223 protein-coding genes, 1 tRNA gene and 1 pseudogene (2 of these 225 cut by a window edge) are annotated in these 221,489 nt (G+C 67.9%); 126 read left to right on the top strand and 99 right to left on the bottom strand.

What is annotated here, in order from left to right; all coding sequences use genetic code 11:
* Positions 1 to 1,173: the 3' portion of a thiol reductant ABC exporter subunit CydD gene (gene cydD, locus ACZZZN_RS00235; protein ID WP_463503256.1), read on the top strand. Its footprint begins 495 nt before the window's first position; the window shows 1,173 of its 1,668 coding nt (coding positions 496-1,668); its start codon lies off the left edge, out of view; its stop codon occupies positions 1,171 to 1,173.
* Entirely contained in the window at positions 1,170 to 2,876 is a 1,707-nt protein-coding gene (cydC, locus tag ACZZZN_RS00240; protein WP_463503257.1) for a thiol reductant ABC exporter subunit CydC, read from the top strand. The genes cydD and cydC overlap by 4 nt, the downstream gene beginning before the upstream one ends.
* 225 nt (positions 2,877 to 3,101) lie before the next feature.
* Here cydC and ACZZZN_RS00245 read toward each other — a convergent pair whose 3' ends face one another.
* Complete coding sequence (locus ACZZZN_RS00245) at positions 3,102 to 3,878, bottom strand: hypothetical protein (RefSeq protein ID WP_463503258.1); 777 nt, start codon at positions 3,876 to 3,878, stop codon at positions 3,102 to 3,104.
* Positions 3,879 to 4,129: 251 nt separating this feature from the next.
* On the opposite strand from ACZZZN_RS00245, the gene ACZZZN_RS00250 reads away from it, so the two are divergent.
* Positions 4,130 to 4,220: transfer RNA gene (locus ACZZZN_RS00250), tRNA-Ser, on the top strand.
* An 83-nt stretch (positions 4,221 to 4,303) separates the two neighbouring features.
* Here the strand turns inward: ACZZZN_RS00250 and ACZZZN_RS00255 are convergent.
* Together ACZZZN_RS00255 and ACZZZN_RS00260 are read right to left on the bottom strand one after the other, a co-directional pair.
* Positions 4,304 to 5,203 carry a tyrosine-type recombinase/integrase gene (locus tag ACZZZN_RS00255; RefSeq protein ID WP_463503259.1) on the bottom strand — a complete coding sequence of 300 codons (900 nt, stop codon included), beginning with the start codon at positions 5,201 to 5,203 and terminating at the stop codon, positions 4,304 to 4,306.
* Between the two features lie 232 nt (positions 5,204 to 5,435).
* Complete coding sequence (locus tag ACZZZN_RS00260) at positions 5,436 to 6,023, bottom strand: helix-turn-helix domain-containing protein (RefSeq protein ID WP_463503260.1); 588 nt, start codon at positions 6,021 to 6,023, stop codon at positions 5,436 to 5,438.
* 258 nt (positions 6,024 to 6,281) lie between these two features.
* On the opposite strand from ACZZZN_RS00260, the gene ACZZZN_RS00265 reads away from it, so the two are divergent.
* From ACZZZN_RS00265 to ACZZZN_RS00305, 9 genes are all read left to right on the top strand, one after another.
* Entirely contained in the window at positions 6,282 to 6,494 is a 213-nt protein-coding gene (locus ACZZZN_RS00265) for a helix-turn-helix transcriptional regulator (protein ID WP_463503261.1), read from the top strand.
* Positions 6,491 to 6,775, top strand: a complete 285-nt coding sequence (locus ACZZZN_RS00270; protein WP_463503262.1) for a DUF3039 domain-containing protein — start codon at positions 6,491 to 6,493, stop codon at positions 6,773 to 6,775. Before ACZZZN_RS00265 ends, ACZZZN_RS00270 begins: the two co-directional genes overlap by 4 nt.
* Before the next feature lie 476 nt (positions 6,776 to 7,251).
* Entirely contained in the window at positions 7,252 to 7,380 is a 129-nt protein-coding gene (locus ACZZZN_RS00275) for a hypothetical protein (protein ID WP_463503263.1), read from the top strand.
* A gap of 25 nt (positions 7,381 to 7,405) precedes the next feature.
* Positions 7,406 to 7,903 carry a hypothetical protein gene (locus ACZZZN_RS00280; RefSeq protein ID WP_463503264.1) on the top strand — a complete coding sequence of 166 codons (498 nt, stop codon included), beginning with the start codon at positions 7,406 to 7,408 and terminating at the stop codon, positions 7,901 to 7,903.
* Positions 7,900 to 8,358, top strand: coding sequence for a hypothetical protein (locus tag ACZZZN_RS00285; RefSeq protein WP_463503265.1), 459 nt, complete (start codon positions 7,900 to 7,902; stop codon positions 8,356 to 8,358). Before ACZZZN_RS00280 ends, ACZZZN_RS00285 begins: the two co-directional genes overlap by 4 nt.
* A gap of 323 nt (positions 8,359 to 8,681) precedes the next feature.
* Positions 8,682 to 8,879 (top strand): hypothetical protein, encoded by a 198-nt coding sequence (locus tag ACZZZN_RS00290; protein ID WP_463503266.1) that lies wholly within the window; start codon positions 8,682 to 8,684, stop codon positions 8,877 to 8,879.
* A 137-nt stretch (positions 8,880 to 9,016) separates the two neighbouring features.
* A complete protein-coding gene (locus ACZZZN_RS00295; protein WP_463503267.1) occupies positions 9,017 to 9,655 on the top strand; it encodes a hypothetical protein in 639 nt (212 codons plus the stop codon).
* Between the two features lie 108 nt (positions 9,656 to 9,763).
* A complete protein-coding gene (locus tag ACZZZN_RS00300; protein ID WP_463503268.1) occupies positions 9,764 to 9,991 on the top strand; it encodes a hypothetical protein in 228 nt (75 codons plus the stop codon).
* Positions 9,988 to 10,653 (top strand): hypothetical protein, encoded by a 666-nt coding sequence (locus tag ACZZZN_RS00305; RefSeq protein ID WP_463503269.1) that lies wholly within the window; start codon positions 9,988 to 9,990, stop codon positions 10,651 to 10,653. The genes ACZZZN_RS00300 and ACZZZN_RS00305 overlap by 4 nt, the downstream gene beginning before the upstream one ends.
* 576 nt (positions 10,654 to 11,229) lie before the next feature.
* On the opposite strand, the gene ACZZZN_RS00310 is transcribed toward ACZZZN_RS00305, so the two are convergent.
* Positions 11,230 to 11,508: a hypothetical protein gene (locus tag ACZZZN_RS00310; protein ID WP_463503270.1), complete on the bottom strand. Its 279-nt coding sequence runs from the start codon at positions 11,506 to 11,508 to the stop codon at positions 11,230 to 11,232.
* Positions 11,509 to 11,539: 31 nt separating this feature from the next.
* A complete protein-coding gene (locus ACZZZN_RS00315) occupies positions 11,540 to 12,166 on the bottom strand; it encodes a hypothetical protein (RefSeq protein ID WP_463503271.1) in 627 nt (208 codons plus the stop codon).
* Between the two features lie 25 nt (positions 12,167 to 12,191).
* Between ACZZZN_RS00315 and ACZZZN_RS00320 the strand changes: the two genes are divergently transcribed.
* The 3 genes from ACZZZN_RS00320 to ACZZZN_RS00330 all read left to right on the top strand — a co-directional run bounded on the left by ACZZZN_RS00320 (position 12,192) and on the right by ACZZZN_RS00330 (position 14,188).
* Positions 12,192 to 12,326: a hypothetical protein gene (locus ACZZZN_RS00320; protein WP_463503272.1), complete on the top strand. Its 135-nt coding sequence runs from the start codon at positions 12,192 to 12,194 to the stop codon at positions 12,324 to 12,326.
* 395 nt (positions 12,327 to 12,721) lie between these two features.
* On the top strand, positions 12,722 to 13,585 hold the full coding sequence (locus ACZZZN_RS00325; protein WP_463503273.1) for a hypothetical protein: 864 nt from the start codon (positions 12,722 to 12,724) through the stop codon (positions 13,583 to 13,585).
* Between the two features lie 231 nt (positions 13,586 to 13,816).
* Entirely contained in the window at positions 13,817 to 14,188 is a 372-nt protein-coding gene (locus tag ACZZZN_RS00330) for a hypothetical protein (RefSeq protein ID WP_463503274.1), read from the top strand.
* Positions 14,189 to 14,605: 417 nt separating this feature from the next.
* On the opposite strand, the gene ACZZZN_RS00335 is transcribed toward ACZZZN_RS00330, so the two are convergent.
* A complete protein-coding gene (locus ACZZZN_RS00335) occupies positions 14,606 to 15,376 on the bottom strand; it encodes a DUF429 domain-containing protein (RefSeq protein WP_463503275.1) in 771 nt (256 codons plus the stop codon).
* Between the two features lie 306 nt (positions 15,377 to 15,682).
* On the opposite strand from ACZZZN_RS00335, the gene ACZZZN_RS00340 reads away from it, so the two are divergent.
* The 5 genes from ACZZZN_RS00340 (at position 15,683) to ACZZZN_RS00360 (ending at position 22,319) form a co-directional block, all read left to right on the top strand.
* Positions 15,683 to 17,020, top strand: a complete 1,338-nt coding sequence (locus ACZZZN_RS00340) for an MFS transporter (RefSeq protein WP_463503276.1) — start codon at positions 15,683 to 15,685, stop codon at positions 17,018 to 17,020.
* 96 nt (positions 17,021 to 17,116) lie between these two features.
* Positions 17,117 to 17,956, top strand: a complete 840-nt coding sequence (locus ACZZZN_RS00345; protein WP_463503277.1) for a class II fructose-bisphosphate aldolase — start codon at positions 17,117 to 17,119, stop codon at positions 17,954 to 17,956.
* A 12-nt stretch (positions 17,957 to 17,968) separates the two neighbouring features.
* Positions 17,969 to 19,414, top strand: coding sequence for an FGGY-family carbohydrate kinase (locus ACZZZN_RS00350; RefSeq protein WP_463503278.1), 1,446 nt, complete (start codon positions 17,969 to 17,971; stop codon positions 19,412 to 19,414).
* Positions 19,415 to 19,448: 34 nt separating this feature from the next.
* Complete coding sequence (locus ACZZZN_RS00355; RefSeq protein WP_463503279.1) at positions 19,449 to 20,888, top strand: FGGY family carbohydrate kinase; 1,440 nt, start codon at positions 19,449 to 19,451, stop codon at positions 20,886 to 20,888.
* Positions 20,889 to 20,990: 102 nt separating this feature from the next.
* Positions 20,991 to 22,319: an FGGY-family carbohydrate kinase gene (locus tag ACZZZN_RS00360; protein ID WP_463503280.1), complete on the top strand. Its 1,329-nt coding sequence runs from the start codon at positions 20,991 to 20,993 to the stop codon at positions 22,317 to 22,319.
* Here ACZZZN_RS00360 and ACZZZN_RS00365 read toward each other — a convergent pair.
* Positions 22,312 to 23,064 (bottom strand): GntR family transcriptional regulator, encoded by a 753-nt coding sequence (locus ACZZZN_RS00365; protein WP_463503281.1) that lies wholly within the window; start codon positions 23,062 to 23,064, stop codon positions 22,312 to 22,314. The two genes, ACZZZN_RS00360 and ACZZZN_RS00365, sit on opposite strands and share 8 nt — an antisense overlap.
* A 177-nt stretch (positions 23,065 to 23,241) precedes the next feature.
* On the opposite strand from ACZZZN_RS00365, the gene ACZZZN_RS00370 reads away from it, so the two are divergent.
* The 5 genes from ACZZZN_RS00370 to glpX all read left to right on the top strand — a co-directional run bounded on the left by ACZZZN_RS00370 (position 23,242) and on the right by glpX (position 28,485).
* Positions 23,242 to 24,612 (top strand): ABC transporter substrate-binding protein, encoded by a 1,371-nt coding sequence (locus tag ACZZZN_RS00370; RefSeq protein ID WP_463503282.1) that lies wholly within the window; start codon positions 23,242 to 23,244, stop codon positions 24,610 to 24,612.
* Positions 24,613 to 24,675: 63 nt separating this feature from the next.
* Entirely contained in the window at positions 24,676 to 25,599 is a 924-nt protein-coding gene (locus ACZZZN_RS00375) for a carbohydrate ABC transporter permease (RefSeq protein WP_463503283.1), read from the top strand.
* Positions 25,596 to 26,483, top strand: a complete 888-nt coding sequence (locus tag ACZZZN_RS00380) for a carbohydrate ABC transporter permease (RefSeq protein WP_463503284.1) — start codon at positions 25,596 to 25,598, stop codon at positions 26,481 to 26,483. The genes ACZZZN_RS00375 and ACZZZN_RS00380 overlap by 4 nt, the downstream gene beginning before the upstream one ends.
* On the top strand, positions 26,480 to 27,481 hold the full coding sequence (locus ACZZZN_RS00385; protein ID WP_463503285.1) for an alcohol dehydrogenase catalytic domain-containing protein: 1,002 nt from the start codon (positions 26,480 to 26,482) through the stop codon (positions 27,479 to 27,481). Before ACZZZN_RS00380 ends, ACZZZN_RS00385 begins: the two co-directional genes overlap by 4 nt.
* Entirely contained in the window at positions 27,478 to 28,485 is a 1,008-nt protein-coding gene (glpX, locus tag ACZZZN_RS00390; protein ID WP_463503286.1) for a class II fructose-bisphosphatase, read from the top strand. Before ACZZZN_RS00385 ends, glpX begins: the two co-directional genes overlap by 4 nt.
* A gap of 52 nt (positions 28,486 to 28,537) precedes the next feature.
* Here the strand turns inward: glpX and ACZZZN_RS00395 are convergent, their stop codons facing one another.
* Positions 28,538 to 28,855 carry an NIPSNAP family protein gene (locus ACZZZN_RS00395; RefSeq protein ID WP_463503287.1) on the bottom strand — a complete coding sequence of 106 codons (318 nt, stop codon included), beginning with the start codon at positions 28,853 to 28,855 and terminating at the stop codon, positions 28,538 to 28,540.
* An 87-nt stretch (positions 28,856 to 28,942) separates the two neighbouring features.
* On the opposite strand from ACZZZN_RS00395, the gene ACZZZN_RS00400 reads away from it, so the two are divergent.
* Entirely contained in the window at positions 28,943 to 29,827 is an 885-nt protein-coding gene (locus ACZZZN_RS00400; protein WP_463503288.1) for an aldo/keto reductase, read from the top strand.
* 28 nt (positions 29,828 to 29,855) lie between these two features.
* Here the strand turns inward: ACZZZN_RS00400 and ACZZZN_RS00405 are convergent, their stop codons facing one another.
* Positions 29,856 to 30,518, bottom strand: coding sequence for a hypothetical protein (locus ACZZZN_RS00405; RefSeq protein ID WP_463503289.1), 663 nt, complete (start codon positions 30,516 to 30,518; stop codon positions 29,856 to 29,858).
* Positions 30,519 to 30,681: 163 nt separating this feature from the next.
* On the opposite strand from ACZZZN_RS00405, the gene ACZZZN_RS00410 reads away from it, so the two are divergent.
* Positions 30,682 to 30,816, top strand: a complete 135-nt coding sequence (locus ACZZZN_RS00410) for a hypothetical protein (protein WP_463503290.1) — start codon at positions 30,682 to 30,684, stop codon at positions 30,814 to 30,816.
* Positions 30,817 to 30,926: 110 nt separating this feature from the next.
* Here the strand turns inward: ACZZZN_RS00410 and ACZZZN_RS00415 are convergent, their stop codons facing one another.
* Both ACZZZN_RS00415 and ACZZZN_RS00420 read right to left on the bottom strand, forming a co-directional pair.
* Positions 30,927 to 31,292 (bottom strand): DUF202 domain-containing protein, encoded by a 366-nt coding sequence (locus ACZZZN_RS00415; RefSeq protein ID WP_463503291.1) that lies wholly within the window; start codon positions 31,290 to 31,292, stop codon positions 30,927 to 30,929.
* Positions 31,289 to 31,645 carry a YidH family protein gene (locus tag ACZZZN_RS00420; protein WP_463503292.1) on the bottom strand — a complete coding sequence of 119 codons (357 nt, stop codon included), beginning with the start codon at positions 31,643 to 31,645 and terminating at the stop codon, positions 31,289 to 31,291. Before ACZZZN_RS00420 ends, ACZZZN_RS00415 begins: the two co-directional genes overlap by 4 nt.
* A 128-nt stretch (positions 31,646 to 31,773) precedes the next feature.
* Here ACZZZN_RS00420 and ACZZZN_RS00425 point away from each other — a divergent pair, with 128 nt between their 5' ends.
* From ACZZZN_RS00425 to ACZZZN_RS00515, 19 genes are all read left to right on the top strand, one after another.
* Entirely contained in the window at positions 31,774 to 33,186 is a 1,413-nt protein-coding gene (locus ACZZZN_RS00425; protein ID WP_463503293.1) for an MFS transporter, read from the top strand.
* A gap of 4 nt (positions 33,187 to 33,190) precedes the next feature.
* On the top strand, positions 33,191 to 34,252 hold the full coding sequence (locus ACZZZN_RS00430; RefSeq protein ID WP_463503294.1) for a LacI family DNA-binding transcriptional regulator: 1,062 nt from the start codon (positions 33,191 to 33,193) through the stop codon (positions 34,250 to 34,252).
* A 25-nt stretch (positions 34,253 to 34,277) separates the two neighbouring features.
* Positions 34,278 to 35,786 (top strand): sulfatase family protein, encoded by a 1,509-nt coding sequence (locus tag ACZZZN_RS00435; protein WP_463503295.1) that lies wholly within the window; start codon positions 34,278 to 34,280, stop codon positions 35,784 to 35,786.
* Positions 35,787 to 35,959: 173 nt separating this feature from the next.
* Positions 35,960 to 36,790: a protocatechuate 3,4-dioxygenase subunit beta gene (gene pcaH, locus ACZZZN_RS00440; RefSeq protein WP_463503296.1), complete on the top strand. Its 831-nt coding sequence runs from the start codon at positions 35,960 to 35,962 to the stop codon at positions 36,788 to 36,790.
* Between the two features lie 2 nt (positions 36,791 to 36,792).
* A complete protein-coding gene (gene pcaG / locus ACZZZN_RS00445) occupies positions 36,793 to 37,365 on the top strand; it encodes a protocatechuate 3,4-dioxygenase subunit alpha (protein ID WP_463503297.1) in 573 nt (190 codons plus the stop codon).
* A 35-nt stretch (positions 37,366 to 37,400) separates the two neighbouring features.
* Positions 37,401 to 38,696 carry a lyase family protein gene (locus tag ACZZZN_RS00450; protein ID WP_463503298.1) on the top strand — a complete coding sequence of 432 codons (1,296 nt, stop codon included), beginning with the start codon at positions 37,401 to 37,403 and terminating at the stop codon, positions 38,694 to 38,696.
* Positions 38,693 to 39,466 (top strand): alpha/beta fold hydrolase, encoded by a 774-nt coding sequence (locus tag ACZZZN_RS00455; protein WP_463503299.1) that lies wholly within the window; start codon positions 38,693 to 38,695, stop codon positions 39,464 to 39,466. Before ACZZZN_RS00450 ends, ACZZZN_RS00455 begins: the two co-directional genes overlap by 4 nt.
* Positions 39,466 to 39,858, top strand: coding sequence for a 4-carboxymuconolactone decarboxylase (gene pcaC / locus ACZZZN_RS00460; protein ID WP_463503300.1), 393 nt, complete (start codon positions 39,466 to 39,468; stop codon positions 39,856 to 39,858). Before ACZZZN_RS00455 ends, pcaC begins: the two co-directional genes overlap by 1 nt.
* Positions 39,855 to 40,616, top strand: coding sequence for a 3-oxoacid CoA-transferase subunit A (locus tag ACZZZN_RS00465; RefSeq protein WP_463503301.1), 762 nt, complete (start codon positions 39,855 to 39,857; stop codon positions 40,614 to 40,616). The genes pcaC and ACZZZN_RS00465 overlap by 4 nt, the downstream gene beginning before the upstream one ends.
* The gene (locus ACZZZN_RS00470) at positions 40,613 to 41,248 is read left to right on the top strand and encodes a 3-oxoacid CoA-transferase subunit B (RefSeq protein WP_463503302.1); all 636 of its coding nucleotides are present in this window, start codon (positions 40,613 to 40,615) and stop codon (positions 41,246 to 41,248) included. Before ACZZZN_RS00465 ends, ACZZZN_RS00470 begins: the two co-directional genes overlap by 4 nt.
* Positions 41,245 to 42,414, top strand: coding sequence for a thiolase family protein (locus ACZZZN_RS00475; protein ID WP_463503303.1), 1,170 nt, complete (start codon positions 41,245 to 41,247; stop codon positions 42,412 to 42,414). The genes ACZZZN_RS00470 and ACZZZN_RS00475 overlap by 4 nt, the downstream gene beginning before the upstream one ends.
* Before the next feature lie 110 nt (positions 42,415 to 42,524).
* Positions 42,525 to 43,565, top strand: a complete 1,041-nt coding sequence (locus tag ACZZZN_RS00480) for a LacI family DNA-binding transcriptional regulator (RefSeq protein WP_463503304.1) — start codon at positions 42,525 to 42,527, stop codon at positions 43,563 to 43,565.
* Positions 43,562 to 44,524 carry an ABC transporter permease gene (locus ACZZZN_RS00485; protein WP_463503305.1) on the top strand — a complete coding sequence of 321 codons (963 nt, stop codon included), beginning with the start codon at positions 43,562 to 43,564 and terminating at the stop codon, positions 44,522 to 44,524. The genes ACZZZN_RS00480 and ACZZZN_RS00485 overlap by 4 nt, the downstream gene beginning before the upstream one ends.
* A gap of 7 nt (positions 44,525 to 44,531) precedes the next feature.
* Positions 44,532 to 45,512, top strand: coding sequence for a carbohydrate ABC transporter permease (locus ACZZZN_RS00490; protein ID WP_463503306.1), 981 nt, complete (start codon positions 44,532 to 44,534; stop codon positions 45,510 to 45,512).
* A 37-nt stretch (positions 45,513 to 45,549) separates the two neighbouring features.
* Positions 45,550 to 47,163, top strand: a complete 1,614-nt coding sequence (locus ACZZZN_RS00495; RefSeq protein WP_463503307.1) for an ABC transporter substrate-binding protein — start codon at positions 45,550 to 45,552, stop codon at positions 47,161 to 47,163.
* 124 nt (positions 47,164 to 47,287) lie between these two features.
* Complete coding sequence (locus ACZZZN_RS00500; RefSeq protein WP_463503308.1) at positions 47,288 to 48,664, top strand: glycoside hydrolase family 32 protein; 1,377 nt, start codon at positions 47,288 to 47,290, stop codon at positions 48,662 to 48,664.
* The gene (locus tag ACZZZN_RS00505; protein WP_463503309.1) at positions 48,642 to 49,589 is read left to right on the top strand and encodes a carbohydrate kinase family protein; all 948 of its coding nucleotides are present in this window, start codon (positions 48,642 to 48,644) and stop codon (positions 49,587 to 49,589) included. The genes ACZZZN_RS00500 and ACZZZN_RS00505 overlap by 23 nt, the downstream gene beginning before the upstream one ends.
* Before the next feature lie 124 nt (positions 49,590 to 49,713).
* Entirely contained in the window at positions 49,714 to 50,454 is a 741-nt protein-coding gene (locus ACZZZN_RS00510; RefSeq protein ID WP_463503310.1) for an IclR family transcriptional regulator, read from the top strand.
* Positions 50,454 to 51,263, top strand: coding sequence for an IclR family transcriptional regulator (locus tag ACZZZN_RS00515; RefSeq protein WP_463503311.1), 810 nt, complete (start codon positions 50,454 to 50,456; stop codon positions 51,261 to 51,263). Before ACZZZN_RS00510 ends, ACZZZN_RS00515 begins: the two co-directional genes overlap by 1 nt.
* A 71-nt stretch (positions 51,264 to 51,334) precedes the next feature.
* Here the strand turns inward: ACZZZN_RS00515 and ACZZZN_RS00520 are convergent, their stop codons facing one another.
* The 5 genes from ACZZZN_RS00520 to ACZZZN_RS00540 all read right to left on the bottom strand — a co-directional run bounded on the left by ACZZZN_RS00520 (position 51,335) and on the right by ACZZZN_RS00540 (position 55,725).
* Positions 51,335 to 51,922 carry a VanZ family protein gene (locus ACZZZN_RS00520; protein ID WP_463503312.1) on the bottom strand — a complete coding sequence of 196 codons (588 nt, stop codon included), beginning with the start codon at positions 51,920 to 51,922 and terminating at the stop codon, positions 51,335 to 51,337.
* A gap of 71 nt (positions 51,923 to 51,993) precedes the next feature.
* A complete protein-coding gene (locus ACZZZN_RS00525) occupies positions 51,994 to 52,656 on the bottom strand; it encodes a TetR/AcrR family transcriptional regulator (protein ID WP_463503313.1) in 663 nt (220 codons plus the stop codon).
* Positions 52,653 to 53,585: a shikimate dehydrogenase gene (locus tag ACZZZN_RS00530; RefSeq protein ID WP_463503314.1), complete on the bottom strand. Its 933-nt coding sequence runs from the start codon at positions 53,583 to 53,585 to the stop codon at positions 52,653 to 52,655. The genes ACZZZN_RS00525 and ACZZZN_RS00530 overlap by 4 nt, the downstream gene beginning before the upstream one ends.
* The gene (locus tag ACZZZN_RS00535; protein ID WP_463503315.1) at positions 53,582 to 53,884 is read right to left on the bottom strand and encodes a Dabb family protein; all 303 of its coding nucleotides are present in this window, start codon (positions 53,882 to 53,884) and stop codon (positions 53,582 to 53,584) included. Before ACZZZN_RS00535 ends, ACZZZN_RS00530 begins: the two co-directional genes overlap by 4 nt.
* On the bottom strand, positions 53,881 to 55,725 hold the full coding sequence (locus tag ACZZZN_RS00540; protein WP_463503316.1) for a bifunctional sugar phosphate isomerase/epimerase/4-hydroxyphenylpyruvate dioxygenase family protein: 1,845 nt from the start codon (positions 55,723 to 55,725) through the stop codon (positions 53,881 to 53,883). Before ACZZZN_RS00540 ends, ACZZZN_RS00535 begins: the two co-directional genes overlap by 4 nt.
* A 134-nt stretch (positions 55,726 to 55,859) precedes the next feature.
* Between ACZZZN_RS00540 and ACZZZN_RS00545 the strand changes: the two genes are divergently transcribed.
* On the top strand, positions 55,860 to 56,618 hold the full coding sequence (locus tag ACZZZN_RS00545; RefSeq protein WP_463503317.1) for an IclR family transcriptional regulator: 759 nt from the start codon (positions 55,860 to 55,862) through the stop codon (positions 56,616 to 56,618).
* Positions 56,619 to 56,623: 5 nt separating this feature from the next.
* Complete coding sequence (locus ACZZZN_RS00550; protein WP_463503318.1) at positions 56,624 to 57,388, top strand: IclR family transcriptional regulator; 765 nt, start codon at positions 56,624 to 56,626, stop codon at positions 57,386 to 57,388.
* Between the two features lie 67 nt (positions 57,389 to 57,455).
* Here the strand turns inward: ACZZZN_RS00550 and dctP are convergent, their stop codons facing one another.
* Positions 57,456 to 58,520, bottom strand: coding sequence for a TRAP transporter substrate-binding protein DctP (dctP, locus tag ACZZZN_RS00555; protein ID WP_463503319.1), 1,065 nt, complete (start codon positions 58,518 to 58,520; stop codon positions 57,456 to 57,458).
* Between the two features lie 314 nt (positions 58,521 to 58,834).
* Between dctP and ACZZZN_RS00560 the strand changes: the two genes are divergently transcribed.
* Together ACZZZN_RS00560 and ACZZZN_RS00565 are read left to right on the top strand one after the other, a co-directional pair.
* A complete protein-coding gene (locus tag ACZZZN_RS00560) occupies positions 58,835 to 59,905 on the top strand; it encodes a Gfo/Idh/MocA family protein (RefSeq protein ID WP_463503320.1) in 1,071 nt (356 codons plus the stop codon).
* A complete protein-coding gene (locus tag ACZZZN_RS00565) occupies positions 59,902 to 61,263 on the top strand; it encodes an FAD-dependent oxidoreductase (protein WP_463503321.1) in 1,362 nt (453 codons plus the stop codon). The genes ACZZZN_RS00560 and ACZZZN_RS00565 overlap by 4 nt, the downstream gene beginning before the upstream one ends.
* A 6-nt stretch (positions 61,264 to 61,269) precedes the next feature.
* Here ACZZZN_RS00565 and ACZZZN_RS00570 read toward each other — a convergent pair whose 3' ends face one another.
* From ACZZZN_RS00570 to ACZZZN_RS00580, 3 genes are read right to left on the bottom strand one after another with little or no spacing between them, the layout of a single operon-like run.
* Positions 61,270 to 61,713, bottom strand: a complete 444-nt coding sequence (locus ACZZZN_RS00570; protein ID WP_463503322.1) for a type II 3-dehydroquinate dehydratase — start codon at positions 61,711 to 61,713, stop codon at positions 61,270 to 61,272.
* Positions 61,714 to 61,751: 38 nt separating this feature from the next.
* A complete protein-coding gene (locus tag ACZZZN_RS00575; protein ID WP_463503323.1) occupies positions 61,752 to 63,032 on the bottom strand; it encodes a TRAP transporter large permease in 1,281 nt (426 codons plus the stop codon).
* Positions 63,033 to 63,036: 4 nt separating this feature from the next.
* Positions 63,037 to 63,669: a TRAP transporter small permease gene (locus ACZZZN_RS00580; protein ID WP_463503324.1), complete on the bottom strand. Its 633-nt coding sequence runs from the start codon at positions 63,667 to 63,669 to the stop codon at positions 63,037 to 63,039.
* Positions 63,670 to 63,950: 281 nt separating this feature from the next.
* Between ACZZZN_RS00580 and ACZZZN_RS00585 the strand changes: the two genes are divergently transcribed.
* Positions 63,951 to 65,990, top strand: a complete 2,040-nt coding sequence (locus ACZZZN_RS00585; RefSeq protein ID WP_463503325.1) for a ThuA domain-containing protein — start codon at positions 63,951 to 63,953, stop codon at positions 65,988 to 65,990.
* Positions 65,991 to 66,093: 103 nt separating this feature from the next.
* On the opposite strand, the gene ACZZZN_RS00590 is transcribed toward ACZZZN_RS00585, so the two are convergent.
* From ACZZZN_RS00590 to ACZZZN_RS00600, 3 genes are all read right to left on the bottom strand, one after another.
* On the bottom strand, positions 66,094 to 67,152 hold the full coding sequence (locus tag ACZZZN_RS00590) for a COG1470 family protein (RefSeq protein ID WP_463503326.1): 1,059 nt from the start codon (positions 67,150 to 67,152) through the stop codon (positions 66,094 to 66,096).
* A gap of 97 nt (positions 67,153 to 67,249) precedes the next feature.
* Positions 67,250 to 67,870 carry a hypothetical protein gene (locus ACZZZN_RS00595; RefSeq protein WP_463503327.1) on the bottom strand — a complete coding sequence of 207 codons (621 nt, stop codon included), beginning with the start codon at positions 67,868 to 67,870 and terminating at the stop codon, positions 67,250 to 67,252.
* A 46-nt stretch (positions 67,871 to 67,916) separates the two neighbouring features.
* Positions 67,917 to 70,895, bottom strand: a complete 2,979-nt coding sequence (locus tag ACZZZN_RS00600) for an outer membrane protein assembly factor BamB family protein (protein ID WP_463503328.1) — start codon at positions 70,893 to 70,895, stop codon at positions 67,917 to 67,919.
* A 303-nt stretch (positions 70,896 to 71,198) separates the two neighbouring features.
* Between ACZZZN_RS00600 and ACZZZN_RS00605 the strand changes: the two genes are divergently transcribed.
* From ACZZZN_RS00605 to ACZZZN_RS00625, 5 genes are all read left to right on the top strand, one after another.
* Positions 71,199 to 72,638, top strand: coding sequence for an aldehyde dehydrogenase family protein (locus ACZZZN_RS00605; protein ID WP_463503329.1), 1,440 nt, complete (start codon positions 71,199 to 71,201; stop codon positions 72,636 to 72,638).
* Positions 72,635 to 73,495 (top strand): citryl-CoA lyase, encoded by an 861-nt coding sequence (locus tag ACZZZN_RS00610; protein ID WP_463503330.1) that lies wholly within the window; start codon positions 72,635 to 72,637, stop codon positions 73,493 to 73,495. The genes ACZZZN_RS00605 and ACZZZN_RS00610 overlap by 4 nt, the downstream gene beginning before the upstream one ends.
* A complete protein-coding gene (locus tag ACZZZN_RS00615; RefSeq protein WP_463503331.1) occupies positions 73,492 to 75,255 on the top strand; it encodes a thiamine pyrophosphate-binding protein in 1,764 nt (587 codons plus the stop codon). Before ACZZZN_RS00610 ends, ACZZZN_RS00615 begins: the two co-directional genes overlap by 4 nt.
* A gap of 39 nt (positions 75,256 to 75,294) precedes the next feature.
* Complete coding sequence (locus ACZZZN_RS00620) at positions 75,295 to 78,036, top strand: TIM barrel protein (protein WP_463503332.1); 2,742 nt, start codon at positions 75,295 to 75,297, stop codon at positions 78,034 to 78,036.
* Between the two features lie 61 nt (positions 78,037 to 78,097).
* On the top strand, positions 78,098 to 78,661 hold the full coding sequence (locus ACZZZN_RS00625; protein WP_463503333.1) for a hypothetical protein: 564 nt from the start codon (positions 78,098 to 78,100) through the stop codon (positions 78,659 to 78,661).
* Between the two features lie 30 nt (positions 78,662 to 78,691).
* Here the strand turns inward: ACZZZN_RS00625 and ACZZZN_RS00630 are convergent, their stop codons facing one another.
* The 3 genes from ACZZZN_RS00630 to ACZZZN_RS00640 all read right to left on the bottom strand — a co-directional run bounded on the left by ACZZZN_RS00630 (position 78,692) and on the right by ACZZZN_RS00640 (position 81,705).
* Positions 78,692 to 79,903 carry an MFS transporter gene (locus tag ACZZZN_RS00630; protein ID WP_463503334.1) on the bottom strand — a complete coding sequence of 404 codons (1,212 nt, stop codon included), beginning with the start codon at positions 79,901 to 79,903 and terminating at the stop codon, positions 78,692 to 78,694.
* A gap of 33 nt (positions 79,904 to 79,936) precedes the next feature.
* Positions 79,937 to 80,683 carry a helix-turn-helix domain-containing protein gene (locus ACZZZN_RS00635; protein ID WP_463503335.1) on the bottom strand — a complete coding sequence of 249 codons (747 nt, stop codon included), beginning with the start codon at positions 80,681 to 80,683 and terminating at the stop codon, positions 79,937 to 79,939.
* Positions 80,684 to 80,763: 80 nt separating this feature from the next.
* The gene (locus ACZZZN_RS00640) at positions 80,764 to 81,705 is read right to left on the bottom strand and encodes a LysR family transcriptional regulator (RefSeq protein WP_463503336.1); all 942 of its coding nucleotides are present in this window, start codon (positions 81,703 to 81,705) and stop codon (positions 80,764 to 80,766) included.
* A gap of 124 nt (positions 81,706 to 81,829) precedes the next feature.
* On the opposite strand from ACZZZN_RS00640, the gene ACZZZN_RS00645 reads away from it, so the two are divergent.
* Positions 81,830 to 82,834 (top strand): putative oxygenase MesX, encoded by a 1,005-nt coding sequence (locus ACZZZN_RS00645; protein ID WP_463503337.1) that lies wholly within the window; start codon positions 81,830 to 81,832, stop codon positions 82,832 to 82,834.
* Positions 82,831 to 83,892, top strand: coding sequence for a methionine synthase (locus tag ACZZZN_RS00650; protein ID WP_463503338.1), 1,062 nt, complete (start codon positions 82,831 to 82,833; stop codon positions 83,890 to 83,892). The genes ACZZZN_RS00645 and ACZZZN_RS00650 overlap by 4 nt, the downstream gene beginning before the upstream one ends.
* A 20-nt stretch (positions 83,893 to 83,912) precedes the next feature.
* Here ACZZZN_RS00650 and ACZZZN_RS00655 read toward each other — a convergent pair whose 3' ends face one another.
* Genes ACZZZN_RS00655 through ACZZZN_RS00665 form a run of 3 tightly spaced genes read right to left on the bottom strand, consistent with a single transcriptional unit; the run spans position 83,913 to position 85,808 of the window.
* On the bottom strand, positions 83,913 to 84,551 hold the full coding sequence (locus tag ACZZZN_RS00655; protein WP_463503339.1) for an ABC-2 transporter permease: 639 nt from the start codon (positions 84,549 to 84,551) through the stop codon (positions 83,913 to 83,915).
* Complete coding sequence (locus tag ACZZZN_RS00660) at positions 84,548 to 85,432, bottom strand: ABC transporter ATP-binding protein (protein WP_463503340.1); 885 nt, start codon at positions 85,430 to 85,432, stop codon at positions 84,548 to 84,550. Before ACZZZN_RS00660 ends, ACZZZN_RS00655 begins: the two co-directional genes overlap by 4 nt.
* Positions 85,425 to 85,808, bottom strand: coding sequence for a GntR family transcriptional regulator (locus ACZZZN_RS00665; protein WP_463503341.1), 384 nt, complete (start codon positions 85,806 to 85,808; stop codon positions 85,425 to 85,427). The genes ACZZZN_RS00660 and ACZZZN_RS00665 overlap by 8 nt, the downstream gene beginning before the upstream one ends.
* Positions 85,809 to 85,936: 128 nt before the next feature.
* Between ACZZZN_RS00665 and ACZZZN_RS00670 the strand changes: the two genes are divergently transcribed.
* The 6 genes from ACZZZN_RS00670 (at position 85,937) to ACZZZN_RS00695 (ending at position 91,789) form a co-directional block, all read left to right on the top strand.
* Positions 85,937 to 86,194 (top strand): hypothetical protein, encoded by a 258-nt coding sequence (locus ACZZZN_RS00670; RefSeq protein ID WP_463503342.1) that lies wholly within the window; start codon positions 85,937 to 85,939, stop codon positions 86,192 to 86,194.
* The gene (locus ACZZZN_RS00675) at positions 86,191 to 86,643 is read left to right on the top strand and encodes a BLUF domain-containing protein (RefSeq protein ID WP_463503343.1); all 453 of its coding nucleotides are present in this window, start codon (positions 86,191 to 86,193) and stop codon (positions 86,641 to 86,643) included. The genes ACZZZN_RS00670 and ACZZZN_RS00675 overlap by 4 nt, the downstream gene beginning before the upstream one ends.
* Positions 86,644 to 86,675: 32 nt before the next feature.
* On the top strand, positions 86,676 to 88,313 hold the full coding sequence (locus ACZZZN_RS00680; RefSeq protein ID WP_463503344.1) for a sodium-dependent transporter: 1,638 nt from the start codon (positions 86,676 to 86,678) through the stop codon (positions 88,311 to 88,313).
* A complete protein-coding gene (locus ACZZZN_RS00685; RefSeq protein ID WP_463503345.1) occupies positions 88,310 to 88,444 on the top strand; it encodes a methionine/alanine import family NSS transporter small subunit in 135 nt (44 codons plus the stop codon). The genes ACZZZN_RS00680 and ACZZZN_RS00685 overlap by 4 nt, the downstream gene beginning before the upstream one ends.
* Positions 88,445 to 88,453: 9 nt before the next feature.
* A complete protein-coding gene (locus tag ACZZZN_RS00690) occupies positions 88,454 to 89,209 on the top strand; it encodes a class I SAM-dependent methyltransferase (protein WP_463503346.1) in 756 nt (251 codons plus the stop codon).
* An 84-nt stretch (positions 89,210 to 89,293) separates the two neighbouring features.
* The gene (locus ACZZZN_RS00695) at positions 89,294 to 91,789 is read left to right on the top strand and encodes an HAD-IC family P-type ATPase (protein ID WP_463503347.1); all 2,496 of its coding nucleotides are present in this window, start codon (positions 89,294 to 89,296) and stop codon (positions 91,787 to 91,789) included.
* Here the strand turns inward: ACZZZN_RS00695 and ACZZZN_RS00700 are convergent.
* Positions 91,718 to 92,122 (bottom strand): hypothetical protein, encoded by a 405-nt coding sequence (locus tag ACZZZN_RS00700; protein WP_463503348.1) that lies wholly within the window; start codon positions 92,120 to 92,122, stop codon positions 91,718 to 91,720. The two genes, ACZZZN_RS00695 and ACZZZN_RS00700, sit on opposite strands and share 72 nt — an antisense overlap.
* A gap of 51 nt (positions 92,123 to 92,173) precedes the next feature.
* Positions 92,174 to 92,836, bottom strand: coding sequence for an arsenate reductase/protein-tyrosine-phosphatase family protein (locus ACZZZN_RS00705; protein WP_463503349.1), 663 nt, complete (start codon positions 92,834 to 92,836; stop codon positions 92,174 to 92,176).
* A gap of 117 nt (positions 92,837 to 92,953) precedes the next feature.
* Here ACZZZN_RS00705 and ACZZZN_RS00710 point away from each other — a divergent pair, with 117 nt between their 5' ends.
* The 3 genes from ACZZZN_RS00710 to ACZZZN_RS00720 are packed head-to-tail and all read left to right on the top strand — an operon-like array spanning position 92,954 to position 94,716.
* On the top strand, positions 92,954 to 93,214 hold the full coding sequence (locus ACZZZN_RS00710) for a DUF6458 family protein (protein WP_463503350.1): 261 nt from the start codon (positions 92,954 to 92,956) through the stop codon (positions 93,212 to 93,214).
* A gap of 3 nt (positions 93,215 to 93,217) precedes the next feature.
* Positions 93,218 to 93,904, top strand: coding sequence for a phosphatase PAP2 family protein (locus ACZZZN_RS00715; RefSeq protein WP_463503351.1), 687 nt, complete (start codon positions 93,218 to 93,220; stop codon positions 93,902 to 93,904).
* The gene (locus ACZZZN_RS00720; protein ID WP_463506520.1) at positions 93,904 to 94,716 is read left to right on the top strand and encodes a DUF1206 domain-containing protein; all 813 of its coding nucleotides are present in this window, start codon (positions 93,904 to 93,906) and stop codon (positions 94,714 to 94,716) included. The genes ACZZZN_RS00715 and ACZZZN_RS00720 overlap by 1 nt, the downstream gene beginning before the upstream one ends.
* A gap of 88 nt (positions 94,717 to 94,804) precedes the next feature.
* Here the strand turns inward: ACZZZN_RS00720 and ACZZZN_RS00725 are convergent, their stop codons facing one another.
* The 7 genes from ACZZZN_RS00725 to hxlB all read right to left on the bottom strand — a co-directional run bounded on the left by ACZZZN_RS00725 (position 94,805) and on the right by hxlB (position 101,095).
* Positions 94,805 to 95,188, bottom strand: coding sequence for an ABC transporter permease (locus ACZZZN_RS00725; RefSeq protein WP_463503352.1), 384 nt, complete (start codon positions 95,186 to 95,188; stop codon positions 94,805 to 94,807).
* 31 nt (positions 95,189 to 95,219) lie between these two features.
* Entirely contained in the window at positions 95,220 to 96,707 is a 1,488-nt protein-coding gene (locus ACZZZN_RS00730) for an ABC transporter ATP-binding protein (protein ID WP_463503353.1), read from the bottom strand.
* On the bottom strand, positions 96,704 to 97,987 hold the full coding sequence (locus ACZZZN_RS00735; RefSeq protein ID WP_463503354.1) for a peptidoglycan-binding protein: 1,284 nt from the start codon (positions 97,985 to 97,987) through the stop codon (positions 96,704 to 96,706). Before ACZZZN_RS00735 ends, ACZZZN_RS00730 begins: the two co-directional genes overlap by 4 nt.
* Positions 97,984 to 98,886, bottom strand: coding sequence for a hypothetical protein (locus ACZZZN_RS00740; protein ID WP_463503355.1), 903 nt, complete (start codon positions 98,884 to 98,886; stop codon positions 97,984 to 97,986). Before ACZZZN_RS00740 ends, ACZZZN_RS00735 begins: the two co-directional genes overlap by 4 nt.
* Positions 98,877 to 99,326, bottom strand: a complete 450-nt coding sequence (locus ACZZZN_RS00745; RefSeq protein ID WP_463503356.1) for a peptidase inhibitor family I36 protein — start codon at positions 99,324 to 99,326, stop codon at positions 98,877 to 98,879. Before ACZZZN_RS00745 ends, ACZZZN_RS00740 begins: the two co-directional genes overlap by 10 nt.
* 488 nt (positions 99,327 to 99,814) lie before the next feature.
* Entirely contained in the window at positions 99,815 to 100,438 is a 624-nt protein-coding gene (gene hxlA, locus ACZZZN_RS00750) for a 3-hexulose-6-phosphate synthase (protein WP_463503357.1), read from the bottom strand.
* Between the two features lie 75 nt (positions 100,439 to 100,513).
* The gene (gene hxlB, locus ACZZZN_RS00755; protein ID WP_463503358.1) at positions 100,514 to 101,095 is read right to left on the bottom strand and encodes a 6-phospho-3-hexuloisomerase; all 582 of its coding nucleotides are present in this window, start codon (positions 101,093 to 101,095) and stop codon (positions 100,514 to 100,516) included.
* Between the two features lie 94 nt (positions 101,096 to 101,189).
* Between hxlB and ACZZZN_RS00760 the strand changes: the two genes are divergently transcribed.
* Entirely contained in the window at positions 101,190 to 102,017 is an 828-nt protein-coding gene (locus tag ACZZZN_RS00760) for a LuxR C-terminal-related transcriptional regulator (RefSeq protein ID WP_463503359.1), read from the top strand.
* A 74-nt stretch (positions 102,018 to 102,091) separates the two neighbouring features.
* Here ACZZZN_RS00760 and ACZZZN_RS00765 read toward each other — a convergent pair whose 3' ends face one another.
* Complete coding sequence (locus tag ACZZZN_RS00765; RefSeq protein WP_463503360.1) at positions 102,092 to 103,243, bottom strand: calcium:cation antiporter; 1,152 nt, start codon at positions 103,241 to 103,243, stop codon at positions 102,092 to 102,094.
* 129 nt (positions 103,244 to 103,372) lie between these two features.
* Positions 103,373 to 104,773 carry a threonine/serine exporter family protein gene (locus ACZZZN_RS00770; RefSeq protein ID WP_463503361.1) on the bottom strand — a complete coding sequence of 467 codons (1,401 nt, stop codon included), beginning with the start codon at positions 104,771 to 104,773 and terminating at the stop codon, positions 103,373 to 103,375.
* A 73-nt stretch (positions 104,774 to 104,846) separates the two neighbouring features.
* Here ACZZZN_RS00770 and ACZZZN_RS00775 point away from each other — a divergent pair, with 73 nt between their 5' ends.
* A complete protein-coding gene (locus tag ACZZZN_RS00775; RefSeq protein ID WP_463503362.1) occupies positions 104,847 to 105,443 on the top strand; it encodes a TetR/AcrR family transcriptional regulator in 597 nt (198 codons plus the stop codon).
* Here ACZZZN_RS00775 and ACZZZN_RS00780 read toward each other — a convergent pair.
* The 5 genes from ACZZZN_RS00780 to ACZZZN_RS00800 form a co-directional block, all read right to left on the bottom strand.
* A complete protein-coding gene (locus ACZZZN_RS00780; protein WP_463503363.1) occupies positions 105,419 to 106,405 on the bottom strand; it encodes a substrate-binding domain-containing protein in 987 nt (328 codons plus the stop codon). The genes ACZZZN_RS00775 and ACZZZN_RS00780 overlap by 25 nt on opposite strands.
* Before the next feature lie 46 nt (positions 106,406 to 106,451).
* Positions 106,452 to 107,570 (bottom strand): ABC transporter permease, encoded by a 1,119-nt coding sequence (locus ACZZZN_RS00785; protein ID WP_463503364.1) that lies wholly within the window; start codon positions 107,568 to 107,570, stop codon positions 106,452 to 106,454.
* On the bottom strand, positions 107,567 to 109,132 hold the full coding sequence (locus ACZZZN_RS00790; protein ID WP_463503365.1) for a sugar ABC transporter ATP-binding protein: 1,566 nt from the start codon (positions 109,130 to 109,132) through the stop codon (positions 107,567 to 107,569). Before ACZZZN_RS00790 ends, ACZZZN_RS00785 begins: the two co-directional genes overlap by 4 nt.
* On the bottom strand, positions 109,132 to 109,773 hold the full coding sequence (locus tag ACZZZN_RS00795) for a DUF2291 family protein (protein ID WP_463503366.1): 642 nt from the start codon (positions 109,771 to 109,773) through the stop codon (positions 109,132 to 109,134). Before ACZZZN_RS00795 ends, ACZZZN_RS00790 begins: the two co-directional genes overlap by 1 nt.
* Before the next feature lie 191 nt (positions 109,774 to 109,964).
* Entirely contained in the window at positions 109,965 to 111,518 is a 1,554-nt protein-coding gene (locus ACZZZN_RS00800) for an MFS transporter (protein WP_463503367.1), read from the bottom strand.
* A 172-nt stretch (positions 111,519 to 111,690) separates the two neighbouring features.
* Here ACZZZN_RS00800 and ACZZZN_RS00805 point away from each other — a divergent pair, with 172 nt between their 5' ends.
* Complete coding sequence (locus ACZZZN_RS00805) at positions 111,691 to 112,146, top strand: MarR family transcriptional regulator (RefSeq protein ID WP_463503368.1); 456 nt, start codon at positions 111,691 to 111,693, stop codon at positions 112,144 to 112,146.
* A gap of 4 nt (positions 112,147 to 112,150) precedes the next feature.
* On the opposite strand, the gene dinB is transcribed toward ACZZZN_RS00805, so the two are convergent.
* Positions 112,151 to 113,347: a DNA polymerase IV gene (gene dinB, locus ACZZZN_RS00810; RefSeq protein ID WP_463503369.1), complete on the bottom strand. Its 1,197-nt coding sequence runs from the start codon at positions 113,345 to 113,347 to the stop codon at positions 112,151 to 112,153.
* A gap of 245 nt (positions 113,348 to 113,592) precedes the next feature.
* On the opposite strand from dinB, the gene ACZZZN_RS00815 reads away from it, so the two are divergent.
* From ACZZZN_RS00815 to ACZZZN_RS00840, 6 genes are all read left to right on the top strand, one after another.
* The gene (locus ACZZZN_RS00815; protein WP_463506521.1) at positions 113,593 to 115,245 is read left to right on the top strand and encodes a DHA2 family efflux MFS transporter permease subunit; all 1,653 of its coding nucleotides are present in this window, start codon (positions 113,593 to 113,595) and stop codon (positions 115,243 to 115,245) included.
* 1 nt (position 115,246) lies between these two features.
* Positions 115,247 to 115,702 carry a MarR family winged helix-turn-helix transcriptional regulator gene (locus ACZZZN_RS00820; RefSeq protein ID WP_463503370.1) on the top strand — a complete coding sequence of 152 codons (456 nt, stop codon included), beginning with the start codon at positions 115,247 to 115,249 and terminating at the stop codon, positions 115,700 to 115,702.
* Positions 115,703 to 115,838: 136 nt separating this feature from the next.
* Positions 115,839 to 116,339, top strand: a complete 501-nt coding sequence (locus ACZZZN_RS00825; protein WP_463503371.1) for a MarR family winged helix-turn-helix transcriptional regulator — start codon at positions 115,839 to 115,841, stop codon at positions 116,337 to 116,339.
* Between the two features lie 40 nt (positions 116,340 to 116,379).
* Positions 116,380 to 117,471 (top strand): alkene reductase, encoded by a 1,092-nt coding sequence (locus ACZZZN_RS00830; protein ID WP_463503372.1) that lies wholly within the window; start codon positions 116,380 to 116,382, stop codon positions 117,469 to 117,471.
* 152 nt (positions 117,472 to 117,623) lie between these two features.
* Complete coding sequence (locus tag ACZZZN_RS00835; RefSeq protein WP_463503373.1) at positions 117,624 to 117,884, top strand: hypothetical protein; 261 nt, start codon at positions 117,624 to 117,626, stop codon at positions 117,882 to 117,884.
* 16 nt (positions 117,885 to 117,900) lie between these two features.
* Positions 117,901 to 119,085: an alcohol dehydrogenase catalytic domain-containing protein gene (locus ACZZZN_RS00840; RefSeq protein WP_463503374.1), complete on the top strand. Its 1,185-nt coding sequence runs from the start codon at positions 117,901 to 117,903 to the stop codon at positions 119,083 to 119,085.
* Here ACZZZN_RS00840 and ACZZZN_RS00845 read toward each other — a convergent pair.
* A complete protein-coding gene (locus ACZZZN_RS00845) occupies positions 119,054 to 119,881 on the bottom strand; it encodes a lysostaphin resistance A-like protein (protein ID WP_463503375.1) in 828 nt (275 codons plus the stop codon). The two genes, ACZZZN_RS00840 and ACZZZN_RS00845, sit on opposite strands and share 32 nt — an antisense overlap.
* A gap of 98 nt (positions 119,882 to 119,979) precedes the next feature.
* Positions 119,980 to 120,417 (bottom strand): SRPBCC family protein, encoded by a 438-nt coding sequence (locus ACZZZN_RS00850; protein ID WP_463503376.1) that lies wholly within the window; start codon positions 120,415 to 120,417, stop codon positions 119,980 to 119,982.
* A gap of 128 nt (positions 120,418 to 120,545) precedes the next feature.
* Between ACZZZN_RS00850 and ACZZZN_RS00855 the strand changes: the two genes are divergently transcribed.
* Positions 120,546 to 121,892, top strand: coding sequence for a hypothetical protein (locus tag ACZZZN_RS00855; RefSeq protein ID WP_463503377.1), 1,347 nt, complete (start codon positions 120,546 to 120,548; stop codon positions 121,890 to 121,892).
* A 380-nt stretch (positions 121,893 to 122,272) separates the two neighbouring features.
* On the opposite strand, the gene ACZZZN_RS00860 is transcribed toward ACZZZN_RS00855, so the two are convergent.
* A complete protein-coding gene (locus ACZZZN_RS00860; RefSeq protein ID WP_463503378.1) occupies positions 122,273 to 122,824 on the bottom strand; it encodes a hypothetical protein in 552 nt (183 codons plus the stop codon).
* Positions 122,821 to 123,486 (bottom strand): hypothetical protein, encoded by a 666-nt coding sequence (locus tag ACZZZN_RS00865; protein WP_463503379.1) that lies wholly within the window; start codon positions 123,484 to 123,486, stop codon positions 122,821 to 122,823. Before ACZZZN_RS00865 ends, ACZZZN_RS00860 begins: the two co-directional genes overlap by 4 nt.
* Before the next feature lie 137 nt (positions 123,487 to 123,623).
* Here ACZZZN_RS00865 and ACZZZN_RS00870 point away from each other — a divergent pair, with 137 nt between their 5' ends.
* Positions 123,624 to 125,084, top strand: a complete 1,461-nt coding sequence (locus ACZZZN_RS00870; RefSeq protein WP_463503380.1) for an HNH endonuclease signature motif containing protein — start codon at positions 123,624 to 123,626, stop codon at positions 125,082 to 125,084.
* A gap of 32 nt (positions 125,085 to 125,116) precedes the next feature.
* Here the strand turns inward: ACZZZN_RS00870 and ACZZZN_RS00875 are convergent, their stop codons facing one another.
* The 5 genes from ACZZZN_RS00875 to ACZZZN_RS00895 form a co-directional block, all read right to left on the bottom strand.
* Positions 125,117 to 125,884, bottom strand: coding sequence for an endo alpha-1,4 polygalactosaminidase (locus ACZZZN_RS00875; protein WP_463506522.1), 768 nt, complete (start codon positions 125,882 to 125,884; stop codon positions 125,117 to 125,119).
* A 44-nt stretch (positions 125,885 to 125,928) separates the two neighbouring features.
* A complete protein-coding gene (locus tag ACZZZN_RS00880; RefSeq protein WP_463503381.1) occupies positions 125,929 to 126,657 on the bottom strand; it encodes a DUF899 domain-containing protein in 729 nt (242 codons plus the stop codon).
* A 61-nt stretch (positions 126,658 to 126,718) separates the two neighbouring features.
* Positions 126,719 to 128,113, bottom strand: a complete 1,395-nt coding sequence (locus ACZZZN_RS00885; RefSeq protein ID WP_463503382.1) for an MFS transporter — start codon at positions 128,111 to 128,113, stop codon at positions 126,719 to 126,721.
* Between the two features lie 86 nt (positions 128,114 to 128,199).
* Positions 128,200 to 129,279: a carboxylate-amine ligase gene (locus ACZZZN_RS00890; RefSeq protein WP_463503383.1), complete on the bottom strand. Its 1,080-nt coding sequence runs from the start codon at positions 129,277 to 129,279 to the stop codon at positions 128,200 to 128,202.
* Between the two features lie 8 nt (positions 129,280 to 129,287).
* On the bottom strand, positions 129,288 to 129,554 hold the full coding sequence (locus tag ACZZZN_RS00895) for a DUF7218 family protein (protein ID WP_463503384.1): 267 nt from the start codon (positions 129,552 to 129,554) through the stop codon (positions 129,288 to 129,290).
* A 117-nt stretch (positions 129,555 to 129,671) separates the two neighbouring features.
* On the opposite strand from ACZZZN_RS00895, the gene ACZZZN_RS00900 reads away from it, so the two are divergent.
* Positions 129,672 to 129,836 carry a hypothetical protein gene (locus ACZZZN_RS00900; protein ID WP_201471139.1) on the top strand — a complete coding sequence of 55 codons (165 nt, stop codon included), beginning with the start codon at positions 129,672 to 129,674 and terminating at the stop codon, positions 129,834 to 129,836.
* 53 nt (positions 129,837 to 129,889) lie between these two features.
* On the opposite strand, the gene ACZZZN_RS00905 is transcribed toward ACZZZN_RS00900, so the two are convergent.
* Complete coding sequence (locus tag ACZZZN_RS00905; RefSeq protein WP_463503385.1) at positions 129,890 to 130,096, bottom strand: CsbD family protein; 207 nt, start codon at positions 130,094 to 130,096, stop codon at positions 129,890 to 129,892.
* 229 nt (positions 130,097 to 130,325) lie between these two features.
* Between ACZZZN_RS00905 and ACZZZN_RS00910 the strand changes: the two genes are divergently transcribed.
* Complete coding sequence (locus tag ACZZZN_RS00910; protein WP_463503386.1) at positions 130,326 to 130,700, top strand: hypothetical protein; 375 nt, start codon at positions 130,326 to 130,328, stop codon at positions 130,698 to 130,700.
* 68 nt (positions 130,701 to 130,768) lie between these two features.
* On the opposite strand, the gene ACZZZN_RS00915 is transcribed toward ACZZZN_RS00910, so the two are convergent.
* On the bottom strand, positions 130,769 to 131,116 hold the full coding sequence (locus tag ACZZZN_RS00915; protein WP_463503387.1) for a hypothetical protein: 348 nt from the start codon (positions 131,114 to 131,116) through the stop codon (positions 130,769 to 130,771).
* A 330-nt stretch (positions 131,117 to 131,446) separates the two neighbouring features.
* Here ACZZZN_RS00915 and ACZZZN_RS00920 point away from each other — a divergent pair, with 330 nt between their 5' ends.
* Complete coding sequence (locus ACZZZN_RS00920; RefSeq protein ID WP_463503388.1) at positions 131,447 to 131,932, top strand: FBP domain-containing protein; 486 nt, start codon at positions 131,447 to 131,449, stop codon at positions 131,930 to 131,932.
* A gap of 40 nt (positions 131,933 to 131,972) precedes the next feature.
* Positions 131,973 to 132,599: a Type 1 glutamine amidotransferase-like domain-containing protein gene (locus ACZZZN_RS00925; protein WP_463503389.1), complete on the top strand. Its 627-nt coding sequence runs from the start codon at positions 131,973 to 131,975 to the stop codon at positions 132,597 to 132,599.
* A 5-nt stretch (positions 132,600 to 132,604) separates the two neighbouring features.
* On the opposite strand, the gene ACZZZN_RS00930 is transcribed toward ACZZZN_RS00925, so the two are convergent.
* From ACZZZN_RS00930 to ACZZZN_RS00945, 4 genes are all read right to left on the bottom strand, one after another.
* A complete protein-coding gene (locus ACZZZN_RS00930; RefSeq protein WP_463503390.1) occupies positions 132,605 to 134,845 on the bottom strand; it encodes a beta-xylosidase/alpha-l-arabinosidase in 2,241 nt (746 codons plus the stop codon).
* Positions 134,846 to 134,956: 111 nt separating this feature from the next.
* The gene (locus ACZZZN_RS00935; RefSeq protein WP_463503391.1) at positions 134,957 to 135,847 is read right to left on the bottom strand and encodes a carbohydrate ABC transporter permease; all 891 of its coding nucleotides are present in this window, start codon (positions 135,845 to 135,847) and stop codon (positions 134,957 to 134,959) included.
* A complete protein-coding gene (locus tag ACZZZN_RS00940) occupies positions 135,844 to 136,830 on the bottom strand; it encodes a carbohydrate ABC transporter permease (RefSeq protein ID WP_463503392.1) in 987 nt (328 codons plus the stop codon). The genes ACZZZN_RS00935 and ACZZZN_RS00940 overlap by 4 nt, the downstream gene beginning before the upstream one ends.
* Complete coding sequence (locus ACZZZN_RS00945; RefSeq protein ID WP_463503393.1) at positions 136,811 to 138,103, bottom strand: ABC transporter substrate-binding protein; 1,293 nt, start codon at positions 138,101 to 138,103, stop codon at positions 136,811 to 136,813. Before ACZZZN_RS00945 ends, ACZZZN_RS00940 begins: the two co-directional genes overlap by 20 nt.
* A 161-nt stretch (positions 138,104 to 138,264) precedes the next feature.
* On the opposite strand from ACZZZN_RS00945, the gene ACZZZN_RS00950 reads away from it, so the two are divergent.
* Entirely contained in the window at positions 138,265 to 139,266 is a 1,002-nt protein-coding gene (locus ACZZZN_RS00950; RefSeq protein WP_463503394.1) for a LacI family DNA-binding transcriptional regulator, read from the top strand.
* Here ACZZZN_RS00950 and ACZZZN_RS00955 read toward each other — a convergent pair.
* From ACZZZN_RS00955 to ACZZZN_RS00980, 6 genes are all read right to left on the bottom strand, one after another.
* Positions 139,241 to 140,116 carry a PaaX family transcriptional regulator gene (locus ACZZZN_RS00955; protein ID WP_463503395.1) on the bottom strand — a complete coding sequence of 292 codons (876 nt, stop codon included), beginning with the start codon at positions 140,114 to 140,116 and terminating at the stop codon, positions 139,241 to 139,243. The genes ACZZZN_RS00950 and ACZZZN_RS00955 overlap by 26 nt on opposite strands.
* Positions 140,106 to 141,365, bottom strand: coding sequence for a kynureninase (locus tag ACZZZN_RS00960; RefSeq protein WP_463503396.1), 1,260 nt, complete (start codon positions 141,363 to 141,365; stop codon positions 140,106 to 140,108). Before ACZZZN_RS00960 ends, ACZZZN_RS00955 begins: the two co-directional genes overlap by 11 nt.
* A 1-nt stretch (position 141,366) precedes the next feature.
* On the bottom strand, positions 141,367 to 142,398 hold the full coding sequence (locus ACZZZN_RS00965; RefSeq protein ID WP_463503397.1) for an amidohydrolase family protein: 1,032 nt from the start codon (positions 142,396 to 142,398) through the stop codon (positions 141,367 to 141,369).
* Positions 142,398 to 143,252, bottom strand: coding sequence for a tryptophan 2,3-dioxygenase (locus ACZZZN_RS00970; RefSeq protein WP_463503398.1), 855 nt, complete (start codon positions 143,250 to 143,252; stop codon positions 142,398 to 142,400). The genes ACZZZN_RS00965 and ACZZZN_RS00970 overlap by 1 nt, the downstream gene beginning before the upstream one ends.
* Positions 143,253 to 143,464: 212 nt before the next feature.
* Positions 143,465 to 145,180, bottom strand: coding sequence for an amidase (locus ACZZZN_RS00975; RefSeq protein ID WP_463503399.1), 1,716 nt, complete (start codon positions 145,178 to 145,180; stop codon positions 143,465 to 143,467).
* Positions 145,177 to 146,217, bottom strand: a complete 1,041-nt coding sequence (locus ACZZZN_RS00980; protein WP_463503400.1) for an agmatine deiminase family protein — start codon at positions 146,215 to 146,217, stop codon at positions 145,177 to 145,179. The genes ACZZZN_RS00975 and ACZZZN_RS00980 overlap by 4 nt, the downstream gene beginning before the upstream one ends.
* A 92-nt stretch (positions 146,218 to 146,309) precedes the next feature.
* On the opposite strand from ACZZZN_RS00980, the gene ACZZZN_RS00985 reads away from it, so the two are divergent.
* Together ACZZZN_RS00985 and ACZZZN_RS00990 are read left to right on the top strand one after the other, a co-directional pair.
* Complete coding sequence (locus tag ACZZZN_RS00985) at positions 146,310 to 147,065, top strand: TetR/AcrR family transcriptional regulator (RefSeq protein ID WP_463503401.1); 756 nt, start codon at positions 146,310 to 146,312, stop codon at positions 147,063 to 147,065.
* A 9-nt stretch (positions 147,066 to 147,074) separates the two neighbouring features.
* Positions 147,075 to 148,448, top strand: a complete 1,374-nt coding sequence (locus ACZZZN_RS00990; protein ID WP_463503402.1) for a pyridoxal phosphate-dependent decarboxylase family protein — start codon at positions 147,075 to 147,077, stop codon at positions 148,446 to 148,448.
* Between the two features lie 12 nt (positions 148,449 to 148,460).
* Here the strand turns inward: ACZZZN_RS00990 and ACZZZN_RS00995 are convergent, their stop codons facing one another.
* Positions 148,461 to 149,513 carry an alpha/beta hydrolase gene (locus tag ACZZZN_RS00995; RefSeq protein WP_463503403.1) on the bottom strand — a complete coding sequence of 351 codons (1,053 nt, stop codon included), beginning with the start codon at positions 149,511 to 149,513 and terminating at the stop codon, positions 148,461 to 148,463.
* Positions 149,514 to 149,682: 169 nt separating this feature from the next.
* On the opposite strand from ACZZZN_RS00995, the gene ACZZZN_RS01000 reads away from it, so the two are divergent.
* Both ACZZZN_RS01000 and ACZZZN_RS01005 read left to right on the top strand, forming a co-directional pair.
* Positions 149,683 to 151,407: an ABC transporter transmembrane domain-containing protein gene (locus ACZZZN_RS01000; RefSeq protein WP_463503404.1), complete on the top strand. Its 1,725-nt coding sequence runs from the start codon at positions 149,683 to 149,685 to the stop codon at positions 151,405 to 151,407.
* Complete coding sequence (locus ACZZZN_RS01005) at positions 151,404 to 153,149, top strand: ABC transporter ATP-binding protein (RefSeq protein WP_463503405.1); 1,746 nt, start codon at positions 151,404 to 151,406, stop codon at positions 153,147 to 153,149. Before ACZZZN_RS01000 ends, ACZZZN_RS01005 begins: the two co-directional genes overlap by 4 nt.
* A 117-nt stretch (positions 153,150 to 153,266) precedes the next feature.
* On the opposite strand, the gene ACZZZN_RS01010 is transcribed toward ACZZZN_RS01005, so the two are convergent.
* The 3 genes from ACZZZN_RS01010 to ACZZZN_RS01020 all read right to left on the bottom strand — a co-directional run bounded on the left by ACZZZN_RS01010 (position 153,267) and on the right by ACZZZN_RS01020 (position 156,777).
* Positions 153,267 to 153,800, bottom strand: coding sequence for a cysteine hydrolase family protein (locus tag ACZZZN_RS01010; protein ID WP_463506523.1), 534 nt, complete (start codon positions 153,798 to 153,800; stop codon positions 153,267 to 153,269).
* 131 nt (positions 153,801 to 153,931) lie between these two features.
* Positions 153,932 to 155,377: a purine-cytosine permease family protein gene (locus tag ACZZZN_RS01015; protein ID WP_463503406.1), complete on the bottom strand. Its 1,446-nt coding sequence runs from the start codon at positions 155,375 to 155,377 to the stop codon at positions 153,932 to 153,934.
* 56 nt (positions 155,378 to 155,433) lie between these two features.
* Positions 155,434 to 156,777, bottom strand: coding sequence for a M18 family aminopeptidase (locus tag ACZZZN_RS01020; RefSeq protein ID WP_463503407.1), 1,344 nt, complete (start codon positions 156,775 to 156,777; stop codon positions 155,434 to 155,436).
* A gap of 286 nt (positions 156,778 to 157,063) precedes the next feature.
* On the opposite strand from ACZZZN_RS01020, the gene ACZZZN_RS01025 reads away from it, so the two are divergent.
* From ACZZZN_RS01025 to ACZZZN_RS01045, 5 genes are all read left to right on the top strand, one after another.
* The gene (locus tag ACZZZN_RS01025) at positions 157,064 to 157,933 is read left to right on the top strand and encodes an EamA family transporter (RefSeq protein WP_463503408.1); all 870 of its coding nucleotides are present in this window, start codon (positions 157,064 to 157,066) and stop codon (positions 157,931 to 157,933) included.
* A 73-nt stretch (positions 157,934 to 158,006) separates the two neighbouring features.
* Positions 158,007 to 158,468 (top strand): GNAT family N-acetyltransferase, encoded by a 462-nt coding sequence (locus ACZZZN_RS01030; protein ID WP_463503409.1) that lies wholly within the window; start codon positions 158,007 to 158,009, stop codon positions 158,466 to 158,468.
* Between the two features lie 385 nt (positions 158,469 to 158,853).
* Positions 158,854 to 160,746, top strand: a complete 1,893-nt coding sequence (locus tag ACZZZN_RS01035) for an HNH endonuclease signature motif containing protein (protein WP_463503410.1) — start codon at positions 158,854 to 158,856, stop codon at positions 160,744 to 160,746.
* Between the two features lie 60 nt (positions 160,747 to 160,806).
* Positions 160,807 to 161,055: a hypothetical protein gene (locus tag ACZZZN_RS01040; RefSeq protein WP_463503411.1), complete on the top strand. Its 249-nt coding sequence runs from the start codon at positions 160,807 to 160,809 to the stop codon at positions 161,053 to 161,055.
* Entirely contained in the window at positions 161,052 to 162,056 is a 1,005-nt protein-coding gene (locus ACZZZN_RS01045; protein WP_463503412.1) for a Clp protease N-terminal domain-containing protein, read from the top strand. Before ACZZZN_RS01040 ends, ACZZZN_RS01045 begins: the two co-directional genes overlap by 4 nt.
* A 6-nt stretch (positions 162,057 to 162,062) precedes the next feature.
* Here the strand turns inward: ACZZZN_RS01045 and ACZZZN_RS01050 are convergent, their stop codons facing one another.
* Entirely contained in the window at positions 162,063 to 162,716 is a 654-nt protein-coding gene (locus ACZZZN_RS01050; RefSeq protein WP_463503413.1) for a response regulator, read from the bottom strand.
* Positions 162,717 to 162,942: 226 nt separating this feature from the next.
* Between ACZZZN_RS01050 and ACZZZN_RS01055 the strand changes: the two genes are divergently transcribed.
* Together ACZZZN_RS01055 and ACZZZN_RS01060 are read left to right on the top strand one after the other, a co-directional pair.
* Entirely contained in the window at positions 162,943 to 163,641 is a 699-nt protein-coding gene (locus tag ACZZZN_RS01055) for a putative NADH:ubiquinone reductase complex subunit (RefSeq protein WP_463506618.1), read from the top strand.
* The gene (locus ACZZZN_RS01060; RefSeq protein WP_463506524.1) at positions 163,551 to 164,090 is read left to right on the top strand and encodes a sensor histidine kinase; all 540 of its coding nucleotides are present in this window, start codon (positions 163,551 to 163,553) and stop codon (positions 164,088 to 164,090) included. The genes ACZZZN_RS01055 and ACZZZN_RS01060 overlap by 91 nt, the downstream gene beginning before the upstream one ends.
* Positions 164,091 to 164,323: 233 nt before the next feature.
* Here ACZZZN_RS01060 and ACZZZN_RS01065 read toward each other — a convergent pair whose 3' ends face one another.
* On the bottom strand, positions 164,324 to 165,067 hold the full coding sequence (locus ACZZZN_RS01065) for a GntR family transcriptional regulator (protein ID WP_463503414.1): 744 nt from the start codon (positions 165,065 to 165,067) through the stop codon (positions 164,324 to 164,326).
* Positions 165,068 to 165,237: 170 nt separating this feature from the next.
* Here ACZZZN_RS01065 and ACZZZN_RS01070 point away from each other — a divergent pair, with 170 nt between their 5' ends.
* The 6 genes from ACZZZN_RS01070 (at position 165,238) to ACZZZN_RS01095 (ending at position 171,877) form a co-directional block, all read left to right on the top strand.
* Complete coding sequence (locus ACZZZN_RS01070; RefSeq protein WP_463503415.1) at positions 165,238 to 166,167, top strand: phosphate/phosphite/phosphonate ABC transporter substrate-binding protein; 930 nt, start codon at positions 165,238 to 165,240, stop codon at positions 166,165 to 166,167.
* Positions 166,168 to 166,306: 139 nt separating this feature from the next.
* A complete protein-coding gene (gene phnC / locus ACZZZN_RS01075) occupies positions 166,307 to 167,149 on the top strand; it encodes a phosphonate ABC transporter ATP-binding protein (protein WP_463503416.1) in 843 nt (280 codons plus the stop codon).
* Positions 167,146 to 168,900, top strand: a complete 1,755-nt coding sequence (phnE, locus tag ACZZZN_RS01080) for a phosphonate ABC transporter, permease protein PhnE (protein ID WP_463503417.1) — start codon at positions 167,146 to 167,148, stop codon at positions 168,898 to 168,900. The genes phnC and phnE overlap by 4 nt, the downstream gene beginning before the upstream one ends.
* On the top strand, positions 168,897 to 170,060 hold the full coding sequence (locus ACZZZN_RS01085) for a TIGR03364 family FAD-dependent oxidoreductase (RefSeq protein WP_463503418.1): 1,164 nt from the start codon (positions 168,897 to 168,899) through the stop codon (positions 170,058 to 170,060). The genes phnE and ACZZZN_RS01085 overlap by 4 nt, the downstream gene beginning before the upstream one ends.
* Positions 170,057 to 170,776, top strand: a complete 720-nt coding sequence (locus ACZZZN_RS01090) for an HAD family hydrolase (RefSeq protein WP_463503419.1) — start codon at positions 170,057 to 170,059, stop codon at positions 170,774 to 170,776. The genes ACZZZN_RS01085 and ACZZZN_RS01090 overlap by 4 nt, the downstream gene beginning before the upstream one ends.
* A gap of 12 nt (positions 170,777 to 170,788) precedes the next feature.
* On the top strand, positions 170,789 to 171,877 hold the full coding sequence (locus tag ACZZZN_RS01095; RefSeq protein ID WP_463503420.1) for an alcohol dehydrogenase catalytic domain-containing protein: 1,089 nt from the start codon (positions 170,789 to 170,791) through the stop codon (positions 171,875 to 171,877).
* Positions 171,878 to 171,932: 55 nt separating this feature from the next.
* Here ACZZZN_RS01095 and ACZZZN_RS01100 read toward each other — a convergent pair whose 3' ends face one another.
* On the bottom strand, positions 171,933 to 172,472 hold the full coding sequence (locus ACZZZN_RS01100; RefSeq protein ID WP_463503421.1) for a CinA family protein: 540 nt from the start codon (positions 172,470 to 172,472) through the stop codon (positions 171,933 to 171,935).
* On the bottom strand, positions 172,469 to 173,005 hold the full coding sequence (locus tag ACZZZN_RS01105) for an FHA domain-containing protein (protein WP_463503422.1): 537 nt from the start codon (positions 173,003 to 173,005) through the stop codon (positions 172,469 to 172,471). Before ACZZZN_RS01105 ends, ACZZZN_RS01100 begins: the two co-directional genes overlap by 4 nt.
* 127 nt (positions 173,006 to 173,132) lie before the next feature.
* Here ACZZZN_RS01105 and ACZZZN_RS01110 point away from each other — a divergent pair, with 127 nt between their 5' ends.
* The 3 genes from ACZZZN_RS01110 (at position 173,133) to ACZZZN_RS01120 (ending at position 175,536) form a co-directional block, all read left to right on the top strand.
* Complete coding sequence (locus ACZZZN_RS01110; protein WP_463503423.1) at positions 173,133 to 173,492, top strand: DUF7882 family protein; 360 nt, start codon at positions 173,133 to 173,135, stop codon at positions 173,490 to 173,492.
* Between the two features lie 97 nt (positions 173,493 to 173,589).
* Complete coding sequence (locus ACZZZN_RS01115; RefSeq protein ID WP_463503424.1) at positions 173,590 to 174,474, top strand: SDR family oxidoreductase; 885 nt, start codon at positions 173,590 to 173,592, stop codon at positions 174,472 to 174,474.
* A gap of 207 nt (positions 174,475 to 174,681) precedes the next feature.
* Positions 174,682 to 175,536, top strand: coding sequence for an EamA family transporter (locus tag ACZZZN_RS01120; RefSeq protein WP_463503425.1), 855 nt, complete (start codon positions 174,682 to 174,684; stop codon positions 175,534 to 175,536).
* Here the strand turns inward: ACZZZN_RS01120 and ACZZZN_RS01125 are convergent.
* Together ACZZZN_RS01125 and ACZZZN_RS01130 are read right to left on the bottom strand one after the other, a co-directional pair.
* A complete protein-coding gene (locus ACZZZN_RS01125) occupies positions 175,508 to 176,323 on the bottom strand; it encodes a YidC/Oxa1 family membrane protein insertase (RefSeq protein WP_463503426.1) in 816 nt (271 codons plus the stop codon). The two genes, ACZZZN_RS01120 and ACZZZN_RS01125, sit on opposite strands and share 29 nt — an antisense overlap.
* 60 nt (positions 176,324 to 176,383) lie before the next feature.
* Positions 176,384 to 176,656 carry a DUF6412 domain-containing protein gene (locus tag ACZZZN_RS01130; RefSeq protein WP_463503427.1) on the bottom strand — a complete coding sequence of 91 codons (273 nt, stop codon included), beginning with the start codon at positions 176,654 to 176,656 and terminating at the stop codon, positions 176,384 to 176,386.
* Between the two features lie 54 nt (positions 176,657 to 176,710).
* Here ACZZZN_RS01130 and ACZZZN_RS01135 point away from each other — a divergent pair, with 54 nt between their 5' ends.
* The gene (locus tag ACZZZN_RS01135; RefSeq protein ID WP_463503428.1) at positions 176,711 to 177,757 is read left to right on the top strand and encodes an NAD(P)H-dependent flavin oxidoreductase; all 1,047 of its coding nucleotides are present in this window, start codon (positions 176,711 to 176,713) and stop codon (positions 177,755 to 177,757) included.
* Between the two features lie 19 nt (positions 177,758 to 177,776).
* Here ACZZZN_RS01135 and purU read toward each other — a convergent pair whose 3' ends face one another.
* Positions 177,777 to 178,628 carry a formyltetrahydrofolate deformylase gene (gene purU / locus ACZZZN_RS01140; RefSeq protein ID WP_463503429.1) on the bottom strand — a complete coding sequence of 284 codons (852 nt, stop codon included), beginning with the start codon at positions 178,626 to 178,628 and terminating at the stop codon, positions 177,777 to 177,779.
* A gap of 86 nt (positions 178,629 to 178,714) precedes the next feature.
* On the opposite strand from purU, the gene ACZZZN_RS01145 reads away from it, so the two are divergent.
* On the top strand, positions 178,715 to 179,929 hold the full coding sequence (locus ACZZZN_RS01145) for a cation:proton antiporter (RefSeq protein ID WP_463503430.1): 1,215 nt from the start codon (positions 178,715 to 178,717) through the stop codon (positions 179,927 to 179,929).
* Complete coding sequence (locus tag ACZZZN_RS01150) at positions 179,926 to 180,393, top strand: glutaminase (RefSeq protein WP_463503431.1); 468 nt, start codon at positions 179,926 to 179,928, stop codon at positions 180,391 to 180,393. Before ACZZZN_RS01145 ends, ACZZZN_RS01150 begins: the two co-directional genes overlap by 4 nt.
* Here ACZZZN_RS01150 and ACZZZN_RS01155 read toward each other — a convergent pair.
* From ACZZZN_RS01155 to ACZZZN_RS01180, 6 genes are all read right to left on the bottom strand, one after another.
* Positions 180,384 to 181,115, bottom strand: coding sequence for a type 1 glutamine amidotransferase family protein (locus tag ACZZZN_RS01155; protein WP_463503432.1), 732 nt, complete (start codon positions 181,113 to 181,115; stop codon positions 180,384 to 180,386). The two genes, ACZZZN_RS01150 and ACZZZN_RS01155, sit on opposite strands and share 10 nt — an antisense overlap.
* Positions 181,116 to 181,134: 19 nt before the next feature.
* Positions 181,135 to 181,866, bottom strand: a complete 732-nt coding sequence (locus tag ACZZZN_RS01160; protein ID WP_463503433.1) for a LysR substrate-binding domain-containing protein — start codon at positions 181,864 to 181,866, stop codon at positions 181,135 to 181,137.
* 85 nt (positions 181,867 to 181,951) lie between these two features.
* Positions 181,952 to 182,359 (bottom strand): DapH/DapD/GlmU-related protein, encoded by a 408-nt coding sequence (locus ACZZZN_RS01165; RefSeq protein ID WP_463503434.1) that lies wholly within the window; start codon positions 182,357 to 182,359, stop codon positions 181,952 to 181,954.
* Positions 182,360 to 182,451: 92 nt separating this feature from the next.
* Positions 182,452 to 183,225 (bottom strand): DNA-formamidopyrimidine glycosylase family protein, encoded by a 774-nt coding sequence (locus tag ACZZZN_RS01170; RefSeq protein WP_463503435.1) that lies wholly within the window; start codon positions 183,223 to 183,225, stop codon positions 182,452 to 182,454.
* Positions 183,225 to 184,022 (bottom strand): EI24 domain-containing protein, encoded by a 798-nt coding sequence (locus ACZZZN_RS01175; RefSeq protein WP_463503436.1) that lies wholly within the window; start codon positions 184,020 to 184,022, stop codon positions 183,225 to 183,227. The genes ACZZZN_RS01170 and ACZZZN_RS01175 overlap by 1 nt, the downstream gene beginning before the upstream one ends.
* A 34-nt stretch (positions 184,023 to 184,056) precedes the next feature.
* Positions 184,057 to 188,649 (bottom strand): ATP-dependent helicase, encoded by a 4,593-nt coding sequence (locus ACZZZN_RS01180; RefSeq protein ID WP_463503437.1) that lies wholly within the window; start codon positions 188,647 to 188,649, stop codon positions 184,057 to 184,059.
* 69 nt (positions 188,650 to 188,718) lie between these two features.
* Here ACZZZN_RS01180 and ACZZZN_RS01185 point away from each other — a divergent pair, with 69 nt between their 5' ends.
* Positions 188,719 to 189,129 (top strand): DUF6157 family protein, encoded by a 411-nt coding sequence (locus tag ACZZZN_RS01185; protein WP_463503438.1) that lies wholly within the window; start codon positions 188,719 to 188,721, stop codon positions 189,127 to 189,129.
* Positions 189,130 to 189,131: 2 nt separating this feature from the next.
* Here the strand turns inward: ACZZZN_RS01185 and ACZZZN_RS01190 are convergent, their stop codons facing one another.
* Together ACZZZN_RS01190 and ACZZZN_RS01195 are read right to left on the bottom strand one after the other, a co-directional pair.
* The gene (locus ACZZZN_RS01190) at positions 189,132 to 190,751 is read right to left on the bottom strand and encodes an ABC-F family ATP-binding cassette domain-containing protein (protein WP_463503439.1); all 1,620 of its coding nucleotides are present in this window, start codon (positions 190,749 to 190,751) and stop codon (positions 189,132 to 189,134) included.
* Positions 190,752 to 191,022: 271 nt separating this feature from the next.
* Positions 191,023 to 191,688, bottom strand: a complete 666-nt coding sequence (locus tag ACZZZN_RS01195) for an alpha/beta hydrolase (protein ID WP_463506525.1) — start codon at positions 191,686 to 191,688, stop codon at positions 191,023 to 191,025.
* Positions 191,689 to 191,793: 105 nt separating this feature from the next.
* On the opposite strand from ACZZZN_RS01195, the gene ACZZZN_RS01200 reads away from it, so the two are divergent.
* Positions 191,794 to 192,396 carry a DUF4916 domain-containing protein gene (locus tag ACZZZN_RS01200; RefSeq protein ID WP_463503440.1) on the top strand — a complete coding sequence of 201 codons (603 nt, stop codon included), beginning with the start codon at positions 191,794 to 191,796 and terminating at the stop codon, positions 192,394 to 192,396.
* Between the two features lie 10 nt (positions 192,397 to 192,406).
* Here ACZZZN_RS01200 and ACZZZN_RS01205 read toward each other — a convergent pair whose 3' ends face one another.
* Complete coding sequence (locus ACZZZN_RS01205) at positions 192,407 to 193,474, bottom strand: threonine aldolase family protein (protein ID WP_463503441.1); 1,068 nt, start codon at positions 193,472 to 193,474, stop codon at positions 192,407 to 192,409.
* Between the two features lie 151 nt (positions 193,475 to 193,625).
* On the opposite strand from ACZZZN_RS01205, the gene ACZZZN_RS01210 reads away from it, so the two are divergent.
* A complete protein-coding gene (locus ACZZZN_RS01210) occupies positions 193,626 to 195,110 on the top strand; it encodes an MFS transporter (protein ID WP_463503442.1) in 1,485 nt (494 codons plus the stop codon).
* 20 nt (positions 195,111 to 195,130) lie between these two features.
* Here the strand turns inward: ACZZZN_RS01210 and ACZZZN_RS01215 are convergent, their stop codons facing one another.
* Both ACZZZN_RS01215 and ACZZZN_RS01220 read right to left on the bottom strand, forming a co-directional pair.
* Entirely contained in the window at positions 195,131 to 195,772 is a 642-nt protein-coding gene (locus ACZZZN_RS01215; RefSeq protein WP_463503443.1) for an SDR family NAD(P)-dependent oxidoreductase, read from the bottom strand.
* A 159-nt stretch (positions 195,773 to 195,931) separates the two neighbouring features.
* Complete coding sequence (locus ACZZZN_RS01220; RefSeq protein WP_463503444.1) at positions 195,932 to 197,362, bottom strand: DUF6421 family protein; 1,431 nt, start codon at positions 197,360 to 197,362, stop codon at positions 195,932 to 195,934.
* Positions 197,363 to 197,433: 71 nt separating this feature from the next.
* Here ACZZZN_RS01220 and ACZZZN_RS01225 point away from each other — a divergent pair, with 71 nt between their 5' ends.
* Positions 197,434 to 197,892 (top strand): Lrp/AsnC family transcriptional regulator, encoded by a 459-nt coding sequence (locus tag ACZZZN_RS01225; RefSeq protein WP_463503445.1) that lies wholly within the window; start codon positions 197,434 to 197,436, stop codon positions 197,890 to 197,892.
* Positions 197,893 to 197,929: 37 nt separating this feature from the next.
* On the opposite strand, the gene ACZZZN_RS01230 is transcribed toward ACZZZN_RS01225, so the two are convergent.
* Complete coding sequence (locus tag ACZZZN_RS01230) at positions 197,930 to 198,964, bottom strand: ArsR/SmtB family transcription factor (protein ID WP_463503446.1); 1,035 nt, start codon at positions 198,962 to 198,964, stop codon at positions 197,930 to 197,932.
* Positions 198,965 to 199,010: 46 nt separating this feature from the next.
* On the opposite strand from ACZZZN_RS01230, the gene ACZZZN_RS01235 reads away from it, so the two are divergent.
* From ACZZZN_RS01235 to ACZZZN_RS01250, 4 genes are read left to right on the top strand one after another with little or no spacing between them, the layout of a single operon-like run.
* Positions 199,011 to 199,373, top strand: a complete 363-nt coding sequence (locus tag ACZZZN_RS01235) for a cupin domain-containing protein (protein ID WP_463503447.1) — start codon at positions 199,011 to 199,013, stop codon at positions 199,371 to 199,373.
* A 35-nt stretch (positions 199,374 to 199,408) separates the two neighbouring features.
* The gene (locus ACZZZN_RS01240) at positions 199,409 to 199,699 is read left to right on the top strand and encodes a DUF4287 domain-containing protein (RefSeq protein ID WP_463503448.1); all 291 of its coding nucleotides are present in this window, start codon (positions 199,409 to 199,411) and stop codon (positions 199,697 to 199,699) included.
* 29 nt (positions 199,700 to 199,728) lie between these two features.
* Positions 199,729 to 200,373, top strand: coding sequence for a dihydrofolate reductase family protein (locus tag ACZZZN_RS01245; RefSeq protein ID WP_463503449.1), 645 nt, complete (start codon positions 199,729 to 199,731; stop codon positions 200,371 to 200,373).
* 49 nt (positions 200,374 to 200,422) lie between these two features.
* Positions 200,423 to 201,400: a 1,4-dihydroxy-2-naphthoate polyprenyltransferase gene (locus tag ACZZZN_RS01250; protein ID WP_463503450.1), complete on the top strand. Its 978-nt coding sequence runs from the start codon at positions 200,423 to 200,425 to the stop codon at positions 201,398 to 201,400.
* 25 nt (positions 201,401 to 201,425) lie between these two features.
* Here the strand turns inward: ACZZZN_RS01250 and ACZZZN_RS01255 are convergent, their stop codons facing one another.
* Positions 201,426 to 201,731 (bottom strand): DUF4229 domain-containing protein, encoded by a 306-nt coding sequence (locus tag ACZZZN_RS01255; protein ID WP_463503451.1) that lies wholly within the window; start codon positions 201,729 to 201,731, stop codon positions 201,426 to 201,428.
* A gap of 49 nt (positions 201,732 to 201,780) precedes the next feature.
* The gene (locus ACZZZN_RS01260) at positions 201,781 to 202,674 is read right to left on the bottom strand and encodes a hypothetical protein (RefSeq protein ID WP_463503452.1); all 894 of its coding nucleotides are present in this window, start codon (positions 202,672 to 202,674) and stop codon (positions 201,781 to 201,783) included.
* A gap of 129 nt (positions 202,675 to 202,803) precedes the next feature.
* Here ACZZZN_RS01260 and ACZZZN_RS01265 point away from each other — a divergent pair, with 129 nt between their 5' ends.
* From ACZZZN_RS01265 to ACZZZN_RS01285, 5 genes are all read left to right on the top strand, one after another.
* Complete coding sequence (locus ACZZZN_RS01265) at positions 202,804 to 203,799, top strand: glycosyltransferase family 2 protein (RefSeq protein ID WP_463503453.1); 996 nt, start codon at positions 202,804 to 202,806, stop codon at positions 203,797 to 203,799.
* The gene (locus ACZZZN_RS01270) at positions 203,796 to 205,172 is read left to right on the top strand and encodes a polysialyltransferase family glycosyltransferase (RefSeq protein ID WP_463503454.1); all 1,377 of its coding nucleotides are present in this window, start codon (positions 203,796 to 203,798) and stop codon (positions 205,170 to 205,172) included. Before ACZZZN_RS01265 ends, ACZZZN_RS01270 begins: the two co-directional genes overlap by 4 nt.
* 4 nt (positions 205,173 to 205,176) lie before the next feature.
* Positions 205,177 to 206,370 (top strand): cytidylyltransferase domain-containing protein, encoded by a 1,194-nt coding sequence (locus ACZZZN_RS01275; protein ID WP_463503455.1) that lies wholly within the window; start codon positions 205,177 to 205,179, stop codon positions 206,368 to 206,370.
* An 85-nt stretch (positions 206,371 to 206,455) separates the two neighbouring features.
* Entirely contained in the window at positions 206,456 to 207,328 is an 873-nt protein-coding gene (locus ACZZZN_RS01280) for an N-acetylneuraminate synthase family protein (RefSeq protein WP_463503456.1), read from the top strand.
* Between the two features lie 25 nt (positions 207,329 to 207,353).
* On the top strand, positions 207,354 to 208,760 hold the full coding sequence (locus ACZZZN_RS01285; protein WP_463503457.1) for a DUF6716 putative glycosyltransferase: 1,407 nt from the start codon (positions 207,354 to 207,356) through the stop codon (positions 208,758 to 208,760).
* A gap of 10 nt (positions 208,761 to 208,770) precedes the next feature.
* On the opposite strand, the gene ACZZZN_RS01290 is transcribed toward ACZZZN_RS01285, so the two are convergent.
* Complete coding sequence (locus ACZZZN_RS01290; protein WP_463503458.1) at positions 208,771 to 209,373, bottom strand: TetR/AcrR family transcriptional regulator; 603 nt, start codon at positions 209,371 to 209,373, stop codon at positions 208,771 to 208,773.
* Positions 209,374 to 209,482: 109 nt separating this feature from the next.
* Here ACZZZN_RS01290 and ACZZZN_RS01295 point away from each other — a divergent pair, with 109 nt between their 5' ends.
* Both ACZZZN_RS01295 and ACZZZN_RS01300 read left to right on the top strand, forming a co-directional pair.
* Complete coding sequence (locus ACZZZN_RS01295; protein ID WP_463503459.1) at positions 209,483 to 210,196, top strand: SDR family oxidoreductase; 714 nt, start codon at positions 209,483 to 209,485, stop codon at positions 210,194 to 210,196.
* 30 nt (positions 210,197 to 210,226) lie between these two features.
* On the top strand, positions 210,227 to 211,225 hold the full coding sequence (locus tag ACZZZN_RS01300; protein ID WP_463503460.1) for an NADP-dependent oxidoreductase: 999 nt from the start codon (positions 210,227 to 210,229) through the stop codon (positions 211,223 to 211,225).
* A 68-nt stretch (positions 211,226 to 211,293) separates the two neighbouring features.
* Here the strand turns inward: ACZZZN_RS01300 and ACZZZN_RS01305 are convergent, their stop codons facing one another.
* Together ACZZZN_RS01305 and ACZZZN_RS01310 are read right to left on the bottom strand one after the other, a co-directional pair.
* The gene (locus ACZZZN_RS01305) at positions 211,294 to 212,085 is read right to left on the bottom strand and encodes an ABC transporter permease (RefSeq protein ID WP_463503461.1); all 792 of its coding nucleotides are present in this window, start codon (positions 212,083 to 212,085) and stop codon (positions 211,294 to 211,296) included.
* Positions 212,082 to 213,134, bottom strand: a complete 1,053-nt coding sequence (locus ACZZZN_RS01310; RefSeq protein ID WP_463503462.1) for an ATP-binding cassette domain-containing protein — start codon at positions 213,132 to 213,134, stop codon at positions 212,082 to 212,084. The genes ACZZZN_RS01305 and ACZZZN_RS01310 overlap by 4 nt, the downstream gene beginning before the upstream one ends.
* A gap of 61 nt (positions 213,135 to 213,195) precedes the next feature.
* Between ACZZZN_RS01310 and ACZZZN_RS01315 the strand changes: the two genes are divergently transcribed.
* A complete protein-coding gene (locus ACZZZN_RS01315) occupies positions 213,196 to 214,182 on the top strand; it encodes a helix-turn-helix transcriptional regulator (RefSeq protein WP_463503463.1) in 987 nt (328 codons plus the stop codon).
* Here the strand turns inward: ACZZZN_RS01315 and ACZZZN_RS01320 are convergent.
* Positions 214,171 to 215,106: a hypothetical protein gene (locus ACZZZN_RS01320; protein WP_463503464.1), complete on the bottom strand. Its 936-nt coding sequence runs from the start codon at positions 215,104 to 215,106 to the stop codon at positions 214,171 to 214,173. The genes ACZZZN_RS01315 and ACZZZN_RS01320 overlap by 12 nt on opposite strands.
* A 135-nt stretch (positions 215,107 to 215,241) precedes the next feature.
* Between ACZZZN_RS01320 and ACZZZN_RS01325 the strand changes: the two are divergent.
* Positions 215,242 to 215,317 (top strand): annotated as a pseudogene (locus tag ACZZZN_RS01325).
* Positions 215,318 to 215,342: 25 nt separating this feature from the next.
* Here ACZZZN_RS01325 and ACZZZN_RS01330 read toward each other — a convergent pair.
* Both ACZZZN_RS01330 and ACZZZN_RS01335 read right to left on the bottom strand, forming a co-directional pair.
* Positions 215,343 to 216,536: a low temperature requirement protein A gene (locus ACZZZN_RS01330; RefSeq protein ID WP_463503465.1), complete on the bottom strand. Its 1,194-nt coding sequence runs from the start codon at positions 216,534 to 216,536 to the stop codon at positions 215,343 to 215,345.
* 97 nt (positions 216,537 to 216,633) lie between these two features.
* On the bottom strand, positions 216,634 to 217,248 hold the full coding sequence (locus tag ACZZZN_RS01335; RefSeq protein WP_463503466.1) for a TetR/AcrR family transcriptional regulator: 615 nt from the start codon (positions 217,246 to 217,248) through the stop codon (positions 216,634 to 216,636).
* 70 nt (positions 217,249 to 217,318) lie between these two features.
* Here ACZZZN_RS01335 and ACZZZN_RS01340 point away from each other — a divergent pair, with 70 nt between their 5' ends.
* From ACZZZN_RS01340 to ACZZZN_RS01350, 3 genes are all read left to right on the top strand, one after another.
* The gene (locus ACZZZN_RS01340) at positions 217,319 to 218,605 is read left to right on the top strand and encodes an MFS transporter (protein ID WP_463503467.1); all 1,287 of its coding nucleotides are present in this window, start codon (positions 217,319 to 217,321) and stop codon (positions 218,603 to 218,605) included.
* Between the two features lie 25 nt (positions 218,606 to 218,630).
* On the top strand, positions 218,631 to 219,071 hold the full coding sequence (arfB, locus tag ACZZZN_RS01345; RefSeq protein ID WP_463503468.1) for an alternative ribosome rescue aminoacyl-tRNA hydrolase ArfB: 441 nt from the start codon (positions 218,631 to 218,633) through the stop codon (positions 219,069 to 219,071).
* 61 nt (positions 219,072 to 219,132) lie between these two features.
* Positions 219,133 to 219,636 (top strand): hypothetical protein, encoded by a 504-nt coding sequence (locus tag ACZZZN_RS01350; RefSeq protein WP_463503469.1) that lies wholly within the window; start codon positions 219,133 to 219,135, stop codon positions 219,634 to 219,636.
* A 23-nt stretch (positions 219,637 to 219,659) separates the two neighbouring features.
* Here the strand turns inward: ACZZZN_RS01350 and ACZZZN_RS01355 are convergent, their stop codons facing one another.
* On the bottom strand, positions 219,660 to 221,489 hold the 3' portion of the coding sequence (locus tag ACZZZN_RS01355; protein WP_463503470.1) for a bifunctional lysylphosphatidylglycerol flippase/synthetase MprF. It continues 246 nt past the right edge of the window; only the last 1,830 of its 2,076 coding nucleotides appear in the window; its start codon lies off the right edge, out of view; its stop codon occupies positions 219,660 to 219,662.

Consider the following 221,489-nt stretch of genomic DNA (forward strand, 5'->3'; position numbering starts at 1 on the left):
TTGATCCCCCTGTTCCTGATCCTGATCGGCATCGCCACCCGCACGGTGCAGCGAAAACAGTGGCAGACGCTGCAGCGCCTCGCGGCACGTTTCGCCGACACCGTGCAGGGGCTCTCGACGCTGCGGCTGTTCGGACGTGAGCGCCGCGCCGCCACGCAGATCGAGCACACGGCCGACGAGTACCGCCGCGAGACCATGAAGGTGCTGCGTTTCTCGTTCCTGTCGGGGTTCTCGATGGAACTGCTCGCCTCGATCGCCGTGGCGCTGATCGCGGTCGCGATCGGGTTCCGGCTGCTGTCGGGCGACATGTCGCTCGAGGTCGGACTGTTCGTGCTGCTGCTCGCACCCGAGGCGTTTCTGCCGATCCGTCAGGTGGGCGTACAGTTCCACGCCGCGTCTGAGGGGGTCGCGGCGACGGAAGACGTGTTCGAGGTGCTGGATGCGGCAGAGGCTCGGCGGGCCACGGTTCCCAATTCTGCATGGGATGCCGACAACCGGTCTTCTGACGGGCTGAGAGCCGGTCGCGACGACATCCATGCTGAATTGCGAACGGCGAACGCGCGCGACCTGGTCGTCACCGACCTGCGGGTGCGCGATCTGCCGCCGGTCTCTTTCACGGCCACCGCCGGAACCATCACGCTGATCGAGGGTCCGAGCGGCGCGGGCAAGTCGAGTCTGCTCGCGGCTCTGCGCGGCGCGGTCGAGTTCGAAGGCTCTGCCGCGGTCGGCGGTGTCGATGTGCACGACCTCGCGCCGTCGGACTGGCTGGCCTGGGCCGGACAGCGCCCTCAGCTGAGCCGTGGCACGATCGCCGCCAACGTGACGCTCGGCGATGAGACACCGGATGCCGACGGCATCCGCCACGCGCTCGACGAGGCCCGCGCGAACGACCTCGACCCGGCGCTCGAGCTCGGTGTGCAGGGGAGTGGGCTCTCGGGTGGCCAGGCGCAGCGCGTCGCGGTCGCGCGGGCGCTGTACCGGCAGGCGCAGCGCCCCGACGCGGTGCTGGCACTGGACGAGCCGTCGAGCGCCCTCGACCCCGAGACCGAAGAGCGGCTCTGGGCGTCGTTGCGCGGGCGGGCGGATGCCGGAGCCACGATCCTCCTGGTGTCGCACCGCCGCTCGGCCAGGGCGATCGCCGACCACGTCGTCGAGCTGGGGGTGAGCGTATGACCCTTCGACAGGCTCAGGGACCCAGCCGGGGCGCAGAGACCCGGGCGGCGCGTGTGCGCGGCATCCTGCGTCTCGCGCAGCCGCCGCTGCGTCGCTTCCTGCCCGGTGCGATCTGGGGATTCCTCTCGGCCGGCGCCGCGGTGAGCCTGCTCGCGGTGAGCGGGTGGCTGATCGTGAGCGCCTCGATCGTCGATTCGCTCGTGCCGCTGTCGATCGCCGTCGTGGGGGTGCGGTTCTTCGCGGTGTCCCGAGCAGTGACGCGGTATCTCGAGCGGCTGAGCGGACACGATGCGGCGCTGCGTCAGCTCGCCTCGACGCGCGCCGACATGGTGAGGCGGCTGACTCCGCTGTCTCCCGCAGGGCTCGGACGCACCGACCATGGCCGGGTGCAGTCGGCACTCGTCGATGACGTCGAGAACCTGCAGAACCTGCCCCTGCGGGTGGTGCAGCCCCTAGCGGTGGCGGGGCTCGTCGCACTCGGAGTGGTGGGATTCCTGCTGTTCGTGTCGGTGCCGGCCGCGCTCACCCTTGCCGCGTGCCTGGTGATCGCGGCGGCTGCAGCCATCGGTCTCGGCTGGGCCTTCGGGTCTCGCGCCGAAGCGGCCGTCTCGCGGCGTCGCGGGGATCTCTCGGCCGCGCTGACCGACTACTTCGGCGCGCTCGACGTGCTGCTCGCGTACAATGCCGAACCGCAGGCGCGCGAGCGCGTGCGGCAGGCGGATGCCGATCTTCGCCATGCGGTCAGCAGAGCCTCGCTGGCCCAGGCGATCGCCGCCGGAGTTGTGTCGGCTGTGGCCGGCGCGGCGTCGGTGTGGGCGCTGGCGGTCACTGCTCCCGGGCTCACCACCGGCGCGATCGACGGTCCCTGGCTCGCGGTCGCCGTGCTCGTGCCGATGGTCGTGTTCGAGGTGTTCGGAGCGGTGCCGATCGCCGCGGCATCCTGGCGCAGCGTGCGGTCGAGCGCCGAGCGCATCGTCGACGTGCTGCCCTCCGAAGTTCCGGCCGAGCTGCGGTCGGACGACGGAGAGGACGCCGAGATCTCCGGTTCGCCCGTGCTGAGACTGCGTGGCGTGCGCGCCTGGTGGCCCGGCGGTACTCCTGCGTTGCGGGGGATCGACCTCGACCTGCATCCGGGTGAGCGAGTGCTCGTGTCGGGGCCGAGCGGTGCGGGCAAGAGCTCGCTGGCAGCTGCTCTCGTCGGATTCCTGCGGGTCGAAGGCGAGTACTCCGTCGGCGGCAGGGACGCTGAGGCGCTGTCGGGCCCGGCGCTTCGCCGCACGATCGGGCTGTGCGAGCAGAGTCCGCAGCTGTTCGATGAGGACATCCGCCAGAACCTGCTCTTCGCCAGGGACACCGCGACCGATGACGAGCTGCTCGCGGTGTTCGACCGGGTCGGGCTCGGCGCCTGGGTGCGGGAGCGCGGCGGACTCGATGCCCGGGTCGGCGATCGTGGCGGGCTCGTCTCGGGCGGCCAGGCTCAGCGGATCGCCCTGGCGAGGGCGCTGCTGCGCGGCTTCCCCGTGCTCGTGCTCGACGAGCCGACGGCCGGCGTCGATCCCGACGCATCTGACGCTCTGCTGCGCGACCTGCTGCAGGCGGCGGGGGAGCAGTCGGTGCTGCTGATCTCGCACGTCGCCCCGCCGGTCGGGACCGTCGACAGGGTCGTCCGGTTGGAAGACGGGCGCACGGCCCTCGATCGTTGAGTGCGTTTCGTCTCGGTCGGCTTCGCCGTCCTCGCTCAACGAGCGGGGTGCGTTCGGTCGTTGAGCGAGGAGCGAAGCACCGAGACGAAACGCGTTCAACGGGCGGGGTGCGTTCGGTCGTTGAGCGAGGAGCGAAGCACCGAGACGAAACGCGTTCAACGGGCGGGTTGCGTTCCGGTCGTTGAGCGAGGAGCGCAGCGACGAGACGAAACGCGGTAGGTCGCGTCAGACGCTGAGGTCGGCCCGGGGCTCCATGACGATGCCCTGCGCCTCGAAGACGCGGCGGCGCTCTTCGATGCGGCGGTGCAGCTCGACCTGTGCGTCGTCGACGAGCTGCGCGTCGAGGTCGACGGTCGCAGGCTTCGGGTCGCCGTTGTTCTTCTCGATGTAGGCGTCGAGCTCGGGGCCCGAGGTCCACGACGTGATGAGGGCGTAGCGCGGGGTCGTGCCCCGGTGCCACACCGCATGCCAGAAGCGCTGGGTGTCGACGATGATGCGCGATCCCTCGCGGAGCGGGAGACGGACCTCGGTCGCGGGGTCGAACCGATCGGAGCGCAGGAGCAGCAGCGAATCGGTGTCGTCGGAGAGGTTGTAATAGCCGCGCACGACCCAGCCGGTGCCGTCGTCGTTGAGGCGGTTGTTGTCGTCCTGGTGCAGGTTGTAGACGGCATCCGCGTACTCGTTGGGCTGCAGCTCGATCACGCGGCAGCGACCGACCCCGGCTCCTGGTTCGAGCGCACGGCGCTGCAGGGTGGGCGCGATCGCGACCTGCGATTCGACCCACACTCCCTCTTTGTCGCTGCGGGGAGGAGTGTGGTTCCAGAAGCCGTTGCACTCGATCTCGCCCGCGTAGCTCGCGAGCGGGGCGAAGCGCGTGACGCCGGACGAGCGCCAGCCGATGTAGGTGAGGTCGAGCCACTCGGCGGGGTCGGATGCCTGGTCGTGATCGTCGAGCACCACGTATCCGGTCTCTGCCAGCGCCTCCGATGTGATGAAGCCCATGTGCGTCCCCTCCGTGCTCTGCCTTTAGGACAGCCTAACTTGGACCCTCGACGTTCGCCGGAGGGTGCGCCCGGGGAAAAGGTCTGGGCGCGAGACCCGCCTCTGTCGGCGAGACCCGCACGCAGGACGCGGGTCTCGCCGACCGAACGGGGTCTCGCGAGGACGCGCCATGAGTGCTGCGCGGATGGTGGGCGGATGCTGGGCGGCGTCTCGATTCGCGCCGTGGCGCGGGTTGTCGTAAGCTAGTCCGCGGTGACGTGTCCGAGCGGCCGAAGGTGCAACTCTCGAAAAGTTGTGTAGGGTAACCCCCTACCGTGGGTTCAAATCCCACCGTCACCGCCAGATCAAAACCCCCGCAATGCCTTGTAAAACTGGGATCGCGGGGGTTTTTCTTTGCCCTGAAGTCGCCTCGTGATAACAGCGTGCTAACACTCCGTCGAGATGCGCGCCCTGTCGAGCGCATCGGCCACGTCGTCTAGGTCGTCGTCGAATAGCTCGCCGTACACGTCGAGCGTCATCGCCGCGGAGGCATGGCCGAGCATCCGCTGCACGGCCTTGACGTTCGCGCCGGCCGAGATGGCGAGCGACGCGGCCGTGTGCCGGAGATCGTGTGGGGTGATGCGCGGGAAGACGACGGGAGGGTGCTCGCCGCGTGCTTCGGCCTCTTCCGCGGCGATCTCGTCGGCGTCAATGAGTCGTCGCACCGCGGCCGCGAACCATCCGTCTCGGGAGTTGGGAAGCCGCATGTGCAGCTTCCCGTCGCCGAACAGCAGGTCGCCCTCGCGCTTACCTGTGATTCGGGCGTGGATCGCAGGCGCGAGAAACTGCGGGTAAGGAACGGAACGGATCTCGTGCGTCTTCGGTGTGCCGACCTCAATCGCCGTTCCCACCATCACGGCGTTCTCCTCGACCTGCACGCGGCGCTTGGGTACGTTGACGTGCTTCAGTCGCAGTCCTGTCGCCTCGCCCCATCGCAGGCCGGTGTAGGCGAGAAAGTACACAAGGTCCGGATGCGCCGATGCCTCGGCGAGTCTCGTGACTTGCTGGTGGGTGAGGAAGACTTTTCGCGACGACTTCTTGCGCGGAAGTGCTACCCGCCGCGCGACGTTGCGAGTTACGCGCCGATCCCGCACCGCAACGTCCAGGATGGCGGCGAGGTTCCCATAGGCCCGCAGAACGCCCGTGGGGCTCATTGAACCGGACAGCGTCGACACCCACGATTGCACTTCCGAATGGCGGATGCCGCCGATCTCCCGGTCGCCCCACTTCGGCTCGACGTGCACCCGCCACGACGATTCGATAGAGCGGAAGCTCGACGGCTTCATAACGGCCTTCTGTGACGCGAGCCAATCAGTACCGAGGCGTCCCACAGTTGCTCGAGCGTCTGCGGGGTCGACGTACTCCCCTCGATCCTTCGACACCTCTACTGAGCGAAGATACTGCTCGGCGTCGACCTTCCGAACAAAGCCACGTTTCATCCGCTGCTTGTTGCTCGGGTCGCGATACATCACGTAGTACTGCGGCTTTCGAGACGTCTTCACGGCGTACGAGTGGACGCTACCCATCAGATCCGACCATCTGGGCGACTGCCTCAAGCCCGCCGGCGGCTTCGAGAATTGCCAGTCGGTCGGCGCCGTCGATCCGCAACAGGTCCGCACCTATTCCGAGCTGAGTGTCTACGTCGCGAAGAGTCAGATCTGAGGAGAGGCGCTTCATGCCATGCACAGCGATCAAGCGCGCTGGCGTCGCGAGGTTGACCTCTCGAGCGACCCGCGCCCTCTCCTCGTCTGAGATGTCTAGATAGTTCTCCGTCACAGCCGCTGCGAACTCGCTCAAAGCTCGATAATAAGCACCGCTTGCTTTGAGTAGCTCGGTCCGAGCGTCTCGCAGCAGCGCCCTGGCTCCCTCCAGCGGGCCATTGATGCCTAGCAACTCATCGAGCGAGAGGCCAAGTGCTTTTGCTAGCGCCATCGCCTCGCCGACGGTGACTCGCCGCTCGCCACGCTCAACCTTGCCGATCGCCGTGACGTGAAGCCGAATGCCGTCGAGCTCGATGCGTTCGACGATCGCGTCTTGGCTCAGCCCGGCCGCTCGCCGAGCTGCGAGAAATCTCGATCCGAAACTGTCATCGATGGGTGTGATCATGACCCGATAGTAACCCATTTCAGCTTTATACTTGCGCCTGTCTTCGAAACATGCTCTAATCGGTACGCGCAAGTACCGAAAATCGGTCGCATCATTCGAAAAGCTAGGCCGTCATCGCCCACCATGCTTCCGATGAACTCAACAGCGGAATCCAGGCTGCAGATGCAGCTTGAGGGGGGTCGCGATGATCCCGCGTGGGGAGCTCGGCCGAGTCCACGCGAAACGTTCGATCTCAACGCTTTAGGGAAGGAAACCGAGATGGCTGAAGCATCCAAGCCGAAGTACCTAAGTCCCGCGCAGGCTTGCGAACTGATCCCGGGCATGACCAAGACCAACCTCGCCCAATTGCGGTTCAGAGGGCAGGGACCGAAGTTTCGAAAGCCCACGCCACGGATCGTCATCTACCCAGAATCCGAAGTTCTCGCGTGGTTGGAACGCAGCGAACGCTCGAGCACGGCTGAGGTGCGATGAACATCGCTGGCGATGACCTCAACCACTATGCGAAGAAATCCGAACTCGAACGCGCGCTGATCTTGGGTGGAGAAATCATCGCCCTCTGCGGTGTTCGCTATGAACCCGAGCTGCGCGTGGGCAGCTCGGGATGCGCAGATGATCCTGAGGTCCCGATCTGCCCTGCATGTGAGCTGATCTACGAGGCGCTCAGGGGAGAAGCATCGGAGCGAGTCTCGGATGCGCTCGACGACGAGCTCCGAGAGCTGCTGAACGCTCGCGATCGAGCGGAAGTCTTATGACCGCGCGTGCTGAGCAGGAGACATCCGTGGCCTACATGCGGGACGACGACCGAGTCTCGATCCACACGTCGAACACCATTGAGCTGCGCACGTTACGCCGCCTGTCAGCTCACAAGGATTTCGTGCGTGAGATCCGGTCGGGGGACGGGTGGGCCGAGTTCGAGGTTTCCCGCGCGAACTTCAGTGTTTTATCTGCGATTCGCGAGAAAAGGAAGCTGTCAGATACCGAGCGTGCCGCTCGTGCTGCACGACTCGAAAGAGTGAGGAGTAGAGGGACTAGTCGTGAGAGTGATCTACGGAAGCGGGAACCGGATTGAGGTCGGACTGTTGAACAGATTCGATGACCAGCCACACACTGTGAGACTCAGCGTGCCGGACGGTACCGAGCTGACACCCGATATCGCGCGCAGCACTGCTGTAGCGCTGATTGAGCACGCAGCACATGCCGAGCGCCGCAATAACCACAAGGCCGCGTCGTGACCATGACGCCGGAAGAGCGCCTGATAGCGGCGGCGATCATCATCCGCGACGCGATCGAGGAGATCGACCGCAAGCGCGCGGCGGACGCCCTCGAGGCCGACAGTGGAGAGGGGTGTCGTGACTGATGCGAGGCTCCCAGGGCGGTGGCTCATGAACATGAAGATCGCAGCGCTCAGTGACCGTGCGTGGCGTGTGTTCACGTCAGCATTGATGTGGGCTACCGAGCAGGGCACGGACGGGCAGATTCCACCGATTGCGATGCGGTTCCTATATCCGGCTGACATCCCGACGGCCGTCATTGACGAACTCGTTGCGGCCGATCTCGTTGACCGGCTCAAAGACGGCGGATTCGTCGTGAGGGACTGGGCCGGATCTCAGAGTACGAAGGCTGAGGTTGACCACTACCGAGAGCAGGCGCGGATCCGTAAGCAGCGGGAACGCGAGCGTAAGCGACAGAAGCCGACCCGCTCCGAGTCACAGAGTGAGTCACGGCGTGACGGGGAGGGTGACATCACGCGTGAGTCCCCTAGGCGCGGCATAGGCTCGGCGACGCAGGCAAAGCCAGGCTCTATAGAGCAACCGAATTTAGTAACAGGTGCGGTGATGTCCTGGGACGTCGCGCCGATCCCGAACAGTGGTGCAGCATGAGTGTCGCGCTGGATCTCGGCCCCTTGGATGTGGACGAGGCAGCGCTGTGGTGGAGCTTCTATCCGCGGCACAAGGACAAGGCCCGTGCGCTCGCGGGGTACGCCCGTGCGAGGAAGCTTGCTACCGCTGAGGAGATCCTCGCGGCCACGAAGGCCTACGCGGCATCGGTGAAGGGCAAACCTGCCTCTCAGATCGCGTTCGCTGTCAGTTGGCTGCGCTCTGAACCGTGGCGACCCGATGCCGCACAGGTTGTTCCACCGCCCGTCCCGACACGAAGTCGGAGGCGGGCGGATCCATCTCGGCCGCAGCGTCGGCGCACGACAACACGTGTGCGCCCGTTGCCCGTCGAGGAACAGAAACGACGATGGTGCCACGAACGGGGCATATCCGTCGCCGAGTACGAAGCCAATCGGCACGATGCCGACTGGCTCGACCAGATGAAGAAACGACGTTAGGAGTCCCGCTTGACAACATCACCGATCCGCGGTTTCGCACGGAGTGACCGTGTCAGTCCCGCATCGCCGCAGGTTTCAGCCCCGAAGGCCAGCCTGCGGGATCAGATCTGCGCACGGCTCGGAATCCCCGTGGCCGCGGCAACCAAGGAACGAGTCTTCTCAGCACTCGATGACCGCCTTGCCGCGCCGAAGCAGTTCGGGGGAACAATCTCGGCGCTGGCGGCGAGAGCCGGATGGGGACCGGGCGCTGAGTCCCCCGCGCCTCAGACCCACCCGCTTGCGGCGAGAGCCGGATGGGGACAGAGAGCAGAGAAAGCGTAAGCATGGCGAACCCAATCAATTCGTACATTCACGGGCAGGCCGCGTATCGCGTGATCGCAGCGTGTGTCGTGGTGGACCTGGTCGGCGGTGGGCAGAAGTACGTCTACAAAGACGGATATCTGCCCGCACACACGCGACCGATGCAGATTCAACAGATGCTCGAGCAGAGCTCCATCGAGAAAGTTGAGGTTCCCTCATGACCTGGTCCAGCATCCGCACATTCGCTGAACGGTGTAGATCGTTCGGCATGGACGTTCCTGCTCCCGTGGTTCGCGGGCTGCACCTCGCCCAGATCGCAGAAGCGCACGAGAGCGAACCGTCGGGCCGGCTGCTCGACATGACCGACGAAGAGCTGCGCGAGCGCGTTACAGACATCTCCATCAGACTCCACGACCGAAACGGAATCGGCTCCAACCGAGGGATGGCTCCCGGCGTCCGGAAGGTGCAAGAGGCGCTGCTTCGCGAGGTCGTCATCGACACAGTCCCCCATCTCGAGGACCTCATCACCGAGATGCGGCCACGTTTCGACGAGGCGATCACTCCGCTCGTGGACGCCGTGCAGCAGCACGGAATCTCCTACTCGACAACATCCGACTTCGTCATCGATCAGGACGACGCGACGATCACCGCGTACCGGGCGGCGAAGAAGTCGTGGTTTGCAGTCCAGCCGATCGCCTCATTCCGAATCCTGATCTCCACTGCGTTCGGCCTCGAGCCGGTCGCAGGGATGAGCAAGGACTTCTCAGTCCTGTTCGCCGCAGAGGATAACTGGGGACACGGCGGGCGGTACTACCTCGAAGGGAAGACGCTGTCACACCTCGACTGGTTCGCGCTCGCCGCTGGTGGGGTCCGCCTCAATGGCATCGCTGACGTCCACTCCAAGATTCGAAGCCGTCCCGTAGTGCAGGTGGTGGACGCGCCGGTCGAACCCGAGCTGATGTTGGACCGGCCGCTGCCCTCATATCCGAGCCGGTGAAGGCCACTCATCTGATTCGAGTCGATCCGGTGTAGCTCGCTCACCGGATGCTTCGCATGGGGTCGGCTCTCAGGCGAGCCGACCCCATTGCACGCAAAGAAAGGAACGATGATCGGCAATCAGCCAATCCGCGTAACGGGACGAATCGGCTCGCGTCAGGGGCTGCGAGTGACCGCAGTCCCCGAGCGCTCGATCGTCAGCGTCAAAGACATCGCTGTGCACATCGGACTAAGCCGCGAAGAAGCCGCGGCCCTCGCACGGGCGCTCGACCAAGCAGTGCGCATGCTCGACGAATACCCTGTCCAAACCTCAAGACCAGGAGAACCAGACGAATGATCAGCAACCCCAACGACAGTGCTCTTGAGAAGCGAATATCCGCGCTCGAGGAGCTGCTGCGTGCGAACCCATTCGAGAGCGCTTCGGTAAAGGATGGTCGGCTCCGGTTCATCGGAGGACTTCTTCTAATTGACAGTGGCGGCACTCTCCAGGTGGTCGGCACACTCGACGGCGACGGGAACTTCAACTGGGTCGGCCCCTGGAGATTCGACTCAGACGAGGGCGGTTCGATTGCGGGAAACGTCGATCTCGAGGGTGACTTCGACCTCACGGGAAAGATCACCGCCGACGGCATCCGCATCGAAGGCGGGAGGATCTTCGTCGGTGCTGGCGCCTCTCAGATCGTCATCGACGGGGCGACGGGAAGAATCACGGCCGGAGGCATGGCGATCAACCCCGCCAACGGCGGATCAGTGGAGTTCCCGGGCGGCGCGTCAGTGAAGGCCGGATCTGGCGGAGGCGTCTCGGTCATCTCGGGCAACTATCAGGCGGTAGTCAGCAACAACGGTGTCTCCGTTGGGAAGCCCGGCCTGAACTTCTCCGTGACCGACGCCGTCGGCTTCCAATTCGTCGGCCTACCGACCGTTACGAGCGCGGCGTCGGGCCTGCCCGCCGGAAGCATGTACCTGACCCCGAACAATCAACCCCGTCGTGTCGTCTAGAAGCAGAGTTCGGAAGGCCATGCATCCTGACGCCTTGCGTCGATGGTCAATTGAAGGAATGGTGGGGGTGCTGGAGAGCTCGACGTCTGTCGATCGCAAAGCGGCCGTGCTCTCTTCGGCGTGGCAGCAAAACGGTCCTCCTCTGATCCACCATCCCCGACGGGAATGGGGCGCCGCGTTTCGAAGCTTCGGGTTCATCAATGGCTTCACGTTGGATCCGTCGGCGAGGCCGGCCGGGCCACTCCGGATGTGGCGCGCAGCCACGCCTGAGTACGCGCGAGGTCTCTCATGGACGACGTCGCGCGCGGTGGCTGAAGTGTATCTGCGCACGCATACACGCGGGTTAGGCCAGGTTTATGAGTGTTTGGTCGATCCGGAATGGATGCTCGCTCGTATGCCGCAGGCGCCAGCCCAGGAGTACATTGTGGACGTCCCGACTGGAGTTCTCAAAGCCACCATCTAGCGGCCGATTCGCGTCCCTACCTCAATCGCGGAACAGCCCGGCCATCGTGCCGGGCTGTTTGCGTTACCCCGCGATGCCGGCCTGGTGGTGATCAGGCGTGGATAGCCCGGGGCTTAGATGCCCCAGAATTTCTGGTTGTCGATGTGGTACTGGTTCGCACCTGCGAGGTCAGTGTTGATGTCCTCGATCTCCTGCTGGACTCGCTCCATCTCTTCCTCAAGCTTCGCCTGCTGATCCGCGTCTCCGGCATCGAATGCCCGGTCGATTTCCTGCTCCAGCTGCTCTGAGCGCTCCTCGGCGACGCCGAGTGCCTTGTCCAGCTTCCAGATCGCGTCTGCGCTCGCGCGCAGACTTGCCTCGGCTTGTTCCGGAGAGTCTTTGTACTTCGGCATGACGTCAGCGTAGCGCTTGCCACTTCAGGCCTCAGGAATGAATCCTCGTGCCGCTGCCGTCGAAGATCGCGGGAGTGGCGTTCTTCAGGAACGCGGAGATCGTCTTCGCATTCGTGCCCTTGATCGACCGATAAGTCTCGCCGCCCGGGCCGACCATTCCGGTGGCCCTGTGCTTGCGCCAGAGGCGCTTCCACCATGTCGAGTTTCGGCTGCGCTCGGCGTAGTACTCCTTACCCAGTGTTCCGACTGGATCGAGCGGAACCCACATCGCATGCACGAATCGCATGTCCGACGAGTCCGTATAGACGAGAAGCAGCCACACCTTCGCATAATCGGTGGGTTCGATCTTGAAGTCGTGATGGCTCCCGGGAAGCACGGTGCCCGGAACGAGCGGATTGTCGGTGGCGATCACGGTCGCGCCGACGAGGGCAGATGCCTGGATCTGGCCGGAGCTTCCCCCGCTGTTGGTGAGTCTCAGGTACGTCGCGGTGTGCTCGCGGCGTCCATTCGCGCTCTCATGCACCGTCGTGGTTACGCCGAAGCTCCAGGAAACGATACGCATGGTCCGCTTACGCTCGGCGCGATCGAGTAGCACGAACCAGAGCGTCGCGGCAGAGATTGCGACGCCCAGGATGCCGACAGCGAGTCCCCAGTCCATGCTTCACACCCTAGGGGGCAGACACGTGAACAAGTACGCAGCGCTTGGCCTTCTGCTCGAAGCAGCGGAGGGCAAGACGGTCGCGGTCGTCTCGCGCAGCCATAACCTCGCGGGCATGGCACTGCACGACTTCGAGGTGCCGCTCGCTGATGGATGGTGAGTGCGCGGAACGAACGGTGACCAACGCATCGACTCACCCTCAGGTGGCAGCATCCGCTTCCGATCAGTAGGTCAGTCCCATAGGGGGATGACCTTCGATGTCGTGTACGTCGATAGTGACGCTGCCGACCTGCTCTATGACCATCGCGTGAGCGAAGAGCTCCGCATGACTCTCTCCTCCCACCCAGACGCGAGCATCGTCCGCGCCTGACCCTCGTCCCCGAGGCCCCCCGTCGAGAAATCCGGGGATGGCCTCGGGGGCGGAACACCGACCGGGGGAGTGTTCCTCTCTCCCCGGCCCGCTCAGGAGGGGGTCGCGCGCGCGAGGGACACCAACTTCGGCCATTGCGCACTGTTCGTGGACGCTTTGATGCGGCTGTCTGGCACGATGGCCTCATGCCGCAGAGCGATCATTCAGGTACCAAGGAGCTGGGAGCGTTCCTCCACGCTTGTGGTCCACTGCTGTCCAAGTTCAAGAGACGGCAGATCTTCACGATCGCAACGTTTATCGGAGCTGTAGTTGCCGTTTTCGGGCCGCTCATTTGGGGAGACCCCGCGTGGCACGGGATTCGCATCGCCGCGGGAATTGCTGCTGCGGTCGCCATTCTCGGAGACAAACTTGCCGACCGCTACGACCAGACTGTCGCCAGTTTGAAGTTTCGTGAGAGTGAGAGGTCAGCCGAGAAGGCGATCGACGACCTGAATGTCGTGCTGAGCGAGGCGATCGAGGTGATGTTCCTGACTGGCAGGGCGAGAGATGAACAGGCCAAGGCATTGAGGCGCACTGTAGCGAGGCAGGCGGCAAGTGCGGTCGGTGATGGTAGCCGAGCGACTTACTACACGATGAGGCGCGAGGCCGGGGGGCGTCGAATTCTAGACAGCGCTGTGCATGGGACGGAGCACGGGCGGTACGACCGTCCGGACCGTCCCTTCATCGAGCGGGAGGATCCGGAGAACACGATCTGGTCGCTACTCGATCGTGCGGATGAGGAGCCGGAGGTCTCTAACGCGCCAGAGGAGGTCTACGGCGTAGATTGGGCCAAGAAGAAGTACGACACTTTCTATACTGTCCCGGTCAAGGCCAAGAGTGTCCAGCTCGGACTCTTGAGCGTGAACAACGCATCCGCGGGTGCGATCGGCGGCCCGCAGCGGTCGGCTGTGCTAGCGATGGCGCGCACCATGGCGCTTGTTGTCGCGGTGATCAAAGGTCCAGCATCCCTGAACTCGCAACAGTCGCGACACAGGAATGTCGGAGGTTAGCGCTACGTTGTGGTTACGAGGAGCAAGGGGGTCATGATGAGCAGGCATTCAATGGATGACGCGGCCCGCAGCAGGGTCGACGCCCAAGTTCAGCGCAACGCTGAGCGGCTGACACAGCGATACTCTCGATCTGAGCCGGCGCGGCGGAGCCTCGAGGTTCGCGAGCGTTACGTCCAGGAGCGAGCACTCCGTCGTTCCGCATAGCGATCATTGGAATCGGTGAGGATCAGCATGGATCCGATGTTCCCTAGCCAAGGCAATCCTCCGGCCGAGATGTTGCAGGATCTGAGGGGATCAGCGAAGCGCGCCATCAACTACTTCTGGATTATTGTTGGCGAACTCGGGCTTGACGGGTCCTCTGGCAGGTATTACGCGGAGGTTGTAGGCACCCACAGTGGTGCTGAAGAAGAGTCGTCTATGTCGCCTCTCTCGTACGACGTCATCGGCGCTTCGAGTGATGACATCTTCGAGGAACAGGATGTCCCGCCGTTTCGGGAAGCCGCGGAGTTCCTCGCGACACGACACGGACTAACTCTGGATCCGGCGTCGTGGATTGTGGTCGGAGATCCCCCGCGAGAACGGGTCGCAGTTTGGCGGCCTTAATGTCCGGTGCTAACGAGGTGCTAACAACTCGCCAGACTCACCGCTCGTCGAGTAAACCAGGATCCGCGCAGTAACGCTGATCTGAGATGGCTGCGCATGCTTGCTAGGCCGGAATGTGGGTTCAAATCCCACCGTCACCGCCATGGAAACCCCCGAGAAATCGGGGGTTTTTCCGTATCCGGGGTGGGGCGTGGTGCATTTTGGTGCGCATTTCGACTACCTGTGCGCTGGGGTTCCGAGCCACCTTCCAGCGGAGGTTTGCGATCTGGTTCAAATCCCACCGTCACCGCCACCACGAAGGCCCCGATTTCCTTAGAAACACTGGGACGCGGGGCCTTGCCTTGCTCGGGTGAGCTGCAGCGGTAACGCCCGTGCGCACAACCCCAGCGGCAACAGAGAACTCCGCGACCTCGATGCTCAGAGATCTCTGCGCTGCGGGACAAGCAGATCCCTCACCTGCCCCGTCGGCAACGCTGCCCAGCCTTCTCGCTCTGCCTGTTCTCTCAGCGCAGGGGGCACGCTCTCGACGGCGCCGATCTGTGCGGCGCGGGCACTCAGGCTGGCAATGAGCGAGTCGAGCGCGTCGGCCGACTGCACGAGCGCGTCGGCGTACTGACCAATCATCAGCCACGGGGCTTGTTCGATGAGATCCGCGAGCACGCGTGCGCGGATGTCTGCACTGGTGCGATACCCGGGAGCGTGCAGCCCCCAGAGTCGGAGCGATCCTCCAGGGTAGACCTCGACGATCTGCCGCTCCCCGGTGCGGTCCACGTCGTGACCCGCCTCGGCAAGCCGACCGAGCAGGCCCGCGCACCGCAGGGCGGTGAGGCCGAGGCGATCAGTGGCGACGCTGAGAGGCCAACGACCGATCCGTTCGCGGATCCGCTGATCCGTGGCTCGGAATGCGAGTGAACGGCGCCAGTCCATCCCTCCGTCGACCGGGGCGTCGGATACGGCGAGGGAAGAGTGCGCCTGTATGAAAGCCACGAAGCTGTCGGGCCAGCCGAGCGGACAATCGATGCCGATCTTCGACGATCCGGCGGCCGAGTCCACGATGTCCTCATCCGTCACTCCGACGGCCAGATGGCTGAGCACGGCGCCTTTCGGCCCCCAGCGGAGAACGGAGAGCGCGGTGTGGGGGCTCCCGGCCGCAAGGTCCACACCGATCGTGGTAGAGGGCTCCGTCACGTGTCGAAGCCTAACGGCTGTTTCGGAAGGCTCCTCGCCCGACGTCGATGGTTGGCGAGCGGACACGAGACATTTCGATGGCACCCCGTGACACTCGTGTCGGGGGCTCGGGGGATCCGAAGTGCACATCGCGACCTGTGGGTGGGAGGCTGCAACGGATTCGACGCACCCCGGAACATTCTCTGGTACTGTCTGTACGTACCAGGCGGCAATTGGATTGCGATGTGTCCGATGGTTCGCGAAGGAAGCCCTCCGTCGAACACTCAGCGATCGAACGCCGGAGAGCTCATGTAAGTGAAGGACATCATGTCAGCGACGACTGCAATCCGCTCCGGCGGACGCGAAGCGCAGGGCTTCATTGAGAAGATCGGTCTGCCCCGCCCGCTCATCTGGGGATTCGTGGGGCTTCTGCTCTTCATGATCGGCGACGGGGTCGAGTCCGGCTACATCGCCCCGTACCTCGCGGCACACGGCGCCGGGTCGGAGACGAATGCGGCCGTGATCATCTCGGTCTATGGCCTGATGGTGACCCTCGGCTCGTGGCTCTCGGGGGCGCTGTCCGATGTGTGGGGCCCGCGCCGGGTGATGATCATCGGCCTCGTCCTCTGGGTCGTGCTCCAGATCCTGTTCCTCGGCGTCGCGCTGCCGACCGAGAACTTCGCGCTCATGCTGATCGTCTACGGCCTCCGCGGCATCGCTTACCCGTTCTTCGCCTACGGCTTCCTCGTCTGGGTGCTCGGCGCCAGCCCGGCGCATCGCCTCGGCTCGGCGGTCGGATGGTTCTACTTCGCGTTCACGGGTGGTCTGCCCACTCTCGGATCCCTGGTCGCGAGCGGTACTCAGCCGCTCATCGGCGAGTACCTCACGTTCTGGGTATCCCTCGGTCTCGTCGTCCTCGGCGGTATCGTCTCGCTCGTCGGGCTCCGCAAGGCGAAGGGCGGGGGGCGCCTCGCAGCCCCGGAGATCACGACCGGTCGCAGTCTGGTGAACAGTGTCGCGATCGCGTTCACCAATCCCCGAGTCGGTCTCGGCTGCCTGGTGCGCATCGTGAACACCGCTCCGCAATTCGGCCTGTTCGTCTTCTTCCCGACGATCTTCGCCGTCGAGCTCGGGTTCGGGACTGCGGGCTGGCTTCAGCTGGTCTTCATCCTCGGCGCCGCCAACATCTTCGCCAACCTGTTCTTCGGCGTGCTCAGCGATCGTCTCGGCTGGCACCGCACTCTTCGCTGGTTCGGCTGCATTGGCTCTGCTGTCAGCGTGCTGATGTTCTACTTCCTCCCGCAGTACGTCAGCGACGAGTACTGGGTCTCCGCGCTGTGCGCCGCGCTGTTCGGCATCAGCCTCGCTGGCTTCACGCCGATCTCGGTTCTGATGTCGCTCATGGCACCGGGGCAGAAGGGCAACTCGATCGCAGTTCTGAACCTCGGTGCGGGCGCGGCCACCTTCGTAGGGCCGCTCATCGTCGCCCTGTTCCTGGCTCCGCTCGGAGCAGGCGGCGTGACCATCATCTTCGCTGCGATGTACGTTCTGGCCGGCATCTCCGTCCGCTGGCTCAAGGTCCCGGACGAAGCGCAGCGCGTCGTCGCCGAGGGCGGCACGCTCGACGAGATCGCCGAGCGCAACGAGCGGATCACGAAGGACTGACGCCGCGCTGTCCATCGCCCTACACCCGTACCTTTCTTGGTACGTACGGACAGTGCAATACATACCAGCTCGTACGCGGGCACGAAAGGACAAGCAATGGCTCTGGTTAGCGGCCTCGAGGTCATCGAACAGTGCACGTCCCGCGGACTCGTCGCGGGCGCCTTCAACACCACGAACATCGAGACCACGATGGGCATCGTCGACGCCATCGAGCGGGTCGGCGTGCCGACGTTCATCCAGGTCGCACCGACCAACGTGGCCCTCTCCGGCTACGAGTACATCTACGACATGGTGGCTCGTCGGCTCGAGCACACCTCGGTCCCCGTGGCTCTGCACCTGGATCACGGAAAGAACCTGCAGGCCGTCGAGGATGCACTCGCTGCCGACTTCACGTCAGTGATGATCGACACCTCCGAGGAGCCGTACGAGGAGAATGTCCGATTGTCTGCGAGGGCTCGGGAGATCGCCCCCTCGGACATCGCTGTGGAAGCGGAACTCGGCGCGATCGGCGGAAAGGAGGATGAGATCGGACCCGATGAGGCCTCCGGTACCGACCCGGACCAGGTCGCGGACTTCGTCGCCCGGACACGCTGTGACATGTTGGCCGTCTCGGTCGGCAACGTGCACGGGTACGCGCCGGATGCGCGCATCGACTTCGACCTGCTGCGTCGGGTCCAGGAGCAGAGCACGGCGCCGCTGGTCATCCATGGCGGTTCGGGTCTCCCTGCGGAGCAGTTCGGACGGCTGCACGAGTTCGGAGTCGTGAAGGTCAACATCGCCAGCGACCTGCGCAATGCGATGATCCGCACGTTCGGCGAGGCCTACGCGGCGAACCCCCACGAGCATTCGCTCATCAAGGTCTCCCGCAACTCCGTCACGGCGATCGCCGACGTCGTCGAGCGACGCATCCGTCAGTTCAACCCCTCCGTCAGCTGAGCGAGACCTGCCGTGCTTCCGACCATCACCGTCGACATCGGGACGACCAGTGTCAAGCTGTGCCTGTTCGATGATGAAGCGCGCCTCATCGCCTCGGCGCGCCAGCCCACGCCGGTGCGGTCAGACGGGGCCGGCGAGATCTACGACATCGATGAGCTCACCGGTCTGATCACCGGGTTCATCAGCCGACTGGAAGCATGGCAGCGAGGTCTCGTCAAGCGCATCGCCATCACCGGAGTGGGCGAGTCCGGAGGACTGGTCCGCCCCGACCTGGGACTCGCCTCCCCGATGATCCTCTGGCACGACCATCGGGGGGCTGGACGCCTCGATGCTCTGACCCCCGAGCAGCGCTCGCGTGTCTACGAGATCACCGGGCTCCCAGTGAACGCGAACTACGGACTGTCGAAGGTCGCGTGGGCGCTGGAGAACGCTGGCAGTGAGGCGGCCGGTGCCGTCTGGCTGAACATCGCGGAGTACGTCGCGGCGTTCATGACCGGCGAACGCTTCTCCGAGCATTCGCTCGCGAGTCGGACGATGGCGCTGGATATGACCACGGGGGACTGGTCCGATGAGGTCTGCGACCTCATCGGCATCTCCGCATCCGTCTTCCCGTCTCTCCGCTCCGCGAGCGACGGTGCGTCCGTCACGGCCGCCTTCGCCTCGTCGACGGGGCTCTCGTCCGACGTGGCCGTGCACGTGGCGGGTCATGACCACATGGTCGGTGGGGTGGGCGCCGAACTCCGCGCCGGTGAGCTCCTCAACTCGACCGGAACCACCGAGGGACTGCTCTTCATCAGGGATGCCCCGTTCCTGACGACGGACGCAGAGGGTGCCAAGCTCGCCAACGGGATAGCGTGCGGAGGAGAGGGTTACACGCTGTTCGCCTCCATCCCGACCGGCGGCTCGGCGTTCGCCACGCTGCAGGCCATGCTGGGGCTGGATGGGGAACAGCTGACGTCGCACCTCGACTCTCTGCACGAGAGCTATCTCGCCGGATCTGTCGACCTCGAGCGCATCCCCCTGGTGCTCCCGCAGTTCCGCGGCGCGCCGCCTCCCACCAAGGACTCGTCGGCACGCGGGCTCATCTCGGGCCTTCGGACGGGCACCGAGCTCCGTGAGATCGTCTTCGGGACGTTCCTCGGCATGGCTCTGCAGTACCGCGACGTGCTCGAGCTCTTCCCCTCCACTGCGAGCCAGGTGAAGGTCATCGGACCCGCGAGCAAGAACCCGCTGTGGCTGCAGATCAAGGCGGACCTGCTCGCCACCCCGCTGAGCGTCTCGGCTTTCCCTGAGGTCGTCTCCCGAGGCGCACAGGCACTGGCGTCTCAGCGATCCGGCGATTGGCCCGGCACCGCGCCGTTCGACGTGCGCCCGGACGCGCATCGATCCGAAGCGCTGCAGTCGTGGGTTCGCGGCATCAGTCGGCAGTGGGACTACGCGAAAGGCTTCCCCACATGATCCGCGACACGACTCCGCGACGGGAGGCCCGCTGATGATCCTCGTCGCAGGCATCGACTCGTCCACCCAGAGCTGCAAGGTCAGCGTGCGCGACCTCGCCACCGGACTCCAGGTGCGAGAGGGAAAGGCGTCGCATCCCACCGACACCATCGTCGATCCCGAGGTCTGGTGGAATGCCCTGCTGCTCGCTGTCCGCCGTGCGGGCGGACTCGACGATGTCGCTGCCATCTCGGTGAGCGGTCAGCAGCACACGCCGATCTTCCTGGACGCCGACGGAGCGGCGGTCAGGTCGTCCCCCCTGTGGAACGACCTCGGTTCCCATTCGCACATGGTGGACCTCAACGACGAACTCGGGCGCGACGAATGGATCCGGCGCACCGGTCTTCCTCTCACGCTCTCCGACACGGTGACGAAGCTCCGGTGGCTGCGGGACACCGACCCCGTCGCAGCATCGAGGACCGCTGCAGTGGCGGTGGTGCACGACTGGCTGACATGGCGCCTGATGGGTCACGGCCCCGGTGCCGGACACATCGACGAGCTCATCACCGACCGCTCCGAGGCCAGTGGCACCGGATACTGGTCGGGCGAGACCGACCAGTACTGCGAAGACCTGTTCGTGCATGCGCTCGGCAAGCGCGCCGTGCTTCCGCGGGTTCTCGGTCCTCTCGACCGAGCGGGCGTCACGGCGCGGGGGATACCCGGAGTGGCCGGAGGGATTCCGATCGGAGTGGGAAGCGGCGACAACGCCGCCGCGGCCATCGCCCTGGGCATCGACCACGGCGATGTCGTCCTCTCGCTCGGCACATCGGGTGTCGTCTACACCCGCACGGAGTTCCCGGTGCACGACTACGCCGGGTACGTGTGCAGCTATGCGGACGCGACCGGCGAGCATCTTCCGCTCGTCGCCACGCTCAATGCCGCGCGAAACTTCGACGTCGGAGCGGGCCTGCTCGGATGCACCTACGAAGAGCTCTCCGATCTCGCGCTGCGCGCGAATCCCGGAGCGGACGGCCTGACGCTGCTGCCCTTCTTCGAGGGCGAGCGCACTCCCGATCTGCCGCATGCGCGCGCGTCGATCCACATGGCGTCGCTGAGCAATTTCACGCGACCGAACTTCGCCCGAGCAGTGATCGAGGGCACCCTCGCGACGCAGGTCGCGATGCTCGATGCGCTCGCCGCGTGCGACATCCACGCGCAGCGGTTGCTTCTCATCGGCGGTGCCGCGCAGAGCGCTGCCGTTCAGGCGGTCCTCGCCCAGATGGTCGACGCGCCGGTCGTCGTGCCCGAGCTCGACGAGTACGTCACCAAGGGCTCGGCGATGCAGGCCGCCGCCGCGCTCGAAGGCGCCTTCCCCGAGTGGCACGTCGCCATCACGGAACTCCCGCGCGCGGTCCATGCGCCCGAGATCCAGAACCAGCACGAGACCGCGATGCGCTCGATGGGATACGAGGCATCGGTCGTCGAGCCGGTGTGAGCGAGGTGAGCTGCCGAGGGGACTCGCGCGATCGGACGGGTGACTATCGTAAAGAGGGTGGGCCGAGCCGGTCGGATCCATCGAGCTGAGGAGGCGCCGCCCGTGAAGGGGAACCCGCGCCTGCCCGTCGCGTGTGGTGTCGACATCGGAAGCACGAACATCAAGGTGATCGCGCTCGATCCGAGTGGCGTGATCGTCGCACGCACCAGCCGCCCCACCCCTCGGGACGCCGAACAGCTCTCGATCGACGCCTCGACTCTCTTCGCCTCCATCGAGGAGATGCTCGTCGAGGTCTGCGGTGACCGGTTCGCCGTCGCAGCGGTCAGCGCTGCGGGCGTGGGAGAAGACGGCGTCCTTGTCGACGCCGGGCTCCGTCCCCTGACCCAGGCATTGGCGTGGTTCGACCCGCGGCGCCAGCGCATCTTCCGGGCGCTGCAGCCTTCGCTGGCAGTCGACGACGAGACCTTCGATGCCGAGAGCGATGCGGTGAGGACGCTCGTCGGCTGGGCCTGGGCTCGGATGCAGTCCCTCGACGGGGAAGCCCGCAGCTGGATCGCCATCGCCGACATCGCCGGGGTGGTGTGGGCGGGGCGGCCTTTCATGAGCGACACCCTCGCCTCGCGCACCGGCGCATGGCGGTCGAGGGACAGAAGCTGGGCTGATGACCGAGTCGCCCTCACGCTGGGAGCGATCGAGCTCCTCCCCGAGGTCGTGGCGACGGGAGACATCGTCGGGGTTCTCCGTTCGCCGGTCCTCGAGGCGGCCGGCGTTCTGGTGCCGGGCGCGATCGTCGTCGCGGGTGGGCATGACCATCCCATCGGCGGATGGGCGGCCGACCAGCTCTCGCCGGGCGCGGTTCTGGATTCGATGGGGACCGCCGAGGTCATCGTCGCGCAGTCGCGGGACGGACACATCGACCGCCGGAACCATGTCGAGGTCGCGCCCGGAATACGCACCGGCGGGGTGACGCTGCTGCGCGTCGAGGAACTGACGCGCAACATCAACTGGGCGGCACAGGACCCCGATGTCGCGGCGGAGATCAGGCGGCTGATGGACGGGGCATCCGCACCCGGCGCCGCGATCGCGTCGGACTACTTCCTTCCGGGGACACGCGGAGGCGTCACCCCGGCCTACGCGCTCGGCGCCCCGAGCGATCCGCACGCCCGAGCGTCCGCGGTTCTCGGCGCGCTCGCGAGAGTGGGACGCGATGCCGTGGACGCGGTTCGGGGTGGCCTGAGTGCCGACCGCGAAGTGCGCCTCGCCGGGGGATGGGTTCGCTCTCCGGGCTGGCTCGACATCAAGGCGAGCATGAACGGGTACCCGACGATCCCGATCCACGAGCCCGAGGTCACGGCGGTCGGAACAGCTCTGCTGGCGGCGACTGCCTTCGGCTGGTCGCCTGATCCGCACCTGTCGCTGGGCGTCAGTTAGCGACGACTTTCACCTCGAGCGGAACGACGTCGGTCAGGACCCAGGTCTCGTAGTAGTCGAAGAGCACGTCGTTCTGATCCCACGACCGGGACCGGATGCGGAGCAGCGCCTGACTCTCGGCCACTCCCAGGTTCGACGCGACCTCCTCCGGCGCCGACAGCGCGTGGATGACGCGCTGAGCCGTCGCGATGATGTGCCCTGCGCCACGCAGCGTGGTGTTCAGCGACTCTGCGCCGTCGAGCACGTCCTTCGCCCCGGCGACGACATCGCCCACGGCGCGGGGGAACCAGTTCGTGCTGAAGAGTGCGACCTGGCCGTCGAGGTATCGCACGCGCTCGAGCGCGAACACGTCGCTGTCGGCGTCCAGACGCAGGGCGTCGGCGACGTGCTGCGGCGCGCTGACGTATCCGGCGTGCACCACCTCGGTGCGAACCCCGGTGCGCCCGTGGCGGAGCTGCGATTCGAGGAAGCCCTCGGTGTCCTGCAGCGTCCAGCCGCTCGACTCCTCGGGGGTCGAGGCGAACACCCCGCGGCGAGCGACCCGACGGGCGAACCCGTCAGCTTCCAGCTTCGAGAGCGTCTGCCGAACGGTGGCGCGCGACAGACCGAAATCGCGACACAGCTCCAGTTCGCTCGGCAGCCGCTCATCGACGGGGAACTCGCCCCGCACGATCCGTTCTTTCAGGATCGAGTAGAGCTGCTCGTAGTAGGGGACCGGTGAGGTCCGCTCAATCGCTTGCGACACTGCCACACTCCTTCGTGCGCCATCGTACAACCTGCACGTTTCAGGCCTGTTGACCATATTGTACGTACAGACTAGACAATGCGGACAGGCTGCGCTACCGTGAAGCCACGTCAATGCAATGGCGCATCGCACTCGGTCACCGAGAGCGGTCACGGCACAAAACAAGGAGGTTTGCGCGTGGCGCACATCAATTGGAAGCGAGGCATCGCCGGTCTTGGGGTCGCAGCAGTGACGGCCGGCATGCTCGCGGGCTGTTCGACCAGTGGCGACAGCAGCGGCGAAGGCGGCGAGGTCACGATCAACGTGGCGCTGGCAGCCAACCCGCAGATGAAGACCGCCGAGAGCCTGATCTCCGACTTCGAAGAGAAGAACCCCGGCATCACGGTGAAGTTCACCACCCTGCCCGAGAACGAGCTCCGCCCGGCCGTCACCAAAGACGTCGCGACCAACGCCGGTCAGTTCGACGTCGCGATGATCGGCAGCTACGAGGTGCCGATCTGGGCCGACCGCGGATGGATCGTCCCGCTCGACGACTATGCCGCCGAAGACACCGCGTGGAACGAGGACGACCTCCTCGAGCCCATCAAGAACATCGTGTCGAAGGACGACGTGCTGTACGCCTCGCCCTTCTACGGTTCGTCGTCATTCCTCTTCTATCGCAAGGACCTCGCCGAGAAGGCCGGCGTCACCATCAGCGAGACGCCGACCTGGGAGGAAGTCCAGGCAGCGGCAGCCGCCATGGAAGACGAGGCGGCCGGGATCTCCGGTCTCTGCCTGCGCGGACTCCCCGGCTGGGGACAGAACCTCGCAGCCGTCACCACCGTGATCAACACCTTCGGCGGCAGCTGGTTCAACGAGGACTGGGAGCCGCAGCTCACGAGCCCTGAGACCAAGGAAGCGGTGCAGTTCTACGTCGACAGCCTCCGTGACTACGGTCAGCCGGATGCCGCGAAGGACGGCTGGGAAGGCTGCCTGCAGCAGTTCAGCCAGGGCAAGACCGCCATCTGGTACGACGACACCGTGTTCGCCGGCTCCGCGTTGGATTCGGCGACACCTGAGGTCGAGCCGAACATCGCCTTCGCGATGGCTCCGACCGGGCCCGCAGATCTCGCCTCGGGTTGGCTGTGGTCCTGGGGCCTCGGCATCACGGAGTCCAGCAAGAACAAGGATGCCGCGTGGAAGTTCATCTCCTGGGTCACCAGCGAGGACTACATCAAGCTCGCCGGTGAAGAAGCAGGCTGGGACTCGATTCCTCCGGGGTCGCGTGCATCGACCTACGAGATCCCCGAGTACCTCGAGGCCGCTGACCGCTACGCCGAGCTGACGGTGAAGTCCATCGAGGCCGCAGACCCGCTGCAGCCGACCGTGGACCCCGTGCCGTACACGGGAGTCCAGTACGTGCAGATCCCGGAGTTCGTCGACATCGGCGACTTCGTCTCGCAGCAGATCGCCGGTGCCATCAGCGGCACCCAGACGGTCGACGAAGCGCTGGAGAAGAGCCAGGAGTACGCACTCAAGGCTGTGACCGACGCCGGCTACATCGAGTAATCCATCCATCCAGGGCTGCCCCCGGGCGACCGCGGGCAGCCCTGCCTCGAGAAGCGCAGAATCATGGCCACCAAAACCCGATCCGCCATCACCGCTCCGCCGATGATGCCGCGTGCCGAACGCTGGAAGCGTCGCGGCCCGCTGCTCCCGGCCCTCGTCTTCACCCTGATCCTCACGCAGGTCCCTTTCCTCTTCACCCTCGTCTTCAGCACCCAGCGCTGGTTGCTCCTCAGCGGCAAGCCGAGCGAGTTCCGCGGCCTCGAGAACTACGTCGCAGTCATCCAGGACGAGGTGTTCTGGAAGTCGGTCGGCAACACCGTCGTCATGACCGGCGGCACGACCATCGCCTGTCTCGTTCTCGGTCTCCTGATCGCGATCTTCATGAACCACTCCTTCCCCGGACGGGGAGTCGCCCGCACACTCGCCATCACGCCGTTCTTCGTGATGCCGGTCGCGGTGACGCTGTTCTGGAAGTCGGCGATGTTCGACCCGAGCTTCGGGCTTTTCGGCTTCATCGCCCGTGCCCTGGGTCTGCCGCCCGTCTCGTGGCTCTCCGAGCATCCGATGGCAGCGCTCATCATCCTGCTGACCTGGCGCTTCGTGCCGTTCGCCATGCTGATCCTCGTCGCCGGACTCCAGTCCGCGCCTCAGGATCAACTGGAGGCGGCGCAGATGGACGGCGCCGGACTGTGGCGGCGCTTCACGAACGTCACCCTTCCGCACCTGCGACCGTTCATCGAGCTCGCGGCCCTGCTGCTGGCGATGAACCTCATTCAGACCTTCGGCGAGATCGCCATGCTGACTGCCGGTGGGCCCGCGTACGGCACCACGAACATCACGTACTACATCTATCTCAAGGCTTTCAACGGATTCGACTTCGGCATGGCATCCGCACTGGGTGTCGTCGCGCTGATCCTCACGATCGCCTTGATCCTGCCGATGCTGCGACTGCTGTCGGGCATCTTCCGAACGGAGGGTCGGCGATGACCACCACGGCTTCGCTCAACACCCGTGCAGTCGTCACGGGAAAGAAGACTCCGCAGCCGCGTCCACGACGGGCGCGCGGTCGGGCGACGCGAATCACGATGGGCGTCCTCGGATGGGCATCCAGCCTCATCCTCTTCTTCCCCGTCGCGTACATGGTGATGAAGAGCTTCCAGACCGAGACGGTCGCGGCGTCGTCGACTCCGCAGTTCTTCTTCACCCCGACTCTCGAGCACTACGTAGAGACGTTCGAGCAGGGGATCTGGCCCTACGCGCTGAACTCCGTGCTCGTGACGGGAATCTCGACGCTCGTCGTCATCGTGCTGGCGCTGCCCGCCGCGTGGGCGCTGTCGGTCCGCGCGATCCAGAACCCTCAGGACTCGCTGTTCTTCTTCATCTCGACGAAGATGATGCCCATCGCGGCAGGAATCATCCCGATCTACGTGGTCGCGACGAATCTCGGACTGCTCAACACCACGCAGATCCTCATCATCATGCACCTCGGCATGAACCTGCCTTTGGGTATCTGGATGCTGCGCTCGTTCATGCAGGAGATCCCGCTCGAGATCATCGAGGCCGCCCAGGTCGACGGTGCGAAGGGCTGGCGCATCGGGTGGTCCGTGGTGCTGCCGCTGATGCGCCCGGGCATCGCGTCGACCGCGCTGCTGTGCGCCGTGTTCAGTTGGAACGAGTACTTCTTCGCCGCCAACCTGACCAACTCGAACAGCACGCTGCCGCTGTTCCTCCAGAAGTTCCTGAGCTTCGGCGAGCTCTACACCGCGCAGGTGGCCGCCGTTGCAACTATCGTGAGCATCCCCGTCGTCATCGCCGGATGGATCGCTCAGAAGTCCCTTGTCCGTGGCCTACTGTTTGGAGCCGTGAAATGACCAAGACCATGCGCGCAGCTGTCGCTGACGGAAACGGAGGGGTCGAGATCCGCGATCTCGCCATCCCGACCGCGAAGGAAGGCTGGGTGGTGATCGCTCCCGTCGGCACGGGGGTGTGCGGCACCGATCTGCACCTGGTGCAGGGCGACTACCCGCACGGACGTTTCCCGGTCGTCCCCGGGCATGAGTTCGCCGGGTACGTGACAGAGGTCGGCCCCGGGGTGACATCCCTCAAGGAGGGCGACTACGTCGGCGTCAACCCGAACATCTCGTGCGGCGAGTGCACCTGGTGTCTGCGGGGCGCCACGAACCTGTGCGTGAACATCCTCCCCGTCGGCGTCGCGGTCGACGGCTCGGTCGCCGAGTTCGTCGCGGTCCCGGACCGCATCGTGTTCCCTCTCGACAGCCGCATCCGGCATCAGGCAGCGCCGCTGATCGAGCCGTTCGCCTGCGTCCTTCACGCACTGGAGCGGGTGCCGGACTGGCGCGACCAGGAGATGGCGATCTTCGGCGCCGGATCGATCGGTCTGATGGCGATCATCCTCGCCCGTGCGGAGGGCGCCACGGGCGTTCGCGTTGTGGAGCCGAACGCCGCGCGCCGTGCCGCGGCACTCGAGCTCGGCGCCCTGCAGGCTGTGGCTTCGGCGGACGAACTCGACCGCGGCGACTTCGATCTGGCGCTCGACGCGAGCGGGCATCCCGTCGCGATCACTCAGGCGATCGAGGCGCTCGGCAATCGGGGGCGCTTGGTGCAGATGGGTGTCGCCTCACCGACCGCCACCGTCGCGCTCAGCCCCTACGAGGTGTTCGCCAAGGAGCTGAGCATCATCGGGTCGAACTCACTGGCCGAGAAGTACGAGGAGTCGGCGGCGAGGATGGTCGACCTGCAGGATGAGCTGTCGAGCCTCGTCACCGCGACGTTCTCGCTCGAGGAGTACGCGAATGCGCTGAAGGCTGCCACGAGCCCCGACCAGATCAAGATCCAGGTGGTGGCGTGACTTTCGGCGAGCACACCGAGTCTGACCACACGGGTGCGCCGCTCTACAACCACCCCGATCGCAACCTCGCCCTCGAACTCGTCAGAGCCACCGAGGCTGCAGCGATCCGCGCATCGCCGTTCGTCGGCCGCGGAGACAAGAACGGTGCGGACGGAGCGGCCGTCGACGCGATGCGCAAGTTCCTCACGACGGTGAAGTTCGCCGGCACCGTGGTCATCGGCGAGGGCGAGAAGGACGAAGCGCCCATGCTCTACAACGGCGAGCAGGTCGGGACGGGTGACGGTCCCGAATACGACATAGCCGTGGACCCCATCGACGGGACGTCGCTGGCCGCGTCCGGCCGGCGCAACGCGATCTCGATGATCGCCGCCGCCGACCGGGGGAGCATGCTGGACGCATCCCACGTCTTCTACATGGAGAAGCTCGTCGCCGGCCCCGAGGCGCGGGGTCATCTCGATCTCACGGCATCGATCTCCGACAACATCCATGCGCTCGCCCGCGCACTGGGCAAGCCGGTGGACGAGATCCAGGTGGGCATTCTCGACCGGCCCCGCCACGCGCTCCTCATCGAGGAGATCCGAGCCGCGGGAGCCGCGACGCGGCTGCTGCTCGACGGAGACGTCGCCGGAGGTATCCAGGCGGCGTCGTTCGACGGCGCTCTCGACCTGTGCGTCGGCGTCGGCGGCAGCCCCGAGGGCGTCGCGACCGCGTGCGCCATCCGCGCGTTGGACGGATTCATGCAGGCACGTCTCGCCCCGAGTGGCGATGACGAGAGGCGCCGAGGAGAGGCCGCAGGTCTCCGGTTCGACCACGTGTGCGACGCGACAGAACTGGTGACCAGCGAGAACACGGTGTTCGTCGCGACCGGTGTCACCGACGGCAACCTGGTCAGCGGCGTGCGGCGTCGAGGGCGTGGCATCCGCACCGAGAGCATCGTGCTTCGTTCCCACTCGGGTACCGTGCGGCGTGTGGTCGCAGACCACATCGCCGACAAGTGGCTCTAACCGGATCCTGCGATCCGTTTGGGGGGTCGGCCCTCGGCGGGGATCTCGCGCCTCAGTCGGCGTCCGCCGAGAAGACGGGGCTGAGGAAGCGGCGTTCGTAGCGGCGGATGCACTGGGTTCGGCGTGCCAGTTCGAAGGCCTCGACGCACTCGGGGTCGGTCTTCGATGCGGTGCGGTAGATCTCGTACTCGGCGAGTGAGGGGAAGGTGAACAGCGCGAACGCTTCGTCGCTGTCGCCCTCGCTCGGCAGGAAGTAGCCGTGATGGGTGCCACCGTGCTTCGCCACCAGTCGGATCCACGCGCGGCCGTACTCGGTGAAGTCGTCGAGCTTGTCGGGGTCGATCTCATAGCGCAGGTGAACGGTGATCATGACGTTCATCCTGTCAGAGTGGCGGATGCCGGCTCCGCCCCGCCCCTCCCTCCCTCGGCACCGCTCCGTCGGCCGTAGGATCGACCCATGCAGACACGCACACTCGGCAATGACACCGTAGGTCGCATCGAGGTCGGAGCGGTCGGGCTCGGACTGATGACGTTCGACCAGACCGGTCACCAACCGCGTGAGCAGCTGCTCGACACCGTCCGCGCCGCGCTCGACGCCGGCGTCACGCTCTTCGACACGGCCGACGCCTACGGACCGGGCCAGGACCTCGGACCTGATGCGCAGGGCGAGAACGAGAAGCTCATCGCCTCGATCCTCGACGAGTTGGGCGTGCGCGACCGGGTGTTCCTCGCCACGAAGGGCGGAGCCTTCCGCACCGACGGCGGCGGCTGGGATCACGATGGGCGGCCGGAGCACCTGGGCCGTGCCGTCGACGACAGCCTGTCCCGGCTCGGGGTGGAGCAGATCGCGCTGTGGCAGCACCACCGTCCTGACCCCAAGGTCGACTACGCCGACATCCTCGGCACCCTGGCCGAGATCGCAGCCAGCGGCAAGGTCCGGATGATCGGAGTGTCCAACACCGACCCCGGTCAGATCCGAGCGGCGCATGAGGTGCTCGGCGACAGCCTCGTCAGCGTGCAGAACCAGTTCAGCCCGAAGTTCCGCAGCAGTCGACCCGAGATCGATGTCTGCGCCGAGCTGGGCCTGGCGTTCCTGGCCTGGAGTCCTCTCGGCGGCCTGTCGGATGCGAAGGAGCTCGCCGCCCGGCATCCGGCCTTCCAGCAGGTGGCCGAGGCGCGGGGCGTCAGCGCTCAGCAGGTCGCGCTGGCATGGGAGCTGGCGCAGTCGCCGGTGGTCATCCCCATCCCGGGTGCCAAGCGGCCCCAGTCGATCCGCGACTCCGCCGCGGCCGCCGACCTTCAACTGACCACGGACGAACTCACCGCCCTCGACCAGGACTGAGTCCGCATGGCGTCACGAGGTGCCCCGCTCAGCCGCAGGATTCGTACGGCGGCTCGTCGAGGGTCGTCGCCGTCACCGCCCAGATGATGTCGGTGCCTGCCGTGTAGGTCAAGAAGACCGACCCGGTGCCGGCCTCCGACTCGATCGCGAGATACCGTCGATCGCCGACGCTCTCGATCTCGACCGCGTCGGGATACGCGGCCAGCGCCTCATCCATACGGGAACCGACACCGATCCCCTCGGCCGTCACGGGGCCTGTGGTCGGCCTGCCTTCGAGATCTGAGGGCGATGCCGACACCTGCACGAGGTCGACCACCGCCGGGTCCTGTTCCGGGAGCTCGGGGCGCTGGAGGGTCAGCATGTATCCGTCGGCATCCGTGGAGGCGAGCCAGGGACAGGCCTCCACCGGAGTCGCGCCCGCCACCGCCACGGCGTCGTCGAAGGGCGTGCCCAGTTCGACATCTCCGATACCGGACGGGCTGACGTCTGCGGCGGGGGCGGACTCGCTGGCGGATGCGCTGGGTGACGGGCTCGGCGCGGGATCGGCGGATGCCGTCACCGTCTGCGTGACCGTCGGGGTCGGGGCGGGGGCGGCGCACCCGGCGAGAAGCCCGACGGTGACGGCCGCACCGAACAGTGGTGAGAGGATGCGTGCACTGCGAGCCCTGGGCTGTCTGGTGTCGTTGTCCATCCTTCGACGCTAACGGTCGGGCCGAGCATCGTCCGTCGATTCCCCCGGGATTCCCAGATGCCCGATCGCTCTGAAGGGGTCGGGGAGATGTGTGAGATCCCGAGCACCGGGCCCGTCGTCCGGGGGATGTCGGCGACCGTGCGGAGTCCGTAGCGTGGATCGCATGGATATCGCTTCGATGATCATGGGCGCCTCGATCGTCTCCATCGCCTGGATCGCCTTCTGGCCGTGGGCGCAGTTGAAGCGCCTACGCGAGCTCGAGACGAGTGCCGCTGCGGATTCCGGTCAGGGGTCCTGAAGTCCGCGTCCCGAGGTGAAGGCCTCCACCCACTCGGGGCCGGTCCTCGATGCCGTGCGGTAGGTCTCGTACACGGCCGACGACGGGACCGGGAACAGGCGATCATCCTCTCAGCGCGGCGATCCCGTCAGCACCGACACCAGCACGAAGAGGAGCGCGACCGCACCGAACAGGACCGCCAGCATCGTCAGCGACAGCAACAGTCCGCCACCGTGCGGCGCACGCAGTGATGCGCCGGTGAGATACGCGCTCAGCCTGACCTGACGGCGGCGTGCGGCCACCCAGATCGCGCACGCGGCCAGGATGCCGACGATGCCGGGAATCACGCCCCACGCGGCGAACGACGCCGGAAGCCCGGCGGGCAGGATGCGCAACGAGATCAGCGAACCGACGGCGATGGCGAGCGCGGTGCGTCGCCAGGCGAGTTCGGTGCGCTCGGGCTGGAGCCCGGGGTCGAAGAGCGTCGGCTCCGTCACCGCCACACCACGCCGGCGATGACGAGCAGGCCGACGGCCAGGACGACGACGCCCAGGAGGACGGCGGAGACGGCTCCGGGCAGAGGCTGCGACTTGCGCAGCGCTCTCTCCGTGCGCATCCATTCCCACCAGGCGAGCGGTGCGACCGCGGTGCCTGCGACGATCAGCACGAGCGAGGCGGCGAGGCGGAACCCGGGATGCAGGTCGAGGCCGAGGACCTCGAGTGCCACCCCGCCGGCGATCAGCGCGAGGGCCGTGCGCGTCCATGCCAGAAAAGTGCGTTCGTTCGCCAGCGAGAAGCGCGGATCGGGCTCCTCGCCGGTGCCATACACGGAGGTGGGGAAGCGTCGCATGCTGTCATCGTATCCGCGTGGGTCGACGCGAGCCGTGACGGTCGTCTTGAGATTCTTTTTCGACTCGCTTGCCTTCAAACGTTTGAACTGGTTATCGTCCTTTCGCCCGCTCTCAACGAGGAGACCCCATGACATTCACGAGCACGACAGAAGCGATCGCCACCGCGAGGCCGTTCGGCTGGCGCGACAAGGTCGGATACCTGTTCGGCGACTTCGGCAACGACTTCCTGTTCATCTTGGCCTCGAGCTATCTGCTCATCTTCTACACGAACGTCCTCGGGCTGAACCCGGCGCACGTGGGCACGCTGTTCCTGCTGGTGCGCCTGCTCGATGCCTTCACCGACGTGGGATGGGGGCAGTTCCTCGACCGGCACATGCCGGCGGCGGCCGGCCGGTTCCGTCCGTGGATCATCCGAGCGGCGGTGCCGCTGGTCGTCGTGAGCGCGCTGCTGTACGCGCCGTTCGCCGCCGACTGGGACTACACCGTCAAGCTGATCTGGGCCACGGTCACGTACATCCTCTGGGGCTCGGTCTTCTACACGATGGTCAACATCTCGTACGGCTCCCTCGCCTCGGTGATGAGCGAGGTGCCGGCGGAGCGGGCGTCGCTCTCCGTCTTCCGCGGAGTGGGTGCCAACCTCGCCGGCATCTTCGTGGCCCTCGTGCCGCCCCTGTTCATCTACGCCAATGTCGACGGCGTCTCGCAGGTGCTTCCTCCCGCGTTCTTCGCGACCGGCATCGCGTTCTCGGCGGCGGCACTCGTCTTCTACGTCCTGTGCTATTCGCTCGTGCGAGAGCGTGTGCGAGCTGTTCCCGGACGGCCGAAGGCATCGTTCGCCGCGCTGCTGCGCTCGCTCGCCGGCAACCGCGCACTCCTCTCTCTCATGGGCGGAAACCTCGTGCTGATGCTGTCGTCGCTGCTGACCGGGTCGGTCGGTGCGTACCTCTGGCTGAACTACTTCAACAACGGCGCGCTCTCGGGTGTCGCCGCGCTCGCCAACGTGGTGCCCGCGCTCATCGCTGCGCCGTTCGCGGCATCACTCGGTCGGCGATACGGCAAGAAGGAGATGCTGGTCGTTCTGCTCCTGGTGAGCGCGGCGATCTATCTCGTGCTGTTCTTCCTCGGCGTCACCTCGCCGTGGGTGTTCATCGTGCTCAGCGTCGTCGCCGGCTTCGGCGTGGGCATGTTCAACCTGCTCGTCTGGGCGATCATCACCGACGTCGTCGACCACCAGGAGGTGCGCACCGGCCAGCGCGACGACGGCACGGTCTATGCGATCAACACCTGGGCGCGCAAGCTCGGGCTGGCGCTGGCGGGCGGTCTCGGCGGGTATGCGCTCGCGATCATCGGGTATGAGGCGGGCAGTGCCGTGCAGTCGGCGGGCACGGTGCAGGGCATCTACACGATCGCCACGCTCGTGCCCGGCATCCTGTACGCCGTCGTCGCGCTCATCCTGCTCTTCTGGTTCCCGCTCGACCGCCGCACGGTCGAGGCGAACAGCGCCGAGCTCAGCAGCCGCCGCGCGGCTGTGGTGGAGTGAGGCCATGAGCAGACCGACCCTGAAGGACATCGCCAGCAGGGCAGGGGTCTCGATCTCGACGGTGTCGTATGCATTGAACGACAAGAGCACCCTGCCCCTGGCGGAGACCACGAAGAACCGCATCCGCACCATCGCTCACGAGCTGGGGTACGTCCCGAACGCCCTGGCGCGATCACTGCAGGCGAGATCGAATCGCACCATCGGCGTGCTGCTGAACAAACCCCTCACGACACCTCGGTACGCCGAGATCGCCCAGGGGCTCAGCGAGGGGCTGGCTCGACGCGGCTTCCATCTCGCGCTGCTCGACGGCGACTCCGCGGCCCGGTGTATCGACGACGCACGCGGCGGGCTGCTCGACGGGCTCGTGTTCATCGGCCACGACGACCTCGACGTGCCCGACGACCTCGCCGTCGACGTCGCCGGGCACGGCATCCCCTTCGTCGCCCTCGACTGCGGCCCCGCTACGGCACCCCACGCGTGGTCGAGCGTCGACTTCGACTACGCCGCAGGCGTCCGGATGCTCGTGCAGAGTCTCGTGCTCGACGGTGTCTCGCAGATCGTCCATCTGCGGCCGGATGTGACCTCGCGAGCGGATCGCACGAGGGTCGAGACCCTCGACGCGATCGCACGGGAGAGCGGCATCGCGCTGTCGGCGATCTCCACCGGGATCACCGACGAGATGCTCGCTCGCCTCGATCGCGACCCCCGGGGCTCCGCGGGATACACCCGAGACGTCACCGGACGCCTGGACGCCGCCCTCGACCAGGTGGCGCAGGCACCGGACTCGACGGCGATCGTCTGCTCCTGGGGCGCCGACGCCGAGCCGGCGTACTTCTGGACGATGCAGAACGCTCCCCACGCGCGGGTCGCGGCGCTCGCCGGCGGTTCGCTCGACCCGAGGCTCTGGCCGCGCCTCACCTACAGCCGCCTGCCGCTCGCCGCAGCGGGAGAGGCCTGCGCCGGTCTCATCATCGACGCGAGCACCGCGAAGGAGGCGCCGACCCGCGTGCTCCTGACCCCGACCCTCGACTCCGGCGCCGCGACCCCCCTCGCAGCGCTCGACTGAACAACGATCTCCACGAAGGAACAGGATGCCGAAGCCCAACATCATCTTCATCATGTCCGACGACCACGCCGCTCATGCGATCTCCGCCTACGGCAGCCGTGTGAACACCACGCCTCATCTCGATCGCATCGCCGACGAGGGCGTCCGGATGGATGCCGTCTACTGCACGAACTCCATCTGCAGCCCGTCGCGTGCGTCGATCCTCACGGGCACCTACAGCCATGTGAACGGCGTCTCCTCGATCTGGACGGAGATGGACTACCGCGTCCCGACGTTCATCGATGTGCTCCACGATTCCGGGTACAAGACGGCGATGTTCGGCAAGTGGCACCTCGGTGAAGAGGGCATCTCACGCCCGCGGGGCTTCGACGCCTGGAAGGTGTTCCCCGGTCAGGGCGACTACGTGGACCCGCAGATGATCGACGAGAACGGCGTCTCGACCGTCGAGGGGTATGCCACCGACATCGTCACCGATCTCTCTCTCGAGTGGATCGATGGCCTGGAGGCCGACGAGCCCTTCTGCATGATGGTCCATCACAAGGCGCCGCATCGGCCCTGGGTGCCCGACACGAAGCACGCGCACCTGTACGCGGACGGCACGATCCCCGAGCCGGAGACCTTCTTCGATGACAACGCGAGTCGCAGCAGAGCGGTCCGCGGCGTGCACATGACGATCGCCGACGACATGGGTGGCGAAGACCTCAAGATCGACATGCCCGATGAGCTGCGCGGACCCGAGAACCGCGAAGCTCGGATGCGCTGGAAGTACCAGATCTACATGCGCGACTACCTGCAGTGCATCCAGTCGATCGACGACAACGTGGGGCGCCTCCTCGATCACCTCGAGGAGAAGGGCCTCGCCGAGAACACCCTGGTCGTCTACACGTCGGATCAGGGGTTCTTCCTCGGCGATCACGGATGGTTCGACAAGCGGCTGATGTACGACCAGTCCCTCCAGATGCCGATGCTGATGCGGTGGCCGGCATCGATCGAGGCGGGGTCGCGGTCGGAGGCGATCATCACGAACGTCGACTTCGCGGCGACGTTCCTCGACGCCTGCGGCGTCGACGTCGAGCAGGCCATGCCCACCTCGCAGGGACGCAGCTTCCTTCCACTGCTGCGCGGTGAAGAGATCGCGGACTGGCCGGACGCCATGTACTACCGGTACTGGGAGCACGACGACCCGATCCACGCCGCTCCCGCTCACTACGGCATCCGCACCGACTCGTACAAGCTCCTCTACTTCTACGGGGCAGGACTCGGTGTTCCCGGGGCATCGGATGCCGTGCACGAGCCGGAATGGGAGCTCTACGATCTGAAGGCCGACCCCGAGGAGATGCGCAATGTCGCCGGTGATCCGGCGTACGCGCAGATCAAGGCCGACCTCGAGGTGAAGCTCGCCGAGTATCAGCAGCGATACGCCGACGAGCCGTACGTGGGTCCGGACACCCCGCGACCTGAGTGGGGTCCGTACGACCACGAGATGTTCGGACGCCTGCAGGAGTACGTCGCGCGCACCCGCTCGGCGAGCTGAGGGGAGTCGCGCCTGCGGGCGGTGCGTCGGGCAGCCGGTCGAGGGGACGCAGCCAGGCGTCGGTGACGCCAGCGGGAAGCTCCGTGTCTCATTGAGTGAGAATCGCTCTCCTCATGGCGTCGAGGGGGATCAGGATGCTGTGAACGCCGCTCGCCGTGTCGAAGGAGACACCCATGCCCGTCACATCCGGAACGCTCTCCGGAACGATCGCAGCCGCTCCCGAGTCGCTGCTCGCTTCGCCCGATCAGGTCACGCAGGCTGAGATCACGACCGAGATCGTCGACCTGCACGCCTCTCTCGAGCGACGCGAGGCCACAGGCGAGCCGCTGCCCGCGACCATGCACGACTTCCCTCCGTACCGCTCGAGCATCCTGCGGCATCCGACGAAGAACCCCCGGCTCGTCGACCCCGAGACCATCGAGCTGCTCTCGCCGGCGTTCGGTCAGCGCGACGTCGCCGCCATCGAATCGGACCTGACGATCCAACACGCGGGTGAGCCGCTCGGCGAGCGGATGACGGTGCGAGGGCGACTGCTCGACTCGTGGGGGAGGCCGATCGCGAACCAGCTCATCGAACTGTGGCAGGCGAACTCGTCGGGACGCTACATCCACCAGCGCGACCAGCACCCGGCTCCGCTCGACCCGAACTTCACCGGGGCGGGGCGCGCGATCACGAACGGTGCCGGCGAGTACCTCTTCACCACGATCAAGCCGGGGCCGTACCCGTGGAAGAACCATGTGAACGCCTGGCGCCCCGCGCACATCCATTTCTCGGTGTTCGGCTCGTCGTTCACCCAGCGGCTGGTCACGCAGATGTACTTCCCGGGCGACCCGCTGTTCGCCCTCGACCCGATCTACAACACCATCTGGCGGCAGAAGGACCGGGATGCCCTCATCGGCGTCTACGACCACGATCTGACCTCACCCGAATGGTCGACGGGGTATCGCTTCGACATCGTCGTCGACGGGCCCGATGCCACCTGGTTCGAGCAGGAGGAGGACTGACGATGTCGGCACCCACACCCATACCCGCGCGCACCCACCGCCCGACGCCCGGCCAGACCGTCGGTCCCTTCTTCGCGTACGGGGTCCAGTACCCCCGTATGCACGAGGTCGCCTTCCCGCATTCGCCGGGCGCGATCCTGCTCGGCGGCACCGTGCGCGACGGAGCTGGCACGCCGATCCCCGACGCGTTCATCGAGATCTTCGGAGCGGATGCCGACGGCACGATGCCACGTGCCCGTGGAGCGTTCCGCCGCGACGGCCACAGCTTCACCGGGTTCGGCCGCGCCTTCACGAACGATGAGGGGCACTACGAGTTCTGGACCCGCAATCCGGGCGCCGTCGGAGGACGCGCCCCGTTCTTCGCGGCGATCGTCTACGCGCGCGGCCTGCCGGACAAGCTGCACACGCGCATCTACCTGCCCGATGACAGGGAGGCACTTGACGCCGACCCGCTGCTCGCATCGCTCTCGGCGGAGGACCGCGTGACGCTCGTCGCGACGCGCACCGCCCAGGGATGGCTCGAACACGACATCCGCCTGCAGGGTGACGGAGAGACGGTGTTCCTTGTCTACTGAGACGGTCGACGGGCTCGCCCGAGCGGAGGCGTGCCATGACCGCATTCGATGAGGGCCTGCTCTCACCGGTCACCGCCGGACACGATGAGCCCGTGCGCGATGCGGCCGTGCTCGACGCGATGGTCCGTGCGGAGCTGGCGCTCACTACGGCGTACCGCGAGATCGGGATGCTCTCGCAGAGCGACCACGCGGCGATCGTGCGCGCGATCGACTCCGCGCCCCCGATCGACTCCGCCTCTCTCGTCGACGATGCGGTCGCGGGAGGGAATCCGGTGATCCCGCTCGTCGCGCTCCTGAAGAGCGCGGTGCCGGAGGAACTGCGTTCGTGGGTTCACCGCGGCGCCACCAGCCAGGACATCGTCGACACGGCACTCATGATCGTCGCCCTCGTCTCGATCGAGCGCGTGCGCGAGTCTCTCGACGACGTCGATCGAGGGCTGCGCACTCTCGCCGAACAGCACGGTCGCGACCTCGTCGCCGCGCGCACCCTGACCCAGCACGCCGTGCCGACGACTCTCGGCGCTCGGATCGAGACGTGGCGACGCGGAGTGGATCGTGCGGCGGTACGTCTCGCCGCACTCGAGCTCCCGGCGCAGCTCGCGGGAGCCGCCGGAACCCGCGCCTCCTTCGCCGCGATCACCGGATCCCCCGAGCGGACCGCGTCGCTGATCGCGTGGTTCTCCCGGCACGCCGGTCTCGAGACTCCCTCTGATTCATGGCAGGTCTCCCGCTGGCCCATCACCGAGCTCGGCGATGCTCTCGTGCAGACGATCGACGCGCTCGGCAAGATCGCGGCCGACGTCACCACTCTCAGCCGCACCGAGATCGGCGAGCTGCACGAGGGCAGCGGCGGCGCATCGTCGGCCATGCCGCAGAAGCAGAACCCCGTGCAGGCGACGCTGATCCGCTCGGCCGCCCTGCGCGCACCGCAATTCGGGGCGACTCTGCATCTCGCGGCAGCACTGGCGGTCGACGAACGGCCGGACGGGGCGTGGCACGCCGAATGGCCGACTCTGCGCGAACTGCTCCGGCTCACACTCGGCGCCTCCGCGCACGCGGCCGGCCTCGTGGCGGGTCTGCGCGTCGATGCCGAGGCCGCGGCCAGGAACCTCGCGATCACCGGCGGCCTCATCGTCAGCGAGAGGCTTGCTATCGTGCTCGTGCCGCTGATCGGCCGCCCGCGATTCGACGACCTCATCGCGGCCGCGGCGGCTGGTGCCGATCTCGGCGGCCTCGTGCGCGAACTTCCCGAGGCGGTCGACCTCGATGTCGCCGCTCTGCTCGACCCCGGCGCCTACGCCGGTATCGATCGCGTCGAGGGCGACGCATGATCGCGCTCGCCTTCACCGACCCGATCGGTCCGGCTGACGCTTCGCTGCTCGTGCTCGGCCCGTCTCTCGGCACCTCGACGATCCTCTGGGAATCCGTCACTCCCGCGCTCGCGGCGACGCACCGGATCGTCGCCTGGGACCTGCCGGGGCACGGGGCCTCCGCGCCGGCAGACGGCGCGTTCTCGGTCGCCGACCTCGCCGACGCGGTCGCCGCGCGGGCGGCGGAAATCGGTGCCGAGAGCATCCGCTACGCCGGGGTCTCGCTCGGCGGCGCCGTCGGTCTCGAGCTGCTGCTGCGGCATCCGGCTCTCGTCGAGCGGGCGGCGATCGTGTGCTCGGGGGCCGTGATCGGCGAACCCGACGCCTGGCGCGAGAGGGCCGCGAAGGTGCGCGCCGAATCCACCTCGGCGCTGATCATCGGCTCGGCCGCGCGCTGGTTCGCTCCCGGCTCGATCGCACAGCACCCTGATCTCACCGGCCGTCTGCTGCACGTGCTGCAGAACGCCGATGACGAGAGCTATGCGCGCTGCTGCGAAGCGCTCGCCGCGTATGACGTGCGCGATCGGCTCGGCGAGATCCGCCTGCCGGTGCTCGCGGCCTGGGGTGCGCACGACCAGGTGACGCCCGAGAGCTCGGCACGCGTGATCGCCGAAGGTGTGCGCGACGGTCGGGCAGCGGTGATCCCCGACGCCTCGCATCTCGCCCCGGTCGACGCCCCCGATGCGGTGGCCGCGCTGCTGCAGGAGTTCCTGAACGAGAGGAGCCGGTGATGTCCGGTCCCACCGATGACGAACGTCGTGCGCAGGGTTTCGCGGTGCGCCGGGAGGTGCTCTCTGACGAGCACGTCGACCGCGCGATCGCGGCGACCACCGACCTGAACGCCGACTTCCAGGACTTCATCACCCGAGTCGCCTGGGGAGACGTCTGGTCGCGCCCGGGCCTCGATCGCCGGTCGCGGTCGATCGCCGTGCTCTCGTCGCTCATCGCACACGGGCATCACGAGGAGCTCGCGATGCACCTGCGCGCTGCCCTGCGCAACGGACTCACGGTCGACGAGATCCGCGAGGTGATCCTGCAGTCGGCGATCTACTCCGGCGTGCCGGCGGCGAACACCGCCTTCCGCATCGCCGGAGAGGTCTTCGCCGCAGAGGACCGGTCGTGATCGACAAGACGGTGTCGGATGCCGCGTCGGCCGTCGCCGGCATCGCCGACGGTGCGACCGTGATGATCGGGGGCTTCGGGCGCGCCGGGCAGCCGGTCGAGCTGATCGACGCCCTCATCGCCCAGGGGGCCGGCGACCTCACGATCGTCGCCAACAACGCGGGAAACGGCGACACGGGCCTTGCGGCACTGCTCGCGGAGCGGCGGGTGCGCAGGATCATGTGCTCGTTCCCCCGACAGCACGACTCGTGGGTGTTCGACGGTCTCTACCGTGCCGGCGAGATCGAGCTCGAGATCATCCCGCAGGGCAACCTCGCCGAGCGCATCCGTGCGGCGGGCGCGGGCATCGGGGCGTTCTTCTCGCCGACCGGCGTCGGGACCCAGCTCGCCGAGGGCAAGGAGGAGCGGACCATCGACGGTCGGCGCTATGTGCTCGAGTATCCGATCGCGGCGGATGTCGCGCTGATCAGCGCCCTCGCGGCCGACCGCTGGGGCAACCTCGTCTATCGCGAGACCGCCCGCAACTTCGGGCCGGTCATGGCGTCGGCCGCGGCGACCACCGTCGTGCAGGTCGACGAGATCGTGCCGCTCGGGTCGATCGATCCCGAGACCGTCGTGACGCCCGGTCTCTTCGTCGACCGGGTGGTCGCGGTCGGCCGGCGTGCGTGGCTCGGTGAAGACGGCTTCGTCGGCGGCGTCGACATCGAGGGGCGGCCGCTGGATGCCACAGCCAGCGGTCGCGAGGAGGCCGCACCATGACCACCCGGATCACGCGCGACGAGCTCGCGGCACGCATCGCCGCCGACATCCCCGAGGGAGCGGTCGTCAATCTCGGTATCGGGGCGCCGACGCTCGTCGCGAACTTCTTGCCCGCTGATCTCGAGATCATCCTGCATACCGAGAACGGTCTCCTCGGTATGGGGCCCGCACCCGCATCCGACCGCATCGATCCCGACCTCATCAACGCCGGTAAGCAGCCGGTCACAGCGCTGCCCGGGGCCGCGTACTTCCACCACACCGACTCGTTCGCGATGATGCGCGGCGGTCACCTCGACGTCTGTGTGCTCGGAGCCTTCCAGGTCGCGCAGAACGGCGACCTCGCCAACTGGTCGACCGGGGCGCCCGGTGCGATCCCGGCGGTCGGCGGCGCGATGGACCTCGCGATCGGAGCCAAGCAGGTGTTCGTGATGACCGATCTGCTCGCGAAGGACGGCTCGTCGAAGCTCGTCGCCGAGTGCTCGTACCCGCTCACCGGTGTCGGATGCGTGACCCGCGTCTACACCGACCACGCGGTCTTCGATGTGGTCGACGGATGCTTCGTCGCGCGCGAGACCTTCGGCGACAACACTCTCGATTCGCTGCGCATGCTGACCGGATTGGATCTCTCATGACCGCCTCGTTCGTCTACGACGCCGTGCGCACTCCGTTCGGGCGCGCGGGCGGCGCGCTGTCGGGTATCCGACCCGACGACCTCGCGGCCGTGACGCTCCGGGCGATCGTCGAGCGCACCGGGACCGACCCGTCGCGCATCGACGACGTGCTGCTCGGCGACGCCAATCAGGCGGGGGAGGACAACCGCGACGTCGCCCGGTTCGCGGCCCTGCTCGCCGGGTTCCCGACCTCCGTGCCCGGCGCCACGGTGAACCGGCTGTGCGGATCGAGTCTCGAGGCCGTGATCCAGGGCTCTCGCGCGATCGAGACGGGCGACGCCGAGATCGTGCTCGCCGGCGGTGTCGAGTCGATGAGCAGAGCACCGTACGTGGTCGAGAAGTCGGCCAAGCCGTGGCCGGCGGTCGGCAACCAGACGATGTGGAACACGGCGATCGGGTGGCGGATGACCAACCCCGCGCTGCCGAAGGAGTGGACGATCTCGAACGGGGAGTCCGCCGAGAAGCTCGCCTCGATCTTCGGGATCACGCGGGACGAGCAGGATGCGTTCGCGCTGCGCAGCCACCGTCGGGCCGCCCAGGCGTGGTCTGACGGCGTCTTCGACCGCGAGGTCGTCGCGGTGCCGGGTGTGGAGCTCGCGCGCGACGAGGGCATCCGCGATGACACGACTCTGGGAAAGCTCGGTGGTCTGCGCGCGCTCTTCGCCGCAGACGGCACCGTCACGGCGGGCAACTCTTCGCCGATCAACGATGGGTCCTCGGCCGTGCTGCTCGGGGCTGAAGGCGCCGTCGAGGGTGAGCCGCTGGCGCGCATCGCCGGCCGCGGGGTCTTCGGCAACGATCCGGATGTCTTCGGCATCGCCCCGGTGGAGGCGGCGAACCGGGCACTCGCCCGCGCAGGCCGCACCTGGGCCGACGTCGACCTGGTCGAGCTCAACGAGGCGTTCGCGTCGCAGTCGCTCGCGTGCCTCGCCGGGTGGCCCGACCTCGACCCCGAGCGCGTGAACATGCACGGCGGGGCGATCGCCATCGGGCATCCGCTCGGTGCCTCGGGCGGGCGCATCATCGCGCGGGCCGCGCACGAGCTGCGTCGACGCGGTGGCGGCATCGCGGTGGTCGCGCTGTGCATCGGGGTGGGGCAGGGACTCGCGCTCGTGCTCGAGCGGTGAGTCTCGCGACCGTCGACCGTCGTCCGTTCCGGGTCGCTTGACAGCTCCCGGTCGGAGGGCGTACATTCTGATCAGTCATACGATTAACTAGTCCACGAGGAGGTGGCGGCATGGGACGCAGGGCGAGCGGGACAGCCACGATGCGGCAGGTGGCGGAACGCGCGGGAGTCTCCCAGGCCACCGTGTCCCTCGTTCTCAACAACGTCGGCGGAAGCCGCGTCAACGAGGTCACCCGCCAGCGTGTGCTCGACACGGTCGACGAGCTCGGATACCGCACCAACGCCTTCGCGAAGTCACTGCGCAGCGGCGAGTCGGGCATGATCGGATTCATCTCCGACGAGGTCGCCAGCTCGCCGTTCGCCGGCCACCTTCTCAAGGGTGCGCAGATGCTCGCGTGGGAGACCGGCAACGTGATCCTGAGCGTCGACACCTACAACGAGCCTGATCTCGAAGCGGCGGCCATCGACATGATGCTCTCGTATCGCGTCACAGGCGTCGTCTACGCGTCGATGTACCACCGGGTGCTCGATCTTCCCGAAGGGCTGAATGCGGTGCCGACGGTCGTCGTCAACGCGCAGGAGCGCTCGCAGCGCGTGCCGAGCGTCTTCCCCGACGAGGAGCGCGGTGGCTACGACGCCACCCGGCAGCTCATCGAGGCCGGGCACAGGCGCATCGCGATGATCAACATCCAGCCGGAGGGCAGCGACCTCCCCGCCGGCGTCGGACGACTGGCCGGCTATCGTCGTGCGCTCGCCGAAGCCGGCATCGCCGAGCCGCGCGGTCTGGTCAAGTACGGCGGCGGCATCGTCGAGGACGGGCTCGCTCTCACCCTCGAGCTCATGGATGCCAGCGAGCCGCCGACCGCGATCTTCTGCGGAAACGACCGGACGGCGTGGGGGGCCTACCGGGCGCTCGAGTCGCGGGGGCTGAGCGTCCCCGATGACTGTTCGATCGTGGGCTTCGACAACCACGAGATGCTCGCGCCCATTCTCGACCCCGGCCTCTCGACCATCGAGCTCCCCTATGAGCAGATGGCCCGGACCGGGATCGAGCTGCTGCTGTCCGGCGGCGAACCGCCGACGATGTCGAATCCAATAGAGTGCGTCCCGATCCTGCGCGGGTCGGTCGCTGATGCGAAGGTGCATGCATGACCACACACGCTCCCGTCGAGTCCGCTCCGGCGACCACGAAACGCAGAGGAAGAGTGCGCTCGCACCTTCGACGTGCGCTGCGGTCGTGGCAGTTATACGTATTACTAGTTCCTGCGGTGCTGTACGTCCTCATCTTCAAGTACTGGCCGATGTACGGCGCGCAGATCGCGTTCCGCGACTACAACCCGGCGCTCGGATTCTCAGGCAGCCCGTGGGTGGGCCTGGAGCACTTCATCCGGTTCGTCACCTCGTTCCAGTTCGGGCGGTTGATCGAGAACACCCTGACCGTGAACGCGCTGGGGCTGCTCATCGCGTTCCCGGTGCCGATCATCCTGGCGTTGGTCGTCAACCAGCTCCAGAGCCCGCGCTTCAAGAAGTTCACCCAGACGGTGCTCTACGCCCCGTCCTTCATCTCGGTCGTGGTCGTGGTGGGCATGATCTTCCTGCTCTTCTCGCCGCGCTCGGGCATCGTGAACAACGCGATCACCCTGTTCGGGGGTGAGCCGGTGTTCTTCATGGGCTCGCCGGAGTGGTTCCGCCCCCTCTACATCGGGTCGGACATCTGGCAGAACGCCGGCTTCTCGATGATCGTGTACCTCGCGGCGCTCACGGCCATCGATCCCGCCCTGCACGAAGCAGCGCGCGTCGACGGCGCGAACAAGTGGCAGCGCATCAAGCACATCGACATCCCCGGGATCATGCCGGTGATCACCATCCTCTTCATCCTGGCGATCGGAAACCTTTTGAACCTCGGGTTCGAGAAGGTGCTGCTGATGCAGACCGACCTGAACCTGCCGATGTCCGAGGTCATCCAGACGTACGTCTACAAGATCGGCCTCCAACAGGCGCAATTCAGCTATTCGGCCGCCATCGGCCTGTTCAACTCCCTGATCAACCTCGTCCTGCTGCTGACCTTCAACGCGGTCGCGAAGCGGGCCGGACAATCGACCCTTTGGTGATGACGCCATGACTGACACCCTCTCCGCTCCCGCGGCGCCCACGCACTCCTCGCGCCCCGGCCGACCCGCCGGTGACCCCGGTCGGCACATCCGACGCGGGTCGTGGCGCGAACGCGCCGCCGATCCAGCCTTCAACATCATCGCCGTGGGGATGCTGGTGGTGGCGATCATCGCCATCCTGTATCCCCTGTACTTCATCGTGATCGCATCGGTGAGCGAGCCGTCCGAGATCCTCAACGGCAACGTCTGGCTCTGGCCGCAGGGGTTCACGCTCGAGGGGTACACGCGCATCTTCTCGGACTCCACGATCCTCCGCGGGTTCGCGAACTCCGTGCTCTACACGATCGTCGGCACCGCCATCAGCGTGGCGACGATCCTGTGCGCCGCATACGCGCTGTCGCGCAAGGACCTCTACGGGCGCACCTTCTTCATGCTGCTGTTCATCATCACGATGTTCATCGACGGCGGTCTCATCGCGCGCTATCTCGTCGTCCGCGACCTGGGAATGCTCGACACGATCTGGGCGATCGTCCTTCCGGGTGCCGTCGGCGTCTGGAACCTCATCATCGCCCGCGCCTTCTTCGAGAACAACGTGCCTCACGAGCTCCGCGAAGCCGCGCAGCTCGACGGCGCCAACGACTTCCGCTTCTTCTTCCGGATCGTGCTCCCGCTGTCGAAGCCGCTCATCTTCCTGATGATCATGATCCACCTCGTGGCGAACTGGAACGCCTTCTTCGATGCGCTGATCTTCCTCGACGACGAGAGCAAGTACCCGCTGCAGCTCGTGCTGCGCAACGTGCTCATCCAGTCCGAGGTCTCCTCTGCCGGCGGCACAGGAGCGCTCGATTCCTACGCCGCAGCCCAGCGTCTGGGCGAGCTGATCAAGTACGGAATGATCGTCGTCTCCACGATCCCGCTGCTGATCGTCCTGCCCTTCATGCAGAAGCAATTCACCAAGGGCGCCCTCCTCGGCGCCGTCAAGAGCTGACCCCCTCCGTGTTCCGCACCCCAACAGAAAGCACATCATGAGACATCGCCGTTTCTTCATCGCTTCGTCCGCGCTCGTCGTCGGCACGCTGCTGCTCGCCGGATGCTCCGGCGGCGGTGGCACCACCGAGATCGAAGACAGATCAGCCGACTTCGGCTTCAACTACGAGGGGCTCCCCATCGTCGACGAGACCCTCACTCTGACCTTCGGCGGGTCGAAGGCCGCTCTCGCTCCCGACTACTCCGAGATGGAGCTCGTGCAGCAGTGGGAAGCCGACACCAACATCGCGATCGAGTGGGAGAACCTGCCCGATCAGGTCTACGCGGAGAAGAAGAACCTCATGCTCGCCAGTGGCGAGCTGCCGGACGTGCTCTTCAACAGCGGGCTCTCGGATGCCGAGATCGTGCAGAACGGCAGCAACGGCACGTTGCTCCCGCTCGAGGATCTGATCGCCGAGCACGCGCCGACGCTCACCGCGATCCTCGAAGAACGCCCCGACATCCGCGCCGCGATCACGGCGTCGGACGGCCACATCTACACTCTTCCCTCGGTCGAGGAGCTGGGTCTCGTCGCGTATCCGAACTTCCTCTACATCAACACCGCCTGGCTCGACGCGCTGGGCCTGCCGATGCCGACGACGATCGACGAGTACCACGACGCCCTCGCGGCGTTCGCGACCCGGGATCCGAACGGCAACGGCGCAGCAGACGAGATCCCGCTCAGCTTCAGGACCGACTCCTTCGCGGCCAACCCGCACGACCTCATCGCCGCGCTCGGCGGACAGCCGGAGAACAACGACCACCGCATCGTCCGCGACGGCACTGTGGAGTTCACCGCGAACACCGACGAGTACAAGGCAGGGGTCTCGGCGCTCGGCGACTGGTACGCCGAGGGACTGATCGACCCCGAGTCGTTCTCGCAGGACGACGTCGCCTATCTGTCGAAGGGCAAGTCCGGGACGCCGATCATCGGCTCCTTCTTCTGGTGGGAGCTCAAGGAGATGGTCGGCGACGATCGGCTGGGCGACTATGCGCTGGTCGGCATCCTCGAGGGGACCGACGGCGAACGCCTGGCCAGCGTCTCGAACAACCAGGAGATCGGCCGCGGGGCGATGGCGATCACCCGTGAGAACAAGTACCCCGCAGCGACCATCCGCTGGGCTGATCGCCTGTTCGACCCGACGATGTCCGCGCAGTCGAACTGGGGTCCGATCGGCGTCACCCTGGAGGAGGACGCCGACGGCATGCTCGTGCAGATCCCCGCGGCCGCGGGTGAGTCCGAGGGCGAGCGTCGGCAGCGGGTCGCGCCGGGCGGACCCAAGATCACCACGACGGAGGACTTCGAGACGGTCGTGGCTCCCGAGCCGCGCGCGAAGGAGCGGCAGGACCTGGTCAACGAGTTCTACGCCCCGTACCAGGCGAACGAGGGATACCCGCCCGTGCTGCTCTCGAACGACGAGCTCGACCGCGTCTCCTTCGCGACCACCGACATCAACACGCTCGTCAAGGAGAAGTTCGCCTCGTGGATCGTGAAGGGCAACGTCGACGGCGAGTGGGAGTCGTACGTCTCCCAGCTCGAGTCGCTGGGCGTCGACGACGTCATCGCCACCTATCAGCAGGCTTACGACCGCTTCCAGAAGGGCGGTGAGTAAGACCCTCTCTCGGGTGGGGCGACGCGTGCACTGAGCCTCGCCCCACCCCGCACCCGACACGCCTGCCCATCCGATACGCCGACCATCCGACACGGATGCCCGCTCCCGACGCCACAGGAACCCCGTGACCTTTCTTCCCCTCACCCATACCGCCTCGTTGCGCCCCGTCGCCCACTTCACGGCGAAGGAGTCCTGGCTCAACGATCCGAACGGACTGCTCTACCACGACGGCACGTATCACCTCTTCTTCCAGACCAACCCGCACGGCAACGTCTGGGGCAACCTCTCATGGGGGCACGCGACCTCGACCGATCTGGTCTCCTGGGTCGAGCAGGACGTGGCGATCCGGTTCACCGACGACGAGATGGTCTTCTCGGGCAGCGCGGTGGCCGATGTGCGCAACACCGCGGGCTTCGCAGGACCGGGCGAGACCGCACTCGTCGCGATCTACACCAGCGCCACCGCGCGGCGCGAGGACGGCCGGGGCGCTCAGGCGCAGTCCCTGGCCTACAGCCTCGATTCCGGATCGACGTGGACGCGGTACGCCGGCAATCCCGTCCTCGACATCGGCTCCGATGAATTCCGCGACCCGAAGGTCTTCTGGCACGGCGGCGATGAGGGCCACTGGGTCATGGTGGCCGTCGAGGCCGTCGCACAGCGAGTCGTGATCTACACCTCGACCGATCTCATCCGATGGACCTTCGCCTCGCACTTCGGGCCCGCGCACGCCGTCGGGGGCGTGTGGGAATGCCCCGATCTCTTCCCTCTGACGGTCGAGGGCACGGACGACACCCGTTGGGTGCTGATCGTCAGCATGAACCCCGGCGGGATCGCGGGCGGGTCGGGCGCGCAGTACTTCGTCGGCGACTTCGACGGAGTCGCCTTCACTCCTGAACGACTGGTCGATTCGACGGATCTCGTCGACTTCGACTGGCTCGACTACGGTCGCGACTACTACGCCGCGGTGTCGTTCAACGACGCCCCCGACGGGCGCCGACTGATGATCGGATGGGCCAGCAACTGGGACTACGCCACCCAGACCCCGACGGCACCGTGGCGGTCGGCCATGTCGCTCGTCCGAGAGGTGCGTCTCGTCCGCGGAGCAGATGGCGTGCACCGCGTCGCGCAGCGACCTGTGCTGCCCGAAGACAGAGAGGGCCTCTCGGTCTTCGAGCTGACGGTGCCGTCTGCCCCGGGGGATCGGCATGCCCTCACCCTCTCGGGCGGCTCGGGCGAGCGTCTCGTCATCACGGTCGACGGTGACGACCGCAGCATCACCTGCGATCGCACGCGGAGCGGCGCGACGGGGTTCCACGCGAGCTTCCCCTCCGTCGACTCCGCGCCGCTGCCGGCGGATGCTGCCGAGTCCGTCGACGTCATGATCGTGGTCGACGCCATGATCGTCGAGATCTACGCCGGTGGCGGCCTCGTCACCCTGACCGAGCAGGTCTTCCCCCGGGAGCCGTTCGGGAGCATCCATGTCGAATCCCTCGCCGACTGACGTGATCGCTGCGTCGGGAGGTCGGTCGCGGTCGGATCTGCAGGTGCTCGTCGTCGGTGAAGCGCTGATCGACATCATCGACAACGGTGGCGAGAGCATCGAGCACGTCGGGGGCAGCCCGGCGAACGTGTCCCTGGGGCTCGGGCGTCGAGGCATCGGAGTGGGACTGCTGTCGCAGCTCGCGGAGGACGTGCGCGGTCGGATGATCGTGGATCACCTCGAGGCCTCGGGCGTCACGGTGCTCCCTCAGTCGATGACGGCCACATCCACGTCGACCGCGCGCGCACGCGTCGCGGCGGACGGGCAGGCGACGTACGAGTTCGACATCGAGTGGCCGGCGATCACCATGCCGAGCGATGTCGCCCCGCACCTGGTTCACACGGGATCCATCGCGGCTTTCCTCGAACCGGGTGCCTCGTCGATCCGTCGTCTTCTGCGAGAGACGGATGCTGCGCAGATCACGTTCGATCCCAACATCCGGCCGGCGCTCGTCGGCGGGCGTGATGAGGCGCTCGCTGCCTTCGAAGCGACCGCGCGTCTCGCGAACGTCGTGAAGATGAGCGATGAGGACGCGTCGTGGCTGTATCCCGAGGCCGACGCCGACCGTGTCATCGACGGCGTCCTCGGGCTCGGGCCGTCGCTGGTGGCACTCACGCTCGGGGAACGCGGAGCCATCGTCGCCACAGCGGATCACCGGGTGGCGATCCCGGCCGTCTCCGTCGACGCGGTCGACTCGATCGGTGCCGGCGACACGTTCATGGCGTCGCTGATCCGTTCGGTGCTGGAGTTCGGAAGCACGGGGCTGAAACCTCGGATGCTGCACGCCATCGGCCGTGCGGCGGTATCGGCGGCGGCGATCACGGTGAGCCGTGCGGGGGCGGACCTGCCCTGGGAATCGGAGCTCAGCGGCGTGACCTCGCACTGAGCGATCCGGTCCGCCCGGTCGCAGACCCGCCTCGGCGACCGTGCCAGTCCCACTCAGTGGAACGCCAGGACCATTGCTCCCGGGGACTGTTGCCCGGGGCGCGAAGTCGAACGATACTGCAGTCATGCGATCCGCTCTCAATGGTGAGCCGGTGTCCGTGCTCGAGCGGATCCTCGCCATACTCGACACGGTCCGTGAGTCCCACGGCTCGACGACCGTCACCCAGCTCGCTCGCGCCACCGGCATCCCGAAGTCGAGCGTCTCGCGACTCGTGGGCGATCTCGTACGGAAGCGATATCTGATGCGCGCCGACGACGGCGTCGTGATCGGATTGCGACTGTTCGAGTTGGGAGCGCGGGCGAGCACACCGCGCCGGCTGAGCGTCGCCGCACTGCCGGTTCTCGCGGCGCTGTCGAACGCGACCGGTGAGCATCTGAACGTCGCGGTGCAGGAGGGGCAGGACATGCTCTCCGTGATCTCGGTGCGCGGAAGGCTGCGTCCCGTGCCGTCGCGCGCGGGCGTGCGGGTGCCCTCGGTGACGACGGCGCTCGGCAAGGCGGTGCTGGCTTTCACCGAGCACGACGCGACGCTCGCCCGCATGCTCGCCGGGTTCGATCGCAGCGGGCGACAGGAGTTCGAGCGTGAGCTCGGCACCGTGCGCAGCGCGGCGGTGGCGATCGACCGCTGCGTGACGTTCCCCGGCGTCGTCGGAGTGGCCAGCCCTGTGCTCTCGCCCGACCGTCAGCCCATCGCAGCGATCTCCGTCGCCGGCCCGGTGTCGGACATGGACCCCGAGCGCATCGCACCGCTCGTGCGGCACGCCGCGCTCGCGCTCACGGCCCGCCTTGCGCTGCAGGTCGCGTGATGACGCAGGGCGGGGCGGGTGCGGACGCGCTGGGTGTGCTCGATCGGATGACCTGCGTGCTCGAGGCCTTCGACCAGGATGACGCGGGGTTGGGGATCTCCGAACTGGCGATGCGCGCCGACCTGCCGAAGTCGACCGTGTCTCGTCTCGTCGCGACCCTCGTGCGCCAGAGGTACCTCGAGCGCGACGGCACGCTCATCCATCTGGGACTCCGGTTGTTCGAGCTCGGGCAGCTCGCCGAGCAGCCCCGTGAGCTTCGCGCGTCGGCGCTTCCCGTCATGGCAGACCTGCGCGGCAAGACCGGTGAGAGCGTGCACCTCGCCATCCGCGACGGCGGCGAGATGGTCTGCGTCGCCGCGATGCGGGGCGGGCCGCTCTCGCCGTCGACGGTCCGGACCGGACAGCGGCTCTCCCTGCATGCCACCGCCCTGGGAAAAGCAGTGCTGGCGCACGAGACGCCCGCCGTGGTCGACGACGTGCTCGCGCTCGAGCTGCGACCGCGCACCCGGCGCACCATCACGGATCCGGTGGAGGTGAGGCGCCAGCTGGCCGACATCAGACGGGGAGACCTCGCGATCGAGGTGGGCGAGTACGACGAGGGCGTCTCGTGTGCGGCGGTCACCGTCTCGACGCCGTCGCGGGCGCCGATCGCGGCGCTGTCGATCTCGGGAAGCACCGAGGGCTTCGACGCCGACCGTCACGCGTCCGCGATCCGCGGCGCCGCTCTCGCGCTCGGACGCAGGCTCGCATCGGGCGGGGGATCCTCCGGTGTCCGATCTCACGGGAGTCGACAGCACGGCGACGCCTGAGCACACGGAGCGGTGATGGCCTCGAGAGGGCCGTCGCAAGCGCCTGGGCGTCCGAATACGGCCAGCGCGGATCAGGTCGGCCGGCTGCTCGCGGGCTCACGCGCGGGCTCGCGCACCGGCCAGCGGAACCGTCGAACGAATCCATCGACCGTCTTCGAGCGCGTCATGAGGACGAACAGGCCGTAGCCGATCATCCCGCCCAGGATGTTCGTCAGCCAGTCGTTGATGTCCGCGAGGTGCCCGCCGAGCGCGAGCCGTGCAGTGGCCATCTGCGCCAGCTCGATGGCGAGGCTCGCACCGGCCACGATCGACAGCACCTTCCACCAGGTCGGACGCGCGATGAGCAGCGGGACGAGCCCACCGAGGGGGACGAACACCGCGACGTTGATGAGAGCGTCCTCCACCCCGTAGTCGACGAACGGCACGAGGTAGAGCGCCAACGGGCGCGGCCCGTCGTAGAACCCTGTCCCGACGCGGAGGAAGATCGGGAAGACGGTGTTGGCGAGCACTCCGCCGGCGTAGACCGCGAGCACCGCGGCGACACTCGCCCGAGCGAGCGTGACGCGCCCGCGGGAGCGGAGGACCCAGATCAGCACGAGGAACACCACGACCCCGAACGGGATGACGATCGGGAGCAGGGGCACTTCGACGAACTTCATTCACTGCTTCCGATGACTCCGTGGTGCGGTGCAGGAGCACCGCCTCGATCGTACAAGCTGAGCGGTGAGCGCTAGCCTCGACGTCGGTCGGTCATCAGCGCCACGAGCAGGTCGCCCACGAGGCGGCGGTGGGAATCCTGCAACGCGGGCTCGAGCATGTCCCTGTTGAAGATCGCGGCGAACGTGTGCCGATTGGCCACATGGAAGCACGCGTACGCGCTGATCACCATGTGCACGTCGAGCGCATCGATGTCGTTGCGGAAGAGACCTTCGCCGACCCCACGCTCGATCACGCTCTCGAGTACCGTGACGGCGGTGACGTTCTCCCGGAGGATGGCTTCGGAACGCCGGAGGTGCTCGGCACGATGGATGTTCTCGATGCTCACGAGCTTGATGAACGCCTCGTGCGTGGTGTGGTGGTCGTACGTCGTCTCGGCGATGGTGCGCAGGGCTTCGACGGGTGTCAGCTCGTCGACGTTCACCTCGCGCTCGACCTGTCGGATCTGGGCGTAGACCCGCTCGAGCGCCGCGAGGTAGAGCCCGTCCTTCGAACCGAAGTAGTAGTAGATCATGCGCTTCGTCGTGCGCGTCCGCGCCGCGATCTCGTCGACGCGTGCCCCGGCGAAGCCGTTCGCCGCGAACTCCGCCGTGGCGACGTCGAGGATGTCGCTCTGGGTGCGCATCGCCCGTTCGGTGACCAGTCCGTCGCCTGTCACGAGAGCGTCATCGCTCATGGACCGTTCCTTCCCGCTCCGGAGGGATCCTCGGCGTTCACGAGCATACGGAAGTGCCGTCGCATCCTGTCGCGATCGGGATGCATCCCCGTGATGATCTGCAGACTCGCGAACGCCTGGCCGACAGCCATCCGGCCGCCGTCGAGCACCTGGTGACCGCGCTCGGCCGCCCCGCGGATGAGCTGCGTCTCGAGCGGTCGGTAGACGATGTCGGAGACCCACGCCCCCTGTGCGAGCAGGCTGAGGTCGAACGCGATGCCGGGATGATGGAGCATCCCGAGCGGCGTTGCGTGCACGACGCCGCTCGCGGCGGCGATCGCCGAGGCCAGGTCCGCCGGGGCGAGGGACTCGATCTCCCGTCCGGGAAAGAGCTCCCGCATGCGCCCGGCGAGCTCTGCGCTGCGATGGTGGTCGGCGTCGGAGAGATCCACTCGGCGTGCACCCTCCGACAGGAGAGCGTATGCGGTCGCGGCGCCCGCGCCTCCACAGCCGATCTGCACGACGTGATCCAACGATGCTCGGCGCAGACCGGAGCGGAGGGCGTCGCGGTAGCCCATCCAATCGGTGTTGTAGCCGATGCGACGCCCGTCGTCGAAGACCACGAGATTCACGGCGCGCAGGTGGGCGGCATCAGGATGCAGATCGTCGACCAGGTCGAGGACGAGCTGCTTGCACGGGTGCGTGATGTTGACCGCCGCGAAGCCAGCGGCCTGGGTTTCGCGCAGCATCGCCTCGACGTCGGATGCGGGTCGACGGAGTTCGATCAGGTCGAGGATCCGGTACGTGTAGTCGAGACCCAGCGCGCGCCCCTCGACCTCGTGCATGGCCGGCGTGAGCGATGCACCGATGCCCTCTCCGATGAGGCCGACGACGAAGCGCCCGGCGCGTCGTCGGGCGGCGAGCGTCTGCTCCTCGATGCCGTGCGTCACGAGTTCTCCGCAAGTTCGAAGTCGACCGTCGCGAGGGAGGTCTTCACCGCGGTGGAGATGCGGAGCACCTCGGCGTGCGCAGGATGCCGGGTGTATGCGGCAAGGCCTTCGAGGTCGTCGAAGTCCGCGACGATCGCGATCTCGTGCGACGCCGGACCGCGGAGCACGTCCTCGCCGACGGTGAGGCTGCGCAGCTCGGGGATCTTCGCCGGCAGCTCGCGGAGCAGCGTCATCCAGTCCGCGCGCTGCTCGGTGGTGAACGCCGGCACGAAGCGGAAGACGGCCACGTGCCGGATCATCCCGCGGCTCCCCGTGTCGACGCGCGATGCTCGAACTGTGCCGCGAGGCGGACGGGGGCGTTCTGCGCGCCGAAGCCCGCGTAGCCCGCCCGCCGCTCGACCACCTCGAGGAACAGGCTCCCGACGGGCTGCGTGTAGAAGTGCAGGAATTCGCCGTCGCCGCTCTGGTCGTACATGACGTTCAGTTCGCGCATCTCGGCGAGGAGGTCCGGTTCGAGCCGGAACCGTGCGGCGATGTCGTCGTAGTAGTTCGCGGGGATCTCGAGCGGCCTGAACCCGCGGCCGCGGGCGGCCCTCGCGAGTGCGAGGACATCGGTGCTCGCGAACGCGATGTGCTGCGCCAGGATCTCGTCGCCGCGCGCCCCCGAGGGCACGCGGTTGAGGGCGATGCGCAGCACACCGTCGCTGCTCCGCAGCACCTGACTGCGTACGAGACCGGTGGGGGCGGCCACCTCGGCCGACGCTTCGGTGCGCAGGTCGAGCACCGAACGCAGGAACAGCACCGCCGCATCGAAGTGCTGCCACGGCTGCGCGAGGTTGACGTGATCCACACCGTCGACCATCCCCGCGTCATCCTCGTCGGGGATGCCGAACTCGCCGACCCACTCGGGTTCCTCGCCGATCTCGGCACCGAAGAAGACCTCCGATCCGTCCGGTGCGCGGACGCCGACCAATGCCTCCTCGCCTGCGCCCGCGTCGCGCGGCACCTCGGGAGCGAAGAGGTCTTTCGCGCGGCGCAGGGCGGAGGCAGGGTCCTCGACCGTGAGTCCGATCCCCGCCACGGTGGGCTGTGCTCCCGCCGCATCCGGGGCGCCGAGCACGATCCGCGCCGCCCCCTGCGACCACAGCTCCACCGGCTTCGTCCGGTGTCCGCCGTGCGACCGGAATCCGAGCTGGTGCAGGAGGCCCCTGAGATCGGGAATCTCGCCGGAGCGCAGCTCGACGTAGTTGAGGCCGGTGGGCGGGTCGACCGCTCCGAGAGCGGCAGCCGTCATCGACGAGGCTCGGCCGGCGACGTCGGCTCCCACGGATGTCGCGCCGAGGTGCTCCAGCCACCGCAGCGATCTGCGCGCGGCGACCGCGGTCTCGATCGGGTCGGTCTGCCGATACGTGTCGTTGAAGATCTCGAGGGAGATCGGACCGTCGTAGCCCGTGCGCATCAGGTGGCCCATGAAGGATCCGAGGTCGAAGCCGCCCTCGCCGGGGAACACACGATGGTGGCGACTCCACGAGAGCACATCCATCGACAGGAGTGGCGCATCGGCCATCTGCACGAAGAAGATCCTGTCGGCGGGGATCGTCTCGATCGCCTCCGGGCTGTGACCCTTGGACAGGATGTGGAAGCTGTCGAGGCACACTCCGATGCGCTCGTGGTCGGCCATCCTCACGATCCGCGCGGCCACCTCGTAGTCGTCCACGAATCGGCCCCACGCGAGCGCTTCGTACGCGACGCGGACGCCGAAGGTGTCGGCGAGATCACCCAGCCGGCGCAGCTGGGTCGCGGCGAGCTGCTCGTCGCCGCTGCGCGCCGTCGCGACGTTGCTGCACAGCAGCATGGTCTCGATGCCGAGGCGATTCATGAGGGAGAACTTCGCCTCGGCCCGTCGGAGGTTCTGCTGGAGCAGATCGGGACCCACGCCCTCGAAATCACGGAACGGCTGATAGAGGTCGAGAGTGAGCCCGAGATCCTCTGCTCGGGCGCGGATCGACTCGGGGGAGTGGGGTGACCCGATGAGGTCGGGTTCGAAGATCTCCACGCCGTCGAACCCGGCCTCGTGAGCGGCTGCGAGCTTCTGGTCGAGGGTGCCGCTCAGGCAGACGGTGGCGATCGAGGTGCGCATGAGGCCTCTCCTGCGGAGGCCGACACTGGCACCCGCGAGTTCTGTGAACAGCATTGCATCGATACGTACTAACTAGTACGTTCATGACCAAAGGTCGGTCGACGACGATTCAACCTGTTGGGAGTGGATACTCGATGACGAGTCTCACCGAATGGAACACATCCCCCGCCGAGACGGGGGAGCCGGTCTCCGTGCTCGATCGGATCATCGCGATCCTCGAAGCGGTGCGCCTGTCGGGAGGATCGATCACGATCACCGACCTTGCCACAGAGACGGGTATGCCGAAGTCGACCGTGTCGCGGCTCGCGGCAGATCTCACCCGGCAGCGCTACCTCGACCGTTCCGAAGACGGCGTCGCTCTCGGCATGCGACTGTTCGAGCTCGGTGCCCGGGCGAGCCTTCCCCGTCGGCTGCTCGCCGCAGCGGGACCCGTCATCCGCAACCTCCGCGATGTCACGGGCGAGCGCGTCGGGCTCTGGGTGCAGCAGGGAACCGACATGGTGTCGATCGCCGCCGTGGCCGGCCGCCTCCCCATGCTCCCGACGCGGGCGGGCACCCGCTCGCCCGCACTGACCACCGCGAGCGGAAAGGCATATCTCGCCTTCTGCACCGATCGGGCGGTGGTCGAGCGCGTCAGCGCGCCGCTCGTCCGCGGCGAGGCGGATGACTTCCGCGATGAGCTCAGCCATGTGCGCTCATCGGTGATCGCGATGGACCGCGAGGTGGCGTACCCGGGAATCCTCGCGGTGGCCAGCCCTGTGCTCTCCTCAGCCAGGTCGGTCGTCGGTGCGATCTCGATCGCGGGGCCCGCCGAAGCGATGGATGCCGAGCGCGTCGCGCCGCTCGTGCGCGCCGCCGGAGTGGCGTTGAGCCGCCGCTTCGCGGCGGCTTAGTCGCGATGCGCACCGCGGAGTGGACGACCTCGGTCAGTGTTCTCGACCGGGTGACCGCCGTGTTCGAGGCGTTCCACGACGAGGACGAAGGCCTCGGCGTGACGGAGCTTGCACGCCGCGCCAATCTGCCCAAATCCACCGTCTCGCGAATCGCCGCCGATCTCGTCGCCGAGCAGTTCCTCGATCGCGAGGGCAACAAGCTCTTCCTCGGGGTGCGTCTGTTCGAGCTGGGACACACCGTCGAGCAGCCGCGCAGGCTGCGGCACGCCGCGCTCCCCGCCATGACCGAGCTTCGCAGCGTGACAGGACTCACGGTGACCCTCGGGCTCATCGAAGGGGCTGATGTCGTCATCGTCGCGGTGCTCCGGGCCGATGACGCCGCGGAGCGTCCGGCACGGATCGGCACCCGCCTCCCGGCGCACGCGACCGCGCTCGGCAAGGCCATCCTCGGGTTCTCGTCCGCCGAGGCCGCACAGCGCGTCGTCGACGCGGGCCTGACCCGTCGCACGGCGCACACGATCACGGAGCCGGCGAAGCTCCTGAGCGAACTCGTCGAGATCCGTCGAGGCGGAATCGCGATCGAGCGCGAGGAATGTGTCGTCGAGAGGGTCGGGGTCGCCGCACCCGTGCTCACGCACGCCCCCGATCCCGTCGCCGCGATCGCGGTGACGGGCACCGCCGCGACCCTGTCTGCGGAGCGGGTCGGATCCGCGGTCCGGGCTGCAGCCATCACTCTCGGCCACCGCCTGAGTGCGGCACGGCAGACCTGAATCCTGCACAGCGCCGAAAGAGGGGCGGGTGCGCATTCGCCCCCGCCCCTCTCTCCGGGATCGTCGGTCAGTCGGCCATGCCGCGGATCGCGTCGTAGGCCTCGAGGGTCTCGCCGGTGAAGTATCCGGAGAAGAAGTCCTCGGCCTTGCTGATGAAGGCATCCATGTCGATGTCCTCCTTCTCGATCACCGTGAAGGAATCGTCCGCACGGTATTCGTCGAGGATCTCGTTCGTCTCCTCTTCGACGCACTCGGCGTTCTCGGGACGGATCTCGTGGATCGTCTCCTCGAGAAGCTCGGTCTGCGCCTCGTTCATCTTGTCGTACGTCTTGTCGCTCACGATGATCCAGTGGATGCCGACGTTGTGGTCGTTCAGGATGGCGGTGTTGAGCACCTCGTCGTAGCTCGACGATCGGGTCGCGACGATCGGGTTCTCCTGGCCGACCGCGATGCCCTGCTGCAGCGCGCTGTACACCTCTTCGACCGCGACGGAGACCGGCGAGGTGACACCGAGTGCCTCGGCGTTGGCGAGGAACTGCGGCGAGTTCGGGAAGCGGATCGCGACTCCTTCGAGGTCGTCAGGACTCGTGACCTCGACATCCTTGGTCGTCAGAGTCCGGTTGCCGAAGAACCAGCCGTCGACCACGTTCACTCCGGTGGCCTCGTGGAACGCGCCGAACAGATCATCCGACCCTTCGTCGATCCAGCGGAACGCGTGATCGAGGTCGTCGAAGGCATAGGCGGCGTCGACGACGCCGATGGGCTCGAACGTCGAGCTGAGCGCGGAGGCACCCTGCAGGTCGATGTCGATGTCGCCCGCCTGCACGAGCGGGAAGCGGTCGGCGTCGGGGCCGAGCTGGCTGGCCGGGTAGAGCTCGACCTCGAACCCCATGTCGGCGCCCTCGAGCCTGTCCTTGAGCAGCTCGACGCCACAGAAGTAGTTCGGCGTCTGCTCGTTCTGGCTGGTCGCCACGGTGAGCGTGACGGGTGAGTTCGCGGCGTCGTCTGCAGTGTCGTCGCCGCCGTCCCCACTCTCCGCGCCGCCTCCGGCGCAACCGGTGACGACCAGTACTGATGCTGTGAGCACCGACGCGGCCCAAAGACCTCGGCGCGTCGATCGGGATGTGCCCATGTGACTCTCCTCTGTTGTGCGCACGTCTTCGTGCGTGCGGGATATGACATTCGATGGCTGCAGCCCACGGTCCGGTCGACTGCTCACGCACGGGGCGAGAGGATCATCGACCACGCTGTCGGATACGACCTGGTGGCAGTGCCGACTCTTACCGACTTCGTGCGGTTCGCAAAGCGATGTTCCGTCGAATGGAACATGCGCCTGCGGGGTGTTCCGCAGCGGCCGACCGTTCAATGGGACGCGCTCCACGCGCGTGCCCATCGTGGCATAGTCTCGGCCCCGACCGTCGCCGTGCGAAGCTGCAGGAGGCCACCATGACCGCATCCGACACCGCTCCCGTTCGCATCGGGGTGATCGGCGCCGGGTTCATGGGGCGCCAGCACATCGGCTTCATCCGGGACGCTCGCGGCGCGGAGCTGGTCGCGGTGGCGGACCCCGTGGCGGATGCCGGCGAGTTCGACTGCCCGACGTTTCACACCTCGGTGGAGATGCTGGAATCCGCGAAGCCGGATGCGGTGATCATCGCCAATCCGAATCGATTCCACGTCGACACCGCGATCGACTGTCTCGAGGCCGGTGTGGCGGTGCTCGTGGAGAAGCCGGTCGCCGCGGATCACGCCGAGGCGATCCGGCTCACCGAGGCGGTGGCGCGTCTCGACGGACGCCTGCTGGTGGGACACCACCGTCGTCACCATCCGGCGGTCGCCCGCGCGCGGTCGGCGATCCGCGACGGTGCGCTCGGAGACCTGGTCGCGGTGAACGGGATGTGGTCCGCACGCAAGGATGACGCGTACTTCACCGACCTCCCCTGGCACGCACAGCCAGGAGCCGGGGTGATGCTGATCAACGTGGTGCATGATCTCGACCTGTTGCGGCATCTGTGCGGCGAGGTCGCCGAGGTGCAGGCGCTGCGAGCCTCGCAGGCACGCGGCCTGCCCGTCGAAGACACCGTCACGCTGAATCTGCGGTTCGAATCGGGGGCGGTGGGAGGGTTCCTCGCCTCCGATGCCGGGGTCTCTCCGTGGGGGTGGGATCAGGGCACCGAGGAGACACCTGCGTTCCCGTTCGTACCCGACAGCGTCGCGTACCAGTTCGTCGGAACCCGCGGGGCGCTGTCGTTGCCGAACCTGGCGTCGTACACCTACGAGGGATCGGTTCCGCCCGACTGGCACTCCCCGCTCGCGCGCACGTACCTGTCGTACCCGCCGCGGGGATCGTTCCAGGCGCAGCTCGATCACTTCGTCGACGTCGCACGCGGCGATGCCGCCCCGCTCGTCTCGGCCGACGACGCCTCGCGCACCCTCGCGCTCGTCGGGGCTGCTGTGCGCGCTGCCGAGACCGGCGACACGATCGACGTCGCGCGATTCCTGTCCGGCGACGCATGAGCGCGCCGGCAGATCGGCAGACCGATGCGGTCGTCGTGGGCGGCGGACTCGCGGGGCTGGCGGCGGCGCATCATCTCGCTCGGAGCGGCGTGGACGTGACGCTCGTCGAGAAGCGTCGACGGCTCGGAGGCAGCTCGGCGATGAGCGGCGGGTGGTTCGCGCTGTCCGGCACCGCACTGCAGCGTCGCGCCGGCGTCGAGGATTCCGCAGAGCTCTTCGTCGCCGACATGGTCGCTACCGGTGGTGGATTCGCCGACGAGCGCCTGCTGCGCGCACTTGCCGAGAGGCAGAGGCATGCGATCGAGGCGATCGACAGGGCAGACGCGTGGACGGATGAGCTGAAGGTCAGCGCCGGGATGACCGTCGCCCGCGCGCACCTCATCCGCATCGACGCACTGCTCGAGTCGCTCGAACGGGAGGCGATCGCTGCCGGGGCGTGCATCCTGCGGGAGCATCCGGCGTCAGAGCTGCTCTGGGACGGGCGACGCGTCACCGGCATCCGCTCCGAGCGCGGCGCTCTGACCGCCCAACGCGGGGTGGTGCTCTGCAGCGGTGGTTTCTCCCGCTCCCGAGAGCTGCTCGATCTCTTCGTGCCCGCCCAACGCGCCGCGATGGCCTATGGGGGAGCGGGCAACACGGGCGACGGGTTGCGCATGGCATGGATGCTCGGCGCCGGTCTCGCCGACGTCGGCCACGTGGCGGGCACCTACGGACAGCATGCCGCCACGCGAGACGACGAGCACGAGCTCCTGACCGCCAACTATCTCGGCGCGATCCTCGTGAACACGGAGGGCGACCGTTTCGCCGACGAGTCCGAGTCGTACAAGCTGCTCGGATCCGCGGTCCTGGCGCAGCCGCGCGGCACTGCGCACCAGATCTTCGACTCCGTGGTGCGCGACCGCTCGAGACCCGGTGTCCCGCTTTCCGACATCGGACGCATCGATGAGCTCGGGCACCTGGTGAGCGCGCCGACGCTCGCGGCGTTGGCCGCGGCGCTCGGGCTTCCTCCCGGGCGGCTCGAATCCACCGTCGACGACTACAACGCCGCGGTCGCGGGGCTCCACCCCGACCGCTTCGGGCGCACAGGACTGGTCAACGGTGTCGGCTCCCTGGTGGCGGTCACGACGCCGCCGTTCCACGCCTACACCGCCGTCACCGCCATGACCTCCACGTACGGCGGCCTCAGCGTCGCGCCCGACACCTCGGTGAGACGTGTCGACGCGAGTGCGATCGACGGGCTGTACGCCGCCGGTGAGATCGTCGGGGGGCTCCACGGCTCCTCTTATATGACCGGCACGGCGCTCACCAAGGCGTTGGTCTTCGGCGTCGAAGCCGCGCAGACGCTCCTGCGAGACTGATCGGCGTCAGGCGTCAGAGTCGATCCGTGCTGCTGCCCGGATCGCCAGCTCGTAGCCGTAGGTCCCGGCGCCGGCGATGACCACGTTCGCGACGCGAGAGATCAGCGAATGCCGGTGCACCTCGTCGCGGGAGTGGATGTTCGTGATGTGCACCTCGATCACAGGCGTGGTGAGCATGTGCAGCGCGTCGAGCAGCGGAACGGAGCCGAAGCTGAAGCCCGCCGGATTGATCACGACGGTCGCGTGCTCGTGGAAGGCCCGATGCACCCACTCCACGATCTCGTGCTCGGCGTTCGACTGCGCGAAGAAGAGGTCGTAGCCGAGCTCGGCCGCGACCCTCTCGCAGTCCGCGCGGACGTCGTCGAGGGTCGCGGCGCCGTACAGCGTCGGCTCGCGCACGCCGAGCATGTTGAGGTTGGAGCCGTTGAGGACGAACAGCGTGCCGGTCATGATCGTCTCCTGTCACTCATGTCTTCCACCCGCGGCACCTAGAGCAGACCGAGCATCGTCGGCACGACCGTCACGATCGCCGGGAACACCGTGAGCAGCAGCAGCACGACGCCGAGGGGGATCAGGAAGGGGAGGATGCCCCGGAAGAGCTCGCTCATGGGTCGGCGCGTGATCGATCCCACGACGAACAGCACGGCCCCGACCGGAGGTGTGAGCGAGCCCAGCATCAGGTTGAGGATCATGATGACGCCGAGATGCACCGGATCGATTCCGAACTGACTGGCGATCGGCATGAGGATGGGCACCAGGACGAGGATGACCGGTGGTGCTTCGAGGAAGATCCCGAGCAGGATCAGGAGCACGTTGAGGATCAGGAGGAACACGATCGGGTTGTCCGTCAATCCGGTCAGCCACTCGCCCATGTTGCGCGACACCTGCTCTCGGGCGAGCACCTGCCCCATGAGGTTCGAGGCCCCGAGGATCAGCAGGATGCCGCCCGAGATCACGACGGTCTCTTTCGCCGCCCGCCAGAACACCTGCCAGTTCAGCGTGCGGTAGATCAGACCGAGGAGGAGCATGTACACCGCGGCGATGCCCGCGCTCTCCGTCGGGGTGAAGAGACCGCTGAAGATCCCACCGAGGATGATCACGGGTAGCAGCGCAGGGCCGACGACGCGCGCCGAGGCCTTGCCGAGCATCCCGCCGTCGAACGGACGCGTGACCGCGACCTTGGGGTGGAGCTTCACCCAGATGAAGATGTAGAGGGCGAGACCCACCGCCATCAGCATGGCGGGGAGGATCGATCCGGCGAAGAGCGCGCCCGTGGAGATCGACGCGGTCGCGGCGAAGAGCACCGCCGGGATGCTCGGCGGCATCACCGTGCTCATCAGCGAACCGGATGCCGTGAGTCCGGCCGAGAACCCGTACGGGTAGCCCGCCTTGAGCATCTGCGGGATCTGAACCTTGCTCGTCGAGGCGGCGTCGGCGAGGGCCGAGCCGCTGATCCAGGAGAAGCCGATCGCCGTGCCGAGATTGACGTAGGCGAGGTTGCCGGGAAGGCGGGGCAGAAGCGCCTTGGCGAAGTCGTAGAGCCTCGTCGCGATGCCGAGGTGGTTCGCGATCGCGCCGACGAAGATGAAGAGCGGAACGGCCAGCAGCGGGAAACTGTTGATGCCGTTCACGATCGAGGAGATGGCGTAGCCCGCCGAGAGGCCGCTCATGTAGAAGTAGAGCATGCTCGACGCGATCATCGCGAAGGCGACCGGCACTCGCAGCAGCAGGAGCGCGACGAGGAGCGTGATGTAGACCCAGAGTTCCATGGCGTCAGGAATCCATCTCGCCGATGTCGAGCTGATGCTCCGGGCGGTGTGCGTACGGGATCTTGAAGGCGGAGTGGATGGCCGCAGAGACGAAGCCGACCAGGGCGAACACGTAGAGGAGCCCGAGGGGCACGTGCATCGCGGCGCTGAGGCGGTTCCACTCGGTCTCGATCTTCACGAACGCCTCGAAGGCGAGGGCGAGGCACGTCACGACCATGATGACGGCGGAGGTGATCCGCAGCGCGACGAACAGCTTGGAGCCGGCGAGCAGCTGGTCGAAGATCTCGAGCACGATGTGCCCGTTGCGACCGACGAGGTAGCCGGTCGTGATGAAGGTCATCGCGACCATCGACATCAGCGCGAGCTCGCCCGAGCCGATCCAGCTGACCGACGGGAAGTAGCGACCGAGGACCTGGTACATGACACCGACGACGATGAAGGCGAAGAGCACCACCCCGATCGTGATCTCGATCGCGGAGAGGACCCGGATGAACGTCGGATCCTTCGGCACTCCCTTGTTGAGTTCGGGCACCGTGTAGAAGGTGTCCGTGTGCCCGTAGATCGAGTCCCCGACGGGTGTTTCGGGTCGCCGCTCAGGCTCTCCATCCGGCTGCATTCCGAGATCCTTCTCGGTCATGGCGTCACCGCCACGGTGTCAGGGTGCATTGCCAACCTCTCTGTTGATGCAGGAGCACGGCGCGAACTCGCGGACTTGCCCTAGTGACTCTGGCCGTCCGGCGGATGCGTGCAAAGTCGAGTCTCGCCGAATGGGACACCGACTGCACGAACGTGACGCGCCTGCGGGTCTACTGGGTGGAACGGGCGTTGCCCCGCGCGCTCGCCGCGACGTAGCTTCAGGTCGAGCCTGGGCCGGTTGTGCAGCCTGAGGCGAACGCACGACCGATCAAAGGAGATCACATGAAATCCATCATCCGCTCGGGGGTCGCGCTTGCCGCTGCAGCGACTCTCGGGGTGAGTCTGCTGGCCGCCGGCCCGGCGTCGGGCAGCGTCGAAGAGGCGGCCCTGCCTGTGGCCGCGGCCAAGACGAGCGCGGCCATCGCCGATCCGGTCTACGGCGTCTGTCGTGGCATCGATCCGGAGTGCTATGTCGAGGGTGGCAACGGGTGGGTCGAGGGTGAGCAGAAGCGGATCTTGATCTGGAGTCGGACTGCGGGGCCGCGGCATGCGCATCTGGGAACCCCGCTGCCTGCGGGATTGAACCCGCCGTTGGCTGCGAACAATGTCGCGCAGACGGCGCTCAGGGCGTGGGCTGAGGAGCGGGGGATCGGGGTGGATTACACGGAGGATCTGTCGCAGTTCACGAATCTGGACCGGTATCAGACGGTGGTGTTCTTGAGTTCGAACAGGGACACTCTCGATGATCCCGCGCAGGATCGCCTGGTGGAGTATCTGCAGGGTGGTGGCGGGTTCGTCGGCATCCACAACGCGTTCGGTGCGGAGTATGACTGGCCGTATTACGAGGGGCTGCTCGGGGGTGCGAACTTCCTCAACCACGGTCCGAACCGTGAGGGGACCGTGGAGGTCATCAACGACAGGGACGTCTCGACGTCGTTCATGCCGGAGACGTGGACGTTCAAGGACGAGTGGTACAACCTGCGTCCGTATCCGACGAATGTGAATGTGCTGCTCGAGGTCGACAAGGCCACGAGCGAGGTCCGGCCCGACGGGCACGGTGAGGAGCATGCGGTGAGCTGGTGCCAGTACTACGACGGATCGCGGGCCTGGCTCACGACCCTCGGACACGATGCCGCCGCATGGACGGATGCGCCTCTGCCCGGTGATGAGTTCTTCAAACAGCACGTCATGGAAGGCCTCGAGAGCGCCATGGGCATCAAATCCTTCTGCGCGCCGAAGAGCGACGCACCCGAGGTGACGGTGACCCCGCGCACCCTCGGGTCCAAGGTTCACGTGTCGGTATCGGTGCGCAATCAGTCGGACGTGCCCGTGTCGCTGCAGGTCGACGCCCCGTTCGGAAAGAAGTCGTTCTCGAACGTCCGCCCCGGCCAGACGGTCGCCGTGTCGCTCAACACGCGCTCGATGCCGCTCCCGGCAGGATCCCTCACGGTCACCGCGTCCGGAGAACGTGGCGGCGAGACGTTCACCGAGACGACGGCCGCCGAGTACGGAAGCTACTACGGCGTCTGCCGGGGGACCGATCCGGAGTGCTATGTCGAGGGTGGCAACGGGTGGGTCGAGGGTGAGCAGAAGCGGATCTTGATCTGGAGTCGGACTGCGGGGCCGCGGCATGCGCATCTGGGAACCCCGCTGCCCGCGGGGCTGAACCCCGAACTGGGCGCCAGCAACGTCGCGCAGACGGCGCTCAGGGCGTGGGCTGAGGAGCGGGGGATCGGGGTGGACTACACGGAGGATCTGTCGCAGTTCACGAATCTGGACCGGTATCAGACGGTGGTGTTCTTGAGTTCGAACAGGGACACTCTCGATGATCCCGCGCAGGATCGCCTGGTGGAGTATCTGCAGGGTGGTGGCGGGTTCGTCGGCATCCACAACGCGTTCGGTGCGGAGTATGACTGGCCGTATTACGAGGGGCTGCTCGGGGGTGCGAACTTCCTCAACCACGGTCCGAACCGTGAGGGGACCGTGGAGGTCATCAACGACAGGGACGTCTCGACGTCGTTCATGCCGGAGACGTGGACGTTCAAGGACGAGTGGTACAACCTGCGTCCGTATCCGACGAATGTGAATGTGCTGCTCGAGGTCGACAAGGCCACGAGCGAGGTCCGGCCCGACGGGCACGGTGAGGAGCATGCGGTGAGCTGGTGCCAGTACTACGACGGATCGCGGGCCTGGCTCACGACCCTCGGACACGATGCCGCCGCATGGACGGATGCGCCTCTGCCCGGTGATGAGTTCTTCAAACAGCACGTCATGGAAGGCCTCGAAAGCGCCATGGGCATCAAGCCCTTCTGCACCACCTGACATCGATGCGGCTGCTCCGCTGACAGACACAGGGTCCGGGTCGCCGTCTGGCGGCCCGGACCCTGTGCGTGGAGTGTGTCTTCCGCGGGGGAGGGGGAGGGGATCAGGGGTACGGCACCCCGGTCTCGGCAGCCAGCCGTCCCTCCATGCGCGCCTTCTCGATGCGCTCCTCGACGAGACTTTCGCGGCGACGGTGGCCGCGCCACAGCGACCACAGCAGAAGCACCGCGATCGCGAGCACCGCGAGCTGCATCCACGGCACGGCGACGACGCTCGACGACGCCCGTCCCGGCGAGACGTCGCCGGGGGCGAGTTCATCGCTCACGGCGGTCGCTGATGCCTCCAGGTCGACCGAGTAGAGGAACAACGGCCAGACCGAGGGGAGGGAGACGCTCGACGAGCGGGACTCACCCGGTGCCATCTCGCCGATCGCGTCGCCGTCCACAGTGAACGACACGAGACCGAACAGGGCGCTCACCGAGATTCGCGGCACGATGGAGAGGCGGGTGTTCCCCGTGTTCTCGGCGGTGTACGCGACATCGAGGCTTCCCGGCTCGAACGGGTGCCACGATCCGGAGTACGACGCGGATGCCTCGGCGGAGAGGCCTGGAGCGAGCTCGCCGGCGACTCGCGTCATCACCCGGAAGCCCACGCGCGACTCGATGCCCACCTCGTCATCGCCGCCCGAGCGGATACCGGCCGCGACGCCTGCGGGATGATCACCGGGCGTCGCGTCCTCGGGCACGGTGAGCGTGAAGGGGACGATCACGTCGGCCCCGGCGGGGACCTCCACCGTGTCCTGGATCTCGATCCAGGTGCCGGCGTCGACGGACTCCTTGTCGGACGTGAGCATGTTGAAGCGGCCGGTGTCGGTGAAGTATCCGTCGGCCGCGGAGAGATGGAAGGTCACGGGAGCGAGGCTGAGGTTGCGCACCAGAAGATGCTCCTCGACGGTGTCGCCGGGATCGAGCTCGAGCTCGACCCAGGAGCGGCCGTCTTCTCCGATGCCGTCGCTCGGGCGCACCATCCAGGTCACATCGCCCTCGGACTGGTCGGCCTGTTCGGTCTGATCGGCCTGCGCGGGCGCGGGAGCCGCCGCGGAGAACAGGAAAGCGGACAGGGCGATCGTGGAGATCGCGGAGCGGTGGATGGCGGTGATCATGCGGACCTTCCCACAGGGGCGGACGGGGCGGACGGGACGGATGGAAAAGAGGGGATGCGGCGCGATCGGGCGCCGCACCCCCTCTTCGGGGTGGTCGTTACTCGAAGAGCGACAGGGTCAGCACCGAGGTGTACGAGCCGGATGCGGCAGCAGCGGCATCGAGCTTGAGCTGCAGCCCTGCCGTCGCGCTCCACGAGCCCTGCTCGTACGAGCCCGCCTGATCCCAGTTCGCATAGAGCAGCTCGCCGTCGGCGTAGGCCAGGCCCTCGCTGGAGGGATCGTCCACGACCGTCTCGATGTCTCCGCCGGGCTCGACCGCGGGGCCGTAGTCCTCGACGAGTGCCGGCGACCATCCGAGGTGACCTGCGGTGATCGTGTCGGTACCGGAGACGAAGTCCCCGGCTGTCCCGAGCACCGCCCACGGCTCGTCCGGCACCTCGGAGCGGGTGTCGGTGACGGTGACCGTGGGCAGTGCACCGGTGAACTCGCGCACGGCCGGGTCGCCGCTGGCCACCTCGGTCAGCGTGGCCTCGTCCGCCGCGACGGTCAGGGCGAGCACCCCGGACGGATACCGATCGGTGACCTCGACCTTGATGTCGACGTCGGCGCCGTCGCCCTCTGCGTCATCTGCGGTGGCCGCGGCGGTACCCGCCGACGCCAGCAGCGCTGCGCCGAAAGCCACGGCTCCGACCCGGGTGAGCGTCATCTTGTTCATCATTGAATCTCCCTTGTTGTGGATAGGTATCGAAGTCGCAGGCCGACTGTCAGTCGTCCGCGGAGAACGCTCCGAACGGAGCAGTCGTGGTTCGCGTCAGCGTCCTGCCCTCGACCTCGGTGGTCGCGGTGATCGTCGCGTCCCCCGCGGGGATGGACGTCGTCCGCGAGTTGATCGACACGGCCACCGATGCGCCCGGAGCGACATCCGTGAACGTCTTCTCGCCGTACTCCGTCGAGATCACGATGTCCGCGGGCACCGAGGCGCGGTTGACGACCGACACCGACACGTAGACCTTGCCGGCCAGGGCCCGTGGTGTGGCCGTCGCCTCCACCGTGTCCTTCGAGACGGTGACTGTCACCGTGGAGCTGAGCTGCTCCTGCACACCCGACGGAGTGAGCACGTTCGCCCGCACCGTCAGCTGGACCTCGCCCGCCGGCACGTTGTTGTCGATGTCTGCCGCGTCGAACTCGAGCAGGATCCTGCCCTCGCCCGCCGTGGCCTTCGTCGGCGCGACGGGAGTCTGCGACAGAGGAGTCACGAGCAGCGCGTCGCTGTCGTAGCTGTACCCCTCCGGTAGCGCGAACTCTGCGGATACGGTGCCCTTCACGTCCGTGAACAGCCCGGACGGCGAGCCCAGGTCGAGACGATCCGCCGCGAACGTCAGCGCACCCGGCTGGTCCTTCGGCTCGAGGTAGACCTCGATCTTGCCCGTCGGGCGTGGATCGGTGCAGTCGTTGAAGAAGTACTCGCCCGCCCGATCGAAGGTGTGCTGATAGCTCTCGCCCGGCTGCAGCCTGGCGTTGAACTCCCCCTCGAAGAACTGGGTGGCGCAGTGCTCCAGCAGGTTCGGGAAGTTCGGGAACGTCTCAGCGCCCGGGTTCACGAAGTCGACGGTCGTCCCCACCGGCACCCGCAGGTGCGTCGGCTGCATGGCAGCCTGTGCGGTGCTGTCTCTCGCCGCCTCGGTGTCGGCCGTCCGGCTGCTCCGAGCGAGATACACGGTGTTGTCCACCGTGGCGCCCTCGACGGCGGAGCCGCTCACCGGACGACGGATCGTGAGCGGTGCCGTGTTCGGCCCCTCCTGGCTGCCCGAGTCGGTCACGTGGTCGCCGTCGATCTTGAACGACCAGAGCGAGTCGCCCTGTGTCACCGAACCGCCGTAGGGGTTCGTCGATCCCGCGGCGAAGACGGCGACGTACTGCTCGCCGTCGACCTCGTATGTGACCGGCGCCGAGGCGATGCCCGAACCGGTCTGGAACTCCCAGAGCACGTCGCCCTTCGCGGCATCCATCGCGAGCAGTCGCCCGTCGATCTGGCCGGCGAAGAGCAGGTCGGATGCCGTGGTCAGGGGCCCCTGGCCGTGCGACATGTCGGTGCCCAGGTGGTTGGTCCATGCGACCTCACCGGTGGAAGCGTCGTAGGCGAGGATCCCACCGGTCTGGTACTGCCCCATCGCGCGCTGTCCGTTCGCCGAGGCGCCGTTCCAGTGAGCGACCGGGTTGGTGCCGTACGGGAAGTAGACGAGGTTCGTGCTGTGGCTGTAGGACTGGTTCGACCAGTCGCCGCCGCCGTTCTGGCTGGTGGTCGACAGGATCGGCAGATCCCACTGGGGGTCGTACATGCATCCCTCGCGGTGGCCGGACGAGTTCTCCGGGTAGCTGAGGAAGGGCTCGTCGGCCGCGACATAGCTGTCGGGGTTGAAGACCAGATTCCCGTCGTCATCCGGCTGGTAGCCGTTGTAGTTCGGCACCGCGCGCCAGGGGTCTCCGGGGATGTTGTCGGGGTCGAGTTTCTCCCACACGACGCATTCGGGCAGCAGTCGGCTCGCGGGGAAGGGCTGAGTGCTGGGCTGCACCTGCCGCGAGTCGGTGATCATCGGCTTGTCGATCACCGGCAGCACCGGCGTGCCGTCGGTCCGGTCGAGCACGAACTGATGACCCGACTTCGTGCCGTAGAAGATCACCTTGCGCTCCTCGCCCGCGACCTGGATGTCGGCGAGCGTCGGCGGGTGGACGTTGTCCATGTCCCAGATGTCGTGACGGATCGACTGGTAGTGCCACTTGTACTCGCCCGTGGCCGCGTCTGCCGCGACCAGCGTCGTCGAGAAGAGGTTGTCGCCGGGGCGCAGCGAGCCGTTCTGCGACGACGTGCAGCTGCGAGGGTTGCCGAAGGTCATGTAGTACAGGCCCAGCTCGGGGTCGACGGCTCCGTGCATCCACGACGTCGCGCCTCCCTCCTGCGCGCAGTCCGTGCCGTCCTCCAGGATCGGCCCCCAGGTCTCGGAGGCGTCGAAGGTGGCGCCGTCGAGTCCGGTGAACTCCTGTCCGCGGGGCGGGCCCCCGAAGAAGTGCCAGAGGTACGAGCCGTCGGCGGCGTCGAGAGCGATGACCGCACCGCGGTCGCCGTCGGCGGCGTGCGCGTAGACGATGCCGTGGGAGTACACGGTCGCCACCTTGCCGACGCGGCCGAGGTCCTCGCCTGCAGGCCCGACGGCCTGGACCGCCCAGGCCTCGGCGCCCGTCGCCTGATCGAGCGCGACGACACGGTTTCCGCCGGCGAGAGTGAAGATCTTGCCGTCGCCGGCTGAGACGCCACGACGCGTCCCCGACATCCCGTAGACGGTGTTCTCCCACTTCCACACCGGCTCGCCTGACACGCCGTCGACCGCGATGACCCCACCGCTGGGGGTGTCGAGATAGAGCACCCCGTCGACGACGATGGGCGTGGTCTGCTGTCCGACGTCATCCGACGCAGGAGCGACTCCCGACACTGCGGTGCGCCACGCCGGCGCGAGTCGGTCGAGGTTGTCCTTGTCGATCGCGGTCAGCCCCGAGTAGTGCTGGTTGCCGAGGTTGCCACCGACCGTGGGCATGTTCTCGCCGGTCGGCTCCACGCCCGTCAATCCGCTGGGCGGCACGGGTTCAGCCGGTGCCATCACCGCGAAAGCGGGCGGGCTCGCGGCGCCCAGAACGACGAGCGCGCCGATTCCCAACGCCGCAGCTCTCATGGTCAGTCGTTTTCGCATGCGTGACTCCTTGATCGTCGTTGATCCGACGACAGACGGTGTCCGTCCGCCGACGTCACTCTGGGGATTGCCGCCTGGCCGACCGGACCGAGGACCGGTCGCACCTGCAGGATTCGGACGCTAACCCGGCATCCCCATCGAGGCAACGGTGTGACCCACCGAGTGGTACACGTCGCTCTGATCTGCCGCTCACGGGGGTTTTCCAGTGCCCCGTTCCTGCCCAGTGAGACACGCTTTGTCGGCCCCGCAGGCGTGTGCCTAGCATTCGGCTGTCGGCATCAATGCCCATGGACGGAGTTGTAAATGGCTGCTTCAACGACGAAACCGCTCTCGCCAGCACAGGAGGACGAACTCGATGACGTGTTCGCTCGTGCTCGTGCGGCACTGGCGATCATCGAGACCTACGACCAGGCGCGCGTCGATCGCCTCATCCGCGCTGTCGCCTGGGCCGTCGCCAACCGCACCTCGTTCCATCGGCTCGTCGAGATGGGCATCGCGGAATCGGGACTCGGCGACTTCGACAGCCGTATGAACAAGAGGATGAAGATCCGCGGTGTCCTGCGAGATGCCTTGCGCAGTCCTTCGGTCGGCGTGATCGAGGAGGACTCCGCGCGGGGTCTGGTCAAGTACGGCAAGCCCGTGGGCATCATCGGCTGCGTCGTGCCGACCACCAACCCCGATCTGACGCCGGCGGGCAATGCGATCTACGCGATCAAGGCGCGCGACGTCGTCGTCTTCTCGCCGCACCCGCGATCGACGCAGACGACTCTCGAGACCGTGCGTCTGATGCGCGAGGCGCTCGAGGCCGAAGGCGCACCGGCCGACATCCTCCAGTGTCTCACCCTGCCCAGCCTCACCGCCTCGCAGGAGGTGATGCGTCGCTCCGACCTCGTCATCGCCACCGGCGGACAGGGGCTCGTCCGGGCTGCCTACAGCTCGGGCACGCCGGCGTACGGCGTCGGCGCCGGAAACGCGACGGAGTTCGTCGACGAGACCGCCGATCTGCAGGAGACCGCTCGAAACTGCATGCTCTCCAAGACCTCCGACTTCGGATCCGGATGCTCTGCCGACGGCAACGTGCTGGTGCCCGCCGCCCGCTACGCGGACATGCTGGACGCTCTGCGCGCGGAGGGCGGTCATCTTGCGACGACAGATCAGAGGGCGGCGCTGCAGGCGGTGATGTGGGATGCCGAGGGGCACCGCCTGGCAGACACCGTCGCCATCTCACCCCAGGCGCTTGCGAACGCGGCAGGTTTCGACATCCGGGACGACCGTCGCTTCATCGTGGTCGAGGGTGACGGGATCGCCGAAGACAGGCAGTTCTGCAAGGAGAAGCTCACCACACTCATGGCCGTGCACAAGTACGAGGGCAGCTTCGAAGACGGGGTCGAGCTCGCCAAGGCGCTGTACGAGATCGGCGGCAAGGGGCATTCGTGCGGCATCGCCTCGACCGATGATGCGCACATCGACTACTTCGCGCAGCACATGCCGGTCTCTCGCATCATGGTGCGCCAGCCGAACTCGAAGGCCAACGCCGGATCCTTCACCAACGGGATGCCGATGACGTCGTCGATGGGCTGCGGCACGTGGGGAGGCAACATCACCTCCGAGAACGTGGCGTTGCGGCACTACCTGAACACCACATGGGTGTCGAGGACGATCGCCGAGGATCGGCCGTCCGACGAGGAGCTGTTCGGCGAGTTCTTCGTCGCCGAGCTCGAAGCCGCCGGGACCCCCTCGTGAGCGACCTCTCCGCGGAGCAGATCGTCGAAGACGCGCGCAGTTGGTGGACCACCGGCATCATCGACGTGCGACCGGGATCGATCGACCTGCGCGGCTATCCCGTGCAGGAGCTCATCGGCACCGTCAGCTTCGTCGACACCATCTGGCTCATGCTGCTCGGTGATCTCCCCACGCGCGCGCAATCCGGGCTCCTCGAAGCGGCTCTCGTGTCGTCCGTCGATCATGGCCCCCAGGCGCCGTCGATCGCGATCGGGCGGATGGCGGTGACCTGCGGTGCCCCGATGAACGGCGCCATGGCGTCGGCGATCACCGTGCTCGACGACGTGCACGGCGGCCCGGGGCAGCAGTGCATGGAGCTGTACTACGAGATCGACACAGAGCTGGCGGCGGGCGGCGACGTCGCCGAAGCGACTCGTGTCGTGCTGCAGCGCCGACGGGACGCGGGAGAGAAGTACGTGCCCGGCTTCGGTCACAGGTGGCATCCGCTGGATCCACGCGCACCCCGGCTGCTCTCCCTCGTCGAGGCCGAGAGCCGGGAGGGAGCGGTCTCGGGGCGCTTCGTCGCGATCGGCCGCGCTGTGGAAGACGCGATCAGCGAGGGCAAGCCCCGGCGCATCCCCATGAACGTCGACGGTGCCACCGCCGTCATCTACTGCGAGCTCGGGCTGACGCCCGAGCTCGGGCGCGGGGTGTTCATCCTGTCTCGATCGGTGGGCATCCTCGCCCATGCGCATGAACAACTGCAGCAGGGCGGCCGGATCAAGGGCCCCATGCCGAAGTCGATCCCCTACACCTACACGGGTCCGGCGCGCCGGGCCGTCCCGCACGACCGCGACCACGGAGAGAGAGCATCATGAAGGACTTGGTGTCCAACCAGATCGTCCGATACCTGGAGGCGCGCCAGGTGCGGCATGTCTTCGGATTGTGCGGCCACACGAACATCGCATTGCTCGCGGCCATGGAGAAGAGCGATCAGCTCGCGTTCGTGAACGTACGACACGAGCAGATCGCCGCGCACGCAGCAGACGGCTACGCCCGGGTGACCAAGCAGACAGGCGTCGTCCTCACGCACCTCGGGCCGGGGCTCACGAACGCCGCGACCGGCGTGGCGAATGCCGCGCTCGACTCGATTCCCCTGGTCGTCATCGCCGGCGACGTGCCCACCCACTACTTCGGCAAGCATCCGCACCAGGAGATCAACCTGCATGCCGACGCCTCGCAGTACGAGATCTACCGGCCGTTCGTGAAGCGGGCGTGGCGCGTCGACCAGCCGCACCTCGTCGCCGAGGTGCTCGACAAGGCCTTCACGCTCGCCGAGAGCGGGCGGCCCGGACCGGTGCTCGTCGACGTGCCGATGGACGTCTTCTCGGCGGAGGTCGACGTGGCACTCTTCGATCGCGTGATCGGCAACACCCGTGCGCTCGCCCGGCCGAGCCTCGATGAGCAGGTCGCCGAGCAGATCGTGCGCAACCTGCTCGCCGCCGAACGCCCCGTGCTCTACGTGGGTGGAGGCATCATCGCGGCGGACGCGTCTGCCGAGCTCCTCGAGTTCGCCGAGCTGCTGTCGCTGCCCGTCGCCCACAGCCTGATGGGCAAGGGGGCGGTTCCCGACGACAGTCCGCTGGTGCTGGGCATGACCGGATTCTGGGGAACGGCCTTCACCAACCAGACCACCCGCACCGCGGACTGGATCCTCGCGTTGGGAACGCGCTTCGCCGAAGCCGATTCGAGCTCGTGGTACCCCGAGTACACCTTCGACATCCCCGCCACCAGACTCATGCAGATCGACATCGATCCGGCAGAGCTGGGTCGCAACTATCCTCTCCAGGTCGGTGCGCTCGCAGATCTCAAGTCCGCCCTCGGCGTGCTGGCACGCGTGGCGCGGAGGCTCGTTCCGGAGGGCGTGCAGCGGGTCGAGCTGTTCGCCGCCATCGCGGAGAACAGGGACGCCGTGCGCTCGCGCAACGCCGAGGCGCAGGTGTCCGAGGCGTGGCCGATGCGTCCGGAGCGGATCCTGGCCGAGGTACGGCAGGTCCTTCCCGCGGATGCGATCATCACCACCGACGTCGGATGGAACAAGAACGGCGTCGGCCAGCAGTTCGACATCCTCACTCCCGGCACCTTCCTCACCCCAGGCGGCTTCGCGACCATGGGCTTCGGCGCGCCGGCTGCCGTGGGCGCGAAGATCGCCCTGCCCGACCGCGTCGTCGTGTCTCTGGTGGGCGACGGAGGCTTCGGTCAGAATCCGGCCGTGCTCGCCACCGCCCGGGAGGAGAACGTGTCGGTGGTGTGGGTCGTCATGAACAACAACGCGTTCGGCACCATCGCCGGTCTCGAGAAGGCAGCCTTCGACACCACCTACGGCACGGTGTTCGGTGACTCGGACGATCCGATGTACACCGACTTCGCCGCCATCGCCGAGGCGTACGGCGTGACCGGGATCAGGGTGAACGCCGCGGCGGAATTCAAGCCGGCGCTGGAGCGCGCGATCGCCCAGGGCGGTCCGGTCGTCATCGATGTATCGATGGTGAATGTGCCGACGCCGACCTCCGGCCACTGGAACATCCTCGACATCTACAACCCCGGTGAGACCGTCGAACACGTCGCGACCGACTGACGCTCGGCATCCGCTGTCCGACCATCTTCAGGTGATCCCATGACTCAGGCGCTCGGCGTGCAGGACGTCGCGATCTCTCACGTGTGCCTCTCCGGCACGCTCGACGACAAGCTGCGCGCCGCGGCAGCCGCGGGGTTCACGGGCGTGGAGCTGCTCGAGTACGACCTCATCATGTCGTCGTGGTCACCCCACCGTCTGGCTGCAGAGGCGGCAGACCTCGGACTCCGCATCGAGGCCTATCAGCCGCTGCATGTCGAAGCGGTGCCCGAGGAGCAGTTCGGAGCCCAGCTGCGGCGCGCGCAGCGCAAGCTCGATCTGCTCGTCGACCTCGGCACGGAGGTGCTGGTGTGCTGCTCGTCGAGGTCGCCCCAGGGAGTCGATGATGACGGCAGGGCGGCGGAGCAGCTGGGTCGGCTCGCCGATCTCGCCCTCGAGCGGGGCATCCGCCTCGCGTATGAGGCGGTGCCGTGGGGCAGGGTACGGTCGCACGATGACGCCTGGCGCCTCGTGCAGCGGGTGGATCATCCGGCGCTGGGCATGTGTCTCGACAGCTTCCATGTGCTCTCGAACGGCGCCGACGCGTCGGCTGTGGCGGCGATCGACGTCGACCGGGTGTTCCACGTGCAGCTCGCCGATGCTCCGCGATCGAACCTCGATGTGCGCGAGTGGAGTCTGCACCATCGGATGTTCCCCGGTCAGGGCTCGCTCGATGTCGCCGGATTCCTCGAGAGTCTTCTCAGCAGGGGCTACCGAGGACCCATCGCCCTCGAGGTGTTCAATGACGTCTACCAGCAGGAGGATCCGCGTCACACCGCGACCGACGCGATGCGCTCGGCCAGGGCCCTCATGGAGACCGTCTCCGCGAACGCGAACGCCTCGGGGGCGCCGCTCGGAGCCGGGGGCGGGATACCCGCGGCGCCCGAGCTGACCGGGTTCGCCTTCGCGGAGTTGGCGGTCGACGAGGTGTCGGCGCCGCTCGTCTCGCGCGCCCTGACCACGCTCGGCTTCCTGCATTCACGGGAGCATCGCTCGCTGCCCGTGCAGCTCTGGGAACAGGGGGATGCCCGCATCCTGCTGAATCTCGCGCCCGAGCGCTCGATCGCGCCAGGGACCGCCTCGATCAGCGCACTCGCCGTCGACACGGCGGATGCGTCGGCATCCATGCGGCGAGCCGAGAGCCTGCTGGCGCCGAAGCTCGCTCGTCCCCGCGCCTCCGACGAGTCCGACCTCGACTCCGTCGCGAGCCCCGGCGGCACGGCCCTCTTCTTCTGCGACGCCTCAGCGGAGCGACCGTGGGTGAGCGACTTCCGCGAGACAGAGGCGGCCGAGGGCGCACTGGCGTCAGGGCCGCCCCTGCTGCACGGCATCGACCACGTGTCGATCACCGAATCCATCGACGACTTCGATCAGTCCACCCTGTTCTTCCGCACCGTGCTCGGGCTGGTTCCCGGCGAATCCGCCGAGATCACGGCTCCGTTCGGAGTGATCCGGACCTGGTCGGCGCACGACCCGTCGCGGCGCGTGCGCATCGCTCTGAGCACCACGCCTCTGCGGCGCGGAGACTGGGCGCCCGCCGTGTCGAGTCCCCAGCTCATCTCCTTCGCGACCGATGACGTCGTGGCCTGCGCCGAGGCGTTCCGCCGCCGGGGAGCACCTCTGCTCGACATCCCCGCCAACTACTACGACGATCTGGATGCGCGCGAGGACCTCCCGGCCGATCTGCTCGCCGAGCTGCGTCGCAGTTCGATCCTGTACGACCGTGACGAGCGGGGCGAGTTCCTGCACTTCTTCACCGAGATCCTGGGCTCGCGCGTGTTCTTCGAAGTGGTGCAACGCATCGGCGACTACGACGGGCTGGGCGACCCGCTCACCGTGCCGCTGCGGATGGCGGCCCACCGGCGACAGCGGATACGCACCGGCGCCAGCGGCCCGACCGAGATCGGCGCGTCGTCGGGACACGAGTACTCGCTCGCCCATCTGACCGCCCTCAGTCTCTCGCCGCCCGAACTCGTCGACGCCGCGGCCGCCGCCGGCTATCGCTACGTCGGTCTGAGGATGACGAAGGTCACGCCGCAGGAGCCGCACTATCCGCTGGCGTTCGACCCGGCCCTGATGCGGGCGACGAAGACGCATCTCGCCGCCACCGGTGTCGAGGTCCTCGACATCGAGCTGGCCCGCATCACGTCCGGTGACAACCCGCGCGATTACCTGCGTTTCCTCGAAGCGGGAGCCGAGCTGGGCGCGCGCCATGTGATCGCGCAGCTACCTGACGCCGACGTCGCGCGCAAGACCGACCGGTTCGCCGAGCTCTGCCAGCTCGCCGCGCCGTTCGGGCTCACGGTCGACCTCGAGTTCCCCTCCTGGACCGAGACGCCGAACCTCGCGTCAGCCGCGAGCATCCTCCGAGCGGCCGATCAGCCCAACGCGGGCATGCTGATCGACATGCTGCATTTCGCTCGGTCGAGGTCCAGCGTGGCGGAGTTGCGGGACCTCCCGAGGGAGTGGTTCCACTATGCGCACGTGTGCGATGCGCCGGCCGAGATCCCGCACACCACGTCGGAGCTGATCCACACCGCGCGCTTCGAGCGGTTGTTCCCGGGCGAGGGAGGCATCGACATCCCCGAGATCCTCGGCGCGCTGCCGCCCGGCATCCCCTTCGCACTCGAGATCCCGCGGGCGATGCTGGTCGCGCAGGTCGGGGCGAAGGAGCATGCGCGGCGAGCCATCGCCGCGGCACGGCACCACCTCGACGACGCGCGATCACCCACGGCGGTCGGCTAGCCTGGAGGGCCATGTCACCCGCCTCGTCGCTCCTCGTCCAGCAGTCTTCGGGCCCCGCCGCATGATCGCCGAGGTGTGGCATCTGGCCGCGCGCGCCACGTTCGATGAGTTCGCCGCCGCCTTCCGACCAGGCGATGAGGCGATCGACTTCGGCGAGGGGCAGACTCTGCTGCACCGCTCCGCGACCAATGACGACCTGGCGGCACGGGTCGCGATCAGCACCTTTCTTCTCGACCACGGCGCGGACGCCGCAGTCCTCTCCGGGCCGAAGGGCGAGAGCTACACCGTGCTGCATGCGCTGCTCGGCCGAGGTACGCATGACGTACCCGCAGAGGTTCCGTTGCTGCGCCGGCTCATCGAGGCGGGGGCCGACATCAATCACTTCGCAGGACGATTCCGCACGCCGTTGTTCACCATTGCGCGCCAGGCGAAGTTCACGGATGCGACCCTCTCGCCGTTCTACGACGTGTTCTTCGATCAGCCGGATCTCGACCTGCTGGCGACGGCGGGTGACGGACGCTCGGTGTTCGAGAGCATCGCACGGATGCGGGAATCCCGACGCTCCGAGCTGCAGCAGCTCGCTGCCGCCTATCTTGCGGAACGCGGTCTGACGCCACGCGCCTGATGCGGCTCCTGAGCGGGAGACCCGGATCGCTCATTCAGCCGGCCGAGGGGCGAGGTCGCGCATGGGCTTCGCCACGAGGACGATCATCACCATGAGCGCCCAGGTCGCCGCCGCCACCACAGCGGCGATCTGCACGCTGATCGTCTCGGTGAGCACCGAGGCTACGAAGATGCCGACCGAGGGGGCGACCGTGACGGCGGCGTTCTGGACGCTCATCACACGCCCGCGTACCCGATCCGGAATCCGTTCGAGCATCAGGACCCCGGCCAGGCTCGTGAAGAGCCCGCAGGCGATGCCGGTGACCAGGGCTCCGATGAGGATCGTGGGGATGCTCGAGAGGGAAGCCATCATCGCGATGCCGCCGGCCGCGCCGCTGAGTCCTCCGCCGAGCCATGCGCGCCGTCCGCGCCCGGGCTTGGCGACCACCGCATAGACCGCGCTCCCTCCCAGCAGCCCGAGCGCCAGCGCGCTGAGCACCAGGCCGAGCAATGCCGGTGCGCCGAGGTCGGTGAAGTACACAGGCAGGATCAACCCCTGGAACGCACTGGTGACCATGCCCGCGACGAAGGTCATCAGCAGCAGGATCAGCAGGAAGGGGGAGCGGACGAGCGCACCGAAACCCTCTCCGAGATCGGAGAACACGGAGCGACGGGTGTCGGGGGTGACCGGAGGTACGGCGCCGGTATGGTGCGGGATGAGCAGTGTGACGGCGGCGGCTGAGAGGGAGAGACCCGCGGTGACCCAGAGGACCGCGCTTCCGTCGAGGAGGCCCGTCAGTACGCCGGCAGCTGCCGGACCGACGACGATGGCGGCAGCGCCGAGGCTCTCCCGCAGCCCGATGAGCCGCTCCGATGACAGCGGGCTGGCGCTCACGATCGCAGGCAGCAGAGTCTCGCGCGCGGTGATCCCGGGAATGTCTCCGAGTGCGCCGATGGCTCCGAAGAGGATGAACCAGCCGATGCTCAGACCGGTCAGGAGATCGACCAGGGGCAGGGCCGCGATCGAGAGGCCCGAGATCACATCGGTGACGATCGACGAGGTGCGTCGATTGACGCGGTCGATGACCACTCCCATCACGATGCCGCCCGCCAGCGCGGGGAGCGCGGTCGCGGCCGCCACGGTCCCCGCGCCGAGCGCGCTGCCGGTGGTCTGCAGGATGATCAGCGGGAGGGCGACCGCCGCGAGGGAGTTGCCGAGCACGGACAGCACATAGGACGCGAGATAGGTGATCGTGAGTCTCATGAGACGAGCCTCGACGTTATCGCCGCGACAAGGTCAAGTCGGAGGCGTCTCGCGCATCTCGGAGTTCGCGATCGCCCGGGTGACGATCTCTCGCTGCGGCGCGGTGAGGACCCGCTCGAGGTAGTCGTTCACCAGCGCGGTGAGCCGGGGCTCCTCGTCGACAGTGGCCCACTGCTCGAGCATCCTGCCGAGCGAGGCGATCAGGGACTCGCGGTCCTCGGGCGGCGAGTCGGTGTCGATCTCTCCCAGCCGTAGGGTCAGTTCGCCCAGCTCCTCGAGCCCCAAGCGGGACGGGTCCTCGAGCCCGGCTCTCAGCGTCTCACGCAGATGCTCGCTCCCCGCGGAGAGCAGCAGCAGTCCCACGTCTCTCTCGACGCGCCGCACGTGCGGCAGCGACCACAGACCCCGGAGCGCCTCGTGATCGCTGTCGTACAACGCGACCGACTCCGGCGACGACGATGTCTGGGCGGCACGGATCGCGTCGAGCTGCTGCTGGATGCGGTCCATCTGCGCGAGCAGGTCGGACTCGAGCGCGGCGAGCTCGTCGACGAGGTCATCGTGATCGTCATGATCGTCTCGGAGGATGTCGGCGATCCGATGCAGCGGCAGGCCGAGTCCGATCATTCGGCGGATCCGCAGCAACCGGATCAGATCCTCAGAGGAATACACGCGGTAGCCGTTCCGAGAGCGCGCCGGCTCGGGCAGCACTCCCTCGCGGTGGTAGTGCCGGACGGCTCGCGTCGACACCATGGCGAGGGCCGCGACCTCTCCGATCAGCATGCGAATCTCCTCAACTGGCCGGCCCCGTTCGGTCTCCTCATCCTACGGAGACCGAACTGGACCCGTCCCGGGCCAGACCGTCACCCGAGCAGCTCCACCCCGAATCCCGACACGACGGCCCGCAGCTCCGCGAGGTAGCGCTGCGCCTGCTCGGTGAGCGGGATCGCGGAGTGGCCGATCCAGCCGATCTCGATGCGCTCGTCGACGTCGAGCGGAATGGCGACGATCTCGGGGTCGAGGTCGTCGCTGATGATGCCGGTCGAGATCGTGTAGCCGTCGAGCCCGATCATGAGGTTGAAGATGGTCGCGCGGTCCGAGACCCGGATCTCCCGCGTGCTCGACAGGGTGGAGAGGATCTCCTCGGCGAAGTAGAAGGAGTTGTTCGCGCCCTGGTCGAAGGTGAGCCGCGGCACCTCGGCGAGGTCTGTGAGGGTCACGCGGTCGCGGGCGGCGAGTGGGTTCTTACGGGAGATGAAGATGTGCGGATCGGCGATGAAGAGCGGGCGGAAGGCGAGCCCGGAGTCGCGGAGCAGCTTGTCGATGACGTTGCGGTTGAAGTCGTTGCGGTACAGGATGCCCAGCTCACTGCGCAGGGTCCGGACGTCTTCGATGATGTCCCACGTGCGCGTCTCCCGCAGCGAGAACTCGTACTCGGCGGCCTCGCTCGCCTTCACCATCCGTACCATCGCGTCGACCGCGAACGAGTAGTGCTGAGTCGAGACCCCGAGCAGGCGTCGCGACGGCGGACGGCCGAGATAGCGCTGTTCGAGGAGCGCCACCTGCTCGACGACCTGCCTGGCGTAGCCGAGGAACTCCACACCGTCCGTCGTGAGCGTCACGCCGCGAGCGGAGCGGAGGAGCAGGTCGCGCCCCACTCTGCTCTCGAGATCCTTCATCGCCGCCGACATCGTGGGCTGCGCGACGTAGAGCAGGTCGGCCGCCGCACTGATCGACCCCTCTGCGGCGACCTCGATGTAATAGGTGAGCTGCTGCAGGGTGATGCCGCTCGAACGCTTGACCATAGCTTCAGACTATGTCATGGCATAGTCGCGGCACATTACCCGATGGGGACGCTTCGAGCGCACCATGGGGATATCCCCTTTCGCGAGGCCGAGCCCGGCCGATCAGCGCACCGATTGGTCTCTCATGGCACACGACTTCACGTTCCGCATCACGACGACCCGCTTCGATGAGGACTATTCGCCGTCTCACGACTCCCGCATCACCACGAACTTCGCCAACCTGGCGCGCGGTGAGCACCGTCAGCAGAACCTCCGCAACGCGCTGACGATGATCGACCGCCGGTTCAACGACCTGGCCCGCTGGGACAATCCGGGTTGCGACCGCTACACGCTCGAGCTCGAGATCGTCTCGGTCGCGGTGCAGTTCGCCGCGGAGGGTGAGGACCGGGAGTTCCCCCTACTTGAGGTACTCGACATCCAGATCGTCGACCGTCTGACCGGAAGGCGCACCCACGGGATCGTCGGCAACAACTTCTCGTCGTACGTGCGCGACTACGACTTCAGTGTGCGACTGCCGGCGGCCAGCGAGGCCGCGGGGCGCTTCGCCCTTCCCGACGATTTCGGCGATCTGCACGGCAAGCTCTTCCAGCACTTCCTCGACTCCGAGGCGTACCGGGAGCGGTTCTCGCTGTCACCGGTGATCTGCATCAGCGTCTCGACGAGCAAGACGTACCGTCGCACCGACAACCACCACCCGGTCCTCGGGGTCGAGTACGAGCAGAAGGACTCGTCGCTGACCGACACGTACTTCGGCAAGATGGGTCTCTCGGTGCGGTACTTCATGCCGCGCGGCAGCGTCGCGCCGCTGGCCTTCTACTTCCGCGGAGATCTGCTGAACGACTACACGAACCTCCAGCTCATCGGCACGATCAGCACGATGGAGACCTTCCAGAAGATCTACCGACCGGAGATCTACAACGCGAACTCGACCGCGGCGAGCGTCTATCAGCCGACCCTCGAGCAGCAGGACTACTCGGTGACGAAGATCGCCTACGACCGGGACGAGCGCAGTCGGCTTGCCGCCGAGCAGGGCAGGTTCACGGACGAGCACCTGATGCAGCCGCACGGAGACCTGCTCGAGCAGTGGGCCGCCGCATACGGCGCAGCAGACCTGGCGCCTGTCGCATGACCGACGGAGCCCCCCGGATCACGAACGGAATCCTCCCCACCTCGATCGTCGGCAGTCTGCCGAAGCCCTCGTGGCTCGCCGAGCCCGAGACTCTCTGGTCGCCCTGGAAGCTGCAGGGCGACGCCCTGAGCGAGGGCAGGCAGGATGCTCTGCGCGTCGCCGTGCAGGAGCAGCGCCTCGCCGGCATCGACATCGTCAGCGACGGGGAGCAGACGCGTCAGCACTTCGTCACGACATTCATCGAGCACCTGGCGGGCGTCGACTTCGACCAGCGCGAGACCGTGCGCATCCGCGACCGGTACGACGCGAGCGTGCCGACCATCGTTGGCGCCGTGAGCCGCGAGAAGCCCGTGTTCGTCGACGACGCGGCCTTCCTCCGACAGCAGACCGATCAGCCGATCAAGTGGGCGCTGCCCGGCCCGATGACGATGATCGACACGCTCTACGACCGCCACTACAAGAGCCGCGAGAAGCTGGCCTGGGAGTTCGCGAAGATCCTCAACCAGGAGGCGAGGGAGCTCGAAGCGGCAGGCGTCGACATCATCCAGTTCGATGAGCCGGCGTTCAACGTCTTCTTCGACGACGTGCGGGACTGGGGTGTGGAGGTGCTCGAGAGGGCCGCCGAGGGGCTTCGCGCCGAGACCGTGGTGCACATCTGTTACGGATACGGGATCAAGGCGAACACCGACTGGAAGGCGACCCTCGGCGCGGAGTGGCGGCAGTACGAGACCTCGTTCCCGCTGCTGCAGCGCTCGAGCATCGACACCGTCTCGCTTGAGAGCCACCACTCGCACGTGCCGCTGGAGCTCGTTGAACTCATCCGCGGCAAGAAGGTCATGCTCGGAGCGGTCGACGTGGCCAACCACGAGATCGAGACGCCGGAAGAGGTCGCCGACACCCTCCGTCACGCGCTCCGCTACGTCGACGCCGACAAGCTCATCCCGAGCACGAACTGCGGCTTGGCGCCACTGCCTCGCGATGTCGCGCGCGGCAAGCTGCGTGCGCTCAGCGCGGGTGCCGCCCTGCTTCGGGAAGAGCTCGCCGCCGCGACGCCCTGAGGCTGAGTAGGAGAGCCGGGTCAGCGAAGCTCGCGCGTCGCGTAGAGGCGGATCGCTGCGATAGTGCCGACGATGATCCCGACGGCACCGATGGCGATGCATACCCCGACCGCGAGGCCGGGGGTGATGGACGAGAGTGCCTCGCCGTCGATCATCCCGGTGGCCTGGCCCACCCACGCCGTGCCGGCGATCAGCAGCGTCGGCGCGTAGACGACGAGGCGTCCTCGCGAGTATCCGATGCGGAAGAGCACCGGCAGCTGCACGCCGAGCGACAGGCCGATGATCGCGAACGCGAGCGCATAGCCGATCGCGAGCAGTTCGGGCGTGATCGCGGTGCCGCGCACGGCGGCGACGCCGAGCATCGCGGCGGTCGCGACGATCAGGGCGACCACACCGTAGGCGAGGATCGACAGCGCTCGGCCCACGACGACCGCTCGGCGAGACAGCGGCAGCACTCCGTAGAGCGTGTCGAGGTGGTCGCGCTCGTCGCCGAGGAACGGTGCGGACAGGATCAGCGAGGTGACGAAGGCCGCGGCGGCGATCGCCATCCCCGGAACGGGGAGCAGGATGCCGACCACGACGATGAACGCCAGGGGCAGCAGCGTCTGACGGCGGGGGAACCACGACATCAGGTCGAAGCGGGTGAATGCGAGAGTCATGCTGCTGCCTCCTCGTGCTCGGCGGCCAGGTGGATGATGATGTCGTCGATCGTGGCCTCATCGATCACGACGTCCGATCCGAACATCGCGGAATCGTCGATGCGGATCAGTCCCGACCAGTGCTCGCCGTGCCGCTGAGAACCGAGGGTGCCCTGGGGTATCTGGCCGGTGCCTCGCGCCATCGCGAACTCCTCCTTCGTGTCGAGGAGAGGGCCGTGGTGGGCGATCCGGCCGCCGACGAAGACGATCAGCTCGTCGGCGAGATTGTCGAGGTCGGTCGTGATGTGGGTGGAGAACAGCACGGCGTGCCGGGGATCGACCATGAACTGTCGGATCACGTCGCCGATCTCTCGACGAGACGCCGGGTCGAGACCGCTCGACGGCTCGTCGAGCACCAGCAGTTCCGGTCGCTGTGCGAGGGCGCACGCGAGGGAGAGCTTCACGCCCTGACCGCGGGAGAGCTCGTCGACGCGCTGCCCACGAGGCACGTCGAATCTCTCGAGGAGTTCACTGAACAGCCGCTCATCCCAGTCCGGATAGAAGGGTGCGAGCCTGCGCCCGAGCGAGCGGACCCGCCAGTCGCCCGCAGCGGTGGGACGGTCGAGCACCACGCCGGTCTTCGACAGTGCTGTGCTGGACCCGGCGGGCTCTCCCAGCACCTCGATCCGCCCGGCATCCGGGGTCAGCAGCCCGAGAAGTGAGCGGATGACGGTGGTCTTGCCGGCTCCGTTCGGGCCGACGAGCCCCACCACGGCTCCGCGGGGAATCGCGAACGAGACGTCGCGGATGTCGAAGGTCGGGCGGGCGACGCGCAGGTCCGAGATCTGCACCATCGCGTCGGTCGGTGTCGTGTCGGCGGTCAATGCGGTGTCATCAGTCATCCGTCTCACTCCTCCATGCCTCATCGAGGCGTCGGTGTATCTCGTCGAGGTCGATGCGGGCGTGCCGGGCGGCGAGGCTGAGATCGTGCAGCGCTGCGTCGACGCGCTTCTCGAGCTCCTCCGCCGCCACTGCCGGATCGATGTCGCGCACCACGAATCCTCGCCCGTGCTCATTGCGCACGAGGCCCTCGGCCACCAGATCGTTGTACGCGCGGGTGACCGTGATGACGCTCACCCGCACGTCAGCCGCGAGCTGACGCAGCGAGGGCAGGGTACTTCCGGCAGGGACTGCTCCTGACAGGATCGCCGCACGGGTCTGCGTCTTGATCTGCTCGTAGATCGGCACCGACGTGCTCGTCGAGATCACTACCCGCATGCATCCTCCTCTGTATATAAACACCATAACACTGGGTCGGAATCTCGCAACGGGAGGGCCGCAGTACCACCGATCCATCCCGCTGTCGAGCACCTGGCGCCAGCGCACCCAGCGGATAAATTGGCAGCATGGACGCCCCATCTCTTTCCCACCCCCAGGCCCTGTGGGCCAGCGTGGCGGACGGCTTCTACGTCGGCAGCAGGGAGGGAACGTTCCTCGGCTACGTCGACCGCCGGGCCGAGGGCACGTGGCGCGGCTTCGACTCCGCATCCCGCCCGGTCGGCGACTACGACGACCACCACCGGGCGATGGCGGCCGTGACGGACGCCGCGGATACCGGTGGCCTCCCGGTCGACGTTCCCGACGCCGGAGAGGATGCCCGATGACCGAAGACCACCCTCTGCTGTCCCTCGTGTACTGCAGCACCGCCACACGGCCCTTCGGGGAGCGCGAACTCGCGGAACTCCTCGCGACAAGTCGCGCGAACAACGATGCCCACGACATCACCGGCATGCTTCTGCATCGCAACGGCGAGTTCGTTCAGATCCTCGAGGGCGACCGGTACGACGTCGAGAAGCTGATGGAGATGATCGGCCGTGATCCCCGACACACCGACGTCCGCATCCTGATCGAGGAGCCGCTGCACGAACGGCGGTTCGAGGATTGGACGATGGGATATCAGGCCCTCGTCGCCCCGGACCCCGAGCATGCGGCAGGTTTCCGCGACTCCTTCGACGATCTGCGCATGGGTGATCACGACATGATCGGCCGTGCGCTCATGGAACTCACCATGTGGTTCCGAGTGCGTGAATCGGCCGCGACGCTGAACGCCTGAGGTCGACGGTCGAAGTCCGGTATCCTCACCGCATGGCCACCGCAACGACGCAGACCCCCAAACGCGAGGCATTCGGATCGCGGAACGTGTTCATCATGTCCGCGATCGGCTCCGCCGTCGGGCTCGGGAACATCTGGCGATTCCCCTATGTGGCGTACGAGGGCGGTGGCGGCGCGTTCCTCATCCCGTATCTGTGCGCCCTGCTGACCGCCGGCATCCCGCTGCTGTTCTTCGACTACGCGATCGGGCACCGGTTCCGTGGCTCGGCGCCCCTGGCGTTCCGCCGCATGCATCGCCGTGCCGAACCGCTCGGATGGTGGCAGGTGCTGATCTGCGTGGTCATCGCCGTGTACTACGCGGTGATCATCGCGTGGGCGGCGATGTACACGTGGTTCTCGGCGCAGCTCACCTGGGGGCCGGGCAACGAGAACGACTTCTTCTTCGTCGATTTCCTCAAGTCGGCGGACGTCGCCGAGGTCGGTGTCTCGACCGAGTTCGTGCCGCAGGTCGGCCTGCCGCTGGTCGCGGTCTGGTTGATCGTCATCGCGATCATGGCGCTGGGCGTCAAGCGCGGCATCGGCCGCGCCAACATGATCCTGATGCCGCTGCTGACCGTCATGTTCGCCATTCTCGTGGTGCAGTCGCTGTTCCTCCCCGGCGCGATGGACGGACTCAACGCCTTCTTCACTCCCAACTGGGAGGCGCTCGGCGACCCCGCAGTGTGGGCATCCGCCTATGGGCACATCTTCTTCTCGCTGTCGGTGGCCTTCGGCATCATGGTCACGTACTCGTCGTACCTGAAGCGCAAGACCGACCTGACCGGTTCTGGTCTGGTCGTCGCGTTCGCGAACTCGGGGTTCGAGATCCTCGCCGGAATCGGCGTGTTCGCCGCCCTCGGTTTCATGGCACAGGCGCAAGGCACCGAGGTCGCGGGAGTGGCCTCGTCGGGCATCGGGCTGGCCTTCATCGCCTTCCCGACGATCGTGTCGCAGGCGGCCGGTGGATCGATCATCGGTGTGCTGTTCTTCGGGGCGCTCGTGTTCGCCGGTGTCACCTCTCTCATCTCGATCCTCGAGGTGATCGTGGCGGCGCTGCAGGACAAGCTCGGCTGGGCGCGCATTCGCACGACCCTGACGGTGGCGATACCGCTCGCGGTCATCTCGATGGCGCTCTTCTCGACGACCACCGCGCTGTCCGTGCTCGACACGGCGGATGCCTTCGTCAACGCCTTCGGCATCATGACGGTGGCGCTCGTCGCCGTCGTCGTCGTCGCCTGGCTGCTGCACAAGCTGCCGGTGCTCGTCGATCATCTCGACCGGCGCTCGAGCTTCCGGGTCGGTCGCATCTGGATGCTGCTGGTCGGGGCGCTCGCACCGCTGGTTCTCGGTTATCTGCTCGTCACCGAGCTGATCTCCAAGATCTCCGAGCCGTACGGGGGATACCCCGTCTGGTTCGTCGGTGTGTTCGGCTGGGGCATGGTGATCGCGCTCGTGGTGATCGCGCTGCTCCTGTCGGCGCTGCCGTGGGGCGGCCGTTCCCACGCCAAGGACGACCCGGAGTACGACGAGTTCCTCGTCGAGGAACACTACGATCCGGACCCCGAGACGTCGTCGATCCCGACGGTGCGTGCAGACGGCACCGCCACCACTGAGAAGGGAGCGGGCGCATGACTCCGACAGCGATCGTCATGATGATCGTGGCGATGGTCGCGGTGTGGGGCGGCCTCGTCGCGGCGATCGTCAACCTCGCCCGGCATCCGGAATCGGCTGATGCAGAGCCTGATCCGCCCGTGGAGCTCTGACGCACGAGGATGCCCGACTCCTTCGAGGCGCTGATCGCCGACGGCTCCTCGGCTGACGTCTCGGGATGGGACTTCTCGTGGCTCGTGGGTCGCGCCACGGAGGAGCGTCCGCCATGGGGCTATGCGCGGTTGCTCTCCGAACGCCTGCGCACGGCATCCGCCTCTCTCGACATCCAGACCGGTGGCGGTGAGGTGCTTGCCGAAGCCGAGTCGTTCCCTCCCCTCGCGGTGGCGACGGAATCGTGGCCGCCGAACGTCACGCGCGCGACGCGTCTTCTGAAGTCGCGCGGGGTGGTCGTGGTCGCGGACCCGGATGAGCCGCCGCTTCCTTTCGCGGATCAGGCATTCGACCTCGTCACCAGTCGTCACCCTGCGACGATCTGGTGGAACGAGATCGCGCGCGTCCTCGAGCACGGAGGGACCTATCTCGCTCAGCACGTGGGACCCGCCAGTGCGTTCGAGCTGATCGAGTTCTTCCTCGGTCCGCAGCCGGAGGCGCGTCGTGGTCGTCATCACGACGATGAGAGCGCCGCGGCTGAGGCTGCCGGTCTGCAGATCGTCGACCTGCGCACGGCCACCCTGCGGATCGAGATCCACGACGTCGCCGCAGCGGTCTACCTGCTTCGCAAGGTGATCTGGTGGGTCCCGGGCTTCACGGCTGAGGGGCATCTCGATCGCCTCCGCGATCTGCACGAGCTCATCGAGCGCGATGGGCCGTTCGTCGCCCACTCCACCCGACACTTGATCGAGGCCCGGCGCCGATAGTCGCGCTCGGTTTTCGTCCGCTCTCCCACTAGCGTGGTGCGCACGAGTAACGGAACATATCGCGCGGAGCGAGGAGAGCAGCGAATGGGCGAATCCCCACCCGCCGTGGTCGGTGATCGCGCAGACGCCGGTGTGGACACCCGGGTCGGGCTCACGGCGGCGCGCGTCGCCGAGCTGACGGCATCCGGGCAGACGAATGCGTTCGCGGGTGATTCGAGTCGGAGCGCGTGGAACATCGTGCGCGCGAACGTCTTCACGCTCTTCAACGGCATCGTCGGGGCGTGCTTCCTCGTGCTCCTGCTGCTCGGACGCTGGCAGGATGCGCTGTTCGGCCTCGCCGCCTTCGGCAACGCGATCATCGGATGCTGGCAGGAGTTCCGCGCCAAGGCAGCGCTCGATCGACTCGCGCTCCTGAACGCCCCGCGGGCGCGGGTGCGCAGGGAGTCGCAGGACGTCGAGATCGCACCGGGTGAGGTCGTGCTGGGCGACATCCTGGTGCTGCGAGCCGGAGACCAGGTCACCGCGGACGCCATGGTGCTCGAGCACCGGGCGCTGCAGATCGACGAGTCCATGCTCACGGGCGAGTCGGATGCCGTCGACAAGCAGGACGGCGACGAGGCGCTCTCCGGATCGATCGTCGTGGGCGGGGAGGGGCTTGCTCGCGCGGTGCGGGTGGGAGCGGATTCGTACGCGAACCGATTCGCGGCGGAGGCGAAGCGCTTCTCTCTCGTGGCATCGGAGCTGCGCACCTCGATCGACCGCGTGCTGAAGTGGGTCAGCTGGGGCATCGGGCCGATCGGACTGCTCGTGCTCAACGCGCAGATGATGGTCGCGGGAGGATGGGTGACCGCGTGGCAGACCGGCACCTGGCCCCAGGCGGTCGTGAACACGATCTCGGCGCTGACCGCGATGATCCCGCTCGGCCTCGTGCTGATGACGTCGATCGCCTTCGCTGTCGGCGCAGCACGGCTCGCCTCTCGGCAGGTGCTCGTCAACGAGCTCCCCGCCGTCGAGGGGCTCGCGCGAGTGGATGTGATCTGCCTCGACAAGACGGGCACCCTCACCGAGGGCGAGCTCGCCTACCGCGACCTGCTTCTGCTCGACTCGGCCACGGGCGAGTGGCAGAGCGCGCTGGCGTGGTTCGGCGATGCGCCGGATGCGAACGCGACCGCCCGATGCCTGCGCGTGCCGTATCCCGCGTCGGGCCCCAGAGACGCCTCGGTGTACATCTCCTTCTCGTCGGCGCGCAAGTGGAGCGCGCTCTCGTTCGCCGACACCGGTGACGAGACCTGGGTGCTCGGTGCACCTGAGATGGTGCTGGGGGATGCCGCGACGGATGCCGGCACCGAGGTGGGCGAGGCCGTCACACGCCTCGCGGCCGAGGGGCTGCGCACGCTGGTGCTCGCGCTCAGCCCCGAGCCGTACTCGACGGCCGCGCAGACGGCGGAGTCGCTGCCGACCGGACTCGTGCCGGTCGCCGTGATCACCTTCAGTGAGAAGGTGCGCCCGGATGCCGCGCAGACGCTGTCGTACTTCCGTGCTCAGGGCGTGGGCGTACGCGTGATCTCCGGTGACAACCCGCGCACCGTCGCGGCGATCGCGCGGCAGGTCGGCCTGGATGCGGGGGAGGGCTACGACGCGCGGCAGCTGCCTGAAGATGACGCCGCGCTCGGTGCCGTGCTCGAATCGCACACCGTCTTCGGTCGCGTCACGCCCGAGCAGAAGAAGCGCATGGTCGTCGCACTGCAGGCGCAGGGTCACACGGTCGCGATGACCGGCGACGGCGTCAACGACGCCCTGGCCATCAAGACCGCCGACATCGGCATCGCGATGAACTCGGGGTCGCCGGCGACCAAGGCCGTCGCCCGGCTCGTGCTGCTCGATGGGCAGTTCTCACACCTTCCGGATGTCGTCGCGGAGGGCCGGCAGGTGATCGCGAACATCGAGCGCGTCTCGATGCTGTTCCTCACCAAGACGGTCTATGCGACCACCCTCGCGGTGCTGTTCGGGGTCATGGTGCTCGAGTTCCCGTTCCTGCCCCGGCAGCTGTCGATCACCGACGGGCTCACCATCGGCATCCCCGCGTTCTTCCTCGCGCTGATGCCCAACACGAGTCGATACGTGCCGGGGTTCCTCCGCCGATCACTGACGTTCGCGATTCCCGCAGGTCTGCTGATCGCCATCGCGCTGACGGTCTACACGCGCGGTGCGATGAGTCTCGGGATCACCGAGCCGCAGTTACGCACGGGGTCGACGATCATCCTCGCGGTCGTCGGCATCTGGGTGCTCGCGGTGCTGGCGCGCCCCCTCAACCGCTTCAAGGTGCTCGTGGTCGGGGGCATGTTCATCGCCCTGTCGGTGCTGTTCACGGTTCCGCTCGCCGGCGAGTTCTTCCAGCTGGTCGATCCGGGCGAGGAGGCGGCTTACCTGATCGCGGGGATCACGATCGTCACGATCCTTGCGATCGAGGTCGTGCGCATCGTGCACCGACGGATTCTCGCCCGAGGGTCAAGCGGCGAAGAACATGCGGGTGCGCGGCGGAGCCCAGACAGCCACGAGAACGCACAGCTCGACAAGTGACTGGATGAGCACGGCCCAGTCCCAGGCGGTGGTCAGTGCGGTCACGACGTGCAGTGCGAGCTGAACGGCGAGGTAGACGGTCAGGAGCAGGCGGGCGAGACGGCTGCCGCGACCGATCGCCGCGGCCACGGCGATCGTGAGGAGTCCGAACAGGATGATGGCGGCGCCGATGAGTGAGACGGCCAGCACGTCTCTGTCGGGCACCTGATATCTGCTGAGCAGCACTGCGAGACCCAGCAGGGTGTTCGACAGCCCGCTCAGCACGATCAGGATCACGACGATGCTGATGATGACGGGGCGCCGGGTCGCTCGATGCTCAGTGTCGGGGGCCACGCCATCACTGTACAAGTGAAGTCTCCCCGTCCGGCGGGGTTCAGACCCTGTTCACGCGGCGATGAGTCGTGACGACAGCGCACGGATGCGCAGGCGCAGCGCGTCGAACGCGGCGTCGAAGGCGGCGGGCGTGCCGATGCGGGCGGGGTCGCGCACCGACCAGTGCAGGTCGTCGCGCGTGCGCAGCTGCTCGTGCGCGTCGTCGCAGACCGTGATGACGAGGTCGCCGTCGGTGCGGACGTCGTCGACGTGGCGGGGTGGGCGCCTCTGGTCGATCGCGAGTCCGTGGCGGGCGGCGGCTGCCGTGGCCTGGGGATTCACGGACGCTGCGGGCCGGGTGCCGGCGGAGGCGACCTCGATCGCGCTCAGGTCGCGCCAGATCGTCTCGGCCAGTTGCGAGCGGGCGGAGTTCGCCGTGCAGACGAAGAGCACGCGGTTCGGGGGATCGACGCTCGGCGGCGCCAGGGTGTCGAAGATCTCCGGACGCAACCCGATGTAACTGCGCCGACGGTCGAATTCCGATCGGGTGCGGGTGATGATCTGCGCGGATTCCAGGACACCGAGGTGATGGGCGATGAGATTGGACCGCAGGTCGAGGGTCGTTCCGATCTCGGATGATGACAGATCGCCGAGCGTGAGCAGGTCGACGATGCGCAGGCGCGTCTGATCCGCGAGTGCGGCGAAGATCGCGGCGCGGCGTTCGAGTTCGGTCATCGTCTTCATCCATACCACGCGAGGAACGCTGTGTCCATGACTATTGACTCAGTGCTCATTGACCATATTGTTGTCGTCGCGAGGCCGCAGACGCGGCGTCGGGGAGGAGTGGACACTATGGGAATCGGAACCGGAATCGCGCTCGTCGTCATCGGAGCGATCCTCGTCTTCGCGCTCAACATCGACACGGGCGGTTACGTCGACCTCGATCTGATCGGCTACATCCTGATGATCGCCGGTGCTGTGGTCTTCCTGATCAGCCTCGTGCTCGTGATGCGCAGTCGTCGCACCGAGACGGTGGATCGCACCGCTGTCGACCCGGCCACGGGTGAGCGGGTCACGCGCCGCAGCATGCGCAACAGCGATCCTCTCGCCTGATCCATGGCAGGAGGCGTCGCACGTGGCACCACGGCCCTGGTCTGGGGTGCCGCGGCGACTCTCGCCTTCGTCACGCTCCGCGCGATCGTGGCGATGGGAGGGCATGAGCCCCTGCCGGTCGACCATTGGTGGAACGAAGCCATGGGCTCTCTGACCAGTGACGTCTGGCTTGCCGTGGCGTGGGTGCCCGCCGTCGTCGGCGGCACGGTGGGAATGATCGTGATCGGAGCACTGCTGATCGCCTGGTTGCTCTGGCGCGGGCGCAGGTGGGCTGCCGTGACGCTGGCGATCGCGATGGTCGCTGTCGTCGCGATCGGTGCCACGATGGCGGCTGTGATCGGCCGCACACGACCGGAGGACTCGCTCGCCGAGAGTGTGGCCACGTCCTTCCCGTCCGGGCACACGGCGGTCGCGACCACCGTCGTCGTGACTCTGGCCCTCGTCTTCCGGCGCTGGTACGTGTGGGTGCTGGGGGCGGTGTGGGTGCTCACGATGATGTGGAGTCGCACCTATCTGCACGCCCACTGGCTGAGTGATGTGGTCGCGGGGATGCTCGAGGGCATCGCTGTCGCCACGATCGTGTGGGCGTGCGTAGCGCTCTGGCGTGCGCGCCGGGCCGCGCGGGTCACCGCAGAACCATCTCATGAGGATTCCTCCCGGGAATCACCGATCGAAAGAAGCGCGACATGATGAACACCCCTGCGTCGGCGTCGTCGACGGCCCGAGCGGCCCAGGACTCGAAGACATTCCGCATCCTCGCCCGCGTCGGCTATGTGGTGCTCGGCATCCTGCACATCCTCATCGGTGGCATCGCGATCTCGATCGCGACCGGCGGGAGCGGCGAGAACGCCGACCAGGGCGGTGCCATGCAGCAGATCCAGCAGAGCCCTGCCGGGGTCTTCCTGCTGTGGCTGATCGTGGTGGGGCTGCTCGCACTCGCCATCTGGCAGATCGCCGAGGCCGTCGTCGAGCGCGACCCCGACCCGAAGAAGAAGTGGGCGCACCGGGCCAAGTTCCTCGGCACCGCCGCCGCCTATCTCGCGATCGGTGGCACGGCGCTGGTCTACGCGCTGGGCGGTCAGTCGCAGTCGTCGGAGTCGTCTCAGTCGTTCAGTGCTCAGCTGCTGTCGGCACCCGCCGGAGTCGCACTTCTCGTCGTGGTCGGTCTCGGAGTCGCAGCGGTCGGAATCGCGTTCATCGTGCGGGGTGCCACCAAGGCGTTCATGAAGCAGCTCACGCCGCCCAGCGGCACGGCTCGGCGCGGCATCGAGGCGTTCGGCGTCGCGGGCTACATCGCGAAGGGCATCGCCATTGGGGTGGCAGGGGTGCTCTTCGTCGTGGCCGCCCTCACGCATGACCCTGAGACCGCGGGTGGCCTGGATTCCGCTCTGCGCGCTCTCGCCGGACTTCCCTTCGGTGTCGTGATCCTGTGGGTCGTGGGGGCCGGTCTCGTGCTCTACGGTCTGTTCTGCTTCGCTCGCGCGCGCTACGCGCGGATGTGAGGAGCGCCGCGAGGGCGGGATAGCTGATCAGCGAGTGAAGCACGCGTGAGCCGCCCGGCCGCGCGAATGGCCTGACGGATGGCCGAGCTCAAGACGCCCTGAGGTTCTCCGCGGGACGCAGCCTGGCTGCGCGGATCGATGCGAAGGCACCGCCAACGCTCGAGACAACAACGCCGAGCACGACAGCAAGCGGCATCAACATGAGATCGAAGACCGGCGCCCACCGCTGGCTGATCGTAACCGCCAGAATGGCCATCACGCCGATGAAGAGGCCACCGACTCCACCCAGGATGCCGACGTACACGGCTTCAACCGTGATCAGTATCCCGATATCGCGCTCCTTCGCACCCAACGCTTTTCGCAGGCCGATTTCGCCTCTGCGTGCGCTGACAGCCATGAGAGTCGTGTTGATCAGGGCTGCGATGGCAACGAGTATCGCAAGAAGCGTGAAGGCAACGAGCGTCGTCTGCACGCCAGCTTCAATCTGAACCCTCAATTGCCTGTCATCCGAGGGCGCAACGATCGATATTCTCATCCGGGGCGAACGGGTTGATTGCGCGAGCAAGCTGCGACGCAACCTGAGGAGCAGCGCCCGCCATCGTTGTCACAAGCAATGATGCCTCCGGTGCCATGGTGTCTAAGCTCGAAGCGTCCGCGCCAAGCAGTATTTCGCCCCTCAATAGTGGGAGCCGTGCGGATTCAGTGATGAGACCGGCGACCACATATCGTTCACCAGCCACTTGGATGGTGGGAGCCAACGCGATGTCGCCGAGTTCGAGGTCCCTGGCGAGCAGATCGCCGATGTATGCCTCCCCAGGCAGGAGAGGACCGTGGTGCCATCGCGCGTCGTCAATCTCTACCCTCACTGCCTCTTTAAGGTCGCCTACCACGACGTGGGGTTGCACCTGCGAGGTCGCTGCGGTCGTCGACACCGCAGTCGCAGCCAGGTCGACTACGACCGCAGCGGCATCCACCCCTGCCACGGCTCTGGCCGTCGCGGGCGCCTCGGCGAGCGATGTGGAGTACGGCAACTGTGTATCCCACCTGGCGGTCACTTCGCGGTTGAGGTGAGCATCGAATGTGTCAGAAACTTGGGCGTGAGCGGAAGCTGACAGCCCGAGCGTAGTGATGGAAAGCGCAACAGCGATCACCACTGCCACACACTGTGCGAATGTCTGGTTCTTCCGCGACGAGATCGAGGCCCAGGCATCAGTCATCATGTCTGTGCTGCGAATGAAGGCTTTGGCATCGTGTTGCGGCTCGACAGCTTCACCCCTCGGCCCGCTCGCGAAGGTCTGTTTTCGATCCGGAGACTCAGTGTCAGAAACTACCTCGCCGTCCGAAATGCGGATGATCCGGTCCGCGCGAGCCGCGACTTCAGGGGAGTGGGTCACGATGACGACCGCGGCACCGGCGCGATTCACTCGCTCGAGCTCGTCTAGAACAAGTTCAGTGTTGACTGAATCGAGGTTGCCTGTCGGCTCGTCCGCGAGGACAAGCTGAGCGTCACCTGCCATCGCGCGCGCGATCGCGATCCTCTGACGCTGCCCACCTGAGAGGGTGGACGTATTCTGCCAGGCAGCGTCGTCCAAGCCCACCGCCGCGAGAGCTCGAATCGATTCTTCTCGTCGCGGACGGAGTGCGACTCCACGGTACAGAAGATTCAATCCGACGCTGTCGATCGCGGGGCGCTGCTCCAACAGATGAAACGCTTGAAAGATGAACGCGATGTGTCGGGACCTTAACCTCGCCGCTGCACCGCGGTTGATCCGACCCGGTCTTTTTCCGGCGATGAGATATTCACCAGATGAAGGATCATCGAGAAGCCCAAGAAGATTCAGCAAAGTGGTTTTGCCGCCACCGGAAGGGCCGACGACGGCGACGAACTCGCCTTCGTTGATCGTCAGTGAAACATTGCGTAGTGCCTGGACCTCAGGACCGCGCGACGGCGTGTAGATTCGCGAGACACTTCGTAGTTCGATTAGCGTCATGAACCCACCCGAACCTGATCGCCATCCTGAACTGACGATGGAGATACCGGCACAATCGCCGCTTTGCCGTCGAGAGCGCCGAGGACGGTTACCTCGACCTCAGTGAATTCCCCGCCCGATCGCCTGACGATGACTACCTGATTCGTATCGCCTCGGTCGATCACCGCGATTGTGGGTACGAGAAGTGCTTCCTGGTCCACGATGATATGCGAAGAAACGACTCGCACCTTTGCGTTCGCCGCCTGAATCGGGTCTGAGGGGATCACCGTGACTATCGACTTGCTTTGGGGCACATCGTTCTCTGCCCGATCGCCCGCTGATTCTTCTTGCGGGCTTGATTCGATCAGCGCGATGCTCGACACGCTCCCCTTCGATACCTGACCATCTATTTCGATGGACACCTCGGTTCCTTGAGCAAGGTGTGTCAGATCTGCGGGTGCGGCCTCAAGGGTCACTATGGTTGTCGTCGACCCGAGAACGATGTCAGTCTCACCGTCCGCCCCTACCGCAGCGCCCACCGGCAACGCACTCAGAGAAGCAGAGGGAAGAATCTTGACGCCGACGATCTCAGAGTAGGGAACGAAGGCCGCGCTCATCGCACGGGTCGCGGCGGACCCGTCGCCCGGCTGTTGACCCTCTTGTCTGAGTTCGGAGTTCGACGTACTCGAGCTGCTCTCGTCTTCGACGTCCTGTGTGGCTGGAGAGTAACCATTCCTGGAGTACCAGTCCCGAACAGCAGTCTCTGTCTGCATGCCAAACTCGCCGTCGGCGTCGAGCGAGTACCCCAGATGCTTCAGTGTCTCCTGAATGGCAACGACGTCGGGACCCTGGTCGCCGAGCCCTACATCACGGTAGAACGGAAACGCGGACTGAACAACGAAAATGGGCCGTCCGTTGACTTCAGTCAAAACCTGACCGGTGTTCACGGCCGTACTCTGAGTCACCGGGCGTCCCGTGATCACGGAGCGCAAGGCTCCGCTCGGAACCGCCAAGCTCAGGGATTCCTCATTCTCGGCTACCACGCTCCCGGAGAATACTGTCTGCTGAACGAGAATCCCTGTGGAAACCGTCGCCAGAATGGGCTCAGATGTCGGCGGAGCAGTCGCAGCATCACGTTGGGCTGATGATTGAAAGATCGTTGCAAGTGCCCACCCCGCTCCCAGTGCCAGAAGAGCCAGAAGGAGGATGAGGAAAAGCATCATCGTCCTTCTCGCTCTTCTGCGGGGAAGCGGGGCGATCACTTGCTCGATGTCGACGATGGCAGGCTCAGCACCGTTCATTTCGATGGTGCATTCTCCGCGATCAAGGTTTTCAATCTATCGGTATGAGCGACCGCTTCGTTTCGAATTCGGTCGAGCTTGTCACGATGATTCGTCACAAGAGCTTCTTGAGCCGACCATTCAGCTTGGTACCGGGCGTCAGTGTAACCGCTGGAATCGCGGCATTGAGCGTCGGCCTGCGCAACGGTTAGCTCTTCCGACGAAGCCACCTCGGTCAGGCTGGAGCCATAAGTTCCGTACTCCTGCGCCATCTCGAGAGTCGGCATCTCGCCCCACGGATCCTTCGGCAAATCGAACGTGACGAACTCCGAGAGGCAAGACTCCCACTTTTGGGCTGCATCGCGGACGGCATCAACCGATGAAATTTCATCGCGCGCCTGCATCTCGAGACTCGCAATGTAGTTCAAGCCGTCCGCACCTGCCACTGTCTTATCGCTGCGCGCATCTTCCCCGCAGGCATCAAAACGGGCTTGAAACTGATCGTCCGGGTTATAGGCGTTTGTCCATGCAGTGAATTCCGTCCAAGCGAGGACGTCGTCAGGGTTCGGTGGCGGAGCATCTTGGTAGCCATAGCGGCGCGCAATGTCGATGTTGAATATCTTGAGAGCCGCGTCATTGACCGTCTCAGGCTGAGCAAAATCGGCATCTTGCCACGGTACTGGCCACTCGTAGCCCTGACCTTCAAGACACTTTGCGATCAACAGCTGCTCAGCATAATTACTGAGCGACGGGTTGAACATTTTGAACTCGTCCAGGGGCATCACCCACATCGATTGATTCTGCACGAGGATCTGCTTCGGCTCAGACGCCGTACAGCCCGTCATCAGTCCTAGTACGCAGGCAAATGCCGCCACCGAACCGATGCCGTGGTGGCGGCATCTGAGTGGAGTCAGTTGCACGTGGCGGTTCCTACCTTTGTCAAGCCGGAATCGAAGTATCCCGACGACGCCCTGTCGTTGAATCCGACGGAATTCAGATCCGTCTTGCCTGTGCCGCGAAGGATGGTGATACGCGAGCCGGTCTTGTTCACGCCATCGTAAAGATAGGAGGTTTCCGTTCTTCCCTTGTTGAAAATCGAAGTTGTCTTGTTGTTGATACTCCAACGATCTCCGAGATCGTCGATGCACCACGTGAAGTTGATGAATCCGCCGACCGTTCCCCAGTCAGTCGCGTAATTGGCGCCAGACCATACGCACGTACTCCCGGAGCTGCATTCGCTGAGCGAGGCACTCGCGGATGCAGCGCTCGACAGAGTGGCAGCAGCTGCCACGAGAATTGCAGCGGCGCTGACAGCGACCTTCTTGAACCTGGATGTCTTTTCGATGCTTCTCTGCACCATGCGGTCCCCCCGGATCGTGGATGTTAGTAGCCTGCGGTGAGGCTCTCGCGTCAGGCTAGACGAGTGCGCGCCGAAGCCGGACGCATATTCCGGAACACCACACCAGCGTTCCAGGATTCCGAAAAACGCCCGACGGCGTCGGAGTTTTTCGCTGCGGAGCTCGACCGGCTCGCGCCGAGATGATCGCTTACATCGACATGTATCGCGGACCAGTTCGGGGTCGTGCTCGTCTGTCGCGCCCTCGGTGCGACAGAGGGGGCCTCACCTTCCGCGGATACCGGGCCGTACGGATCCGAACTCGCGTGCGACAGGCGACTGAGAGACGCGGAGCTGAGCCCCGTCATCAGTCCTCGGCATGCAGATGACTACGGCGTCCACGGGGTCAGGAAGATCTGGCACGCGATGCAGCTTCCCGCCCGCCCCGCAGAACAGAAACCGCGGACAGGAGCCGAAGCTCCCATCCGCGGTTCGAATGCTCAGCGACGCTGTCAGACGATCGCGGCGCGCAGTGCTGCGGCGGCTTCTCCGACGTTCGGCGCGGAGTAGATCGCGCTGCCGGCGACGGCGATGGTCGCGCCCGCCGACTGCACTGCTGCGATGCTCGACGCGTTCACGCCGCCGGCGACCGAGAACGGCACTCCGGCCGAGGCGCCGTCGGTGAGCAGGCTGTCGAGGGAGTACCCCTCCTGCGCCTGCTCGTCGAGTCCGGCGTGCATCTCGACGAACTCGGCTCCGAGGCCGATGACCTGCTGTGCGCGAGCGGGCTTGTCGGCCACGCCGATCAGGTCGACGACGATGCCCTTGCCGTGCTTCGTGGCCGCCTTCACAGCGCCCGCGATGGTGCTGTCGTCAGCGGCGCCGAGCACGGTGACGAGGTCGGCGCCGGCGCCGAACGCGATGTCGGCCTCGAGCTCTCCGGCATCCATGGTCTTGAGGTCGGCGAAGATCACCTTGTCGGGGTGGGCGTTCTTGAGAGCGGTGATGGCCGAGAGGCCCTCGCTCTTGATGAGCGGCGTGCCGAGCTCGAGGATGTCGACGTGCGGCGCGGCGGCCGCGGCCAACTCCAGGGCCTTCTCGGTGCTGAGGGTGTCGATGGCGAACTGCAGCTTCATGGTGTTTCCGTTCTGTTGAGGGCGTCGATCAGGATCGACAGAGGGAGAAGAGGGAGAAGAATGAGGGCCGCGCACTCACTCGAGGTTCGAGTGGCGCACCCACAGCTCGTCGGCCGACGAGCCCTGCCGCTGCCACAGCGAGTGGAAGAGTCCGTCGCCGATGACGACGACCACCTGCTCGAACAATCCGCCGGCGTACTGGGCGGATGCGCTCGCCGTGCGGTCGAGCTTCTGTGCAGCCGGCACGATGACGCATACGTCGGCGAGGGCAGCGAGCGGGGAGTCCTCGGCCGTGGTGATGACGCCGACGCGGGCTCCCACCGATGCCGCGCTCTGCGCCGCACGGACGATCGACTCGGTGGTGCCCGAGCCGCTCGCGGTGATCAGCACGTCGCCCGACGCGATCGCCGGCGTCGTCACCTCGCCGACCAGGTGCACCTCGAGCCCCAGGTGCATGAGCCGCATGGCGGTCATCTGCAGGGCGATGCCCGAGCGCCCTGCGCCGATCACGAACACGCGCGGCGCGGCACCGATGAGGTCTGCGAGATCGTCGAGACGGCGGGCGGATGCGACGCCGGTGCGCTCTGCGGCTCGGAGCACCTCGTTCGCGATGAGGGAGATCGAAGCGCCGGTGGAGATCGTGGCGGATGTCGTCATGGTTCCACTCTCGTCGCGGTCCGCGCGGCGTGCGCTCCTGCATCCGAATGGAATCGGCTACCCGAAAGAGTAGGTCGGATTAGAGTAGGTGATCATGACCTCGGAGACAGCAAGCCCGGCCCCCTCCTCGCGTCGCCTCGCGGCAGAGCACGCCCGCGACCTCGCGGAGCAGCGGGACAGGTACGCCCTGACGCTCGAGTCGTTGCTCGCGACCCTCCGCTCGCCCCGCCTCGATGACCGGGCGGCCCGGACCATCGCCGTCGACGTGGCCGCCGGAGCGCTGGTCGGACTGCGCACGGTCAACGACGAGCTGGGCTCGGGCCTCGAACCGGTCATCGGTGCGTTCGAGCGACTGCAGAGCGATCTGCGTCCGCTCGTCAGGTTCAGCGAGCTCGACGTGCAGTTCGTCGAGCCGCCGTCGAACGGTCGCGCGCTGCCGGGGGTCATCGCCCACTCGGCGCGCTCGATCGTGCGCAGCACTGTGCTCGCGATCGTCGACCGGGGTGAGACTCGGCGCGTGCGCATCCAGTGGGACTGCGACGGGCTCAACCTCCTCATCGCCATCCGAGACGACGGCAGCGGTGACCTCGCGACGCACGATGATGTCCTGCGCCCGATCGCCGAGCAGGTGTCATCGCTGACGGGTGATCTGTCGGTCGCATCGACACCCGGGTGGGGGTCCGAGGTCAGCATCCGACTGCCCCTCGATCCGCCGGCGGAACCCGACGAACTGCCGGATGCGATCGACGCGAGCCCCCGCGAGCGCGACGTGCTGCGGCTCGTCGCGTCGGGACGCCGCAACCGCGAGATCGCCGAGACCCTGGGCGTGAGCGAGAACACCGTCAAGTTCCACGTCTCGAATCTGCTGCGCAAATCCGGTGCGACCTCGCGCGCCGAACTCGCGGCCGTCGTGCGCGGCTGACGCATCCGCGCACCCACCCGAACGGGTAGGAGACCCTCTCCCGAGGGGGAGGGTGGGCAGGTCGGCCGCAGGACTCAGCTGAACAGGATCAGCACGTACGCCGCGAAGGTCACGAGGTGAGCCGCGCCGTGCATCGCGGTGACCCGCTTGGCACCGAAAGTCGTCACCGACAGCAGCAGAGTGACCCCGAGCATGAGCAGATTCGCGGGCGACTCGGCGAGGATCACGGTCTGCCCGGTCAGCATCCCGATGATGAGCACAGCGGGGATCGTCAGCCCGACCGTCGAGACGAGTGCGCCGTGGCAGAGGTTGTTCACCCGCTGCGCCTCGCCGCCGAGAGCGGCACGCACCGATGTGATCGATTCGGGCAGGAAGACGATCATCGCGATGAGCACGCCGGCGAGGGCGGGCGGCGCCCCCAGTCGGCCGAGTCCGTCGTCGAGCAGCGCGGCCATGTCATGCGAGAGCAGCACGATCGGCACCACGGTGACGACGAGCAGCACGAGCCGGATGACGACCTCACGGCGGTTCTCCCTGAGCACCGCCACGATCCCACCCGATGCATCCGGTGCATCCGGCGAGCCCGCGTCCGAGCGCAGCCGGTCGTCGACCTCGGTGAAGTCCGATGCCTGGGCGCCCATCTGCCGGAAGAGGAAGAACGCGTACAGCGCGAGGGTCAGGACGATGATCGGGATCGCCTGCCCGACGGTGTACGACCCTGACTCGCCGATCAGCGCGGGCAGCGCGAAGGCCAGCGCGCTCAGCACGACGAGCATCGCGAGATACGCCGAGGTGCCGGTGCGGTTGTGGGCCATGGCGCCGCGGCGCAGGCCGCCGAGCAGCAGGCAGAGGCCGATCACCAGGTTGAGGATGATCATCGCGACCGCCATGACAGAGTCGCGGGCGATCGTCGCGTGCTCGCCGGGCCCGAGCATGACCGCCGAGATCAGGATGACCTCGATCAGCACGATCGAGAGCGTCAGCACGAGCGAGCCGTAAGGGTCGCCGAGCTTGTGGGCCAGCGCTTCGGCCTGCTTCACGACTCCGAAGGCGCACGCGACGATCACGGCGATGATCACGGCGAGCGCGATGATGAGCACCGGCGCGGGCGCCGGTGCGGCGATCACGGGGTGGATGAGAAGCAGGACGCCGAAGGCGCCCCACCCGAGCACGATGCGTCCGATGTCGGTGGCGCCGACCAATCGAGTGTGAGCGGTGTGTGACATCTGCAGCTCCTTCGAGGCGGGGCCGTCCCCGATGAGAGAGGCGCCCGGGTCGTCCCGGGAGCGGTGCTGTGTCAGCTTTCTGCCTCGATGGTACGCGAGCGGAGCGGCCGGTGTCTCGGAAAAACCAGGTCAGCGACGCGCACGGGCGCGCGTCTTCGTGACGCCGTTGAGCGTGGCGCGCACCGGGGTTCCGAGATACAGGCCGAGGGACGCGCCCGAGGCCAGAGCGATCCCGATCACCGCGGCGTCGACGAGCGAACCGCCGATGCCGAGAACACCCGTCGCGGTGCCGGCCGCGTGCACCATCTCGAGCAGACCCTGGAAGACCGCGACTCCGGGCACCAGCGGCACGATCGCGGCGGTCGTGACGGCCACCGACGGAACGTGCAGGTTGTGTGCGATCAGCACACCGACGAAGCTCGCGAGCAGCGCCCCGATCGCACTCGCCGCCGCCGGGTGCAGCTGCAGCGCGATCATGCCCGAGTAGCCGGCGATCGTGATCGCGCTGAGCAGTGCGCTGACGAGGATGATGCGGATTCCCGCGCCGTTGAACACGGCGACCGCGATCGCGACGATGACGGCGCCGGTGAACTGGTTCAGCAGCGGGCCGAAGGGTGCCGGGTCGTCGGGCAGATCCATCGTGAACCCGAGCACGCTGCCCAGCTGCAGACCCACCAAGATGCCGATCACGACCCCGAGCGTCTGCATCGTGAGGTCGAGGATGCGCCCGCCGGCGGTCAGCGCGAAGCCGTCGATCGCGTCCTGCGCGGCGCCCACCACCGTGAGCCCGGCCAGCATGAGCACGATTCCCGACGCGACGATGATCGAGGGACGGATGCCGACGAACGGCTCCACCCCTGCCGATCCGAGCGCCGACACCGCGACCGCGACGACGGTGGTGACGAGTCCTCCCGCGATCTGGCTGAAGAACAGCGGGACGCGGATGCGCGCGAGACCCGCCTGGGTGACCGCGGCCCCGAGCGCGGCGATGAAGGTGAGGCCGACGACGATCGGCGACGCGCCGAGCATGATGCTGACGCCGACCGCGAGCAGCGCGCGCGCCACGACGACCACCGGCTGCTGATAGCGGAACGGCACCCGCCGGATCACGCGGAACGCGGTGCGGGCCGACTCGAGGTCGAGGCCATCGGCGATGTCGGCGACGAGGGCCTGCACGCGCTGCAGCTTGTCGTGGTCGGGGGCTGCGACCCGCACGACCCGCACGAGCGTCTCGGGCCACACTTCGCCGCTCAGGTGGAACGAGACCGTGATCGAGTTGTAGGTCACATCGACCTGCACGCCGCGCATGCCGTAGGCGTCGCACACCCGGATGATCGCGAGCGTCACCTCGTGCGCCGAGGCGCCGACCGCGAACATCGCCTCGCCGATGCGCGTCGCGAGGTCGAGCACGCGGGGCACGGTGCGCTCGTCGATCACGGGCATGGCCTCGGTGTGGGCGACGGAGGAGGGGTCGGTGTGCAGGATCCTGCGCATCGAGGCGAGCAGTCGCCGCTGGGGGTTCGGGGACATCCGTCCATTCTGTCATCGGCAGTGGCTGTGCAAATATGAGTACGGGTGTACGCATATTTGCTATCCTCGACCCATGACCGACCAGACGGACGACCCCGCGACCGGATCCCGTAGCGGTCGCCGGAACGACCCGGAGCGACGCGAGCGCATCATCACCGCGTGCCTCGACGTGATCGCCGAGTCGGGTGTGGCCGGGGCGTCGCATCGTCGCATCGCCGCAGCCGCCGGAGTGCCGCTCGGGTCGATGACCTATCACTTCGCGGGGATCGACGAGCTGCTGCACGAGGCCTTCACGAGATTCGCCACGACGGTGAGCTCGCGGTTCGAATCGCGTATGGCCGCGGCATCCGATCCGGCATCAGCCCGAGCTGCGGTCGTCGCGATCATCCTCGAAGACGTGGCGCGCGGCAGGGACGAGCTCGTGCTGTCGCATGAGCTCTATACGCTCGCTGCCCGCGAGCCCTCGTACCGGGCGTTGACGACGGCCTGGATGAGACGCAGCCGCGCGGCCCTCGAACGGCACTTCGATCCGGAGACGGCGAGGCTGCTCGACGCGATGATCGAGGGCGTGTCGATCCACCGCGCCCTCGACGACGAGCCCAGAGGCATAGCCGAGGTCGAGGACGCGGTGGATCGGATCGCCGGTCAGTCCAGCGAGAACAGCGTGTAGCTGTCGGCGTTGTCGGCGTCGATCACGACGCAGTCGATCGACTGCTTCTCGTCGGCTCCGGTCTCGCCCGTGCGGATGAAGCTGTCTGCCTGCTGCACGGCGAGCTGTGAGATCAGCACGGCGGGCTGCAGTCCGGTGGCGAGCAGCGAGCCGGCCTTGATGGCCTCGACCGCGTCGGGGCTGCCGTCGAATCCGGCGATCACGATCTTGTCGCTGAGTCCCGCCGCTTCCACCGCCGCGACCGCGCCTAGGGCCATCGTGTCGTTGCCGGCGATGATGCCCTGGATCTCGGGGTCGCGCTGCAACAGCGTCTCGATCTTCGTGAACGCCTCGTCCTGGCTCCAGTTGGCCGTCTCCTGCGCCACCGAGACGAGGTTCGGGTACTGCGAGATGACGCTCGCGAATGCCTCCGAGCGCACGCCCGCGTTCGTGTCGGACTCCTTGCCCGTCAGCTCGATGTACTTGCCGCCGTCGGGGAGCGCTGCCACCCATTCCTCGGCCACTGCCGCGGCGCCCTGTGCGTTGTTCGCGACGATCTGCGCGGCGGCGACACCGGTCTCGTTGATCTCGCGGTCGATGAGGAAGACGGGGATGCCGGCATCCTTCGCCTTCTGGATCGGGCCGATCGACGCGTCAGCTCCGGCGTTGTCGAGCACGATGGCCTTCGCGCCGTTGCTGATCGCGGCGTCGATGAGCTCGCTCTGCTTGTTCGGGTCGTCGTCGTGGGATGACACCGAGGTGTCGTAGCCCAGCTTCTCGGCCTCGGCCTGCGCGGCGTCGGCCTCGGCCTTGAAGAACGGGTTGTCGTGGGAGGGCGTGATGATGGCGATGGTGCCGCCCGCCTCACCCGATCCCGACCCCGAGTCGCCGCTGGAGCCGGCGTCGCCTCCGCCCGAACTGCACGCGGTGAGTCCGAGGACCAGGGTGAATGCCGCTGCTGCGGCGAGGATACTGCGTCGCATGATTCTCCTTCGATCGTGCTGTGGGTGCTGCGTCATCGCAGCGGGATCACGCCGAGACCGGCGTCGACTGTGGGGGCGTCGCCTGCGGCGGCGCGGACTGCCTGTTCGCCGCAGCGAGCGAGGCGTTCTTCGAGCGGGTGATGCGCTGCTGCGCCTGGTCGAGCATGACGGCCAGGATGATCACGGCGCCCTTGATGGCGATCTGCCAGAACGTCGAGACTCCGACGAGCACGAGCCCGTCGCTGAGGAAGCCGATCACGAACGCGCCGATGAGCACGCCGCGCACGTTGCCGCGCCCACCGGTCAGCGCCGCGCCGCCGATGACGACCGCGGCGATCGCGTTGAGTTCGAAGGTCTCGCCGAGCTGCGGAGCCGCGCTCGTGAGCTCGGAGGAGATGATGAGGCCGGTGGTCGCGGCGCAGAAGCCGCTGATCAGGTAGACGCGCAGCTTGACCTTGCGCACCGGCACGCCCGACAGCTCGGCGGCCCGCTCGTTGCCGCCGGTCGCGTACACCCAGCGGCCGAACGGCGTCTTGCGCAGCACGAACGACGCGATGATGGCGAACACCACCATGATCCAGATGGCCGTGGGGATGCCGAGGATGCGGCCACCGCCGATCAGCAGGAAGCCCTGGTTGCCGAGTTCGGCGCTGCCGCCGAGCCGGGGGTACGTGGTGCCGTTCGAGATGAGCAGCGCCGCGCCTCGGGCGACGTAGAGCATGCCGAGGGTGGCGATGAAGGGAGCCACATGGAACTTGGTCACCAGGATGCCGTTGATGAACCCGACGAAGGTGCCCACTGCCAGCGCGATCACGACGACGAACCAGACCTGCGGGTACACGACGATGTCGAACAGCGTGAGCTGCCACCCCTGCAGCATGGTGCCCGCGACGACGCCGGAGAGGCCGACGGTCGATCCGACGGACAGGTCGATGCCGCCCTTGAGGATGACGAACAGCATCCCGAGCGCGAGGATCGCGTTGTACGCCACGTGCTTCGTCATCGTCACGAGGTTGCCGACGCTGAGGAACGAGTCCGAGAGCAGCGCGAAGATGATGATGAGGACGATGAGTGCGATGAACGCGCGGCCTTCGAGCAGCACGGAGCCGATGTCGAGGTTCTGCAGCCGACCGCGCCGGACGTCGTCGTTCTTGCTGGTGCTCATTGCTCGCTCCCTGAGGGGTCGTCGGTGTGTGCTTCTCCGGAGGCGACCATGAGGTCTTCCCGGCTCGTCGTGCGGGGATCGAATTCGCCGACCGCACGCCCCTTGGACATGACGATGATGCGGTTCGACACTCCGAGGGCCTCGCCGACCTCGCTGGTGGCGAAGAGCACCGCGAGTCCCCGGCGGGCCTCGCGGGCCATGAGTGCGAAGATCTCGGCCTTGGCGCCCACGTCGATCCCGCGAGAGGGCTCATCGAGCAGGATCACGCGGGGCGCCGTCATGAGCGCCTTGCCGATCACGACCTTCTGCTGATTGCCGCCCGACAGCGAGGTGATCGAGGCGGCGGGACCGGCGGCCTTGACCCGCACGTCGGCCATGCCGGCGGCCACGGCCGAGCTCTCGGGGCGGCGGCGGATCCATCCGAATCGCGTGAAGGCGAGCAGGTGGGCGAGGGCGATGTTCTCGCCGACCGACATGGTCTGCACGAGACCGTCGCGCTGTCGGTCTTCGGGAACCAGGGCGAGTCCCGACGCGATGCGCTCGCGCACGCTCTGTCGCGCGATCTCGTCGCCGTGCACGAGCACGGTTCCCCGTTGGATGGGGGAGCGGCCGGCGAGCGCCTCGAGCAGCTCGGTGCGACCGGCGCCCATGAGCCCGTAGAGGCAGACGATCTCGCCCGCTCTGACGTCGAGATCGAATGAGTCGACGGCGAGACGGCTCTGGTTCGAGGGGTCGGCGATGGTCACTCCGCGCAGAGACAGCGCGACGGGCCCGAACTCGTCGAGCAGATCGGGGGCCAGATCGTCGGCGGCGCGGCCGACCATGTGTGAGATGACCCAGTTCAGGTCGATCCCGTCACGATCTCCGGTCGCCACCAGTGCGCCGTCGCGGAAGACGACGGCGTGGTCGGCGATCTCGAGCGCCTCTTCGAGGTGGTGCGAGATGTAGACGATCGCGACGCCGTCGGCGGTCAGCTCGCGGATGAGGGAGAACAGCACCTCCACCTCGTTGCCGCTGAGTGCCGAGGTCGGCTCGTCCATGATGAGCACCCGTGCGTCGCCTGCCAGGGCGCGGGCGATCTCGACGATCTGCTGCTGACCGAGTCGCAGGTCGCCGACGAGCGTGCGCGGGTCGAGGTCCTCGTCGAGTCTGCGCATGAGGTCACGGGTCTTGGCGGCCTCCGCTCGGTCGTCGACGATGAGTCCGGCGCGCGTGTACTCCCGTCCCATGAAGATGTTGTCCTTGATGCTCAGGTTCGGCGCCAGGCTGAGCTCCTGGTGGATGATCGCGATCCCACGTCGTGACGCGTCGACCGTGTCGGCGAGCTCGATCTCCTCGCCGTTCAGAGTCAGGATGCCGGCGGTCGGGGTCTCGACCCCCGACAGGATCTTCATGAGCGTCGACTTGCCGGCGCCGTTCTCTCCGAACAGCACCGTCACCGAGCCCGCACGGATGTCGAAGTCGACGCCTTTCAGTGCATGGGTCGCCCCGTACACCTTCGAGATGCCCCGGGCGCTCATGACCACTCCGTCGGTCGTGACGCTCTCTGTGAGCGTGGTCATCAGCCGACCTCGAGCGAGACGGGAACCACCGAGACGAGTGCGGGGTTGACGCGGGTGAATGCCCCGGTGACGGTGACGGTCTGGCCCTGTGCCGGCAGAGTGGCATCTGCGAGGACGCCGTCGCGCACCCTCTCGTTGAACACGGTCGCGACGTTCTGGAACTCGAGCTGGTTCGTGAAGTCGTTGAACGACACGGTGCCGGTCACGTCGCGCAGCGCCGTGCCGTTGATCGCGGGACCGACCTGGAGCTGCACCACGACGTCTGCGGGCACCCCGTCGACGGTGAGGGGCAGGATCGATCCCTGCTGTGCGCCGGCGACCGCGGTGAAGGTCACGGGGAAGCTGTAGGCGCTGCCGGTGCCCGGTGCGTGTCCGAACTCGCCCTCGTCGGCTCCCGCGGCGAGATCGTCGAGCAGGGTCGCGAGGTCGACGGCCTCGTCTTCGATCTGCGGCACGACCTCGCTCTCGAAGTGCTCGTCCGCGTAGGCGGCGGGGTCGAACGCCCCTTCGCTGGCGGCGGCGGCCGCATCTTCGAGTGAGACGTAGGTCGTCGTCGCGAGACCCGCTCCGACGATGGCGACGAGGGCCACGGTGAGGGGCAGCCAAGCGAGAGCCCTGGGTCGACGCGCCGTCGCGTTCATGTCCTGCTCCTTCGCAGATCACCGGCTCGGAGAGTTCCAAGATATCAACCGGTTGACCAAAAGGTAGCAAAAGAGAGACGCGAACAGAAGACCCTCCGAGGCAGAAGTTCGCGGCTCGCGTCACGATCCATCGCGCTCGCGGGCGCCGGAGCGGTGCTGTGGGGATGCCATGCGGCATCCCCACAGCATGATCAGTGCGACCCGACCGACCCTTCGACGGTCTCGACGACGACCTCCTGCGCGGTGTGACGGCGGGCACTGCGCAGCAGTACGGCCGCGAGAACCGCGACGACCGCTGTGACTCCGGCGCCGACGAGCATCGCCGAGTGGAGACCCGACAGGAATGCGTCCTGAGCGATCGCAGTGGCCTCGCCGCCGAGACCCGCTGGCACGATGCCCTGGGCGAGCTCATCGGTCTGCGCGTGCGTCAGGCCGAGGTCGGCCGCGCCGCGCGCGCTCCCGGCGCCCACCACAGAGGCGAACACGGCGGTGCCCAGGGCGCCGCCGAGCTGCAGCATCGTGGCCTGGAATCCACCGGCGACGCCGGCGAGGTGCACGGGCGCGCTGCCGACGACGGCATCCGCTCCCGCCGTCATGGTGAGGCCCACGCCGAGTGCGAGCGTGACGAACGGGATCGCCATCGCGATGTACGGCGAATCGACGCCGATCGGGGTGAGCGCGACGAGCGACAGGGCCACGAGGGCGAGGCCGATCGTCATCGTCACCCGGGTGCCGATGCGGCTCACGAGCACCGCGCCGATGGGGGAGGCGATGATCGACACAGCTGACAGCGGAAGCAGCATGACACCGGCGACGACCCCCTCGATGCCGCGGAGGTTCATCAGGAAGAGGCTCAGGAAGAACGTCACGCCGAGCAGCGCGAAGAAGTTCGCGCCGACGGCGAGTCCGCCGATCGAGAAGCCCGGTTCGCGGAAGAGCGACATCGGCAGCAGCGGGTGGGCGCTGCGCAGCTCGACCAGCACGAACACGGCGAGCACCACCAGTGCGCCGCCCAGCACGAGCAGGGTGCGCGGGTCGCCCCAGCCCCAGTCCTCGGACTGCACGATCGCGAGCACCACGCCCGCGAGGCCGATCCCCAGCAGGATGACCCCCGGCAGGTCGAAGCGCACGGTCGAGCTGCCCGCGGTCGACTCGCGCACGACGAGCGCCGTGAAGATCACCGTGATCACGGCGATGGGGGCGTTGATGAAGAAGATCGACTCCCAGCCGAGGGTCGCCACGAGAGCGCCGCCCACGATCGGGCCGGCGGCGATCGCCACCGACGAGACGCCACCCCAGATGCCGACCGCCATGCCGAACTTCTCGCGAGGGAACGTCGCCCGCAGGATCGACAGCGTCTGCGGCATGAGCAGCGCCGCGCTGATGCCCTGCAGGGCGCGGAAGACGATCACGCCGGTCGCGCTGCCGACCAGGCCGATCGCGACGGAGGTGAGGGCGAACGCGATGACCGCGATCATGTAGACGCGGCGGCGGCCGAACCGGTCGCCGAGTGTGCCGCCGAGGATGAGGCAGACGGCGAGACCGAGCAGGTAGGCGTGCGTGATCCACTGCAGCTGGGTGAACGTCGTGCCGAGCGAGGCCGCGATCGCGGGGTTCGCGATCGAGACGACGGTGGCGTCGAGGCCGACCATGAAGAGGCCGAAGGAGACGGCGATGAGGGTGGCGATCGGATGCCCGCGCAGAGTCTTGCGCGGAGGTGCCGTGAGTGCGGCGGTGGAGGTCATGAGGAGAGTGCTTTCGTCGGTTCGGTCGGATGCAGGCGCGACGAGCACAGAGCTTCGCGAGGAGCGCCGTCGGTTGCCCGGAGGACCTGGGTGGCAGCGACGGCGGCTACACGAGCGCGGTCGGCCCTCGTGCCGGTGGCGCTCCCTCAGAAGCGTATGAAAGAATACACAAATGGATGCGTCGACGCCAATCCCGGATGCGGAACTCGAGCGGTTCGCCGATGCCGTGATCTCGATCGCCAACCGCATCGAGCCGCGCGGCCTCGACCTTCCCGGCAGACGCCGACTGACCCCGCGCGAGATCCTCGTGCTGCACGAGGTCGCGGTGACTGCCGGGGTCACGGCGACGCAGATCGCTCGGAGCATCGACCTGCAGCGCAGCAACGTCAGTGCCACGCTGCACGCCCTCGAGCGGGAGTCCCTGCTCGTGCGTGCCCCCGCCGCGGACGGACGGGGGGCGGGGTTCACGTTGACCGAGGAGGCGCGTCGGGACGTCGCGGTGGTGCGCGCTCATCGCTCGGAGCGGCTGCGAACGGCATCCGTCGATCTCGTGCGCGAGGTCGTGTCGATCTCCGACGCGCTGTCGCACCTGGCGCGAGCCATCGGGGAGGACCCGCGCGGCGAGTGACCTCTCACTCGTGCTCGGGAAGCACCGGCGTCGACCAGCCGGGGTCGCGTCCGAGCTGCGTGGCGCGCCCCAGCGACTGAGCGCCGAAGCGATCGCGGATCGCGTCGAGCGCCGTGTCGACGCGCTCGCCGTCGCCCCAGTCGATGGGCAGCTCCGGCTGCAGGTGCGCCGCGCGATCGAGCTGGGTGAGCGAGACGCCGATGAGGGTCACGCCTCTCGATTCGATCTCGGGGAGCGCTGCCGTCAGCAGTGCGCGGGCGACCCTGAGCAGCGTGGCTGTGCGCACCGTGGCGACCCCGACGGTGTGTGAGCGGGTGGCTTTCGTGAAGTCGCCGAAGCGCACCCGCAGCACCACCGTGCGGCAGGTGCGCTCGCCGTCGCGCAGACGGCGGGCGAGCCGGTCGACGATCTGCGTGAGGATGAGGTCGAGCTCTTCCGCCGATCGGGGGCTCGAGCCGAGCGCGCGCTGCGAGCCGATCGATCCGCGTCGTCGCGTGGCGTTCACCGGTCGCGGATCCCGCAGCCGGGCGAGCGCGTGCAGATGACCGCCGGTCGCCGACCCCAGCAGGCGCTCGGCGGTCGCGGCCTCGAGCTCGGCGAGCTGGCCGACCGTGTGGATGCCGAGGCGGTGCAGCTTCTCGGCGGTGACCGCGCCCACGCCCCAGAGTCGCTCGACCGCGAGGGGATGCAGGAACTGCTCCTCGCGATCAGGATCGACGACGAGCAGCCCGTCGGGCTTGCTGACGGCGCTCGCGACCTTGGCGAGGAACTTCGTGCGGGCCACCCCCACAGAGATCGCCAACCCGACCTCGGCCCGCACCCGCTCGCGCAGCCGGGCGGCGACAGCCTCGGGAGTGCCCGCGAGGCGGCGCAGGCCCCCGACCTCGAGGAACGCCTCGTCGATCGAGAGTCCCTCCACCAGCGGAGTCGTGTCGCGGAAGATCGCGAACACGTCTCTGCTGGCCGCACTGTAGGCATCCATGCGCGGTGGCACCACCGTGGCGTCGGGGCAGAGCTGCAGTGCCTGGCGTCCGCCCATCGCCGTGCGCACGCCGCGCGCCTTCGCCTCGTAGCTCGCCGCGAGCACGACTCCACCGCCCACGATCACCGGCCTGCCGCGCAGCTCGGGCGCATCGCGCTGCTCGACCGAGGCGTAGAACGCGTCGAGGTCGGCGTGCAGCACGGTGGCTTCGCCCCGCATCCTGCTCTCCTCTCGACGAGCAGAGGTTCGCACGTGCCACCGACATCGCGTCTCCGCGCGCAGGCGAGGAATAGTTGACCGGCATCGACAGTTGTACTAAATCAACCATTGATGTATAGTTGACACCAATCAACTTTCTACACAGGAGTCTCACCACTGTGACAGCTATTCCCTCATCCTCCGCACCTGAGGCGACTCGGTCGCCGCGCGAGGTCTTCACCGCGATCTCCGGCCTCGTCGTCGGCATGTTCGTCGCCGTGCTCTCGGGCACCGTGGTGTCGACCTCGATGCCCGTCATCATCGCGGACCTCGGCGGCACCCAGTCGCAGTACACCTGGGTCATCACCGCCAGCCTGCTCGCGACCGCCGTCTCGACCCCCATCTGGGGCAAGCTCGCAGACCTCGTCGATCGCAAGATCCTCGTGCAGCTCTCGCTCATCATCTTCACCGTCGGCACCGTGATCGCGGGCTTCTCGACCGACACCAACATGCTGATCGCGGTCCGCGTGATCCAGGGCATCGGCGTCGGCGGACTCATGTCGCTCGTCATGATCGCGGTCGCCCTCATCATCTCCCCGCGTGAGCGCGGCAAGTACATGGGTGTCGTCGGCGGCATCATGGCCCTCGGCACCATCGGCGGCCCGCTGCTCGGCGGACTCCTGACCGACGTCTGGGGCTGGCGCTCCAACTTCTTCGTCGGCGTGCCATTCGCGATCCTCGCGATCGTGCTGCTGCAGTTCACCCTGCACCTGCCCAAGCCCCAGCGCGACACGAAGGTGTCGATCGACTACTTCGGCATCGTGCTCCTCGCCGTCGGCGTCTCGACCCTGCTGATCTGGGTCTCCATGGGCGGCAGCCAGTTCGACTGGGACTCGTCGACGAGCATCATGCTCGCCGTCATCGCAGGTGTCGCGATCGCCGCGTTCATCACTGTCGAGTTCTTCGTCAAGGAGCCGATCGTGCCGATGTCGCTGTTCCGCAACCGCACCTTCACGCTGTCGGTCATCGCCTCGATCGCCATCGGCGTCTCGATGTTCGCGACCTCGGTGTTCCTCGCGCAGTACTTCCAGCTCGCCCGTGGCGCCACACCCACCGAGTCTGGCCTCATGACCATCCCGATGATCATCGGTCAGATGGGTGCGTCGATCATCATCGGCCAGCTCGTCAGCCGCTTCGGCAAGTGGAAGGGCTGGATGCTCACGGGCTCCGTCCTCACCACGATCGGCGTCTCGCTGATGGCGACGCTGCGCTACGACACCCCGTTCCCGCTGGTCGCGACCTACATGTTCGTGCTCGGCGCAGGCCTCGGCATGGTCATGCAGAACCTCACCCTCATCGTGCAGAACGACACCGCGCCGCAGCAGCTGGGCGCCGCCTCGTCGAACGTCAACTTCTTCCGCACGATCGCCGGCACCATCGGCGTGACGGTCATGGGCGCATCGCTCTCGACGAGCGTCGCGAACTACATCACCGACTCGCTCGACGGCTTCACGCCGACGACGCCCGAAGAGATCGATGCGCTGAAGCACCTCGCCACGGGCGACGTCCCGAAGGTCACCCAGCTGCCCGACACGATCCGCGCGATCGTCGAGGGCGCGTACGGCCACGGCATCGCGGACGCGTTCATCATCGCCATCCCGCTCGCCGTGATCGCCGTCATCGCGATCGCGTTCATCAAGAACAAGCCGCTGTCGACCAAGAACGCCGCCGAGCAGCTGCGCGAGCAGGCCGAGGACTCGGTGCTCGAGGTCACCGAGGCCGAGGTCGGCGCGAATCTCTCGACCGGTGCCATCCGCACAGCGGGCGTCGCCACCACCACGACCACCGGTTCGGTGAGTGTGCTGGAGCGCGAGCGCGAGCGCGAAGGCGACCGCGAGGGCCGGGAGCCGAGGGGCTGACATGGTCGCCACGGAGGCCGTCACGGCACCGGAGCTCGAGGACGCGATCGGCGACCTCCAGAGTCATCTGAACCTCATCTTCGCGAGGACTCGGACGCTCTGGAAGGAGTCGGCCGCCCGCATCGCCCCGGAGCTGCAGGTCGGCGGCTACAAGCTGCTGACCTTCATCGAACGGGCAGGCACCGCCAACGCCCACGAGCTGGCCGAGCGGTTCGAGATGGACAAGTCCGTCATCAGCCGCCAGGTGCGGATGCTCGAAGACCTGGGTCTCATCGAGTCCCGGCCCGACGAGCGTGACGGACGGCTGCGGGTGCTGACGGCCACTCCGGCGGCTCAGACGGCGCTCACCGAGCTGCGCCAGGAGCACGGCTGGCGGTTGCGGGCGGTGCTCGCCGAGCTCAGCCCCGAAGAGATCCACGCCGCGTCGAAGGTCTTCCGACTGCTGTCCGAGGTGTGACGGATCCGCAGTGCGTGCAGATGCATGCTGAGAACACGGATGCAGGTCGCATCCGCCCGACTCGACCTGCATCCGTGACTCCGGCATGCATTCGACGGACGGCGTTCCGATCTGACTTCGCCGTAAGCTGGCGAGCATGAGTGCCTCCGACAGCGCCGACCTCGACGAGGCCGTCTCCCGGGTGGAGCACGAGCTCGGCCGTCTCTTCGCCCGCATCCGCGTGAGCTGGCGTGAGGCGGCGATCACCGTGCACCCCGACCTGCAACCGCTGGGGTATCAGGTGCTGACCTCGATCGCCACGGGCAAGGCCACCTCGGCCGGTGCGATCATCGAGCGGTTGCAGACCGACAAGTCGGCCGTGAGCCGCCAGGTGCGTCAGCTCGAGCAGCTGGGCCTCGTCGAGAGCGTCCGGGATCCGGAGGATCGTCGAGCCAGGGTGCTCGTCGCCACCGACCTCGCGCAGGAACGGGTGGCTGTCGCGCGCTCGCGCTACGAGGCGCGCCTCGGCGAGAAGCTGCGCCGATGGTCGGCCGAAGATCTCGACCACTTCACGCGACTGCTCTCCGACCTCGGCGGCGAGGCGATCACGGCGCCGGTGGATGCCGCGCAGCCGAGCGGTGACCGCCCGGCATCCTGATCCGGGAATACCCGGCTCGCGGTGAGCCTTACCCCTCACTGTGAGTCTTTTCGAGCCCGCCGCCTTCGGCGCCCTTCCGCTGTCCACCCGCGTCGTCATGGCGCCGCTGACCCGAACGCGAGCCGACGACGACGGTGTGCCCACCGAGACGATGGTCGAGTACTACCGGCAGCGTGCGGGACTCGGCCTCATCATCACCGAGGGCACGTGGCCCGCGGCGGAGGGCAAATCGTATTCCGGTCAGCCGGGCATCGTCACTCCCGAGCAGATCGAGGGTTGGCGTCGCATCGCCGATGCCGTGCACGAAGAAGGCGGCACGATCGTCATGCAGCTGATGCACGGCGGGCGGGTCTCGCACCCGGCGATCTCCGGTCAGCCCCGCGTCGTCGCACCGAGCGCGCTCGCGGCCCCGGGCGAGACGCACACGCCCGAGGGCAAGGCGGCCATGCCGGTCGCGCACGCACTCACCCTCGACGAGATCCCCGAGGTGATCGAGCAGTTCGTGCAGGCCGCGCGCAACGCGATCGCCGCCGGCCTCGACGGGGTCGAGGTGCACGGCGCGAACGGCTACCTCGTGCAGGAGTTCCTGTCGCCGGTCTCGAACATCCGCGACGACCGCTACGGCGCCTCGCCCGAGAACCGCGCCCGGTTCGCGATCGAGGTCACGACGGCCGTCGCCGCGGCCGTGGGCGCCGAGCGCACCGGCATCCGCCTGTCGCCGCAGCACAACATCCAGGGCGTTCTCGAAGAGGACGACGCCGACGCGCTCGCCACGTACCTCGCCGTGGCCGAGGGGCTCGCGCCGCTCGGTCTCGCGTTCATCGACGTGCTCAGCGCCGCGCCGACGAGCGAGCTGGTGCAGCGCATCCGCCGTACCGCCGGTGCGCCCCTGATCATCAACTCCGGTTTCGGGTCGGTCACGACCCGCGACGAGGCCGAGACTCTCGTCGCCGAGGAGTGGGCGGATGCCGTCGCCGTCGGCCGTCCGGCGATCGCGAACCCCGACCTGGTCGAGCGCTGGCGTCAGGATGCGGAACTCAACGAGCCGCGACCCGCGCTGTTCTACGGACGCACGGCCGAGGGGTACACCGACTATCCGTCGCTCGAGGTCGCGCGCGCCGACGTCGGCTGAGGTCGACGCCGATATCGCGCACCCGCCGGGAGCCCGTCTCCCGTCGGGAGCACGATGGGCGCGAACACGCAAGGCCCTTCATGGCTCCGGCAGTGCTCCGTACCGTTCTCTGGAAGAGGCGGTGCAACGTCTCCCGATCAGAGGGGGAGAAGATGAAGAAGCAGACCCGGATCGCGTTCGATGACGACCATTACGTGCTGGCGCCCGAACAGGACCTCGTGGATCTGATGGATCGAATCGAGATCGCGGCGAAGTCGGAGCCGACCTTCGTCGACTTCACCGCCGGGAACGACCTGGTCAGCGTGCTCGTCTGCGCCGGCACTCGCGTGGTGGTCACCGTCCAGCCGGAACGGGCGTCGGAGGACACCCGCTACCAGCCGCTCACTGCCGGCCCGCTCGACTGGGACTACTGACTCGAGGAGGAACACCATGAAGGCACTCACCTGGCAAGGCACCCGCTCCGTGTCCGTCGAAGAGGTTCCGGATCCGGTGATCGAGCATCCGACCGACGCGATCGTGCGCATCACGTCGTCAGCGATCTGCGGTTCCGATCTGCATCTGTACGAACTGCTCGGCCCTTTTCTCGACAGGGGAGACATCCTCGGCCACGAGCCGATGGGCGTGGTCGTCGAGGTCGGCAGCGGCGTCACACAGCTGTCGGTCGGCGATCGAGTGGTCGTGCCCTTCAACATCTCGTGCGGGCACTGCTTCTTCTGCGTGCGAGGGCTCCAGTCGCAGTGCGAGACGACGCAGGTGCGCGAGTACGGCAGCGGTGCGTCTCTCTTCGGGTACACGAAGCTCTACGGGCAGGTGCCGGGAGGGCAGGCGGACTATCTGCGCGTGCCGCTCGCCGATCACAACCACATCAAGGTCGCCTCAGACCTGCCGGACGAGCGCTATCTCTTCCTCAGTGACATCCTCCCGACCGCCTGGCAGGGAGTCGAGTATGCGAATGTCCCCGATGGCGGCACGCTCGCCGTGATGGGACTCGGACCGGTCGGCCAGTTCGTCGCCCGCATCGGGGCGCATCGCGGATACCGCGTGCTCGCGGTCGACCCGGTGCCTGAGCGCCGCGAGATGGCGGCTCGGCACGGCGCACAGGTCTTCGACCTCACCGACGACATCACCGACGAGCTGCGCGATCTCACCGACGGACGGGGAGCGGATGCCGTCGTCGACGCCGTCGGCATGGAGGCTCACGGCAACCCCGGCGTCTCGCTGGTGCAGAAGGCCGTCGGACTGCTACCCGATCCGTTGGCCCGTCAGGTGTTCGACAAGGCGGGCATCGACCGGCTGGCTGCCCTGCACACCTCGATCGACCTGGTTCGCCGCGGTGGCACGGTGTCACTGAGCGGCGTCTACGCGGGCGACGCCGACCTCATGCCCATGAAGACCATGTTCGACAAGCAGGTGAGCCTGCGCATGGGGCAGTGCAATGTGAAGCGTTGGGTGTCGGAGATCATGCCTCTCGTCGAGGCGATCGACGATCCGCTCGGCGTCATGGACCTGACCACGCACGATGCTCCGCTCGCCGACGCCCCCGCGCTCTACGAGACCTTCCAGCGCAAGGAGGACGGCTGCATCAAGGTCGTGCTGCACCCGTCGGCGGCGTGACCCGCCCGCGGATGAAGAAGAGGGCGATGAAGCCGACGACGATCACCGGGATGTTGCCCAGGTTCGCGATCGAACCCAGCGGGCCCTCTGCGGGGTAGGCCACCAGCAGGAAGATGCTCGGGTCGGTGCTCGCGTGAAGCAGGATCGGCGCGATGATCGTGCCGGTGACGCGCATGGCGAGGTACATGCAGATGCCGAACGCGAACGTGTAGACGAGCTGGATCAGGGTCGCGAACACGGACTGCCCGGTCAGCAGGTTGCCCGCGTGCAGCAATGCGAACAGCGCGGATGAGATCAGCGCGACGACCAGCTCACGGTTGCCGGACTTGCGGAGCATGTTCACGACGAACCCGCGAGTGAGCACCTCTTCGGCGAAGCCGATGAAGACCCCGGCGAGCAGCCACGTCGCGACGACCTCGAGCCCCGCCGCCCCGTAATCGATCGACAGCATACGCAGCACGTTGAAGAGCAGCACCACGACGATCGCGATCCACATCCAGCCGCGACCGCGGATCGGCTGTGGGCGGAAGATCTCGGGCAGCCATCCGACCGAGGCGGCGAAAGCGACCAGGAGCAGGCAGCCGACGAAGATCGGCACCGCATAGAACACCAGGATGCCGGTCGCGCTCTGCGGGTCGTCGATCTGCGATGCGATGGGCGTGAGCAGCAGCGAGAGTCCGTTGTAGAGGACGAAGTAGACCACGACGAGGACCAGAGCGCGCCACCAGCCGCCCTTCTCCCAGAAGCCTTTCCAGCCGGACAGTGCTGTGCTGTCGGGTCGCGCCGCGTCGTTCATCACCGTCTCCTCCGCCGTCCGCGGCGATCGCGGCCCGTGACCAATATATGGGAGCGCGATGTCTCGCCTGCGCGCCGTAGGAGCGGATGAGACGCGGGTCAGCGGGCGTGGCCCTCGGCGAGGTACGCGAGGCGATGCAAGGTCTCGGCGTTGCGCAGGCGCAGCAAGGGAGCAGTGAGCACGTCGGGCACCAGCATGGCGGGTCCGGTGACCGGCTCCTCGTCGATCCGCACCATCGCGCCGCCGTCGTACGAGCGCACGCGCAGCGTCACGCGCGCCTCGCCGATCGGCCACCCGCGCGCGCGGATCACCATGCGGTGCGGCGGCGCCCACTCCTCGACGACGGTCGTGTCATCGAGCAGTGCCGGCCACACGCCGACGGAGTGGTGCAGCTCGGATCCCGGCTGCGGCCAGGCTGCATCGACATCGCGCATGCGCGACGCCCCGACGACCCAGGCCGGGTAGAGCCAGCCGTTCTCCAGGACTCGGAACACGTCGTCGGGGGTGCAGTTCATCGTGCGGACGTTCTTCGCCATCGTGCTCTCCTCATCGCTCGTCGATGCATCCTGATCACAGCATGGTGCCCGCGAGCCTGCACCCGCGCGAAGGGGGTTGACGAGCGGACATGGGGCTTCGCGCACGCGACCGATATACCGTAGGACCCATGACCCAGGCCCTCCGCACCTTCGGGCGCATCCTCGCGCGGCACGGTGTTGCGCTCATGGCCTGGTATCTCGGTGGTGAGGCCCTGCACCGGCTGCTGGTCGAGCTCGCGGGTTTCGTCGGCGGCCACACCTCGCTCGGCGGACTGCTTCTGCTGCCGCTCGCCGTGGCCGCGCGACTCTTCGCATACGTCGCGATGTATCTCACGGTGCGCCCCTCTCTGCCGCACAGCCGCCGGGAGGATGCCGGTGGCCCGCGCGAGTTCGCCTCGGCGTCTCTCGCGGCGATCCTGCCGTTCTTCGCGTTCTACACGGCGTGGGGTCTGCTCGATGCCGACCTGATCGACTTCTTCCGCATCGCCGTCGCGGTCGGACTCGAGAGCACCGGCATGCAGGCCGATCAGCTCGGCGACCGTGGTGGGCTGATCGCGGTCGGAGTGCTGCCGGTGGCGGTGCTGGTCATCGCGCTGATCGCCCGACTGCTGTTCACCCGGTTCGCGCCGCGGCTGCCGCGGTGGACCGTGGTGCTCGCGGTCTACACCGAGGTGCTCTGGACCTTCATGCTCTTCGTGCTCGTGGCGCGATGGTGGAACGGCGTGCTCGCGTGGCTCGCGGAGCGCGCTGCGGTCGGGTGGCTGCAATCGTTCGGGGACTGGTTCGCGATCAACCTCGAACCCATCGCGGCGGTGTGGGAGGGCGCGACCTGGCTCTTCGGCATCGTGGTCGCGGCGCTTCTCATCCCTGCCGCCTGGCTCACGGTCGCCGGAGTGATCTTCGGCACCGCGTTCGACTCCACTCCGTCGTTCCCCCGCTGGGCGGGCGGTGCCGGGGGAGCCATGCGAGGCGCGGCGATGAGCGTCGCCCGCACACTCGTGATGAGGCTCGAGGGCCTGTGGGCTGCGGTCACCGTGATCTGGCGAGGCGGACCGGTGCTCTTCGGGGCCTTCGCGCTCGCCTATGCGAGCTGGGCCTTCGCCGAGCAGGTCGCGACCCGTGGTGCGTTGCAGCTCATAGGCGGGCACGACACCTGGTTCTGGGCGGGGGTGTTCCCGCTCGTGAGCGTCGGCATCGCGGCGATCGCCGAGCCGTTGCGGGTGGCGATCGTGGCGACCGCATACGACGGTGTGATCGGGCGGCCGAAAGCCCGGCTCGACACACGTCCGTCAGGGATCGACGACCCGTCAGGGGTCGAGAGCCTGTCAGGGGTCGAGAGCCTGTCAGGGGACGACGGTGAACCGAGCGAGATCGGAGTCGTCGCCCTCGATGTCGAGCACGAAGGGCCCCTCAGCGTCGTCCGGCAGCACGAAGATGAGCAGGATGCGATGCGACGCGGGTTCCGCGGCGCATGAGCTCGCGTCGAGGCCCGTGGGCAGATCGAGTCCCCTCCGCGAGCTCACCCAGGTGCGCGACGACGACTTCTCGATGAGGGTGGCGAAGCCGCACGACGCGGCATCCGGTCCGCCGCTGGCGGTCAGGCGGACGCTCAGCGTGCGCGACCCTTCTGGCGCATCGAACTCCCCCCACTCCACGAAGCCGAGCGAGAGCTCCTGACCCGAGATGGCGACGCGTGGATCGGTGGCGGAATCAGCCTCGATCACGCGGTCCGTCTGACGGATGCTCGGAATCACGTCGAGCCACACGTAGGTGCCGACCACGGCGACCGCCGCGATGGCCAGGGCGATCAGCGCGGTTCGCTGGGTGCGCCACCAGCGTCTCGGGTCGTTCCGGCTCATTCGTCGCTCCAACCCGGTGCGACGAGATCGGCGCTCGAGACCCGGGGGAGATCATCGAGATCGATCGAGATCACCACCAGGTCGTCGAGCTCAGGGGTGGAGTACCCCGAGGAGAGCCGCAGCTCGGCGGTGCCGCTGTCGAGCTCTGTCGGCAGCTCGAAGGACAGCGTGCCCGTGATCTCGGTGCCGACGCGCAGCGCGGTGCCGCGCAGCGACGTCGACGGACGTTCGCTCGCCTGGAACACACGGTCGTCGACGGCGAGGGTCGCGAGCTGGATCGCCGCGTCGACCTCCGTCGTCGCCGCCGAGGCGTCGAGCGTGATGACGAGCCAGTTGCCCTCAGCGCTCCATGCGGATTCGACCACCTCATCGGCGAAGGTCGCGTCCGTCACGGTCGCGACGATCGTCCGCGACGCGACGGTCTCGCCGGCATGCCCGTGCACGGTGATCGGCCCGACCACGTCTTCGTCGCTCGGCGTCACGGCCGTCATCAGCCCGGCACTCAGCACGAGCGCGGCACCGACGAGCCACGGCAGCGCGCGTCTCACGACGTCCCGCTCACGGGGATGACGATGCGCGCGGCGATGTCGGCCGCGCGCCAGGTCACGACACGGGACGAGAGGAGCACGGCGCCCGTGCTGATCGCGGCCTCATGCACATCGAGAGCGACCGCGTCGCCGGTCACCGCGTCTTCTGGCACCGGCCAGGCGATCATGACCTCGTCCGGCACCCCGGGCTGCAGGTAGACCTGACCGGCCGATCCGTCGGCACGCCAGACATCGGCGTTGTCGGTGGGCTCGACGCCGACTAGGCCGAGCAGCGGCTCGTCGTGATTCACGAGATTCGTGTCGATGCGATCGGCCGTCGTGCCGACGCCGATCGGGTGGTCCGTCAGGTTCTCCATCGCGAGGGTCATGACCAGCAGCACCTCGCCGTCTTCCGCGTCGAGGTACTCGGATTCGACCTCGCGCGTGAACTCGGCATCGAGCACGGTGACGCTCAGCTGGCCCGTGCGCACCTCGTCGCCCGCGTCGACGCTGCGCGGTTCTGTCAACGCCTGCGCGAGTCCGCCGGTCGCGATCACCACGATGAGCAGTGCGGCGACCGCCGCGGCTGCCACCCAGATCCAGCGCGGCAGATCGGAGACGGACCGCGCCCAGCGCGAGGCGATCGCGCGCACGCCGCCGGTCCGGTCCCCCCTGATGGTCACGAGGTCAGCCTAGCGAGACGCGTGCGGTCGGTCGCCGTCATCGGCGTCGATCGGCTTCTTGGTCGAGCATCTGGGGATGCCGGTATCTTCGCGGGGTGACCCTGCCATTGTTCGTATCTTTGTTCTAATCTGGGGGTATGGCTCACCGCACCGATCTCGACCTCGATCTCGAGGAGCGGTGTCGCCTGCTCGATGACTGGACCGAGGTCCGGCGGCGGATCGCGGCGCTCGAGGCCGAGGCGAGCGAGCTGCTCATCCAGCGGATCGCTGTCCGCGAGAGCGATGTGACCGAGCACGCCTTCCACCGTGACGCGATCGACCGGTCGATGATCGCCGAATACGCCGCGGCGGGTCGCGTGAGCACGGGGTCGGTCGAGTACGCGTTCACCGACGCGCGCACCCTGTTCCGCACTCTGCCCGGGGTGAGGGCGGCGTTCGCCGCCGGGACGATCAGTGTCGGGCACGTGCGGGAGATCGTGCGGGCGAGCATGATCGTCAGCGAGGCGATCGACGCCGGAGACGTGGCGCCTGAGACGATGGCCCTCTACGAGGCGGCGGTGCTCGTGTTCGCCGAGCGGGAGACCGCTGCGCGCACGAGGGCTCATGCGCGGCAGGTGGCGGCGACGCTCGCGGGTGTGACTCTGGTGGCTCGTCAGCGCAAGGCCGTCGAGGAACGCTGCGTGCAGGTGCGTTCGGTCGGGGACGGGCTGTCTCTGCTCACCGCGGTGCTGCCGGAATGGGTCGCCGAGGGGATCCTCGACCGGCTCACCCAGATGGCACGCGAGATCGTCCGCACCCGCGACGAACGAGAAACCCACCTGTCGCCGCTGGACGACGACGGTGAGCACGTCCGTGATCTGCACGACTTCTCCCCGGACGATGCGCACTACGCGGCGTACTTCGATGCGCACGTCATCGTGGGCGAGTCGGGCACGTTCACGACCGACCCGCTCGCGGGCCTGCGCGATCCGATGACCGACCCGACCAGCCCCGACATCGAACACCTTGCCGGAGACACCCGCACGATCGATCAGATCCGCGCCGACGTCCTCGCAGACCTCCTCCTCGCTGCCACACCCAGCCCCGAGAACGGCACCGGGCTCGAGAACATCACGGCCCGCATCCAGGTCACCGTCGCCGCCACCACTCTGACCGGTGCCGACGACCACCCCGCCGAACTCGACGGACACGGCCCCCTCGCCCCCGAGATCGCTCGATGCCTCGCCGGACACACCACCGGCTGGACCCGCCTCTTCCTCGACCCCACCGGTCTCATCATCGAGACCGACACCTACACGCCCACCGCGGCCATGCGACGCTTCCTCCGCGCCCGCGACCAGCACTGCCGATTCCCCGGATGCCGCATGCCCACCCACCGCTGCGACATCGACCACACCCACGACCACGCCCGCGGCGGCAGAACCCGCACCGACAACGTCAGCCACCTCTGCCGGCGACACCACTCGCTCAAACACCCCGACGTCGATGACCGCCACCGGTGGACAGCGCACCAACAACCCGACGGCACCATCACCTGGACCAGCCCTCTCGGCCGCACCTACACCGACCCACCACGACGACGAGTCATGTTCGTCTGAGGGCTGCGGCGGTCATCGACGAGATGCCGGAGTCACCGGCAGGTCTCGAACACGTGCCCGTCGCTGTCGGGCGTCAGCAGATCGCGATCGCGCAACACCATCGAGGCCGGGGATTCGTCGTCGGCGCACATCTCCTCGAAGGATCGCGGCAGCTCGTCGGTGTATTCGATGTCGACCACGTGATCGCCATAGACCTCGGTGAACGAACCGCACTCCTCATAGGCCGCGCACTCCTCGACCACCGCGAAGTCGAAACCGGCGCGGTCGCGCAGCTGCGTCGCATCCTCGGCGGCGTTCTTCTGCCCCGCCGCGAGTCCCGCGTCATGCGCGATGTCGACGAGCAGAGTGGCGAGAGCGAGGTTGTCGTCGAGGGTGAGAGCTCCGTGCGATCGTGTGTACGAGTCGAGGTTGTCGAACTCCACCGCATCGAAACCGGCATCCGCGCACCCCTCGATCCACGGCCCGACGCGGGCCGCGATAGCGTCGCGCCGCTCGGCGGTCGAGGTGTCGAGCAATGCTTCGTCGGGCCAGTCGGGGTCGAAGACCGTCTCGCCGTCGCGCTGCAGCAGCAACCCCGCATCCCAGTCGTCGAGTTCGCCCGGCTGGGTCTGGAACCCGTTCACGTAGCAGATCGAATAGATCCCGTCGGCCGGTGGATCCGACCGATCGCGGCCGACGATGCCGACGCCGTCGGCGGGGTCGTACGCGCCGCCGAGTTGGTAATCAGGAGTCGCACCGGCGGGCGGAAGATCCAGCGCGGTGCTCGAGGCGGCATCCGTCGCGCATCCGGTGAGGACCATCACACCCGCGATCAGCACGGCGAGCGCACCGGCGGGTGCGCCCCTCAGGAGCCCGCTCCCTGCAGCGTTCCGTACAGCTCGGCGATCTCCTTCGACCCCATGCCCCGGTCATAGGTCCCGTGCTGCGGCCAGCCTTCCGGCGAGTCCTCCCACTGCTCCTGGCGTCCGTACGGGAGCAGGTCGACGAGACCCTGCAGGTGGCTCAGGCGCTCGGTGCCGCGCCCGTTCGTGTGCCAGGTGCGGTACACGGTGTCACCGTCGCGCAGGAAGACGTTGACGCCGAAGCCTTCGTTCGGTCCCGCATCCATGTCCGACCCGAAAGAGCTGTCGGCGCTCGAGTACCAGGCCATGCGGTTGCCGACGCGCTCGCGGTAGGACAGCGCCTCGTCGATCGGCCCGTTCGTCACGATCACGAAGCGGGCGTCGTAATACCGTTCGAGCACGTCGAGCCGGGTGAACTGCGAGGTGAACCCGGTGCATCCGGGGCACTGCCACTCGGTGCCGTCGGCCCACATGTGGTTGTAGACGATCAGCTGCGGGTGCCCGTCGAAGATCTCGGAGAGCGCCACCGGTCCCTCATCGCCCACCAGCGTGTAGTCCGGCAGCTCGACCATCGGCAGGCGTCGTCGTTGGGCGGCGATCGCGTCGAGTTCGCGAGTGGCCGCCTTCTCGCGCACGCGCAGCGCATCGAGCTCGCGCCGCCACGTGTCGGCGTCGACGACCGACGGCAGGGGAGTGGGAACCTGCGTCGTGGGATTCTCTGTCGTGCTCACGAGGTACCTCCGGATGCTCGGGGAGACGGTGCTTTCAGTCTGCGCCCGAGCGTCGACACCGTCAACGCGGTGCGTCCGCGACCTCGTCAGGCGCCTGTTCCGCGGGGTTCCGGCGGATGCCGATCCATGACACGACGCCCCCGACGGCGAACAGGGCAGCCGTCACCCAGGCGGCGTTGTGGAACCCGCCGAGGTCGAGGGTGCCGCCGATGATGGTCGACAGCATCGCGACGACGAGCAGGCCGGCGACCCTCGAGACGGCGTTGTTCACGGCGGAGGCGATGCCCGAGCGCGACTCGTCGATCGCCCCGAGGATCGCGGAGGTGAGGGGTGCGACCGTGAGCGCGAGGCCCAGACCCAGCACGATCATCGCGGGCAGCACCTGCCACCAGTAGTCGAACTCCTCCGCGACGAGCAGGAGCATCAGTGCGCCCACCGCCATCACCAGAGGCCCGACCGTCATGAAGATGCGCGGGCCGAAGCGTCCAGCCCACGAACCGGCGCGGGAGCTGAGCAGGATCAGCAGCACGGTCACGGGCAGGCTCGCGAGACCGGCGGCGGTGGCGCTGAGTCCCGCGCCCTGCTGCAGATACACGCCGATCACGAAGCCGTTGAGCGAGAGCGCCGCATACACGAACAGCGTCGCGAGGTTGCCCCAGGCGAAGTCGCGCACCCGGAAGAGCGACAGCGGCATCAGCGGTGCGGGCGAGCGCTGCTGGCGCACCAGGAACAGGGCGAAGAGAGCGGCGCCGACGACCGCCGGAAGCCAGATGGCGGGGGAGCCCCAGCCCAGGTTCGGCTGCTCGATCAACGCGAACACGACCGCGCCGAGGCCGATCGCGCACAGTGCTCCGCTCAGCCAGTCGACGCGTACCCCGCTCGGGCGTTCCGTGAGCTTCAGTCGGGCGAGGAGTACGAGCGTCACGCCGATCGGCACGACGTTGATGAGAAAGACGAGACGCCACGACAGGTAGTCCACGAAGAGTCCACCGAGCAGCGGGCCGACCAGCTGCGCTCCGGTGGTGAATGCCGTCCAGACGCCGATGGCCCGAGACTGCAGGTCTCCGCGCATGGTCGCGGTGATCAGGGCGAGCGAGCTCGGCACCAGCAGCGCCCCCGCGGCGCCCTGTGCGGCACGCGCGATGATGAGGATCAGCGGATCGGGGGCTGCGGCCACGGCCACGGATGCCACACCGAACGCGATCAGTCCGACACGCATCACGAGCACCCTGCCGTAGGCGTCCGACAGTGAGCCCGCGAGCAGGATCAGGGCGCTCAGCGTGATCAGGTAGGCATCGACCACCCACTGCTGTGTCGTGATGCCGCCGCCGAGCTCACGACTGATCGCGGGCAGCGCGACGGTGACGACCGTGCCGTCGAGGAACGTGACGAAAGAGGCGAGCACCGCCACCGAGATGACGAGCCGCTGCAAGGGGGCGAAGCGAGAGGATGCCACAGCCTGACTGTACTGCGGCGGGGACTCCGCAGGGTCGGGTTGCCGGCTCGGGGCGAGTACCGGTGCAGTGCCGGTGCCCGCCCAGCTCAGCTCGACAGGGGAGCCGTGCCCGCGCGGTAGAGCTCGCGGAGACCGTCGACGCCCCGTTCGGCGTGCGCGCGCAACTGACGCTGTGCGCCGGTTCCCTCGGCGCGGATGCGGGCCACCGCATCCGCCACGAACTCGTCGTCGCCGTGCTGCCGCAGCGTGGGAGCGAGTCGCTCGAGCATGGCCGTCAGCACATCCTGCGCCGTGCTGACCTCACCGCTGCGAGGATCGATGATCCGTGCATCCGGGCCCTGGCGTGCCGCCGTCCACAACGACGAGTCGATCGAGTCGAGCGACACGGTGGGAGAATCGCCGAGCTCGTCGCTGAGCACCAGCGCGCGGATGAGGGCGACGGCGAGCAGGGTGTCGTCGACCGTCAGCTGCACATCGCACACGCGCACCTCGACCGTCGGGAAGTTCTCGGAGAGGCGGATCGTCCACGAGAGCGAGCTGGCTTCGGAGATCGCCCCCATCGCGACGAGCTCGGCCACCCGAGAGCGGTAGTCGGAGAGATCGGCGAAACGCGGCGGGCTCCACGACGACGGCAGCCGGCGGATCAGGATGCTGCGCCAACTGGCGAACCCCGAGGGACGGCCCTTGGTGAACGGCGCGTTGCCGGTGAGAGCGAGCAGCACGGGCAGCCAGGGCCGCACGCGGTTGACGGCGCGGACGCGCTCCTCGTCGTCGGTGACCTCGACGTGCACGTGCAGTCCGTTGACCTCGTGCTCACGCGTGATCTCGGCCAGGTGATCGGAGACCGCGTCGTAGTGCGGAGATCGCGACACGACGAACCTGTGGGGGGCGATGAAAGGGGTGCCGGTCGGGGCGACCATCGCACCGTGCTCGGCGGCCTGCGATCCGAGCATCTCGCGCAGCGCGCGCAGCTGCCGCACGGCATCCGCCCTCGTGTCGAGCGGCGCGGTCGCGGTCTCGAGCTGACAGGTGAGGTATTCCGGTGTCACCTCACCCGCAGGCCGGATGCCGACCATGCGTGCACGGGACTCCGGCGTCATGGCCAGCGGAACGAGCGTCTTCTCGTCGAGGAGGACGAACTCCTCCTCGATCCCGAACCGGGCCACCCGCGGCCCTAGTGATTCCGCAGGGCGGAGATGAGGTCGGCCTTGCGCGTGCGGCTGTACCCGGTGAGGCCGATCTCCTTCGCGCGAGCGCGGAGTTCGTCGACGGTCCAGTCGTCGTAGTCGCCGTGCTCGCCTCCGCGTCGGCCGACGGTGCTCCGGCCGTCGCGGGCGGCCGCGTTCGAGATGCGAGCCGCCTTCTCCTTCGAGGCCCCGTCATCGCGGAGCTCCTCGTAAAGCTCCGGATCCTTGAGAGAGTTGTTCCTGCGTCCTGGCATGTTCGCGTTCCTCACACGTGTGGAAGCCTCGCGTCAAGCCCCTCCGGGCGACGGCTTCATCGGGCTAGGTTGAGACCCCTAGGCGGGCGCTCAGCGCCCCAGTAGAAGGGAAGACCGATGAACATCCTTCTGATCATCATCATCGTGGTTGCGATCATTCTCGCGATCACCGGCGGACTCGTGCAGTCCCTGCAGTTCCTGCTGTGGGTCGGACTCGTGCTGCTGGCGATCGCCGTGATCGCCTGGCTGATCCGATCGATCTCCGGCAACCGCACGCGCTGAACCCGAAGGAGTGGGGCCCGCCTCTCGGCGGGCCCTTCTCCGTGTCTGCAGGATTACTCCTTGAAGCCGTCCCGCACGTTCTCGCCGGCCTTGTGCGCTGCGTCCTTGACGTTCTCGCCGGCCTGCTTGGCCGATGCCTTCGTCTGATCCGCGCGGCCCTCGGCCTCGAGCTTCTCGTTGTCGGTCAGCTTGCCGAAGCCTTCCTTGGCCTTTCCGGCCAGCTTCTCGGCATTGTTCTTGATGTCGTCTCCGGCACTCATGTCCGTGTCCTTTCCTCGACTGATCAACGGACTGCAACGATCACACGCCCCGCGAATACTGGCCACGGGATTGACAACCATCGACGAGCGTGGAAGCGCGAAACCCGCAGTCGACGCCGATGGCTCAGGCGACTAGCGTGGGCCGCAGGCGGGTGGTCCTGCCCGCTCTCAGCTCGGCTGCGGCCGACGACGGAAGCGGTGTGCGATGGACTCGATGATGATGGGCGCCATGTCGAAGAACATGGAGTCGACCGACATGGCGATGATGGACATGGCTGTCATGCAGGCGTGCATGGACGCGTGTTCGGCGTGCGAGCAGGCCTGCACGATCTGTTCGACGCAGATGATGGACTGCGCGCCGGCGTGCATGAACTGCGCCGACATGTGCAACACGATGATGCGGTCGATGCTGCGGATGCAGGGCACGACTCCCGCCACCATGATGGCGATGCTCGACGCGTGCATCGCCATGTGCCAGATGTGCATGGACGAGTGCATGGAGCACGCCGCCCACAGCGAGGTCTGCCGGATGTGCGCTCAGGCCTGCAAGGACTGCATGGATGCCTGCATGGCTGTCAAGGACATGATGATGGCGGCGGCCTGACGAGCTTCCCCTGAGGATCCCTCCGGTCGTTGAGCGAGGACGGCGAAGCCGCCCGAGACGAAACGCGTTCAGACCAGCGCGACGTTGAACTGCGTGCGCCCGACGGCCAGCACGCCGTAGCGCACGTGCAACGCGATCGGCGTTCCCGCGGGGGCCTCGAGGGCGCAGCTCGCGCCGTTCCACAGAGCGTGCACGGTGCCGTCGAGCGTGCGCACGACCAGGTCACCCGTGGTGCCATCGGCGTGCTCGACGATGGCGTCGACCCATTCGGCCGGTGTCGCCGAGGCGATGCGCGCCTGGATCAGGTGGAGCGCGTGACCGGCCTCGAACGACGAGCAGGCGAAGCCGTGCCGGCACATGCACGCCGAACGCTCACGCACCGAGAGGGGCGAAAAGTGGTTCAGCGGCGTGGACACGGTATCTCCTTCATGAGTGGACGTTCGCGGACGTGAGCGGACGTTCCGGCAACAGTAGATCGCGTCCGTCGGAGAAGGAACCCGCACCGACACGCGGTGAAACAAACGGGCGTAGACTCTCGGGATGCTGTTGTCGAGAAGCGCTCTCCGCATGACGGATCGAGCGCGGAATGGAGCCGTGGGCGCGTCCAGCGCCACGGACAGAGGCTGACGATCGGCCGGAGACGGAACATCCCGTCGCCGGTGCTCCGTCGTATCCCCGCATCCGATCGGATGCCCTCTTCTCCGCCTGCCGTCACCTCTGGCGGCCGTCACGAAAGCAGCTTTCCCATGCGTCCCATCGACGAGCGCACCCTGCGCGCCTCCTTCCTCAACGCCTCCCGCAAAGAGGTCTCCGACCTGTCGCTGCCGCCCGGCTTCGCCGACCTCGACTTCTCGACGCTCGACTACCTCGGCTGGGTCGACCCCAAGCTCCCGCGTCGCTCATACGTGGTCACCTGGGTCGATGACGTCGCCACCGGCGTCATCCTGCAGCGCGCCGAGCAGCGAGTCACCGCCAGGGCCCAGTGCTCGTGGTGCGAAGACGTGACGCTTCGGAACGACGTGCAGCTGTACGTCGCCCGCAAGGCGGGTCCGGCCGGACGCAAGGGCGACACGGTCGGCACTCTGGTCTGTGCCGAGTTCGGATGCTCGAAGAACGTCCGCATCCTCCCGCCGCTCGCCTATGAGGGCTACGACCGCGAACTCGCCCGTGAGCTGCGCATAATCAAGCTGCAGGAGCACGTCGCCGCGTTCATCGCAGCGGTCAAGGGGTGAGCGCTGCTCGATGTCGGCGGGCGTCCGTACGATGGGGCGCATGAAGCTCCTTCTCCTGTCCCTCGGTCCCGGCGCGATGCAGCCGTTCCTCGACGGTGTGAGGAACGGCTCATCGCTGCGCGTCGGGTATGTCGGCGATGCCCAGGTCGCGTATGCCGACGCGCCCTGGGTGCTCGCGGAGCGCCGCTCGATCGTGGGGCTCGGTCACGAGCTCGTCGACATCACAGTGCGCGATGTCTCGGCAGCCGACTTCGCGGCGACGCTGTCGGCGATCGATGCGGTCTACGTCGCGGGCGGCAGCACCTTCGCGCTTCTCGAGGCGCTGCGGACCACCGGGAGCGACGTCGTGCTCGCACAGCGGGTCCGCGACGGATTGCCGTACATCGGCCTGAGCGCGGGGTCGATCATCGCTGGGCCGGACATCACTCCGGCGTCTCTGATGGATGACCCGGCAGACGGGCCCGCGCTGACCGATCCGTCGGGGCTGGGGCTGATCGATCGCACGGTGATCCCGCACGCCGACGGACTGCTGGCGCCGTATCCGCCGTCGCTGATCGCCGAGACGATCAAGGCGTACGGAGCGACCCACCGGCTGCTTCCGTTGCGAGACGATCAGGCGTTGCTCGTCGAGGGTGATCGGCAGACGGTGATCGACTCGGCGCCGTAGCGATCTCACACGATCTCGAGCCGCGCCACCGTCTCCTCCTCGTCGCAGGCTCCGCCGACCCACAGGCGGATGCTGCCCGGCTCGACCCACTTGACTCCGTCGAGGCCCGTGAAGGCGAGGCGGTCGAGGGGCACGTCGAATTCGACGACCGCCTCTTCGCCCGCAGCGAGCATGATCCGACGGAAGTCGAGCAGTTGGGCGACGGGCCGGGTCACGCTCGCGACCTCGTCGTTCGCGTAGAGCTGCACCACGTCGGTCGCCTCGACCGTGCCGGTGTTGCGTACCCGCACGGTCGCCCGGAACGTCTCGCCTGCGGCGACCGTCGCGGGTGCGGCGAGATCGTCATGGGCGAACGTCGTATAGCTGAGCCCGAAGCCGAAGGGACGCACCGGAGTCGAGTCGAGGCTCGTCACGTCGGTCCGTCCGCCGAGCACGGGGTGCAGGTACGAGTACGGCTGCGCCCCCGCCGAACGCGGCAGCGACACCGGCAGTCGCCCTGACGGGGCGACTCGACCGCTCAGCAGCGAGACGAGAGCGGGAGCACCCTCCTCGCCGGGGAAGAACGTCTGCAGCACCGCGGCCGGAATGCCGGCGGTCTCCGTGTCGGACGCAGCCGAGGCGCCCACGGCCCCGAGCCCGGTCATCGTGCCGACAGCTCCGGTGCGAGGAGGCAGCGCCCAGTCGAGCACATAGGGTCGTCCGGTCATCGCGATCAGGATCACCGGAGTGCCGGTCGCGACGACCGCCTCGACGAGATCGCGCTGCACACCCGGCAGCTCGAGGTCGTCGACGTCGTTGCCTTCGCCGACCGTGCCGCGTCCGAAGAGCCCGGCGCGATCGCCCACGACGACGATCGCGACGTCGGCGCCGGTCGCCGCGTCGACGGCAGCGGGGAAGCCCGAGCGGTCGACGCCCTCGACATCGCACCCGGTCGCGGTCGTGATCTCCGCATGCGGGAACTCCACGCGCAGAGCGTCGACGACGGTCGGCAGCTCGACCCCCGCAGGGGTTCCGGGGTGATGCGCGAGCACGTGGTTGACGAACGAGTAGCAGCCCATCAGCGCCTCCGAGCTGTCGGCGTTCGGGCCGATCACGGCGATCCGCGATGCCGCAGCCGAGTCGAGCGGCAGTGCACCGTCGTTGCTCAGCAGCACGATCGACTCCTCGGCGAGCCGACGCGCGAGGGCACGGTGCTCGGCCGGGTCGAGGTCGATCGATGTGGGTGGCGCGTCGAAGTCGGCATCCAGCAGACCGAGTTCCTCTTTCTGGGCGAGCACCCGGCCGACGGCGCGGTCGAGGACCTCCGCCGCGAGCCGCCCGTCGCGCACCTGCTCGGCGAGCGTTCGGTAGGCGTCGGGCGATGGCAGCTCCACGTCGATCCCCGCGGTGATCGCGAGGCGAGCGGCGTCGGCGGAGTCGGCCGCCGCACGGTGCATGCTCTGCAGGAAGTCGACCGAGAAGTAGTCCGAGACCACGACCCCGTCGAAACCCCAGCGATCGCGCAGGATGCCGGTGAGATACCGGCGATCAGCAGCGAGGGGCACGCCGTCGATGTCGGTGTACGAGTTCATCACGCTGCGGGCTCCGCCTTCGCGGATCGCCATCTCGAACGGCGGCAGGAGCACGTCTTCGATCTCCCGCTGCCCGATGCTCACAGGGGCGTGGTTGCGGCCCGCCCGCGAAGCGGAGTACCCGACGAAGTGCTTCAAAGTCGCGTGCACGCCCTCGGATTGCAGCCCGCGCACGTAGGCGGTGCCGATCCGGCCGACGACCAGCGGGTCCTCGGCGATGCACTCGTCGACGCGGCCCCATCGCGGATCGCGGATGACGTCGAGCACCGGAGCGAGACCCTGGTGGATGCCGAGCGTGCGCATCGACGATCCGATGGCCCGCCCCATCTCCTCGACCAGGTCGGGATCGAACGCGGCGCCCCACGCGAGCGGAGTCGGGAAGGTCGCCGCTTTCCACGCCGCGAGGCCGGTCAGGCACTCCTCGTGCACGATCGCAGGGATGCCGAGACGGGTCTCGCGCTGCAGCCGGCGCTGCTCACCCCAGAGCCACGCTGCGCGCTCGACCGGATCGACCGGCCGAGTGCCGTACACCCGGGTGAGGTGGCCGATGCCGTGCGCGGATGCCTCTTCGTAGCGCGTCGAACTCTTCTTCTCTCCCGACATCGGAGCGACGACCTCGGCACCCTGATCGACCCAGAAGCCGACGAGTTGCGCCTGCTTCTCCTCGAGGGTCATTCGCTCGAGCAGCGATCGGACGCGGGGGAGAGGTGTGGGGAGGCAGCGGACTGCGACATCGTGTTCTCTTTCTCGTTCTCGTCGGCGCGGGGCGTCACGACGGCGACCGCGTCAGCCCTTGACCGCACCGGTGAGCCCTCCGACGATGCGCCGTTCGAACAGGCTGAAGAAGATCAGCGCGGGGATCATCGACAGCGAGGTGAAGGCGAGGACCTTCGCCGTGTCCACCGAGTACTGCGAGGCGAACGACTGCACCCCGAGCGGCAGGGTGAACGTCGCCTGGTCGTTGAGGATGAACAGCGGCAGCAGGTAGCCGTTCCAACTGCCGATGAACGCCAGGATGCCGGTGGTGATGACTCCGGGCAGCGAGAGCGGCAGAACCATCCGCCAGAAGAACCCGAGGCGGCTGCATCCGTCGATGAACGCGGCCTCCTGGATCTCGTCGGGGATGGCGCGCAGGAACGGCACGAGGATGATGATCGTCGTCGGCAGTGCGAACGCGATCTGCGGCAGGATCACTCCGCCCAGCGAGTTCATGAGTCCGAGGTTGCGCACCACGATGTACAACGGCGTGATCGCGACGGTGAGCGGGAACATCAGCCCCGCGGCGAAGAACGCGTAGAGCACCCCGCGACCGGCGAACCGGTAGCGGGCGAGCACATACGCAGCCATCAGGCCCAGGGTGACGGTGCCGACGGTCGTCGCGAGGGCCACGATCGTCGAGTTGCCCACGAGTCGCCAGAACACCCCGCCGGTGAGCACGTCGAGGTAGTTCGACGCGACCCAGGGCGCGGGGAATCCGGCCGGATCGGTCGTGATCTGCGCATTCGTGCGGAATCCGCCCGTGATGATGTACGCGATCGGAGCGAGCATCAGCCCGACGGCGATCAGCGCGACGAAGTACACCGCGGGGTTGGCCCAGGGCAGCCGGGGCTTGGCGTTTCGCCCCGGGCGTCCGAGACGCGAGGGGCGTTGGGTGACGAGCACCGAGGTGGCGGTCATCGGACGAGCTCCTTCTCGAGTTCGGGTGCGACGGGTGCGGCATCCGTCGACCGTCGCGACGTCTTGCGCGACGTCGGGCCGGTCAGCGCTCCGTCGGTGTCTTTGCGCAGCACGGCCCGCTGATAGATCAGCGCGACCACGAGCGAGATGAGGAAGAGCACGACGGCGACCGCGTTGCCGTAGCCGTAGTTGCCGGCGTTGCGACCCTCCGAGACCATGTAGGTCGCCATGGTCGAGGTGCCCGCCGTCGAAGCGATGTACTGACCCCAGATGATGTACACGAGATCGAACAGCTGCAGAGAGCCGATGATCGACAGGAACGCCCAGATGCGCAGCGTCGGCGCGAGCAGCGGCAGCGTGATGCGCCACTGGATCTGCCAGTACGAGGCTCCGTCGATCGCCGCCGCCTCGTGCAGCTCCTCGGGGATTCCCTGGAGCCCTGCGAGGAAGAGGATGACGGCGAAGCCGATGTACTTCCAGGTGATGATCGCCATCAGCGTCCAGATGGCGATGCCGGGGTCCGATAGCCAGTCGGTCGCGAGGAACCCCAGGCCCATGTTGGTCAGCATCGCGTTGAGGGCGCCGTTGGTCTGGAGCATGAGGCTCCAGCCGGTGCCCACGACGACCTCGGAGATCACATACGGGACGAAGATCAGCACCCGGATCAGGGACTGCCCGCGCATCCTGCGGTTGAGCAGCAGCGCCAGCAGGATCGCGATCGGTCCCTGCAGCACGAGGGAGAAGACCAGGATGAAGCCGTTGTGCGCGAGCGCGTCATGGAACAGCGGGTCCTGGAGGATCGTCAGGTAGTTCTTCAGCCCGACGAAGTCGGTGGGCGGTCCGTAGCCCTGCCAGCTGAAGAAGCCGTAGTACGCCGCCATCAGCACCGGGAAGATGACGAAGGCGAGGAAGACGAGCAGGGCGGGCCCGGCCAGAAGGATCACTTCCAGCCGGGCACGCGTGTCATGCTTTCGCTGCGGCATCCTGCACAGCCCCCACGAGGTCTTCCGCTGAGCTGTTGCCCGCGAGCAGGTCGACCACGGCGACGTTCAGCGCGTTGCCGACGTTCTGGCCGTAGACGGTGTCGAGCCACTGCGTCGCGTACGGCGCCTCGTTGTAGGCGGCCAGGATGTCCTGCAGGTAGGGCTCGGTGACAGCCTCCTGCGCGACGGTGTTCACCGGGGGAGCGTTGAACGCCTTGTAGTACTCGGTCTGCACGGCGGAGGTGCCGAGGTAGTTCAAGAAGTCCACGCACGCGTCGGGTGCGTCGACCGAGCACGAGTAGCCGTCGACGCCGCCCATCATCGAGCCCGGCTCGCCGTCGCCGCCCTCGATCTCGGGGAAGGGGAACCAGCTGAGGTCGGCCAGGGGCTGCTGATCGGGGGTCAGCGAGCCGATGACGCCCGGGTTCCAGGCGCCCATCAGCTCCATGGCAGCCTTGTGGTTGGCGATGAGCCCTGCCGAGCTGCCGGCGCCCTGCTGGGCGGTGGTCGTCAGGAATCCGGCGTTGAAGGGCTCGGTCGCGGCGAACGCCTCGAGGTCTTCTCCCGCGCGGATCCAGCACTCGTCTGTGAAGTCCATCTCGTCGGCCGCGCTGGCCAGAGTGTCGGAGCTGCACTCGCGGAGCGCGAACCAGTAGTACCAGTGCGCGGCGGGCCAGGCATCCTTCGCCCCGAGCGCGATCGGATCGATGCCCGCACTCCTCAGCGCCTCGTTCGCCGTCTCGAGTTCGTCGAGAGTCGCCGGGTTCTCGGTGATGCCGGCCTCGTCGAAGAGGTCCTGACTGTAGAAGAGCCCGCCGGGCAGCACGGCCACGGGCATGGCGTAGATCTTGCCGTCGAGGCTGTTGGCCGAGTATGCGGCATCCGGGATCTCGTCCTTCGCGCCGCCCTCGATCGCGTCGGTGAGGTCCTTGAGCTGGCCGGCCTTGACCATTGCCGCCATCTTTCCGCCGCCGCGCTGCAGGAAGATGTCGGGGGCGTCGCCCGAGTTGAGCGCGGTCTGCAGCTTGCCGTCGAGGTCTTCGTTCTGGACCGACTGGATCTCGATCGTGACGCCGTCGTTCTCGGCTTCGAAGTCGGCGACCGTCTTCTCCCAGAACTCCACTCCGGGGCCGGTCGTCGAGTTGTGCCAGAGCGTCATCGTGGTGCCGCCGTCAGCGCCGCCGGACGTGTCGCCGGTGCAGCCCGAGAGCGCGAGCGCTCCGACGGCGAGCACCGAGACTGCTGCAGCGAGGGGGAGCCTTCTGCTGTTCATGTGATTCTCCTCATCGAGTTGCGCGCCGCGTCGCTGCGGGGCGCCTGCGGAGGCTCGGGCGAGACCGCAGTGGGATGAAGTCTTCTGCCGGGAGGGAACCTCGTCAAACGTTTTCGAAAACAGTTTCCGTGCCCCTGCTCGCGCGACTACGCTGGCGTGTCATGGGGGCTCGCACCACGATCCACGACGTCGCGAGAGCGGCGGGTGTCTCGGTCTCGACCGTCTCGAAAGCGGTCAACGGCCGGTACGGGATAGCGGATGCCACGGTGCAGCGGGTGCTCGATGCCGTCAAGGACCTCGGCTACGAGTCGAGTCTCGTCGCGAGCAGCATGCGCGCACGACGCACCGGGGTGGTCGGGGTGCTCCTGGCGGACTTCGAGCCGTTCAGCGCCGAGATCCTCAAGGGCGTCGGCGCGGCCATGCACGACACAGGTTTCGACCTGCTCGCCTACGCCGGATCGCACCACGGAGCGAGCGACGGGTGGGAGCGGCGATCGCTCAGCAGGCTCTCGGGCACGCTGATCGACGCGGCGATCATGGTGACCCCCACGGTCGTGAGCGCGGGCACCGAGATCCCGGTCGTCGCCGTCGATCCGCACACCGGACGGGCCGATCTGCCGACGGTCGAATCCGACAGCTTCGGCGGAGCGCTCGCCGCCACCCGACACCTGATCGAGCTCGGTCACCGGCGCATCGGATTCCTCGCCGGACGACCGGACCTGAGGTCGGCGGGACTCCGCGACGCGGGCTATCGCCGAGCTCTCACAGATGCGGGCATCCCGATCGACCCCTCACTGATCGGTGTCGGTCGCTACGAGCTCGAGGCGACCAGAGAATCGGCGCGCACCATGCTGAGTGCAGCGTCGCGTCCGACCGCGGTGTTCGCCGCGAACGATCTCTCGGCGATCGCGGTGATCGACGTGGCGCACCAGCTCGGTCTGCGGGTTCCGGCAGACCTGTCGGTCGTCGGGTTCGACGACGTGCCCGAGGCGACCAGGCGCGCACTGCCGCTCACCACGATCCAGCAGCCGATGCGCCGGCTCGGGGCGGTCGCGGCAGAGATGGTCTTCACGCTCCTCTCGGGCGGTGAGATCGACGAGATGAACGTGATCCTGCCGACGAGGCTCGTGGTGCGGGCTACGACGGCCGCGCCGCCTCGGTGACCTCGCGTGTTCCGACGACCTCGCGCACGTGCTGCCATGCGGCATCCGAATGCGTCTCTGCGAGCCGCGCGAACTCGCTGACACTGCGTCCTCCTGGCCACTCGGCGGGGAGCATCGCCGGAGGAAGACCCGGGTCGATATAGGGCAGCACCCGCCAGCTGTCGATCAGGTGCAGGTACGCCGCGAACGATCCATCGGGCAGAGTCGTGAGCGAACGCTGGAAGGCGAGGTGCTCGGCGCGCAGCGCGTCGAGGTCCCACCACTCGGCGGCGGCCTCGGGAAGCGTGTGCGGTGTCGAGGGGGTGCCCGCCTGGAACAGCGTCACCCAGGCGCGGGCGTCGAGCTCGGCGACGATCTGCTCGACCTCGCCCTGCAGGTGTCCGGGGCAGATCCACAGCGCGGGCGACACGACTCCCGCCCCGATCCACTGCAGTCGGCGGCGCAGCTGGTGCCGCACGCTGCGGGCACTCTCGGGGATCGAGAACGAGATCAGGCACCAGGTGTCGGCATCCGTCATCTCGCGCATCTCGAAGATGCGGCGATCTCCGCGCTCGAGCATCGGCTCGGCATCCGGGTTCAACCGATAGCCGATCGCGTGCCTGCGCTCGGCGAGCAGCAGCCCCTTCTGCTTGAGGCGGGTGATGCCGGTGCGCGCCTGCGCCGTCGGGATGCCGAGGTCGCCGGCGAGGGACACGAGGTCGGCCGCCGAGATCCACCCGCCGAGCGGGCGCAGGTAGAGGCCGATCAGAGTGCGCAGCAGGGACGCAGTGCTTCCCGGGCGGGCATCGATGTCGTCGAGCACGGGGGCGTCTCCGACCCGCTCGACCCGCTCGACGGGCTCAGCGGTCATGCGATTCCAGGGCGTCACGCACCGCCAGCACCCCGGTGAGTGTCTCGACGTGCGAGGTGCTGAGCGGTGAGAGCCCCAGGCGGATGCCGTCGGGGAAGCGGAAGTCGGGAATGATGCCGTCGGCCCACAGGCGCTGCGTGACCGCGCGGAAGTCGGGGTGACCGATGGTCACGTGGCCGCCGCGCAGCTCGGCGTCGCGGGGGCTGAGCAGTCGCACGTCGAGCGGAGCGAGCAGCTCGTCGTAGGCACGCAGGGCGAAGTCGGTGAGGGACTTCGCCTTCTCACGGATGCCGTCGATGGTCGACTGCTCGATCAGGTCGAGCATCCCCTGCATCGCGACCATCGAGGTCACCGGGGGAGTGCCGCTGAGCAGCTGGCGGATGTCGCCCGCAGGCACGTACTCCGGGCCCATCGCGAAGATGTCGTCCGCACTCCACCAGCCCTGGATCGGCTGGCGCAGCACGCCCTGATGCTCGCTGCGAAGATACGCGAATGCCGGCGAGCCCGGGCCGCCGTTGAGGTATTTGTACGTGCAACCGACCGCCATGTCGACGCCCCACTCGTCGAGCTGCATCGGGATGATGCCGGCCGAGTGGCAGAGGTCCCACATCATCAGTGCACCGACCTCGTGCACGGCGTCGGTGATCGCGGGCATGTCGGCCAGCGCGCCCGAGCGGTAGTCGACGTGGCTCAGTGAGACGAGCGCGGTCTTCTCGGAGATCGCTGCGACCACGTCGGCCACCTGCACGCCGTGCACCGGATCGGGTTCGATCCAGCGCACCGTCATGCCGGTCTCGGCGGCGACGCCCACGGCCATGAAGCGATCGGTCGGGAAGTTGCCCGCCTCGATGACGAGCTCGGTGCGCGACCCGCTGGCGGTCAGGGCCGCGCGCATGAGCTTGTAGATCAGCACGCTCGTCGAGTCGGCCACGACCGTCTGCCCGGCCGCAGCGCCGAGGGTGAGGCTGCCGATGCGGTCGCCGAGCTCCATCGGCAGCGTCATCCACTGCTCGTCCCACGAGCGGATCAGGCGCGTGCCCCAGTCGTCGCGGACGAACGCGGCGAGCCGGTCGGCAGTCTCACGCAGCGGGCGGCCGAGCGAGTTGCCGTCGAGGTAGGCGCCGACGCCGGGGGCATCGGCGAAGGCATCGAGGTGCGCGCGCAGCGGGTCGGCGGCGTCGAGAGCGCGCGCTGCGGCGAGGAGCTCGGCGTCGGTGCGGGTGGATTCGGTGCGGGTGGTGTCGGTCATGTCATGCCTTCAGATCAGCGCTGGTCAGCGGGCGGGCGAGTGTCGGATCGGCGGCGGTGCCGAGGTCGGTGTCGGGGCCGGGGCCGGGAAGCAGCAGAAGGAGGGAGGCAGGATCGCGAGGATCCTGCGGAGCGAGGGCTCGGAGCAGGTCGATGCCGCTGACGCCGGCGTCGTGGAGTGACGCGATCTCATCGCGGTTCACGCCGACGGGCGTCGGACCGTTGCCCATATCGGTGCCGTATCGCACGGTGCCGCCGGCTGCATGGAAGCGGCGGAGGTTCTCGACGGCCGTGGCTCGGGCATCGGCATCGTGGACCGCGAGAGTGGAGCACCACGTCACGGATGCCGCCTGGGCGATGATCTCGGCGTCGTCGAGCCGCTCGGTGAACGGGGCGTGGGCGAGTGCGGCGGCGCCGAGGCGGGCCGTTCGCTGTGCTTCTCCCGGGCCTTCGGCATGGGCGACGACGGGCAGTCGGTGTGCGGTCGCGGCCTCGACGATCGTCCGGAACAGGTCGTCGTCGAACACCGGTCCGGCGGTGCTGTTGCTCGCGACCTTGATGCAGGATGCTCCGGCATCCGCCATCTCGGACACGGCCGCCCGGGCAGCCGTCGCGTCTGCGATCTCGCGGAACGAGCCTGCGGGTGCCCAGTCGCGGTCGGAGGGATAGCCCCCGACCGGCGTCAGGAACGCTCCGGCGAACTCGACGGCGACGGTGTGGAGGTCGGCTTCCTGCTGTTCGTTGAGCGAGGGAGCGCCAGCGACCGAGACGAAACGCGCCGAAGCGGCGAGCGCGGTGATGGTGGTGGGGTTCGCGCCGAGGTCGACCACGCGGCCGAGCGTCGAGTCCCGCAGCAGTGCGTGGTCGACGAGCTGCAGGTGCACGTGGTGGTCGGTGAAGCCGCCGACGATGACGCCGTCGAGCGGGCGAAGGTCGGTGGTGGGAGGCTCGTCGCGCAGCAGCATCCGTCCGTCGACGAGGTCGATGATGCCGTCGCGCCATCGTTCGCCGTCGAAGAAGGTCGCAGCTTTCATCAGCCGCCGATCTCGGTGCGCACCGTGTACAGCTCGGGGAAGAACGTCAGATCGAGAGCGCGCTGCAGGAAGCCGACGCCGCTCGATCCGCCGGTGCCGACCTTCATGCCGATGGTGCGCGCGACGGTCTTCAGATGGCGGAAGCGCCAGAACTGGAAGTTGTCTTCGAGATCGACCAGGTCTTCGCAGGCTTCGTAGAGGTCCCAGTGCTGCTGGTGGTTCTGATAGATCTCGCGGATCGCGGGCACCAGCTCAGGGGTCTCGCGGTAGGGCATGCGCACATCGCGGTCGAGGATCTCGGCCGGGATAGGGAGGCCGCGTCGCGAGGCATAGCGCAGGAACTCGTCGTAGAGAGTCGGCTTGTGCCATTCGGCGGTGAGCAGCGCGAGGTTGGCGGGGTGGTCGCTGAAGACGCTCAGCATCTTCTCGTTCTTGTTGCCGAGTGCGAACTCGACCGCGCGGTACTGCACGGACTGGAAGCCCGAGGAGTTGCCGAGCGCTCCACGGAACTGCGCGTATTCGGTGGGGGTGAGGGTCGCGAGGATCGCCCACTGCTGGGTCATGACGTCTTGAATGCGCTTGACGCGCGCGACCCGCTTCAGTGCCTCGCGCAGGTCATCGCTGGCGAGCAACTCGCGGGCCGACGACAGCTCGTGCAACAGCTGCTTGAGCCAGAGCTCGGTGGTCTGGTGCTGGATGATGAACAGCAGCTCGTCGTGGTGCTCGGGAACACTGACCGGATGCTGCGCGGTGAGCAACTGGTCGAGCGCCAGGTAAGACCCGTAGGTCATGCGGCCGGACAGATCGGTGACGATGCCGGCCTCGAGCTCGCGCTCGTTGTTCTCGGTGCTCATGGGACGCTTCCTGTCGTGGGGGACAGGAAGAACATATAACAATCGTGGCGAGCGTCACAACAGTGAAATGTTCACGATGCCCGGTCGTTGAGCGAAGACGACGAAGTCGCCTGAGACGAAACGGCGTGAGCCGATCTCGCATCGCAGTGCGTTTCGTCTCGCTCGGCTCCGCCGTGCTCGCTCAACGACCGGTGGGTGGCGTGTGCTCGGCGTCAGAGCCTCGGCGTGCGCGGGGGAGGGGTGCGGCGCTCGCCGGGCTGCCCGATCGCCTCGAAGCTCGCCGCAAGACGCAGCAGTGCGGTGTCGTCGTAGGCGCGACCCGCGAAGGTGAGACCGATCGGCATGCCGATGTCGCTCATGAGGCCCATCGGCACGGTCACGGTCGGGATGCCGAGGTGGCGCACGGTCAGGTTGCCGTTGGCGATCCAGGTGCCGTTGCGCCATCCGAGGTCGGCGGATGCCTCGTTCACGTCCATGTCGGCCGGACCCACGTCGGCCACGGCCGGGAAGGCGACGGCATCGAGCTCGTGCTCGTCCATCCAGTCCTCCAGATCGATCCGACGGGTCTCCTCGAGCCCGCGCAGTCCGTCGGGCAGCTCGGGCATGTCCTCGAACCCGATACCCGGGTTGTCGCGAACCCAACCCGGGTACTCGGCGATGTCATCGTCGAAGCCGGCGTAACGGTCGGGAAGTGCACCCTCGGGATGCGGGAAGATCGTCGCCCCGTTGACCTCGGCGAGCGTGTGCAGGGCCGGGTCGCCGTTCGCCTGCAGGAAGTCCTCCCAGCCCCACGCAGACAGATCGACGATCTCGCGGCGCAGGTACTCGGGCGTGACGAGCCCACGGGTCGCGATGGTGGGTGCGCCAGGTCGGTCGCCCTCGTAGTTCGACACCACCGGGAAGTCGACCTCGACGACCGTCGCGCCGGCGGCCTCGAGATCTCGCCGAGCCGCATCCCAGCGAACGATCACGGAGGCGCGGGTCTCGATGCGCTGCCCGGTGGGGCCTCCGATGCCGGGCTCGTCAGCCGTGCCGGCATCCGGGTCCGCGTTGATATACATGCGGGGGATGCCGATGCGCGTGCCGCGCAGTGCGGTCTGGGCCTCGGCCGCCAGGGCAGCGTATGAAGGCGGGCGCACCTCCGACGACGACGGCAGTGTCACCCACGGCTGCGCGCGCCAGAAGTCGCCGCGCACCTCGGCGTCGTCGGCGACGATCACGTCGAGCACCTCGAGCAGGTCGGCCATCGTGCGGGCATGCGGCACGACGACGTCCATCGTCGGCACGAGCGGCCAGTTGCCCCGGGTCGAGATCACGCCACGCGAGGGTGTGTAGGCGCACAGCGCGTTGTTGGTGGCCGGTCCGCGGCCGCTCGACCAGGTCTCTTCGCCCAGACCGAATGCCGCGAAGCTCGTCGCGGTGGCGGTGCCCGAGCCGTTCGACGAACCGGACGCGAAGGGTGCGGTGAGGAACTCGGCGTTGTACGGACTCTCGGCGCGGCCGTAGACCCCCCGCTGCATGCCGCCGTTGGCCATCGGCGGCATGTTCGTGAGGCCGAGGCAGATCGCGCCACCCGCGCGCAGACGCTCGATGGTGAACGCGTCGCGCTGGGCGATGAGATCGGCGAACGCGGGGCTGCCCGCGGTGGCGGTGAGGCCGCGCACCAGATAGCTGTCCTTCGCGGTGTACGGGATGCCGTCGAGCGGCCCCCACGTCTCGCCGCGTGCCCGGCGGGCATCGGACGCCTCGGCCTCGGCGCGGGCCTCGGGGCTCAGTACCACCACGGCGTTCAGGGCCTTCTCGGTGTCCGGCCCGTCATACGCGGCGATGCGTGCGAGGTAGCCGTCGACCAGCTCGACGGCTGTCACCGAGCCGGTCTCCAGCGCTCGCCGCAGATCGGCGATGGAGGCCTCGACGACGTCGATCATGCGATCGCCCCCACGCTCGGCTGCTGCTGGGTGATGCAATGGATGCCGCCGCCCCGATCGAAGAGCGGGCGTGCGTCGACGGTGATCACCCGGCGACCTGGATAGGCGTCGGACAGGATCCCCCGTGCTGCGGCATCCGCCTGGGCGTCGCCGAAACCGCACGCGACCACGCCGTCGTTCGTGACCAGGTGGTTGACGTAGCTCCAGTCGACGAATCCCTCGTCGTCACGCAGGGTCGCAGGCGCAGGCAGGCCGATGACCTCGAAGCGGCGGCCGGCGGCATCCGTCTGCTGCTCGAGGTGCGCGCGCAGATCGCGCGTCACGGTGTGATCGGGATGGTCGGGGTTGGGCTGCTCGTGCAGCAGGAGGCGGCCGGGGGAGACGAGCGTGGCCACGATGTCGACGTGTCCGTTCGTGCCGAAATCGTCGTAGTCGCGCGTGAGTCCCCGCGGCAGCCACACAGCCTTCGTGGCGCCGATCATGCGGGCCATCTCGGCCTCGACGCGCTGCCTGTCGGCGAAAGGATTGCGCCGGGGATCGAGCTGCACGGTGTCGGTGAGCAGCACCGTGCCCTCGCCGTCGACGTGGATGCCGCCGCCCTCGTTGACGAGGGTCGAGCTCACGAGCTCTGCGCCGACCGCGCCGGCGATGATTCTCGCGTGCTGCGCCGCCTTCTGCCACTGCGCCCACGCCGGCGCTCCCCAGCCGTTGAAGATCCAGTCGACCGCGCCGAGCACTCCGGGGCGCTCGTCGTCGATCACGAACGTCGGTCCGGAATCACGCATCCAGAACTCGTCGACCGGAGCCTCGACGAGGTCGATGGCGCTGCTGAGCATCCGACGCGCGCGGGGGATCTCGGCGGGGTCGACGAGCATCGTGACCGGCTCGAACTCGGCGACCGCGTGGGCGACGGCCGTCCACGTGGCATAGCCCTCTTCGCGCTCGGCGGCGGACTCGCCCAGGGTCGGCCCTTCGGCGGGGAACGCCATCCAGGTGCGGTCGTGGGGTGCCGTCTCGGCGGGCATGTGCCAGGCCATGTCTGTCTCCCTCGTCGCCGATCGCCACCTCGGAATCGAGGAGTCGTGATCGCTATTGAACACGTGTCCAACGAGTGCTACGGTAGCCCGTGATGAACAACACGTCAAGAGCCGCCGAGCCGCGTCGGCTGCCACCCGAAGAGCGAGAGCGCTCGATCGTTCGGGGCGCCGTGACGCTGGCGACCGAGAGCGGGCTCGAGGCACTCACCGTGCGTGCCGTCGCCGCGCGAGTCGGCGTCACGCCGGCGCTCGTCGCTCACTACCGGCCCGTGATGGAGTCGTTCGTCGCCGAGATCTTCACGACGATCGTCGCGGCCGAGCGCGAAGAGGTGATCGCCTCGTACGACGCCTCCGTCGATCTGCGCACGAATCTGCTGCGTCTCATCGAGACACTTCTCGACGATGAGCGCGACGACGTCGCGATGGTGTGGGTGCAGTCGTGGGCGCTGGGTGCGCGCAACGAGGCTCTCGGCGCGCGGGTGCGGGTCGAGATGGACCTCTGGCACAGCGCTCTCGAAGACCTGATCGCCCGAGCGATCGCCGACGACCTGGTGGAAGGCCCGGTGCTGAGAGAAGACCCGGTGCTGAGAGAAGACCCGGTGCTGAAAGAAGACCCGGCGCGGGTCGACCCGGCGCTGAGAGAAGACCCGGCGCGGGTCGACCCGGCATCCGCGGCGTGGATGTTGCTCGCCATGGTCGACGGCATGAGCGCGCACTCCCTCGTCCACTGGGCGCCGCGCGATCGGGCCGATCTCGCTCGCCGCACACTCGCCGCCGTTCTCGATGTGCCGGTCGAGACGCCGACCACCTCGCTCGACGCCGCACAGCCCGCAGGAATCCACAGGTAAGGACAGCTCATGGGAGCAGAACGCATGCACGCGGCATCGCCCGAGTCGACGGCGATCGTCGACGCGGTGCTCGACTACTCGCGGCGAAGGATGCTCGCCGCCGACGTGCCGCTCGACAAGCCGCAGTCGCCCGCAGAGCTCAACCGGCTGGTCGGCACCACGATCACGGATGCCGGGCTCGGCTCGCAGCGCGCCCTGAGCGTCTTCGAGCACATCCTCGCCCCTGCGTGCCTCACGACGAGCCATCCGTCGTACCTGTCGTTCATCCCCACCGCGCCGACGATCGCGTCGATCGCGTTCGACCTCGTGGTCTCGGCATCCGGTCTCTACGGAGGCAGCTGGCTCGAGGGAGCCGGAGCAGTGCACGCCGAGAACGAGGTGCTGTCATTCCTCGCCACCGAGTTCGGGCTGCCCGACACCGCCGGCGGGGTGTTCGTGCAGGGCGGCACGATCGGCAACCTCTCGGCCCTGGTCGCCGCGCGCGAGGCGGCGAAGGCGAGACTGCTCGACGCCGGCAAAGAGCTGCCTCATCGCTGGAAGATCGTATGCAGCGTCGAAGCGCACTCGTCCAACAAGTCGGCGGCGAAGGTCATGGATGCCGACGTGCTGCTGGTGCCCGCCGGCGACGACGGCGTGCTGCGGGCCGAAGCGGTGCGCGAAGCGCTCACCGAGCACGGCGACGAGATCTGCGCGGTGGTCGTCACCGGCGGATCGACGAACTTCGGCATCGTCGACGACATCGCAGGCGTCGCCGCCCTGAAAGACGAGTTCGACTTCTGGCTGCATGTCGACGGTGCCTACGGGCTCACCGCGATGCTCGTTCCCGAGGCCCGCGGGGTGTTCGCCGGGGTCGAGCGTGCCGACTCGGTGATCGTCGACCCGCACAAGTGGCTGTTCGCGCCGTTCGACTGCTGTGCTCTCCTCTACCGCGACCCCGACGCCGGGCGCCGCGCCCACACCCAGCACGCCGAATACCTCGACACGCTGACCGACGCCGGCGACTTCAGTCCGTCGGACTACTCGATCCAGCTGACGCGGCGTCCGCGCGGCCTCCCGCTGTGGTTCTCGCTCGCGACCTACGGCGTGACCGCGTATCGCGAGGCGGTGAGCGCGACCCTCGCCCTCACACAGAAGATCGCCACCGAGATCGCCTCGCGCCCCGAGCTGCGCCTCGTGCGCGACCCGCAGCTGTCGGTCGTCGTCTTCGAACGCGAGGGATGGGAGCGCGAGGACTACGACCGGTGGTCTGACGAGCTGCTCGACTCGCAGCGTGCTTTCGTCGTGCCGAGCTCGCACCGCGGACGGCCGAACACGCGCTTCGCGATCCTCAACCCGCTCACGACCTTCGACGACCTCGTCGGCATCCTCGACACCATGAAGTAGTCCGAGAACCCCTCAGCGTGTGGTGTTCGCGTTCAGGAAGTCGATCGTCTTCTGCAGAGCGGTCCGCGCGTCAGGCATGTCGAGGTGGAACTGGTACTCGTGCGGCAGCGCCGGTTCGTGCGGCGCCGGCCAGAACAACGTGGTCACATCGACGCCGAGCTCGTCGAGGCGCTTCGCCATCGGAATCGACTGCAGCCAGGTGAGCCCATCGCCGTTGCCGCCCGAGATGTAGGTCGGGGGGAAGTCGGCGGTGACCCAGTCGATCGTCGACATGGTGGCGCCGGTCGAATCCTCGGCCCAGGTCTTGGTGCCGGAGTACGCCCACATCGAGGTCTTGAGCCCCCACCCGACGACTCCATCGAGCGCTGCCAGGGCGGCGAGGTCGTAGACGCCGCAGTTGAGCACGGTCGCCACGACCTGCTCGGCATCGAGAGACGGAGTGATGTCCATGATCTCGGCGTAGTCGGGGCTCGTCATCAGCGTCGCCATCTGGCTGGCGAGCTGGCCACCGGCGGAGTCTCCGGCGAGCACGATCTGGGTCGGGTCGACGTTCAGCTCATCGGCGTGCGCATCGATGTAGGCGAGCGCGTCGTTGAGCTGGTGCACCGCGAGCGGATACACGCCCTCGGGGCCGATCGTGTAGTTCACGGCGATGGTCGTGTATCCCTCGGCGGCGAGGATGCGCATGTACGGATCGACGTTCTCCTTCGCGCCCGAGATCCAGGCCCCGCCGTGGATCCAGACCACGGTCGGCAGCGGGCCGGTGGCGGATGCCGGTGTGAAGACGTCCATCGTGGTGTCGGCGCCCGCATCTCCATAGGCGACATCGAGCTGCTCGGTGAGCTTCGTGTCGGGCACGTGCCTGTCCATCTCGGCGGCGGTCTCGTCGCCGCCCTTCGTGAACACCGCGCGGATCAGCATCGCCGATGGCCAGGGCGTGAGCGCACCGATGACCGCGATCACGGCGGCGATGGCGACGATCAGACCGAGCGCGACCTTCGTTCGATGCCACGGACGGCGGTCCCTTTTCGGGCCGGTGGACTCAGCAGGCGCGGTCGCAGTCATGGAAACCCCTCTCCGCGCATCATCTTGGCAGTATTCCGGTCGGATTCGGCGCGGATTCGGCGGAGGGCAGGCACAGGCTGTCCGCTGCGCGACACCGCGATCGCATACGGTGAATCGAGAGGGCCCACGCCGACGCGATCGACCCTCGTCTTTCCCTCTGGAGTATCTGATGTCCCCTTCTGCGCGCCCGGAACGCTCGACGACGCCCGCACGCGGAGCCGGGGCGACCACCGTCGGAGGGGTCTTTCGCGAGGGAGTCTGGGGCAGGGGGCGCCGTGCGCGCTCGGCGCTCTCGATCGCAGGCTTCTGCGCACACCAGCTCGCCGAGGTCATGGTCCCCATCGCGGTCGGCGTGGTGATCGACCGGGCCATCAAGCCCGGTGATCCGGTGGCGCTGGGATGGGCCCTGGCCTTTCTCGTCGTGGTGTTCGCCGTGCTCATCTGCTCCTGGCAGGTCGGCGACCGTGCAGGCACGAAGGTCTACGCGCAGGGCGAGCATGCATTGCGCCAGGGAGTCCTCGGCCTCGCGCTGCGCCGTCGCACCCGACGGCCTGCGGGAGAAGTGCTGACGATCTCGTCGTCGGATGCGGGGGAGACTGCGGGCTTCTTCTGGGTCATCGCCGAGCAGGCGGCAGCGGCGACCGCAGTGCTGGTGGCCTGCATCACCCTGCTCGTGATCGCCTGGCCGCTGGCCCTCGCCGTCGTGATCGGCACGCTCGTGCAGGCGCTCGTCGTGCATGCGGTCAGCGGAGGGCTGCGACGCCGCGGGTACGAGGCGCAGAAGCAGGCGGCCAGACTCGACGCCGTGAGCACCGACTTCGCCACGGGGCTCAGGGTGCTCGGCGCGCTCGGGGGAGCATCCCGCGCTGCCGACCGGTACGTCGCGGAGAGCGCGGTCGCTGCCGAAGCCGCCTACCGTGCCGAGAAGGCGGCGGCGGGACTCACCGCACTGAACATGCTGGTCAGCGGCCTCGTCTTCACCGGTATCGCCGTGCTCGGCGGCCGGCTCGTGCTCGACGGCGTCATCACGATCGGCGGGTTCGTCACCGCCATGGGCCTCGCCCAGACGATCCGCGGGCCGCTGCAGGCGCTCGGCTACCTGCCCGCACAGATCGCCTCGAAGCACGGTTCGGCCACTCGCATCGCGGAATTCACGGCAGAAGCGGAATTCACGGCAGAAGCGGGGTTCACGGCAGAAGCGGAGTTCAGGGCAGAAGCGGAGTCGACGGCAGAGCCAGGATCCACGCTCACCACGGTGGATGACGGCAGCAGGCCGGTGCACGAGACGTCTGCCGCGACGATCCCCGAAGACGTCATCGCCCGGCTCACCGTCGAAGGGACCGCACTCGACATTCCGGCCGGCCGGGTCACCGGCATCCGTGCCGACCCCGAGCGCGCCGTCGATCTCGCCCGACTCTTCGGCGGGCTGCGGGAACCCGAGCCGGGTGAGCTCGTGATCGACGACCGTGACGCGGTTCATCTGGGTCACGAGGGCCTGCGCGCCGAGGTCTTCGCACCGCCGCACGACGCGGCGGTGTTCACCGGAACGGCCGCCGAGAACATCGCGGCCGAGATCGACCACGCCCGACTCGAAGCATCCGCATTCGATGAGGTCGTCGAGCGGCTGCCAGACGGGCTCGACGAGAAGGTGGGCGAGAGGGGCCTGCGGCTGTCGGGCGGGCAGCGTCAACGGCTGCTGCTCGCACGGGCCCTGCACCAGCCGCAGCGCCTGGTGGTGCTGCACGAGCCGACCACCGCGATCGACCCGATCACCGAGGCGCAGGTCGCCGCAGGACTCGCTGCCGAGGGGCGCACGATCGTGCTGCTGACCGATCGCGCATCACTGCTGTCGAGCTGCCATCGCGTGCACGACCTGCGGGGTGCGAGCGCATGAACGACCAGAAGCTCCCGATCGCGACCCGCAGCGACACGGCTCGAGGACTCGCTGCGGCCCTCGGCAGGCGTCGAGGACTCGTGACCGCCGCCCTCGTGACGCTCTGCGCGGGCGTCGGCGCGGCACTTCTCGCCCCCTGGATCATCGGACTGATGGTCGACGACATCATCGGCGGCGGTGCGTCGCTGCTGCCGTTCGGTCTCGCGCTCGCCGGATCCATCGCGGCCGGTGCGGTGCTGACCTGGGTGGGCCGCGTGCTGCTCGCCCGCCTCGGCCAGGGCACGATCCGCGACGTGCGCGAGGGGGCGTTCCGCACGGCCCTCGCGCAGCCGACGGCACGCATCGAAGCGGCGGGCACCGGAGACCTGGTCGCCCGACTGTCGGGTGACGTCCGGGCCGTCGGGCAGGTCGTCGAAGACGCCTTGCCCGCCTTCCTGACCGCACTCTTCGGCATCGTGCTGAGCCTGCTCGGCATGGGCCTGATGGACTGGCGCTTCGCGCTCGCCGCGCTGCTCGTGGCCCCGATCCAGTACTTCTCGCTCCGCTGGTTCCTGCGCCGATCCGCGCCGGTCTACCGCGAGCACCGCGTGGTCGTCGCCGAGCGCGGTCAGCGCACGATCGAAGCCGTTCGCGGCGTCGACACGGTGCGGGCCCTCCGCACAGAGGAGCACCACCTCGAGCGCATCGCAGAGTCGAGCGAAGAGGCCATCGCGCTCGAAGTGCGGGCGACCTGGGTGCGCAACGACTTCAACGTCTTCCTCAACGGCGCGGAACTCGTCGGCCTGGCCGCGGTGCTCACTGTCGGCTACCTGCTCGTCACCGGCGGCGAGGTCGAGCTGGGCGCGGCGACGGCGGCGGCGCTGTACTTCCTCGGACTGTTCGGGCCGATGGGCAGCCTGCTGTACCGGATCGACGATCTGCAGGATGCCGGGGCCAGCCTCGCGCGTCTCTTCGGTGTGATCGGTCTGTCGACACCGAGCCCCCGCGAAGCTCCCGACAGGGCGGGACGCGACGGCATCCGGGGAGGGGTGGAGGTCGATGGACTGACCTTCGGGTACCGCGACGACCGCCGGGACCTCGACGCGGTCTCGCTGTCGATCGCGCCGGGGGAGCGGATCGCGATCGTCGGCGCGAGCGGTGCGGGCAAGACGACGCTCGCGCGTGTGCTGTCCGGCGCCCTGCCGGTGGGCAGGGGCGATGTGCGCCACGACGGGGTCGGGATCGAGCACTGGCATCCGCATGATCTGCGCGATGCGGTCGTGATGCTCAGCCAGGAGCCGCACGTGTTCGCGGGCACCGTGCGAGACGACCTCGCGCTCTTCAGCGAGGCCGATGACGACAGGATGCGCGCGGTGATCGCGCAGCTCGGCGCCGACTGGATCCTCCGTCTGCCAGACGGCCTCGACACCGAGATCGGCGAGGCCGGGCATCCGCTCACGCCGGGGCAGGCGCAGCACCTCGCCCTCGTGCGGGTGGCGCTGTCGGCCGCATCCGTCGTGATCCTCGACGAGGCGACGGCCGAGGCCGGGTCCGCCGATTCGGAGGTGCTCGATCTGGCGTCGCTCGGAGCGATCGGACACCGCACCGGCATCGTGATCGCGCACCGGCTGAGCCAGGCAGCCGCGGCCGACCGCATCCTCGTCATGAAGGACGGTCGGGTCGTGCAGTCGGGATCGCACGACGATCTCGTGCAGGCGTCGGGCCCGTACGCCGAGCTGTGGGCGGCCTGGACCGCCTGGTGAGCTCGAGCCTTCCGGTGACGGACGGTTCGCGGAGCGTGTGACGACAGTCGGACCGATTCGCCCCGTTTCTCCGCAGATCGTCCGTTCGTCCGCAGATCGTCGGCGTGATCCTCGGTCTCAGCGCCCGGCGAGCACCGATGCCGTGTCGCTCACGGTGATCTGCGGCGGATAGAGGCCCATGACCTGCACGGCGGCGGCGTGATTCTCGGCAGTCGATCCCGCGCACGCGTCGGCGGCGATCGTGACGTGTGCCCCGGCATCCGCTGCCGCCAGTGCGGTCGAGATCACGCAGCAGTCGGTCGAGACGCCGGCGAGCACGACGTGCGCGCCATGACCGACGATCTCCTCGATCTCGCTGCCCCACTTGCCGAACGTCGGCAGATCGAGAGTCGGATGCGACGACAGCCCGACCGCGTCGGAGACGAGGTCGAACAGCGCATCCGTCGGCGGCCGATCGGCGAACGGCCAGGCCGCGAAGTACGCGCCCCACGAGGTCGAGCGGTCGGCGGTCGGCATCCACCGAGTGACGAGAATCCTGTCGCCGAACGACGCGGCGAGCTCCCGGATGCGGGGCATGGCGTCTGCGAAGAACGGCGAACCCCATGCCGAGTCGGGCGAGGCGAAGATCGTCTGCGGGTCGATCACGACCAGCCAGGGCTGGGGCCGTGAGCTGGTCGAACCCTGGGTCCCTGAGCCCGTCGAACCCTGGGTCCCTGAGCCTGTCGAACCCTGGGTCCCTGAGCCTGTCGAACCCTGGGTCCCTGAGCCTGTCGAAGGGCCCGTCACGCCCCCTGCTCCTGCCGGCGGATCTTCCCGGCCCGCGCGAACCAGGTGACCATGAATGACAGCACGAGGGCGAAGAAGACGCCGAGGTTCGCATACGCCCAGTCGCCGTCGACACCGCCGACGAGGCCGAGCAGGTAGCCCTGCCAGTTGTTCCACGGTGCCGCGTCCGCGAATCCGTTGAGCACGAAGCCCCACCCGATCACACTCGCGACCACCATGGTGCCGATCGAGATCCAGTCCCAGGCGCCGTACCGACCGCGGCTGTCGAACAGCGCCTCGTCGTCGTAGTCCTTCTTGCGGCGCAGGATGTCGGCGATCAGGATGCCCGCCCACGAGGCGAGCGGCACGCCGAGCGTGATGAGGAAGCTCTGGAACGGGCCGAGGAAGTCGGTGGAGAAGAACACGACGTAGATCGTGCCGATGGTCAGGATCACACCGTCGATCGCCGCGGCGGACGGGCGCGGGATGCGGATGCCGAGGCTCAGCAGCGTGAGGCCCGACGAGTAGATGCCCAGCACCGCGCCCGAGACCAGTGCCAGCACGGCGGTGAGCAGGAACGGCACGAGCACCCAGATGGGCAGGATCGTCGCGAGCGCGCCGATCGGGTCGGCGGCGATCGCAGCGCTGAGCTCATCGTCGGAGCCCGCGAGCAGCAGACCGAAGACCACGAGCAGCACCGGGGCGATCGATCCGCCGATGGTGTTCCAGGCGACGATCGCGCCGTCGGATGCCGTGCGCTTCTGGTAGCGCGACCAGTCTGCGGCGATGTTGATCCAGCCGAGGCCGAACCCGGTCATCACCATCACCAGCGCGCCGATGACCTGTCCGATGCCGCCGTCGGGTCGGGCCATCACGGCGGCGATGTCGATGCTCGGGGCAGCGAGCACGATGTAGAGGATCGTCACGGCGCCGGTCACCCAGGTGAGCACCGACTGCAGCTTCATGATCGTGTGATAGCCGAGCACCGAGGCCGCGACGATGAGGGCAGCGACGATCACGGTCGCGGTGATCTTCAGCGCGATGCTGTCGCCGTCGCCGCCGAGCTGTGTGATGACGGTGGCGGTGGCGAGCACGGCCATGATCGCCAGGAACGTCTCCCAGCCGATCGAGGTCAACCACGAGACGATGCCGGGCACCTTCTGCCCCTGCACGCCGAAGGCGGCACGCGACAGCACCATCGTCGGCGCCGATCCGCGCTTGCCCGCGATGGCGATGAGTCCGCAGAGCAGGAACGACACGACGATGCCGATGACAGAGACGATCGTGGCCTGCCAGAACGAGATCCCGAAGCCGAGCACGAACGAGCCGTACGACATGCCGAACACCGAGACGTTGGCTGCGAACCACGGCCAGAACAGGTCGCTCGGCTTCGCCGTGCGCTCGGATTCGGGGATGATCTCGATGCCCGCGCGCTCGATGAGAGCAGGCTTGATGTCCGTCATGCCATCATCCTGGCACTCCGGGGGCGCTGCGGGGGTCAGTGGGGGTGCTGCGGGGGTCAGCCGGCGAAGAATGCTCCCGCGACGCGGGTGAGGTCGTGCAGGTCCGAGACTCCGGCCAGCTCACGGGCCGAGTGCATCGACAGGATCGGGATGCCGACGTCGACCGTGCGGATGCCGAGGCGCGTCGCCGTGATCGGGCCGATCGTCGATCCGCACGGCACCGTGTTGTTCGACACGAACTCCTGGGTCGTGACGTCGGCGTCGTCGCACCAGCGGCGCCACGCGGCGGAGCCGATCGCATCCGTCGCGTATCGCTGGTTGGCGTTGAGCTTGAGGATGGGCCCTGACCCGAGCACCGGCTGCACGACGGGGTCGTGCTTGTGGGCGTAGTTCGGGTGCACCGAGTGGCCGACGTCGCTCGAGAGGCACCACGACGACGCGAAGGCGCGGCGGCGCTCGGAGTCGTCGGCGCCGAGCGCGTCGTAGATGCGGCCGAGGATGTCTTCGAGCAGGGGGCCTGCCGCGCCGGAGCGCGAGTTCGAGCCGAGCTCCTCGTGATCGAAGGCTGCGAGGATCGCGATGGGGGTACCTTCCTGGGCCCTTGCACCTGCACCTTCCTGGGCCCCTGCACCTGCACCTTCCTGGGTCCCTGAGCCTGTCGAAGGGCCCGCCAGCGCCACGACCCCGGCGTGCACCGAGGCCAGGTCGTCGAGGCGTCCTGAGGCGAAGAACGCGTCGTCCTTGCCGAACACGGCGCCGCGCGCGGTGTCGGCGATCACCACGTCGTAGCCGCGGATGTCGGATGCCGAGACGCCGGCGGACTCGGCGAGCTCGGCCAGGATGTCGGCCTGAGACGGGTCGCCCACACCCCAGACCGGCTGGGTCTGGTACTGCTTGTCGAGGGCAAGGCCGGTGTTCGCCTCGCGGTCGAGGTGCACGGCCAGCTGGGGGAGTCGCAGCAGGGCGCCGGTGTCGGCGAGCACGACGCGGCCGTCGGCGAGCGCCAGGCGGCCGGCGAGGCGCAGCTCGCGGTCGAGCCAGGAGTTCAGCAGCGGACCGCCGTAGACCTCGACGGCGGCCTGCAGCCAGCCCTTCGAGCCGGTGGTCGGCTGCGGCTTGAGCTTGAATCCGGGGGAGTCGGTGTGCGCGCCGAGCACGTGCGAGGGAGTGATGGCGGTGGCGTCGGTCGGGATCGTCCACGCGATCGCGGCGCCGTCGCGGACGACGACGTAGCGTCCACCGGGGGTCAGCGTCCACGCATCCTCTTCGGCGAGACGCTCGAACCCGGCATCCTCGAGGCGCCTGGCCACCTCGGCGGCGGCGTGATAGCTCGAGGGCGAAGCGGCGACGAAGTCGGCGAGATCCTCGGCGTGGGCGAGTGCATCCGGGGTGACGGGCATGAGCGACCTTCCTGAAGGGGGTCCTTCGATCGTAATCGGGTCGTGTGCCCGGACTCGTTGAAGGGAGGTCGGCACAGGCCGTTCACCGGCCGGACACCTGCATCCCCTATCGTCGATCTCGATAGCGCCTAGGGTTCCGGGGATCGCACGCACTCCTGCGAGTGCGAGCGTCCCGTCTGGTCCGAGCGGCGCCACGGTGCTCCTCCGCAGGAGCGCCGTCATCTGACAGGACAAAAGCCCGGAGGACCCTGTTCGTCGCGCCGTGCGACGGGCGGAAGGGTCTGTCATGTCTTCTCTCGCCTTCGTCCTCGTCATGGCCGCGGCCGTGACCCACGCGGCCTGGAACGTCATCGCGCACGGGGTGAGCAGAGCCGGGATGCCGTTCCTCTGGTGGGGTGCGGTCGGCGGCACGGTCGTGTGGATCGGAGTCATCCCATTCACGGGCGGACTCGGTACCGACGATGTGCTCGCGTTCCTTCTCGGCGTCGGGGTCTCGGCGGTCATGCATGTCGTGTACATGGCCGTACTGCAGCGCGGATACCGCGAAGGCAACCTGTCGACCGTGTACGCGACAGCGCGCGGGACAGGGCCGTTCCTGTCGGTGCTCGTCGCGGTGCTCCTGCTCGGGGAACGGCCGTCGCAGGTCGCGCTGCTCGGTGTGGCGGCGATCATCGTCGGCGTGGTGGCGATCGGGCTCGTGGATCGCGGGCGATCGGATGCATCGACGCGTGGCCGCATCGACCCGGGGCTCGTCTTCGGTCTGCTCACCGGTGTCGCGATCGCCGTCTACACGATCTGGGACGCGCACGCCGTGCGCACGTGGAGTCTGTCCCCGGTGGCGTTCATGGTCGGCACGATGCTGCTCGAGATCCCCTTCTACTCGATCGGGGTGCGGCGCAGGTGGCGCGCTGTCTGGACGCTCGGGCGCATGCAGTGGAAGCGCATCGTCGCGTTCAGCATCCTCTCGCCGCTCTCGTACATCCTGGTGCTCACCGCGATCCAGATCGCTCCCGTGGCCCTCGTCGCGCCCCTGCGCGAGGTGAGCGTGGTGCTCGTGAGCCTGTTCGGCGTGTTCGCATTGAAGGAGAGTCGGCCCGGATGGCGGATCGCCGCGTCGGCGGTCGTGGTGGCGGGGATCGTGTTGCTCGCACTGTGAGAGCCGGTGTGCCTGCGACTGCTTCGTGCCTGTTGCTGTTGGTCTGCCAGTGCCTGCAGGTACAGCTGTGAGAATGGATGACGTGGTCGTGTCCTGGTCGTATCGCTCGAGTGCCCTGTCGGATGCATCGTGGGTGGCAGAGATGCGCGCCGTGGTCATGAAGCCCGATCTCGAACGGCTCGGCCGGTTCGACCCGGTGCGGGTGCGGCAGAGGTTTCTGGACGCCTTCGAGCCGCAGCTCACGCGTGTGATCGTGGCCGAGGGAGTCGACGTCGGGACGATCGCTGTGCGGCCGGCAGCGGATGCCGTGTGGATCGAGCACTTCTATCTGTCGCCCGAGTGGCAGGGTCGCGGACTGGGCGGAGCTGTGTTGGGGGCGACGCTCGCCGAGGCGCGTGGTGATGCGAGCCGCGCACCGTATCGATTGAACGTGCTGCAGGGCAGCGCGGCGAGGCGACTGTACGAACGACACGGCTTCGTGGTCGAGAGTGAAGACGAGGTCGACGTGTTCATGAAGAGGGTGCCGGTTCTGTGAGCGTGTCGGTTTCGGGTCACTGAGCCTGTCGAAGGGTGGGGTCCCTGAGCCTGTCGTTCTTGGGTCCGTGAGCATGTCGAAGGGTTGAGTCCCTGAGCCTGTCGAAGGGTTGGGTCACTGAGCTGTCGTTTTTGGGGTCCTTGAGCGTGACTGGTGGGGTCCCTGAGCGTGACCTGTTGGGTCCCTGATTGTGACTTGTTGGGTCCGTGAGCCTGTCGTTTTTGGGTCCCTGAGCTTGTCGAAGGGCCGTGGGGTGGGTCTCGCTGGTGGTGGTTCTTCGGTATCCCGGAACGGTGTTCTGGTGTTCCGGAATATGCTCCTGATCTGGTCATAAACCGGCCTGTTTCGGGGTGTGAATGTCGGTGGTGGCGGGTTGGATGGGGTCATGCCCACCCGCACCCATGCTCTTCTCGACCAGGCCGTCTTTTGCCTGGACGAGGTGCTGTCCGGTGTCGGGTTGGTGGGGTTGTCGGATGCGGAGCGCATCGACGTGCTCGTCGCGGCGGGGGCGGCGTTCCGGCGGGTGGAGGCGGTCGTGGTGGAGGCTCTCGCGACTGCTCCTGTGACGTCGACGGATCTTGCTCACACGGCGGGGTGTCGCACCGAGAACGAGTTGCTGCAACGCACCCTGTTGACTGACGTGTCGGCGGCGGGCCGGCTCGGGAAAGTCGTGGGGCTGGTGCACCGGAACGTGAGCCTGGTGTCCGGTGACCGGCTCCCTGCCCGCTGGCCCGCACTGCGGGAAGCGATGCTGGATGGCGCGCTCACGGTGGAGGGGTTTCTGGCGGCGGTGGGGCCGGTGGACAAGTGTGGGGACCGGATCACTCGGGAGGACCGGGTGCGGGCGGATGAGTTCCTCGCCGATCAGGCGTGCGGGCTGCGGGATGCGGATGCGGGTTCGGATGTCCCGCGCGGTCCGAAGCCGACACCGGCGGATCTGCACATCCTCGCCCAGGCCCTCGTCGCCCTGATGGACCCCGACGGCGCGGAACCGAAAGACAAGAACGCCCAACACCGCCGCGGCATCACCATCGGACGGCTCAAAGACGGGCTCCGCTCGATTCGCGGGTGGTTGTCTCCCGAAGTCGCCGCCCAACTGGAGACGATCTTCGACGCGATCAACAACCCCAAACGTGACGGTAAACCCGACCCCGGCGTCCGTTTCGCCCCCAGCGACGGCAGCGATCCCGACGACAGCGCTCGCGGCAGCGACGCCGACGCCGACGCCGACGACGGCCACGGCGACGGCGACGGCGGCTTCGGTAACGGTGACGGTGACGGCAGTGGCGCCGGCAGAGGCGGCTACGGCGACGGCGGCTTCGGTGACGGTGACGGTGACGGTGACGGCAGCTTCGATGTCGATGGCGATGTCTCGGACTCCCAAGACTGCCGCGCCGGGTTCGACCCGGCAGCCGAGGGTCTTCCCGATACCGCAGACCCCGCGAACTGTGATCCGCGGGGTGTGATCGATCCGCGCACCGCGGACCAGAAACGACACGACGCGTTCGCTGCGGCGATCAGCATCGCCGCCCGGCACGCGTCGATGCCCACCCTCGGGGGTGCGGCACCGACCCTGGTCGTCACCATCGACGCGAAAGACCTCGCCGACGGCACCGGATGGGCACGTCTCCCCGGAGCCCACGACCACCCGTTCGGGCACGTCCCGGCCCGCGTCGCCGCACAGACCGGCTGCACCGGCACCATCCAACGCGTGATCCTCGACGAGGGACGCATCATCGGAATCAGTACCACGAACCGGGTCTTCACCGCTCACCAACGCCGGGCGATCATCGCCCGCGACCGCGAATGTCTCATCCCCGGATGCCATACCCCGGCCACCTGGTGCGAGATCCACCACGTCACCGAACACGCCCACGGCGGACCCACCCACACCGACAACGGCGTCCCCCTCTGCTACTACCACCACCGCAGTCTCGACGGCTCCGGGTGGGACATCCGCATGCACACCGGGACCCCGCAAGTCAGAGGCCCCGCCTGGTGGGACCCCGACCAATGCTGGCGAACACCCGCACTAAGCCTCCCCGCCGACAACGCCAGGCCTGCCACCGGCGCCAGCGATGCCAGCGATGCCAGCGATGCCAGCGATGCCAGCGATGCCAGCGATGCAACCGATGCCAGCGATGCCAGCGATGCCAGCGATGCAACCGATGCCAGCGATGCCAGCGATGCAACCGATGCAACCGACCTTGCCGACCTTGCCGATGCTCCCGGCGGGAGGGCTGAACTCCGAAGCCCAGCCATGGCGGGCGTGGGATGAGCGGCGGCGAATTGGCAACCAGGGTTGCTAGAAGACATTTAGCAAACTAAGTTGCTAAGCATGGAATCCACGGAACTGGCCGCGACCGCTGACGACCTCCTGCACCCACGCGAGGGACTCCGTGCTGTTGCGGCTTTGCGGCTGCACGTCGAAGCGCTGGAGTTCCGCCAGGTCGAGGCGGCGTTGCGCGCCGGCTTCAGTTGGAGTCAGATCGCCGAGCTCCTCGGAGTCACACGGCAAGCCGTGCACAAGAAGTACGGCAAGCGTGTCGATCCGACCATCGAGGTCCCGAGGCGGCGGCACTCATGAGCCGCATCGTCAGCACCGTGAAGTGGTTTCGTGAAGTCAGCGTGCTGGCCGAAGATGAGCAGCGTCGAGCCGCGCATCCTGAGATCGATGTCGAGCACCTTTTCCTCGCACTGCTCAGCATCGGCGGGCCGGTGACCCAAGAACTCGCCCGCAACGGGGTCACCCTCGCCCCCGCCCGAACGGCGTTCCACTCACTCCACGCGAACCGGCTGAGCAGGCTGGGAATGACCCCGTCCACAGCTGCCGACGCTGACCGACGCATACCTTCGGGCAGCACGCGCGGGGGCTTCGTCTACCGAGAGGGAATGCGAGCGATGCTGGAGACCGCGGCTGCAAGCCCGCATCCGGATCGCACGCTCTTCACCGCCCTGCTCGACGAGCCCACCGGCCACGTGCGCGAAGTGCTCCGAGATCTCGGTGTCGACCCCGAATCCCTCGTCTCGTCGGCAGAACTCTCGTCGGCAGAACTCTCGTCGCCAGAATGCTCCGGCGCGGCGCCCCCGCCGAAGGCAGGCTTCGAGCGCGAATACCGCCGCTTCGTGCCCTTCCCGATCGATGAGGTGCGCACACTCCTATCCAACCCGCAACGATGGCTCGACTGGAACGACTTCGAGGCGCAGTCGACAGAGCTGAGGCCCGACGGTGTCGTGCACGCGCAGACCCGCGAGCGTCGCGTCGATGGGCGACCGGCTCGTCTCAAGCCGGCGTTCGCCACCACCGATCACCGCATCCGATCGTGCGATACGCCGGATGCGATCGAGTGGGTGCGCTCGTTCCCTCAGGCTCCGCACATCGCGGGTCAGGTGTTGCGCATCGATCTCGTGTCCCGTGGCGCCGGGACCGACCTCACGCTCTCGCTGCGTCGCGACGACACCGATGTCGCACCGGATGGGCTGATTCGCCGCACGGTCCGGGTGCTGCTCACTCCGCTGCGACGCATGATCGTTCGCGCGCACCTGCGGGGCAAGGCCGACAACATCTCGCGGGCGTTGCGTACCTGACGAGCGTCAGCGGAACTCGACCAGGCCTGCGTGCGCGGCCGTGACCAGGATCTGCACGCGGTCGCGCACATGCCACTTCGACATGATGCGTCCCAGATGCGCCTTCACCGTGCCCTCCGACACGATCAGTGCGCGAGCGATCTCGGCATTCGACATGCCCTGGGCCAGGCGCTGCAGCACCTCTTCCTCGCGGTCGGTGAGCTCCTCGAGCGTCCCATCGCCGCCGACCGGCTCGGTGTCGCGCACGTGCTTGATCAACAGTGACGCGATGCGAGGAGAGAGCGAGCTCGCGCCGCTGTAGACCTCCCGCACCGCAGCGACGATGCTCGCAGCGCTCGAATCCTTCAGCATGTACCCCGACGCGCCGGCACTCAGCATCGGCAGCACGGTGTCGCTGCCGTCGAGCGTCGTGACCGCCAGGATCTTGACGTCCGGCCAGCGTTCGCTGATCACCGCGGTCGCCTCGATGCCGTTCATCTCGGGCATCTGCACGTCCATCATCACGACGTCCGGACGCTCGCGCTCGACCGTGTCGATTCCTTCGAGACCCGACTCCGCCTCGGCGATCACCGTGATCTCCGGGTCTCGCGAAACGAAGTGCGAGAGCGCTGAACGCACCAAAGGGTCGTCATCGACGATCACTACGCGGATTTCGGGCATGGAGGAAGCCTAACCGGGGTCGACCCCAGGTGCGACGGCCTAGACCTTTGGCTAGTGAGGTCTGGACTCAAGACAGATGCGCGGCGATCAGTTCACCGAGAAGATCAATACATCGCTAAACAAAAGTACAACTCGGGAGGTGAATGTACATGTCTTTTTGGGATCAGGTTGGTCGCTTCTTCGGCTTCTATCGTTAATATAGCTGGCGAAAAGGAGATACTGAAGTATGGCTTCAAGTCTTGCGACGGGTGATCGTCTCGACGTCACCCGACTCGGTAAGGGCGAGAAGCTCAGCACGATCGAACGAATCGCCGTTCTGGCGGTCATCGGTACGATCCTCATCTTCGACATCGTCGGACTGTTCCTCCCTCCGGGGTTGGAGCCGCTGACAGCAGTCATCAGCATCGCCTCCAGTGCGGTTCTGGTTCTGTATCTCTGGTCGCCTCTCGTCGCGACATGCGCCCTCGGCGTCGTGTTCGCACTCTCTTTCATTCCCGGCAGTCAAGCCCAGGTGTTGACCACGGCCGCATTCGCGGCCGGTCTGATCATGCGGCTCGGGTGGACCTCACTGGTCCTCTCGTATGTCGGAGCATTCCTCGTCGCTTCCGCGCTGGTGGCAACCGGCGGCTCGACCGAGGTCTTCCGCGTCAGCATCTTCCTCGTGGGTGCTGCAGTGTCCGGAGCCGTGGGTTATGCGCTTCGGCTCGCCTTCGCCAGGGGCGGACCCTCGAAGTGCAACTGGCGGAGAAAGCCGAACAAGAACGGCAAGCAGTCCTCGCCGAGCGACGATGGATCGCCGGCGAGTTGCACGACAGCATCGCTCACCACCTCACCGTGGTCTCGCTGCACGTGCAGATGCTCGATGACGATCGAGCAAGCGCCTCCTCGCAGGAGGCCATTCGCATCGCCGCACGAAAAGCGATGACAGATCTGCGCTTCGTGATCGATCTCGCCGACGACGGCCCCCGCTCGACGGGCATGCCGTCGGGTGACCTCACCGCATCGATCGACGAAGCGAAAGAGGAGTTCGAGTCCGCGGGTCACTCCGTGCTCCTCAGTGGCGACCCCGCAGACGAACGGATCCCGCGCGCGGCCGAGATCATCCTCGCGCGCATCATGCGCGAGTCGGCCACCAACGCTCTGAAGTACGCCGGCGACGGTGAGATCGAGATCGACCTCGACGTCAGCGACGAATCCGCCACGCTCACCGTGACCAGTCCGCTCTCTGCCACTCCTCGGCGCGAGCTCTCATCGAGCCGCACCGGAATCGGGCGGATGGCCGAGCGTGTGCTCGGCGCGAGCGGCACGTTCGACGCCGGCGAGATCGGCGGACGGTGGGTCGTCTCGGCCAGATTGCCGATCGCGCGCGTCTGAACCGCTGTCTCAGGTGCCCGGAATACCGGAAGACTGGACAAAGGTCTAGGTGAGATCTCGACGTTAGACCGTACTCCATCGGTAAATACGCGGTTTACATTGGTATCACCCCAGAAATAGCGCATCCCCAGCGCTGTGATCGCGAGCGCGATCCTTGGAATCTGATCCCCATCGCGCTCGCGATCAGCTTCTCTCCAGTCGGTTCCGTCCGACCGGTCGATGATCGCTTCGGCTCAGCCGCCGACAGCCCGCATGTAGTGCCCATCCGTGGAGATTCCGGATGCCGCCACGGTGAAGCGCACGACCTCGCTGAGGTAGCGGTCCTCCGAGGCCTCGAAGATCAGCCCGTCCGCATCGCGCGAGATACGGCTGAGTCGCAGGATCGGTGTTCCCTGCGGCACCTGCAGCAGCGCGGCATCCTGCTCGTCGGCCGCCACCGCGTCGATCTGGTGCTGCAGTCCGACGATCGGATGCCCCAGCGAACCGAGGTACTCCGTGATCGAGATCTCATCGGGATCCACGGCGAAGAGGGTGCGGCCGACGGCCTCGGTGAAGAAGAGGCGCTCGAGCATCGTGGGTCGGCCGTCGAGCAGTCGCAGCCGCACGACGCTGACGATGATGTCGTCGGGCGAGACTCCGAGCAGCTCTGCGCGATCCCCGGCGCGCCGCAGGCTCAGCTCCTGCGTGCGGGCGCCCGGTGTGACGCCGAGCTCGCGCGCCCATCGGGTGAACGGCACCGAGATGTCGACGGCCTGGCTGGCCTTCTGCGAGACGACACGTGCGGGGCGACCGCGCCCGGTGTCGATCAGACCCTCCGACTTCAGGGTCGCGAGCGCATTGCGGATCGGCCCGCGCGAGGTGCGCCATCGCTCTGCGAGCTCGGACTCCGTCGGCACGTCGTCTCCCGGGCGCAGGACGCCCGTCTGGATCTGCGACCGCAACTCATCGGCGATCTGCGTGTATACAGCTTCTGGCACATAGGAATACTACTTCGGCATTCGTCCGTCTGCGTGCCCGTTCTTCTGGTGTTCATCCCGGGTAATCGCGGGTGAACGAACTCTGAACTCTTCCGAGTTAGGTATATATCTCGACCACTCGCCTGTCAGAGTTGCTGACGGATCACCTCCCTCACCCTCGAAAGGTCCTCATGAAGCTCCGTGCTCTCCCCGTTCTCGCCGGTGCCGCGATCCTCGCGCTCGGCCTCTCCGCGTGCTCCGGCGCAGCCGAGGCCACCGGCGACGCCGGTGCCGCAGAGTCGTCCACCGGCAGCGGCTTCGCGGTCGATGACAACACTCTCGTCTTCGGCGTCGTCCCCGACTCGGTCGACACCGAGACGAACTACCAGCCCCTGATGGACTACATCGCCGAGATCTCGGGCAAGACCGTCGAGTACCACGAGTCCACCGACTACGCCGCCCTGATCGAGGCCGCGGTGGCCGGCAAGGTCGACGTCGCCTCGTTCTCCGGCTTCACCTACGTGACGGCGACGAACAACGGCGCCGAGCTCACTCCGATCTCGTCGATCGTCACCGAAGAGGGCCAGGAACCCGGCTACTACTCGCAGGCGATCGTCCCGGTCGACAGCGACATCGACAGCTACGAGGACTTCGCGGGCAAGAAGGTCTGCTTCGTCGACCCGTCGTCGACCTCGGGCTACCTCTTCCCCTCCTACAACCTCCTCGAGGCGGGCATCGACCCCAAGACCGACATCACCCCCGTGTTCGCGGGCAAGCACGACGTGAGCGTGCAGAAGGTCGGCGAGGGCGTCGAGTGCGAGGTCGGCTTCGCCGAGGACTCCGAGGTCGAGAAGTCGGATGCCGTCAAGGTCATCGACGAGACCATGGTGCCCGGCGCTCCTCTCGTCTACTCGTCGAGCCTCCCCGACGACGTCTCGACGACGCTGATCGACGGCCTCGCCGAGATCACGATCGACGACATCATCGCCGCGGGCATCGACGGCGCGGACACGGATGCCTTCCGCAGCGTGTTCTACGCCACGAAGCCCGTCGACGACGCGTACTACGACCTCATTCGCGACATCTGCGAGGAGACCGAAGCCGAGCAGTGCAAGGCCTGATCCCAGGCATCCGCTTCGCTCCCGTTCGTTGAGCGAGGGAGCGAAGTGAGCGAGACGAGACGCACTGAAGGCTCACTGCGTTTCGTCTCGCTTCGCTCGCTCGACAACGGACTTCAGACGATCACGAGGAGAAACTGACATGAACACGGCATCCGATGCCCTGATCCGACTCGACGGTGTGACCAAGACCTTCGGCTCCACCACCGCACTCAACAACGCCTCCCTGCAGGTCGCGCGCGGCGAGATCGTCGTGCTCCTCGGGCTCTCGGGCTCGGGCAAGTCCACCCTGCTGCGGCACCTCGACGGGCTCGAACTGCCCACCGCGGGTTCTGTGGAGGTGCTGGGGCAGCAGGTTCCGACCCTCAGCGGCAGGGCGCTGCGGTCACTGCGCAGTCGCGTCGGCTTCATCTTCCAGCAGTTCGAGCTCGTGCCCTCGCTCACGGTGCTCGAGAACGTGCTCACCGGGTCGCTGTCATCCGTTCGCGGCCCGAGGCTCGGGTTGTGGGGCTACTCCCGCGCATCGAAGGTCCGCGCCCTCGAGCACCTCGACCGGGTCGGCCTGCTCGACCGTGCCTATCAGCGCAGCGACACCCTGTCGGGCGGCCAGCAGCAGCGCGTGGCGATCGCCCGCGCACTCATGCAGAAGCCCGACATCCTGCTTGCCGACGAGCCCGTCGCCTCGCTCGATCCCGAGTCCAGCGACCAGGTCATGGCGCTGATCCGTGAGATCGCGGCCGACGAGGGACTGACCGTGGTGTGCAGCCTGCACCAGGTCGATCTGGCGATCTCGTGGGCCGACCGCATCGTCGGACTCCGCCACGGCGAGGTCGTTCTCGACACCCCGACCACCGACCTCACCAAGGCCGAGGTCATGGAGATCTACGGCCGCGTCGCGACGACCACCGCCGAGATCCAGGCCGTGGCGATCGAACTCACCGAAGAGACAGCCGTCCTCGCCACAGACAAGGCCCGCGTCTCGTGACGCTGCTCGACTCTCCCGCGGGTGCCGCCACCCACCCCGGCGCCGGATCCGTCACCGATCGTGCCCCGAAACGCCCGCTCTCGCCCGAGCGGATCGCCGCCTCGCTGACCCTCCTCGCCCTGCTCGTGCTCGGCGTCCTCGCCGTGAACGAGGTGGGCATCTCGATCCCCGCGATGGTGCAGAGCTGGGGCAACGCCGAGAACTTCATGGCCCGCGTCGGCGGGCTGTCGTTCCCCGAGTTCGGCGACCTCGTCTGGCTGATCGCCCTCACTGTGGGGCTCGTGCTCGTCGGCACGCTGCTCGCCGCCGTCCTCTCGGTGCCCATCGCCTATCTCGCGGCGTCGAACACGACGCCGGGCAACGGATGGCGTGCCGCAGCGCGGTTCGTCGGCGTGCTCACCCGCGCGCTCCCCGACGTGGTGCTGGCCATGGCATTCGTGCTCATGTTCTCGCTGGGCACGCTGCCCGGGATCCTCGCTATCGGCATCCACTCGATCGGCATGATCTCGAAGATGTTCGCGGATGCGATCGAGCAGATCGACGAAGGCCCGCGCCTCGCGATCCGCGCCGCCGGCGGATCGAAGATGCAGGAGTTCTCCTCCGGCATCCTGCCTCAGGTGCTGCCGAGCTGGGTCGCCACCGTGCTGCACCGCAACGACATCAATCTGCGCGGCAGCGTCGTGCTCGGCTACGTCGGTGTCGCTGGCCTCGGCCTCGAGATGTCGTACGCGTTCAAGTCGCTCAACTACGGCAAGGGCCTCGGCATCGCCCTGGTGATCTTCATCCTGTGCATCGCGATGGAGATCATCTCGAGCATGGTGCGTGGCGCGATGCTCGGGCAGCAGAAGCAGACCCGCTCGTGGATCGACCGCATCATCCACCCGCGCCTGCGCGACACCGCCACCGCCACCGCCTCCGCCACCGCAGGCGCAGCCGACCGGCCGGCCTGGGCTGCCAGCCCGCAGTCGGCCGTGCGCCGTCCCTGGACCGCCGAGCGCGTGCGCCACACCATCGGTGGCGTCATCGCGGTGCTGGTCGTGATCGGCAGCGTCGTGGTGAGCCAGATCAACTGGGGCGACTTCTTCACCTTCTGGGCCAAGCTGCCCGAGGTCGCGGCCAGATTCTGGCCCCCGTCGTTCGGCAACTACGACGCGGCCGTCATGGTCTCAGCCATGGTCGACACGGTCGCCATCGCGCTGGCGGCCACCGTGCTGACGCTGCTGCCATCGCTGCTGCTCGGCTCGCTGGCCGCGAGCAACGTGGCCCCGAACTCCGGCATCCGAGGGGCTGCGCGCTTTCTGCTCGTCGGCATCCGCGGCATCCCCGAGTTGATCCTCGCGATCGTGCTCGTCGTGATCACCGGACTCGGAGCGCAGGCGGGCGTGATCGCGCTCGCGATCGGCGGCATCGGCCTGCTCGGCAAACTGATCGCCGACTCGTTCGAAGAGGTCGACCGCGGACCCGAGCGTGCGCTGCGCGCGGTCGGCGCGACACGACTGCAGACATACACCTCGGCCACGGTGCCGCAGGGGATGCAGGCGCTCATCGGCCACAGCTTCTACATGCTCGACACGAACATCCGCGCGGCGACGATCCTCGGCATCGTCGGCGGCGGCGGCGTCGGCTACTACCTGCTCAACGCCAGCCAGGGCTCGCGGTACGAGACGGTCACCGCGATCGTGCTCATGATCCTCGTGACGGTGCTGATCGTCGAAGGACTCGCGATGTGGATGCGGAAGGTGTTCCGGTGAGCGGCGCTGAACTCACGAACACGGCGGACACGGCGAACACGGCGGATGTCGTCGTCGTCGGCTCCGGCATCGTCGGTCTCGGTGCCGCCTACGCGGCCGTGCGACGAGGGCTGCGCGTCATCGTCGTCGACAGAGCGGATGCTCCGGTCGGTGCGACGATCCGCAACTTCGGGCACCTCTGCATCGGTGCGCAGGCGGGCGAGGCGCGACGCTACGCGGATGCCTCTCGCGACCTGTGGCTGCGCCTGTCGCGCGACGCCGGGTTCTGGCTGCGCGAATCGGGAACGCTGATCGCTGCTCGTCACGCCGACGAGATCGCGGTGCTCGAACACGCGGCGGCCGATGGCGGCATCCGGATGCTCGAGGCAGACGAACTCCTGCGCCTCGCGCCGCTGCGCGCCGACGGGCTGGTCGGTGGCGCGCGCATCGAGACCGACCTGCAGACAGACCCCCGCACCGCGGCCGCAGCCATCGTCCGTCACCTCGCGAGCCTGGGCGTCGAGTTCCGCTTCCGCACCGCCGTGACCGCGGTGTCGCGCGGACGCGTCGACACGACCCGGGGCGTGATCACGGCAGGTGCCGTGGTCGTCGCCGTGAACCATGACATCGATCAGCTGCTGCCCGAGATCGCCGAGCGTGTGGGTGTGGTGCGCTGCGCGCTCGACATGATGCGGGCGGCGGTCACCGTGAGTCATCCGCTCACGGCCCCGCTGCTGACCGGGTGGTCGCTCGTGCGCTACGGCCGATTCTCCGACAGCGCGCCCGCTGCGGCCCTTCGTGAGCGGCTGCACGCCGAGCGTCCCGATCTGGCGGCACTCGACCTCAACCAGATGTACACGCAGCTGCCGGACGGCACGCTGATCATCGGCGATTCGCACGCCACGGCCACCGCGCCCGATCCCTTCCAGCCCGAGGCGGCGTTCACGGCGTTCCTCGCCGAGGCCGAGGCGCTGTTCGACATGCCGATCCCGCGCGTGCTCGAGCGCTGGCAGGGCGTCTACGCCAAGGGACCGCAGGACTTCCTCATCGAACGGGGCGACGAGGAAGTGCTGGTGCTCGCCGCGACGACCGGCATCGGAATGACCACGGGGCTGGGGCTCGCCGAAGAGAATCTCGCATCCGCCTTCGGGTGGGAACCCGCAATGGAAGGAACATCATGACCACTCTCGAGACCATCCGCACCGAACTCGTCGTGCTCGACATGGCCGGCACCACGGTGCTCGACGACGGCGTCGTCGAGCAGGCCTTCCAGCGTGCCGCGGAACGCACCGGAGTCGCCGACCGGATGCCGTGGCACGAGGCTCTGACCTACGTGCGCGACACCATGGGGCAGTCGAAGATCGACGTCTTCACGCACCTCGCCGGCGGCGACAGCGTCGCGGCCGAGCGCGCGACCGCCGCGTTCGAGTCCGCGTACGCCGAGATCGTCGACGAGCAGGGGGTCACCGAGATCGCCGGGGCCGCCGACGCCATCCAGGGACTCAAGGATGCCGGCCTGCGGATCGTGCTCACGACCGGATTCGCCCCGGTGACCCGCGACGCCCTGATCGAGGGGCTCGGATGGCGCGATCTCATCGACCTCGCGCTGTCTCCCGTCGATGCGGGGCGAGGTCGCCCCGCTCCCGACCTCGTGCTCACGGCTCTGCTGCGCACGCAGACCTCGTCGGTGGCGGCGGTCGCCGTCGCCGGAGACACCGCCAGCGATGTCGAGTCGGGTCGCCGTGCGGGCGCAGGGTTCGTGGCCGGTGTGCTCACGGGTGCCCACGACGTCGACGCGCTGAGCGGTGCGGGAGCGGATGCCGTGCTCACCGATGTGACCGAGCTGCGCGCCGCTCTCGCTGAGCGCGCGCTGCTCGCTCCTGCCGTCGCCCGCTGAGAGGACGTCATCATGGGAACCCTGCTGGTGCGTCCTCCCGGTCACCGTCGCGATGTCACGCTGCGTCCTGCCGCGACCGCCATGGTTTGGATCGGCGAGGGGCACCCGCACGAGATGATCGCGGTGCCCGGGGTCGCCCTCGGCGACGGCGACGTGCTCGTGGCGGTCGAGATGTCGACGATCTGCGGTTCCGATGTGCACACCGTGCAGGGCCGTCGTTCGGCTCCGGTGCCCCTGGTGCTCGGGCATGAGAGCGTCGGCCGGGTGATCGCGACGGGCGACTGCGGTGCGACATCCGTCGACGGAAGCCCCCTGCGCATCGGCGATCGCGTGGTCTGGTCGGTGACGATCTCGTGCGGCACCTGCGATCGGTGCGCGCGGGGCCTGACGCAGAAGTGCCGCACGCTCGGCAAGTACGGTCACGACCGTGTCGGAGTGAACGGTGATCTCACCGGCGCCTTCGGCAGCCATGTGCAGGTGCGCGCCGGTACCGCGATCGTGCGCGTGCCCGAGTCGCTGCCCGCATCGGTGCTCGCGCCGGCGTCGTGCGCCACGGCGACGGCGTGGGCCGCGGTGAACAGGGCTGCCCGCGATCACGACCTCGAGGGCGCCTCGGTGCGTGTGCACGGTGCCGGGCTCGTGGGACTCACCGCGGCGGCGATCGCCGTCGAACGCGGCGCATCCGTCGAGGTGCTCGATCCGAACCCCGCACGTCTCGCGCTCGCGACGCGCTTCGGCGCCGCACCGCTCGACCATGACCCCGAGGTCGTGATCGAGGCCTCGGGGCACGCCGTCGCCGATGCCCTCGCCGGGGTCGCCACCGGCGGCACGGTGGTGCTCGTCGGCAGTGTCTTTCCGGCCGACCCCGTGCCTCTCGACGCCGAGAGCATCGTGCGTCGCCTCGTCACGGTGAGCGGGGTGCACAACTACACCGGCGCGGAACTCGCCGAAGCCGTCGCGTTCCTCGGTGGACGAGGACGCGCCTACCCGTTCGCGGATGCGGTGGGGGAGGTGCGCCAGCTCGCGGCGATCGACGAGGCGCTCAGCGCGGCATCCCGGGCCGGAGCACCGCTGCGGATCGGGCTGGTTCCGGGTCGGTAGGGGAGCGTCGGTCTGAGGAGGTCGGTTTCCGACGACTGCCGCAGGAAGAGCGTCGTCAGACCTGCCGGGCATCCCCACGGCGCGGCCCCACCGGCTGCAGGCTCTCGGCGTGGAAGGCGAGCAGCCTCGTGGCGATCGCCACCGTCTCGTCGAGCACCTCGCGCGGATCGCCGGTGAGTGCGAGCATCCGATGCCCGATGCCGTCGTTCGACGCCCAGCCGAGGTAGACCGTGCCTGCGTCGTGACCGCCTTCGGCATCCGGACCGCCGACGCCGGTCGTCGAGACGCACAGGTCGGCGTCGAACAGGCGGCGCGCCCCGTCGGCGAGCTGCTCTGCGCAGACATCCGAGACGGGATCGGTGCCTGGGGTGACGCCGAGCACGCGCTCCTTGATGTCGGTGGCGTAGGCGACGACTCCGCCGGCGAACCAGTCGCCGGCTCCCTCGACCGCGCCGACCGTGCTCGCCAGACGCCCGGAGGTGAGCGACTCGACGACGCACACCCGAAGGCCACGCTCGCGTGCCACCTCGCCGAGGCGCTCGAGCACCGTCGACGTGGAGTTCACCTCGGCTTCGGCGACGCCGTCGGTCGTCACCGCGCCGTCTCGTCCGTCGAAGGAGTCTCGTCCGTCGAGGGGGTCTCTTCCGTCGTCGTGGCGGTCGCTTCGTCGGAGTAGTCGGGGCGCGACGGCTGCAGCGGCTGGTCGGAGTACTCGCCGCCCAGTCGTCCGCCGTACGGGCGACCATGGTCGGCGAACTCGTCGCGTGCGAAGACCAGCTCCCACTCGGCGACCGTGAAGCGGGCGCCGGTGCGCAACGTCTGCGTCCGCTCTCCGGGGTGCGTCGCGTCGGCGGCGGGGTTCGTGTTCATCTCGCCCTCGCCGTGCAACTCGAGCACATATTCGTCGCGCTCGTCGTGCGTGATCGTCGCGTGCACGGGATCTGCCCCGTCGAGTCGCAGCTCGAGATCGGCGGCGGAGCCGATGCGCACGATCTCGACGTCGAGGGCGAATTCGCTGCGCTCGTCGTTGCGCGTGACGCGCAGCCGGGGGTTGCCTGCGCCGAACTCGGCGTGGGTCGTGGTGGGCGTGTACCCCTCGTCGGGACGGTCATCGATGTGTCGTGCCATGATCAGGCCTCCTCGCAGTCGAGTACGACGGTATGTGCTCGGCAGGGTCTGTGTCAGGGGGTTGACTTCGGACGAGCATTCCGGTGTATCCCTCCAATATGATCGGGCTACGGAGAGGGAGACCTGCATGGGAAAGTTCATCTACGAGGGCAGTGTGAAGACCGAGATCGAGGATCGGGCACTCACCCACCTGCAGCTGGTGATCACCGCCAAGCTGCGCCGGGCCGAGCCGTTCCCCTTCAGCTGGCGGGAGGATGCCAGCGTGGGAGGAGGGCGCACGACCGTCTGGATCCAGCCGGGCAGCGCCCTCGTCTTCAAGTACTACGGAAGCCGCCAACCGTCGATCAACCGTGCCTGGATCGAGGCTCTCGCCTTCACCGCCAACGCTCCGAGCGGGCTCCACGTCGTGCCCGAACCGAGCGAGACGCACGGTGCGGCGGCAGCGGCCGCAGAGCACGCCCCTCTCGATTCGAACCCTCCGCTCTGATCGCGCTCCGCTCTGATCGGGCTCGCTCTGATCGAGCGCGGGCGTTGATCCTGTCAACCCCCTGCCCCGATCGCGCAGGTTCGAGGACTCTCGGGGCATGACCGACATCACTCCCGACCCCCGCACCCAGCACCGCGATGAGGAGTTCCCCGGCCAGCAGCAGAGCCAGCCGGGGCTCACCCGCGACATGCGCCCCGAACCCGACCACGGCGAGCACAGCTATGTCGGCAGTGGCAGACTGCGTGGACGCCGCGCACTGATCACCGGGGGCGACTCCGGCATCGGACGAGCCGTGGCGATCGCCTTCGCCCGCGAGGGAGCCGACGTCGCGATCGTGCACATGCCGGAGGAGCAGGCGGATGCCGACGACACACTCGCCCTGGTCAGAGCCGAGGGGCGCACCGCGCTCGGCCTCGCCGGAGACGTTCGGGATGAGGCGTTCGCCACAGACATCGTGACGCAGGCGGCGGATGCGTTGGGCGGACTCGACATCGTGGTGCTGAACGCCGCATATCAGCACGACATCGACGGGTTCGAGAACCTCGAGACCGACCGGCTGCGTCGCGTCTTCGAGACCAACCTCTTCGGACTGCTCTACACGGCGCGCGCCGCATACCCGCGCCTCGAGTCGGGCGCGAGCATCATCGTGACCGCGTCCGTGCAGGCCTTCGAACCATCACCGAATCTCATCGACTACGCGATGACGAAGGCGGCGCAGGTCGCGTTCGTCAAGGCGCTCGCCGAGGAGGCGGGCGAGCGCGGCATCCGGGTCAACGCCGTGGCACCGGGGCCGATCTGGACGCCGCTGATCCCGGCGACCGGCTGGAGCGACGAGCGGGTGAAGACGTTCGGGCAGGACACTCCTCTCGGCCGCGCCGGGCAGCCCGCCGAGCTCGCCGGAGCGTATGTGTACCTGGCGTCGGCTGAGTCGTCGTACACCTCGGGATCGGTGATCGCCGTCACCGGAGGCAAGCACCTCTGACCCTCCTGCGCACGCGCCGTCGATGAGCGGCTGATGCACACCGAGTCCCCCGTGCACGCGCGCCGACGCACGTAGGCTGGGGCGGTGCAGAACTCCGCGGCATCCCGTCCGCTCGTCGGTGTGGCGTTGGTGGTCGGATCCTGCCTCTCGTTGCCCTTCGGGGCGGCGGTCGCCGCGTAGCTGTTCCCTGTGCTCGGGCCATGGGGCGTGACCTCGTTGCGCGTCGCGATCGCGGCGCTGCTGCTGCTCGTGATCGTGCGACCGCGCCCCCGCCGATGGACCCGCAGCCAGTGGCTCGCCGCGGTGATCTTCGGTCTCTCGCTCGCCGCGATGAACGGGTTCTTCTACGCCGCGATCGACCGCATCCCGTTGGGGCCCGCCGTCGCGATCGAGTTCCTCGGTCCGCTGATCCTCGCCGCGGCCCTCACACGCCGGCTCGCCGATGCTGCGTGGGTCGGCGTCGCACTGCTCGGCATGGCGCTGCTCGGCATCGATGGCCTGACGGGATCCGATGCTCTGGATCCGCTCGGTGTCGTGTTCGCGCTCATCGCCGCTGGCTTCTGGGCGATGTACATCCGCCTGAGCGCCCGCGTCGGTGCGCTGATCCCGGGCGCAGACGGTCTGGCTGTGGGGCTTCTCGTCGCGGCGATCGTGCTGCTGCCGGTCGGTGTGCCGACCGCTGCGACCGTCGCGGGTGACATGCAGCTGCTGCTGCTCGCGTCGGTCACAGCCGTGCTGTCGTCGGTCATCCCGTACAGCTTCGAGCTCGCGGCGCTGCGTCGGCTGCCGCAGCGCGTGTTCGGTGTGCTGCTCAGCCTCGAGCCCGCATTCGCGACTCTCGCCGGCTGGCTGATCCTCTCGCAGGACGCGAGCGTGCTGAAGGTGCTGGCGATCGCCCTCGTCATCGTGGCCAGCGTCGGCACGACCCTCGGTGCACGACGCGAGCGGCGGCGGTCGGACGCCGACGGCGCAGCATCCGACCGCCGCGATGGCAGGGCCGACGACGACCTCTTCGATCAGGATGCGGGGCCGTTCACCGGGCCCCTCCCGCTGCCCGACTAGCGGAGCCCGACGTCTTCTTCGGCGTGGCCGGAGCGATCTCGGGCAGGGGATACCGGCGACGCAGGAGCATGCGCTGCACCAGCGTCCAGACCACGGTGACCGTCAGATAGAGCGCGGCGGCGAGCGGCACGAACGCGGCGAACACGGCCGTCAGGTAGTGCAGCGCGCCCGCGATCCGCAGCATGGCGGGCGACGAGAGCGGCGAGTCCTCAGCGCCCTCCGGCACCGGTGCCGGGCGGAACACCCGGCGGCTGATGTCGGCGACCACGAGCATGATCACCGCGAGCACGCCGAACACGATCAAGGTCTCGGGCGACGCGGTGCCGCCGAACACCGCCGACACGAAACTCGTGCCCAGCGGTGCGCCGAACAGCTCGTGCGTGAGCAGGTCGTTGGGGTGCCCCGCGATCTCGGGGCGCAGGAACAGCGTGTACAGCAGCCCGACGACGGGCGCCTGGGCGAGCACCGGCAGCATGCCGGCGAACGGGGAGGTGTTCTCGCGGCGGTACAGCTCGAGCATCTCCTTCTGCAGTCGCTCGGGGTTCTTCTTGTGGCGGCGCTGGATCTCACGCAGCTTCGGCGCGAGCCGCGCTCTGGTCTGTTCGGCTCTGGCCTGCGAGATGCCCACCGGGATCAGCAGGGCGCGCACCAGCAGCGTGACGAGTACGACGGCGAGGGCCGCGGCGGATGCTCCGGCCAGTGGCTCGAGCAGGGAGGAGAGCCCGGCGAGGGCTCCGTAGGCCGCATCGAGCAGGGCGGCGAGGGGTGGGAAGGCGAAGATGTCCATGGAAGTCCGTTCGTGTGTCGGGAAGGGTCGGCGAAGCCGCGCGATCCCGTACGAGACGGGCTACGCGGCGACGGCGACTCCCGGCGCACGAGGACGCGGGTGCCCTGCGGCATCCGGATCGCTCTGCGCGAGCAGGGTCGAGACATCGATCGCCCGCAGAGGATGCGGGGTCGCGCCCTCTGTCGGAGGGACGAGGCTCAGCGCCACGGCGATCGTCAGAGTGGTCAACGCGATCAGCGCGATCGCGACACCGAGGGCGGCGGCGTCGGGCACGGCGATGAGGCCGAGCGCGGACGCGACGAAGCCGAGCATCTGACCGAACCACTCGTTCATGCGCGCCTCCCTCACGGCGAGAATAGCACCGCCGCGCGGGCGTAACCTCGGAGGATGACTGATCTGCGCGCGCTCCTCGGCATCGAGCATCCGATCGTTCTCGGCCCGTTCGGCGGACTCTCCTCCGTGGCGCTGACCGCGGCGGTGAGCGAGTCCGGCGGCCTCGGCGGATACGGTCTGTACGGCTACGACGGCGACCGGGTCCGGTCGACCGTCGTCGAGCTGCGGCAGGCGACCCCTCGGCCGTTCGCCGTGAACATCTGGATCCCCACCGGCGACGAGGTCGAGCCGAACGCCCAGCACACCGTGTTCGCGCAGGCCCTCGAGCCCTTCTACGACGCGGTCGGGGTCGACGTCCCCGCCCGTCCCGAGCGCTACATGCCCTCGCTCGACGAACAGCTCGAGGCGATCTGGGAGTCCGCGCCGCCCGTGCTCAGCGTCGTGTTCGGAGTCCCCTCCGACGAGGTCATCGACGAGGCGCATCGACGCGGCATCCGGGTGATCGGCACCGCCACGACCGTGGCAGAGGCGGTCGCGCTCGCCGCCGCCGGCGTCGACGCGATCGTCGCGACCGGCCTCGAGGCCGGAGGGCATCGCGTGTCGTTCCTGCGACCCGCTGAGGACTCGCTCGTCGGCACGCTCGCACTCGTGCCGCAGGTCGCGGATGCGGTCGACGTGCCGGTGATCGCGGCCGGTGGCATCGCCGACCGCCGCGGGGTCGCCGCTGCGTTCGCACTCGGCGCCTCGGCCGTGCAGGTCGGCACTGCCTTTCTCGGGACCGCCGAATCGGCGGCCTCCGACTCGCACCGCGCGGCGATCCGCGCGACCGCGGCCGACGGCACCGTGCTGACCCGCGCGATGAGCGGTCGGCTGGCCCGCGGCGCCCGCAACCGCGCCGTGCGGGCGATCGAGGCGAGCGGCACGATCGCCCGGTTCCCGATGCAGAACTGGCTGACCGGTCGGTTCCGCACCGCGGCGGGCGAGCAGAATCTCGGAGAGCTGCAGTCGCTGTGGATGGGGCAGGGCGCGCCTTTGGCGACGTATCCGACCTCCGCAGAGGCGTTCGCGGAGCTGCTCGCGGGGGTTCCCGATATCCGCTGAGCGTTGACCTCAGCCCTTTCTAGAGGATGACGGTCGAGCGGCCGTGCACGATCACGCGGTCCTCGGCGTGCCACTGCACGGCGCGGGCGAGTACCTGACGCTCGACGTCGGCACCGCGCCGCTGCAGATCGACGGCCGACTCGGAGTGCGTGACGCGCGTGACGTCCTGCTCGATGATCGGGCCCTCGTCGAGGTCGGCGGTCGCATAGTGCGCGGTCGCGCCGATGAGCTTCACACCGCGGTCCTTGGCGCGTGCATAGGGGTTCGCTCCGATGAACGCCGGCAGGAACGAGTGGTGGATGTTGATGACCGGGGCGCCGACGCTCTCGATGAAGTCGTCCGTGAGGATCTGCATGTAGCGCGCGAGCACGACGAGGTCGACGTTGCCGCGGAGCAGCTCGAGCTGACGCTGCTCCATCGTCTGCTTGTCTCCCGAGGGGATGTGCACGAACGGCACCCCGAACGAGCGCACCGCCTCGGCGAGGTCGGGGTGGTTGGAGACGACCATCGTCACGTCGATGTCGAGCTGGCCGCGCTGCGTGCGCCACAGCAGCTCCATCATGCAGTGGTCGTACTTCGAGACGAAGATCGCGACCCGCTTGCGGCGCGCGGTGTCGTGCAGCGACCATTCCATGCCGAATCGCTCGGCGACCGCAGCGATGTCCGCTTCGAGAGCCGGACGTGAGGCGGCGAGACCCGGCAGGTGGATCACGGTGCGCTGGAAGAACCGACCGCCCTCGGAGTCCGTCGAGTGCTGGTCGAGGGAGATGATGTTCGCGCCGTGCTGTGCGAGCACTCCGGCGACGGCGGCGACGATGCCGGGCTGGTCGTCGCAGGCGATGAGCAGGCGGGCGGTGTCGGGCTGAGACATGGGGACTCCTCGAGGGTGTGCATCGATTCTGCCGTGCCGGGCGGCCACGGGGCGAATCGCGGGCCGACCCTCGCTACTCTGAGACTGTGAACGCCGGTGATCTCGGACTCGTGCTGATCCCGCTGCTCGCCGTGGCGGCGCCGCTGCTCGCGCGCGGCATCCGTCCGGTCATCCGTGTGCCGATCATCGTCTTCGAGCTCGTCCTCGGAATCGTCGCGGGGCCCGCGGTGCTCGGGTGGGTCGAGCCGACCGAGATCCTCGAGAAGCTCAGCGACTTCGGCCTGGCGATGCTCTTCTTCGTCGCGGGATCGGAGATCGACTTCCGAGCCGTGAGCGGTCGTCCCCTGATGCGGGCGTCTCTGGGGTGGGTGATCAGCGTCGGCCTCGGCCTCGTGCTCGGGTTCGCGCTGGCGCCCGGTGAGGGGATGGTCGTGATCGCGATCGCCCTCAGCTCCACCGCGCTCGGCACCCTGATGCCGATCCTGCGGGACGCGAAGGAGACCGACACGCCGTTCGGCCGAGCGGTCACCGTGCTCGGGGCGGTGGGCGAGTTCCTGCCCCTCATCGCCATCTCGCTCTTCCTCAGCACGCGGACCACGCCGATCGCCACCGCGGTGCTGCTCGCCTTCGTGGTGCTCGCCGGTCTCGCGGTGCTGTTGGCGCACCGTGTTCCCCACGGGCGTCTGCACGCGTTCGTGCGCGCCACGCTGCACACCTCCGACCAGTTCGGTGTGCGATTCGTGCTGCTGCTGGTCGCCGCGCTCGTCGGCCTCAGCGTGATGCTCGATCTCGACATGCTCCTCGGTGCGTTCGTCGCCGGTGCGGTGTGGCGGATCATCATGGCCCGCGCCCCCGAGAAAGATGCAGAGGCGGTCGAGACGAAGGTCGAGGCGATCGCGTTCGGCTTCCTCGTGCCGATCTTCTTCCTCTACACCGGGGTCAACTTCGATCTGCAGGCACTCGTGACCTCGCCGTCGGCGCTGGCCCTGCTGCCGCTGTTCCTCGTGGCGCTCCTGGTGCTGCGGGGCTCGACCGCCCAGCTCTCCGCTCCGCCGGGAGCGAGCGTGCGAGAGCGCACCGCCCTCGGACTGCTCGCTGCCACCGGCCTGCCGATCATCGTCGCGGTGACCGCGATCGGTGTCGACCACGACATGATCGACAGCGGCACGGCGGCCGCTCTCGTGGGCGCGGGAATGCTGTCGGTGCTGCTGTTCCCCGTCATCGGGATGGTGCTGCGCGGCGACGGTGCGCGTCTCGCCGCAGCGAGGTCGGCCGCCGTGACGCCCCAGGGAGAGCTGTGACGACCGCATCCGCCTTGCTCGCACAGGCCGTGCGCGACCTCGCCGGCGCACCGCGCGAGGGACTCGGCGAGGAACGGCAGTCGCGCTGGCGCGGGCACCGGATCGTCCGCATCGGCGAGGCCTGGCATCTCGGTGTGCTGCTGTTGACCGACGAGCACGCGCTCGCGACCGCCGAAGTGCTGCGCGCCGCAGACCCGGGTCGACGCGGATACACGGCGGAATCAGCGCGTGAACGCGCCGCCCGCCGGGCCCTCGCCCTGCGGGGAGGATTCGGCGAGGGCGAGGTCGCGCACATCGGCTGGAGTGCGATCGATGTCGCTGCGGTCGACGCCGGCGGCTCGTCAGGGCCACTGGCCGATATCGACGGAGTGCCTTCGGTGCGGTGGAGCACTGCGGGAGGGTGGATGCCGTTGGAGGCATACCTCCGTGAGCGGGTGCAGCTGCTGCGCGACGCTCAGAGCTGACGCGCGGGGGCGAACGTCTGCGCGAAGCGGCGCAGCAGGGCCGCGCCCTCGGTGACGGATGCCGCGAGCACCTGTCGCTGCACGATGTCGAACTCCTCGGGGTCGAAGTATCCGGTCGTGCGGTAGAAGGTCATGCGGTCGGCGAAGTCACGCGGCGTGGGCTCGGGGTGGAACTGCGCCGTGTACAGGTGGGTGCCGACCCGGTAGGCCTGCACGGGGCAGACCGCATTGGTGGCGAGCAGAACTGCGCTCTCAGGCACGGCGACCGCGCTCTCCTTGTGCGCCGTGAACACGGTGAGTGCGGGGGCGCTGGGGCCGAACACCGGGTCGTCGGATGCCTCGGGAGTGGTCTCGATCACGGTGGCGCTCGCCGACTCGGGGGTGTCCGACGTGACGGCACCGCCGAGCATCCGCGTCACCACTCCGATGCTGAAGCAGGTGAAGAACGCGGCGATCTCGCCGGCGATGGCGCTGTGGGCGAGGCTTTCGAGGTCTGCTTCGACGCGGCGCTGCACGAGGCTCTTCGCGGGGTCGGTGACGTTGAACGGCGACCCTCCCACGACGACGCCCTGATAGCGGGCGAGGCGGACGGGGTCGAGGCGCTCGGTCAGCAGATCGAGACGGTCGACGACGTCGACACCGAGAGCACGCCGGAAGGAGGCATGTTCGGCGTCGGCAGCCCCGAGCTCAGGGCGCACGCACACGTAGAGAAGCGAGACCACCACGAGAGTCTAACGAGGGTCAGCGAGACGAGTTCGCCGTGCGTCCGCGGACGATGCCCACGAAGGTCTCGACGTCGGGTGTGGTGCGCTCCCGGGGCCAGGCGAGCGCCACCGTCGAGGTCGGCCCGTCGGTGAGCACCCGGTGATCGACATCCTTGCGGTGGTGCAGGCGCGCGAGCGACATCGGGACGATGACGATGCCGATGCCGGTCGCGGCGGTCGTGATCGCCTCGGCGGTCGGCAGCGGTGAGAATCTGGGCGGAGTGGAACCCGGAACCTCGAACGGCACGAGTGCGTCGTCCGAGGGCGTCATGACCACCTCGCCGGCGAGATCGGCCAGCGTCAGCTCGTCGGCCGCGAGCAGATGCGAGTCGATGGTGGCGACGACGACAGGCACCTCGTCGTACAGGGAGATGACGTGCAGGGTGTCGTCATCCAGTGGCAGTCGCACGAGGGCTGCATCGACATCGGCGAGAGCCTCGCGCTGGGTCGACACGGTGATCGGGACGAGCTCGAGCGGAACATGCGGCATCCGCTGCTTCCAGGCATCGATCCACTTGCCGGGGGTCGCACCGGGAACGACGCCGAGGCGGAAGGTGCGTGGCTCTTCAGGCTCGTCAGCGGGTGCGTCGAAGGCCACCTTCGTGGTCTTCTTCGGCGGCTTGGGCGGCGGGAAGCGCTGGGCGGGCGCAGCCTTGTTGCGCCGCACCTGTCCGGGCGGGCGCGCCGGTCGCCGCTGTTGCTTCGCCATCAGCCCAGAGTACCCGGCGGGACTGCGAGTACCCGGCTGGACTGCGGCCACCGGGTCGTGCAGGGTCGTGCAGGGACGAGCGGGGTCAGGCGGCCAGCCAGAGACCTCGCGGGTCGGTGGCGACGGTGAGCCCGGCGGCGACCGTCTCGTCGTCTCCGATGCGTGCGCCGCGCACGATGCGTGCGCCGGCTCCGACCTCGGTGCGGACTCCGACGTGAGCGTTGTCGCCCACTGCCGCGCCCTGGCCGATGTGCGCGTGCGCCTCGATGTGCGCGCCTTCGCCGATCACGGCATCCGGCTCGATCCACGCGCCACGGGCGACCGTCGCACCGGCTCCGACGCGCGCGCCGGGTTCGACGTACGCGCCCGCTTCGACGTGCGCCTTGGGATGGACCTTCGCGCCGTGCGCGACGAGACCGCGACCGTTGGCGTGCTTGCGGTATCGCAGCGTGGCGCCCTGATCGTTCTCGATGTCGATGTAGTTCTTACCCACGATTCCTCCCCGTGTCCGAACCTGCTCTGAACCTGTTCGGATATATCAACAACCACGGGACCGCTCGATTCATTCCCGAGCATGGAATCAGGTCATTTCTGGCACACGGGGCACCAGAAGGTGATGCGTTCGCGGGTGGGGTCGGCGCCCAATTCGCCGCGGCGGATGAGCGTTCCGCAGCGGCGGCAGGGTCGCCCGGAGCGACCGTAGACCCAGGTTCCCTGCCCCGGCCGATCGACGCCCGTGAAGGTGCGGTGGCGGCGGTCGCGATTGGCGCGGATCGTGCGCACGCCGAGGTCGAGCAGCGCTGTGACATCGACCTCGGGCGTGGGCGTCGTCGGCAGGACCCCGCGGAGGAACAGCAGCTCAGCCGCGTATTCGTTGCCGAACCCGGCGACGTTGCGCTGGTCGAGGAGCGCGACGTGGATCGCCCGGGTGTCGGTGCTCAGTCGACGTGCGGCCTCGACGGCATCCCAGTCCGGTCCGAGCGGATCGGGACCGAGATGGCCGACCAGTTCCTGTTCGTCACGTGTCGGCACGACCTCGATCTCGGCCAGGTCGATGCCGACCGCGTCGTGCTCCGCCGTGCCCACGATCGCCCGTACCTTGAAGGCCGGATGCCGCCACTTCTCACCCGGTCGGTAGGCCAGCCACGCGCCGTCCATGCGCAGGTGGGAATGCAGGGTGCTGTCGCCGATGCGCAGCAGCAGATGCTTGCCGCGGGGGATCGAGGCGACGACCGGCTGGCCGGTGAGATCGACCGTGGCGAAGCGGGGCACTCGCAGATCGAAGCGCGTGACCTCCGACCCGACCAGTGCCTGCTCGAGGCGTCGCGCCGTGCGGAAGACGGTATCTCCCTCGGGCATCAGGCGGGTTCCGACTGCGGCGGATGCTGCACGCTCGGAGTCGCCGGCGGTGCGGTCACCGCGAGTGGCGTGCGCTCGAGCATCGTGCGGGCGAGCAGTGTCGAGCCTGCGACGGCCGCGGGCATCACGGCGACGGCACCTCCCGGGATCAGGAAGCACAGCTGGGTCGCCACCCCGAAACCCAGCACACGTGCGCGGCTGCCACGGAAGAGGGTCGCACGATCGGCAGGGGTCAGATCGCGTGCATCGAAGGCGCGTCCCGTGAGTTCGCGGGCCAGAAGTCTGCCCGTGAGCGTGACGCCGAGCACGGCCCCGAGCACGCCACCCACGAGCGGGATGAGCCCGATCAGCAGCACGGTGATCGCGACGAGCACGCCGAGGAGCACCAGCCGGATGCCTTCGCCGAGCGCCGTCCAGAACCCGCCGCCCTCGGTCGCGGGCGCGTCTCCGAGATCCTTCTCGACGGCGTGCCAGATGCGCTGGTAGAACGGGTCGCCGATGGCGAGGGCGAGCGCGCTGAACACGGCGCTCGCGAGCGCGAGTGCGGCGACGAGAACCACCAGGCTCACGGCCCCGCGGAACAGCGAGCGCCACGGCTCGAACCAGCGGTCGGCGAACGGGGTCAGGGCATCGGAGATCAGACCGAGCGAGAGCGCGAGCGGTACGAGCACGGCGATCAGCAGCAGGGCGGCGATCACCGCAGGCACGAGCCCGAGCGCCATCAGGCCGGGGCGGTTGCGCCAGGTGCCGAATCCGCGCAGGAGGGTGCGGATGCCCTCGAAGAACTCCCCGATCATGCCTTCAGCCTAAGAGCAGTCGATGCGTCGCCCATCAGATCGCCTTGCGCAGCGTGTATCCGCGGGGCGTCGCGACGAATCCGGCCTCCTGCAGGGCGAGGGCGAGTTCGGTGCCGTAGACGCCCTCGCCGTTCACCTTCTCGACCGTCAACGTGTCGAGCCGGCGGGCGCGAGCGGTCGCGGCGAGGTCGGATGCCGCGGCACGCAGCACGTCGCCGTCGTCGGTGAAGCAGAGCACCGTGCGGCCTCCGCGCTCGAGATACAGTACGAGCGATCCGTCGACGAGCACGACCAGGCCGCCCGCCTTGCGTCCCGGACGGTGCGAGACATCGTCGCGTCGCGGCCAGCCCAGCGCTGCGCCGTAGGGGTTGGCAGGATCGGTCGCGGCGAGCGTGACGGCGGTGCGCGGCGGGGGATCGGCGAGGCCCGCGAAGGTGCGCAGCCGATCGACGGTGGCGGAGGCCGCGAACTGTGCGGCTCCGAGCTTCTCGATCACATAGCCGCGCCGGCAGTGCCCGGCCTCCTCGAAGCCGGCGAGCACGCGATACGCCTGGGCGAAGCCGCCCGGCACTCCTTCGGCCTGCACGGCACCGCGGGTGACCACGCCATAGCGATCGAGCAGCAGGCCGGCGGTCACCGTCGCGCGGCGCGCTGCATCGGTCTCGACCGTGGGCAGAAGAGACCACCGGCCACCGATCGACGTCGGCCGCGGAGCGGTGCGGGTCAGCGACATGCCGCGATACGTGCGGGCGCGAGGCGCCCGCCGGGTCACACGGTGCGCCTGAGACCCTCCGGCGAGCAGCGAGCGGATCGGCGCGAACGTGTCGTTGGTCACCCGGCCCGCCCACGTCAGCGACCACAGTGCCTCGAGCACGGACTGCTCGTTCTCGGCGCCCGCCATCTCCTTCAGCTGTGATGCGAAATACGCCCCACCGGCGTCGAGTGCACCGAGCACGCGAGCTTCGAGAGAATCCGCGGCGATCTCGTCGTCGGGTTCCGGCAGCGTGAACGGCGCGAGGTCGGCGGGGTGCAGCGACACCCACCCGTCGCGACCGGGGAGGGTGCCGTGACCCGACCAGATGATCTCGCCGGCCGCCGACAGCTCGTCGAGCATCGCGGGGGAGTAGTCCCGCACGCGGGAGGGCAGCACGAGCGACTCCCACGCGCTCGCCGGGATGGGCACCCCGGCGAACTGCTCGATCACCGTGAGCACGCCGTCGAGTCCTTCGAGCGGACGGCTGAGGTGCTGCCACTCCGGCAGGAAGCGCGCGTAGGCCTCCGGCGACACCGGCTCGACGCTGCCCCGGATCGCGGCGAGCGAGCGCATGCGGAGCCTGCGCAGCACCTCGGTGTCGCACCACTCGGTCTCATTCGCCGACCCCGAGGCCTCGGGCAGGAAATAGCCGCTGGTCAGGCGTCCGGCGTGCTCCAGCCGCTGCAGCGTGTGCCGGGCGACGGCCGCGCCGATGCCGAAGCGTGCGGCCACGGCATCCGTCGTGAAGGGGCCGTGTGTGCGGGCGTATCGGGCGATGAGATCGCCGAGCGGGTCGGCGAGCGGCTCGAGGAACGCGACGGGGATGCCGGTGGGCAGCGCCGCTCCCAGCGCGTCGCGCAGACGGCCGGCGTCTTCGATCGCGGCGATGCGTGTCGACCCTGCGACCGTGACCGGGATCGCCCGCCGCGCAGCGACGAGGGCCTCGAGATGCTCGGCGCCGACGCCCGTCTCGGGGTCGAGTCGCTGGTCGATCTCGGTCGCGTCCATCGGACCGAGCATGCGCAGCAGATCGGCGACGCCCTCGATGCCGCGCGCGTGCCGTTCGGGGTCGAGCCGTTGCACCTCACGCTCGAACTGCGCGATCACGGCGGGATCGAGCAGCTCGCGCAGCTCGACTGTGCCGAGCAGCTCGCCGAGCAGAGCGGGGTCGACCGAGAGCGCGGCGGCCCGTCGTTCGGCGAGGGGGGAATCGCCCTCGTACATGAACGCGCCCACGTAGCCGAACAGCAGGTCGCGGGCGTACGGCGAGGGCTGCGACGGCTGGGTCTCGACGAGTCGTACGCGTCGGTCGGCGATCGACGTGGCGAGCCTGCGCAGCGACGGCAGGTCGTAGACATCCTGCAGCACCTCGCGCAGGGTCTCGAGGATCACCGGGAAGGTCGGATGCCGCCGCGCCACCTCGAGCAGCTGCGCACTCCGCTGGCGCTGCTGCCAGAGCGGCGTGCGCTTGTTGGGGTTCATGCGCGGCATCAGCAGTGCCCGGGCGGCGCACTCGCGGAACCGGGAGGCGAAGAGCGCCGAGCCGCCGACCTCCTGCGTGACCAGCTGCTCGAGCTCGTCGGGATCGAACACGAACAGCTCGGCTCCGGGCGGCTCGGCCTCGGCATCCGGGATGCGCACGATGATGCCGTCGTCGCTCGCCACAGCCGAGCCCTCGACCCCGAGGCGCTCGCGGATGCGCGCGTTGATCGCCAGCGCCCACGGCGCGTGCACCTTCATGCCGTACGGCGAGTGCAGGATGACCCGCCAGTCGCCGACCTCGTCGTGGCCGCGCTCGACCGTGAGCGTGCGGTCGGTGGGCAGGGTGCCCGTCGCCTCGCGCTGCTCGGTGAGGTGCGCCATCAGGTTCATCCGCGCCTGCTCGTCGAGTCCTGCGTCGATGAGCCGTTGCGCGGCCTTCTCGGGCGTCGCCGCGGACACCTCTCGCGAGAACTTCCCGAGCGCCTCTCCCAGCTCGAACGGGCGGCCGATGCCGTCGCCGTGCCAGAACGGCACCTTGCCCGGCTGTCCGTACGCGGGGATGACGTTGACGCGGTCGTGCGTGATCTCGGCGATCCGCCAGCTCGTCGTGCCGAGCGTGAACACGTCGCCGACGCGCGATTCGTAGACCATCTCCTCGTCGAGCTCACCCACGCGTGCACCCGTGGTCTCGCCCGCCACGAACACGCCGAACAGGCCGCGGTCGGGGATCGTCCCGCCGCTCGTGACGGCGATGCGCTGTGCGCCGGGGCGCCCCGTCAGGGTGCCGGCATCGCGGTCCCAGACCAGTCGCGGCCGCAGCTCGGCGAACTCGTCGGAGGGGAAGCGGCCCGCGAGCAGATCGAGCGTCGCTTCGTACGCCGATCGGGGGAGCGACTGGAACGGTGCCGACCGGCGCACGGTCTCGAACCACTCCTCGACGCTGATCGCACCCAGCGCGCTGGCGGCCACGGTCTGCTGCGCGAGGATGTCGAGCGGGTTCCGGGGCACCTGGATCGCCTCGATCTTGCCCGCCAGCATCCGCTCGGTGACGATCGCGGTGTGCAGCACGTCGCCGCGGTGCTTCGGGAAGAGGGCCGCGCGGCTGATCTCGCCGACCTGGTGGCCCGCTCGTCCGACACGCTGCAGTCCGGATGCGGCCGACGGCGGCGCCTCGACCTGGATCACCAGATCGACCGCACCCATGTCGATCCCGAGCTCGAGGCTGCTCGTCGCGACGACGCAGCGCAGCACGCCCGACTTGAGCTCCTCTTCGACCAGTGCGCGCTGCTCCTTCGACACCGAGCCGTGGTGCGCCTTGGCGAGCACGGGGTCGGCGCCGGCCGTGGCTCCTGCCTGCGCCATCATCGCCGCCGGCACGGAGCTCTCGGGAAGAGCGAGTCCGATGCGCTCCGAGTAGATCTCGTTGAGGCGCCCCGTGAGCCGTTCGGCCAGGCGCCTGGAGTTGGAGAAGACGATGGTCGACTTGTTCTGCAGAATGCGGTCGACGATGGCTTCTTCGACGTGCGGCCAGACCGAACCCGTGACCTCCGTGTACTCGGCACCGTCGGCATCGCCGCCGTCTTTGGGAGCACCGGGAGGCGGGGGCGGATTCGTCATGTCGTCCATCGGCACGATCACACCGAGCTCGAACGTCTTGGAAGCGGGTGGCGCGACGATCTCGACCGGGGCGGCGCCGCCGAGGAACCGCGCGACCTCGTCGATCGGGCGCACGGTCGCTGAGAGTCCGATGCGCTGCGCCGCCTCCTCGTGCCCGTGCGAGCGCCGCAGCGCGTCGAGCCGTTCGAGGCTCACAGCGAGGTGAGCGCCTCGTTTGGTCGCGGCGACCGCGTGCACCTCGTCGATGATCACCGTGTGCACGTCGCGCAGCGTCTCGCCCGCGCGACTGGTGAGCATGAGGTAGAGCGACTCGGGGGTCGTGATGAGGATGTCGGGCGGATCGGAGACGAGCTTGCGGCGATCGCTCGAGGTCGTGTCGCCCGAGCGCACCCCGACCGTCACGGACGGGGCTTCGAGGCCGAGGCGCCTGGCCGATTGCCCGATGCCGATGAGCGGAGAGCGCAGGTTGCGTTCGACGTCGACGCCGAGCGCCTTCAACGGCGAGATGTAGAGGATGCGTGTGCGGGAGGCGTCTTTCGCCCGGTCGCCCTTCTCCGTCGCCTTCGTGCCCGTCGTGCGCTCGCGGAACACGCTGTCAATCGCCCAGAGGAACGCCGAGAGAGTCTTGCCCGAACCCGTCGGGGCGACGACGAGCGCGTGCTTGCCGGCCGAGATCGCGTTCCAGGCACCCGCCTGCGCGGGGGTGGGTTCGGGAAACGCGCCCCGGAACCAGTCCTGTGTGGCGGGGGTGAAGCGTTCGAGCACGTCGCTCATCCCTCCATCATCACCTGTGCCACCGACATCGGCGTCGCCATTGTCGGAGGAGGAGAGCATGCTGTAGGCATGGCATCGCACACGACGAACTACCTGAGCACCTTCATCGAGGTCGCAGAGGACTGCCCGGTCGATCATGCCGAAGAGCCGCCGGTGGGTGAGAAGCCCACGATCGCCGCGCTGCACTATCAGCTGATCGCCGAGCAGCCGTACGCACACACGTCCGACGATGTGATCTTCACCACCCACGCGCTGCGCAACGGGATCGACCCCGGCGACGCCGACGCGCGAGAGGCGTTCTTCTCGAAGGGTCAGCCCTGCCTGCGCTCATCGCCTCTCGGCAAGCGCTACGGCTGGGGGATCGCCCACGACGCCGAAGGGCGGGTCGCGCTCGTCCCGCGTGAATCCGAGGACTACGCGCTGCGGGCCGCCGACCCCGTGACCACCCACACTCGGGCGATGCGGAGCCGACGGGCCTGATCTCAGACGGCGGCGAGCGAACCGTCCGCCTGGATCTCGAGCGTGAGCCCCAGACCGAGGCGAGCCAGGAACGCATCATCGTGGCTCACGACGAGCACCGCCCCGCGGTACGCGCGCAGCGCCTCGACCAGTTGATCGGCGGTGTCGATGTCGAGGTTGTTCGTGGGCTCGTCGAGCACCACGAGGTGCGGAGCCGGATCCGAGAGCAGCAGCTTCGCCAGAGCCACCCGGAACCGCTCGCCGCCCGACAGGGCAGCGACCGGCCGCTCGGCGGTGGCCCCTCTGATGAGGAACCTCGCGAGTCGGTTGCGCAGCTCCTTCTCGGGCACATGCGGTGCAGCATCCGCGATGTTCCCGAACACCGAGCGGTTCTCATCGAGCCCGTCGACCCGCTGCGGCAGGTAGCCGATGCGGTCGGTGAGGGCCGTCGCGATGAGCCGGAGCTCTCCCGAATCGGTGACAGCGTCGCACGCGGCATCCGCCACGAGCCGTTCGAGCAGTGTCGTCTTGCCGGCGCCGTTGCGACCGATCAGCGCGACGCGATCCGGACCCTGGATGATCCACGACCGTTCACCGTCGCCGATCTCTGCGATGCGGCGGCTGCGTGACACCTGCGGATCCGGCAGCTCGATCTTCATCGATGCATCCGAACGCAGACGCCGCCCCGCCTCATCGAGCGCGGAGCGAGCGGCATCCTCCTTCGCGCCGACCTCGGTGCGCAGCCTGCCCGCCGACACCTCGGCCGCCATCTTGCGGCCGTGCGCGATGATCTTCGGCACGCGCTTCTCGATCTCGGCCTTCTTCGCCGTGCGCGCGCGATGCGCGAGCTTCACCTCGGCCTCGATGCGCTGACGTTTCTCTTTGCGGAACTCCTGCTTCGCGGTGACCTCGGCCTGCCTCGCGGCCTCCTGCTCGGCGTCGAGCCACGCCCGCCACTCGGAGTAGGGCCCGCCGAACACGCTCAGCGTCTGCGCGTAGAGCTCGGCCGTGTCGTCCATCAGCTCGAGCAGTGTCAGATCGTGGCTGACCACGATCAGCGTGCCTTTCCACGAGCTCACCATCGTCGCCAGCTTCGCGCGGGCGTCGCGGTCGAGGTTGTTGGTCGGCTCGTCGAGCAGAGTGATCGGCGCGCGCCGCAGGCGGATGCCCGCGATCGCGACCAGCACCGCCTCGCCGCCCGAGAGCTCGCCGACCCTGCGGTCGAGGAAATCGGGCGCGAGGCCCGCTTCGGCGAGTGACACCGCGGCGCGTGCCTCGATGTCCCAATCGTCGCCGACCGCATCGAAGTGCGCCTGATCGATGTCGCCGGCCCCGATCGCCCTGACGGCGTCGAGGGCACCGGCGATTCTGAGCAGATCGGCGACCCTGCGATCGACGTCGAGTGTGAGCTGCTGCGGCAGATAGGCGACCTCGCCGGTCGCCGTGAGCGCGCCCGAGGTCGGTGTCAGCTCGCCCGCCATCAGCCGCAGCAGCGTGGATTTGCCAGCGCCGTTGCGGCCGACGAGTCCGGTGCGGCCGGTGCCGAACGATCCGGACACGGCGTCGAGTGCCGTCGAGCCGTCGGGCCAGGTGAAGGTGAGCCGGTCGAGGGTGACCGAAGAGTGAAGAGTGGGGACTGACATGGTGTCTCCTGTCGAGTGCGAGGGTGCACTGACACCGGTCGCCCGGAACCCCGTCTGAGCGGGGCATGCCGTCGCGAAGGACAGCGGGCGGTGGTCGGCCGTGGAGTCGGCGATCGTCGGGTCAGCGCGCGGGAAGATGAGCGCGGAGGCGACGGATCAGATCAAAGGACTTCCAGACACGGCGGACAGGACTCCACGACGATACCCGGGCGTGTCGGAGTTGCGCAACCCCGGGCGTGTCGTGGGTGCGCTCGGCTCTCCGCAGTGCAGCTCAGGCCTTCGCGCTGCGACTCAGCCACTTCGTGAGGAACACGTGCACGTCGCTGAGCTCGTCTTCGGAGATGCTGTGCGTCAGCCCGGTGTAGACGCGCCCCGACAACTCGGAGTGCGTGGGCAGCCATTCCGCGGTGTGCATGACGCGTGCTTCCGGGATCACCTGGTCGTTCGTACCCCGGCCCCAGAACACATGAGGCTTCTGCTCGGTCAGAGCCTCGTCGTTCGGCAGTTCTCCCGAGGCGACGTATCCGCTGAGCGCCACGACGGTGTCGACCCGCTCGGGCGCGAGGCGCATCGCCTGGAGCGCCACAGCCGCACCCTGTGAGAAGCCGAGGAGCGCCACGCGTGGAGCCTCCGCCGCGGCCTCGTCGAGCCAGCGCAGGAAGGCCTCGGCGGCGGCGGTGACCGAGTCGGAGCTGCGTCCCTCGAGTCCCTCGATCGCGTACCAGGAGCGTCCGGGCATCGGCCACGGGGGAGCGAGGGGTGCGGCGACGGATGCCACGGCGACGCCGTCCGGCAGATAGGGCGTCAACCCGAAGAGGTCGTGCTCGTCTGCACCGTAGCCGTGCAGCAGCACCAGCAGCGGCATCCCCGCGCGATCCGCAGTGGACCAGCGCGTGAGAGCGCCGTCGATCGTCAGTTCTTCGCTCACCTGCACCATCCTGCCAGCGGGGGCGGACACGCGCCCGGTCGTCGGTCGAATCGTATGCCGGTGAGGGATGTCAAGTCAGTGTCGGGTCGAAGGTGCGGCTGGTAGAAAGGACACATGGCCGTCCGCACACCTGATCCCGATCCCGAGCCCGACGACGGGATCGAGGGCTTCGGCGACGCTCAGCCCCCTGCTCGCGACACGAACCCGGGCTGGCTGAGCGAGTTCGAGCTCGAAGAAGCACGTCGCCATCTGCCGATGCTCTACGTCGAGGCGATTCCGGTGCGCACCGATGGCTCGGGCCAGGTGACCGAGATCGGCATCCTGCTGCGCTCCACCCCGATGGGCGAGATGACGCGCACGATCGTGTCGGGGCGCGTGCGCTTCGGCGAGACCATCCGCGACGCGCTGTTCCGTCACGTCGAGAACGACCTCGGCCCCATGGCCTTCCCGCTGCTGCCGCCGCAGCCGCTGCCGTTCACGGTCGCCGAGTACTTCCCGATCCCGGGCGTCAGCGCCTACCACGACGACCGGCAGCACGCCGTCTCGCTCGCGTTCGTGGTGCCGGTCACAGGCACCTGCGAGCCGCGTCAGGACGCGCTCGAGGTGACCTGGTTCTCTGCGGAGGCTGCGGGATCCGACGCCGTCGCCGCCGAGATGGAGGGCGGCCGAGGCACGCTCATCCGTCTGGCGCTCGCCAACCTCGGTCTGCTGCGCTGACGCTTTCTCGTCAGCGTGAGGTGAGACGGGCGAGCTCTGACACGAACTCGTCGACGTCGGACTCCTCGGTGTCGAAGCCGCACATCCAGCGCACCTCGTTGCGGGCGGCGTCCCAGTCGTAGAAGCGGAACGACTCGCGCAACTGGTCGGCGATACCGGCGGGCAGCTGCGCGAAGACGCCGTTCGCCTGGGTCGGCTGCGTGAACGAGACGCCGTTGATCGAGCCGTCGGCGATGCCCGCCTCGATGGTGCCGCGCAGACGCTGGGCCATCGCGTTCGCGTGCCGGGCGTTGCGCAGCCACAGGTCGCCCTCGAGCAGAGCGATCAGCTGCGCCGAGACGAAGCGCATCTTGGACGACAGCTGCATGTTGAACTTGCGCGAGTACTGCAGCCCGTTCGACGTCTCGGGATTCAGCACCACGATGGCCTCGCCGAGCATGGCGCCGTTCTTGGTGCCTCCGAAGCTGAGCACGTCGACGCCCGCGTCGCGGGTGAAGGCGCGCAGCGGCACGTCGAGGGCGGCGGCGGCGTTCGAGATGCGCGCACCGTCGAGGTGCAGGGTCATGCCGCGCTCGTGCGCGTGGTCGGCGAGCGCACGGATCTCGTCGACGGAGTAGAGGGTGCCGAGCTCGGTCGACTGCGTGATCGACACGACCAGCGGCTGAGCGCGGTGCTCATCGCCCCAGCCCCAGGCCTCGCGGTCGACGAGCTCGGGGGTGAGCTTGCCGTCGTCGGTCGGCACGGCGAGGATCTTGAAGCCGCCGATCTTCTCGGGGGCTCCGCCCTCGTCGACGTTGATGTGCGCGGAGGATGCCGCGATCACGGCGCCCCAGCGCGGCAGCATCGACTGCAGGCCGGTGACGTTCGCTCCTGTGCCGTTGAACACCGGGAACGCCTGGACGCCCTCGCCGAAGTGCGCGCGGAAGACCTCCTGCAGGCGCTCGGTGTACGCGTCTTCGCCGTACGCGACCTGGTGGCCGCCGTTCGCCGCCGCGATGGCCGCGAGGACCTCGGGGTGGACGCCGGAATAGTTGTCACTGGCGAAGCCCCGGATCGCGGGGTCATGCTGAATGCTCACCGGACAAGCCTACGGGGGCGATGCGGTCCCGATCTGCGGAGCGCGTCCCGATCTGCGGGCTGATCCGCCCGTGTCGTCCGCAGTTCGGGGCCGAGTCCGCGGATCGTGACGGCCCTACCGAATGTCGGATGCTCCGCCTACCCTCTAACTCATGGAGCGAACCGCAGCGAAGACAGCCTTCGCGAACGTCCTCGTCAACACGCTCATCGCGAACGTGACGACGAGCTTCCTGTGGTTCGCGCTCACGTTCTGGGTCTACATCGAGACGCAGTCCGTATTGGCCACGGGCATCATCGGCGGCGCCTACATGCTGTTCATCGCCTTCTTCGCGATGATCTTCGGCACCATCGTCGACCGCAATCGCAAGCACACCGTGATGCTGCTCTCGAGTGTGATCTCGGCGGTCGCCTTCCTGATCGCCGGTCTGCTTTACGTCTGGCAGCCCGAATCCGCTCTGCTCGACCTCGGTGGGCCCTGGTTCTGGGTCTTCTCGGCGGTCATCCTGTTCGGCGGGGTCATCGAGCAGCTGCGCAACATCGCACTGTCCACGACCGTCACACTGCTCGTGCCCGAAGACAGGCGGGCGAACGCGAACGGACTGGTCGGCACCGTCCAGGGGCTCGCCTTCCTCGTCACGAGCGTCTTCTCAGGCCTCTCGATCGGTTTCCTCGGCATGGGATGGACTCTGGCGATCGCGATCGGCGCCATGGTGCTGACGTTCGTGCATCTGCTCTTCATCCGCATTCCCGAGGGTGCGCCGACGCCGGATCCGGATGCGAAGAGCGCACTCGACTTCCGCGGCAGCGTGACGGCCATCAGGCTTGCGCCGGGACTGTTCGCGCTGATCATCTTCTCGACGTTCAACAACCTCATCGGCGGCGTCTACATGGCGCTGATGGATCCCTACGGACTCACGCTGTTCGATGCCCAGACGTGGGGCTTCGCGCTGGCGTTCGCGTCGACCGGGTTCCTGATCGGCGGAGGACTCGTGGCGAAGTTCGGCCTCGGGGTGAAGCCGATGCGCACACTGCTGCTCGTCGTGATCGCGATGGGCCTGCTCGGATCCGTCTTCATGCTGCGCGAGTGGTGGCCTCTGTATGTGATCGGCATGTGGCTGTACATGGCTCTCGTGCCTCCGGCCGAGGCCGCAGAGCAGACGATCATCCAGAAGGTGGTGCGCTACGACCGACAGGGTCGTGTCTTCGGTGTGGCTGCGGCGATGGAAGCGGCCGCGGCTCCGGTCACGGCATTCCTGATCGCGCCGATCGCCGAATTCCTGATCATCCCGTACATGAGGACCGACGCGGGCGCACAGCAGTGGGGGTGGCTCCTCGGCGAGGGCGAGGCACGAGGCATCGCGTTGATCTGCCTGTTCGCCGGGCTCATCATGGTGGTCGTCGGAACGCTGGCGTTCTTCACGAAGTCCTACCGAAAGCTCACCCTCCTTTACGCGAACGCGCCGGAGCAGGACCCGAACGCACAAGACCCGAACGCAGAAGAACCGAGTGGTCAGGATGCTGCCGCAGAGAGCCCGCGAGAAGCGGCGGAGACGGAGCAGGTCGACAGCCGGCGCGTCGCCGATGCGCCGGCACCGGTGCGCGGCCTTCCGCCCGAGCTTCCCGAGGCGCGACGGTGACGACCCGTCGAGCGTGGTGATCAGTCGAGTGTGATGATCTGGTCGTTGAGGTCGGCGGCGTCGCCGTCCCACAGCGACAGAACGTGCGGGATCAGCGAGTCCGGGTCGAGGCTCTTCGCGCGGAACACGACGGATGCCGCGCGCAGCGGCTCCCCGGCATCGCGGGCCGCCTTCGCGAAGCCGTGCGCGACCGCGCGGGTCCAGGCCTCGCTCGCCGCCTTGACCGCCGCGTAGTTCGCGCCGCCGGCGAGGGGGCGACCCACCGCGGTGGACGAGACGATCGCGAATCGGCCGGCATCCGACGCGCGCAGGGCGCTGTCGAATGCCCGACTGGTCGCCCGTACCGCGTCGAGAGCGGGAAGGAGGGCGGCGAAGTCGTCATCCGTCTGTCCGGCGAGGCCGCCGCCGCCGCGCCACCCGCCGACCAGCGGCAGAACGGCGTCGACCGCTCCGAGGCGCGACGCCAGCGCGGTCATGTCGTCGAGCGACGTCGCGTCGGCGATCTCGACCTCGGCTCCGATCGCTGCCAACGGGTCGAGCCGCTCGGCCGAGCGACCGGTCGCGATCACCCGTGCGCCGGCGTCGACGAGCGCCCGGGACAGGGCGACACCCGAGGCGCTGGTGGCTCCGGCGAGGACGATCATGTGGTCGGTGACGCTCATGGTCTCAACTCTCGTGAAGGAACAGGCTCTCGTGGAGGAACAGGCTCGCGTGAAGGAACAGTCTCTCGCGCAGAAACAGCACTGCGGCCACTCCGGAGAGGAATGGCCGCAGACGCCGCGTCCGATCGCCCCCGCGACCGGACCCCAGAAATGCGCGAGTCAGTCGTCGATGCCCCGGATGCCGACGGTCGACTCGATGACCGGCTTCATCTTCTTGTCGAGGGCTTCGAAGAACATGGACAGAGGGAACTCATCGTCGAGCACTGCATCCGTGAAGCCCTTCGGGGCCCCGGCGAGGATCTCGTCCGGCAGGCCACGCGCCCAGTGCGAGGCGGGATTCGGGGTGAGCACCGAGCGCACGAGCTCGTAGGCTGCCAGCCAGTGCGCCGTCTTCGGACGGTCGATCGAGCGCCAGTAGAGCTCGTCGATCGCATCGCCGAGGGCGACCACCGCGTCGGGCACACCGTCCCAGTCGAAAGCGAGGGCGGTGTCGGTCCAGTGCAGCACTCCGCGCTGGTGCAGCCATGCGAACAGCAGCTGTCCGCCGAGGCCGTCGTAGTTGCGCACGCGGGAGCCGGTGATCGCGAAGCGGAAGATGCGGTCGAAGATCACCGCGTACTGCACGAGACCGGCGTGCTCGAGCATCTCCTGCTCCGACACCGTGAGATCCTCGCCCGCCGAGACGCGAGCACCGAGCGTGCGCTCGATCTTCACCGACTCGCGGAACGCGGTCAGGTCGCACCGCAGCTCTTCCAGCGAGTACAGGAAGAACGGCATGCGCTGCTTGATCATGAACGGATCGAACGGCAGGTCGCCGCGCATGTGCGTGCGGTCGTGGATGATGTCCCACATCACGAAGGCACGCTCGGTGAGTGCCTGGTCATCGAGCATCGCCGCTGCGCGCTCGGGCAGGTCGAGCTTCGTGATCTGGGCGGCGGCGCGGGTGACGCGGCGGTAGCGGGCGGCCTCGCGGTCCTGGAAGATCGCGCCCCAGGTGAACGAGGGGATCTCGTGCATCGCGACGGTCTCGGGGAACAGCACGGCCGAGTTCGTGTCGTAGCCCGGTGTGAAGTCCACCAGACGCAGCGAGACGAACAGCTTGTTCCCGTAGTCGCCGGCCTCGAGGGCGGCGATGAACTCCGGCCAGATCGTCTCGACGATGAGCGCCTCGACGAGGCGATCGCTCGAGCCGTTCTGGGTGTACATCGGGAAGACGACGAGGTGACGGATGCCGTCGACTCGGTGCTGCTGCGGCTGGAAGGCCATGAGCGAGTCGAGGAAGTCCGGCACTCCGAAGCCCTCTGAGACCCAGCGGTCGAAGTCGACGATCGACGCGGCGAGGTAGTCGGCATCGTGCGGGAAGGCCGGGGCGAGAGCGCGGATGCCGGAGGTGACGGCTGCGACCAGGTCGCGGGCGGTCGAGTGATGCGAAGCATCCGGGATCGACCCGTCCTTGACCTGGAGTTCCCGGAGGGCGATCGCGGCCTCTTTCAGCTGCGCCCAGGCCGCGCTCTGCTCGGCGATCGAAGCATCCTCGACGACCTCGGGTTCGCCGACGATGGCCTGAGTGTTCAGGGTGGGAGTGGACATGGAACCTCCGATCGCGGATCTCGACGTAAAAATTCCGGTCTAAACGGAATCCTGACGATAATATTACATCCATGGATGATCCTGTCGACCTCGCGATCCTGTCCGAGATCTCCCGCGACGGCCGGGCGACGCTCTCGCAGCTGTCCGACGCGGTGGGCCTGTCGGTCTCGGCGGTGCAGTCGCGTCTTCGTCGCCTCGAGACCCGCGGCGTCATCTCGGGCTACCGCGCGATCCTCGACCCCGAACTCGTGGGCACACCCCTGTCGGCCTTCATCGAGATCACCCCGCTCGACCCTGCCCAGCCCGACAACGCACCCGAACTCCTCGAGCATCTGGCTGCGATCGAGGCCTGCCACTCGATCGCCGGCGACGCGAGCTACATGCTCTTCGTGCGGGTGCCCTCACCGCGAGCCCTGGAAGAGCTGGTGCGTGACATCCGCACCGCTGCCAACGTGAGCACCCGCACCACGGTCGTGCTGCAGACCTACTACGAGCACCGGCCAATCATTCCGGTCAGCGACGAGAACTGACACCGACTCCGGCCCTCGTCGGAACGCGCGCGGCCGCTCAGAGGACCGCGCCGACCATCGCCTCACCCAAAGGGGTGCGCAGGTGCAGCATCCGGGCGCCGTCGCGTTCGCTGGACACGAGTCCTGCCTGCCGCAGCACGGTGAGGTGGTGCGAGGCGGTCGAGACGACGATCCCGGCATCCGCGGCGACCTGCGTGGTCGTGCGAGCCGTCCCCGCCGAGAGCAGGATTCCCGCACGCGCCGCGCCGAGCAGCGCCCCGAGTGCATCCTCGATGTCCTGTGCGCTGCGCGCCCATCCGGCGGTCACGCCGCGGGCCGGATAGAACAGCGTCGGCTGCGCAGGGGGTTCGGTCAGCACCATGCATCCCCACGACGACATCACCGAGGGCACGAGCACGAGGCCGCTGCCGTGACAGTCGACGATCTCGCTGTGCCGGCGCAACGCGACGCGCACGGCGCCCTCGCCCCAGCTCACCGACGGATGCAGTCCCCCCGCCATGCCCGCGATGCCGGATGACGCGATGACCCGGGCGCGCACGGCGATGTCTGCGCGCAGCAGGCGTTCGAGCTGCGGCCACATCGGCGCGAGAGTGGCCGACCAGACCTCCCACCACGCGTCCGCGATCATGGCGCGTGCGCGGGCAGGGGCCTCTCGCATCTCGCCCAGCGCCTGCTGATGCGCGCCCGATGAGCGGAGCACCATCTTGCCGAAGTCGACGCGCATGGGCTCGAGCGGCGTACGACGGAGTGCCTCGAGTTCGCCCTCGGGAGTCATGTCCCACTGCGGCGTCGCGGTGAGGAAATCCGGCAGGTATCCGTCATCGCCGATGACGGCGGCCAGCAGTCTGAAGCTCTCGAGCGGCAGCCGGTCGCGCACCACCCGCAACCACCCCCACTGCAGCGGATGCTGTTCGGGGCGCAGCAGCACGCGCACGGCGTGGGCGAGTTCATGCCCGGGGGAGATGCCGAATCGCACGGCCTCGACGTCGCCGGGGCTCAGCGAGAACTCGACGCGATGTGCGGGATGCTCGATGCCTTCGACCGGCATCCGCTCGTCAGTGTTTCGATCCACATCGAAACTCTAGGAGAGGGTGCAGGCGGTGTCGAGACTGGGGGACGTGAGCAGCACACCGATTCCTCTCGAGGTCGTGGCCGGAGCGGCGATCCGCATCGGCACGGGCCGAAGCCGCCGATTCGTGGGTGCGGAGCACGGCGCCGACGTGTCGTACTTCTACGTCGAGAACCGACCGGGCGAAGGCCCGGGACTGCACTGGCACCCCTACTCCGAGACCTGGGTCGTGCTTGACGGCACGGCTCGCATCACGGTCGGTGACGAGACCTTCATCGCCCGCGCAGGCGACACCGCCACCGGCCCGGCCTTCACACCCCATTGCTTCACCAACGTCGGAGAAGGGATGCTGAGACTCATCGGCATCCATGCCTCGGCGACCATCATCCAGACGTTCCTCACCGACGACTGAATCCGCTCACTCGCATCACAGACCCAGGAGCATCCATGTCCTTTCAGGCATACCTCGACAAGGTCGAGACCCAGACCGGCCTCACACCTCGGCAGTTCGTCGAACTCGCCACGGAGCAGGGCTTCGACGAGACGACGAAGTCGACCGTCGTGCTCAACTGGCTCAAAGAGGAGTACAGCCTCGGCCACGGTCACGCGCAGGCGATGGTGCACGTGATCCTCAAGGGGCCCAAGATCAGCGACAAGCACGTCGGCAAGGGCGGAGCGCACGGCGATGCATCCGACACGCTGTGGCTCGACGGCAAAGACAGCAACCCGAACGCCTGACCGGCGTCACCACGATCAGAGGAGCCACCATGGCAGTCCGTGTCGACCTCAACATCTCTCTCGACGGATTCGCGACGACGACCGATCAGACGCCCGAGAATCCCTTCGGCGACGACTGGCCACGACTGGTGGCTGCGTACGCCGCCACGCGCACCTTCCGCACCCGCGTGCTGGGAGACGACTCTGGTGCCGGCACGACGGGCATCGACGAGAAGTACGCGCACGCCTACTTCGAGGGCATCGGCGCCGAGATCATGGGTGCGGGCATGTTCGGTCTGCACCAGTACCCGGATGACCCGCAGTGGCGCGGATGGTGGGGCGACACCCCGCCGTTCGAGGTGCCGGTGTACGTGCTCACGCACACCCCGCGCGATTCGATCGAGTTCGAGAACGGCACGGTGTTCCACTTCGTCGATGCCTCGGCGGAGGAGATCCTCGCCCGCGCGATCGACGCGGCCGGCAACGGTGACGTGCGTGTCGGCGGCGGCGTGGACGTCGTGCGACAGTTTCTGCGCGCGGGCCTCGTCGACCGGGTGCACTTCGCGGTGGCGCCGCTCGTGCTCGGCAGCGGTGAGCGCATCTGGGACGGACTCCGCGGCCTCGAGAACGGCTATGACGTGCGCTCCGAGGTGGCGGAGAGCGGCGTCACGCACCTGACCTTCACCCGTCGCTGAGGCCCCTCGCTCGGCGGGGAGCACGGCTCGGGCCAGTAGGATTCCCTGCGTGGCAGCATCCTCGAAGCGCAAGAAGAACCAGGTCCGTGTGAGCGGCAATCCCGCCAAGCGAGCCAGTGGCAATCCCGCCAACCGGCCGGTCATCGAAGCGGGCCCGGTCACCGTCGGAGACTGGATCGGCGCTGCGCGACTGCGCACACTTCCGCTCGCTGTCGCACCCGTCGTGATCGGCACAGGAGCCGCGCGCAGCACCGGCCCCGAGTTCCACTGGGTGATCGCGCTGGCCTGCCTCGCGGTGGCAGTGCTGCTGCAGATCGGCGTGAACTTCACGAACGACTACAGCGACGGCATCCGCGGCACCGATGCCGTGCGCGTCGGCCCCGCCCGCCTCACGGCCTCCGGCCGGGTGAAGCCGCGCACGGTGCTGATCATCGGCCTCGTGTTCTTCGCGCTCGCCGCGGTCGTCGGCCTCGCGATCGTGATCCGCACGGAGCAGTGGTGGATGCTGGCCGTCGGCGCTGCCTGCCTCGTCGCCGCCTGGTTCTACACCGGCGGCAAGCGCCCCTACGGCTACTACGGGCTCGGCGAAGTCTTCGTGTTCGTGTTCTTCGGTCTGGTGGCGACCCTCGGCACGACCTGGGTGCAGGCGTTCGAGCTGCCGCAGCAGGCCTGGCTCGGGGCGATCGCTGCCGGTCTGTTCGCGTGCGCGGTGCTGCTCGCCAACAACCTGCGTGACATCGATCAGGACCGCGAGGTCGGCAAGCGCACGCTGACGGTGCTCATCGGCAGACGCGCCACGCAGGTGCTGTTCACGCTGTTCGTGCTGGCACCGTTCGGCATCCTGGCGTTCCTCGCCCTGCTCTACCCGATCGCGTGGGTCGGCATGCTGGCGCTGCTGGCCGGGCTTCCGGCGATCCTGATCGTCTGGACCTACCGACAGGCGAAGGAGCTGGTGATCGCGCTGGCACTGACCTCGCTCACGGCCCTGCTCTATGCCGCAGCGCTCTTCTGGGCGTTCATCGGCTGACCGCGGTCTGACGCGGCCGCAGGGCTCACGGGCGCTCGGCGCCGCCGGTGGTCGAACCGTCGATCGCCTGATCCTCGGCATCCGCATCCGCATCGGCCTGACCGGCCTCGTCGCGTCCGCCTCGTCGCTCGACCAGCCGGGCCGATGCGTCGGCGAGCGGCGCCCGCAGGAACAGCATCGAGATGCTCACGCCGATGAGTGCGGCGAAGATCGCGGCGAGCCACCAGAACTCGCGGAAGATCGGGAAGAAGAACCACAGGACGGCCAGCGGAACGAGAAAAGCCAACAGCCGCAGCACGGTGTAGACGAGGAAAGGCGCACGGTTCTTCACCCGAACAGTCTACGTTCGCCCTCTGAGGCGGCGGCTGGGAACGAGATCGCTAAGGGTCGATCCCGAGGGACGCGAACGGGATGCCGCGCACGACGCGGTGCCACGGATGCTCGCCGAGCGACCACAGCAGCTTCGCGTCGAGGTCGAGCGCGAGGTCTTCGCAGCCGACCGGCAGCGGCACTCGGTCGCGCACGAGCGCGTCGCGCCTTCCTGTCCACAGCGCGCCAGGGTGCATCCTGTCGGACTGCGACACGAAATGGCGCTCGCCCCAGCGCACCGCCCCCTGCATCCGCGGGAGCCCGGGTGAGAATCGCTCCTGCTCCTCGAAGACATCGTCGTCGGTCTCGGGGACCGCGTACTCGGCGATCCTGCCGGTGTCTGCCGTCAGGTACTCGCCGATCAGCACGCGCCGCAGGGGACTGCCGTCGGCGTCGAAGACTCGGCCGAGATACGAGCAGCGCAGATCGATCGCATGCACGCGGGTGCGCACGGCGACCAGAGCGGATGCGTGCACGCCGCGCCCCGACAACCCGGCCACTCGACGGGCGTCGGTCCCGCGCACGCGTCGGATGCCGGACAGATCGAATTCCCAGATGCCTCGACCGGTCGCCGCGACGAACAGGCGGTCGCCGAACCAGGCGAGACCGCCGGCGTGGATCGGCGCCGGCTGCAGGACGCCGCCCTCATCGACGGAGAGCAGCACGTCGAGGTGGCGGGAGCGCTCGAGATCGACGAAGGCGACCCGCGAGGCGAGATGCGTGCCGTCGAGCTTCTGGCGGAACCAACTCACGGCGAGAGTGCGTCGGCCCTGCCATTCGCCGAGATCGACTCCCTGGGGATACCAGCGCCGGGTCCAGGTGCGAGCGCTGAGCCAGCGCAGGTCGACGGTGCCGCGGTGCTTCTGGCGCACCGGGCGCCACGTCGTTCCGAACGGCCACAGCATGGGACCATCGTCGCCGATCATCACCGGTGACGCGAACCGGCGGCGCGAGACACCGTGCGTTCACCTCGGCGTCCCCGATCGGCAACGAACGCCTGACACCATTCCGAGACCGTCCACCCCGGGAGTTCCGTGCGCACACCGCTCGTCACCGTCATCCTTCCTGCCAAGGACGCAGGCGCGTACATCGGTACGACGCTCGAGACGCTGACCCGCCAGTTCGACGATCCGGCCGCGCTCAAGCTGGTCGCGATCGACGACGGCTCGCGCGACGCCACCGGCACGGTGATGCGACGGTACGCCGAGCGGTTCCCGCACGCCGAGGTCATCACCAATCCGACTCCGCGCGGGCTCGCGACCGCCCGCAACCAGGGACTCGCTCACGTCGAGGGCGACGCGTTCTGCTTCCTCGACGGTGACGACTGGATGCAGCCGCGGCGCCTCGAGGTGCTCGCGCGCCGACTCGTCGACCTGGACTGTGACTTCCTGCGCACCGATCATGTGACGGTCACCGAGGGAGTGCGTGTGCTGAAGCCGGCGCCGTATCCCTGGCGCGATGCCGTCGCCTCGCCGCGCGACGCGATCCTTCCCGAAGACCAGCCGACCATGGTCGACTACCCGTTCGCCTGGGCGGGCATCATGCATCGCCGGGTGCTCGACGACGGTCTCGCCGAATTCACCCCCGGGCTCTTCACCGCCGAGGATCGTCCGTGGATCTGGCGCCTGCATCTGCGGGCCCGCTCGTTCGCGGTGGTCGACGCGCCGGCGCTGCTGTATCGGCGCGGAGTCGCGACCTCTCTCACGCAGGTGCGCGACCGGCGGCAGCTCGACTTCGTGCGGGCGATGCACGAGGTGCTCGACATCGTCGAGGCGGATGCCGACGCTGCGCGCTTCCTGCCGAAGGCGGTGTGGACCGTGCTCGCCCTGAGCTCACGGCACCTGGTGCGTGCGCGACGGATGACGCCGGCGCTGCGAGGGGAGATGCGCACCGGCATCCGGGGTCTGCTCGGGCGACTGCCCGACGGGGAGGTCTCCGGGGTGCTCGACCGCCTCGACGGTCCGCGGCGGCGTGTGCTGGCGTCGATGCTGCGCGCGGTGAGCATCGGCGCAGGAGGGGCATCCGCATGACTCAGCTCTTCGCGCTGCACAGCGCCTACGGACTCGCGACCGCGGCTGCGGCCCTCGACGGCGGTCTGCTGGGCGAGCGGGGCGAGCGCCTGCTCGTGCCGTTCCATTCGTCGCGCGTGCCCGAGACCTCGGTCGGCATCGTCGCGGATCCGGCTCTCGCGAGTCTGCGCGGGCGCTTCGACCGCATCGAGGATCTCGACGAGCTGCTCGGTCCGATGCACCCCAGCTCGTGGCATCCGGACCCTTCTGACATGCCGGTGCTGCGACGACTTCTCACGCGCGCATGGCGCCTCGACGACGACCTCGAGATCCTGCTGCAGAGTCCGCAGGTCGCGCCGGCGCGCACCCTGATGCTGCTCTTCCCGAACGCCCGCATCACGATCATCGGCGACGGGCTGATGACCTACTCGCCGATGCGCATCGACCTGCCGCACACCGTGACGGCGCGCATCGGCCGGGTCGTGCACGCCGACGTCGTGCCCGGGGTCGTGCCCCTCGTCTCGTCGCCGTATGCCGAGCCGGTCGCGGTGTCGCCCGAGCTGTTCGGCGCCGTGCTGCGGGAGGTCGCTGATGCGGTGCCCGATGACGCCGTGCCCGACGACACCGTGCCCGACCACGCCGCGCCCGGTGGAGACGTCTCGACCGTGCTCGTGCTCGGGCAGTACCTGTCGGCGCTGGGCCTCGTGAGCGAGGCGGAGGAGATCGCGTTGCAGAGCGCGATGATCGACCGTGCCGCGGCGCGCGATCCTCAGCGCATCGTCTTCAAACCGCATCCGTCGGCCCCTCCGCGTCTCACCGACGCACTGCGTGACCGCGCCGCGTTCCACGAGATCGAGTTCCGCGAGTATCGCGGGGCACTCTCCGCCGAGATGCTCGCCGAGCGACTCGATGCCCGTGCGGTGATCGCCGGGTTCTCCACAGCGCTCCCGACCGTGCAGACGGTGTTCGGCAGATCGATCGATGCCGTCGGCGCCGACACTGTTCTCGCCCGCCTCACGCCGTACGAGAACAGCAACCGCGTGCCGGCGACGATCGTCGACGCTCTCACCCGGGCGAACTCGCCGTATCGCGATCCCCAGCGGATGCAGCTGCTGGTCGATGCGGTCGGATACGTGATGCAGCCGAGCGTGGCCAGGCATCTGCGCCCACGGGCCGAGGAGCTGCTCGCGGCGATGCCCCCGGCGGATCGGGATCGCTACTTCGACGCAGAGCGGCTGACCGAGCTGCGACTGCCCGGGGCTCCCGGCGAGAGCGCGGTGCGACGTGCACTGCGCCCGGCGGGCGGCGTGGGCCGTGTCGAGGAGCTTCGATTGACGGCGACAGGTGCACGACGGCGTCTCGCCAGGGCATGGCGAGCGATCAGAGGACGGTGACGGGATGACCCCCGAAACGATGGACACAGCGACGAACACGGCGATCAGCCCTGTCAGGACGGTCGCGATCATCCCCGCGCGCGGCGGATCGAAAGGCGTGCCGCGCAAGAACGTGCGGCGCGTGGGCGGAGTGCCGCTCGTCGAACGTGCGGTGCGCAGCGCGCTCGCGGCCAGCGGGATCGACCTCGTCGTGGTCTCGACCGACGATGACGAGATCGCGGCGGTCGGCGCGGCCGCCGGGGCTCGTATCGTGCGGCGTCCTGCCGAGATCTCCGGCGACACGGCGTCGTCGGAGAGCGCCATCCTGCACGTGCTGACAGAGCTCGACCGGGCGGGGGAGCAGGTCGACGCGGTGGCTTTCCTGCAGGCCACCTCGCCGTTCATCCCGAGCGAGGCCCTCGCCGGAGCGGTCTCCGCGGTGGCCGAGGGGCGTGCCGACAGCGTCTTCTCCGCCTACGAGACCTACGGGTTCCTGTGGGGCAGAGCCGGCGACGGCGACGCGATCGCCCTCAACCACGACGCCACCCATCGGCCGCGTCGACAGGATCGCGAGCCGCACTTCCTCGAGACCGGGGCGTTCTACGTGTTCCGCGCCGACGGGTTCCGCGAGGCGAAGCACCGCTTCTTCGGACGCATCCGCATCGCCGAGGTGCCCGAGTGGTCGGCGATCGAGATCGATGACGAGCAGCAACTGCGCATGGCCCGCGCGCTCGCTGCACTGTACGAGTCGCCCGAGCGGATTCCGGTGCGTGCCGTCGTGACCGACTTCGACGGGGTGCACACCGATGACACCGCGACCATCGATGCCGACGGCGTCGAGCGGGTGCGCGTGAGCCGAGAAGACGGCATGGGGGTGTCATTGCTGCGCAAAGCCGGCATTCCGATGCTCATCCTCTCGACCGAGGTGAACCCGGTCGTGCGGGCGCGTGCCGACAAGCTCCGGGTGCCGGTGCTGCACGGCATCGACGACAAGGAGTCGGCACTGCGCGCGTGGGCGAAGGAGAACCGCATCCCGCTCGCAGAGATCGCGTATCTCGGCAATGACGTCAACGACCTGCCTGCGCTGCGCATCGTCGGATGGCCGGTCGCAGTGGCCAATGCGCATCCGCTCGTGATCGACGCGGCACGCGTCGTGCTGCGTCGGGTGGGCGGACAGGGCGCCGTCCGCGAGCTGATCGAGCGAGTGTTGCCGGCCTGACCGCCGCCGGTAACCGTCAGGTCTCCGGGCGTTCACACTCGGCGCGTACCCAGAGAAGAAGGCCATTTCGACCACCGGAGGAATCATGACTGTCAGCATCGGCTCGCGCGTCATCGGGGGCGGTCACCCCGCCTATGTCATCGCCGAGATCGGCCTCAACCACAACGGTGACGTCGACATCGCCAAGCGACTCATCGACGTCGCGGCCAAGGCGGGCGCCGACGCCGTGAAGTTCCAGAAGCGCACCCCCGAGATCTCCACACCCGAGCACATGCGCGACGTGCCGCGCGAGACGCCGTGGGGCACGATGAGCTATCTCGACTACCGCCGCCGCGTCGAGTTCGGCCGCGACGAGTACATCGCGATCGGCGACCACGCCACGATGCAGGGCCTCGACTGGTTCGCCTCCCCGTGGGACGTGCCGAGCGTCGAGTTCCTCGAAGACCTCAACGTCGTCGCCCACAAGGTCGCGTCGGCGAGCCTCACCGACACCGAGCTGCTCGTCGCGCTGCGCGAGACCGGCAAGCCGATCATCCTCTCGACCGGCATGTCGACGATCGAGCAGATCGACCGAGCTCTCACTACTCTCGGCACCGACCGGGTCGTGCTCATGCACGCCACGTCGACCTATCCGCTCGAGCCCGAGGAGGCCAACCTGCGGGCGATCGCCACGCTGCGTGATCGGTACCCCGGGGTGCCCGTCGGATACTCGGGCCACGAGCGGGGCCTGCAGATCTCGCTCGCGGCCGTCGCGATCGGCGCGGTCGCGGTCGAGCGTCACATCACGCTCGATCGCACCATGTGGGGGTCCGACCATGCGGCATCCCTCGAGCCGACCGGTCTCGAGCACCTCGTGCGCGACATCCGCGTGATCGAGATGGCGCTGGGTGACGGGGTCAAGCGCGTGTTCGACAGCGAGCGCGCGCCGATGGCGAAGCTGCGTCGCGTCTCTGCGTGACGGGTCGAGCATGAAGGGTTCGGGCATGAGCGGATCGGGTGCACTGCGGGTCGTCGCGATCGCCGACGCCGATTCGTTCGTGAAGTGGTCGGCGGCACTGCTCGGTGGCGTGCCCGGCATCCGTCCGCATCTGCTGCTGGTGCAGACGCCCCTGACGGCCAGTGTCGAGCAGCAGCGCACGGCTCTGGCGGGCACCGGGATCCCTCCCGAGAGCATCACCCGCATCGACTTCGCACGAGCCGCGGCGTGGCTCGAGGGGCAGCGTCCCGACGTGGTGCTGCTCGCCGGTCGCGGACCCTTCGTGCGGCTGATGGGCCGGGTCATCGATGCGCTCACGCACCGCCCTGTCGTCGTGGCGGGGCTCCCCGGCATGGCGATCCCCGCCCAGCGCGGTGCTCTCGACTACCGGCGGCATGCCGACCTGCTCGTCGTGCACTCGCACCGTGAAGAGCGCGCGTTCGCCGAGCTGGGCCGCCGCATCGGCGTGCAGGTGCCGACGGCCCTCGCGACACTGCCGTTCGCGCGACCCAGATCCCGGATGCTCGCGCATGATCGAGCCGGCGTGCTCGCCGTCGACCAGGCCGGTACGTCGGCGACCCTCGTCGCGGAACGACCCGCGCCGTCGGAGGCGCAGCAGGAGCGGCCCGTGCGAAGGCCCGCCACCGACGTCGTGTTCGCCGCGCAGGCGCTCGTGCCGACCGGCCGCGACGAGCGTGCCGAGATCGCCGCCACGCTCGTGCGGGCCGCGGAGGCGGATCGCAACCGTCGCGTCGTGGTGAAGCTGCGTTCGCGGCCGGGGGAGTCCGAGACCCACCTCGAGCGCGACCCGTACCTCGCCCTGCTGCCGGCACGGCTGCCCGACAACCTCGTGGTCTCGTACGACTCGATGGCGAAGGCGCTCTCGACCGCAGCGGGGCTCGTCACGATCAGCTCGACCGCGGCTGTCGAGGCCTTGGCACTGGGCGTGCCGGTGATCGCGCTCGACTCGTTCGGGGTGAGCAAGAGCCTGCTGAACACGGTGTTCGTCGGCAGCGGTCTGCTCGGCGGACGCAGCGAGGTCGTGGCGGGCCGCTTCCGGCATCCGCATCCCGATTGGCTGCGCGACAACTACTTCCACCCCTCGGTCGAGTCGACCTGGTGGGCGCACGTCGAACAGCTCGTCGCGCTGCGCCGCGCCGGTGCACTGGCGGCGAGGCGCGTGCCGGATGCTCGGGGTGGTTCGATGCATGAGGCCTGGCACCGCGCCAGCGTGCTGGGCTCGAAGGACCGCACGCTCAGCGGTGCCGCAGCCCTGGCGATCGGGGCCCCCGCGACGAAGGCCATCGCGGCCCTGCGTCGCGGACGCGCACCTGTCGACGGCGGTACCTGGGCCGATGCGTCGACCGACTTCACGCTCGAGCCGAACCCGTTCCACGACTCGATCCGGCGCTGAGCAGCGCCGCTCACCGATCGAGCAGTGCGCCGACCTGGGTCCTGACTTCCGCGGCGATCTCGTCGATGCTCGCGTCGGCGTTGATGCTCGCCGCCATGGTGACGAACATCGCGGCCGAGACGATGCGGGCAAGGCTCGGGGCGCGGTGCTCGTCGATGCGCGGATCGCGGCTCAGGATGCCGGTCAGCGCCGCCTCGGTCTCGCCGACGATTCGCAGTGCCTCTGCATGGTGTGCGTCGGCCGGATTCCCGAACACCATCTCGCGGAGGTAGGTGCGGCCGTTCTCGACCTGCACCCGATTGCACTCGATGATCGGGCGCAGAAGGGCCATCGTCGCGTCGATGGTGTCCGCTTCTCGCGCGGCAGCTGTGCGGCCGGTCTCCAGGGCCACCGCGTAGTGCGCGTTCTGCACGAGGAGGAGCAGTTCGCCCTTCGTCTTGGCGTAGAGGAAGAGCGTCCCGGTGCCGACATCCGCTTGCTCGGCGATCTGCTGGGTCGTGACGTCGTCGATGCCGTGGGCGGCGAACAGCTCGGCTGCGGCCGCCGTGATCCGCTCGAGCTTCTGCTGCTTGTTCCGCTCGCGGCGCCCGAGAGGCGTGGCCTGGGTCGACATCGTGATTCCCGTCGGAATAGAAAATGAGTACAGTCGGTTATGACTGGAATCGCTTGTGCGTATGCTCAGCGATCATCCCTTCATTGTCGCAAGAAAGAAAGAGCGGTCCATGCCTTCACTCAACGGAGCTGTCGTCCTCGTCACCGGCGCGAACGGAGGTATCGGCACCCAGTTCGTGCGTCAGGCCCTCGAACGCGGTGCTGCCAAGGTCTATGCGAGCGCACGCACGCCGCGTGAGTGGGATGACGCACGGATCGTGCCGCTGACGCTCGACGTCACCGATGCGCAGTCCGTCAGCGATGCGGTGGAGGCGGCATCCGACGTGACCGTGCTGATCAACAACGCCGGAGCCTCCGTGCCGACCGCGGGGATCCTCACGCACACCGACGACGAGATCCGTCGCAACGTCGAGACCAACTTCCTCGGCCCGCTCTTCCTGACGCGTGCGTACGCCCCGCTGCTGTCGGGCCGCGACGGAGCCACGGTCATCGACATCCACTCGGCGCTGGCCTGGTTCGCCGTCGGTGGCATCTACAGCGCCACGAAGGCGGCACTGTGGTCGGCGACCAACTCCCTGCGTCTCGAGCTGGCGCCCGCGGGAGTGCACGTCGTCGGCGTGCACGTCGGCTACGTCGACACGGCGATGGCCGAGCACGTCTCCGACCCCAAGACCGATCCGGCCGACCTCGTGCGGGTGATCCTCGACGCGACCGAACGGGGTGAGTACGAGGTGCTCGCCGACGAGATCTCGGTGCAGCTCAAGGCCGGTCTCAGTGCGCCGCTCGACGCGGTCTATCCGCAGCTGCGCGCGACCGCCGTCTGACACCCGACTGAGACACCGAGGAGAACGATCATGCGCGCATTCGTGCTCACGAAGTACACACAGCCGCTCGAGCTGAGAGAGACCGCCGAACCGGATGTCGGTGACCGAGACGTCCTGGTCCGGGTGGAGGCCGTCGGCCTCAACCAGCTCGATGAGAAGATCCGTCTGGGCGAGTTCGCGCAGATCCTGCCGTACTCCCTGCCGGTCGTGCTCGGCAACGATGTGGCCGGCACCGTGATCCGCGTCGGCGGACTCGTCGAGTCCTTCCGGCCGGGAGACCGGGTGTTCGCCCGGCCCGACGAGCGTCGCATGGGGGCGTTCGCCGAGCGCATCGCCATCGCCGAGTCGGATCTCGCTCTCGCGCCGACCCGCATCACGGCGGCCGAGGCCGCATCCCTGCCGCTCGTGTCGCTCACGGCCTGGCAGGCTCTGGTCGAGCGGGGTCGGGTCGAGCCCGTTCAGAAGGTCCTGATCCACGCGGGCGCCGGCGGCGTCGGCTCGATCGCGATCCAGCTCGCGAAGCATCTCGGAGCCACCGTCGCGACGACAGCGAGCGCCGCGAACGCCGATTTCGTCCGCCGGCTGGGCGCCGACGTCGTGGTCGACCACCGCACCGAGGACTTCACAGAGGTGCTCTCGGACTACGACCTCGTGCTCGACAGCCTCGGTGGAGAGAATCTCGAGAGGTCGCTGCGAGTACTGAAGAAGGGCGGTCTCGCGATCGGGATCTCGGGGCCGCCCGACCCCGCGTTCGCGGAGCGAAAGAAGCTGAACCCCGTGGTGCGGCTCGCGATCGCAGCGCTGAGTCGAAAGATCCGGCGCCAGGCGAAGCGACTCGGAGTCACCTACGAGTTCCTGTTCATGCGGGCCGACGGTCAGCAGCTGAGCAGCATCGCGTCGCTGGTGGATGACGGAGTGATCACGCCCGTCGTCTCGAAGACCTATCCGTTCGAGCAGCTTCCGGCGGCCCTCGCCGATCTCGCGTCGGGTGGCGGTCGAGGCAAGATCGTGGCGACGCTCGAGGGCTGAACGAGCGACCGGCTCTGCACCGTCCGCCCGAATCGGGTGAGGAGGCGCAGAGCCGGCATCCGCTCGTCTCAGCTGCTGCGGCGGATGGCGCGCACTCCCACGACGAGGCCGATCGCCGCGACGGCCAGTGCCGAGACCCAGCCCCAGAGCACGGTGGCATCGCCGAGGTCGCCGGCGAACAGCGCCCGCTCTGCCTGCACGACCCAGTTGACAGGGTTGACCGAGGCGACCGCGCGCATCCACGCCGGGCCGTCGTCGAGCGGCAGCAGCATGCCCGAGAGGATCAGCAGCGGGAAGATCAGCGACTGCTGCACGCCCCAGAACAGCCACTCCCGGTCTTTCGTCGCGAGCGCGAGCGAATACGACAGCGAGCCGAGCCCGACGCCGAAGACCGCCAGCAGGGCGAGCCCGATCAGCAGCCCCGGAATGTTGATCGCGAATCCGAACGGCCAGGCGATCAGCACGATCACGAGCGCCTGCACGACGATCGGCGCGATCTCCTTGAGCGCCCGCCCGACGAGCAGCGATGAGCGGGCCAGGGGAGCGACCAGTGTGCGCTCGTGCGAGCCGGTCATCATCTCGTACTGCAGGTTCGACCCGGTCGCTCCGGTGCCGAACAGCACGATCATCACGAGCACACCCGGCACGAACCAGGCCAGGGTCTCGCTCGCCGGCTGACCCGAACCGCCGATCAGCAACGGCGCGAAGAGGCCCAGGAAGACGAGCGGCTGCAGCAGGCTGAAGATCAGGGTGAACGGATCGCGCAGCACCGGCTTGAGCTCACGGGTGAGCACGTTCCTCGTGTCGCGCACGAGGTTCGCCCGCACGAGGGTGTCGGTGGTCGTGTCGGTGGTGGTCATGAGAGCACTCCTGTCTTGTCGGTCTCGCTGCTGCCGGGGGCGGCGTCGGTATCGGATGGTGCGTCGGATTCGCCGGCGCCGCCCTCTCCTGCTTCGCGCAGCGTGCGCCCGGTGAGGGCGAGGAACACGTCGTCGAGAGTGGGAGGCACTCCGGTTGCGCGACGGACGAGGATGCCGGCGGCATCCAACTCGCGGACGATCACCGGCAGCAGGTGATCGCCGTCGGGAACCGCCAGCGACACGGAGTCGCCGTCGATGGTCGCGTCCGCCGTGCTGAGCCGTGCGATCACCGGGCGCGCGCTCGCCGCATCCGCCTCGCTCGCAAAACCGAAGGTGAGCACGTCTCCGGCGAGGGTCGCCTTCAGCGACGACGCGTCGTCGTCGGCGATGATCCGACCCTTGTCCATGACCATGACGCGTTCGGCATAGCGGTCGGCCTCTTCGAGGTAGTGCGTCGTGAGGAACACCGTCGTGCCGTGCTGCGTGCGGAGGTCCAGGATGTGCTCCCAGAGGTTCGCTCGGCTCTGCGGGTCGAGTCCGGTCGACGGCTCGTCGAGGAAGATCAGCGGCGGGGCGTGCATGAGCCCGAGCGCGATGTCGAGCCGGCGCTTCTGCCCGCCGCTGAGCTGCTGCACCGTGCGTGTCGCGAACGATGCGAGATCGAGCGACTCGATCAGCTCGTCAGCCCGACGGATGCTGTCGCGCCGGGTCATGCCGTAGAACGCGCCCTGACTCAGCAGCTCGTCGCGCACGCGCTGCGAGAAGCTGCCGCTGGTGAGCTGGCCGACGTAGCCGATGCGGGCGCGCACCCCGGCGGCATCCGTGTGGATGTCGTGACCGACCACTCGGGCGGTGCCGGAGGTCGGAGGGATCAGTGTCGTCAGCATCCGCAGGCTCGTGGACTTGCCCGCGCCGTTCGGACCGAGGAACGCGACGAGCTCGCCGCGCACCGCGGTGAAGGAGAGGTCGGTGACTGCGTGCACCGGCGTCTTCTTGACGGTGAAGACCTTGGTCAGGCCTTCTGTTTCGATGATGGATTCGTTCGACATGCTCAGAGACTATGAATCAACCAGGACAGATCCTGTCCGCGATATCTGACAATCTGACGTCATGTCCGACACCACTTCTCGTGCTCTCGCGCTGCTCAACCTGCTGCAGACGCACCGGCATTGGCCAGGCACCGAGCTCGCCGGCCGACTCGGGGTCACCGAGCGCACCGTGCGCCGCGATGTCGACAGGCTGCGCGAGCTCGGGTACCGGGTCGAGTCGACGCCGGGGGCGGCCGGCGGCTACCGTCTCGAGGCCGGCAGTGCGGTGCCGCCGCTGCTGCTCACCGACGACGAGGCCGTCACGATGGCGATCGGGCTGCGGGTCGCGGCGACGCAGCAGCTCGTGGGAGGTGCGGAGGTCACTCTGACCGCACTCGCGAAGCTCGAACAGGTGCTGCCGTCGGCGCTGCGGCAGCGGGTGAATGCGCTCGCCGCCTCGGTGCAGCCTCCGCGGATCGGTGACGGTCCCGTCGTGTCACCGGCGGTGTTGGGCGAGATCGCGATGGCGACCCGCGACCACGAGCGACTGCGCATGCGGTACGTCGACGGGGCGGGGGCCGAGAGCATCCGACGCGTCGAACCGCACGCCCTCGCTCCCTCCGGACGCAAGTGGTTCCTGTTGTGCTGGGACCTCGATCGCGACGACTGGCGCACTTTCCGCGTCGACCGCATCGTCTCGGTCGAGCACACGCGGGTGCTGTTCACCCGCCGCGAGATCACTGAGGACGAGATCGAGGAGCGGGTGCTCATCGCCGCATCGTGGACTCCGCAGAAGATCGAGGCGGACGCCGTGATGGAGCTGCCGCTGTCGACCATGGAGGCCATGTTCGGCCCGTGGTCCGAGGGGGCGACGGCCGAGGGTGAGGACCGCACCCGGTGGCCGTTCGGCGGGTCGGACTGGCGGGAGGCGATGTACGCGCTGCTCTGGATTCCCGAGGGCGTCGAGTACACGACGAGCTTCCCCGAGCCGCATCGGGCGGAGCTCAAGGAGTCGCTGGAACGTCTGCTGCGGGCGCTCGATGCGCCCGCTCCCGCCTCACGCGGGTAGCTGCCCGCGCGCGACGATCGAGGGCGGGTTCGCGTCATTCCACCGCTGGAAGGTCTGCACCGACCAGAACGTGGCGAACAGGATCAGGGCGACGGCCTCGCCGAACAGCACGACCGGGGTCTCGCCGAACGCCTGGCGGAAGAGCAGAGCCACGACGAGCAGCAGGAGGTCGGCGATCAGGAGCCCTGCGATCCAGCGGTAGATCGATCGTTGGCGAGGAGTGGGCGGGGTCTCGCCCGGTTCGAGCGGCCCGCCGGCAGCGAGGATCGGCACCGCGGCGAAGACTCCGAAGAACACCAGGGTGACGGCGAAGTGGATGCTGGCCACCGGCCAGAAGTTGAACGGGAAGTTCTCATTGAGCGCGGGCCAGAAGGCGAGGGCTGTCATGACGGCGGCCGTGACGAGCGCGATGATCGACACGAGCCGGGCGGAGGGGTTCGGCGTGCGGGTGCGATGCCGGATCACCGCCATCGTGATGACCACCGCCACGACCACCACGGCGTAGACGGCGATGCCCGCTTTGGCCGTGCCGATGTCCTCCGCCGGGATGCACTCCACCATGGTCGGGCACGGGATGTGACCGACCGCGCGGGAGTCGGCGAGACCGGTCGGCACGATCGCGATGAGCGGCGCGAACACCGCGCACACATCGAGAAGGGTCGTCGCACGGCTGCGTCCGGAGAGGGCGAGGAGCACGACGGATGCCGCGAGCAGCGCTCCGACGAAGATGTCGCGCCCGGGGGTGTAGAACGTATGGCTGATCGAGGCGAGTGGGTGCCAGCCGAAGATGAGCGGCTCCCAGGTCACGACGATGCTCTGCAGTGCGACGCCGACGAGCAGCGTGAACACGATGAGCACCAGGGAGAGACGCAGGTAGCGGTGGGTCTTCTGCGGGGTCGTCGCGGGAGAGTCTGCGGCTGCCATGAGGCGAACGTACACCGCAGTCCGGACCGAGTCGGATGACGCGGCGTGACGACTCGCGTCATGCTCGGACTCACTCTGTCAATCCCCGCAACGATCCTGGTGTTCCGGTATGGCGCCAGGTAACGTCATTCCCATCGCGGCGATCCGGGCGGTCCCGGGCCTCAGTTCATACCTGACGGCGTTGCGGGTTCGACTCCCGCCGTCGCGTCCACTCTGTCCGGGATCTCAATGCCCGGTCAGCCCCCGGAGCGGCGACCGCGACGCAGGCGTTCGACGGTCTCGCCCGCCGCGACACCGACGAGAACGATCGCGGTCGTGATCGACAGCGTGAGGGCGTTGGCGACGAAGCCCGCGAACCCGACGCCGGCGATCAGGGCGAGAGTCGCCAGGCCGATGAGCTGAGCTCGTGCCCAGTGCCCTTCGAGCACGCGGCGGAACAGTACGGTGCCGGTGAGGAAGAGGATCGGTGCGCCGACGACCACGACCGTTGCGGCGAGGCCGCGCTGGTCGGGGAGCGCGAGCATCTCTTTGTCGCCGACGCTCATCAGCACGATGCCGGCGATGATCGGAAGATGCACCCACGTGTAGACCGTGCGCGCGAGCCTGGCCGGTTGGTCTGACGCCTCGATCGCCTCGGCGCCGATGCGTTCGCCGTGATCGAAGTAGATCCACCAGGCCGCCGCGGCAGCGACGAACGCCGTCACCATCGCCACGATGGATGCGATAGACGATTCCTTGTCGACGAACGCGAAGCCGGTGACCAGCAGGCCTTCACCGAGCGCGATGAGCACGAAGAGGGATGTGCGCTCGGCGATGTGCGGGCCGGAGAGATCCCAGGACCGCAGCAGAACCTTCCCCCATCCGGGCACCGGGAAGCCGAGCACGGTGCCCAGCAGCTCGAGTGCCAGCGCTGCGGCCCACAATGGCAGCTGCCATTGGAGGGGAAGCAGTGCGCCGACGATCCACAATGCGCCGCCGGCGACCGTCCAGCATAGGACGCGCGAGAAATCGCGGGCCACCCGCCGATCGTGGCGGGCTGTCGCCCACACGATGAAGACCGTGCGCCCGACCTGGAGGACGACGTAGGCGATCGCGAACGCCCACGCACGATCGCCGAACGCCTCGGCGATCGAGACGCTCATCACGAGCGCCACGAAGGCCAGGGCGATCACCGCCCCGCGCACGGGGAGCTTCACAGGGTCGAGCCAATTGGTCACCCAGGTGGTCGACACCCATGCCCACCACAGCGCGCACACCATGATGACCCCCTCGAAGGCACCCAGAGGGGTCTGGTTCTCGTAGAGGTAGGCAGACAGCTGAGTCAGCGCGAGGACGAACACGAGGTCGAAGAACAGCTCGACATACGTCACTCGATCCGCGCGCGGCGAGTCCGTGGGGCGCAGCACGTCACGGGTCATCCCGAATGCCATGCGACCATCCTGGCATCATCGATCTGGACATCGATGCGCTCGTTCAGAAATGGGCACGTCCGCACGGAGGCTCTCGCCGCGCTGCGACTTGAGCCGGTCAGGTACGCGAGGTCGTGAGAGCAGCTTCGACCGGAGCCCAGCCGTTCTCGAGCACGGCGAAGCCGGCGTCGAGGATCCCGAGCTGGTCCTCGTGCTCGTTGACGAGCAGCTGCATCTGCAGGACGAAACGCGAGTAGACGCGGATCTCCGCCGTCGGCTCGGGGAGCCCGAGTTCGCCGGCGATCGCGTCTGCGAGAGCATCCTCGTGCCGCAGCCACATCTTCGCGGCGTACTCGCTCAGCGCCGGCGTCTCGTTGAGGAACGCGAGGAAGATCCGCGTCACGTCGTTGCCGTGCTCGTCGATGTTCGCGCCGACCTCGGCCGTGTAGAAGTCGCGGATCGCTCGATTGATCGTGACGCCCTCAGCGCGGTCGCGGACGGCCAAGACGAGTCGATCGCGCTGCTCATCGTCTTCGTCGAACACGAGCGCCTCCTTCTGGGGGAAGTGCGCGAACACGGTGGTGGGGGAGACATCGGCGGCATCGGCGACCTCGCGGATGCTGACGTTGTCGAAGCCGCGCTCGAGGAACATCATCGTCGCCACATCGGAGATGTTCTTGCGCGTCGCCGCCTTCTTGCGTTCGCGGCGTCCGAGCGGCTCAGAGTTCGTCATCCCTCCACGATATCGCGAACTCGATACAGAACTGGCTTGACAACAAAACTGGTATTGATACAGTTTCGGAGTGACTTCAGTTATTAACCCGCCCGCGCGCAGCGAAAAGCGCGCCTGGATCATGCTCATCGTGCTGACGATGCTCACCGTCATCGGCATGACCGTCGTCCTCCCCGTCCTGCCCTTCGTCGTGCTGCAATACGTGTCGCACGAAGGCGATCTCGCGATCTGGGTCGGCGTGCTCGAAGCGATCAACGGCCTCTGCGCCTTCCTGGTCGCCCCCTTCCTCGGCCGTCTCTCCGATCGTTTCGGCCGCCGACCCGTCATCATCGGTGCCGCGTTCGGCGCCGCGTTCGCGATGACTCTGTTCGGCATCGGCGGAGCGATCTGGGTGCTCGTCCTCGCCCGCGTCATCCAGGGCCTCACCGCGGGTGACATGCCTGCCCTCTTCGCCTATCTCGCCGACATCACCCCGCCCGAGAAGCGAGCTCAGCGGTTCGGACTGCTCGGCGCCCTGTCAGGAATCGGCATGATGATCGGTCCCGCGATCGGTGGTCTCCTCGCCGCTGTGAGCCTGCAGCTCCCGGTCTTCCTCACCGCTGCGGTCGGGCTGATCATCGCGATCCTCAGCATCTTCCTGCTCCCCGAGAGCCTGAAGCCCAAGAACCGCATCCCGCGCATCGCCGTGCGCGATCTGCAGCCGTTCGCCGTCTTCACGGATGCCTTCAGCCGAAAGGAGCTCCGGGGCCTCATGATCGGCTTCGGTCTGCTCGCGCTGCCGTTCGGCTTCTTCGTCAACAACTTCAGCGTTCTCGCCCTCGACTCGATCCAGTGGGGTCCCACCCAGATCGGTCTTCTCACCGCCGCGGTCGGCATCATCGACATCGTCATCCAGGGTGTGCTGCTCGGCATCCTGCTGCCTCGTATCGGAGAACGCGGCGTGATCGTGAGCGGCATCGTCGCGCAGATGATCGGCCTGATCGGCCTCGCGGTCGTCGCCTCGATCTTCGCGCAGCCGTGGGTGTTCATCGTCGGTGCTCTTCTGCTCGCCGCAGGTCAGGGTGCCTCGCAGGCGGCGCTCGACGGGGCCATGTCGAATGCGGTCGGCGACGACGAGCAGGGCTGGCTCGGCGGGGCGACCCAGTCGCTCGCCGCGGCCATGAACACCGTCGCACCGCTGATCGCCGGCGCCCTCTACGTCCTTGTCAGCCACGCGGCACCCTACTGGCTGGGTGCGGCGATCATGGTCGTCGCGGCGATCGTCGTCGGCCGCGCGCACATCGCGAACACCGCGAAGCGCGGGCCCGTCGACGGGGATGCCGTCGCGCCGACGGAGCTCGCACGAGCCGACAACTGACCTGACGGTCGGGGATGATGGAGGCATGCCCACGCCCCATCGCCCCGGCCTCAGGGTCTCGTCGAGTCTGACGATCCCCGAGGCCGAGCTGTCGTGGCGGTTCTCGCGCTCGTCGGGCCCCGGCGGGCAGGGCGTGAACACGGCGGACTCGCGCGTCGAGCTGGTGTGGGATGCCGCGAACAGCCCCGTGCTCTCGCCCCACCAGCGCGACCGCCTGCTCGATCGTCTCAGCGGACGACTCGTGAACGGGATGCTGACGATCGCCGCCTCCGAGCACCGTGCCCAGCTGCGCAACCGCGACGCGGCACGCGAACGGCTCGCTGCATTGGTCGCCGAAGCCCTGCGCCCACCCGCGCCTCAGCGCCGAGCGACCAAGCCCAGCCGGGGATCGAAGGAGCGGCGGCTGACCGCCAAGAAGCGGCGCACCGACGTCAAGAAGATGCGCAAGCCACCGCGCGACGGCTGAGGTCGCCTCTGATTCTCGCCGACACTCTCAGCCCTCACGGTGCGACCCCTACTCTGAGGGTGTGAATGATCCGCGGGCATGGACACGCGTCGCCTCGACCGAAGAGGGCGTGTACGGACTGATCCTCGTCTCGGGGCTTGTGGCGAGCGCCGGCAGCGGTGGCACCCCGGCGGTGCGGACTCTCGCGATCACCGCTGTCACCGTGATCGTCTTCTGGATGGCGCACGTGTACGCGGGGGCGGTCGCCGCGCACGGCACTGCAGGTGTCGAGGGGAAGCCCGTGTCTCTCGGACAGGCCGTTCGTCATGCGATGCGCCGGTCGCGCGGTCTGCTCGTCGCCACCGTTCTTCCCGGGCTCGCACTTCTGCTCGGGGTCATCGGCGTGCTCCCCGATACGGTCGCGATCTGGACGTCGCTGTGGGTGTGCGTCGGCGTGCTGGCCTGGCTGGGTTTCGTCGCCTACCGGCGCAAGGGGGCGACGTGGGCGATGCAGATCGTCGGCGCCGTCTCGACGGCATCATTCGGAGTGGTGATCATCGCCGCCAAGGCGATCATCACGCACTGAGCCCGACCCACCGCGGTGCGGGTTCAGTCCTTGTTGCCGCGCACCAGTTCGAGCCCTGCGCCCGCGAATTGCCGCAGCGTCGCATCCGGCAGGAACGCCCGGGTCAGAGCCGTGCCGATGGCCGCGAGGTCGGCCTCGTCGCGGAACAGCAGGTACATGGTCTCGTAGCGCGGGTGGAACTTCTGCTTGAAGCGGTGCAGCGATCCGAATCCGTAGACGGGCTCGAGTGCCTCGGCGAGGCGGTCGCTCAGCGCGGCGATCATGCCGGCATCCGGCGGGTAGTCGTGAGCGAGAGGTGCTCCCGAGAGCGACATGATCTCGGCACCCTCTTCCGAGAACTGCCGGGCCGATGACCCGATCAGATACTCCATGACCGGGGCGAAGCCGCCTTCGCGTCGGCGCATGAGGTCGAGCGTCCACCCGCGCACCGTGCCGCCTTCGCCGTAGACCGGAAGCCAGGACAGGAACCCGTCGACGTCGCCGTTCGGAGCCAGCGCCAGGGCGAGACGCACCTCCTGATCCTCCGCCTCCTCGAGCGTTCCGAGCGTGAAACGCATCTCGGGGAGGTCCTTGTCGCCGACCCACGCCTCCGAGATCGCCCGCAACTGCTGCTGCACGCCCCACGACTCGGCCTTCAGGTGCGTCATCCTGAACGTCATCTCGTCGCGACCCGCCCGGTTCAGCGAGGTCCGCACCGAGTTCCAGCGCTTGCCCGTGAACTCGAGCCCCGGCAGGTCGACGATCGTGTCGTCCGCGACGACGATGCTCCGCCACGTCGACGGCACGGCCTGGCGGGTGGCGTCGTCCGCGCTGAAGAAGCACGGCACGAGCCCCGCGTTCTCCGCCGTGCGGATGAAGTCCGCGACGGCGTCTGCGCGTGACTCCGGAGGACCGATCGGATCCGCGAGCGCGAGCGCGACGCCTGCCCGCCGCTGATACGCCACGATCCCCGCGGCGCTCCGCGCGTAGCTGTTGCCCTCCCACGTCGTCATCCACGACAGGGTCCCGCCGCCGTGCGTGCGCAGCTCGGCCTTCACATCGTCGACCGAGGGCGCGGGCTGGATGCCGAGCAGAGACTTCCGCTTCGCCCGGAATGCCCGGCGCACGGCGATCAGATAGACGAGCAGGATCAGCCAGAGGAACCCGTTGGCGAGGGAGAGCTCGGTCTCGCCGTCCCACCGCAGGTCGACCTGGGCCTGGGAGAAGACGGTGATGAGCGTCAGCACGAGCGCCGCGATCAGGATGTTGAACAGGCCGAGCAGCATGACGAGCACCCACGACCAGCGCCGCCCGCGCAGGAGCCCGTTCGTGAGCACGACGATGACGACGAGATCGATCGCCAGGTCGATGAACCCGCCGGATGCGGGTTCCGTCGGGCCGAACGGGCCGTCGGTCGCGACCAGGGTCGTGATGATCTCGACCGCGCCCAGCACCAGCAGTGCGATCACCGCGATGAGGCGCTGCTCGCGCACCGTGGTCCGCTGCACACGCAGGGTGCGGTCGGCGAACAGGATCAGCAGCACTGCGAGCAGATGCTCGAGGTCGGCGAGTGCGCCCCAGAACAGCATCGCGATGAAGACGAAACCGAGCAGGATGAGCCAGCCGCGCACGCGCCAGGGCGGGCGGAACAATCCGACGGCCGCGGCGATGCAGGCCATGGTGCCTCCGGATGCTCCGACATCGAGTGCCTGGGCCTGGGCCTCGGCCCACGCCCACGGCAGCTGCGACGCGAAGGCCAGCACCAGCGCCGTCGCGAACATCGCGAAGAGCTGGCCGATCCAGTAGTAGGCGAGGGCGACGCGGGATCCGCGACGGAACTCGAGGTACGCCATGCCCCAGAATCCCGAGATCGT

It is taken from the genome of Microbacterium sp. AC145 (genome assembly GCF_979258505.1).

Excerpts from the sequence above, each read along its gene's own strand:
- ACZZZN_RS00355 (WP_463503279.1), top strand. The coding sequence starts at position 19,449 with ATGATCCTCGTCGCAGGCATCGACTCGTCCACCCAGAGCTGCAAGGTC.
- ACZZZN_RS00765 (WP_463503360.1), bottom strand. The coding sequence starts at position 103,243 with ATGTCACACACCGCTCACACTCGATTGGTCGGCGCCACCGACATCGGA.
- pcaC (WP_463503300.1), top strand. The coding sequence starts at position 39,466 with ATGTCCGGTCCCACCGATGACGAACGTCGTGCGCAGGGTTTCGCGGTG.
- ACZZZN_RS00895 (WP_463503384.1), bottom strand. The coding sequence starts at position 129,554 with ATGCCAGGACGCAGGAACAACTCTCTCAAGGATCCGGAGCTTTACGAG.
- ACZZZN_RS00975 (WP_463503399.1), bottom strand. The coding sequence starts at position 145,180 with ATGATCGACGTCGTCGAGGCCTCCATCGCCGATCTGCGGCGAGCGCTG.
- ACZZZN_RS01270 (WP_463503454.1), top strand. The coding sequence starts at position 203,796 with ATGACTCAGCTCTTCGCGCTGCACAGCGCCTACGGACTCGCGACCGCG.
- ACZZZN_RS00920 (WP_463503388.1), top strand. The coding sequence starts at position 131,447 with ATGCGTCCCATCGACGAGCGCACCCTGCGCGCCTCCTTCCTCAACGCC.
- ACZZZN_RS00690 (WP_463503346.1), top strand. The coding sequence starts at position 88,454 with ATGCCCGACTCCTTCGAGGCGCTGATCGCCGACGGCTCCTCGGCTGAC.
- ACZZZN_RS01245 (WP_463503449.1), top strand. The coding sequence starts at position 199,729 with ATGGCAGTCCGTGTCGACCTCAACATCTCTCTCGACGGATTCGCGACG.
- ACZZZN_RS00930 (WP_463503390.1), bottom strand. The coding sequence starts at position 134,845 with ATGACCCTCGAGGAGAAGCAGGCGCAACTCGTCGGCTTCTGGGTCGAT.
- arfB (WP_463503468.1), top strand. The coding sequence starts at position 218,631 with ATGCCCACGCCCCATCGCCCCGGCCTCAGGGTCTCGTCGAGTCTGACG.
- ACZZZN_RS00995 (WP_463503403.1), bottom strand. The coding sequence starts at position 149,513 with ATGACTGCGACCGCGCCTGCTGAGTCCACCGGCCCGAAAAGGGACCGC.
- ACZZZN_RS00835 (WP_463503373.1), top strand. The coding sequence starts at position 117,624 with ATGAAGAAGCAGACCCGGATCGCGTTCGATGACGACCATTACGTGCTG.
- ACZZZN_RS00660 (WP_463503340.1), bottom strand. The coding sequence starts at position 85,432 with ATGACTGATGACACCGCATTGACCGCCGACACGACACCGACCGACGCG.
- ACZZZN_RS00805 (WP_463503368.1), top strand. The coding sequence starts at position 111,691 with ATGGATGCGTCGACGCCAATCCCGGATGCGGAACTCGAGCGGTTCGCC.
- ACZZZN_RS01035 (WP_463503410.1), top strand. The coding sequence starts at position 158,854 with ATGCCCACCCGCACCCATGCTCTTCTCGACCAGGCCGTCTTTTGCCTG.
- ACZZZN_RS00430 (WP_463503294.1), top strand. The coding sequence starts at position 33,191 with ATGAGCAGACCGACCCTGAAGGACATCGCCAGCAGGGCAGGGGTCTCG.
- ACZZZN_RS01070 (WP_463503415.1), top strand. The coding sequence starts at position 165,238 with ATGAAGCTCCGTGCTCTCCCCGTTCTCGCCGGTGCCGCGATCCTCGCG.
- ACZZZN_RS01220 (WP_463503444.1), bottom strand. The coding sequence starts at position 197,362 with ATGTCCACTCCCACCCTGAACACTCAGGCCATCGTCGGCGAACCCGAG.
- dinB (WP_463503369.1), bottom strand. The coding sequence starts at position 113,347 with ATGCGGGGCGAAGCCACCGTGCTGCACGCCGACCTCGACGCGTTCTAC.
- ACZZZN_RS00600 (WP_463503328.1), bottom strand. The coding sequence starts at position 70,895 with ATGCGAAAACGACTGACCATGAGAGCTGCGGCGTTGGGAATCGGCGCG.
- ACZZZN_RS01090 (WP_463503419.1), top strand. The coding sequence starts at position 170,057 with ATGACCACTCTCGAGACCATCCGCACCGAACTCGTCGTGCTCGACATG.
- ACZZZN_RS00325 (WP_463503273.1), top strand. The coding sequence starts at position 12,722 with ATGCCGCAGAGCGATCATTCAGGTACCAAGGAGCTGGGAGCGTTCCTC.
- ACZZZN_RS00475 (WP_463503303.1), top strand. The coding sequence starts at position 41,245 with ATGACCGCCTCGTTCGTCTACGACGCCGTGCGCACTCCGTTCGGGCGC.
- ACZZZN_RS00730 (WP_463503353.1), bottom strand. The coding sequence starts at position 96,707 with ATGACGCTAATCGAACTACGAAGTGTCTCGCGAATCTACACGCCGTCG.
- ACZZZN_RS00405 (WP_463503289.1), bottom strand. The coding sequence starts at position 30,518 with ATGGACAACGACACCAGACAGCCCAGGGCTCGCAGTGCACGCATCCTC.
- ACZZZN_RS00330 (WP_463503274.1), top strand. The coding sequence starts at position 13,817 with ATGGATCCGATGTTCCCTAGCCAAGGCAATCCTCCGGCCGAGATGTTG.
- ACZZZN_RS00715 (WP_463503351.1), top strand. The coding sequence starts at position 93,218 with ATGGCAGGAGGCGTCGCACGTGGCACCACGGCCCTGGTCTGGGGTGCC.
- ACZZZN_RS00775 (WP_463503362.1), top strand. The coding sequence starts at position 104,847 with ATGACCGACCAGACGGACGACCCCGCGACCGGATCCCGTAGCGGTCGC.
- ACZZZN_RS00695 (WP_463503347.1), top strand. The coding sequence starts at position 89,294 with ATGGGCGAATCCCCACCCGCCGTGGTCGGTGATCGCGCAGACGCCGGT.
- ACZZZN_RS01000 (WP_463503404.1), top strand. The coding sequence starts at position 149,683 with ATGTCCCCTTCTGCGCGCCCGGAACGCTCGACGACGCCCGCACGCGGA.
- ACZZZN_RS00420 (WP_463503292.1), bottom strand. The coding sequence starts at position 31,645 with ATGCGACGCTTCCCCACCTCCGTGTATGGCACCGGCGAGGAGCCCGAT.
- ACZZZN_RS00705 (WP_463503349.1), bottom strand. The coding sequence starts at position 92,836 with ATGACCGAACTCGAACGCCGCGCCGCGATCTTCGCCGCACTCGCGGAT.
- ACZZZN_RS00255 (WP_463503259.1), bottom strand. The coding sequence starts at position 5,203 with ATGAAGCCGTCGAGCTTCCGCTCTATCGAATCGTCGTGGCGGGTGCAC.
- ACZZZN_RS00820 (WP_463503370.1), top strand. The coding sequence starts at position 115,247 with ATGGTCGCCACGGAGGCCGTCACGGCACCGGAGCTCGAGGACGCGATC.
- ACZZZN_RS00635 (WP_463503335.1), bottom strand. The coding sequence starts at position 80,683 with ATGCTGATCGGAGAGGTCGCGGCCCTCGCCATGGTGTCGACGCGAGCC.
- ACZZZN_RS00840 (WP_463503374.1), top strand. The coding sequence starts at position 117,901 with ATGAAGGCACTCACCTGGCAAGGCACCCGCTCCGTGTCCGTCGAAGAG.
- purU (WP_463503429.1), bottom strand. The coding sequence starts at position 178,628 with ATGTCTCAGCCCGACACCGCCCGCCTGCTCATCGCCTGCGACGACCAG.
- ACZZZN_RS01130 (WP_463503427.1), bottom strand. The coding sequence starts at position 176,656 with ATGAACGAGTGGTTCGGTCAGATGCTCGGCTTCGTCGCGTCCGCGCTC.
- ACZZZN_RS00615 (WP_463503331.1), top strand. The coding sequence starts at position 73,492 with ATGAAGGACTTGGTGTCCAACCAGATCGTCCGATACCTGGAGGCGCGC.
- ACZZZN_RS00640 (WP_463503336.1), bottom strand. The coding sequence starts at position 81,705 with ATGGTCAAGCGTTCGAGCGGCATCACCCTGCAGCAGCTCACCTATTAC.
- ACZZZN_RS00940 (WP_463503392.1), bottom strand. The coding sequence starts at position 136,830 with ATGCCGCAGCGAAAGCATGACACGCGTGCCCGGCTGGAAGTGATCCTT.
- ACZZZN_RS01320 (WP_463503464.1), bottom strand. The coding sequence starts at position 215,106 with ATGGCAGCCGCAGACTCTCCCGCGACGACCCCGCAGAAGACCCACCGC.
- ACZZZN_RS00385 (WP_463503285.1), top strand. The coding sequence starts at position 26,480 with ATGACCAAGACCATGCGCGCAGCTGTCGCTGACGGAAACGGAGGGGTC.
- ACZZZN_RS00910 (WP_463503386.1), top strand. The coding sequence starts at position 130,326 with ATGTCGAAGAACATGGAGTCGACCGACATGGCGATGATGGACATGGCT.
- ACZZZN_RS01185 (WP_463503438.1), top strand. The coding sequence starts at position 188,719 with ATGGCATCGCACACGACGAACTACCTGAGCACCTTCATCGAGGTCGCA.
- ACZZZN_RS00960 (WP_463503396.1), bottom strand. The coding sequence starts at position 141,365 with ATGACCGACACCACCCGCACCGAATCCACCCGCACCGACGCCGAGCTC.
- ACZZZN_RS00770 (WP_463503361.1), bottom strand. The coding sequence starts at position 104,773 with ATGTCCCCGAACCCCCAGCGGCGACTGCTCGCCTCGATGCGCAGGATC.
- ACZZZN_RS00955 (WP_463503395.1), bottom strand. The coding sequence starts at position 140,116 with ATGACCGCTGAGCCCGTCGAGCGGGTCGAGCGGGTCGGAGACGCCCCC.
- ACZZZN_RS00580 (WP_463503324.1), bottom strand. The coding sequence starts at position 63,669 with ATGACCGAGAAGGATCTCGGAATGCAGCCGGATGGAGAGCCTGAGCGG.
- ACZZZN_RS00985 (WP_463503401.1), top strand. The coding sequence starts at position 146,310 with ATGAACAACACGTCAAGAGCCGCCGAGCCGCGTCGGCTGCCACCCGAA.
- ACZZZN_RS01045 (WP_463503412.1), top strand. The coding sequence starts at position 161,052 with ATGAGCCGCATCGTCAGCACCGTGAAGTGGTTTCGTGAAGTCAGCGTG.
- ACZZZN_RS01210 (WP_463503442.1), top strand. The coding sequence starts at position 193,626 with ATGGAGCGAACCGCAGCGAAGACAGCCTTCGCGAACGTCCTCGTCAAC.
- ACZZZN_RS00645 (WP_463503337.1), top strand. The coding sequence starts at position 81,830 with ATGGCACACGACTTCACGTTCCGCATCACGACGACCCGCTTCGATGAG.
- ACZZZN_RS00515 (WP_463503311.1), top strand. The coding sequence starts at position 50,454 with ATGACGCAGGGCGGGGCGGGTGCGGACGCGCTGGGTGTGCTCGATCGG.
- ACZZZN_RS00875 (WP_463506522.1), bottom strand. The coding sequence starts at position 125,884 with ATGGTCCTCACCGGATGCGCGACGGATGCCGCCTCGAGCACCGCGCTG.
- ACZZZN_RS00265 (WP_463503261.1), top strand. The coding sequence starts at position 6,282 with ATGGCTGAAGCATCCAAGCCGAAGTACCTAAGTCCCGCGCAGGCTTGC.
- ACZZZN_RS00575 (WP_463503323.1), bottom strand. The coding sequence starts at position 63,032 with ATGGAACTCTGGGTCTACATCACGCTCCTCGTCGCGCTCCTGCTGCTG.
- ACZZZN_RS00285 (WP_463503265.1), top strand. The coding sequence starts at position 7,900 with ATGAGTGTCGCGCTGGATCTCGGCCCCTTGGATGTGGACGAGGCAGCG.
- ACZZZN_RS00400 (WP_463503288.1), top strand. The coding sequence starts at position 28,943 with ATGCAGACACGCACACTCGGCAATGACACCGTAGGTCGCATCGAGGTC.
- ACZZZN_RS01215 (WP_463503443.1), bottom strand. The coding sequence starts at position 195,772 with ATGAGCGTCACCGACCACATGATCGTCCTCGCCGGAGCCACCAGCGCC.
- ACZZZN_RS00300 (WP_463503268.1), top strand. The coding sequence starts at position 9,764 with ATGATCGGCAATCAGCCAATCCGCGTAACGGGACGAATCGGCTCGCGT.
- ACZZZN_RS00670 (WP_463503342.1), top strand. The coding sequence starts at position 85,937 with ATGGACGCCCCATCTCTTTCCCACCCCCAGGCCCTGTGGGCCAGCGTG.
- ACZZZN_RS00675 (WP_463503343.1), top strand. The coding sequence starts at position 86,191 with ATGACCGAAGACCACCCTCTGCTGTCCCTCGTGTACTGCAGCACCGCC.
- ACZZZN_RS00490 (WP_463503306.1), top strand. The coding sequence starts at position 44,532 with ATGACTGACACCCTCTCCGCTCCCGCGGCGCCCACGCACTCCTCGCGC.
- ACZZZN_RS00790 (WP_463503365.1), bottom strand. The coding sequence starts at position 109,132 with ATGACCACGCTCACAGAGAGCGTCACGACCGACGGAGTGGTCATGAGC.
- ACZZZN_RS00945 (WP_463503393.1), bottom strand. The coding sequence starts at position 138,103 with ATGAACAGCAGAAGGCTCCCCCTCGCTGCAGCAGTCTCGGTGCTCGCC.
- ACZZZN_RS01095 (WP_463503420.1), top strand. The coding sequence starts at position 170,789 with ATGGGAACCCTGCTGGTGCGTCCTCCCGGTCACCGTCGCGATGTCACG.
- ACZZZN_RS00470 (WP_463503302.1), top strand. The coding sequence starts at position 40,613 with ATGACCACCCGGATCACGCGCGACGAGCTCGCGGCACGCATCGCCGCC.
- ACZZZN_RS01200 (WP_463503440.1), top strand. The coding sequence starts at position 191,794 with ATGGCCGTCCGCACACCTGATCCCGATCCCGAGCCCGACGACGGGATC.
- ACZZZN_RS00435 (WP_463503295.1), top strand. The coding sequence starts at position 34,278 with ATGCCGAAGCCCAACATCATCTTCATCATGTCCGACGACCACGCCGCT.
- ACZZZN_RS01025 (WP_463503408.1), top strand. The coding sequence starts at position 157,064 with ATGTCTTCTCTCGCCTTCGTCCTCGTCATGGCCGCGGCCGTGACCCAC.
- ACZZZN_RS01160 (WP_463503433.1), bottom strand. The coding sequence starts at position 181,866 with ATGGCGAAGCAACAGCGGCGACCGGCGCGCCCGCCCGGACAGGTGCGG.
- ACZZZN_RS00310 (WP_463503270.1), bottom strand. The coding sequence starts at position 11,508 with ATGCCGAAGTACAAAGACTCTCCGGAACAAGCCGAGGCAAGTCTGCGC.
- dctP (WP_463503319.1), bottom strand. The coding sequence starts at position 58,520 with ATGGGCACATCCCGATCGACGCGCCGAGGTCTTTGGGCCGCGTCGGTG.
- ACZZZN_RS00855 (WP_463503377.1), top strand. The coding sequence starts at position 120,546 with ATGACCCAGGCCCTCCGCACCTTCGGGCGCATCCTCGCGCGGCACGGT.
- ACZZZN_RS00510 (WP_463503310.1), top strand. The coding sequence starts at position 49,714 with ATGCGATCCGCTCTCAATGGTGAGCCGGTGTCCGTGCTCGAGCGGATC.
- ACZZZN_RS00710 (WP_463503350.1), top strand. The coding sequence starts at position 92,954 with ATGGGAATCGGAACCGGAATCGCGCTCGTCGTCATCGGAGCGATCCTC.
- ACZZZN_RS01135 (WP_463503428.1), top strand. The coding sequence starts at position 176,711 with ATGACTGATCTGCGCGCGCTCCTCGGCATCGAGCATCCGATCGTTCTC.
- ACZZZN_RS00905 (WP_463503385.1), bottom strand. The coding sequence starts at position 130,096 with ATGAGTGCCGGAGACGACATCAAGAACAATGCCGAGAAGCTGGCCGGA.
- ACZZZN_RS00965 (WP_463503397.1), bottom strand. The coding sequence starts at position 142,398 with ATGAAAGCTGCGACCTTCTTCGACGGCGAACGATGGCGCGACGGCATC.
- ACZZZN_RS00450 (WP_463503298.1), top strand. The coding sequence starts at position 37,401 with ATGACCGCATTCGATGAGGGCCTGCTCTCACCGGTCACCGCCGGACAC.
- ACZZZN_RS00795 (WP_463503366.1), bottom strand. The coding sequence starts at position 109,773 with ATGAACGCGACGGCGCGTCGACCCAGGGCTCTCGCTTGGCTGCCCCTC.
- ACZZZN_RS01020 (WP_463503407.1), bottom strand. The coding sequence starts at position 156,777 with ATGCCCGTCACCCCGGATGCACTCGCCCACGCCGAGGATCTCGCCGAC.
- ACZZZN_RS00340 (WP_463503276.1), top strand. The coding sequence starts at position 15,683 with ATGTCAGCGACGACTGCAATCCGCTCCGGCGGACGCGAAGCGCAGGGC.
- ACZZZN_RS00685 (WP_463503345.1), top strand. The coding sequence starts at position 88,310 with ATGACTCCGACAGCGATCGTCATGATGATCGTGGCGATGGTCGCGGTG.
- ACZZZN_RS00665 (WP_463503341.1), bottom strand. The coding sequence starts at position 85,808 with ATGCGGGTAGTGATCTCGACGAGCACGTCGGTGCCGATCTACGAGCAG.
- ACZZZN_RS00845 (WP_463503375.1), bottom strand. The coding sequence starts at position 119,881 with ATGAACGACGCGGCGCGACCCGACAGCACAGCACTGTCCGGCTGGAAA.
- ACZZZN_RS00620 (WP_463503332.1), top strand. The coding sequence starts at position 75,295 with ATGACTCAGGCGCTCGGCGTGCAGGACGTCGCGATCTCTCACGTGTGC.
- ACZZZN_RS00540 (WP_463503316.1), bottom strand. The coding sequence starts at position 55,725 with ATGCGCACCTCGATCGCCACCGTCTGCCTGAGCGGCACCCTCGACCAG.
- ACZZZN_RS01285 (WP_463503457.1), top strand. The coding sequence starts at position 207,354 with ATGAGCGGATCGGGTGCACTGCGGGTCGTCGCGATCGCCGACGCCGAT.
- ACZZZN_RS00800 (WP_463503367.1), bottom strand. The coding sequence starts at position 111,518 with ATGACCTCCACCGCCGCACTCACGGCACCTCCGCGCAAGACTCTGCGC.
- ACZZZN_RS00295 (WP_463503267.1), top strand. The coding sequence starts at position 9,017 with ATGACCGACGAAGAGCTGCGCGAGCGCGTTACAGACATCTCCATCAGA.
- ACZZZN_RS01055 (WP_463506618.1), top strand. The coding sequence starts at position 162,943 with ATGGCTTCAAGTCTTGCGACGGGTGATCGTCTCGACGTCACCCGACTC.
- ACZZZN_RS00980 (WP_463503400.1), bottom strand. The coding sequence starts at position 146,217 with ATGGCCTGGCACATGCCCGCCGAGACGGCACCCCACGACCGCACCTGG.
- ACZZZN_RS01335 (WP_463503466.1), bottom strand. The coding sequence starts at position 217,248 with ATGACGAACTCTGAGCCGCTCGGACGCCGCGAACGCAAGAAGGCGGCG.
- ACZZZN_RS01180 (WP_463503437.1), bottom strand. The coding sequence starts at position 188,649 with ATGAGCGACGTGCTCGAACGCTTCACCCCCGCCACACAGGACTGGTTC.
- ACZZZN_RS01225 (WP_463503445.1), top strand. The coding sequence starts at position 197,434 with ATGGATGATCCTGTCGACCTCGCGATCCTGTCCGAGATCTCCCGCGAC.
- ACZZZN_RS00560 (WP_463503320.1), top strand. The coding sequence starts at position 58,835 with ATGACCGCATCCGACACCGCTCCCGTTCGCATCGGGGTGATCGGCGCC.
- ACZZZN_RS01260 (WP_463503452.1), bottom strand. The coding sequence starts at position 202,674 with ATGCTGTGGCCGTTCGGAACGACGTGGCGCCCGGTGCGCCAGAAGCAC.
- ACZZZN_RS00280 (WP_463503264.1), top strand. The coding sequence starts at position 7,406 with ATGAACATGAAGATCGCAGCGCTCAGTGACCGTGCGTGGCGTGTGTTC.
- pcaH (WP_463503296.1), top strand. The coding sequence starts at position 35,960 with ATGCCCGTCACATCCGGAACGCTCTCCGGAACGATCGCAGCCGCTCCC.
- ACZZZN_RS00535 (WP_463503315.1), bottom strand. The coding sequence starts at position 53,884 with ATGATCCGGCACGTGGCCGTCTTCCGCTTCGTGCCGGCGTTCACCACC.
- ACZZZN_RS00375 (WP_463503283.1), top strand. The coding sequence starts at position 24,676 with ATGGCCACCAAAACCCGATCCGCCATCACCGCTCCGCCGATGATGCCG.
- hxlB (WP_463503358.1), bottom strand. The coding sequence starts at position 101,095 with ATGACGACATCCGCCACGATCTCCACCGGCGCTTCGATCTCCCTCATC.
- cydC (WP_463503257.1), top strand. The coding sequence starts at position 1,170 with ATGACCCTTCGACAGGCTCAGGGACCCAGCCGGGGCGCAGAGACCCGG.
- ACZZZN_RS01170 (WP_463503435.1), bottom strand. The coding sequence starts at position 183,225 with ATGCCCGAGGGAGATACCGTCTTCCGCACGGCGCGACGCCTCGAGCAG.
- ACZZZN_RS00410 (WP_463503290.1), top strand. The coding sequence starts at position 30,682 with ATGGATATCGCTTCGATGATCATGGGCGCCTCGATCGTCTCCATCGCC.
- ACZZZN_RS00785 (WP_463503364.1), bottom strand. The coding sequence starts at position 107,570 with ATGAGCACCAGCAAGAACGACGACGTCCGGCGCGGTCGGCTGCAGAAC.
- ACZZZN_RS01015 (WP_463503406.1), bottom strand. The coding sequence starts at position 155,377 with ATGACGGACATCAAGCCTGCTCTCATCGAGCGCGCGGGCATCGAGATC.
- ACZZZN_RS01005 (WP_463503405.1), top strand. The coding sequence starts at position 151,404 with ATGAACGACCAGAAGCTCCCGATCGCGACCCGCAGCGACACGGCTCGA.
- ACZZZN_RS00520 (WP_463503312.1), bottom strand. The coding sequence starts at position 51,922 with ATGAAGTTCGTCGAAGTGCCCCTGCTCCCGATCGTCATCCCGTTCGGG.
- ACZZZN_RS00990 (WP_463503402.1), top strand. The coding sequence starts at position 147,075 with ATGGGAGCAGAACGCATGCACGCGGCATCGCCCGAGTCGACGGCGATC.
- ACZZZN_RS01300 (WP_463503460.1), top strand. The coding sequence starts at position 210,227 with ATGCGCGCATTCGTGCTCACGAAGTACACACAGCCGCTCGAGCTGAGA.
- ACZZZN_RS01305 (WP_463503461.1), bottom strand. The coding sequence starts at position 212,085 with ATGACCACCACCGACACGACCACCGACACCCTCGTGCGGGCGAACCTC.
- ACZZZN_RS00525 (WP_463503313.1), bottom strand. The coding sequence starts at position 52,656 with ATGAGCGATGACGCTCTCGTGACAGGCGACGGACTGGTCACCGAACGG.
- ACZZZN_RS00590 (WP_463503326.1), bottom strand. The coding sequence starts at position 67,152 with ATGATCACCGCCATCCACCGCTCCGCGATCTCCACGATCGCCCTGTCC.
- ACZZZN_RS00585 (WP_463503325.1), top strand. The coding sequence starts at position 63,951 with ATGAAATCCATCATCCGCTCGGGGGTCGCGCTTGCCGCTGCAGCGACT.
- ACZZZN_RS00815 (WP_463506521.1), top strand. The coding sequence starts at position 113,593 with ATGTTCGTCGCCGTGCTCTCGGGCACCGTGGTGTCGACCTCGATGCCC.
- ACZZZN_RS00780 (WP_463503363.1), bottom strand. The coding sequence starts at position 106,405 with ATGCGACGCAGTATCCTCGCCGCAGCAGCGGCATTCACCCTGGTCCTC.
- pcaG (WP_463503297.1), top strand. The coding sequence starts at position 36,793 with ATGTCGGCACCCACACCCATACCCGCGCGCACCCACCGCCCGACGCCC.
- ACZZZN_RS00245 (WP_463503258.1), bottom strand. The coding sequence starts at position 3,878 with ATGGGCTTCATCACATCGGAGGCGCTGGCAGAGACCGGATACGTGGTG.
- ACZZZN_RS00970 (WP_463503398.1), bottom strand. The coding sequence starts at position 143,252 with ATGAGCACCGAGAACAACGAGCGCGAGCTCGAGGCCGGCATCGTCACC.
- ACZZZN_RS00315 (WP_463503271.1), bottom strand. The coding sequence starts at position 12,166 with ATGGACTGGGGACTCGCTGTCGGCATCCTGGGCGTCGCAATCTCTGCC.
- ACZZZN_RS00380 (WP_463503284.1), top strand. The coding sequence starts at position 25,596 with ATGACCACCACGGCTTCGCTCAACACCCGTGCAGTCGTCACGGGAAAG.
- ACZZZN_RS00570 (WP_463503322.1), bottom strand. The coding sequence starts at position 61,713 with ATGACCGGCACGCTGTTCGTCCTCAACGGCTCCAACCTCAACATGCTC.
- ACZZZN_RS01040 (WP_463503411.1), top strand. The coding sequence starts at position 160,807 with ATGGAATCCACGGAACTGGCCGCGACCGCTGACGACCTCCTGCACCCA.
- ACZZZN_RS00825 (WP_463503371.1), top strand. The coding sequence starts at position 115,839 with ATGAGTGCCTCCGACAGCGCCGACCTCGACGAGGCCGTCTCCCGGGTG.
- ACZZZN_RS01115 (WP_463503424.1), top strand. The coding sequence starts at position 173,590 with ATGACCGACATCACTCCCGACCCCCGCACCCAGCACCGCGATGAGGAG.
- ACZZZN_RS00260 (WP_463503260.1), bottom strand. The coding sequence starts at position 6,023 with ATGATCACACCCATCGATGACAGTTTCGGATCGAGATTTCTCGCAGCT.
- ACZZZN_RS00270 (WP_463503262.1), top strand. The coding sequence starts at position 6,491 with ATGAACATCGCTGGCGATGACCTCAACCACTATGCGAAGAAATCCGAA.
- ACZZZN_RS00650 (WP_463503338.1), top strand. The coding sequence starts at position 82,831 with ATGACCGACGGAGCCCCCCGGATCACGAACGGAATCCTCCCCACCTCG.
- ACZZZN_RS01050 (WP_463503413.1), bottom strand. The coding sequence starts at position 162,716 with ATGCCCGAAATCCGCGTAGTGATCGTCGATGACGACCCTTTGGTGCGT.
- ACZZZN_RS00935 (WP_463503391.1), bottom strand. The coding sequence starts at position 135,847 with ATGACCGCCACCTCGGTGCTCGTCACCCAACGCCCCTCGCGTCTCGGA.
- ACZZZN_RS00485 (WP_463503305.1), top strand. The coding sequence starts at position 43,562 with ATGACCACACACGCTCCCGTCGAGTCCGCTCCGGCGACCACGAAACGC.
- ACZZZN_RS01280 (WP_463503456.1), top strand. The coding sequence starts at position 206,456 with ATGACTGTCAGCATCGGCTCGCGCGTCATCGGGGGCGGTCACCCCGCC.
- ACZZZN_RS00745 (WP_463503356.1), bottom strand. The coding sequence starts at position 99,326 with ATGGTGCAGAGAAGCATCGAAAAGACATCCAGGTTCAAGAAGGTCGCT.
- ACZZZN_RS01125 (WP_463503426.1), bottom strand. The coding sequence starts at position 176,323 with ATGGACATCTTCGCCTTCCCACCCCTCGCCGCCCTGCTCGATGCGGCC.
- ACZZZN_RS01290 (WP_463503458.1), bottom strand. The coding sequence starts at position 209,373 with ATGTCGACCCAGGCCACGCCTCTCGGGCGCCGCGAGCGGAACAAGCAG.
- ACZZZN_RS01275 (WP_463503455.1), top strand. The coding sequence starts at position 205,177 with ATGACCCCCGAAACGATGGACACAGCGACGAACACGGCGATCAGCCCT.
- ACZZZN_RS00395 (WP_463503287.1), bottom strand. The coding sequence starts at position 28,855 with ATGATCACCGTTCACCTGCGCTATGAGATCGACCCCGACAAGCTCGAC.
- phnC (WP_463503416.1), top strand. The coding sequence starts at position 166,307 with ATGAACACGGCATCCGATGCCCTGATCCGACTCGACGGTGTGACCAAG.
- ACZZZN_RS00595 (WP_463503327.1), bottom strand. The coding sequence starts at position 67,870 with ATGATGAACAAGATGACGCTCACCCGGGTCGGAGCCGTGGCTTTCGGC.
- ACZZZN_RS00720 (WP_463506520.1), top strand. The coding sequence starts at position 93,904 with ATGAACACCCCTGCGTCGGCGTCGTCGACGGCCCGAGCGGCCCAGGAC.
- ACZZZN_RS01175 (WP_463503436.1), bottom strand. The coding sequence starts at position 184,022 with ATGATCGGGGAGTTCTTCGAGGGCATCCGCACCCTCCTGCGCGGATTC.
- ACZZZN_RS00605 (WP_463503329.1), top strand. The coding sequence starts at position 71,199 with ATGGCTGCTTCAACGACGAAACCGCTCTCGCCAGCACAGGAGGACGAA.
- ACZZZN_RS00735 (WP_463503354.1), bottom strand. The coding sequence starts at position 97,987 with ATGAACGGTGCTGAGCCTGCCATCGTCGACATCGAGCAAGTGATCGCC.
- ACZZZN_RS00565 (WP_463503321.1), top strand. The coding sequence starts at position 59,902 with ATGAGCGCGCCGGCAGATCGGCAGACCGATGCGGTCGTCGTGGGCGGC.
- ACZZZN_RS01315 (WP_463503463.1), top strand. The coding sequence starts at position 213,196 with ATGTCCGACACCACTTCTCGTGCTCTCGCGCTGCTCAACCTGCTGCAG.
- ACZZZN_RS00760 (WP_463503359.1), top strand. The coding sequence starts at position 101,190 with ATGACCTCGGAGACAGCAAGCCCGGCCCCCTCCTCGCGTCGCCTCGCG.
- ACZZZN_RS00495 (WP_463503307.1), top strand. The coding sequence starts at position 45,550 with ATGAGACATCGCCGTTTCTTCATCGCTTCGTCCGCGCTCGTCGTCGGC.
- ACZZZN_RS00305 (WP_463503269.1), top strand. The coding sequence starts at position 9,988 with ATGATCAGCAACCCCAACGACAGTGCTCTTGAGAAGCGAATATCCGCG.
- ACZZZN_RS00545 (WP_463503317.1), top strand. The coding sequence starts at position 55,860 with ATGACGAGTCTCACCGAATGGAACACATCCCCCGCCGAGACGGGGGAG.
- ACZZZN_RS01295 (WP_463503459.1), top strand. The coding sequence starts at position 209,483 with ATGCCTTCACTCAACGGAGCTGTCGTCCTCGTCACCGGCGCGAACGGA.
- ACZZZN_RS00925 (WP_463503389.1), top strand. The coding sequence starts at position 131,973 with ATGAAGCTCCTTCTCCTGTCCCTCGGTCCCGGCGCGATGCAGCCGTTC.
- ACZZZN_RS01195 (WP_463506525.1), bottom strand. The coding sequence starts at position 191,688 with ATGGTGCAGGTGAGCGAAGAACTGACGATCGACGGCGCTCTCACGCGC.
- ACZZZN_RS01190 (WP_463503439.1), bottom strand. The coding sequence starts at position 190,751 with ATGTCAGTCCCCACTCTTCACTCTTCGGTCACCCTCGACCGGCTCACC.
- ACZZZN_RS01240 (WP_463503448.1), top strand. The coding sequence starts at position 199,409 with ATGTCCTTTCAGGCATACCTCGACAAGGTCGAGACCCAGACCGGCCTC.
- ACZZZN_RS00425 (WP_463503293.1), top strand. The coding sequence starts at position 31,774 with ATGACATTCACGAGCACGACAGAAGCGATCGCCACCGCGAGGCCGTTC.
- ACZZZN_RS00655 (WP_463503339.1), bottom strand. The coding sequence starts at position 84,551 with ATGACTCTCGCATTCACCCGCTTCGACCTGATGTCGTGGTTCCCCCGC.
- ACZZZN_RS00550 (WP_463503318.1), top strand. The coding sequence starts at position 56,624 with ATGCGCACCGCGGAGTGGACGACCTCGGTCAGTGTTCTCGACCGGGTG.
- ACZZZN_RS01110 (WP_463503423.1), top strand. The coding sequence starts at position 173,133 with ATGGGAAAGTTCATCTACGAGGGCAGTGTGAAGACCGAGATCGAGGAT.
- ACZZZN_RS00630 (WP_463503334.1), bottom strand. The coding sequence starts at position 79,903 with ATGAGACTCACGATCACCTATCTCGCGTCCTATGTGCTGTCCGTGCTC.
- ACZZZN_RS01330 (WP_463503465.1), bottom strand. The coding sequence starts at position 216,536 with ATGGCATTCGGGATGACCCGTGACGTGCTGCGCCCCACGGACTCGCCG.
- ACZZZN_RS00680 (WP_463503344.1), top strand. The coding sequence starts at position 86,676 with ATGGCCACCGCAACGACGCAGACCCCCAAACGCGAGGCATTCGGATCG.
- hxlA (WP_463503357.1), bottom strand. The coding sequence starts at position 100,438 with ATGAAGCTGCAGTTCGCCATCGACACCCTCAGCACCGAGAAGGCCCTG.
- ACZZZN_RS00345 (WP_463503277.1), top strand. The coding sequence starts at position 17,117 with ATGGCTCTGGTTAGCGGCCTCGAGGTCATCGAACAGTGCACGTCCCGC.
- ACZZZN_RS00480 (WP_463503304.1), top strand. The coding sequence starts at position 42,525 with ATGGGACGCAGGGCGAGCGGGACAGCCACGATGCGGCAGGTGGCGGAA.
- ACZZZN_RS01310 (WP_463503462.1), bottom strand. The coding sequence starts at position 213,134 with ATGTCGAACGAATCCATCATCGAAACAGAAGGCCTGACCAAGGTCTTC.
- ACZZZN_RS00850 (WP_463503376.1), bottom strand. The coding sequence starts at position 120,417 with ATGGCGAAGAACGTCCGCACGATGAACTGCACCCCCGACGACGTGTTC.
- ACZZZN_RS01030 (WP_463503409.1), top strand. The coding sequence starts at position 158,007 with ATGGATGACGTGGTCGTGTCCTGGTCGTATCGCTCGAGTGCCCTGTCG.
- ACZZZN_RS00505 (WP_463503309.1), top strand. The coding sequence starts at position 48,642 with ATGTCGAATCCCTCGCCGACTGACGTGATCGCTGCGTCGGGAGGTCGG.
- ACZZZN_RS00455 (WP_463503299.1), top strand. The coding sequence starts at position 38,693 with ATGATCGCGCTCGCCTTCACCGACCCGATCGGTCCGGCTGACGCTTCG.
- ACZZZN_RS00950 (WP_463503394.1), top strand. The coding sequence starts at position 138,265 with ATGGGGGCTCGCACCACGATCCACGACGTCGCGAGAGCGGCGGGTGTC.
- ACZZZN_RS00900 (WP_201471139.1), top strand. The coding sequence starts at position 129,672 with ATGAACATCCTTCTGATCATCATCATCGTGGTTGCGATCATTCTCGCG.
- ACZZZN_RS01105 (WP_463503422.1), bottom strand. The coding sequence starts at position 173,005 with ATGGCACGACACATCGATGACCGTCCCGACGAGGGGTACACGCCCACC.
- ACZZZN_RS00870 (WP_463503380.1), top strand. The coding sequence starts at position 123,624 with ATGGCTCACCGCACCGATCTCGACCTCGATCTCGAGGAGCGGTGTCGC.
- ACZZZN_RS00290 (WP_463503266.1), top strand. The coding sequence starts at position 8,682 with ATGGCGAACCCAATCAATTCGTACATTCACGGGCAGGCCGCGTATCGC.
- ACZZZN_RS00625 (WP_463503333.1), top strand. The coding sequence starts at position 78,098 with ATGATCGCCGAGGTGTGGCATCTGGCCGCGCGCGCCACGTTCGATGAG.